This is a genomic window from Pontibacter cellulosilyticus, from assembly GCF_014306105.1.
GTDB lineage: Bacteria > Bacteroidota > Bacteroidia > Cytophagales > Hymenobacteraceae > Pontibacter > Pontibacter cellulosilyticus.
This window is the reverse complement of the sequence record NZ_JACRVF010000005.1, coordinates 173,015-403,700: the sequence shown is the minus strand read 5'-3', so window position 1 is coordinate 403,700 and position 230,686 is coordinate 173,015. Positions and strand designations below refer to the sequence as shown.

Here is a 230,686-nt window from a genome sequence, read left to right as displayed (position 1 = left end):
CCGGTAAGGCGTTGCTAGACCCCGCAGGGCAGGGATATTGTCGGTTGTTAGCAACGTATAAGATCCATCCAAGCCAAGCATCTGTATCTGCTTTGCACCTGAAACAGCGTCCGTGGTAGATACCTCCACAGAGGCATTTGTTTCAAAACTCTCAGCCAGGTTGCAGCACGCTGATTTCTCCAGGTCACGGGTGGTGATAACCTGTGAGTTAGTTGGGGTAAGGGAGGAATAGCGTGCCTGCTGTCCCTCAACCACCACTTCCTGCAACTTGCTGGTGGGCGTTAGCTGTATGACAACATTACTCTTGCCGCTTACATTAACTGTATCGGGTTTATACCCTATGTAGCTGACAATGATCTCGGGTGTAAGCGCATCTGCAGTAGAAAGTGCAAAATTCCCAAGCACGTCTGTTGAGGTGCCTTTTGCAGTGCCTTTCCATACTACGTTGGCGCCGATAAGGGGAAGGTTGGTGTTGGTTTGGTCTACCACTCTGCCGGTTAGCTGCTGTGCAGTAGCCGGAAGTATGGTTAAAAAGTAAAGTATAAGTATAGCCCTAAAGGAGCCTTTGAGTTTTACAGGAATCACGTCCATGTGTTTAATAATCTAAAATAGTAATCAAAATACAATAGGTATTGGGCGCACTGTTAGCAGGCGCTGTTCTTGTATTTTGGTCGGTCTAGACTATTAGGATGTGCAGTTTGTGCAGCAGTTTGCGGCCGTATAAAGGCGGAGAGCTGTCGGTGTAAGTATAAACCAACTGCTCGGCGGCCTGAGAGGCGGCTTGCTTCGTAAGAAAAGGCTTCAGTTGATTTGGAAAGTATACCGGCAGCTGCAGGTTAAAGGCTTTCTGTGATGATACGGGTTCCAGCTTTTCGTACTGCACTGCTTCGTCGCAGCAGTCATCTGCTTCTTTATTGGCAGTTTTTTCCTGTTCACAGCATTCGTCGGCTACTTCATTCAACTCTGAGGCGCGCACTCCGGCCATTAAGCAGAACTGCTCACTAAAAGCCACGCCAACTGATCCAAGCAATATGCTTAATATCAGCAGGGATAGAACGCTATGGCGAAGTATATTTTTCACACTGCAAATATACGGAACTCTTTACCACTTTCCACCACTTTCCCTAAAGTATGGTTTGCTTCTGCCACTTTGCCCCACTTCTTGTGTGGAAACCTGTGGAGAATAGTGTTTTTGCTATGTATTTAGAGTTAAGTGTTTGATGATTAATAGTTTATGCTTTTGTTGTCTCGTATTTTAGCTAAAAAGAAGACACAGTACAAAAAAACTTATACCCAATATATAGCGTTTTTAATGTGGATAATGTGGATAAGTGGTGTGGATTACCATAATTTATCCACAAAGTGGTAAAAAGTGGTAGATTGTGGTTGTGGTATTTTGTTGAATCGCTACATTTGTAATGTCCGAGAACCACACGGACTAAACTGTTATTGTCTATGAACTTCCTCTCTGGCGAATATGAGTGCAAGATTGACCCAAAGGGAAGGTTGGTTTTACCTGCAAAGATAAAATCTAACCTGCCTGAGGCGTCTGGCAATCATGTGGTGCTTATGAGAGGATTTGAGCCTTGCCTGGTGCTTTACCCAAAGGCAGAGTGGAAGGTGATTTACGACAAAGTAGCAGGCTTAAATGAGTTTAACGAAGAGTATCGCCACTTTCAGCGCAATTTCTTCCGTGGCAACACGGAGATAGAGCTGGATGGTGCAGGCCGTTTTATTGTGCCAAAAACAATGGCGCGTTTTGCCGAGCTGGAGAAAGAAGCAGTAGTAGTAGGTCTTGGCAACCGTGTAGAGATCTGGAACCCGGATAAGTATGAGGAGTTCTTGATTAAAGACCAGCAGAATTTCTCGCAGCTGGCGCAGAAGTTTTTGGGTGATAAACCGGCAGAAGAGCCTTTGATCTAATGGAGTATCATCGTCCTGTATTGTTTCATGAGTCCGTGGATGCCCTGGCCATTAAGCCGGAGGGTGTTTATGTGGATGTAACGTTTGGCGGTGGTGGGCACTCTGCGCTAATTGTGAGCAAGCTTGCAAGCGGTAAGCTTTACAGTTTTGACCAGGACCGCGATGCCGAAGAACAGTCGAAGAAGATTGATAGCCCGGCTTTCCAGTTTGTTAGAGCCAACTTCAGGGATCTTAAAAAGTACCTGAGGCTTTACGGGGTAAAGCAGGTGGATGGGATACTGGCAGACCTGGGTGTTTCATCGCACCAGTTCAACGTGCCGGAGCGAGGTTTTTCTACCAGGTTCGAAGGGCCCTTGGATATGCGCATGAACGCGGAGGCTGGTACAACGGCTAAAGAAGTGTTGGAGACTTATTCAGAAGAGCAGTTGCACCGCATCTTCGGTATTTACGGAGAAGTGAAAAACGCCAGAACGCTTGCCCGTACCATTGTGGAGAAAAGAGCCAGAAAGCCTTTTGATACAATCGGGGAGTTTAAGCAGGCCATTAGCTCCTGCACACCGAAGGGAAAAGAGAATAAGTACCTGGCGCAGGTGTTTCAGGCGCTTCGGATAGAGGTGAATGATGAGATGAAGGCGCTGGAAGAGATGCTGGAGCAGGCGGCTGAGGTGCTGAAGCCTGGAGGCAGACTGGTGGTGATTTCGTACCACTCATTGGAAGACAGGCTGGTAAAGAACTTTATAGCAAAAGGCAAGTTCTTCGGTGAGGTGGAAAAGGATCTGTTTGGAAATGAGAAAAAGCCGCTAGACGCTGTTAATAGAAAACCGATTGTACCATCAGAGCAGGAACTGCTCGAAAACAGCCGCTCCAGAAGCGCAAAACTCAGAATAGCAGAGAAAAGATAACAAGATGATTAAATAAACAGGCTATTAAATAGCTCCAAATTATTACAGTAACTATGGCTTCAAATGTTCTGATCAAACAAACTAACCCGCCGAAGACAAACTCGGCGCGCGTGAGGCCAGAGGTGGAGCAGCCTAAAAAGCCCAAGGGCAAACGTAAGAGTTTCAGTATTTTTACCCTTCTCGACAAGTATACCAACGTAGATGCTTTGTTTGAAGAAGGAGTTCCGCTTAAGTACCTTCCCTACATTCTTTATACTACTTTAATTACCCTTTTCTACATTGGCAACACGCATTTCGCGGAGAAAACAATCCGCAAAATCGATAAAGTTAAAGTAGAAACAGAAGACCTGCGCGCAGATTATACTACGCTTAAGTCTGATTATATGGAGGCCAGCAAGCAGTCTGAGGTTGCACGCAACGTAGAGCCGCTAGGTCTTATTGAAAGTTCATCGCCACCCTATCAAGTGATTGTGCCTGCCGATGAATATTAAGAAGTCCATAGTTATAAGGGTAAGGATTGTCTTTTTGATTCTCTGCCTTTGCGCGTGCGCCATTGTGTACAAGGTGGTGCGTATCCAGTTTATTGACGGTGATCGCTGGAAGAAGATATCCAAGGAACGCCGTATCCGTTACCAGCCGGTTTTTGCCACACGTGGCAATATCTACTCCGACAACGGAAGTATACTAGCTACCTCATTGCCTTTTTACAGGGTTGCCTTCGATCCGACAGTGGCTGATGCGGAGACTTTCAATGCAGGCATAGACTCTTTATCTATGCTGCTTTCGCGTTTCTACAGAGATAAATCAGAAGATTACTATCGCCGCAAAATAAAGAATGCCCGCCACGACGGCAGAAGATACCTGCGCCTGAACAGCCGCCAAATCAATTACCAGGATAAGAAGATGATGGCGCAATGGCCGATCTTCAGGGCCGGTAAAAACAAAGGCGGGGTAATATTTGAGAAGGTTGAGAAGCGCTTTAAGCCATTTGGCTTGCTAGCCGAGCGTACCATTGGCTTTATAAACGAAGATAAGAATGGTGCTGGTCTGGAGTTTAGTTTTAATAACCACTTAGCCGGTACAGACGGAGAGGCGCTTTTCGAGCGTATCGCCGGTGGTAACAAACCGATTTACGACGGAACAGAAGTTAAGCCACAGCACGGTTACGATATCAAAACTACCATTGACATTAACCTGCAGGACGTAGCTGAGAATGCCCTATACAAAGCGCTGGAAAGAACAGATGCTGAGTATGGCTGTGTGATCATGATGGAGGTAAAAACCGGAGAGATCAAGGCTATTGCGAACCTGGGTAAAACCAAGGGTGGTTACATAGAGGATTATAATTATGCTGTTGGTAACCAGGGACGTACAGAGCCGGGATCTACCTTTAAGCTGGCTTCGATGATGGCCCTGTTTGAGTATGCGCCGGATGTGAAGCTTTCTGATTCGATTGATACAGGGGATGGCCGTTACCGGATCAAGAACACGATTATGACCGATGCCAAAAACGGTGGTTACGGCATGTTATCGGTGCAGGAGATCTTTGAAAAATCATCGAACATTGGTGTGGCAAAGCTGATGGAGCAACACTTTAGCAGCAATCCGCAGGCTTATGTTGACTATCTGAATAAGTTTGGTCTCAACAGCACACTAGGCTTCCAGATGGATGGTGAGGCAAGGCCGTTTATGAAAGACCCACAGGATAGAACATGGTACGGCACCACGCTAACTTCCATGGCTATTGGCTATGAGATGAAGCTTTCGCCTTTACAAACGCTGGCTTTCTACAATGCAGTTGCTAACAACGGGGTTAAGATCCAGCCGATCATCGTGAAAGAGATCAGCAAAACAAATACGGTTATCCAGTCATTTAAAACGCGTGTCCTGAACGAGAAAATATGCTCTGACGAGACGCTGAAGAAGCTGCGCTCGATGCTGGAGGGGGTTGTGGAGAATGGTACTGCCAAAAATATCCTGAGCAAAGACTATAAGGTAGCTGGTAAAACAGGTACTGCCCGTAAGGTGAAGAATGGCCGTTACGTAATGGAGTATTCAACTTCGTTTGCAGGTTATTTCCCGGCCGACAAGCCAAAGTATAGCTGCATTGTGATCATCGACAGTCCGAAAGGGGTGAATGTGTATGGTGGTGATGTGGCGGCACCGGTATTTAAGGAACTGGCTGATAAAGCCTATGCCCGTGATCTGGCAATGCACAAGTCGCTTCGCGCCAGGGTGGTGCCTAACAAAGACAGTATGCCGGGTGTAGAGGCAGGAAGCCTGGAAGACCTGACTTATATCTGCAACAAGATCGGGGTAAGCCATCATCCTAACCTTACTGAAGAGGAGTGGGTAAAAGTGGAGCCTAGAATGCGCTCTTTAGACTTCAAACCAAACCCAGTGGTGCTTAACAAGGTGCCGGATGTGAAGGGAATGACCCTGCGGGATGCCCTGTTTATACTTGGCAATCAGCACCTAGATGTGAAAGTGCAGGGAGCAGGTAAGCGAGTAAAGCAACAATCGCTGGAGCCGGGCACTGACATTGCAAAAAACGCTAAAATTACAATTGTACTGAGCTAATGACATTGCTGCAGAACATATTAAAAGATATTAAAACCCTGGAGGTGAGAGGCGCAACAGATATTACTGTTGAAGCCATCACGTTTGACTCGCGTCAGGTGCGCGAAGGCGTAGCCTTTGTGGCGGTGCGAGGCGTGCAGGCCGATGGACATGAGTATATTCAGAAGGCAGAGGAAGCAAATGCAGCAGCCATCATTTGCGAAACAATGCCTACAGACTTTAAAGAAGGAATAACCTATGTGCAGGTAGAGGACTCTGGAGACGCGCTGGGTAAAATGGCGGCTGCATTTTACGATTATCCTTCTAAAAAGCTGAAGCTGGTTGGGGTAACGGGTACAAACGGTAAAACAAGTACAGTAACGCTGCTGCACAAGCTCTTCAGAGAGTTGGGTTATCATGTAGGCATGCTGTCAACGGTACAGAATCAGATTGACGAGGAGGTAATCCCGTCAACCCATACTACACCGGACGCTGTAAAGCTGAACGAACTGTTGGCGCAGATGGTAAAAGCTGGCTGTGCTTACTGCTTTATGGAAGTTAGTTCGCATGCCATGGTGCAAAAGCGCGTGGCAGGGCTACAGTTTGCGGGTGGTATCTTCACGAACATCACCCACGATCACCTGGATTACCACAAGACTTTTGACGAGTACATCAAAGCAAAGAAGTCATTCTTTGATATTCTTCCAAAAGGTGCTTTTGCATTGGTAAACACGGATGATAAGCGTGGTCCGGTGATGGTGCAAAATACCAAAGCTGATGTGCATGAGTTTTCTCTGCGTAAGGCAACGGAGTTTAAAGCACGCATTATCGATAATACCATACAAGGGCTGCACCTGGAAGTGGACGGTCATGAGATCTGGTGCAAATTAATTGGCTCGTTCAACGCCTACAACTTTTTAGGTGTCTATGCTGCGGCTGTTCTGCTGGATGAAGATCCAATGGAGGTGCTTACAGTACTATCAAGCCTAAACACAGCAGCAGGTCGCTTTGACTACATCGTTTCTGATTCGCAGATAACTGGTATTGTGGACTATGCCCACACACCGGATGCACTGGAAAATGTGCTGAACACAATTCAGCAGATCCGCACACCGCTGCAGAAGGTGATAACGGTGATAGGCTGTGGCGGTAACCGTGATGCGACCAAGCGTCCGTTAATGGCTGACATCGCCTGCCGCCTAAGCGATAAAGTTATACTTACCTCTGATAATCCACGCTTCGAAGAGCCGCAGGCTATCCTGGAAGATATGCAGAAGGGAGTAAAGCCGCTTGATTTTAAAAAGACATTATCGGTGCTGGACAGGAGAGAGGCTATTAAAACAGCCTGCATGCTGGCAGAACCAAACGATATTATACTTGTTGCCGGCAAAGGCCACGAGACATACCAGGAGATAAAAGGCGTAAAAACTGACTTTGATGATAAGCAGGTATTGCGCGAGATGTTTCAGCAACTGGGAAAATAAGAACTAAAGCTAAAGGGAACAGAATAACACATTAATGCTATATCACCTTTTTACATACCTAGACCGTGAGTTCGACTTCATCGGAGCAGGTGTATTTCAATATATCTCTTTCCGGGCAGGTATGGCGACCCTTGTATCGCTGCTGATAGCGATGATATTTGGCGGCAGGCTGATTAAAGTGCTGCAGCGCAAGCAGGTAGGCGAAAGTATCCGCGACCTTGGCTTAGAAGGCCAACTGGAGAAAAAAGGAACCCCTACGATGGGTGGCCTTATCATCATCCTGGCCATTCTGGTGCCGGTGCTCCTATTTGCCCGCTTGGATAACATATATGTGCAACTCATGCTGGTATCTACTGTGTGGCTTGGCTTGATCGGGTTTCTGGATGACTACATTAAGGTATTTAGAAAAAATAAAGAAGGATTAGCTGGCCGCTTCAAGATTCTTGGGCAAATCGGTTTAGGTTTGATAGTAGGCTTGACTTTATACTTTAACGACGATGTAGTAGTGCGCCAGTACATTTTTTCCGACGGTACCACTTCAGCGGTAAATGCTACTAGGCACTACACAGACGTGCATAGTATGATTACAACGGTTCCGTTCCGCAAGAACAATGAACTGGACTACTGTAACCTATTCTCTTTTGCAGGTCCTTTGTTCCAGGGCTGGTCTTGCTACTTATACATCCCGTTTGTGATCCTTGTAATTACAGCGGTGTCTAACGGTGCTAACATTACTGACGGTATCGACGGTTTGGCAGCAGGTACATCTGCTATCATCGGTTTAACACTAGCGATCTTTGCCTGGGTGTCTGGTAACACCATTTTTGCCGATTACCTGGACATCATGTTTATACCTAATTCGGGTGAGCTAACGATTTTCTGTTTGGCCTTTGTGGGGGCTTGTGTGGGCTTCTTGTGGTACAACACTTACCCGGCGCAGGTGTTCATGGGTGACACGGGTAGCTTAGCCATCGGAGGTATTATTGCAGTTTTGTCGCTGATTGTCAGGAAGGAACTGTTAATACCAATTTTGTGCGGAATCTTTCTTGTAGAAAACCTGTCAGTAATGCTACAGGTGAGCTACTTCAAGTATACTAAAAAGAAGTATGGCGAAGGGCGCCGCATCTTTAAGATGTCGCCGCTGCACCACCACTATCAGAAGCTGGGTTATCACGAGTCTAAAATCGTAGGTCGCTTCTGGATTGTAGGTATCATGCTGGCCATTTTAACGCTGGCAACTTTAAAGCTTCGCTAAAACACGAAAACGAACTATGAGAATAGCAATACTAGGAGCGGGAGAGAGTGGCGTAGGAGCGGCTTTGCTGGCACAGGCAAAGGGGCTTGATGTGTTTGTTTCGGATATGGGGCAGATAAAAGAGCAGTACAAAGCCAAACTGGCCACTGCTGCTATCCATTTTGAAGAAGGTACGCATACTTTTGAGCGCATTCTGGCGGCTGATCAGATCATTAAAAGTCCTGGAATTCCAGATAAGGCTGAGATAATAAAGCAGGCAACTGCGAAAAATATACCGATCATTTCGGAGATAGAGTTTGCCGGAAGGTACACGGATGCCAAATTTATCTGCATTACAGGTACGAACGGTAAAACAACTACCACGTTGCTGACTTACCACCTGCTTAAAAATGCAGGCTTGAACGTAGGCTTGGCAGGAAATATCGGTGAGAGCCTGGCGGAAAAGGTGATCGAGAACAAACACGAGTACTATGTGGTGGAACTGAGCAGTTTTCAGTTAGACAACATGTACCAGTTTAAAGCACACATCGGCGTGCTAACAAACATCACACCTGACCACCTGGACCGCTACGAGTACAGCATGGACAAATATGCAGCTTCTAAGCTACGTATTATCCAGAACATGGCTGGCAGCGACTTTTTCGTGTTTAATGCCGACGACGAGAACATTGCCAAAGCATTTAACTCTGAAAAGTTTGGCGGCACAACAATCCCTTTAACTTTGAAAGGAGCGGAAGGAGCCAAAGTATACTTTGAGGGTTCAAGTATAAAAGTGGAAGCCCAATTTTATGAAGGCACAGTTGATACCTCAAAATCTGGATTGATCGGAAAGCATAACCAGTACAACACTATGGCAGCAGTAGCTGTGGCGAAGCTGGTAGGTGTGGCTGATGATGCAATAGAAAAAGCGCTGGAGACCTTTGAAAACGCAGAGCACCGGTTACAGCAGGTGGGTGTAGCCAAAGAAGTAACCTACATCAACGATTCTAAAGCTACCAACGTGGAAGCTGTTTGGTATGCATTGGAGGGTATTAAGCAACCGATTGTATGGATTGCCGGTGGCGTGGACAAAGGAAACGACTACAGCACTTTGGTTGACCTGGCGCGTGAAAAAGTTAAAGTGCTGGTTTGCCTTGGCAAAGACAATGAAAAGCTGAAGCAGGCATTCGGAAGAGTAGTGCCGATTATTGCCGAAACTACATCTATAGAGTACGCCGTACGCCTGAGCCGCTCACTGGCAACTCCGGGAGATGTGGTACTGTTGTCGCCGGCATGTGCCAGTTTCGACCTGTTTAACAATTACGAGCACCGCGGCCAACGATTTAAGGAAGCCGTGCAGAAAATAGTTTTAAAGAAATAAAAACATAACCGATTTAGCCAAAGGTTTATGATAAAGCAGTGGTTACAGAAAAACCTCAAAGGGGATCCTGTATTGTGGGGAATCGTCTTTATGTTCTCGCTTATAAGCGTGGCGGTGGTGTATTCTGCCACTGGTACGCTTGCCTATAAGTCTCATGAAGGCAACACAGAGTACTTCCTCCTGAAGCATTCGTCTCTGATATTGGTAGGTCTGGCGTTTATGTGGCTGGCCCATAAGATCAACTACCGATATTATTCCAGGCTTTCGCTGTTTGCACTAATAGTATCGGTGCCATTGCTGCTGTTTACCTTTTTCTGGGGATCAAACATTAACGAAGCCTCCCGTTGGATCACCATTCCGGTGATAAACCAGACATTCCAGCCATCCGACTTAGCCAAACTGGCTTTGATATCATACTTGGCTAGTATGTTGGCTAAAGTACAGTTGGAGCTGAAAGATTGGAAGAAAACACTGGTGCCGATGATGCTTTGGACAGCAGGTATCTGTGGCTGTATCGCATTAACTAACACATCTACAGCTGTATTGCTTTTTGCCACCTGTATGCTGCTGATGTTTATTGGTCGTGTACCTTTAAGATATTTGGGGTCAACGTTCCTGATTGTGCTGGTATTTGGAGGTATGATGTTGGCATTAGGTCAGCGCTTAGATACAGCTATTAGCAGGGTGGAAGACTTTATGGATCCGAACCAGACGGCCTTCCAGTTGGAGCAGTCTTACATTGCCATTGCCACAGGAGGCGTGGTGGGTAAAGGTCCGGGTAACAGCGATCAGCGCGATATTCTGCCTCACCCATACTCAGACTTTATCTTCGCTATCATTCTGGAAGAGTACGGCTTACTTGGAGGGATAGTAGTGTTGTTTTTATACTTGGCCCTGCTATATCGGGGGCTCGTCACAGTGGCGAACAGTACTGGTGCCTTTGGTGGTTTGTTGTCTGCAGGGCTAAGTTTTAGTCTTGTTATTCAAGGGATGATCAACATGGGCGTAGCTGTCGGTCTTGGTCCGATTACAGGTTTGCCGCTTCCTCTGCTAAGTATGGGTGGAACATCCCTGATCTTTACAGGTATCTCGCTGGGGATTATACTTAGCGTGAGCCGTACCGACAGAGAAATCATTAAAGAAGTTGCGTCTCCGGTTAATAATGGAGTTGCTCCCTCAAATACACTGGTAAATGGCTAAGCAGCAGAAACCATATCGTGTAATAATAAGCGGTGGCGGCACCGGCGGGCACATATATCCTGCTGTGGCAATTGCTAACCAGCTAAAAGCTGTTAACCCAGACTCAGAAATTCTGTTTGTGGGAGCCAAAGGCCGCATGGAAATGACCAAAGTGCCGGAAGCAGGATATAAGATCGTGGGACTTTGGATCAGCGGTATCCAGCGCAGGCTAACATTAGATAACCTGTCTTTTCCGCTAAAGGTGCTGTCAAGTATAAAAGCGTCGCACAAGATTATAAAAGATTTTAAGCCTGATGCCGTGGTAGGTGTGGGTGGCTATGCCAGCGGACCATTGTTGTATGCGGCAACTTCCCAAAAAATACCTGCCCTCATACAGGAGCAAAATTCTTATGCTGGCATCACCAATAAACTGCTGGCAAAACGGGTTAGTAAAGTATGTGTGGCTTACCCGAACATGGAAGCTTTTTTCCCTGCTGAAAAGCTGGTGTTAACTGGCAACCCTGTTCGCAGCGACATTCTGGACAGCAACTCAAAACGTAATGAAGCACTGGCTCACTTTGGTTTAGCCGCAGACAAGAAAACCATACTAGTGATCGGCGGTAGCCTGGGTGCCAGAACCATCAACCAAAGTATAGCTGCAGGCCTGGATCAGATCGTGCAGGCAGGGTATCAGCTAATCTGGCAAACAGGCAAAGCTTTTTATCCGCAGGCACAGGAACTTGAGCAGAAGTATAGCACGCAAGGCACCAAGGCATTCGATTTTATAAAGCGCATGGATTTGGCTTATGCCGCAGCAGATGTGGTGATTTCGAGAGCAGGTGCTTTGTCTATTTCGGAGCTTTGCCTGGTAGGCAAGCCGGCCATACTTGTTCCTTCGCCAAACGTGGCCGAAGATCATCAGACCAAAAATGCCATGGCACTCGTGCAGCAGCATGCCGCCTTGTTAGTTCGCGACCAGGAGGCAGGTGAGCAACTGGTAAAAGCAGCTTTGGAGCTAGTACAAGATGAACAGGAGCAGAAGCGCCTGAGCCAGAACATACTTAAAATGGGCAAGCCAAATGCGGCAGCCGACATTGTAAACGAACTAATAAAACTGATTAAGTGAAACTGGAGCAGTATAACTATATCTACTTTTTAGGCATCGGTGGCATTGGCATGAGTGCGATTGCCCGCTGGTTCAATGCAAAGGGATATCCGGTGTGGGGCTATGACAAGACCCGCACGCCGTTAACCGAAACATTGGAGCAGGAAGGAATCCGTGTGCACTACGAAGATGATGTAAAGCTGCTGCCACAGGAAATACTTGAAAATAAAGAGCAGACTTTGGTGGTGCTAACGCCTGCCATACCTGCCGAGCATACAGAGTGGGCCTATCTGAAAGAGAATGGCTATACTATAAAAAAACGCTCTGAGGTGTTGGGCATCGTTACCTCGGGTGCCTTTACCATTGCAGTAGCAGGTACACATGGAAAAACTACCACTTCATCTATTGTAACACACCTGCTGCACCATGCAGGGGTAGACTGTTCTGCTTTTTTGGGCGGTATTGCTACAAACTTAAACTCAAACCTATTAATAGGAAAAGGAGAGGGCGGTAAGGAAACAGTAGTGGTTGAGGCTGATGAGTACGACCGTTCATTCCTGACTCTTTTTCCGAACGTGGCCATTGTTACTTCGGCAGATCCGGACCACCTGGATATCTATGGCGACAAGGATGAAATGATCCGTACGTTCCAGAAGTTTATCAGCCAGGTGCAGCCGGGAGGATACCTGTTTATACATGAAGGAATTGATGCTCGCCTAACGGATCTGGTGCAGGAAGGAGTGCAGGTAATAAAGTATGGCCTGAACGAGGGGCAGGCACATGTGCAGCACCTGAACATAAATGGCCGCTGGTTCGAGTTCGATGCCGTTAGTCCGTTTGGTAACATAGCAGGTTTGCGTTTAGGACTACCGGGCTTCCATAATGTAGAGAATACCTTGGCAGCTATACTTGTAGCGCAGGTGGTTGAGGTAGACGCACAAAGTATAAAGGCTGGAGTTGAGAGTTTTGCAGGTGTTAAGCGCCGCTTCGAGTTTGTATATGAAGGGCAGGGAAAAGTATATATTGACGACTATGCGCATCATCCGAAAGAGATAGAAGCCTTTATGGCTTCGCTGCGGGCTCTGTATCCAAACAAGCGCATAAAAGTACTATTTCAGCCACACCTGTATACACGCACAAGAGACTTTGCAGCGGAGTTTGCAGAGAGTCTGAGCGTTGTCGATGAACTGGTGTTGCTGGATATTTACCCGGCACGTGAAAAACCTATACCTGGCGTTACTTCAGAGATGATTTTAGAGCAGGTTACGTGCAAACAAAAAGAAATATTGCGCAAAGAATATATAGTTGAAAATTTGCTTAAAAACGGCGATTTTGATGTTCTGGCCACTGTTGGAGCCGGTGATATCGACACGCTGGTAAAGCCTATAAGAAATTTTTTAGAAAAAGAACGTCATGGGCTTGAATAGTAAAATAAAATCTTTAATTTTTGCAGGTTGTAGCATCGTTACTATCGGCGCACTTGCAGGTTTTGCTAATTCTAAGCAGAGTGAAAAAATCTGTAAAAAAGTGTCAATAAATATTGATAATGAGTACAACAATTACTTTATTGGGGATAAGGAAGTAAGGGGGTTGTTAACCCGCGAAGGAGAGCGAAAATTAGAGGGACTTCCGCACCGCAGTATCGATCTTAAAAACCTGGAGAAACGCATCGAAGCAAACAAGTTTGTAAAAGATGCCGAAGTGTACCGGGGGCTCGACGGAAACGTTCATGTACATGTAAAACAGAACAGGCCTATTGCAAGAATTATACGACCAGACCAGGATGTCTACATTGATGTGGAAGGTAACATACTTCCGCTTTCAGACAGATACACAGCTCGTGTAATACCAATAACCAGATCGGCTTTAACACAGTCCCTGGACAGGGAGTTTTTTCAGGACTCCACCGGACAGGCTTATATTTCTTTGCTGCAGTTCATCGAGAACGACCAGTTTTGGAAAGCACAGATTGCCCAGATGCATATTGATGGCAGAGGCAAAGTATCGTTTTTACCGCAGGTTGGCGAACACGCCATAGAGTTCGGAAAACCGGCAGAAGTAGAGACAAAATTCAGGAAACTAATGATCTTTTATAAAGAAGTGCTGCCGGTTGTAGGCTGGGACAAATATAAAAGAGTGAATGTAGAGTACGAAGATCAGATTATTTGCGAATAAATATACAGATATGCAGAACGACAAAATAGTAGTAGGCTTGGACATTGGCACAACCAAAGTTTGCGCACTTGTTGGTCGGAAGAATGAGTTTGGAAAGCTGGAGATACTGGGGATGGGCAAAGCGGTATCGGAGGGCGTGGTACGTGGCATGGTCAGCAACATCGACAAAACTGTTGAGGCGATCAAGAAAGCTATCCGTCAGGCCGAGGAGCAGTCAGGTATCAACATTGGAGTGGTAAACGTGGGGATTGCCGGGCAGCATATCAAAAGTTTACTGCACAACGGTAGCATTACACGCCAGGTAACAGACCACGAAATTACCGTGGAGGACGTGAACCGTCTTACCAACGACATGTACCGTCTGGTTACACCTCCGGGCAGCGAGATCATTCACGTAATGCCACAGGAGTACAAAGTGGACTACGAAGAAGGAATCACGGATCCGGTAGGTATGTCTGGGGTGCGTTTGGAGGGCAACTTCCACATCATCACAGCGCAGTCAAACGCTATCAACAACATCAACAAATGCGTAACGCGTGCCGGCCTAGCTGTTGATCACCTAATCCTGGAGCCACTTGCCTCGTGCATGTCGGTGCTGAGTGATGAAGAGAAAGAAGCAGGTGTTGTTTTAGTGGATATTGGCGGTGGCACAACTGACTTAGCCATCTTCAAGGACAACATTATCCGCCATACAGCTGTGCTTCCGTTTGGAGGTAACATTATTACTTCCGATATTAAGCAGGGCTGCATGGTAATGCAAAACCAGGCCGAACAGCTAAAAGTGAAGTTTGGTAAAGCTATTGCCGACGAAGCCTCTGAAAATGAGATCGTTTCGATACCTGGCCTGCGCGACAGAACACCAAAAGAGATATCTCTGAAGAACCTGGCCTATATTATCGAGGCTAGAATGGAAGAGATCGTGGAGCTTATCTACGCTGAGATCATGCGATCTGGCTACGGAAATAGTCTGGCAGCCGGTATCGTTATTACTGGGGGTGGCTCGCAGCTACAAAATCTGGTGCAGTTGGTAGAGTATATCACCGGTATGGATACACGCATTGGCTACCCTAACGAGCATCTGGGGAAATCTAAGATTGATGCCGTAAAGAGCCCAATGTATGCAACGAGCGTAGGTTTGGTGCTTGCAGGTTATCAGTCTATAGACCAGATGGCGGCAGGATATACAGAAACACAACAAGAGCAAGTAGAATACAAAAAGCCGGTTCAGAAAGCAGCCAAAGAAAAGGAAACCAACGGCGGCCTATTTCAGATGATCAAAGGCTTCTTGTCAGACGACATAGACAACAAACAAAGTTATTAACCCATAATTAGAGCAGGAGATTTTAGCATGACTTCAATGTACACTTTTGACTTACCTTCTAGCAGTAAGTCCATCATCAAGGTGATTGGCGTCGGGGGCGGTGGAAGCAACGCTGTTAACCACATGTATAGCCAAGGCATCAAAGATGTCGAGTTTATTATATGTAACACCGATGCACAAGCCCTTAAGAGCAGCAGCGTTCCTACCAAACTTGCCATCGGGCAAAACCTGACCGAAGGTCTTGGAGCTGGTGCTAACCCTGAGAAAGGCAAACACGCCGCTCTGGAGAGCAAGGAGGAAATCCGCGAAATGCTAAGCTCCGACACCAAAATGGTATTTATTACAGCCGGTATGGGTGGTGGTACCGGTACAGGTGCTGCTCCGGTTATTGCTAAAGTAGCCAAAGAACTGGGTATACTAACAGTAGGTATTGTTACAGCTCCTTTTGCTTTCGAAGGTAAGAAGAAGAAGCTGGCTGCCGAAAACGGTGTAAAAGAACTTAGCGAGAACTGCGATACTATACTTGTAATCCTGAATGATAAGCTGCGCGAGATGTTCGGTAACCTGACCATTCGTGAGGCTTTCGCTAAAGCTGACAACGTTTTAACAACAGCTGCCAAGTCTATCGCAGAAATCATCACAGTTACTGCTGAGGTGAACGTGGACTTTGAAGACGTGAAAACGGTTATGAAAGACTCTGGCGCTGCAGTGATGGGTTCTGCGACAACAGAGGGCGAAGGCCGTGCACTACGTGCTGCTGAGGAGGCGCTTTCTTCTCCATTGTTAAACAACACGGATATCCATGGTGCTCAGAAAATCCTTCTTTCTATCATGTCTGGTGAGCAGGCTGAGCTGGAGATGGACGAGTTAACCGAGATCACAGAATACATCCAGGACAAAGCAGGCCAGGAGGCTGAAGTTATCTTCGGTCATGGTATCGACTCTTCGCTGGGTCAGAGCATTCGTGTAACTGTTATCGCGACTGGTTTCGCTAGCAACGCTGACAACATCATGGAGCCAAAGAAGACGGTATTTGATCTGGAGAGCCAAAAAAAAATTGAAGTAGCTGAGCCTGCTAAAGTAGAAACGCCAGAAGTAGCTGCCTTTGTAGCTAAGCCGGTTGTTGCTCCAACTCCAGCGCCTCAGGCGCAGTCGCCAGCACCTGCTCCGGCTCCTGCTCCACAGCAGCCGTTGTTTGATCAGCAGCCTATGCGTAAGCCGGTAGAGCAACCACAGCCTCAGCGTACTATTTATACACTGGATGCTAACTCGCAAAACGATTTCTTTAGCTCTGTATCAAGAGACGAAGACCGTGCTGCCAAAGAAGCAGATAGAATAGCTGAAGAGCGTGAGCTGATGCAGCGTCGTGCTGAAGAGCGTCGTGAGCGCCTGCGCATGTTAAGCTCTGAGATTACATCTGAGGCTATTAAAGAGAAGCTGGATGTGCCTGCTTACCTGCGCCGCAACGTGTCGCTAGAGAAAGTGTCGCACTCTTCTGAGCGTAATATCTCTCGCTTCAACCTGAACGATGACAATGAGATTCTTGGCGATAATCGTTTCCTGCACGATAACGTTGACTAAGGAATCTTGAAGTATAAAAGAGAAAGGGCCGCAGATGATGCGGCCCTTTCTCTTTTATACTTGATGTTATTTTTAAAACTTGGTTATCTGGTCTACGTGCTGCTCCAGTAACTCCTGGTAAAGCTTGTTAGTAAGCTTGGTGCCGTCAAAGTTCTTTTCAATGTGGGCAAACTTTGGCTTCATGGGCATAATATACATACCTAGGTAATTAAGTATATCTGTAAGGTGGCTCAACGATAAGCCACTGCCTTGCATGCCTGAAGAGATACCGATCAAGGCTCCCTTCTTATCTTTAAAAGTATTCGGATAAGCCAAACCGTCGATAAATGCCTTCAGCACTCCAGGGAAAGATGAGTTATACTCTGGCACCACAAATACAAATTTATCAGAACCAGAGATCAGGCTGCTCAGTTTGTTAAAAGCTTCGTTCTTTCCTACGTTATCGTACAAAGCAGAAGTGGTGAAATCAGCGGGTAGATCAGCCAGATCAAGTATCTGGTAACTGACATTTCGGGCATCCAGCAATTCAGCATACATGTTTACCACAGCCCTAGAGTTTGATGCAGGCCGGTTAGTGCCTGATATTAATGTGATCATTATACGTGTTAATTTTTATATTCCCTTAACACAGAATCGAGGTTAAGGTTATACTTGGTGCAAGTATACTTGATATATGGTAAAAGAAAAAGGCGAGGTGCCGTAGCCGCCTCGCCTTTCCTAAATAGTGTATGTTGCTTATACGAGGTTCTCTGAGGTTGCTGTAGCCGAGATATACTCTCTTCTAAGTATAGCAATGTTCTCCAAAGAAATACCTACCGGACACTCTGCTGCGCAAGATCCGATGTTAGTACAAGCACCGAAGCCTTCGATATCCATCTGAGCCACCATGTTCTCTACACGTGTCTTACGCTCTGTCTTACCTTGCGGCAACATAGCAAGCTGAGATACCTTAGCAGACACAAACAGCATAGCAGAAGCGTTTTTACAGGCTGCCACACATGCTCCGCAACCGATACAGGTAGCAGCGTCAAAAGCCTTATCAGCAATAGACTTAGCAATCGGAATAGCATTTGCATCTGGTACACCACCTGTATTCACAGAGATGTAGCCACCAGCCTGCTGAATACGATCGAAAGCAGAACGATCTACTACAAGATCTTTATGCACTGGGAAAGCAGCTGCTCTCCATGGCTCGATGGTAATGGTGTCGCCATGTTTGAAGTGGCGCATGTGCAGCTGGCATGTAGTAGTGCCGCTCTCCGGACCGTGTGCACGGCCGTTGATGAACAAGCTACACATACCGCAGATACCTTCGCGGCAGTCGTGGTCAAAAGCGATTGGCTCTTCGCCTTTACGTAGCAGGTCTTCGTTCAAAACGTCCAGCATCTCCAGGAAAGACATATCAGGAGATATGCCTACCACAGGATATGTAACCATTGAACCTGCTGAGTTTCTATCTTTTTGGCGCCAAACCTTTAGTGTCAGGTCCATTGGTTTAGCATTTGGATTACTTCCAGCCATCTTATTTCAAATTAGAAATTATAAATTATGAATTAGAAATTATTAGAATGATGCTTTTACTTATTAGAGTGCCGCTGTTCATTTCTAACTTCTCATTTCTAATTTTTAATTATCACAATCAATTATTTGTAGCTACGCTGCGTTAGCTTCACATTTTCGAACTTCAGCTCCTCTTTGTGCAGAACTGGCTCGTTGCCAACGCCTGTAAACTCCCAGGCTGCTACGTAAGCAAAGTTCTCATCGTCGCGGAGGGCTTCGTTCTCCGGCGTCTGGTATTCTTCACGGAAGTGACCACCGCACGATTCATTTCTGTGAAGCGCATCATCAACCATCAACTCACCCAATTCTAAGAAGTCGGCAACACGGTTAGCTTTCTCTAGCGTGATGTTCAGCTCCTCGTTTACACCAGTTACCTTCACATCTCTCCAGAACTCATCGCGTAGTTTACGGATCTCTTGTTTAGCAAACTGTAGGCCCTCTGCGTTACGGGCCATACCGCAGTAGTCCCACATCAATAAGCCCAAAGCTTTGTGGAAATCATCTACCGTACGGGTGCCGTTGATGCTAAGCAGTCTGTTATTCTTCTCTACTACAGCTGCTTCAGCCTCTTTGAAAGCAGGATGATCTGTACTTACTCTATCGTATGGTGTATTAGCTAGGTAGTCACCAATAGTATAAGGAATAACGAAGTATCCGTCAGCCAGACCCTGCATTAGGGCAGATGCTCCTAGGCGGTTAGCACCGTGATCGGAGAAGTTACACTCGCCTGTAGCGTATAAGCCAGGGATGTTAGTCATCAGGTTATAGTCTACCCAAAGGCCACCCATGGTATAGTGCACGGCAGGGTAGATACGCATTGGTCTTTCGTACGGGTTCTCGTCTGTGATCTTGGCATACATCTCAAACAGGTTACCATATTTGGCAGCAATAGCCGGCTGGCCATCTCGTTTGATCGCATCGGCAAAATCAAGGTATACAGCCAGGCCAGATGCACCTACGCCACGTCCTTCGTCGCAAACCAGTTTAGCGTTACGTGATGCCACGTCGCGAGGTACCAGGTTACCAAAGGCTGGGTATTTACGCTCCAGATAATAATCACGGTCTTCTTCTTTGATATCGTTAACCGTGATCTCGCCTTTTCTTAGTCTTTGTGCAATCTCAACAGTCTTAGGTACCCACACACGGCCATCGTTACGAAGCGACTCAGACATAAGTGTTAACTTAGACTGATACTCGCCAGATACTGGGATACACGTCGGGTGAATCTGAGTATAGCAAGGGTTAGCGAACAAAGCACCTTTCTTGTAAGCTCTCCAGGCTGCTGTTGCGTTAGAGCCCATCGCGTTGGTAGAAAGGAAGAACACGTTGCCGTAACCGCCTGTTGCCAATACTACTGCGTGCGCGCTGTGTGATTCAATTTTACCTGTGATCAGGTTACGTACCACAATACCGCGTGCCTTGCCATCAACCATTACCAAGTCAAGCATTTCAGTGCGTGGGTACATTTTTACTTTACCGTAAGCAATCTGGCGGTTAAGGGCAGAATATGCACCTAAAAGCAGCTGCTGTCCTGTTTGGCCACGGGCATAGAACGTACGCGACACCTGTGCACCACCAAATGAACGGTTAGCAAGTAAGCCACCATACTCACGTGCAAAAGGAACACCTTGTGCCACGCATTGGTCAATGATATTTACAGAAACCTGCGCCAGGCGGTAAACATTGGCTTCACGTGCGCGGTAGTCGCCACCTTTAACGGTATCATAGAACAAACGGAAAATAGAGTCACCGTCGTTCTGGTAATTTTTTGCTGCGTTTATACCACCCTGTGCGGCAATAGAGTGCGCACGGCGAGGAGAATCCTGGAAGCAGAATGCTTTTACGTTATATCCAAGTTCGCCAAAAGTAGCAGCTGCAGAAGCACCCGCAAGGCCAGTACCTACTACAATAATATCGTATTTACGCTTGTTAGCTGGGTTTACCAGCTTTACGCTAAATTTATGCTTTTCCCATTTATCGGCTAAAGGGCCTTCCGGGATTTTAGAATCTAATATCATAGTAAACTATTTCAGTTTAATTATAACTCGAAGAAAAAGAAGAAGTAAAGCGGAATTATAGCAAACCCAAGGCAAATAAGAATTGAGAAAGCGTAACCGAACTTCTGGATAAACGGTGTATATTTTTTGTGCGTCAGGCCAAGCGTCTGAAACGCACTCTGGAATCCGTGAATCAGGTGGTAAGCCAGGGCAACCATTGCCAATACATAGATTAGAACATACCACCAAACCTTGAACGACTGCACAACTTTAATGTACAGGTTATCATACTCTACATTGTCAACTACAATTGGCTCCAGGCCGCCGAAACGGGCAGGTACAAAGAAATTCCAAAGGTGAATGATCAGAAACACAAGTATAACCGTACCAAGCAAGCCCATGTTACGGGAAGACCAAGGGCTGTTTTCCTCAGGGCGGTTGTTTGCGTATCCTATCGGACGAGATGCCTTATTACGGCGTGTCAACACAATAGCGTCATAAATATGGAAAAGGAAGCCTAACAGCAGAACAATTTCCATGGTGCGGATGATAGGGTTTGTGCCCATGAAATGTGAGTAGACGTTGAACGCCTCACCGCCATCGGTGTAAAAAAGCTGTAGGTTACCAATCAGGTGTATCACCAGGAATGAGCACAGAAAAAGACCTGTGATCGACATGATGATCTTGCGTCCGATTGTACTGGAAAACGTTTTAGTAAACCAATTCATCTGTATTAGTTAAAGGTTAATTAATGATGCGTTTTTAATTCTCAAAGGTACTAGCGGTGTTATTATAAAACAATTTTAGCCGAATATTTTGAATCAATCTAAATTGGTATGCGTAGGACAAAAAACCATTATTATGTAAACCTGTTTTTCTTCCATTTGTTGATAATAAAAACAAACTTTTTTAGTTTACTTTATAGCTGATTGTACCGCCAAACCCAATTTATATGCGAAACAGTTTACGCAAAAGGTATCTGCTGCATGGCGGTCTGTTGTGGGTGTTGATATTGCTGATAGGAGCTTTTACAGAAGCACAGGCCACGCACATTAGAGCAGGAGATATCACTGCCAGACGGGATACTACGCCTAACCCTAACCCGTTACGATTTTTCTTTACCATGAAAATATACACCGATACCCCTTCCAATGCGGAAGACCCCACGGTGCAAATTTCGATGGGCGACGGTAACACGATAACAGTGCCACGCGTGGGACCTGAAACTCCGGTAGGCGACCCCTCTGATCAGGTTACGCTGGCGCTTTACAGGTGGGAGTATACGTTCGGCTCGCCAGGTACCTATAAAGTATCCTGGACGGGTATAAACCGTAATCCGAGTATCCTGAATATTGCTCCTCCTTCAGATCAGGTTACTTTCTTCATTTCGACTACGGTAAACATTAACCCGCTTCGGGGATTTAACTCAACGCCGGTTCTTACTGTAGCTCCTGTTGATCTGGCTGCTGTAGGGCGTGTTTATGTACACAACCCAGGCGCCTACGACGCTGACGGTGATAGCCTTGCATTTAAGTTAAGGGTGCCGCAACAAAGAGGTGGAATTAATGCTGAGCCTACCAACGTGCCTGGATATGTGCTGCCAAGCCTTTACGGTGGTGGCTGCTCAAGAGCCTCAGGAACCGGTACCTCCTTTCTAACCATCGATGTGGTTACCGGGCAGCTTACATGGGACTCGCCTTGCGTGAAGGGGGAGTACAACGTCGCATTTGTGGTGGAAGAGTGGCGTGTTTCGGCCAATGGAGCCGTTAAGATAGGTGAAGTGGTGCGCGACATGCAGATTATTGTAAAGGAGACGCCTAACAGGCCACCTCAGCTAGCTCCAAAAGACACCTGCATTATTGCCGGAACTACACTGAACGGTATTATTCGCGCCACTGATCCGGATAAAGATTTTATAACGCTTACTGCAACAAGCGGTATCATACCTCCAGCCACTTTTAGGCAAACTGTAAATAATGCAGGTGTGGCAACAGGAGCTTTTAGTTGGTCTACCACTTGCTCCGATGTGAGGGAAAGGCCGTATCAGGTTATTTTTAAAGCAGAGGATATTCGTCCGCCAAACGAAACTGACCTGGCAGACCTGCAGCCATGGAATATAACAGTGGTGGGGCCGCCTCCTCAGAACCTTGTTGCAACCAGTTCGAACAAAACAGTAACAATAACCTGGGACCCTTACATTTGCCAGAATGCCTCTACCATACGCATTTACCGGCGCGAAGGAGCTTCTGGTTTTGTGCCTGATGTGTGCCAGACTGGGGTTCCGGCGAGCACAGGATATGTGCTTATTGCTGAGGTAAGTGCTAAGGAGACCTCATATACAGACAATAATAAAGGGGCTGGCTTAAAGGCAGGCGCAGAGTATTGCTATATCATTTATGCAGAGTTCCCTGGTCCGGCCAGAGGTAAGAGCTTAGCTTCTAACGAAACCTGTATCACGATTGAGCAAGACATTCCATACCTGACTAATGTTACAGTAGACAGAACAGACCGAACAAATGGTGCTATAACTGTAAAATGGACACAGCCACGTGATGTGTCGAGGCTGACACAGCCGCTGGAGTACCGCCTGTTACGCAAAGAAGGCATGCAGACAGGAACCGGATTTGTGGAGGTGAAGCGTACCCGCAACATGGCTGACACCACTTTTACTGACCAAGGTTTGAACACGTTGGAGAAAGCGTACAGATATAGGCTGGAGTTTTATCAGGCACCTACGCCTGGCGCTCAACCAACTGAACTTCGCGACAGCACTGAGGCATCGAGTGTGTTCCTGGTTTTAACGCCGAGCACTGGAGACCTGAAAGAGATAAAGCTGGACTGGACCTATAGTGTACCTTGGATGAACCAAGCTAAAAAGCACCTGATTTACCGCCAGATTAATGGCACCTTTACGTTAATAGACAGCGTAACGGCAACAGCCTCAGGTGGTACATATACTGATAAAGGTACGTTTGGCGGCACAGTATTGCAGCGAGGAACCGAGTACTGCTATTATGTACAAACAGTTGGTACATATGATATCAAAGATGTGCCATCACCGCTGCGAAACAATAGCCAGCAGGTGTGTGCTACTCTTCCTAAGATTGTGTGCGCCCCTGTTCTTAGCATTGAGGCACTGGACTGTGCAGTTTTCAGCCAGAACCCGACGCAGCCGCCGTACCAGAACGTGCTAAACTGGGTACCGCAAATCACAGGCGATTGTACAGATCAGATAGATTTCTACACCATTTACTTCAAACCGACCGATGATGCTGAGTATACAAAGCTAGGTACTACAAAAGAGACTACCTTCACGCATGGCGATTTGCAGTCGGTTGCCGGGTGCTATGTAGTAACAGCCACCGATGTGCTGGGTCGTGAAAGTCCGGTGAGCAATGAGGTTTGCAACGATAACTGTATTACCTTTATCTTACCAAACATCATCACCCCGAACGGCGATGGATTGAACGATGTGTTCCGCCCAGATAAACGTGCGGCCTTCATCAAGAGCATGAAATTTAAGGTGTTCAACCGCTGGGGCGTGCAGGTATTTGAGAAAACAGCTACTACCGGCGACGACGTGTTCATTAACTGGCGCGGCGTGGACAAGGATGGTAACCGTTTAACAGACGGCGTGTACTACTACGAGGCAGAGGTGGAGTTCTTTACAAGGAACCCAGCCGAATCTCGCAAAAAGTATAAAGGCTGGGTAGAGATAGTACAATAGATAAATGACAACAGAAAATATTGAAAAGCTAAGCAAAAGAGCCATCGTGTTTTACGATGGCTCTTGCGGCTTTTGCCAGGCCAGTGTGCAGTTAGTACTAAAGTATAACCAGCAACAGGATCTATACTTTGCGGCCTTGCAGTCAGATGTTTTACAGGCTGTAGTACCTAAAGCGCAAGTGCCTGACACATTACCTGATGCTGTGCTGTTTTGGGAGGGTGGTAACCTCTATTCTGAGTCAGATGCAGCACTTCGCATTGCCCGGCACCTTAATTTTCCGTTTTCCATACTTTACTATTTCCGGTTTATTCCTTTATCTTTCCGCAATTTTGTGTACCGCTTTATAGCAAAACACCGCTACAAGATCGCAGGCCGCACCGACAGCTGCATGCTGCCAAGCCCTGCACAGCGGGCAAGGTTTGTAGGGTAGTTTAATTGTTGAATACTGAATTGTTGTTGGGGACGGATAATGAAAAGGGTAGCTCTTTAGATACACCCATCCAAGCGAGACCATTTAACAATGTAGGAATTCAACTTTTAAAGTCAACATCGAGCAATTAACAATAAAATATAAAAATGAAGAAAGCATACGTTTTCCCGGGACAGGGTTCTCAGTTTGTGGGCATGGGCAAGGACTTGTATGAGCAGCACGAGGAGGCACGCCAGTTGTTTGATAAAGCAAATGAGATCCTTGGTTTCAACATCACCGAGATCATGTTTAATGGCACCGATGAGGAGCTGAAGCAGACGAAAGTTACACAACCTGCCATTTTCCTGCACTCTGTGGCGCAAGCTACCGTAGCTAAAGATTTTGCTCCTGATATGGTGGCAGGGCACTCATTAGGCGAATTTTCGGCTTTGGTTGCCAGCAAAGTTTTAAGTTTTGAAGATGGCTTGCGTTTAGTATCTAAGCGTGCTTTGGCCATGCAGGCAGCCTGCGAGGCAAACCCATCTACGATGGCAGCTATACTTGGCCTAGAGGATGATAAAGTAGAGGAGGTATGTGCTTCTATTGATGAAGTAGTAGTGGCAGCTAATTATAATTGCCCTGGCCAGCTGGTTATTTCCGGATCTAACAAAGGCATCGAAATTGCCTGTGAGAAGATGAAAGAAGCCGGTGCTAAGCGTGCCTTGCCGCTTCCGGTTGGAGGCGCGTTCCACTCTCCGCTGATGAAGCCTGCCGAAGAAGAACTGGCAAAAGCGATTAACGAAACTACGTTTAGCCAAGGCATTTGCCCAATCTATCAGAACGTAGACGCAAAGCCTCACACCGACCCTCAGGAAATTAAAGATAACCTGATAAAGCAGTTGACAGCACCTGTTCGCTGGACGCAGTCGGTGCAGCAGATGGTGGCAAATGGCGCTACGCATTTTATTGAGTGCGGACCAGGCAAAGTGCTGCAGGGGCTTGTGAAGAAGATTGAGCGTACAGCAGAGGTTAGCTCTGTAGAGTAGTAGATAATACAAAGTATAAAGTATAAACGCCGCCTTTCTGTTTTGCAGGAGGGCGGCGTTTTTGTTGGCAGTACTTACTTTTGAAGGACTTTGCGTCCCTTGCGGAATCCTTTGCGATCTTGGCGGTAAAACTAAAACCGCTAAGAAAGCACTAAGCACTCAAGGGCTAATTTATATTTTACCCAGGCTATTTATACTTGCCTTCATATGCTCCAGGAACAGGTGTATATGGTAGCCATCTACTAGAGCATGATGTACCCGCACGCTTACTGGAAGTATAACCCTATCCTCTTTAAACTCCAGTTTGCCGAACGCCAGCTTCGGAATAGAGTCGTCTGGTTGATCAATGTGTGCGTGCTCCATACCTTTTAGCGTGAACCAGGGCAGGGTAGTGGCATGTACCAGGTCTGGGCCATTATAGCCGTAGAACAGCCTGTTGCTCTTTTTTACTTCTGCTATAATTTCAGAGGCCTCGTTGCAAAAAGTATGGAGATCGGTGTGGTGCGTCAGGTGCACAAAAGATACTGTTTTGTTGTCCTTCAGTACGGTGGTGGAAATGTCTACAGCCTCATACTTTACAACCTCATCACCTTCAAGCCTCAACAGAAAGTTTTCGGTAGCGCGTACGCCTTCGGTGGCAGCATGCAGGTAAGCCAGAAATACTGATAGCTTTTCCTTTTTAGCATAGTGATAGAGGTTTGTTATATCTACTTCGGTGTGCACGTTAAAGAACGGCTGCGTAAATGCCCTGAAAAAGTGGAAGTGCTCTTCACGTTCCCAGCCTTTAATTTCGAAACTGGTTTTACTGTATTGTGTTTTCGTATGCATGTATTTTGTGCTGCAGCAACTGCAGGTTTATTTCTTTAATGATGGTTTGCTGTGTATTTATGATCTGTTCCTCTTCTAGTTGCGCCAGTAGCCTGTTCAGGTTGCGGGTAGAGGTGCCCAGTGCCTCCGCCAACAATGCCTTTGATATTTGTAGTTCGTTAAGTTTTGAGAACTCTCGGAGCACGACCATCAGCGAGTAAAACAGCTTATTGGTACTCTGAATGGCGGCTTTATGGGAGGTGTTCAGCAGTTTGGAGATGACATTACGGTGGATGAGCAAGTTGAACTCTGGCTCCTGTGATAGCATTTTCAGGAACTGTTGCGGCGCCATTTTCCAGAGGGTGCAGTTGGTAACAGTCTCTACAGTTCCAAAGTGGGGCATCTCCATGATGGCTTCCACATCTCCTAAAACCTCTCCTCTGTCGAAAATACCCAGCGAATAAGCCTGCCCCAGCGATGTAGTGCGCACTACCTTTACCAATCCTGTCTGAAGTATAAATAGACTATGAGGTTGTGCATCCTGCTTCAGCAACTGGTGCTGAGGTTCGTACTGCACGCAGTTTATGCCGTACTTCTCAAGCAGGTGCTCATGAGTTTGCATGTAGCGCGTTATAGCTGCCCTGTATTCGGTTAGTAGGTGCTCTTGCATGCTACAAAGGTAAGGCATACTGCTACAGCCCCGAAAGGACATTTGTCCGGTGCGAATAATTTTTAAGCAGAAGTACAAGGGCAGGTAATTAATAGCAGATGAGATTATTTAGTAAATTTATTTAGATTAATTCCAGATAGTGTTTGAGCTTATCTGTTTTACACTTAGATTTGCTAACCGGTCATCTTGTGCAGGTAGAGATAGCTGATAAAAAAGTAACAGGTTTAAAAAGCCGAAAAGTATAAAGACTTGAAGAAGCGGGCAAAAAAAACGTATTCCATTCATCATTGGCTAGGCCTTGTGGCCGGACTTTTCCTGCTTATCTCTAGTCTAACTGGTTCAGTACTGGTGTTTCACCACGACATCGACCACGTACAGTTTAAACAGCTTTCCTCTTTAACCTCTCCGGCTTCCGAGCTTAAGATCGATAATTCTTTTGAGCGTATCAGGCAGGCTAATCCGGAAAGCGATATTAGGGTGCCAGAGCTACCTGAAAATTCAAATCAAGCGCTGAAGTATGAGATACGTAAGGGCAGTAGCCGCAAGTGGCTTTTTGTGCACCCCGAAACAGGGGAGACTTTAGCTACCGTAGATCGTGCCGACAAACGACTGGTGCACGTACTTCTGGACCTGCATTATAACCTGTTGTCGGGCACACCGGGTAAAATTATCGTGTTGCTGGGTGGTCTAGCCCTGATCGTACTTACCATAACCGGTTTCCTGCTTTACCGCAAGTCCATACTTAAAGTGCTTTCCTTTAGGCAACTCGTTTCTTTCAAAAGCAGAAGGTCGTTCTTTTCCAGCCTGCACAGAGTAGTAGGGGTGTGGAGCTTGGTCTTTAACCTCTTTATAAGTATAACCGGTACCTGGATTGCCTACACGATTGTAGAGTATGCGCTATCTCCGGCTTCAAGTGCTGTTGCCGAGGTTAAGCCGGCCGTTGTTTCTGTGGATGAAGTAATTCGTCAGGTAAAAGCAGACTATCCGGAATTTAAAGTGAATTACCTGCGCTTTGCCGGCGGCACGCTTTCTGTTCTAGGCAGGCACCAGAATGATCCTGCCTATTACGGGCGTACCTATAGCAACATTCAGGTAGACTTAACCACAGGTGAAGTAAAAAGCGTAAATATGTTGCGTGACCAGCCGTGGCATCAGCGCCTCCTTACTATTTCTAAACCGATACACTTCGGTGATTATGCCGGCATTTGGGTAAAATTACTTTATAGCTTCTTCGGGATGCTGCCTGGTATATTGGCCGTTTCCGGGTTTGTGATTTGGAGGCTACGTAAGATCAAGCCAGCTCCCAAAGCACCACGCCTAAAAGTGGCCAAAGCCTATACTTCACCAGCCTAGAACGTTAGTCTCACTTAGCCTTGCTAGAATTCTACCGATACCTTCAATACTGCAGGTAATTAGTATAAATATCCATTGCTATAGCATCATTTACCTATCTTTTTATAGCGCCTGCGCAATATTTAAAATTTATATACTTGTTTGTTTGGAATGATTCTAAATAGGGAATAATATTGCATCATCATCTATTTAAAATTGATCTAAATAAACATATGAAAAAGATTCTACTCTTAATGATGCTGTTAACTGTTGCAGGTTTTACCTATGCACAGGTTGGCTCAGCAAAAGTTGTGGGTACTATAACCGACTCTTCAGGCGACGCAGTTGAATACGCGACTGTGGCACTCTTAAACACGACAAAAGGCACTACATCAGACGCAAAGGGTAATTTTACCATCTCTGGTTTACAGTCAGGCAAATATACTGTTTTTGTGTCTGCCATTGGCTACCAAACTAAAAAAGAGGTAGTAGAAGTACAGGACAGGGAGGTAAGAGAGCTTTCGGTAGCTTTAGGAGATGCCCCTAGTATGCTGAACGAAGTGGTGATTACTTCACGTAAGCGTGACCAGCGCAAAGAGAACCTGACTGCTTCCATCACCTCTATAAATACACAATTACTGCAGGAGCAGCAGCAGGTAAGCAATAACCCAATCGATATATTGGCGGTAACGGTGCCGGGCATGGGCCATGCCTCCGGAACAAGCAGCAACTGGGGCCAGACCCTGAGAGGTCGCCAGATATTGGTAATGGTGGATGGAGTACCGCAGTCTACACCGCTCCGCAACGGTTCGGTAGATGTAAGAACCATTGACCCGCACGTGCTGCAGGGCATCGAGGTACTAAAAGGCGCTACTTCTATTTATGGTAACGGTGCAGCCGGTGGTGTTATCAATTACATCACAAAAGATACCGACGCGATCAAAAGCTTCTCTTCTAAAACCCAATTGGCTTCTACTGGCTCTCTGACAAACACAAAAGAAAGCATTGGTGGCAGAATAAATCAATCATTTTATGGCAAGGCAGGTAAACTAGGCTACATTGTAAGTGGTGGATATGAGCAGACAGGTGTGGCAAGAGATGCTGATGGCGACATCATCGGACCAATTTACGGCATGAGTAACCTAGAGAACCGCAACGCCTTTGGCAAACTGAGCTATGATATTACGGCTAAGCAGCATGTACAGGTAAGCTATAATTACTTCGGCAGCCAGATAAAATCGCACCTGACGGAAGCAATGGGAAGTATAAAGCAGGACCGTAAAACTACGGCTGTGCCAGGTACAGTACAAGGCTCTCCGGAAGGCACCCGCTGGAACCATAATGGTTTGCTGAAGTACTCTTACGATAGCCTGTTCCTGAACACCAACGTGAATGTAAGCGCCTATGTACAGGACATCAGCACCGTGTTTGTATATAGCCCAACATTTGAAGGTGGCGGTCAGTCTACGATTCAGTCTTCTAAAAAAGGCCTGCGTTTCGACCTAAATACCCCGTTTGGTTTTGGCAGTAACGTAAACGGCGACCTGATCTATGGACTTGACCTGCTGAATGACGTAACATCACAGCCATTGCTGGATGGCAGAACCTGGGTACCGAAGATGGATATGGTAAGCACAGCACCGTTTCTGCAGTTACAAGCTAAATTCTTTAACGACCTAGTATTTAACGGTGGCGTTCGCTTTGAGAACATCAACATAGGGGTGCCGGACTATACTACCCTTAAGCCTTATAACAACAACACGAAAACTTTTGGCAACAGCGTAAATGTGAAGGGTGGAGAATTGCAGTACAACAACCTGGTGTTTAACAGCGGCCTGAAGTATAACCGATTCGACTACTTTAAACCGTTTGTTAACTTTTCACAGGGCTTTTCTGTGGCCGACTTAGGTGTGCTGCTGCGTAGGGCAACGGTAAACGATATCGCGCTTATCCAGACTGAGGCCGTTATTGTGAATAACTATGAAGCGGGTTTTGCCAGCGAAAACAGAATTTACAGAGTAGAGGCAACGGCTTTTATTAGCCAGTCAGACCTAGGTTCTAGCTTTGTGGAGCAGAACGGCTTTTACAACATACTTCGCCTGCCAGAGCGCGTGCACGGCTTTGAAATTGCAGCAGATGTTAACCCGACCCGCGACCTGACAGTAGGGGCTACTTACTCTTATGTAGAGGGCAAGCGCGACGTAAACGACAATGGTAAATTTACTGATACAGAAGATACTTATTTAGGTGGGGAAAGAATATCAGCACCAAAGTTTACTGCTTATGTGCGTTATGCTCCAATCAAGAGCCTGAACCTGAGAGCAGACCTGATCGGCTCCGGTGAAAGAGATCGCTTTACGGTGCAGGAGTCAACGGGGCTTTACAAAGTTTACGAAGGTAAGGTTAGCCCGTACAGTATCGTGAATTTTGCAGCCTCTTACAGGATGTCTCCTTCTACAACCTTTAACCTGGGTGTGGAGAACCTGTTCAATGCTGATTACTTTCCGGCTCGTTCGCAGTTTCTGATGTTTGACCAATACTACATCAAAGGACGTGGTGCCAGCTTTACATTAGGTTTAACGGTAGAGATATAGTTAGATAATACCCATATAGTTTTACTAAGGCCATTCCGGTTTATCTGGAGTGGCCTTTTTTCTTTTAGGCAATTGCTGGACTTTTAAGAATAGATACTTCTGTTTTACCGGCCTTAACTCAATAGCTCTGCGACATGCTTTCTAATATTGTGGCAGATCTGGTCAGTTGGCAGGTCGTTGTCATCGGTACCAAAGGGATTCTCAATTTCCTCAGCAATTAGCTCTAAACTGGCCAGCGCATAAAGTATAAGCACTACCACCGGTATAATGTAATAGCCAAGGCTAAACGACCAGCCAAATGGCAGCGTGATGACATAAAAGAAAACGAATTTTTTAATGAACACACTGTAGGTAAATGGGATAGGCGTGTTTTTAATGCGTTCGCAGGCGCCGGTGTGGTTGGTAAGGGCTTTCACATCATCGCTTAGGGCTAACATCTGGGCATTAGACAAATTACCCTTTTCGTGCAGGGCATTTACCCGGCTGTATATGGCAGCGGCTATCTGGTTTGGCAAATGGCGGCCACGCTTCAGGTCCAGCACCGGGTCCAGTTCCTCAAAATTCTCGTTCTCGCGCAGCATGTTCTTAAGCGCAAAGGCAAAGTTTGGGATCATCAACCTGAAAAAGCGTTTGTCTTCTTCTGCGCGTACCATGGCGTTGACCTTAATAGCCATGTTGCGTGAGGTGTTGGTGAGGCCTCCCCATACTTTGCGGCCTTCCCACCAACGGTCGTAGGCGGTGTTGGTCCTGAATACAAGTAGCAACGATATTACAAAGCCCAACACCCCGTGCATCATGCCAAAATTGCGGATGTATTGCGACTCTTCGGTGCTCAGGTAATTTAATTCTACGTAAGCAATAGCGCCGGAATATATACTCACGGCCAGCATAAGCGGGAGCAATCTGCGAAACGTATCGGCCTTAGTAATCCTGAAAATAAAGATGAACCAGTCTTTGGGGTTGTAGTTGATCACAGTTTTAAGAAATAGGAATTGCTAAAGTATAATGTATGACTATTCAGGCTGATAAGTATAAACTTCCATTTCGTTCCAGAGCCTATCAAACTCCTGGCAATAAGCTAAAACAGTATCGCGATCGTGGGTAATCAGCACGTTCTCATGGTTATAATTGGCGGCACTGCGGGTCCAGTTATAACTACCGGTAAGTATAGCTTCGTTGTCGATAATGACAAATTTGTGGTGCATGTGGTACTGGCTCAGGTCTACCCGAACGGGCAGGCCCGCCGCTGCAATTCTTCTAATGTCGGAGCCTTTATCAAACAACTTTTCGTTGTCTGTTAATACTTTCACATGTACCCCTTCCTTATGCGCTCGTATCAGTGCCTCCGTTATCCAGTCGTCGCTTATGGTGAACACACAGATTTTAAGAGAGTGTTCGGCACTGTTTATACTTTCGAGTATGGCATTAAGGCAGTCGTTGCCGGGGCTAAAGTAGGCCCGATTTGGTAGCTTGCTCAACTGGTTATACTTTGATTTGAGATGTTATAGGGCAAGATACAAAAACTTGAGAGCCTATATAGAGGTGAGTTTTTCAAAATCAGGTGCAGCGTTAAGTATAACGACAATTTTTAAGCCATAGCAACAGGATTTTTGTGTGTTAGCAGCTATGCGTCTGTGTTTTATACTTATCTTCAAAAGTTTTTTTGAGCAAGGCAACCCTTTTTTCAGAAGCTTGGTCTTACCGGTACAAGCATTAAACAAAGATAATCTACAGCTATGAATCGATTACCCATAAGTATGAAAGCAATACTGCTTCTGGTTGCCTGCATAGGATGTTTTGCCGCCTGCGATCAGTTTGAAGAAGACGTTGTTCCAGTTTCTTTTGGAGGAGATTTAAAGATCCACCCGGATAACCTGTATGTGTACAACAACAAAACAAGCAGGGTGCACAGCGAGGCGAATGATACAATAGTATCGTTTGATAAAAAGACCTATAGCACCCCGATAAATGGAACACTTGTAGCAAACTTTGACGGGATTGAGGGGACAATGGGGTACAGACCTAACCCCGGTTTTGTAGGTACAGACAGCCTTACCTACCAGGTTTGCAGCGGACAGACCTGCAAAACGGCCAAAATCAAGCTTATTGTAGAAGAACCAGTTGATCCTGCTAACTGCACTACTACAATACAGCCCGACTTTGTTAAAACAAAACGAGACAAGCCAGTAGAAATCAGGATGTTTGTAAATGATATTATCTGCCCCTCACCTAGTGTGGCAGCTTATTATAATGCACCTTCAAGAGGTACGGTAAGGTATGTTAATTACTTTGAAGGATGGAAGAATGATGTGTGGATCTATACTCCTGCTAAAGGGTTTGTGGGTGTTGATTCCTTTACATACAAATTTTATCCCAATGGGTATACCGGGAGTAGTACCGACAAATACCTGGAAGCGGAGGTTCGGATAACAGTAGAGTAGCCTAAAGAACTAAGTGCCTGCTCCGGTTGCGGAAAGGCTGCTGTAAGCCGGGAAATTAACATAAGAAGTGCTGTTGTTTAACTGGCTGTAGTATTGAGAGCGCATTGTGCAAAAAGTATAGTGTAATTGGTAAGAGGTGTACACCGAGGAAGAAATTATAGAGGGTTGTAAGCAGGATAAGGCGTCTTTCCAGGAGAAGCTTTACCAGTTGTACTCGCGTCGGATGATGGCAGTTTGTGTACGCTACACCAACTCCAGATTCGAGGCCGAGGATATTTTTCATGAGGCTTTCGTAAAGGTTTTTAAAAGTATAAATATGTACAGCGGCGGTTCCTTTGAAGGCTGGGTGCGCCGCATATTTGTGAATACAGCCATTAACCATTACCATAAAAATAAAAAGTACCAAGAGCAGCTAGACTACAGCACCATAGAAGAGAGCGCACCCTCTGGCGAGGACATTTTGAGTCAGATAAACAGCCAGGAACTGTTGCTGCTGATAAACCAGTTGCCCGAGGGATACCGGGTAATATTTAACCTGTATGTGATAGAAGGTTACAACCACCGCGAAATAGCCGAGATGCTGAACATAGCGGAGGGTACCTCTAAATCACAGTTGGCCAAGGCTAAAAGCCATTTAAAGAAGACGCTGTTAAAATTTTCAATATCTGAGCAATGCTGACAGACAAAGAACTGGAAGAAATACGGCGTAAGCTGCTGGAGCTCGAACAGGAGCCCCCTGCTGACGGATGGAAGAGCATTAAAGCAGAGATACAGCCGCCGGATAGATCCTGGCGCCCTATATGGTGGTTCGGAGCCATCCTGCTGCTGCTTCTGACCGGCATAGGAGTATACTTTATACTTGATAAAAAAGCAGAACCTGCAGCAACAGAATATACGGCAGCAGGTGAAGTTACAGCTGCTGCAGAAAAAGAAGTATCACAGCCACAACAGGAAGCTGCAAAGTATAAACCTGCACCACGGGCACGTAGAGTTATACAGCCAAACAACCCTGCAGAAAACACCAGCAGTACAGAAAGCAGGGTAAGGCTTAGAGTAACAGCACAAGCACCTAAAACAGCAATATCAACAGCAACGCCTGAAACGCTAGGCAGCGTAAAAGAGAGAACAAGAATATATAAGCCCAAGGCATCAGGTATAAATATAAGCGTGTCAGCAACTCCTGTAGATTCTGTAACTCTTAAAAGATCAACTGTCGAAAGACAGGAGATGTATTCGTTAGCCACAGCCCAGGATACGCTAAAAAAGGAAAAAGAGATAGTATTTGCGGAGCCTGTTAAGCCAGCAGTTTCTGCTATGCCTGACAGCGCCAGAACAGGTGAGGCTGCAACAGAAATACTACCCTTGGCTGCAGCAGATTCTGTTGCCACAACTGTTGCTACAGACTCTAGTAGCCAGGAGCAGAAGCCCGCCGCGAAACCGAAAAAGGAGAAACCTACACTAAGCAATCCATCAGGTTGGGCTGTAGGAGCTTATTTTGCACCGCGCTACGCTTTCCGTAAGTTCACACCAAACGCCGAGGATGATGTCTTGATCACGCGTCTCAATACCAAAAGCCAGTTAGACCCAGAGCGGATGGGCTACGAAGCAGGTATAAGTGTAAGCAAAGCCATCAAATCAAAACTTACTTTAGAAACCGGCTTATCTGTGGTAAACCTGAAGGAGAACGTGGATTATACTTATACTTTAGGCGAAGTAGGAGGCAGCGTCATGCGGCAGACTGCAGATGGGAAAATAATGGTGGAGGCCATTCAGGTTACAGAAGACCGCCAACTGGTTAGCTCTTATACTTATGGTGGCCTGAGACTTGGCGTGAACTACTACTTTTTAGAAACCCTGCGCACCCGACTGAATGTATCGTTCGCAGGTGGCATGAACCTACTACTGAGAGGGGAGACCAAGGAGTACAGAAATGGCGAATGGATAGAAACTATTGTATTCCCGGACAAGAACAACATACTGGAACAGTCTAACTATAACCTGCAGGTAGGTGTAGGCTACAATGTGGCTTTGCACCCTAAGTATGAGCTAACGGTTATGCCGGCACTGAATTACTTCCTGGGATCTACCTTTAAAGAGCGGGAACCATTTGGGCTGCGGCCTTATACGTTAGGTGTGAACCTGCAGGTGAGAAGAAGCCTTGGTTGGTAGAACTTACTAGTGCTGAGGCGAAGCGTTTAGCAACTGCTGCTCTTTCCAGCGCATACGGTAGGCATTCATGGCAGTAGTACCCAGCTTTTTTATCAGCCGATAGTTTACCACTGCTCCAACTGGTGCCCCGATTATAGGAATCATCTGTGCCATTTTTGCCAGGTCTATGTAATCGCGGTATTCCTGCTGAAAGGCGCGCCAGTTAAACTCGTTGATATCCTCAGGCAGGTGCAGCTTTTGAGTTTCCCAATCAGCCATTTGCAGGTATACATCGCGGCGGTGCTCGTGGCTGCTGAAGGCAAGCTGGAAAATGTGCAGCAGGTACACGCGCTCCCGGTAATCGAAGGCATCGTAGCCGTAAAGGGCAGAGATCTCGAAGAGCAGTTTTAGCTTCAGGCTAAGCAGCAGCGGGAAATCTGCCAGACCCAAAAGTATACCGCCGGCCCCAGTGACACCTCCCTCAGCGGCAGCTGCATTTTGATAAAATTTTATCCGTTCCAGCACCATCAGCTCTCTTTGCTGCAGATTTAAACCCTCCAGTGGCTTTGTGGTTACTATTCCGGCCCCGAAAAGCATAGCACGGGTCATCTGCTTAATGGTGGCAGTTATGGCTGCATGTATTCTGTCCGGTATATAGCTGTTTATTTTGTACTGCAGTTTTCGGGCTACTGCATTCAGAAAAGTAGGAGACTGCTGCATTTCCTCCTGCCATCTTCTTAACTCTCCAAACGCAAAAGTATTATAGTATGCTGTCATTGTAGGTTAAAGGCTGAGCCAGATAGTGTATACTCTTATAATGTTCAGGAAGATAAAAAGTATAGATGAAACTTGTTTGGTATATTATATGTATATACATTTGATGTACATACTTGTAAAGTGTTCTTTTCCGTATCGAAAGAACATCTAACTTTTTACGAAGTATAGCTTAGATCATAAACATTAATTAAAAATATACAGATATGGCAACTACTAAATGGTCGGTGGATCCGGCGCACAGCGAAGTTCAGTTTAAAGTAAAACACCTGATGATCACAACTGTAACAGGTTATTTTCAGAAGTTTAACGTGGAGGTAGAGACTGAAGATGATGATTTTACAAAGGCATCTAAAGTTCTTTTTACAGCTGATGTAGACTCTATAAACACAAATAACGAGCAGCGTGATACGCACCTTAAGTCAGAGGACTTCTTTGATGCGGCAAATCATGAGCAGGTGCGTTTCGAGGGTAAAGGCTTCGATAAGGTTTCGGATGATGAGTATAAACTGAACGGCGACCTGACCATTCGTGGTACAACCAAACCGGTTACTGTTAATGTGGAGTTTGGCGGTATTGTAGTAGACCCTTACGGCCAGACAAAAGCCGGCTTTACAGTAACAGGTAAAATAAACCGTAAAGACTATGGTTTAACCTGGAGCGCAGTAACTGAGGCGGGTAGTGTAGTAGTAAGCGACGAGATTAAGTTAAACGCCGAAATTCAGCTGGTAAAGCAGGCGTAAGTAAAATATAAATTGAAAAGAGGCGGCCACATGATTTGTGAGCCGCCTCTTTTGTTTGTGTGGAGTTATACTTTGCTGAAGGCAAACAGCATTTCACGGCCTATTTGCAGGGCCCTTTCCAGGTATACTTCGTCCTGCGCGGCTGTGCCGTCTGATGCTTTTGGATCTTCGTAGGTGATGGCAATGCGTTGCTCCGCGCCTGGTACAAAGGGGCAGTTGCCGTCGGCATCAGAGCAGGTCATGATGGCGCAGAAACCTGATGCAGGGTTTGCCGAATCATCAAACTTTTTAGACCATACCTCTACAGGAGTCTTGTCGGCAGCATACGTTACTTTATACTCTGGATTCTGCTTCTCCTCGTTTTTCTGAATTTCGAAGCCAACTTGCTGCATCGCTTTTACTGCCGCAGGGTAGAAGGCAGTAGCCTCTGTGCCTCCGGAATAAGTGGTCACCTTATCGATGGAAAAGTGTGCAGCGGCAGCCTGTGCCCAAAGCTGAGATATATGGCTGCGGCGAGAGTTGTGTGTACAGATAAAAACCAAGGCTACTGGCTGGTCTGCCTCTGTCTTCTTCCGGATGTAGCTACTGAGCTGTTGCAGCAGTTCTTTCCTTTCAGCAGGTACCAGGTCAAAGCTCTGTGTGAGCTGCTCTGTGGTTTTGGCGAGTGCAGGTAGTAAGCTCATGCTATTTCGGAGGTGGTTTGATTCGTGTATAATCTCTTTCTGAGCCAGAAGGCTACATTTACTAGGGCAATTAGGGCAGGCACCTCTACCAAGGGGCCTACCACACCGGCAAAGGCCTCGCCGGAGTTGATGCCGAACACGGCAATAGCCACTGCAATAGCCAACTCAAAGTTATTGCCTGCGGCAGTAAAGGCCACCGATGCGTTCTCTGAGTAGTTGGCACCTGCCGCCTTGCCAAAAAAGAAGCTTACCAAAAACATGATAGCAAAGTATATCACCAGCGGCACGGCTATGCGCAGCACATCAAAAGGTATACTTACAATAAGCTCGCCTTTTAAGCTAAACATAACCAATATGGTAAACAGCAGCGCAATGAGCGTAATAGGGGAGATGGCAGGTATGAATTTGGTCTGGTACCACTCCTGGCCTTTAAGCGGCACAAGTATAATCCGGCTCAGCGCACCAGCCAGAAACGGAATACCCAGGTATATGGCCACACTTTCCGCAATCACACCAATGGATATGTCTACAATGGCGCCTTCAAAACCGAAAAGTGGTGGTAGTTTGGTAATGAAAAGCCAGGCATAGAAGCTGTACAAAAATACCTGGAAAATACTGTTCAACGCCACAAGTCCGGCTGCATATTCCCGGCTGCCGTCAGCAAGGTCGTTCCAGACAAGCACCATGGCAATGCAACGCGCCAAACCTATAAGTATAAGCCCGGTCATGTATTCGGGGTAGTCGCGCAGAAAGGTAATAGCAAGTATAAACATGAGCAACGGCCCAATCACCCAGTTCAGCAGCAGCGACAACCCAATCACCTTCACGTTACCAAATACCTTCTGCAGCAGGCGGTAATTTACTTTTGCCAGCGGCGGGTACATCATCAGGATTAGGCCAATGGCAATGGGTATGTTTGTTGTGCCGCTGGAGAGGGAGTTAACATAGCCGGAGCTTTCAGGAAGAAAATAGCCTATACCTACCCCAACCAGCATGGCTAGAAAAATCCAGAGGGTAAGGTAGCGATCTAAAAAGCCAAGCCGTTTCCGGTTGTGTGCAGGTGCGCAGTGTTCCATGTGTTGTTTGTGGTGATTGTTGTTATTAAACGATTGTCATCCCCCTGCCCCCTTTGAAGGGGGATGACAATCGTCTGTGAACAGCTAATAAAAGTATAAATTATTAACAGCAGCCGGCACCAGGCTCGCAGCAAGCAGAGGCGGCTGGTTTATCGCCGTAAACTGTGATGCTGAAAATGCCGGTATTGCTGTTTCTAAAAGCTTTTATTTCATCCTCGCTTAGGTAATCGCGCAGAATCTCGTCGGGCACCTGAATGGCTTTCTCCTTCTGGATAGTAATATTCTCAAAACCAGCCTCACGTATGATCTGCAGGTAATCTACCTTCTGTATTGCCCCGGAAACACAGCCTGCATACATTTCGCTGGCTTTTACAAGTCCTTCTGGCAACTCGCCCACCAGCACCACGTCCGAAATGCTGAAGTGGCCACCCGGTTTCAGTACTCTGAAGGTCTCGGCAAATGCTTTCTGCTTGTCTGGTACCAGATTCAGTACACAGTTGCTTACCACCACATCGGCGCGGTTGCCGGCAATTGGCAGGTCCTCTATTTCACCCTGGCGAAACTCTACATTGTTAAAACCCAGCTTGTCAGCATTTTCACGGGCTTTTTTGATCATGGCTTCTGTCATGTCCACACCTATTACTTTTCCGTTTTCGCCTACTAAAGCACGGGCTACAAAGCAATCGTTGCCGGCGCCAGAGCCTAGGTCTATCACGGTGTTGCCTTTTTTAATCTGGGCAAACTCTGTTGGCAGGCCACATCCTAAACCTAAATCGGCATCTGCATTGTAGCCTTCCAGCTCGGTATAGTTATCGGCAAAAATGGCGTAATCTACGGTGCCGCAACCTGTGGCGCCACAGCATGAGGCCTCATTCTGGTCTTTGCTCTGGTTGGCTATTTCGCTATACTTTTCGCGAACGATCTTCTTTAATTCTTCTGCGTTGTTCATAGTTTCTAAATTTAATTTATCGGTATTTTACGATTAATCTTCTCAAATTTTTTTAGCAGCAGCTAGTGTCGCATGGCTTATACTTGCCGAACATTACCTGTAGCAGTTGCTGTGCCTCTTTCCAGGCCTGGGCATCTATGCAGTAGCAAACTTTCTTGCCCTCAATGTCACCTTTTATCAAACCCGCCTCTTTCAGCTCTTTCAGGTGCTGCGATACTGTTGACTGCGACAAGGGGAGTTCTTCCACAATATCGCCGCAAATGCAGGAGGTACGTTCCAACAAAATGCGAAGTATGGCAATGCGTGCCGGGTGTCCCAGCGCCTTCGCATATTTGGCTATCGTAATGTCGGCCAGTGTAAATTCTTCTGTCTTTGTAGCTCCCATATTTTTATTATCGTAAAATTACGATTAAAAGTTTCAGATGCAATTCTTTTTGTGTAAAATAACTTAGCATAATCACATGCATCTAAACGTAAGTTGTCATCTCGACGATAGGAGAGATCTCTATAAAATTCCTTCTGCACAAATTTTAAAAAGATTTCTCGCTGTGCTCGAAATGACAGGGTAAAGAGGGGGAGTATAATACAAAAAGCCCCGGAGAGCTTTATACTTTCCGGGGCTTCTTCTTTTATACTTCGAATACCTTATGCCATTGCTTTTTTCTGTAAGGCAGCTATTTCCTGGTTCAGTTCGTCAATGCGGTTCATCTCCGTCTGCAGGTCACGCTTCAGTTTAAGTTCTTTCTCGCGTGCAGTTTTCTTTACCTCCTGCAATTCAGCGTCAATTTCGTCGTAAGCTCTCTTCTTTTGGTCGGTAACTACTTTGCTATTCTTAAACTGGAAGTAGAAAACAGCAGCTACCACTAACAACAGTCCGATAATAGAGAACATCATGATCACGAAAGCCTGCTTTGGAATATACAGGACACCGAAAACAGAGATGCTATCGCTTTTCTTTACTTCCTCGTCCTTCAAGGCATTGTCTTTTTGCAGCGCCTCAATCTGTGCCTGCTGGGCATCTATTTTGGACTGCGCTTGCTCCAGTTCCTCTTTAGAACCGCTTCTGGCTTTATCCAGCTTAGTTTCGGTAGCCTTAATGTTGCTTTCTACGCTATTCCAGAAAGCATCCATGGCGCTTACGCTAACTACTTTATATTCACGGCTGCCTTCTCTGTAACTGTTAGCGTTATCTTTCAGGCTTTTAAACTGATTTTGCAGTTGTTCAGACGCTTTCGCCTCTTTCGTAGCTGTGTTCTGTGCCTGGGTAGTAACACCAACAGACGACATTAAAACCAGGGATAAAATAAATGCCTTCATAATCTTGAACAATTATTTAAGTATTTTAAAAAGGTTGAAAAAGAACCAGATAAGTATAAACCGAGTAGGCTGACACTACCTGGCGCAGGTGCGAACACCTGTTAAGCTAAACACTATAAAGGATTGATTATTGTATTTAGTTCGAAGAAAACCTAAATTTTTAAAAAATCAAACTTTTTTGATTGCATATTTCTAATCTACTGCTGTCCTTAGTATAGATTTCGTAAAAAGTATAAACAACCGGAGTTGTGCGTATAAAACTACAGTTTTAGTAGCGTATAATAGAAATTCTGATACATTTGCCTTAACCATAAAGCTGTGAAAAATGGAAACAAAACCTACCTACCATGTATTTGTAAACGGTGATTTTATGCCGGCACCGCAGGCTGTTTTGCATGTAAGCGATCTAGCTGTTCAGCGTGGTTATGGTGTTTTTGAATTTTTTAAGGTAGACAGGCTAACCCCGCTTTTCCTGGATGATTACCTGGAGCGGTTTTATAACTCGGCTAGCCACATGCATCTGCAGGTGCCTCACACAAAGCAGGAACTGAAGCAGATTCTGGAAAAGCTCATCAATTTAAATAACCTGGAAGAGTCTGGTGTGAAAATGATCCTGACAGGTGGCTATTCTGAAAACGGCTTCGACCCGACGGCTCCAAATCTGGTTATACAACAGCAACCGTTGGTGCTGCCATCAAAAGAGAAAGTAGAAAAGGGAATCAGCATCATCACACACGAATACCTACGCGACTTTCCGCTTGTAAAAACCATTAACTACTCAGTAGGCATCTGGCTGCAGCACCGAATCAGAGAGCGAAACGCTGAAGAGGTGCTTTACTTTAAAGACAAAATTGTAACAGAGTTTCCTAGGTGTAACTTCTTTATCGTTACAAAGGATAACACTGTTGTAACGCCGGCACAAAACATACTCAAAGGTATAACCCGCAAAAATGTGATGGCACTGGCTTCTAAAAAGTATAAAGCAGAAGAGCGTGATATCACATTGGAGGAGGTGATGCAGGCAAAAGAAACCTTCCTGACCAGTACCACCAAACGCATTCTGCCAATTGTGCAGATAGACGGAAATACAATAGGTTCTGGTAAGCCAGGTCCGGTATCGCTGGAACTGCTGCAGGACCTTATTAACCTGGAAAAACATGTGCTAACGGGAGCTACTGTTTAGTTCTTAAGATTTAAAGTATAAATCTCATTTCAGTTAGCAGATGCGGCACGTTTTTACCTGCTCCTTCGTTTCCAAAGTATGAAGATGTTTGTAGATGAGAACTCGGTTGTAAGGGAGATCTGGGGCAAAAGCGATACAGTGCTTTTTATTTTTGCCGGGGCCTCTGCAGAGTTCGCCTTAAATAGAGCTGTAGACTGGCTATACTTTACCGGTCGGCTGCCTGCTGATCCGCTTGGTCGTTTGTTCTCAACGGTTGGTTATGCGAGGCAGATTGTGTTCTCTACCGAAGAAGTAGCGAATAATGCCATAGATAAGATGGCCGCTATACATGCCGGTGTAGAGCAGAAGCGGGGTTATTCTATACCGGATTGGGCGTACCGCGACGTGCTTTTCATGCTTATTGACTACTCCATCCGATCTTACGAACTGTTGGAGCGGAAATTAAGTGAGACTGAGAAAGCAGAAGTTTTTGATACGTTTTACAGAGTAGGTAGCCGCATGGGGTTAAAAGACCTGCCTCAAACTTTTCAGGAGTGGCTGATAGCACGTGAGGAGCACCTGGTTCAGAATCTGCAGGAAAGCAAGTATACTTCTGATCTGTACAAGCAGTACCGAAAACACCTTGGGCCTATCCGGTATGTTTTACTTTGGGAGGCGCAGAAATTGGTAGTGCCAAAAACTGTAGCCAGGATGCTTAAGTTCGGTAGTACTACCTGGCTGGTGCCAGTACTGGCCATCTACAAGATTACCCGCAAGTTCAACCTGGATTGGCTGCTGAAAGAGGCTATACTACCCGGAGCATATAAAACAGAGATTAAAGCGTTGGACCATATGCCTGCCTAAGATCATCATATGCTAAGTATAAAACAGGAGGGCCGCACCATCATGGTGCGGCCCTCCTGTTTTATACTTAATCTCTCTCCCCTTTCTTACGTTTCTCCTTTTTCCTTTCTTCGCGGCGCTTTTTCCAGCTTTCTTTCCACTCCTCAAAAGACTGTGCCGCTTTCTCGGTCACATTGTTAAATACACGCTCCAGGAAGTTCTCTCTTGGCGGTTCAGCCCTAAAAGAGGCGCAGTTCAAATCAGCTAGTATACTTGGCGGCAAGGAGGCAAATTTACTGTTATAATAGCCTTTGTAAGCCGGGTCAATGGCGATGCGACGGATATAATCGCCCCAGATTGGCAAGGCTGTTCGTGAGCCCTGGCCTAACTCCAGCGTTCTGAATCGCACTTGCGGACTCTCGCCACCTACCCAAACGCCGGTAACTAATTGCGGTGTAATACCGATAAACCAGCCGTCGGCATTATCCTGCGTAGTACCTGTTTTGCCTGCAATGTCCATTTTTAAACCGAACTGAGATCGAAGCTTAGAAGCGCTTCCTTCTTCTACCACACCCTGCATCAGGTAAAGCATAATGGCAGCTGTTTTCTCAGAAATCACTCTTTTAGCATCATGTCCTTCCTGGTGCTGGCGAATGATGTTACCGTTACGGTCTGTGATTTTGGTGATATATACTGGATCTACTCGCAGGCCGCGGTTAGCGAAAGTAGCATAAGCCGTTACCATCTCCTGCAAAGAAAGGTCTGCTGTGCCTAGTGCCAGGGATGGTACCTCTGGCAGTTCGCTTTCTACGCCCAGTCGGTGTGCCATGCGTACGGTTCTGTCTACGCCGGTCTTCATAATGATCTGTGCCGAAACAGTATTGACAGAATGTGCCAACGCACCGCGCATGGTATACTCACCGCCATACTTCTCGTCAGCGTTTCGTGGCGACCAGTTGTCGTTTGTGTCGTAGGTTATGCGCTCGTTCGGGAAGTAGTCGCAGGGTTCAATGCCGCGTTCCAGAGCCGCCGCATACACAATTGGTTTGAACGTAGAGCCTACCTGCCGCTTGGAGCGTACATGGTCATACTTAAAAATTGTATGGTTGATGCCGCCTACCCAGGCACGTACATAACCGGTGTGTGGCTCTACAGAAAACAAGCCTGTGTTCAGGAAACGCTGGTAATAAGCCACAGAATCTAAAGGGCTCATGGTACGTTGGCTGCTGCCGTTCCAGCCGTACACCTTCATCTGGCGAGGCTCCCGAAAGGCTGCTGCTATTTCGGCATCAGAAGCTCCGGCAGTCTGCATTTTCCTGTACCTGTCGGACTTTTGCATGGCCAGCTGAATCACATCAGAGTTGCGCCCCCAGGGAGAGCGGCCGCGCCAATGGGCATCGAACGTTTTCTGTAGCTGGGCCATCTGTTTTCGCACCGCGGACTCTGCATGGCGCTGCATTCCGGCATCAATGGTAGTGTATATCTTAAGTCCGTCTTTGTAGAGGTTGTATGGCTCACCGTTTTTCTTCTTTTTACTTGCAGCCCACTGCACCAGTTCCTGGCGTAGCTGCTCTCTAAAATATGGCGCTAAACCATCGTTGTGGCTTACTACGTTATAGTCCAGCTTCAGGGGCAACTGCTTCAGCGAGTCGGCCTGAGCAGGAGTGAGGTAGTTATACTTGGCCATCTGGCTAAGTACTACGTTACGGCGCACTTTCGATTTCTCTGGAGCCAGCCTTGGATTGTACGTGGTGGTAGCCTTTAACATGCCTATCAGCACAGCGGCCTCCTCGGTCTTGAGCTCTCCGGCAGATTTATTGAAAAACCGCTGTGCAGAACGTTCAATGCCATACAAGTTTCCGCCCAAAGGCACCGTGTTCAGGTATAACTCCAGGATATCTTCCTTAGAATAGAGGCTCTCCAGTTTGCGGGCAATGATCATCTCGCGCAGCTTGTTTACCAGCATATCCCCAAACCAGTAGTTTTTGCGCGGGTACAGGTTTTTTGCCAGCTGCTGGCTAAGCGTACTGCCACCGCCGGAGCTCTCGTTCTGCATCAGCAACGATTTTACAAGTACACGGGCAAGGCTTCGCGGGTCCACGCCACTATGTTCGTAAAAGCGCACGTCTTCGGTGGCAATCAAGGCTTTTATAGCGGCAGGGGAGATGTCGGCATACTTTACATTCGTGCGGTCTTGGATATAGTAACGGCCCAGTAACTCGCCACCTGCAGCGTATACTTCGGAGGCTGTGTTGTTATGCACCGACTTAAGCTCTTTTGTAGAGGGCATGCCTCCCAAGAAACCTGTGTATATGGCGAAATAAAACAGAACCAGCACAAGTATAAATACCAATGCCAGCTTGTAAAATATTCTGAAAAGGAATTTGTAGTTGTTTTGGCTGCTGCTTTCGCGCCACTCCGCCCATTTATGCTGCCAATACGTGCGGGTAAATTTTGTTTTAAGGCTTCGGAAAAATGGTGACAGCTCTCCGTGTACCAACCGTACAAACGGCGCCATAACCCTAGTAACTATAAATTTTATGATCTGCTTAAGCGTGCGCTTCATGTTTTATTGTTGATCTCTTATTTGCCAAAGCCGCTGCTTTTGGGCACACTGCATACAAACGATTTATCTGTTGTTTTGGTGCATTCTCTTTTTAGCAAGAATTGGGCCTGAGTATTTGACAAGTGATTATGTGGATTGATTTTTTTGATGGTTAATGAGATGTACCGGGTCCAACCACCCCTAACCCCTCCTTATCCAAGGCGGGGAACTCTGGCATTACTCCTGCAAATATAAAAGTGCTATTGCTGGTGTCTATCCTCTAATGAATTAATGCCTATCGTTAAAGGGATTGGCACTTCGAGTTATAGGATGATGAAGAATGAAAGCTTGAACTACTTGAGTGGCAGAATAAGTGGTAAGTATAAATTCCCCGCCTTGGACTAGTGAGAACGAGAGTTCGAAACTAGCGAGCGTAGCTCTGAGGGGATAAAGGGGTGGTTGGACCCGGTACTATAGAAACTGATTACAGCGGCCGCTTCTTGGTACCCCTGGTTGCCTGCGCTTCCAGTGGGTTATCAGGCCAATGGTGCTTAGGGTAACGGCCTCTTAGGTCTTTGCGCACATCAAAATAGCCAGTGTTCCAGAAGCTGTGCAGGTCGCGGGTAACTTGTACGGGGCGTGAGGCAGGGGAGAGCAGGTGCATGAGTACAGGTACTTTGCCGCCACCTATTTTTGGTGTTTCCAGCATACCAAACACCTCTTGCAGCCTTACCGCAAGTACTGGCGTGGTGGCATCCGAATAATCTATGGCAATTCTGGAGCCACTTGGAACCTGTAAATGTGTAGGGGCAAGTCTGTCCATTTCCTGGCGCTGTTCCCAACTCAATTCCGACAGCAACGCTTCATTAAAATCCAGTCGTGTTACCTGATCCAGAGACCGCAGGCCGGAAAGATGTGGGCGTAGCCATACTTCCATACCTTGTTGCAGCGCCTCATCCGATGCATCAGGCCAGTTTTCAGGAGCTAAGTTGTGCAGAAACATCAGCCTGCTGCGGGTTTTAATGGCCTCGTCAGACCAGGGCAGACGTGCTACGCCTTTCTCCTGAAGTGCCTGAAAAAGCGCATCAGCGATCTGTTCCGGATCAGGCTTTGGCTGCTGCTTTTCATCCAGTACCAATGCTCCCAAACGTGTTATACTTCTGGCCACCACACGGGCAGTTGCCTCTTCCCACCTTACCTCATCTACTGTTTCGGTTTGATCGCCAAAGTATTTAAGGATTTCTGCTTTAGAGAGCGGGGCAGCGAGTAGAGCATGTGGTTTAGCGCCGATCTCCAGGTGAGCTATACTATAAAAAGCTTCCTCTCCGAACAGTTCAGTTTGTAAGGCAACTCGTTGGCCTGTTACCAAACGCACACGTCCGGAAGCTTCCAGTTGAGCAATTCGATCAGGGTAGGCGAGGGCGGTAAGTATACCAACTGCTTCATGATTTAAAGCAGCATTAGGTTCACGCAAACGCTGGCGCAGGTGCTGTGACTGTTCTTTTACCCGGCGCAGCGCGTTCTCGTCCACCACAAAACCGGGCAAGTATGGCCTTTTGCCTACCAGTAACTCCAGGCGCGCTTGCAGATCGGGTAGTGGCTCAGACCATGCTTGCTGCACAGGCTTGATAACATCTTTCTCAGACAGCAAGGCAGCCAGTGCACAAGCTGTGGAAGTATAGCCAAGCTCACGCCCGCGAATTACAAGGTGGCTCAGGCGAGGTGTTAGACCCATGGAGGCAATGGCTTTACCGTGTGCGGTGGAATTTCCTGCGTCGTTAATAGCCTCCAGGCGCAGCAGCAAGTCGCGGGCCAGCGAAAGAGCCGCAGCTGGGGGGATGTCGAGCCATTTAAGATCATTTGCGTCTTTTACTCCCCAGATGGCAAGTTCCAAAGCAACACCTGTTAAGTCGGCCTCGCAGATTTCAGGTGTTTGATTCTCTGGCAGCTGCAACTGGTCGGCAGTAGACCACAAGCGGTAACAGATGCCGGGACCAAGTCGGCCAGCGCGTCCTCTGCGTTGATCGGCAGCAGCTTTGGAAACAGGTATAGTTACAAGCGTGGTAAGTCCGGTACGCGGAACAAACTTGGGTACACGGGCAAATCCTCCGTCAATTACAATTTTAACGCCTTCTATGGTTAAGCTGGTTTCTGCTATACTTGTTGCTAGTACAACTTTTCGTCTGCCTTGCGGAGCGGGTTGTATGGCTGCTAACTGTTTTGATAAGGTCAGGTCGCCGTGCAGGATGTGCAGGTCTATACTTGATGCCAGCCTTCCTTCCAGTTGTTCGGCTACTTTTCGAATTTCGCCCATGCCCGGCAGGAATACAAGTATGTCACCCTCCGGTTCCTGCTCCAGCGCCTGCTTGATAGCCTTCGGTACTAAATTTACTAACCGTTGTGCCGGACGAGTACTGGCTGCCGCTACCTCTGCGTTTGATAAGTAGTTTGTTTCTACCGGGTATTGCCGTCCCATACTTTGCACCACCGGCGCATCCAGCCATTTAGCTATGGCAGCGGCATCCAGGGTGGCACTCATCACCATAATGCGCAGGTCGGGCCGAAGTACTGCCTGTGCATCCAGGGCAAGTGCCAAGCCTAAATCGCCCTGCAGGTTGCGTTCATGAAATTCGTCGAAAATGATAGCGGAAATTCCTTCCAGAGCCGGGTCTTCCTGCAGCAGGCGGGTAAGAATACCTTCGGTTACCACCTCTACCTGCGTCTTTGCCGACACCACATGCTCCATCCGCACCCAATAACCCACCGTTTGCCCAACCGGCTCCGAAAGTATATCCGACATGCGTTGTGCTGCAGCACGTGTAGCCAATCGGCGGGGCTCCAACACCAGTATCTTACCGCCGCTCCGCCAAGACGCTTCCAGCAAAGCCAGCGGTACCAATGTAGTTTTACCGGCTCCGGGAGGCGCCTCTAGTACCACGCGGGTATGGCTGTCGAGGGCGGCCAGCAGTTGCGGCAGCGCCTCCTTTACAGGCAAATCAGGTAAACGGTGAAGTAATGCTGTGGTAGTCATCTGCTGCAAAGGTCTGAAAAATATTGGTGGGATGCAGCAGGGAAGAGAAGGTTCATGGCGCGAGCGTCTACGCTCGTGACTGGTTATAATGTGGGCCTCTGGCCCAGTGGATTGCAAATCCGATACTATAATAAGACGCGGGTGCAAACCCACGCTACCTTAGATACACTATTTTGTCATTTCGAACGCATGTGAGAAATCTGAAATATTGCGGGACTGTAAAATGCTCCAGATTTCTCACATGCGTTCGAAATGACAGTACCCAGTAAGCTGTAGTGACTTTCTACTAAAGTATAACCTCTGCTTTAAAGGCTGATCTCAGCTTAAGTTCTTTATAAAATATTCTATATCAATCCTCGCGCCTTCAATTCCAGATACTTATTAATCGTATTCACCGTCAGATCCTTAGGCGGAGTAAGTATGGCGTGGATGCCGTGCTGCTGCAGTTGCTTCACGATCTGGCGTTTGTCGTAGTCGAATTTCTGGGCTATGGCCTTGGTGTATACTTCTTCGGTGTTGGTGGCGGGTTTGTGCAGCTCAGCATACAGTTCGGTGTTTTCGAAGAAGATAACCACTAGCAAATGGTGCTTGGCCATGGCGCGTAAGTAAGGCAGCTGGCGTTGCGCACCGTTAAGTGTTTCGAAGTTGGTGAACAGCAGGAGCAGGCTACGCTGCTTTATTGTGTGCCGGATGGTGGCATACAGGCGTTCGTAATCAGTTTCCTGGTACTTGGTTTTCTGGTTATAGAGCAACTCCATGATGTGCCGTATCTGGTCGGCCTTGCGCTGTGCCGGCAAGATATTACTGATGTTGTTGGAGAAGGTGATCAGGCCTGCTTTATCATGTTTTTTGATGGCAATGTTAGAGATTACCAGCGAGGCATTGATGGCGTAATCCAGCAACGTAAGGCCTTCGAACGGCATTTGCATTACCCGGCCTTTGTCTATCAGGGCATATACTTGCTGCGATTTCTCGTCCTGGTAGCTGTTTACCATTAGGTCGGCTTTGCGGGCAGTGGCTTTCCAGTTAATGGTGCGCTGGTCGTCGCCGGCAACGTATGGCCGGATCTGCTCAAACTCAGAACTGTGGCCAAGTCGGCGCACTTTTTTTACCCCAAACTCGTGCAGGCGGTTCGAGATGGCCATCAGCTCATACTGCCGCATCTGGATAAAAGATGGGTACACCGGCACTTCCTGATCCTGGGCAAATTTGTAGCGGCGCTTAACCAAGGCAAACTTACCCATGGCAAACACATTGATGGCTCCGAAATTGTAGCTGCCACGCTTAGTTGGCCTGATAGTATAATGGATGATGTGCGTACGTCCGGCTGGTATGTGCGCCTCAAAAACAGTATCGCGACGCTGAAACTGGAAAGGCAATTCGTCTATCACTTCGGCATCTACGGCAAAGTTATACTTGTTCTCCAGGTACAGGTAAACATCGTTGTCGCTGCCATTCGATAGTTTTTCCTGCATGCTGCGGCTGGCGTATATGCCTTCTTTGCTGCGGTACAGCATAAGCAGGTCGAGGAGGGTGAGCAGCAGCAGCACACCAAATGCCACTTTGGCAATGATCAGCAGCATCGGTATAAAGAATGCCACTACAAACAGGCTGACTAAAGCTGCCAGGCTGAAGTATAGGCGGTTGGTGAAGTATAGACTGCGGATGAACTGCACTAGGAATTTGTAAGTTTAAGTTTCATTAATTGAAGGCTTCTATCGTTGCATCATCTTTGAGCTTAGCAGCCGTTTGTCATCCCCCTACCCCCTTCAATGGGGGACTTTTTCAGCAAATGTAAAGATTGCATACTTACACTAGTGAAGGTCCCCTTTGAAGGGGGTAGGGGAATGAACTACGTTATCTCGGCACCTCGATTTTCTGAATGATCTGCTTGATCACGTCGTCTGGTATAAGGCCTTCCATTTCGCGTTCCGGAGTCAGCAGCACGCGGTGGCGTAGTACTACCGGGGCCAGTTCCTGCACATCTTCCGGGGTAACGAAGCCACGGCCACGCAGGGCGGCAAGGGCTTTGGCGCTGTTAAGCAAAGCAATGGAGGCACGCGGTGAGGCTCCTAAGTATAACGATTTATTGGAGCGTGTTTCGCCAACGATCTGGGCAATGTACTCCAGCAGCTTTTTGTCCAGGTGCACATGTTGCACCGCCTCACGCAGCGACACCAGTTCCTCGGCAGAAAGCACAGGCTTTACACAATCAAGGTCGCGCTTTAGCTTTTCGCCTTTGTGCTGTAGCTCAAGTATAGCAATCTCTTCCTCTAGGCTTGGGTACTCTACCAGAATTTTGAACATGAAACGGTCCAGTTGTGCTTCTGGCAGACGGTAGGTGCCTTCCTGCTCAATCGGGTTTTGGGTGGCCAGTACAGTAAACGGAGAAGCTAACGTATAAACCTTTCCATCGTGTGTCACGTGCTGCTCTTCCATCACCTCAAATAAAGAGGCCTGCGTTTTGGCTGGGGCACGGTTTATCTCATCTATCAACACAATATTTGAGAAAATAGGACCACGCTTGTAATCGAAAGAGGCAGTGCCCGGGTGGAAAACAGAGGTTCCCAACACATCAGAGGGCATAAGATCCGGCGTAAACTGAATGCGGCTAAAATCCACCTGCACAGTGCGGGCAAGCAGCTTGGCTGTTAACGTTTTGGCAATGCCTGGTACACCTTCTATCAGCACGTGGCCTTCCGACAACATGGCTACCAACAGCAATTCTATCAGGCTTTCCTGGCCAACAATTACCTGGCGCAGCTCTGCTTTTATTCGATTAGTTGCTTCGCGCAGGGCGCTGTAATCCGTTTTGTTTTCTTGTGCGGTTATTAATACTTCTTCTTCCATACTTATGCGTGGGCCTTTGGCTTAATGGCCGTTTGTCTGTAAAAATCTTCTAAATAATTATTGAGCATTATAAGGGTTTGCGCCCCAATGCTGTTGCTCTGCCAGATGCTGTTTACCAGGTTGAAAATGTTAGCTATGAGGGCTTCGTCGGCTCCTGTTTTCGCAACTATTTTTTCTTGCAGTTCCTCGTTCCAGGTGTTGGTGGTAATGTGATGGTGCAGACGCAGGTGCTCCATAAAATAGGCTATCTTTTTCTCAGCTATGTTCTTATGGTCGCCGTTGTTAAAGTATAAACTGCTGATCGCCTTCACAAAGTCGAGGGTGGTGTTGCGCGGCGGTTCGATTACCGGAATAACGCGCTGCGTACGCTTGCTCTTAAACAGCAGGAACAGAATCATACTTGCCAGCGCTACATAGTAGGCCCATGTAAGTGGCTCGTGCCGCATCAGTACCCGAAACACCGACTGGTCTTCTACGCGGCCTACCTTTTGGTATTCGTCCCAGTAAACAGGTTGCACCGGCAAATGCGACAGAGCCGTAGCAGCATACTCACTCTGCTTTAAAGTGATGAGTTGATAATTGGTAAAGGCCAGCGGTGCAGTATTAATGTAAAACCAGCCTTTGCCAAAGGGCACTTTTATAAAGTTGATGTATCCTGCTCTGTTGCGACCTAACACTACGTGGCCAGCTTTTTTATTTGCCAGCAGGTAAGTTGGCTCTATGTTTTTAGGGTAAGTATAAACTTTGCGCTTGGGCTGGCTGGTAAAGTAAATGCTTGTAGAGTCGGGGGAGGTGCTGCCTAAATCCTCAGTTTCAAACTGTAGGGTATCTGCCAGAAAAACGGAGAAACCTTCTGCAGCAATAAAAACTTGGTTGCCTCTGTCCACGAAGTCCAGCAACGCATTGGTGTCTACGCTATCGGCTTCAAAATAACTGTTGATGAATACGTAGTTGCCGTTGATCTTGTCGCTCTGTAGCAGGTTGTAGATAGGCTCCCGCACTTCCTGTACTGGCTTGCCCGGAAATATGCCTGGCATTAGTTCGTACAGGGCGTAGGTGCCAAAAGGAATCTTGTCTACCCTGGAGTATGAATGCGTCCAGTCTACGGGCTTAGGGCGTAAATACTCCAGCAGCACCAAGGCACCGAAAAGCACCACGATCAGGGCAATATAGCTACGGTAGCCTTTCATGCGTACTGGTTTAATTGTTTATCGAAAAGTATAAACTCTGCCCTTGCAGAAGTAAAAAGCTCGTCGCCGAGGGCGGCACCACCGTACCACACATACTCGAACATGCTGGTAAGTTGCTCAAACTCATGGCGCAGGTCTGTGGCTTTTATCTCGTTAATGTAACTGCGGTTAGTCTTACCCGGCTTCCAAAGTATAAAACCGTGGTTGGTCAGGTTTTTAAGGCTTTGCAGGTAGTGCAGGCGTATGGCTTTACGAAAATCACGTTGCTGGATAGCTTCTTCTATCAGCCCGTTGATATCCATCTCATGAATGTTCTCCTCATACACCTCGTAAGGCATTTCGCTGGCCACTGCTTTTTTGCCCAACAGGCTGCCGATATCAATACCCTGTATTTTGATGATCACTAGTAAAATGGCACCTGCCAGAACTGCGTAGATCAGGTATTCCCACAAAGTGCTTGACTGACCATTGAAGATCACATCACGTAGCCATTGCTTAAACTTTCGCCAGAGCCTCTCCAGAAACGTTTCGTCTGGCTTTACTTCTTCAAAGTATTCAAACTCTTTGCTGGCCTGCAGTTGCTTTAGCTTTTCCTGCTCAAATGGCCGCACGTTTATGGGAGAGGTGGCCTCCGGAATACTATCAGGGGTTTGGGCACAGGCAACCTGGCCAACACCAAACGGCAGGCAAAGTATAAGTATGGTTAAGAAAAGATGCCTAAAACTCACCCTCATTGCTAAATGTATGGCTGTTGCGGTTGCCAATCTGGCCCACCTGCGCCATCAGGCCAACCCCGTCTTTTTTCTCGACCAGGTTAAAGTACTGAAATCCCACAGCAACAACTGTAATGGTTGAAATGTAAATGTTGAGCACTGATGATAGTGTGTTGCCGAATACAAGCAGTATATCGCTATCCATACCAGGCACCTCCAGAACACGCAAAACTGTAATAATGCCTACTGGCAAAGCAGCCAGGTAACCGATCATGCCTTGTATAAAGGCCACGATAAGTATAAAGCCGAAGGTGGCCCACCAGTTACGCTTGATCAGGTAAAAACAACGTTCCAGGCTGTCTATCACCCCTAACTCTTCGCGCACCATCACAACAAAGAACAGGGAGAACACCACTGCCAGATAAATACCCAAGCCCAATAAAAAGAAGCTAAAGAAACAAACCACACCAATCAAGGTGCCGGCATATATGCCTTGTAGTAGGTTGGCTTTAATGTGCTGCCAAACGGCAGGAGGCGTTACTTCTTCGTCCTCATCCATGTACACCACCATAAAACTATACACCGTAAGCGACACAAAAATGTAGCCCAGCACCGTGAAGAACAGCATAACCAGGTAGTTAAGGGAGGTGATCTGGTTAAAGAATGTATACTCGCCAAAAGTGTTGTAGTCGCCGGTGCCTGTAATGCTCTGGAAAAGACGTGCCTGGTATAAACCAGAAAAAATGCCTGCCACCAGTGCAATTGGTGTTACATAAAGCAGCAGCACCCTGAAGAGCGGCTTAAAATTGGATTTAATAAAATGGAACGTAGCGTTAAGCTTCTCTCCGAAGTCGCGTTCTTCGCGCAGGTTGATTTTTTTACTCGTTTGGTACATGGCGATTGTGCAGTAAGCGTGGGTAAAGTATAAAGTAATAGATAATGAAAGCTGCCGACGAAAGTATAATGAACAGGCTGAGCGTCATTGGCATTTCGGTGTGCCGCGTAACAAATCCTTCTAAAAAACCTGCGGTGATAAAGATAGGCACGAGCCCCACCACAATTTTAAGCCCTCTTCTGGCCCCTTGTTTAAAGGAGTGCAAGCGCGAATACGTTTTTGGGAAAAGCAGGCTATTGCCCATCACAAAACCGGCGGTTCCAGCCAGTACAATAGCCGATATCTCCAGCGTGCCGTGTATCCAGATAGTAAGCACAGAAGTTAGCAACAGCCCTTGCTTGTAAAAAAAGAACTGGAAAGCCCCCACCATGATGCCATTGCTGAACAACACCCAGAAAGTGCCAAGCGAGAAAAACACCCCCAGCGCAAAGGCCATGAAAGAAACCTTAACGTTATTTATAGTAATCATGAGGAACATCTCGGCCTCGCCCTGGCTTTTGTACACAGCCATCGGGTCGCCGTTGCGGATGTTCTGCAGCGTTTGGTTTACGTAGCTGTCGCCAAGTATAAGTCTTACAAACGTATCGTCGAGGGCGGCAGACAGAGCGCCCAAGCCAAAGGCCACGGCAAAAACCACAAAGGCATAAAACAGTTGGCGGTGGTGCTGGCGCATCAGGTAAGGCAGTTCATACTTCCAGAAAGTATAAAACCTGTTTTGCTTTACTTTTTTGTTTCGGTAAATGGCCTGGTGCGTTTTGCCGGCAAGGCTGTTCAGGTAACCGGTAGTTTCCGATTCGGGGTAGAACGTGCGGGCATAGGCCAGGTCATCTGTCAACTCTATAAACCTGTCGGCCAGCGCATCAGGGCTGGTGCCGGCCTGTGATTCGTAGGATTTCCACTTAAGTTTGTTTTTTCGGATAAAGACTGCCTCGCGCACGGTACGGTGTGTGTTGTGTTATATACCAAATATATATATCTTGGGATGTAAATAAAAGAAAGCAAACTTTTTTCTCAGATGAATACAGTAAAAATACAGACAACACAGAACGTAGAAGTAGAGTACCCGCTGGCAAGTGTAGGCGACAGGATTCTGGCAACCATTATTGACGGGGTAGTGATGATGGTATGGGCCTTGGCCATCGTAATGGTATTTGCGTTTGGAAACTGGATGCAGGATGGCGGTGCAGGCTTAGTAGTGTTGATGGTATTAGTATACCTGCCCCTACTTTTCTACCACTTGCTTTGCGAGATATTTTTAAACGGACAAAGTATAGGCAAAAGAGCCCGCGACATTAAAGTAATTAAATTGAATGGCAATTCTCCAACCGTTGGCGATTACCTGCTTCGTTGGATTTTTAGGTTGGTAGATATGGGTATTTCGAGTGGAATAGTAGCTGTGGTAGCGGTAGCCGCAAGCGGAAAAGGCCAGCGCCTCGGCGATATGGCGGCCGGTACCTGTGTTATCCGCACCCGAGCCGTAAAAAGAAGAGCACCAGAACTAATGCAAATAGAGGAGGACTATAAGATTGTGTTCCCGGAGGTTAACTTGCTCAGCGACCAGGACCTGGCACAGGTTCGTAAATTGGTTTCTAAGGCGCAGGAGCACCAGAACTATGAACTGCTCGAGAAAGTTGCTCTGCGCGTAAAAGAAATCACCGGCATCCAAACCGACATGTCTGACTGGGACTTCCTGAAAACGATAGTTAAAGATTACCAGCACTATACACACGGAGAGATAGAAGTGCAGTAGCCTGATTTTATGTAACTGCTTCCTTTAAATTTATACTTATACGATCACTCATGCTGCTCTTGGTAGTATGAGTGATTTTTTTTGCAGGTACACCGCGGCTGAAATTCTGGCACTACCCGGTTTAAATGGATTTTATGCTATAGTTCAGCTATACCTCTGTCTCAGTTCGCCCAAGTGCTCCGGATTTAGCTGTATAAAATAAAGTATAGATAATATTTCTATAGTATAAGCTGAATATCTATATTGTACGATGTTTAGGTGGAAGTGTGCTTTTGTGGCTCCTCCTGTTATTACTAACCATCTCATATCTCTTTGCCCTTAAAAGTTATGAAACAAAACATCTTAATAATTGAGGACGAACAGCTTGTTGCCGAACATATTTCATCTGTGCTGCGTGCAGCGGGGTATGAAGATGTTGCCATCACAAATAACCGGGCCGATGCCATTGATTTTTGCCAGACAACCTCTGTAAGCCTAATCATCAGCGACCTGAATTTATTTGGATCTTATGAGGGCCACTTGATTGTAAAAGAGCTGCAAAAGATAGAGCCTATCCCGGTCATTTACTTAACCGCCTACTCTGGGCAACAGACACTCGACGATGCGCTTTCTACGGAGCCGGTAGCCTATGTGCTGAAACCTTTCACAGAGCGGCAGCTTTTGGTAGCTGTTAAAATGGCGCTACGTGCACAGGCAGATGTATCCGCTAACGGAAAGGACCAGCGGCCATCGGACCGTGAAATGGACATTGTGCGCTGTATGGCGGCAGGTTACAAGAGCCGCGAAATAGCTGAGAAGTTATTTATCAGTGAGAATACGGTAAGAACACACCGCCGAAACCTGCTCCGTAAATTCGAGCTGAAAACAAGCTCAGAGCTTATTGCTATGGCTGTTAAACTAAAATGGATAAAAGCCTAGGCATAGGTATGCAGCAAGTTAAAAAGTATGTCCGGGTTATTACCGGTGATAGCCAGATCTTCCGGCTGGAGCACCGCATCTTTAACATCTCCAGTTTCTTTATAACTACATTTGCCATTGTAGGGGCTATAGCCAATTACCTGATAGGTTTGCCTCTGGCAACTGTCTGGCTAAGTTTAGCCGGAGCCGTTATTTCTGCTGGTTTGTACTTTGCTTCCCGTATCAGGAAAGTATTTTCTGTTAGCCTGATTTTCTGCTATGTGTTTGCCTCGCTGGGCTTGCTCAGTGTCATGCACTTTTACAACGGTGGCATAGATGGTAACCTGTTTTACCTCATTATCATGTTGCTGAACATTTTCCTGCTGATGGTGCCGCCAAGGTACCAGTATTGGGTGTTTGGCATCATGTACACAGATCTGCTCTTGCTGCTGGTGTTGGAGTTCTACAATCCGGGTTGGGTGTTGCCCTACGACTCTAAAGAAGAGAGAATGATAGACTATGGCGTAACCATGCTGTATTCGATGTTTTACACGACCATAGTCATTGTTACATTCCGGAAGAGCTATTATTTAGAGCGGCAAAAGGTGGTGGAGCAGAATAACCAGCTGCTGGCTCTAAACGAGCAGATACTGAGCCAGCAAAAGCGCTTGGAGGAGAAAACCCATGAGCTGGAAGCTTCTGTTAAAGTAGCCAACGAGCGCAACGAGCACATAAACATACTGTTGCGCGAACTCAACCACCGGGTAAAAAACAACCTGCAGGTGGTAAGTAGCCTGCTAAACCTGCAGGCTTATGCCATATCCGACGACAATGCCAGAAGGGCCCTGCTTGAAGGCAAAAACAGGTTGCTTTCCATGATTCTCATACACCAGCGGCTGTACCAGAATGATAATGCCACGGAGATTTACATGCCCGATTACATCAAAGACCTAACGGAGACCATCATGTTTACCTATAGCAATGAATTTGATGAGGATATGTTGGAGTATGACGTAGAACCTATCTGGATGAACGTGGAAGCTGCCATACCTGTGGGGCTTATCTGCAACGAGTTGATAACAAATGCTTTTAAGTATGCTTACGCGGATGTGGATGAGCCACTACTCCACATTAAGCTAGCAGCTGCGGAGGATAAGTTCCTGTTACAGATCAGCGACAATGGCCCAGGCATGCAAAACGATGGCAAAAAGAAGACATTTGGCCTGGACCTGATCAGTTCACTCTTAAAACAACTGGATGGTGACATGGAAGTGGATACAGACAGCGGCACAAAAGTGACAGTTCAGTTTAGTAAAGTGTTAAAGCCAGTGCTTCTGGAGTAAAGTTTTACACTTAATTAGCTCACTTAGGTTACTGTTAGTAGATGGTGATGTTGTCGCGGTTGCCGCTGGTTAGTTTTATAGGTAGTTCTTTGTTACCGGCATAAACTTGTAAATGCTTCTGCAACTCCTGAAACAGCACAGGGTAATTAAAATCGAGTAGCAAACTTGCCTCAAGTTTGTTTGGTTTGTTTTCGTTATCCACCCAATAACCTTTTGCCTGTTGTACTTTTAAGTAGGGCGTATGAAAGGTAATGCCTTGCCCGCCAGTATTTTATACTTAGCAGGAGAGTGTATAAGCAAGTTCTCGCATAACTCCACCCTGAAATCTGTGGCGGGGATAAACGGCTTATCCGGAGACAAACCAACTCTTTTGACGCTGTACATTTATACTTGCCGGCTACCTAGGGCCTTATTTGCAGATAGGCTGTGGTATCCCATTAGTTCAGCAGCGAGTCGCCTACTAGGTCTTTATTAAATGTAAACACCAGGTTCTGTTCCTGAGTTATTTCCTTCTCAAAATTCTAGCTTTCTAGCCTAAGCTTATCACTGTTGCCCCGGCAGTTCGCTATCAAAAGCAAGAGTACTATAGACTTTAGCAAGATTAGGTACTATAAAGAGTGGAGTGCTGGTATAGCTTTCATAGAAAACGCAAGGGCAGAAATAGTTTACTAAATGTGAGCATTGTTTAATTATAACGGAAGGTCTTAAAATACAAGTAAATACATCGGCTTAGATAAAATGGATAGAGAGGCTATACTCGCATATATATGCTATGTTAAAAATTTTGTCTCTGATTAAGAATAAGTTATATATGTTTTAAAGCCTTTTTAGAAAAAATCTTCTACAATTTAGCTGCTCTTGGCACGCATGTTGCAAAATGCCTAATCAGTTAGTATCAGTTTCATTATTTAAAATGAATCGTCATGAAAAAGATTAGTTTAGTATTGAGCCTTACATTTTTGATGTTTATAGTGATGAGCAGCTCATCACAGGCGCAGGAGAGAAAGAAGTGGAGTCCGCAAGCTAAAGGTGCCGTTATTGGTGCAGCCACAGGTGGTGCAGCGGGTGCCATTATACATAAGCGTAACCGTGTAGTAGGCGGTGTTGTTGGTGGTGTTGTTGGTGCCGGTGCCGGTTATGGTGTTGGTAAAATAATCGACAACAAGCGTAAGAAAGAAGAAGCCGCCGCAGCAGCTGAGCGTATCGCCGTGATCGAGAGATCAAACGATTATAAAGCAGCAGCCTCTACAAGATCTTCTGCTCCGGCAAGAAAAGCAAGAAAAGCAGCTGTTACCCCTGCAGCACCAGAGCCAGCTACAATGGCTTATGCTGATAACAGCAACGAAGTACTGTTTACGTCTGGCTATGTGCTTAACCCATATTACGGTGACCCATCTAAGCCATATTATACTTCAGAATATAGAGTAAAAAGCTGGTAATTGGATCTCTACCTTATATAAAGACCAAGTGCCCGGCACTTGGTCTTTTTCTTTAAAGCACATGCACCTTTATTCAAAATCTTACGTGTATATGCAAAATTGAAAACATCAACATATCTAAATTTTAGGATCATGAAACCGTTTAGTTATATAACATTTATACTCATGTTTGCCTTCCTGGTAGCTTGCGATAGCAGCAAAGAAGAAATGGATGTGCAGAAACTTAACCAGGACTTTATTAGTGCCTGGAATAGCAAAGACTCTGAAAAGGTGATCTCGATGATGGGAGAGGATGTACAGTTCCTGCAGGGAGAAATGCACTTAAGAGGAAAGTCAGATGTGTCGAACCGTTGGGTACGCGAAACCATTAATACCATTAACAACCTACGTTTGAGCAACGTGAGCTCTGCCGTAGATGAAAACCTGGCTTACGGTGCCGGTACATTTACAGTAGACGTATTGCCAGCCGGACCACAGGAGCCTCACGGAACAGGAGAAGGTAACTACACTCTTATCTGGAAAAAAGGCGAGGACGGTGAATGGAAGCTTAATTATGCCCAGCTAGAGGATATGCCGGTTCAGGCAAGGAACTTCTAATTAATCGATCATATAGAGAAAGGCCGCTGAAGTATAAATCTTCAGCGGCCTTTCTCTATATGGCTAGTGTGCTTCTAAAACTGCTCTGGAAGGTTAGTATTGCTATGGGTAAAATCAACATTAGTTTCCTCCACAGTCCCATGTATTCTCCATAACTCCTTTTCCAGGATTCTTGGTGATGATATGACGGGCTACTACACGACTACCATCTGTTTTACTAACAAAAACAAGTGTGCCTCTGTGTATTAAGATATCACTTTCTGTTATACTGGCTGGCAGGCTGAGTGAGCCATTTACAAAGACAGGATTTTTGATGCTGAACATTTCAGCGCCACCCACTACGTCATATATGATTCCTGTGGTAAGGCCTGTGCCAACCATACCTCTTACAGTGAACTGACGGAAGTAATGATCCTGACCACTAGCACTAACAGATCTTTTTACTCTGTTTTCGATGATTCCTGTAAACCTGATGTTCTCGCCATGACAGCTGGCTATCATAGCCGTAGCAGTAAAAGTAACAGAGGTTGTGGTCATGCTGTTATCAGAGGCATTCTGCTCTAAGGCTGCGTTAAGGCTTTCATTCGGTTGAACTTCATCTAGCTGATCTGAACAGGAGGAAAGGAAAAATAGTGCTGTTGCGAAAAATAGCACGGAACGGAGGTATACATTTAAATTCATGGTTTATATAGTTTAAAGTGAGAAAGTTTTCAAAGTATAGTCGTAGCTCAATTGTATAAGCAGGAATAAGAGATAAAGTGCTGTCACACATAACATATATGTGCAGAAATTTACATAGTAAGAAATAGTAAGGTGGGGGTGAGACAGAGGATAGGAACTACCAGCACATGTGAGGAACTTGTTGTAGTAACCTTTCTTAGAATATAAGTCGCTCTATTAATGTGTAATTATACGGATATTTTATAATTTATATTGGTAAGGTTCAAATTAATTAGTAGACATGAACGTTTTAAGGGTAAAAGTAGGGGGAGTTACTGAACAGTTGCCTGAAAAATAAAAATCCCCAAGTATACATAAGGTATACTTGGGGATTCAAAGCTTTAGAGGCAGGTTTAGCAGCAGCCGTCAATGCCGCAGCTTTAGCCGTTAGCTTCTACCTTCTCAAACTTTGGTGCCACCTGCTGGAACACATTCAGGAACGTTTCTGCAGGCTGTGCGCCGCTAATCAGGTATTTGTTGTTGATGATAAAGGCGGGAACTCCAGTAATGCCGGCTGCCTGTGCCCACTGCTCCATCTCACGCACCTCTTTTTTTCCGGCCTCACTTTGAAAAAAGCCTTCCAGCTTCTCAGCAGGAATACCGTTTTCCAATCCAATTTTGGTTAGAAGAACGGTATCGTTCATGTTGTTACCTTCGGTAAAGTAGCTATAGAACAATGCCTCTGCTACCTTTCCCTGCACGCCACACTCACCAGCCAGCCAGATTAACCTGTGGCCATTAAAGGTATTATTTACCGTCGTAGACTTATCAAAATCAAATTTTATACCTACCTCTGCACCTGTTTCAGTCATGCGTTGGTTCATAGCACCTAACTGCGAAAGTATACTTGGGCCGTAGGCATTCTTAAAGTACTCAGTCTTATCCTGGCCTTCCTGGGGTATGTTGGCATTCAGTTCAAAAGGCTTAAAGCTAATATCAAACTCATACTTACCCTCTGTGGCTTCAATGGCCTTTTCCAGGCGCTTCTCACCTACATAGCACCACGGGCAATTAATATCGGAAACAATGTCTATTTTAATCTTCTGTTTTGTCATTTTAAAAGTATTGTTACTTGTCATACTCCTCAACAAAAGTATGGGATTATAGTTTAATCTATACTTTGCTTCTTGCCCCGGCTAGGCTTTTTTCTTGTCGCGCCAGTGCTTTTCTATAAAGCCTACACGCCCAGAGCCAATGCTGTACATTTTGTAGTGGCTCGGGTTCTTTTGGTAGTAATCCTGGTGGTACTCTTCGGCTGGCCAGAACTTCTGAGCTGGTAGTATGGGCGTTACAATGGAACCACTAAAACGTTTGCTTTCCTCAAGTTCCTTTTTAGAATCCTCTGCCTGCTTTTTCTGCTCTTCGGTGTGGTAAAAAATGGCTGTCTGGTAAGATGAGCCCCTGTCGCCGAATTGCCCTCCCGGGTCGGTAGGGTCTATCTGCTCCCAAAATACCTCCAGTATCTCTTTGTAAGAAATTATACTTGGGTCATAGGTTATCTGCACTGCTTCGTAATGGCCGGTGGTATCGGAGCATACTTCTTTGTAGGTGGGATTCTCGGTATGGCCGCCTGTGTAGCCAGACAGGACTTTTATCACGCCATCCCACTGATGAAAAGGCTTTACCATGCACCAAAAACAGCCGCCGGCAAAGGTGGCCAATTCATACTTCTCTTCCTGGTTTGTTTTATCTTCCATTGTGTTGTTACTAATTTATACTTTGTGCTTGTACGTAGTAAGCCTTCTGTTGTATAGGTATTGCCTTAACAGGCCAAAAGTAAGTATGTTTGGGGAGGGAGTTAAAACGAAAAGCCGCCTAAGTATAAACTTAAGCGGCTTTTCTATAAGAGTATGAGCTCCTTATCTTTTGAATCTCATGCTACTGAGTATTATTCTACACCACCTTTGCGGGTAGCTGGTCTAACCTGCGGCCATGGCATTGGCTCACCAGTTCTTGAATTTATTGGAAGCACGCTCTTCTCACGTGATGTAGACTCAGGGTCTTCGCTGGCCATGTAAGCAAGTATAGCCGCAAGTATAACATTGCTGCGTACATCATCAAATACGATCTTATCATACGTGTCGCGGTTGGTGTGCCAAGTATAGTTGCCATAAGACCAGCTTAGCGAGCTTAGCGAGAAAGCAGGAGCGCCGGCCGCCACAAATGAGGCATGATCAGAGCCACCACCGCCAGGTGTGCCCGGGAATGTGGTTTCGATGGAGCTGGTGATGTTGCGAGGTACAGCATTTAACCAACGGCCTAGGTAATCATACGAGTGCAGGAAGCCCTGACCCGAAATGTTGGCCACGCGGCCAGTACCGTTGTCCTGGTTAAATAATGCCTGAATATTTTTTACAACTTCCGGGTGATCTTCTACAAAAGCGCGTGACCCATTCAAGCCCTGCTCTTCGCTGCCCCAGTGGCCCACAAGTATGGTTCGCTTAGGGTTAGGGTATACTTCCTTCAGAATGCGCATTACCTCCATCATCATAATAGTACCCGTGCCGTTGTCTGTAGCGCCAGTACCGCCGTCCCATGAATCGAAGTGGGCAGAAAGCATCACATACTCTTCAGGCTTCTCAGTTCCTTTTATTTCGGCAATCGTGTTAAAAGTAGGTACAGGGTTCTTAGCATGTTTAGACTCTGCTACTACTTTTATCTTTGGTTTAGAACCGTTCTCAGCTAAGCGATATAGCATGCCGTAGTCTTCCAGGGCAACATCAACAGTAGGGATTTTCTTAGTATACGCACTAAAGATCTTGTTCACACCAAAGCCGCTGCTCCAGTTGCTCATGATAATACCTGCTGCGCCAGCTTTCTCAAGTGCTACTGGCAGGGTGCGGGTGTTGTAACCAATAGTATTTAATTTCTTGCGATAAGCCTCAGACTGTGCGTCACGCTCCTTTTTCATCTTCTCAAAAGACTCCGGCGTAGCAAACTCTTTCCAGTTGTAGTCAGGGCGGCCAGTTGGCTGGTACATCGAGATCATCACAAACTTGCCTTTAGCATTTGGCAACCACTTCTGGAATGCTACGGAATCCTGAACATCTGGTAGTGTGATAACCTCAGCAGTAACACCCTTGGCAGGTGTTGCAGGGCTCCAAGCTAATTGCATTGCCTCCAGGCTTTTTACTCTAGGAGATACCATATCTACGTGTGTGATGCCGCGTTCCCAGCCGCGCCACTCACCCCACTTTTCGTTGCGAGCCGGTATGCCCCAGCTTTTATACTTGTCAACTGCCCAGTTATGTGCATTTTGCATACCTGGGGTGCCCACCAGGCGAGGCCCGATCACGTCCATTAACTCATGTCCAAGTTTCTCCAGGTGTGAGTCATTGTTAGCTTCTTTGATAATATTCTCTATTACTGGGTCTTTTTTTACCTGTGCCTGGGTAAGGCTGCTGGTAAACAGCAAAAGCGCCAACAGGAATTGTACGCGTTTTCTCATGTTAGATAGTTTAGTAAGTTAAGTTTGAAAAATCAGTAAGTTTATTTTCAATAATGAGGCAAATTAGCAAATAGAATTTAGTTTGAAAAAGATGTTCGCAAAGCTTGGAAGGCGTCGAGTTTATAGTTAGTTCGGGCAATGTGGCTTTTGCCAAATTGTAGAAACCTGCTTTAAGACATGATTTCAAGCCTAAGGTTTAATCTGCAGGTAAAAAAGCTATATTTTATATAGCATAGCACAAGAATACGCTAATGCGGCCTGTGTTATACTCGCTGCTCATTGGCTTATACAAGTACAAAGTACAGCAACGCTGATGAACTTAAGTAGTAGAATGACTGAAGCAACTTGAAAGAACTAGAACTCAAAGTCCACTTTAATTTGCACGCGTTCTGCGTTTGCTGGTGTGAGCATCGTAACGCTTATTAAATCGCTTTCTTGGTAATGTTTAGCGATACCTTTTATAATACCGATGGCCATAGCAGCCATTTTTCGGTGCGAATGGTAATCAATGATAAGTTGTTTTGGTCCTTTTTTGGTTATAAGCAGTTTGGGCGGGTTTGTGCGGTTATCTTCTAATTTTACAGCTCCATGCATGGCATGCTCAGTGTATAGCAGCATTTCGTAGGTGCGCCATTCCGGTTTTACATACTTCTTGTATACCATCAAAAGGTCAGGTACCAGAAATTCACCATAACTTTCTAGCAGCTCATGAGCCGTTTTGTCGCTTTTGGAAGCGGCTGCTTCTAAAATGGCAAAGAGGTGAGAAGTGGGGTACATCTCGAACATCTGATAAGATGCGTTTTCTATTCCTGCAGCCTCTGTAAGGTTTGCCCAGCCGCTATAACCGTGGTGGTTTTCTATGAACCGGCGTAGCAATACAAACATAGAGCCATGCATTTTGTCCTCTGATGCTGTGTATGGTGTTGTCATGTACTGTAATACTTAATCAAAACTAGAGACTTCAGCTTTTTAGCCACTCCAATGCCACTGTTCTTTCACTAAAAGAGCGAAGTTGGTACGGCAGAGGTAGGTTTTTCTCGATCTGCTTTATGTTTTCCTGTGCCCTTTGCTCTTTTTTAGGATCTAGTGGCTGTATACGTGCAACTTTCTGAAGCCGTGTGCGTGCCAGTTCGCCTGCCAATTGTATTGATAGATCTCTATTCTCTTCATCGCTGATGTCAATGTGCGTAGAGCTTGCGTCTAATAACAGGCGCTTTACATCATAATTCCGGATAGTGTCTACCATCAGTTTCAGACTTTCTTTAATCTCGAAGAGTATGAATCTTTGCAGGTCAGGGTACTTAACCTCCAAAATGTCTGTGGCAGGGTTATACTCTAATTTTATTATGCTATTCTGATGAAGGATCATCTGGTACGTAGTAGTCTAAATTATTTCTGTAAAGATAAAGAAATTACGTAGAACAAGGTAAATACTAGCAGCTGTAATAGGCTTAAAAAGTAGATACAAAGCAACGTTGGTTTAGGCATCATTCATCTTCTGTTTAGCTTTTATGCACCACAGCATTTCCTGCAGAAATTTATGAGCGCGTTTTTCGGTGCCTTCTTTGTCGGTTGGGTTGCCGTGTTCGTCGTAGTTGCTCTCTACTTTGGGTACCGGAAACATGGCGGGCACTACCCAGGCATGCATTTTCCAGAGGGTAAACTGTATGGCGCGCATAACTTGTGTGCCACCAAACGCGCCGGCCGATACCGTTACCAAACCGATTGGCTTCCGATGCCACTCATCGTACAACAGGTCTACCACGTTTTTCAGGCTGGCTGGGTAGCCACCGTTATATTCCGGAGTTGCGATGATCACGCCATCAGCCTTCTTTATTTTGTCTGCAAACTCAAGCGTTTTCTTAGCTGGGTCGTCTTGGTGCTTAAGCCGCTCCTCAAAGATTGGAAAGTTATACTCCTTCAGGTCAAGTATCTCGGAAGTAGCCAGTTTGCTGTTGCTGATATACTTTTCAAAAAACAGGGCTACCCTATGGGTGTTGCGGCCGGTACGCACGCTGGAGGAGATGATGGCAATATGAGGCATAGTATAAAGTATAAACCAACGTATAGACTGTGATTTCTAAAGCACTTCCTTAAACGGGCATTGTTGTAAGTGGTTGGGTAGAATATGCGGCTGCCTTTTAACTCATGAGCCAGTCGGAGCAAGGAGTGATACTAGTCAAGAAGATTACTTTTTATCTCTAATAGTAAGCTACTCGAGGTTCGATATGCCATTTATTAATAAAACTCATGGTTATATTTGTTAGTGTTCGTACTGGCGGATAACTCTGACCAGATACAGTAGCCCTGGTACGCGATATGAACCTAACGCTTAATAAGTTAGTTGATTTTATAACACCTTCTATAAGTATTACCTTTAGTGCAATGAAAACAGTATTGGTTATTGAGGATAATATGTTTGTTCGCGAGAACATCGCCGAAATGCTGATGCTCGCCAATTACAAGGTGTTGAAAGCTGAGAATGGAAAAGCAGGTATTGAGCAGGCACTGCAGCAAAAACCTGATATTGTAGTATGCGATATCATGATGCCGCTGATGGACGGTTATGCTGTGCTTCAAGAGTTCAAAAAGGCACCTGAGCTTGAAGATATTCCTTTCGTATTTCTGTCAGCTAAATCGAAAAGTGAAAACATCCGGGAGGGGATCGAGGCCGGAGCAGACGATTATATCACCAAGCCTTTTCAGGAGAGCGAACTCTTAAATGCTGTTAAGGGTGGCTTATTGAACATCAATGAGCAGCACAAACAAACTCGGAGACCCTATAGGCAAGGTTGATTTTAATCTCTCTTTTCGCTGGCGCGAGTTCATATTCTTTTTCCTGATTAAATATTAAGCTTATCCTAACTGCACCTGAAGCGTATGCTTTACACTCAAACTAGATAAAGTTTTATCTTATATTTTCCCCTTATAAGAATCATTCCAGGAGTAACCCAAATATAAAAGACTTCAACTAATATGGTTATTCCAACTTGAGTTCAATTATAAAAGCTTTTAGATCAGAAGTATGAACTCAATGCTTGCTTAGTAAGTTTACCTCTCAAGTATAAATTCTGGTTCACGCCAAATCATACATGCAACCGGAATTCCTTTATCTTTGCAGCTTTAAAATTTAAGATATGATTTCAGTTGATGCGGTAAGCGTGGAGTTTAATGGGGCGGCGCTGTTCAGCAATGTTGCCTTTAATATAAACGAAAACGACCGAATAGCCCTGATGGGAAAAAACGGAGCGGGCAAATCTACCCTGCTTAAAATTATTGCAGGTGTAAGTAAGCCTACGCGCGGTAAAGTTTCGGCACCCAAAGATGCTGTAATCGCCTATCTGCCACAGCACCTGCTGACTGAGGATAACTGCACCGTGTTTGAAGAAGCATCCAAAGCCTTTGCCAAAGTGCTGGACATGAAAAAGCAGATGGACGCCCTGAACGCAGAACTTGAAACCCGCACCGATTATGATTCAGACGAATACTATAAGATCATTGAGCAGGTATCGGAGCTAGGGGAGAAGTACTACTCTATCGAAGAAATCAACTTTGATGCAGAGGTAGAGAAAACGCTAAAAGGACTTGGCTTTAGCAGAGAGGACTTTACACGCCCAACCAACGAGTTCAGCGGTGGCTGGCGCATGCGCATCGAGTTGGCCAAAATTCTGTTGCAGCAGCCAGACCTGATCCTACTCGACGAGCCTACCAACCACCTCGACATTGAGTCTATTCAGTGGCTAGAGGAGTTCTTGGTAAACAATGCAAAGGCGGTGATCGTGATTTCGCACGACAAGACCTTTGTAGACAACATTACCAACCGTACCATTGAAGTAACAATGGGCCGAATTTACGACTACAAAGTACCGTACAGCCAATACCTGCAGCTGCGCAAAGAACGCCGTGAGCAGCAGCAAAAGCAGTACGACGACCAGCAGAAAGAAATTGCAGAGATTCAGACGTTTATTGATCGCTTTAAAGGCACCTATTCTAAAACATTACAGGTACAGTCGCGGGTGAAGATGCTGGAGAAGATGGAACTGGTGGAGGTAGACGAAGTAGATACTTCTGCCCTGAACCTGAAATTTCCGCCGGCGCCACGTTCCGGTAACTACCCTGTTATTGCTGAAGAGTTGACCAAAAAGTATGGCGATTATACCGTGTTCAAAGACGCTTCGCTTACCATTGAGCGTGGCGAGAAAATTGCTTTTGTGGGTAAAAACGGCGAGGGTAAATCTACACTGGTAAAAGCCATTATGGGCGAGATCGACTTTGACGGTAAACTACAATTGGGTCACAATTGCATGGTGGGCTACTTTGCCCAGAACCAGGCCTCGTTACTGGATGGTGAGCTAACTGTTTTCCAAACCATTGACGAAATTGCCATAGGTGATGCCCGTACTCGTGTAAAAGACTTACTGGGAGCCTTCATGTTCAGTGGCGATACCATCGAGAAGAAGGTGAAAGTACTTTCTGGTGGTGAGAAAACCCGTCTGGCCATGATCAAATTGTTGCTTCAGCCGGTAAACCTGCTTATACTTGACGAACCTACCAACCACCTTGACATCAAAACTAAAGATATTCTGAAAGATGCTTTGCGCGCTTTCGACGGTACACTTATACTTGTATCCCACGACAGGGACTTCCTGGATGGATTGGCTAACAAGGTATTTGAATTTGGCAACAAGCGTATCCGCGAACACTTCGAAGACATTAATGGCTTTCTTAGAAACAAGAAAATGGAAAACCTGCGGGAGATAGAAAGAGCCGTGGCAAAATAATTCATACTTTACCAATCATAGGTCATACTTAAAGCTGCTAAAACTCATTTTTTAGCAGCTTTTTGCTTTTCAACTTGCAGCCGCTTCAGGAGCACGATTAAAAGATGCTTAAACCATGTATAGCAGGATGGAGTAAGTAGGTGCTAACGCATGTGCTTCTGATTTGCTATGGAAATGATGACAAGTATGGCTAACAAAAACCCCAATTACCTTAGTGCCGAAGAGGCGCTGTCTGTGATAAAATCAGGCGATAGAGTTTTTTTACATGGTAGTGCTGCAACCCCACAGTACCTTGTGCGCAAACTGGCCGAAAAGGCAGATGAACTACGCAATGTGGAAATTGTCAGCATCAGTACATTTGGTGATATGCCGCTTGCTGAAGAACGCTATGCTGACTCCTTCTTTATCAACTCGCTTTTTGTATCGGCAAATGTGCGCGAAGCAGTAAATAACGGACGTGGGGATTATGTGCCTATTTTTTTGAGTGAAATACCGCATTTGTTCCGCAGTGGTATTCTGCCTTTGGATGTTGCCATTGTACATGTATCGCCTCCAGATAGGCACGGCTTCTGCTCACTGGGCGTTTCCGTGGATATTGCCAGAGAGGCCGTAATCAGTGCAAAACATGTAATAGCGCAGGTAAATCCGCACATGCCGCGCACCCATGGCGAGGCCTTAATCCATACCCGCCGCTTTGATGCGATGGTAGAAGTAAATGAGCCGCTGCCTGAGGTAGACTATGGTTCAAAGATAACCGCTACAGAAAGAAAAATAGGGGAGTATATCGCAGAGCTGGTGGATGACGGCGCTACCCTGCAAATGGGTATTGGCGGTATTCCGGATGCTGTTCTCAATAACCTGACCAACCATAAAGGCTTAGGGATACACACCGAGATGTTCTCCAATGGTATCATGCCGCTGGTAGAAAAAGGCGTTATCACAAACGAACATAAATCAAAACACCCTGGCCGTATTGCCACTGGCTTTATAGTTGGTAACCGACAGTTATATGATTTTGTGGATGACAATCCGCTGGTAACCATGCTGCGCACCGATTATGTAAACGATGTGTCTGTAATCCGCACGAACCCAAAGGTAACAGCCATAAACAGTGCCATCGAAATTGACTTAACTGGCCAGGTGGTTTCGGATTCTATTGGTACTTACCAGTTTTCCGGCATCGGCGGCCAGATGGACTTTATGCGTGGCGCTGCATTATCGGAGGGTGGTAAGCCTATACTTGCACTGCCTTCGGTAACGGCAAAGGGTATCTCGCGCATCACACCATTTATCAACCAGGGAGCTGGGGTGGTAACTACAAGAGCACACGTGCATTATGTGGTAACAGAGTATGGCGTGGCTTACCTGTATGGCAAGAACCTGCGCCAGCGTGCCCGTGCCCTCATCAACATCGCCCACCCAGACCACCGCGACAGGCTGGAGGAAGAGGCTAGAAAACGCTTTGTAAGTTTTTAGTTAAGTATAGCACCTGGTTTGGCAACTGCTATTGTCTAACAATTCGCCAAACCAGGTGCTATTATACCACTACCACTTTTTTAGAGCTTTGGCGGCCCTCTCCTGATAGAAGTGCTATATAGGTACCGGTAGCAAGTCTGTTTGAAAAATGTTGGCTATGCCTGCCTGCGTTCTGCAGTCCATCATAAATTACTGCTACCTCCCGGCCTTGCAGATCGAAGATAGAAAGTCTAATGTGTATACTTCGTTTTAATTCATACTCAAAGGCCGCTGAATATTGGAAAGGGTTCGGGTATACTTTGTTAAGCTGCAAAGGAGCAAAACTGAAACCTGTTTCAGCTGACTTATGAAACAGGTTGAGCTTCTCATAACTTTTGCCTAAAATAGCCTCAGTCTTTGCTTTGTTTAGCCCCAGGTGATCCTGTAGAATGGTAGTATAAATTTGGCGATAGTCGTACTGGTGCAGTAGGTCACCGTTTTTATCTAAGTTTACTAAATTCGGGTTGCCACCTATAATGCCGCCTGAAACAGACTTGCCAATTACAAACAATGGTGCAGCTGTGCCATGGTCTGTTCCTCTGCTGCCGTTTTCTTCCACTCTCCTGCCAAATTCAGAGAAGGTCATTAGTACCACTCTATCAGCCATGCCGGTTGTCTCTAAGTCAGACTGAAAAGCTGTAATGGCTTCACTGAGTTGTGTAAGGGTTTTTGCATGCGCTGTAAGTTGATTTGCATGTGTGTCGAAACCGGAAATAGTGGTTAAGTATACTGGGGTTTCCAATCCGCCTGCAATAAGGCTGGCGACAATTGCCAACTGCTTGCCTATACTTGTGTTAGGATAGGTAACGGTATTTTTACCTTTGTCAGCTTTTTCCTTTACAACTGAGGCGTAGTTAGTAGACTGAGAAGATATCTTCCGCAAAAAGGCCAGTTCTGTACCAGCCAACGTACTTTCCGGAGGATCATCGTCTGCTATACTGCCACTTACCATTTGGTAAAATGTGTTGGGGTTCTCAAACACGACACTCATAGAACCTATGGGGCTTTGCAGCAACATAGACTCAACAGCACCAAGTTGTATGGCCATCGGGTGCTCTGGAATATCGGTCTCAAAATCGGGGTACATATAAGATAAGCTTCTGCCAACCCACCCGTCGTACAGGTTTTGATCAGCATCAGAGCCTGATAACCATATGTCAGTCGATCTGAAGTGTGAGCGGTTGTGGTTTTCATACCCAACATTCTGCACTATACCTAATTTCCCATCCTCGTACAAATTTCTAAATCCGGCCATGGCTGGGTTCAGACCTGTAAACTCGTTTAACGCAACTACGTCTTGCTTTTTTATACCTATCTGTGGCCGCTTGTTATAGTAGAGGTCGTCTTCGTATGGGATAAGTGTGTTCAAGCCGTCGTTTCCGCCGTTCATCTGCAGCAACACAAGTATTTTGCCGTTAGTCTGCTCTATGTTGAGCAGTAGCGGAGAGGAAAAGGCTTTCAGAGGTATACCATTTAACCCCAATGCCATAGAGCCTCCGAGCAGGCCCATGTTTCTGATAAATTCTCTTCTTTTCATTCTCAGGCAAAATTTGTGGTAAATACTATGGGAAAGAGGTAAGGCAACTAAAGTAAGCTACAGCAAAGGCAAATTGTGTGCAGCAGGTAGTTAGCACAGCTGGTACTCTGGCAGTCGCATCAAAGCTTTAAAAAAATTCTTTAGTCTGGTAACAGCCATAGGGCTATTGGTACTCCATTCTGTAGGGGTTGTTCCTTCTAAAAGTATGTTAAGCAGTAAATTCTTCTTGTTAGCGCTAAGAGGATACCGGACCAACTGTGTTGATACTTCATTAACAAACACTATGGCATTATTACAGCTAGTATAAGTACGTGCATAAGCAAGCCCATCAATCTGAAATTTTATACTTTGCCCGTTTAATCTTTTGCCATTTATGTAGGAGTCAGTTAGTGCTTGGCGGTTAGGAAAAGTAGAAGAGCTAATCCACTTTCTTTGCCCTTCCCAGCCTCTCACGTTAGGAGGGTTAAACAGATTTTGCTGTAGTAGCCTAAGTACATCTGCCAGGTAGTTATACTCCGGGTTTGATACCTCAAATGCTTTAAGCGTACCTACCAAAAGGTCTACAGGTGATTTTATTTTACTACCGATAAATCGGGTGTCGTAGAAATGATCTGAATTAAGCATAAATGCCAGCAGGGGCTTAATTTCATAATCTGCGTCTAGCAGTACAGTAGCCATTTGCTTTATAAAAGGGGCATCGGTTTTAGAGCAAATAAACTCTTTATAAAGCTTAGTGCATATGTGTTCTGCTGTTTTAGGGCTTTTGAAAATGGCATCTATAAGCGTATCGTGGTTATAATTTTCTGTTTTGCCTAAAAATGTTTTACTCGTGTTGTCAAACTTGCCTGGGTTCAGGAAGGGTCTAAGTTTGTCTACTTGCCAGCCAGTTAGTGCACGTGCAGCCTCTTTTACATCTGTGTCGGTATAATTGCCAATACCAAGTGTAAATAGTTCCAGTAGCTCTCTTGCATAGTTCTCGTTTGGTTTATTCTTTGTGTTGCTGATGCCATCCAGGTATATCAGCATGGCAGCATTGGTAGTTACAGCCTTTGTTAAGGTTCTAAAGTTACCAAAGGCATGTGTTCTGAACAGGTGGTTTTGCCAGTACATATGCTGCGGATGAGCTACTTTAATCATTTCAGAAACAAAATGATTGTGCCAGAAGAGAACCATTTTTTCCTGAAGACTATTGTCCTGCAGCATTAGTTGTATCCACCAGTTGACTAAATCCTTTTGCCTTGTAGCTCTGGTTGCAGAATCTGCGAGAGCGGGCTCTTCATTTATCCAGTTACCAGGAGGTGCAGGTGCTGTTACAGGGGCCAGTAAAACTTTGTTCACGTAGTCATTTTTCGTATAACTAAGAGCCAAAGTGATATCTCTGCTTGTGTAGCCAAACAAGCAACGTGACAGAAGATGTTGCGCAGAAGTAACGTTCCAGATTGCCATATTTATGACTTTCTAATAATTAATTGTATTTTTATGCGGTGAGATGTTTAGGCTTATACTACAAGGATGCTATATTTTGTTGTAAGTAAAGGGTGTTATTTTTATAGTATTGTAATTTATTTTTAGAATATTTGGTGAATATGCTGCTATGGTGGGTGAAAGGTGAAATTGTAGTTTAAACAACAAAAAAAAAGCCACCCATTATGTAAATGGGTGGCTTTCAACAGAAAGGAGGTAACTTAATTTACTACTTTAGTTGCTTTTCTTTTGGAGGCTCTACCAAATCAATATCCTGCACATCCTCATCCTTCTCCTGCGACCATCCCGTTTTAAGGCCGATGATAAACCAGGCAAGAGCCACCACACCGCCGGCAAAAATAGTATCGCCGATCACACGTAACCAGCGTAAAGTGTTCATGGTATCAGTTTGCATAAATTCCATAGAACGGGCATACCATAATCCATACTCTACACTGGCCCATGTTTGCAGCAGGCCGATCGGAAGAACACTGATAAGCACCATTAGAACCAAACCAACATTGATAGACCAGAATGCGAAACTAATTACTCCATCCTTCCAACGACGGCGACCAGCCAGACCCTTCAGTACGAATAGCATCAGCCCAATACCTAACATACCATACACTCCGAACAGAGCCGTATGTGCGTGTACAGGTGTGGTATTCAACCCTTGCATGTAGTATAACGCAATAGGAGGGTTAATCACGAAACCAAACACACCTGCACCTACCAGGTTCCAGAAAGCTACTGCTACAAAACAGTAGATTGGCCATTTATATGCTTTTATCCAGAGCGTCAGCTTGCTGATTTTCAGGTTGTGATATGCCTCGAATCCAATTAATACAAGTGGCACTACTTCCAGGGCACTGAAGGTTGCACCGAGCGCCATTACCGCAGTCGGCGTGCCACTAAAGTATAAGTGGTGAAACGTACCTATGATACCGCCAAACAGGAAGATGATGGTAGAAAACAACACCGTTGCCGTAGCCATTTTAGTATCCAGTAAGCCCATGCGCACAAACAGGAAGGCTATCACAACAGTAGCAAACACCTCGAAGAAGCCTTCTACCCACAGGTGCACTACCCACCAGCGCCAGTACTCGGCAATAGCGAGGTTAGTGTGCTGTCCCCACATCATGCCGGCAGCGTAGAACAGTGCAATAGCGGCAGAAGAGATCAGGAACATGCCCAGCAGGTGGCGACCTTCTACATCATTTCTAAAAGCAGGCATGATAGCACGTACCATTAGCGCCAGCCATACAAACAGGCCAACCAGCAGGAATATCTGCCAGAAACGACCTAAATCCACATACTCGTAACCCTGATGGCCGAACCAGAAGTTTTCAGTGTAACCAAGTTTCTGCATAATGCCATACCACTGGCCCGCCAAAGAACCGGCAACTATAACCAGCAGACAGAAGAACAGGAAGTTAACGCCCAGCTTCTGGAATTTAGGTTCGTAGCCCGAAACGGCCGGAGCAATGTATAAACCGGTTGCCAACCAGGAAGTGGCTATCCAGAAAATGGCCAACTGCACGTGCCAGGTACGGGTAATGGAGTAAGGCAGGTACTCAGCTAGCGGGAAACCGTAAAGCGCTTGCCCTTCCACGCCATAATGCGCCGACACAATGCCTAGTGTAACTTGCACAAGTATAAGCGCCGTTACGATCCAGAAATATTTTAGCGTCGCCTTCATAGACGGCGTGGCATTCAGGCCCAGCAATGGATCTTTTTTGGGAAGCTTGGAGTGGTCTATTTCATCTTCTTTGTTAGAAGCATAATAGTAAGCCAACATCCCTACACCAGCTATCAGTATGATCACGCTAAAACCTGTCCAGATAATAAGATCGGAGCTTGGTTCGTTGGCTACTAGTTTCTCCGATGGCCAGTTGTTCGTATAGGTTATTTTTTTGCCTGGGCGCTCGGTAACGCAGGCCCAGCTGGTCCAGAAGAAGAACGCATTCAGCTTCTGCATCCGCACCGGGTCTCCCACAGTGTTGTCTTTCATGGCGTAAGCATCGCGATGTTTGGCAAGCGCCGGATCATCTGTAAACAAAGCGGTGTAGTGCTTGCTTACATCCGCTATAGCCTCTGCACGCAGGTCTGAAATAGTAAGTATCCCGGTTGCCGGGTCGTAGGTATTTGCCCGGATGTGCTTTTGCAGCCTTGCCTCCAGCATCGCTTTGGTTTCATCGTCCAGGGCTTCATAGTTTACTCCTTTTTCCTGCTGCGCCCAGGTATCTAGGAAGAACATAGCCTCCTTGTGCAGCCAATCGGCACTCCAATCTGGGGCCACGTAAGCACCATGGCCCCAAACCGAGCCCAATTGCTGCCCACCCGTAGACTGCCACACATTTTGCCCATCCTTGATATCCTGTTCTGTAAAAAGCACTTTGCCGGACGTGGTTACCACCTTTGCAGGTATAGGCGGCGCCTCTCTGTAAATTTCGATGCCGTAGTAACCGAGTACGGCAAAGGACCCTACAATAACGGCTATAAACCCTAGCCACAAGTTTCTGTATTTCATATTGCTTTATATTTGATTGTGAAGAATCAGGAATAAATGCCTATGTGGCAGAGCTACACTTTAAAACATGTAGGTAAGACTGAGCATGGTTCTGTTATTCCCCTTGGTGGCATGGTAGTCTTCTGTGCTGCTGATAGGTAATTGCAGCGTGCCGCTTAAGGAAATGTTTTTGATGTAGGCGCTCAGACCAACGTTGCCAAAGTATGATTCTCCGCCCTTCTGTGCGTTTGTGGCGCCGTTAATTCTATCGCTCTGCGCGTGCTCATAGTATACTCCTGCACTTGGCAGCAACGCGACGGCACCTGCATTTTGCCAGTAGAAAACATTAGACGAAGCGCTGATCCTGTCTCCGAACCTGTAGCCCTCTTTGTTTTCTGTGTTAAAGCGGTAGGTTACATCGTTGCTCAGGCCCAGCTGTTTGTAGCGGATAGTATAAATGCCGTTGAGCAGGTAATCGGTGCTGCCGGTGCCGGTTTGCATATTTATCGGCATAACCTCCTCGTGCTGCTCCTGCTGGTAAGTTCCGGTTGCCAGTTTTATGCCGCCACCTAACTGCAGCGAATGTTTTATAGTATGGCGCAGGCTGTCTCCTGTATTAAGTATGGCATAGTTTGCCATTAGCGTAATATCGCCAAACCCATCGTTTTTTAGCTTTCCGTGGCTGCTATTCTGCTCATTTTTCAGGTAAGGTACAAAGGCAAAGATCTGTAGGTTTTTAACCGGTACGTAGCGTCCCCAAAGTTCGGCTGTGGTAAAGTGCTCTTCTGTAACTTCGGTGTGGCCGCCATGGGAGGCGGTGATGGTATAGGCGCGTGTGCTGTAACGCAGGCCTGCAAAATTTTTCTGGAACTGAGGCAGAATACCGAAATAGCTTCCGCCCATGGTGCAGCCTTTGTCGCAGGCCTTGCTGTTTGTGCTTATAGCGATCAGTGCTAATGCAAGCAGGATATATTTTTTCATGACTTAAACTCTGTTGTTAAAAATTGAAAATGTGTTGCCACAGAGGCAGGTAAACAGGAATTCAGGTCAGGAGCTGGGGAGGTTGAAAGATGGTACGTGCTACAGTGGGATAGCTTCTAATAGTATAGCCGAAATTCACATCATTACCCAAAGCGACAACTCCTATGGTTTCTACTTCAGAGTTTGCCACCATAAGTATAAGGTCGGTGGCTGGTAGTTTTTTGCCTGGTAGCTGCTGCTCTCTTTTCGTCTCCTTCTTCAACTCCTTTTTCAGGTAGCACTTACCCTGGCAGTCGGATGCCGAATCCTGGCGTTGCTCGCAGAGGTAGCTGCTAATGTAGGCGCGGTTAGCCTGGAACAACAGATAAATGCCTGTCTTGCTCATGGGCTGAGCGACAGCACTTATAAGTAATAGCATCCAAACAAACCGTTTCACTTGATTATCCCTTCAGTTTCAGGATCAAATGTCGGGGAGATACCTAGCCAGGAAAATGACAAAGGTCATCAGTAAAAGAGATTAAGGTCTTTTAATCCCTGACTCATGTGCTATACTTTTGCTACAGATACAAACACCGAAAACCTCAACTAGTCAATACTTTAAATACTACAACCATGAAAAACAAGAGCATACAAGTAAGCAGCATACTTAAAAGCGGATTGCTGAAGCCTGTAAAGTTGGGAGCCGTGGCTATCCTATGCGGCGCACTACTTTTTAGCTGCTCATCAAGCGAAGGAGAGGGCTCTGCAGAAGCAAGCCAGCAAGAAGCCGGACTAGCACACCAGGCTGCAGAAGCACCTGTAGCTGATGATGGAAAAGGTGTTGGGCCTGTAAAAGAAGTAACAGTAGGAGCAGAGGTAGATCAGGCGTTGGCCTCAACCGGTCAGGCTATCTTCGAAGGCAAATGTGCAGCCTGCCACCAGCTTTCTGATCAGAAAGTAGTAGGGCCTGGTCTTGCGGGTGTAACTGAAAACCGCAAGCCGGAGTGGGTAATGAACATGATCATCAACCCAGAGGAAATGACTAAAAAAGATCCGACTGCAAAGAAACTACTGGCTGAGCACTTAACGCAGATGACCAACCAGAACGTGGACGAGAATGATGCCAGAGCTATCCTGGAGTTCCTTAGAAAAAATGACCAATCAATATAATTGAAACATCAATACATAATTAGACTTAAATGGAAACTTTGATCACTAAGTTAAAAAAAGCAGCCCCTAAAGCCGCCCTGCTGATGGCAGTGGCAGCTGGCGCAGCGCTACAAGGATGTAGTCATATAAGCGGATCGGAAACTGCCAACGCAGCAACTACAGCAGTTGATTCAGACGCTGCCTCTGCCGTGTATGTAGCACCAGGTAAACACGACGAGTTGTACTCGTTCCTTTCAGGTGGCTTTAACGGACAGGTGTCTGTTTACGGTATCCCGTCCGGACGACTGCTGAAGATCATCCCTGTGTTCACACAGCACGGCGAGAATGGCTACGGCTACAGCGAGGAGTCTAAGGCGATGCTGATGACATCTCACGGTTTTGTGCCTTGGGACGACTTGCACCATCCAAAACTGTCGCGCAGCAAAGGCATGACAGACGGACGCTGGCTGTTCGTGAACGGCAACAACACGCCACGCGTAGCCCGCATTGACCTGAGCACTTTCGAGACAGTGGAGATCATGGAGATACCGAACTCAGCTGGTAACCACTGCTCTCCATACCCAACCAACAACAACGAGTACGTAATTGCAGGTACACGTTTCTCTGTGCCACTTGATATGAAAGGCAACACCGGCGACGTAAGCTTGGATAAGTATGAAGAAGAGTTCAGAGGTTCTATCTCCTTTATTAAAGTAGACCAGGAGAACGGCGACATGGACCTTGACTTCCAGATCCTGGTACCTGGCTTCGACTACGACTTAGCTAACGGTGGTAAAGGCCCATCTGAAGACTGGGTGTTCTTTACAACTTATAACTCTGAAAAAGCAGGTACTTTGAAAGAGGTTGGCGCTTCTCAGAACGACAAAGACTACTTAGCGGCAATTAACTGGAAACTGGCTGCGAAGTATGCCAAAGAAGGTAAAGCTCGTGAGATGCCAGCTAATTACTACCACAACAAGATGGACAAGAACACGCACATGGCTAAATCCACTGTGAAGAAGAAAGTGCGTTACCTGCTACCAGAAGAGTGCCCAGGTATGATGTACCTGCTTCCAGCTCCTAAGTCACCACACGGCATAGACGTAGACCCAACCGGTGAGCACATGGTAGTAAGCGGTAAACTTGCTTCTTCTATACCAGTATTCTCTTTCTCTAAAATGCAGGAGGCCATCAAGAACAAACAATTCGACGGCGAGAAGAATGGTATTCCAGTACTGAAGTATGAGTCTGTTCTGAAAGCTGAAGTTAAAGAGCCAGGCTTAGGACCATTGCATACTGAGTTCGATGGCAAAGGAAACGCTTATACTTCTATGTTCGTGTCTTCTGAGGTTGTGAAATGGAGACTGAAAGACTTCCAGGTGGTAGACAGAATGCCGGTATACTACTCAGTTGGTCACTTAATGATTCCTGGTGGCGATACGAAAGAGCCATATGGCAAATACCTGGTGGCGATGAACAAAATCACCAAAGACCGTTACTTGCCAACTGGCCCTGAGTTAGCGCACTCTGCACAACTAATCGACATCTCTGGCGAGAAAATGAAGATGCTGCTAGACTTCCCTACAGTTGCCGAGCCTCACTACGCACAGGCTATCAAAGCTGACCTGGTTGCTCCAAGAAGTGTGAAGTTCCATAAACTGGACGAGAACAAGCACCCGCACGCTGTTAAGAAAGAAGGCGAAGCCAGTGTGAAGCGTGAAGGCAAAAACGTGGTGCGCGTGAAAATGACAGCCATCCGCAGCCACATGACCCCAGATAACATCGAAGGTGTGCAAGTTGGAGATACAGTATACTTCCACGTAACTAACCTGGAGCAAGACTGGGATGTACCTCACGGATTCGCTGTAATGGGAGCCAACACCGCCGAGACGCTGATCATGCCAGGTGCTACACAGACCCTGAAGTGGGTACCGAAGAAAGCCGGTGTTTATCCGTTCTACTGCACAGACTTCTGCTCTGCGCTGCACCAGGAAATGCAGGGATACATCCGAGTATCACCAAAAGGATCTAACGTTCCGATCACTTACTCAACAGGTAAGAAGAAAACGGCACCAGTAGCCTCTGCCAAATAAGGCATTACTGGAAAACCAGCGGAGGAAGCCCCGGCAACCTCCGCTGGTTATTTAACCTGAGTTGCGGGTTATACTTATACTTGAGATCCAACTTTCCCAAAGTCCCCCTTTGAAGGGGGTAGGGGGATGTTTAACGGTAACAAAAGACTTTGCCTTTAGCTTTACACCCCTGTGGTCCCCTCAAGGGGACAATCGCAAAGAATAGGGTTCTCAAGTATACTTCTAACCTACCAGCTCACATAATTTCACCTTAACCCATACAAGGATGAAAGCTTACAACAAAGTGCTGATGATTGTGGCAGCATTATCTTTAGGCTTGCTGTTTATGTTCCCGATGTGGAAGATATACCTCAAAGCCCCACAATACCCCGAGGGACTGGAACTTCACATCTGGGTAAATAAACTTGGTGGCAGCTCCGACCACGTGCTTCAAAACTTCAATATCCTGAACCACTACATTGGTATGAAGCCTATTCATGCCGACTCTTTTGCTGAGTTGCAGTACATGCCTTACATCGTGATCTTTTTTATAGTGACCGGTGTGCTGGTGGCTCTGATAGGTAAAAGAAATCTGGTGATGGGCTGGAGCGGATTGCTGATGATCGCAGGTGCTGCAGGTATACTCGACTTTTACCTTTGGCTTGTTGACTTCGGTACTAACCTGGACCCTAAAGCTGCCATTAAAGTGCCGGGCATGACCTACATACCACCGCTGCTTGGCAATAAAACACTGCTAAACTTCGAGGCGCTTTCTTTACCTGCGCTAGGTAGTTTGGGTATTTTCTTGGGGATAACACTGTCGCTGCTAGTGTATTTCCTGAGCAGGAGAGCAGCCAGCAAAGAGCAAACTATAAAGTCTAAATACGCTCTAGTATGAAAACTTTACTTTATTTATTTAGCCTGATGCTGGCCATTGCCCTATTGGGAGGTTGCCAACCGGAACCAAAGCCAATTGCCTACGGCGCCGCTAACTGTGCCCATTGCAACATGACAGTGGCTGACAACCGCTATGGTGCAGAGCTGGTGAACGACAAAGGCAAGCTATACTTTTTTGACTCTTCGGAGTGCCTGATGGCTTACACAATTGAGCACCCGGAGTTTGGCGAGAATGCCGCTTTTTTAATGGTTACTGATTTTACCAGGCCAAACGAACTGATTGATGCCCGTGATGCTATCTTTTTACAGGCCAAGGCATTGCCTAGCCCAATGGGTATGTACCTGACAGCAGTTGCCGACAAAGAAGTTGTGGCAAAAATGAAACAGAAGCATGGCGGTCGCCTGCTAACCTGGAACGAAGCGGTTACAGCCGTACAAAAAAATGAAAGACCTGACTAAATATATCCTTTTTATGAGTACCACTTTGGTGTTGCTGCTGTCGGCTTCTTTTGCCTTCGGCAGTACACTAAAAGTGTGCAATACCTGTAGCTATACTTCGGTAAAGCAGGCTGTTAAAATGGCTAAAGCCGGTGACACCGTGCTGATAGAAGGAGGAGTATACCAGGAACATGGAATTGAAATAAACAAGCCGTTAACTATACTTGGCAGAAACAACCCGGTAATTGACGGAAACTATAAAGGCCAGATACTCACGATTACAGCTGACAATGTAACAGTAGAGGGGCTCACTATTAAGAACATCGCCACCAGCTATACCCGCGACGATGCCGGCATACGTGTAGTGGAGCGCAGCAACATCCGGATACTGAACAACACCATACTTAATACCTACTTCGGTATTTACCTGCAGAACTCAGAAAACTGTGTGATAAAGGGCAATGTGGTGACAGGCAAAGATGTAACCGGCCTAAACGAATCATCGCTGGGTAACGCCATACACCTGTGGTACTGCGACAACGCCGTGATCAGCAACAACAAAGTAAAAGGCCACCGCGACGGCATTTACCTAGAGTTTGTAAAAGACAGCGAAGTAAAAGACAACCTGAGCGAGCACAACCTGCGCTACGGCCTGCACTTTATGTTCTCCGACAGGAACGTTTATACCCACAACATCTTTCGCCAAAATGGTGCTGGTGTTGCTGTGATGTACACCCGCGACATACGGATGGAGCATAACACCTTTGAAGGAAACTGGGGAGCCGCAGCCTATGGTCTGTTACTAAAAGAGATTACCAACAGTGTAATTTACAACAATACCTTCCGCAGAAACACCACCGGCATCTACATGGAAAGCTCCAGCCGCCTGGACATACAACGCAACAACTTCGACCGCAACGGCTGGGCAATTCGCCTGTTAAGCAGCTGCATGGACGATACCTTTAAACTGAACAACTTTACCGGCAATTCTTTTGATGTGAGCACCAACGGCAACTCTACTTTAAACCATTTCGAGAACAACTACTGGGACAAATACAGCGGCTATGATCTGAACAAAGACCTGGTGGGTGATGTACCATACCGCCCGGTAAGCTTATACTCGATGCTGGTGGAGCGGGTGCCGCCCTCTGTTATGTTTATGCGCAGCTTTATGGTGGACATGCTGGATAACATCGAAAAAGTGCTGCCGAGTTTTATACCTGAGAACTTGGTTGATAATCAACCTATGATGAGGAAGATAACTTATGATAACGATAGAAAACTTACGCAAGTCATACGGTAAACTGCAGGTGCTGAAAGACGTGAACGTCCGTTTCGAAACCGGGCGGGTAGTGTCTATCATAGGGCCAAACGGTTCCGGCAAAACCACCATGAGCAAGTGTATTCTAGGCATGGTGTTACCTGATGGCGGCGACATTAAGATCAACGGCGAAAGTATACTTAGCCAGCACGCCTACCGCAGCCAGATCGGGTATATGCCCCAGATCGGGCGGTACCCTGAAAACATGAAGATCCGGCAGGTGATCCAGATGATCCGCGACATCCGCAGAGATGCCAAAGAGGTAGACGAGGAGTTGATCGGATTGTATGGACTGAAGGATATGTATGAAAAACGCATGGGCGCTTTATCTGGTGGTACAAAGCAAAAGGTAAGTGCTGCACTGGCCTTTATGTTCAACCCGCAGATACTTATACTTGACGAACCTACCGCCGGCCTGGACCCGATCTCTGCCGAGATACTGAAGTGCAAGATCCTGAAAGAGAAGAAAAAAGGAAAACTTATACTTATAACCTCGCATATCATGAGTGAAGTGGAAGAGGTGGCCGATGAGGTGCTTTGCCTGATGGATGGCCAGCTGAAGTTCCATGAGACCATTGCAAGTATAAAAGCCCAGGCAAACGAGGAGCGCCTGAGCAGGGCTATTGCTAAAATTATGAACGAGGAGGACTAAGCGATGAAAAAGATCTTAAAATACGTTTTCTACGACATCATCCGGAATAAAATTGTAGTGGCTTATACGCTATTCCTGCTAATGCTCTCTATCGGGTTATTCAACTTTGGTGGCAACCCCGACAAAGCCATACTTAGCCTGCTGAACCTGGTGCTGCTCACAGTGCCACTAATAAGCATTGTGTTTGCCACCACACACTTTTACAACTCCTACGAGTTTATGGAGCTGCTGGTAGCGCAGCCTATCAACCGCAAAAAGATTTTCCTGAGCGAGTACCTGGGCGTTGCCTGCTCGCTTTCAGGTGCATTTATACTTGGCGTGGGTGTACCTGTAGTGCTTTTCGGAGCCAGCCTTACCGGTTTATACTTACTGGTAACCGGTGTGTTCATCACATTCATTTTTGTGGCGATGGCTTTTCTGGCGTCAGTAATTACAAGAGATAAAGCGAAGGGCATTGGTATTGCCTTGCTGCTGTGGTTCTATTTCGCTTTGATCTACGATGGCATTGTGCTGTTTATACTTTACTCTTTCAGCGACTACCCGCTGGAGAATACTACGTTGGCACTTACAGCCTTAAACCCGATCGATCTGGGTAGAATCATCGTGTTGCTGAACCTGGATGTGTCGGCGCTTATGGGCTATACCGGTGCACTGTATAAAAGTATATTGGGCAGTTTATGGGGGATAGGTTTAGCGTTTGGTCTGCTGCTGGTGTGGGTGCTGGTTCCTTACCTAAGCTCAAGAAGAATTTTCTCTAAAAGAGACTTATAATAGTAGTACCTGCTGCGGCAGGATTGGATTAAGTGTTTTGGTGTTTTGAAGAGCGCAGGGCTTAGGTCCTGCGCTTTTTGTTTAAGCTTAGATGTTTAGTAATACCTAGTCCAACCACACCTGCCCCTCCTTATCCAAGGAGGGAAGTTTTTTACTTACCACTTTCAAAAGCATTGTACTATCATCTGTACTCTTTACTCTTTACATGTCTTCCTGTAAGTGGTACAACTCGAACTTGTTTCAGGAGATTTTGGTGTAAAAGAGTTAGGTAAGAGTTACAGTGCTTATACTTTGGCAATAGTAGCAGCAGTGTTCCCCTCCTTGGATAAGGAGGGGCAGGGGTGGTTGGATACAGTACTGCATAATAACTTGCCTGTCTTAAATTAAGATATTGAATCTGAAAGGGCTATCCATAAACAAAACAGCTCTGCCCACATCCTGAGCAGAGCTGTTTTAAAGCCTATACTTCTTCTTTACACCTCATCCGAAGCATACCACTCTGCAAAAGCATTCTGCGTTTCCCAGAGCTTCAGGCTATGCAACTCCACGCTGGCAGGCATTACTTTTCGGAGCCTTGTCTTAAAGTCGATGAGCATGTTTTCGCAGGTAGGTTGGTAAGGAGTGAGCAGCAGTTTATGGTGCAGCCTACGCAACGCCTCGATCAGCTTCCGGTCACAATCTGCGCGAAGCAGCAGGGCATGATCTACGGCATCAATAACAGTCTCCTGCACCAGCTGCTTCAGATCACCAAAGTCCAGCACCATACCATTTTTGGGATGCTCCTCGTTCACGATGGGCAAGCCGATAATGGTTACCTGCAATTTGTAAGAGTGCCCGTGAATGTTGCGGCAGGCTCCATCGTAGCCTTGCAGTGCATGGGCTGCCTCAAACGTAAACAAGCGGGTAAGTCTGATCTTGGTCATTTTATTGTACTGCTACCTCCAGTCTAGCCAACTGTAACTGGTCTTCGGCCTCCAGCAACTCATCGAGCATAATAACCTGGCGCTCCAGTTCGTCTTTAAAAATGGCAGGCAGCATTTGTTTGTAGTACTGTATGCCTTGCAACAGGTTATCCCAGAAAGACTGCAGGTATTTATATTGCTTATCGGTCAGTGTGTCCAGTTGCTCTTCTTTCTTTTTCTTCCAGTAGTCTACATACATGTTAAGTTCGTTAACAAACATGTGCGGACGGTAGGTGTTGTTGAGCGCGTTAAATTTGCCGTAAATATGATCCACCATTTCCTGCAGTTTAAACACACCCGAAAAATAAGCCAGGTTAGGTCCCGGGCAGATAGAGATAGCCTTGGTGGCAGCTTTTTTACTGATGTTGTACAGCTGAGCAGCAGAATTGGCCAGGCCTTCGCAGAGGCATTCCTTAGCCAATACTTTTGTTACTTCCGACATATAGGTAACCGGATCTAATTCCTGTGCCTGCAGTTGTTTTAGTTTATGGCGCTGGTACCTGCTAGATGCCGTGCAGATAGGCTCAGAGGTAAACTCGGTGCTCGATACAAGGTGCTTCTTTACACAAGGGCTGCCAGGCTTCCCTTTCTCGGCGCGCTCCATCTTCAGGAGCTCATTAGAGGTGTTTCGCAGCGAGTTGAACGGAACCCCCAGCGGAGAAATAGGGCTCAGGAACAGATCTTCTGCTTTGGCGGCTACCAATTGTTGCAGGGTGGGCTCGTCTACGGTGGTGGCCTCTGGAACCAGCAGGAACGGTGTGCCCCAGCCTGTGCCGTCAGCTCCGTAATGCTCCATCAAAAAGTCCTGTTCATCGGCTGTGCCAATGCCGCCTTGTACTGTCAGGCGTTGCGGCGGCACATGCAGTGGTACATGTATGTTTTTTGCTGCCAGCGCAGAGCTGAACAGGCTGTAAAGCTCCAGGCGTAGGGCTTCACGGTTCTGCTTAAACTCCTCCAGGATAGGGCCTATCAGGTAGCCATCTGTGGCAAAGGCGTGGCCACCGCAGTTTAAGCCAGACTCAATCCTGAACTCCGACACCCAAATGCCTTTCTTAGCCAGGATCTTACCCTGCACCATCGCCGAACGGTAATCACTTACTTTGATGATCACTTTCTTCTCAAAGTGGCCGGCCACGTTTGGGTAAAAGCAAGAGAAGTTTTCCAGATAACCGTACAGACGCATGTTCATGCCTGCCGAGAAAACCACCGACGATTGAACAGAGCTATTGGCAAAACCTCTAAGGGCAGCCAGTGCATCGGAATACTCCTGCGGCAATGGCTCACCTGATTTATCGTAATTGGTCTTGTCCAGCTTAGTCATGATGTTCACGTCTATACTTCCGGGAACAACTTCGTCGCATAACTCCTCCTGCAGACTCTGCTTCCAGTAAGGGTCTTTTGTTTGGCGCATCTCCAGGTATTTCTGTTTAAGCGGAGAGCTGTCGGGGAGCATCTCGAAATATTGGGTCAGCTCAGAGTCTGGCGTAAAGTCCTGTTGCTGCAGCTTTAGCACCTGTTGCGTTACCAACTCATCCAGCAGGTTCAGATATGCCGTTACGCGACGGGCGCGGTAATCTTCCGCCTTCTCAGTGATAGGTATAAAAGGCCTTCCGTATTGCTGGCTGTAGTGCTGGCGCATCTGCTCCAGCAGGCTGTCGTCGCTAAGCGATACAACCGAGGAGATACCGAAACGTGCCACCTTCAGCGGCGAGTCGATCGAAAAAGCAAGACCCATTACAGGTATGTGGAAATTGTGCGGTGTAGTTTGTGGCATTTGGTGTAATGTTTACTTATGAGTTGATATTTCTATTTATAATGCGTTTGCCTGTAAGAGAGAATTCCCCTTACAGGCAGAGTTTTAGTTAATCAGGTGCAGGTAAATTCTTAGCTTACCAAGCTTCTCCGTTGCATTTCCTGCTCAAGCAAGTATAACTCCCGACCTGTTTGCCCGGCTATAGAGGTATTTTCTTCCGCCCTCCTGATCAGGTAAGGTACAGCGGTGGCAACATCTCCATAAGGCAGGTATTTTGAGGCATTGAATCCGGCATCGGCAAGGTTATAGGTTAAGTTATCGCTCATGCCATAGAGCTGTGAAAAATGAATGCGCTTGTAGTGGTCCTTGATTTCGCCTTTTTGAATTCTGCGGGTAAGGTAAGTCGTGCTGAACTCGTTGTGCGTGGCACAGCAAAGCTCCAGCCTGTCCAGGTTCTCCAGGCAAATGTCTATGGCGTGGTTAAAGCTTCTGTCGGTGTCTTCTTTCTGGGCGAATACCGGAGACAGGTAATCGTATTTGGCTGCTCGCTGCTGCTCTTTTTCGAGGTATGCGCCACGAACCAGTTTTATGCCAAGTATAACCTGCTCATTGGTAAAGCGCTTCAGGCAGTCGTGCAGGTACTCTATCCTGTCGTTGCGGTACATCTGCAGCGTGTTGAAAACAACGGCTCTCTTGGTGTTGTAGCGTCGCATCATGCCTTCAGCCAATGAGTCCATCGGGTCTTGTAGCCAGGTTTCTTCCGCATCAATGTATACTGTAACGCCGGCTTCTGCAGCGGCTTTGCAAATAGCGTCCAGGCGAACCTCTGTGCGTATGAAGGCAGCATTTTCGGTGTGTGAAAGCGGCTCTCCTTCCGTTAACTTCTGGAAGATGTGCTTGTGCCCGATACCTGTTAGCTTTACGCTGATGTAGGAGAATGATTTTGTTTGGTTTGCCAGGCTGATGTTACGCAGGATCTCGTTACGTACCTTGTCAAACCCTTCTTCAGTTTCCTGTGCCTCGGCGGCATAATCCAGCACGGTTTGTACCCGGGCGCTTGCCAGTTTCTGAACTACCTGCAGTGCCTCCTGCGCGGTTTCGCCACCACAAAAGAGCCTGTAGATCGTTTTCCGGATTAGAGCTTTGATGGGTAGGTGCACCTTTAGTGCCCACACCGTAACCAACCCGCCGGCTTTCACCAGCATGGGGTGCTTAAGTATGCTCAGGAGCCAGTGCGCGAGCTTCAGCTCCTTATCGGTTTTGGTACTGAATGCCACCTGCAGGTTAGCGGCATCAAACCGTTTGGGTAGTTGGGGGTTAGTTATCTGCTGCATTGCTACAAAATCAAATGAGTTGGATTCCTGCGTTATTTCCACAGATGTCATTTACTAAGCCGGGTGTTACAAAAGCAGGTGTAAGTGAGCACAAGGTACGTGAGGTGTAGGTTGTCTTAAATGAGCAACGTCAGTCCGTAAACTGACATCTGTCATTTTATGCGGCGGCAGTTAGCCTTACACTTGTAAAAACAGCTATAACAAATGAATACCCTTACTTTTATAGAGCCTGCCCTCGTAAATCCGCTTACCTACGATGCCTACAGAAACCTGGTAGAAGAGCTGGTGGAGCAGCAGCAGACAAGTGGCAATGAACAGACGGAACAGCGAATAGCCTTTACCAAACTTAACCTGCAGCGCATGAAGCGTGTGGAGAAACAGTTTACCATGTTGCCAGAGCTAAAGCAGCTACTACAGCAAAACCAACCGGAATGGAAGTGGCATGTGCTGGTGGAGAGCTGGTGCGGTGACGGGGTGCAGCTTTTGCCGGCCATAGCAGGTATTGTAGCTGAGATACCATCCATAGCGTTAACCGTGCTGCTTCGAGACGAAAATCCTGGCTTGATGGATACCTGCCTGAGCAACGGAAGCCGTGCTATACCCAAGCTTATTTGTGTTGACGCAGCCACTGGAGAACGCTTGTTTACCTGGGGCTCTAGACCTAAAGCGATACAGGAGCAAGTACTACAGTTTAAGGAGAACAACCCAACGGCCAGCCACGATGAGTTGGTGCAGCAGGTGCAGCTATGGTATGCCAAAGACCGCAGCCAGGCACTGCAACAGGACCTTCTGGAACTGGTGCAACAGGCATTGGCTAACACAGCAGTAGAGGCAGAAATTGCCTGACAAGAAGTTAAGTACAGATTTATACTTTGAACATTCACAGTAAACGTAACTGGCTGCTTGTGTCGCTGCTGAACCTGGTGATAGTGGCTATACTTGGTCTGCTGTTGCGGTGGATGTTCGTGGCACCGGTTGCAGGCATTAATTATAAGTATCTGCTGCATGCGCACTCGCATGTGGCCTTGCTGGGATGGCTGTATGCTGCCGTGTTTGTGGCACTGGTGAGTACATTTTTGCCGGCTGAGCTAAGAGATAAGAAAACCTATACCTGGCAGTTTTGGCTGTCGCAGGGTGCGGTGCTGGGAATGTTGTTTACCTTTCCGGTGCAGGGCTATGCGGCAGCCTCTATTGCTTTCTCTACGGCGCATATTTTGCTCAGCTACTGGTTTGCTTACCGGTTTCAAAAAGATGCGAAGGCCGCTAAACTAAACCAGGGAAAGCACCAGTTGTCTTTTAAATTTATCAGAGCTGCGCTTTTCTTCCTTGTTCTTTCCTCTCTTGGGCCGTGGGCTATGGGACCGTTCATGGCGTTGGGGCACAGCGGCAGTGAGTTATACTTTAACGCCATCTACTTTTACCTGCACTTCCAGTACAATGGCTGGTTTACTTTTGCTGTGCTTGGGCTGCTTTTCTGGCTGCTGGAGCATTACCAAATTGCTTTTAATGCTAAGAATGGCGGATTATTTTTCAGGCTGATGTTCTGGGCCTGCATTCCTGCCTTCCTGTTATCGGTACTTTGGATAAAGCCGGCTATTGCAGTGTACTGGATTAGTGGTGCAGCAGCTGTGGTGCAGGTAATGGCATTGGGTGTTTTGTTGGCTATACTTATACCGTTACGCAGGCAGGTTTACAATTTATTTGGCGGCTGGAGCAAGCTTACACTTCAGTTAGCTATCTTGGCATTTATACTTAAAACAGGAATGCAGTTTGCCACGGCTTTCCCGTACATGGCAGACCTGGCTTACAAGATCAGACTGTTTGTAATCGGTTACCTGCACCTGGTGCTCATCGGCTTTGTCAGCCTTTTTATACTTGCTTTTTTTGTGCAGAAGGGCTGGCTTAGCTTAAAGCAAAGTATGAGTAAGTGGGGGATAGGGATATTTATACTTGGGTTTATACTTACAGAGATGTTGCTGTTCCTGCAGGGGACATTTTTCTGGATAGGCTTAGGAGCCATACCGTACTTTAATGAACTGCTTTTCGGGCAAAGTATCCTGTTGCCGTTTGGTATCATGCTGTTCACTATTCCGCAGCTAAAAAGTATAAATCCTGAAACCAAAATCATATTTCAGCTACAAAAGCAAGGATAGGGGCCACCATTGCAACACCTTCGGGCCTTAAAGTATGCTTCTGCTCTTGTTCTGTTTGTAGTACTCGATCTTGGAGTGGAACATCTCTGCCATCCGTTCTGCCCGCCACTTTGCCTCGACTGCTTTTTCGCCTGTAAACAATTCGTCAATAGTCTGGTAAAAGATCTGCAGCCACCTCTCAAAATGCTCTTCGCCAACAGGCAGGGTAATATGCTTAAATCCCGGACTACCCTGATATGTCAGTTCACCGAGCAGCACTGTTTGCCAGAAGCGGTACATAATATCCAGGTGGCGTGCCCAGTTGTCTTGTATCCTCCCCTCAAACACTGGCCCTAGCAGTTCGTCGGCTCTTACGCGGGTGTAAAAGGTGTCAACAAGTTGCTTTATGTCGTCTAAGTGTATGATCTCTCTGTTTTCTGCCATGCTGTAAAGTTAGTTTTTTGAAATGAATAAGGTTTCCAGGTCAGTGTTAGAGTGAACAGAATTCTCTGTAGTTCCGTGTCCACCCCCCCTGCCCCTCTTTATCCAAGGAGGGGAGCTTTTACTTACTGCTTCGCTTTTCTCCATAGTAGCTACAGTTTTTCTCCATTGCCATTCTTTTAATGGTTTAACTGAAAGAAGGTTAGGTACAGTAGCTACAGAACATCTATATCTGCAGGAGTAAGAACAGAACTCCCCTCCTTGGATAAGGAGGGGCAGGGGTGGTTTGATAAAGGACTGCATGATAATCCTGTTCATCTAATAATCCTGCAAATCCTGATTTAGACAATCTCTCAAATCCCCTTAATCACCGGTACTAGCTACATCCCAGACTATTGCCGCAGTTCAGGCATTTGTAGCAGGTGCCGGAGCGGATGGTGATGTGACCGCACACGTTACAGATCGGGGCGTCTCCCATCATGCTGGCCAATACCTGCTGCGTTTGCTCCATGAGCAGTGTTCTGCTTTGGCTTACTATTTTATACGTTTGCCCACTGGTAGCAGGAGTTGCCGCCGCAATGGCTTCTAGTTCAGCTATAGTCCTTGGCTTCTCATTTGTAATTTCCGGCTCCTCAGGTTGAACATGCACTAAGTCAGTACGGCCCAAGTACTCGTAGCCAAGTAATCTGAACAGGTAATCAAACACCGAGGTAGAGGACTTGATGTTCGGGTGCTCTACGCGGCCAGCCGGCTCGAAGCGGGTAAAGGTAAAGCGGCTTACAAATTCCTCCAACGGTACACCATACTGCAGCCCCAGCGACACGGCGATGGCAAAGCAGTTAAGTATGGATCGGAATGAAGCACCTTCCTTGTACATGTCGATAAACACTTCGCCCAGGCTGCCGTCTGCATATTCTCCGGTTCGGATGTAAACCGTGTGGCCATCGATTTTTGCTTTTTGAGTGAAGCCGTTGCGTTTGTCTGGCAATTTGCGGCGCTCTACCATGGCCGTTAGCTGCTGCCGGAAAGTATGATTGTTTTCTTCGGAAAGTATTGCTTTGGCCGCCTGCAAAATTTGTTCAGCAGTAGGGTTGTTAAGCTGTACTTCGTTCTCTTCAGGTTCTTCTTTCTTTGTAGTGCTGGCCGAGGAAAGTGGTTGCGACAGTTTGCTGCCATCACGGTATAGCGAGCAGGCCTTCAGCCCCAATTCCCACGACAGTTCATAGCAACGTGCTACCTCATCTACAGTGGTCTCGTTGGGTAGGTTTATAGTCTTGGAAATTGCTCCGGAAATAAACGGCTGCACCGCTGCCATCATGTGTATGTGTCCATCGGCGGGTATAAAGCGTTTGCCTTTGCTGCCGCAGCGGTTCGCACAGTCAAATACCGGGTAGTGCTCCGGTTTTAAGTATGGCGCGCCCTCTATGGTCATGGTGCCGCATACGTAGTCGTTGGCCTCATCTATTTGTCTGGTTGTAAAACCGAGCACGCGCAGCAGGTTAAAATCCGGGTGGTTGTACTGTGCCGGTGTAAAGTTCAGACGCTGTAGGCAAGCCTCACCTAAAGTATAAACCGTAAACAACGATGGCAGGTCGTATGCAGTTGGCAGCGCTTTTTCAAGTATAGCCAGGTCTTCGTCTGTAAAGCCTTTTGCACTAAGTGCAGCATCATATATATGCGGGCAATCCTGTAGCGTAGCATGTCCTTTGGCATAGTTCACAATAGCTTTTACCTCTTCCGAAATATAGCCCAACTTTTGCAGTGCCAGCGGTATAGACTGGTTGATGATCTTGAAGTAGCCACCTCCGGCTAGCTTTTTATACTTCACCAAAGCAAAGTCTGGCTCAACGCCGGTGGTGTCGCAGTCCATGAGCAGGCCGATGGTGCCGGTTGGGGCAATAACAGAAGCCTGTGCGTTGCGGTAGCCATACTTCATGCCTAGCTGCAGCGCCTCCTCACACGCCTGTACAGCAGCCTTGTGCAGGTAGTCCGGGCAAAAAGCAGAATCCAGGGCTTTGGGTTTGATGGCTAGTTCCTCATACTTTTCTGAGGTGTTCTTAGCCGCATAAGTATGGTTGCGAATCACGCGCAGCATAGCTTTTTTGTTCAGCTCATACTTCGGGAATGCTCCTAAAGCTGCCGCCATTTCCGCGGATGTGCGGTAAGCTGCCCCCGTCATGATAGCTGTTAAAGCTCCTGCCATACTTCTGGCTTCATCGCTGTCGTAAGGCAGGCCCTGGATCATGAGCAGTGCACCTAGGTTAGCGTAGCCCAAACCAATGGTGCGGTAATCGTAAGAGCGTTGCGCCACTGCCTCCGACGGAAACTGCGCCATCTGCACCGAAATGTCCAATACAATTGTCCACAGGCGGCAGGCATGTTCGTAAGCGGCTACATTAAATGTCTGCTTTTCGGTATCGTAAAATTTGGTGAGGTTAAGCGAAGCGAGGTTGCAGGCTGTGTTGTCTAGGAACATGTATTCGGAGCAGGGGTTTGATGCGCGAATAGGTCCCTCTGCCGGACAGGTATGCCAGTCATTAATGGTGGTGTCGAACTGAAGCCCCGGATCAGCACAGGCCCAGGCTGCTTCCGCTATCTGTTGCCACAGCTTTTGGGCTGGCACTTCTTTTATCACATGCCCATCGGTACGTGCCGTCAGGTTCCAGCTGCTGTTTTGTTCAAGCGCCTCAAAAAAGCTGTTAGGTACGCGCACCGAGTTGTTTGAGTTTTGGCCCGATACTGTCTGGTAGGCCTCGCCGTTGTAGTCCGAACTATAACCGGCAGCGATCAGGGCCGCTACTTTTTTCTCTTCGTCTTTCTTCCAGTTGATAAAGTCTTCTATCTCCGGGTGGTCCAGGTCGAGGCATACCATTTTGGCTGCACGCCTGGTAGTACCGCCTGATTTTATAGCCCCGGCAGCTCTGTCACCGATCTTAAGGAAAGACATCAGTCCAGAAGAGGTGCCGCCGCCCTCCAGTTCTTCGTCTTTGCCGCGTATGTTGGAAAAGTTGCTGCCTACCCCAGAGCCATACTTGAAAATACGCGCCTCCTGCACCCACAGGTCCATGATACCACCTTTGTTTACCAAGTCGTCGTCTACGGCAAGTATAAAACAGGCGTGTGGCTGCGGCCGCTCATACGCCGACTCAGATTGGGCCACTTTACCAGTAGCCGGATCGACATAATAATGGCCCTGCGCCTTACCTTTCAATCCATACGACTCATTCAGGCCGGTATTAAACCACTGAGGCGAGTTAGGCGCCGCATACTGCCCCAGCAGCATGTATACCAGTTCGTCATAAAATGCCTGCGCATCTGCTTTCGCTTTGAAATACCCATAGCGTTCGCCCCATACTTTCCAGCAATTGGCCAGCCGGTGCACTACCTGCTTTATCGATGTTTCGGATCCTGTGCCGCCGTCTGGTTGCGGTACGCCTGCCCTGCGCAGGTATTTCTGTGCCAGTATGTCGGTGGCGATCTGCGACCATCCTGCCGGCACTTCTACACCCTTTATCTCAGCGACAACTTCGCCGGTAGGGGTGCGGATAGTAGAGGACCGGAGCTCGTAGGGGAACTGAGCGTAGGGTGATTTTCTGGTTTTTGTAAAGAGTCTTTTAATGGTTAGTGCATCAGGTTGTGCAGGGGTAGGTTTTTTCATGTGCCGGTAACGCTTAAGTATACTTTAAGAATTGAGAAGAATTCAAAAGTGCAGTTTAAACACCAGCTAAAGAATGACGAAGATCATTTTGGTAGAAGACTTTTGCATCTTTTATTCTGAAGGCTGCTCTCTACATTTGTTCTGGTGATTGAAAAAAGACTTTAAATCTTAACACATGGAAACCACAGAAAAAATAAAAACACTGGACGTAACGGTGCTTGAGCCGCGCATGAAACACCCGACCATTTTCGAATGGTTTGACAGCCTGAAAGGTGGTGAGGCATTTATCATTCACAACGACCATGACCCTAAGCCGCTGTACTACCAGCTGCTGGGCGAGCGCGGCAACACCTTTAAATGGGAGTACCTGGAGCAGGGACCCGAAGTATGGGAAGTGAAGATAGGTAAACTAACACAAGAAGAAGGCGAAACAGTAGGTGAGCTGGTGGCAAAGGATTACCGTAAGGCGCAGGTTTTTAAGAAGTATGGCATTGACTTCTGCTGTGGTGGGAAGAAATCGGTGAAGCAGGTGTGTGCCGAAAAAGGCATTAGCCAGGAAGAGCTGGAGCAGGAACTGCTGGCTATGGACGAAGCTGAGAAAAGCCGCGAACAGGACTACGATAAGTGGGGGCCTACTTTCCTGGCCGACTATATCGTGAACATGCACCATACGTATGTGCGTGAGGCTATTCCGGTACTGTATGAGTACACCAACAAGATCGCAAATGTACACGGTGGCCGCCATCCAGAGCTGGTGGAAGTGGCTAAGCACTTTACTAACATTGCCAACGAGCTGGAAGCACACATGCCGAAAGAAGAGCGCGTGCTGTTTCCTTACATCAAGCAACTGGAGGAGGCAAAGAAAAACAGCGTGAAGCTGGACAAGCCTGCCTTCGGCTCAATCCAGAACCCGATCAACATGATGGAGATGGAGCATGAGCATGCCGGTAACGAACTGGAGAAAATACGTGAATTAACCAACAACTATACGTTGCCGGCTGATGCCTGCGCGACTTACACCGTAGCCTTCAAAAAGTTGAAGGAGTTTGAAAATGACCTTTTCCACCATATCCACCTCGAGAATAACGTGCTGTTCCCGAAGGCGCTTGAGCTGGAAAAGGAAGTGTTGTAATAATAGTCTGAATCAGGATTTACAGGATTAAAAAGGATGGGCAGGATTACCTGCAGGAATTACACATTTTGTAAAATGCACTGATATTGACCCACCCCTAACCCCTCCGAGGTGGGGAGTACTCATGCAAAAAAATCCCCTCTCGGGAGGGGCAGGGGTGGGTTAATACCTGTGAGCAGAGTCCTTCATATTCTTTTAAATCCTGCAAATCCTGATTAAATAATTTAAAAACGGGCTATGCCCACCACAGCCATGGAAAAGGCTATCAATCCACAAAAACGCGATAAGAGTTTAGTGCCACTCTCAAAAGAACATCACTTCGGCCTCCTGTTCTGCTGGAAAATACGTGAAGGCTTAAAGAACGGAGCCGACCTGCAGACCATGCGAAACTACGTGTGCTACTTCTGGAACAATATCCTGAAAGAGCATTGTGAAGAAGAAGAATGGCTGCTGAAAAGACTGCTGCCAGCCAACGACTCGGCACAGATACGGTTGCAGGAAGAACACAGGCTGCTACAGGAAATTATAGAGATCGTTTGTGCCGGCAAACAGCATGGCCTGGCCGAAGACCTTTTCCAGACCTTGCAGCAAGACCTGGTAGACCACATTCGCTGGGAAGAACGCGAACTGTTCCCTTACCTGCAGGCAGTAGTAAACCCTGATGAACTGGAACTGACAGGCAAACTCCTAGAGCACAAGCACTTTGAGAAGAAAGACAAGTTTACTCCTGAGTTTTGGGTGAGAACTGCCTAATTGCACAGTCATGGAGATAGCAGCCAACACCAAAATATCAGCCATATTTAAGGCGAACCCTGATGCTATAGAGGCTATTGCGAGCATCAACAGGCATTTTGAGAAGCTGCGAAACCCGATACTGCGCAAGATACTGGCCTCGCGGGTAACCATTGCCGATGCTGCCCGAATTGGCGGATGCACGGAAGAAGAGTTTTACAAAAGGCTGGAACCGCTTGGCTTTACCTATACTTCCAAAGCAGAATATGCTGCTAAGCCTGCTGCAGTTGCGCACCAAATGCCTTTGTTTTTAGGACAGTTGCAGCAGGAAAGCATGATTGAGCTGGATGTGTGCGAAGATATTGCCACCGGCAACGACCCTTTTCTGAAAATAATGGATGCTGTGGAGCAGGTAAACGGTTCCAACGCCCTTAAACTGATAAACTCATTCGAGCCGACGCCGCTTATTTCCATACTTCAGAAAAGAGGCTATACTTCTTATGTGGAGGAGATAAAGCCGGACCTGGTTCATACTTATTTCTGGCTGGAGAAAATAGCTGCCGGGGCGCCTGTAACGCCGGCACCGGTAATAGATTTTAATGTTATGGTGAACGACTATGAAGGCAGACTTAGACACCTAGACGTGCGCCACCTGGAAATGCCCCAACCGATGATAGCGATCCTTGGCGAATTGGAGACGCTGCCACCGCAAGAGGCACTACACGTGACGCACAGAAAGGTGCCGCAGTTCCTGTTGCCAAAGCTGCAGGAGCGGGGTTTTGCACTTGCCCTGAAAGAGGTCGGCCCTAACGAAGTACACTTGCTTATTTATAAAGAGAACTAACCATGAGTACAGCATCTACGTCTAACTCGCCGGCTAAATGGGTAGTGCTGCCGCATTACGCGTTTGCTGCTCTGGCTTTTCTGGCGCTTAGTGTGCTGCTGCTTTTTTCTACAGATGCCTTTAGCGGCCACTACTTCCACCCGAAGCTGCTAACGCTTACCCATGTGGCGGTGCTGGGCTGGGCCACCATGCTTATGTTTGGTGCGCTATACCAACTGCTACCAGTAGTGCTCGACTGCAGGCTTTACAGCGAAAAGCTGGCAGTTTATACTTTTGGCCTGCTGGCCACAGGTACGATACTGCTGTCTTATTCTTTCTGGAACTTCCAGCTGGGCTGGACCATGCACCTGGCCGCCTGCTTTCTGTTTGCGGCGTTCATGTTGTTTAATATAAACGTGATCCAGACAGCCCGCAAAGCACCCAAGTGGACCATTGAGGCTGATTTTATTGTGTCGTCGGCTATCTGGCTGCTGGTAACGGGACTCATCGGGCTGCTGATGGCGGTGAACCTGTCTGCTCCTTTTCTGCCCGAAGACCACGTTCACTACCTGAAACTGCATGCGCATATTGGTATGGCCGGTTGGTTCCTGTTGCTGATCATTGGGGTAGGAGCTAAGCTGATACCTATGTTCCTGCTGGCGCACCCCGAGGATACGAAAAAGCTTAACTGGTCCTACAACCTGATCAATGCGGGGCTGGTGCTATTCATCTTTGACCACATGCTGCTGCACACAAAGCTGCTGCCGCTGTACGCAGGTATGGTAACGCTGGGGGTGGGGCTGTTCCTGCTTTACCTGCGCGATGCCCGAAATACTATGCAGCGCAAAGAAGTTGACCTGGGCATGCAGCAGACCTTTGTCGCCCTGGCGCTGCTGCTGGTGCCGCTGGGTTTGATGTTCGTGGTGAGTACAGAGGTGGGGCTGCCGCAGCAGCTGATGTCTGCTACCTACCTGGCGTATGGTATCTCTGTTTTTCTGGGATTTGTAACAGCGCTTATACTTGGGCAAACTTTTAAAACACTGCCTTTCATCGTATGGATGCACGCTTATGAAAACCATGTAGGCCGCTACAAGACACCTTTACCCAAAGATATGTACAGCCATACTTTGTTGCGCTGGCAAAACATTTCTTACCTGGCAGGGCTGGTAGTGCTGCTGACGGGGGTGTGGTTTCGTGACCAACACGTGATACTGTCGGGTGGAATCGCCTTTACTTTAACAGCCATACTTTACACCATCAATGTGTTCCGGATGCTACTGCACAAAGCACACAACCTAAAGCCTATAACCTATGGAAAAGCAAACGCCTGATATCGGAGCTGAAGTTTTCGATACGCTAAAGTATATCATTGACCCGGAAGTGGGGATCAACATTGTAGACCTTGGGCTGGTTTATAAAGTAGCCCTGCAGGACGAAAAGCTGCAGGTAGACCTGACGCTTACCACGCCTGGCTGCCCCATGGGTGGCACCATCGTAACCGCCGCCGAGCAGATCCTGCTTAAGCGCTTCCCTAACCTGGATGTGCAGGTAGAACTGGTCTGGACCCCGATGTGGACAACCGACATGATAAGTGAAGAGGGAATGAACCAGCTAAACGGTATGTAAAACCAGCTCCAGCGTGAGCCGTGTGAGAAGAAACAGATTTTATGTTATCCAAAACAACTGAATACGCCCTGCGGGCAATTGTATATATAGCCCTGCATAACGACGGTGGGCACAAAGTAGGTATAAAAGAGGTTGCCAACGAACTGGACCTGCCGCAGCCCTTTACCGGAAAGATACTGCAGGACCTGGTGCGCAAAGGCGTAATTGCCTCTGCCAAAGGTCCGGGAGGAGGTTTTTACCTGCATAAACCTGCCTCCGATGTTACTATTCTGGAGGTGGTGCGCCATATCGACGGGCTGGAGGCTTTTAAGAAGTGCGGCATGGGGATGAAAGAGTGCTCCGGTAAGCATCCTTGTCCGCTCCACAACGACATAGTTAGGTACCGTGACCATCTGCTAAAGGTGTTCAGCAGCAAAACCATCCAAGTGTTGGTAGATAGTATAAACACCGGCGAGTACTTTATCACCAACGTGCACTAAGCACCAACCAGATCTTATATAAACCTTTTCTTACCTATGTCCCAAACCCTTACAAGGAGCCGGTTCGCTGAAAAGCTAAGAGCCATGGATCCTTTTTTTGCGGCACAGCAGGAGGCTGCGCTGATAGAAGCCGTAGAAGAGATACGTGAACTGAAGCGACAGAAGAATGCAGTTATACTTTCGCATTTTTACATGCCCCCGGAACTGCAGGTAAAGCACGAAGACGGCGGCATTGCCGACTTTGTAGGCGACTCGCTGGGCTTGAGTGTGGCGGCAAAAAATGTGGAGGCTGATTACATCATCTTCTGTGGCGTAAAGTTTATGGCCGAAACCGCCAAGATCCTGAATCCTGCCAAAACCGTGCTGCTACCAAGCTTTGAAGCAGGCTGCTCTTTGGCTGAAAGTATAACCGGTGCCGATGTGCGAAAATTAAAAGCCCACTATCCGGGTGTGCCGGTAGTGGCCTATATCAACACCTACGCCGAAACAAAAGCCGAAGCCGACATCTGCTGCACCTCCCGTAACGCTATGGATATTGCCCAGTCTTTTGAAGGCGATCAGCTGATATTTCTGCCTGACCTGTTTATGGGCCGCAACCTGCAAACAAAGATCAAAGCCGAAACAGGCAAAGAGCTTATACTTTGGGAGGGTAAGTGCGAAGTGCACGAGCAGTTTACGCCGCAGCGCATCAATGGCCTGAAGATGATGTACCCGGAGGCGCAGGTGCTGGTGCACTGGGAGGTGCCGGACAATACCGTAGCCGATGCCCTGACTGGCACAGGCGGTGTTGTAGGCAGTACTTCCGACATTATCAGGTTCGTAGGAGAGAGCGATAACAGGCAGTTTATACTTGGCTCGGAATGTGATCTGGGTGCCACGCTGCGCGGCATGTACCCGGAGAAAGAGTTTATTGTGCCTTGCATTAAATGCCCGCACATGAAGCAGATAACCATCCCGCGCACCTTACAGGCCCTGCGGGCAATTGGCAACGCAGAGGAACAGTTGTTTGAGGTAAGTTTGGATGAGGAGATCAGGAAAAAAGCCTTAGTGCCGATAGAGCGCATGCTGGCATTTGCCTGATTCACCTCTGATCCTTTTGGGATAAGGCTGTGATCAGGACACCGGTGTACCTCTTCCAGTTTTCCTGTCGCGAGTTTTCAACTGGCACAGGTATAAATATGCTTAAAGCAGGCTCACGTGAGCTGAAAGCTCGGTGCCATGCACAACCACGAGTTGAAAACTCGCGGTAGATTGAACACATAACACTTGTGTCCTAACCGTAGCCTGAAAGCAGGAGGGGTGCAACTTACTTTATTGCTTGATTGTCTGAGGGCATAAAATCCAGATGAATAAAAATGGAAAATTAAATATTAGAGTTATGCCTCCTGTTTTTAGGAGGGGCAAGGGGAGGTAAAATATGGAAACGCTTCACTATGATTACCTGGTGCTGGGAAGTGGCATTGCAGGTTTAACGTTTGCTTTGCATGCTGCCAAAGCAGGCAAAGTGGCTGTAGCGTGCAAAGGTGCCTTAGCTGATACCGGAACTACACATGCACAGGGAGGTATAGCTGCAGTTTTAAGCGCTATAGACTCTTTGGAGCTACATGTACAGGATACTTTAGAGGCAGGAGCAGGTCTTTGCAACGAGGAGGCAGTTCGTTTTATGGTGGCAAAGGCGCCGGAGGCTATACAGTGGTTGCAGCAGCTTGGTGTTTGTTTCGATAAAGCCGACAACGGAGAGCTTGCCCTTGGGCTGGAGGGTGGGCACCATGAGTACCGGATAGCCCATGTAAAGGATCACACCGGCTTAAGTATACAACAAGTACTGAGCAAAGTGGCGCTTCAGGAGCCGAGCATTACGATACTCGACTACCATATGGGGCTGGAGCTACTGGTGGAGGAGGAGCGGTGCCACGGCATGCAGCTGCTGGATCTGAAAACCAAAGAATCAAAAGTTATACTTGCCGGCGCAGTAGTGCTGGCCACTGGCGGCTCGGGGCAGGTGTACCGGCACACCACCAACCCAAGCCTGGCTACCGGCGACGGATTAGCCATGGCATACAGGGCAGGTGCAAAGGTTAAGCACATGGAGTTTTTCCAGTTTCACCCGACTGCCTTGTACGACCCGGTTAGCCGCGAAACGTTCCTGATAAGTGAAGCACTCCGGGGAGCCGGTGCAGAGCTGGTATTGCCAGACGGAAGCCGGTTTATGTACCAGTACCACCCACTGGGTTCGCTGGCTCCACGCGATGTGGTGTCGCGGGCTGTGTACCGGGAGATGAAGCTGCATAATTCGCCCTGTTTATACTTGGATGCCCGGCACTTTACGAAAGAATATCTGCAGAAACTGTTCCCATTTATCTATGCCAAGTGCAAAAGCAGGGGCATACATGCAGAGCGTGATCTGATACCGGTTGTTCCGGCAGCGCATTACCAATGCGGAGGCATAGAAACAGACCTGCATGGAGAAACATCCTTAGCAGGGCTTTACGCTATCGGGGAAGTGGCCTGCACTGGTGTGCACGGAGCCAACAGGCTGGCGAGCAACTCTTTGCTGGAGGGACTGGTGTTCGGGAAAAGTGCCGCTACATACCTTGTTTCTAAGCAGCCCCGACAATTAAGGTTCAGGAAGTACCTGCTGTACCCTGAGGCAGTAGGCTTCAGCAACGAGCTTTTTACCACTGCAGTAGAAAGCGTAAAGCAGCAGTTGCAGCAGGTAATGTGGGATTATGTGGGTATTGTAAGAACGCGTCAGGAACTAATGCAGGCACACCGACAAATAATCAAGCTAACCGATGAATTAGCCATTTTCACTTCTTTACTTAATTCTCAAAAAACGAAAGAAATGCAAAATCTCTTAACTGTGGCTGATATGATCGTGAAGGCGGCCATGATCAGGGAAAAAAGTATAGGCGGGCATTTTGTGGAGGAGGAGCAGGAAGCGTACCAAGTGTAGAAGGTAAGAGTCCATAAAGCTAGATCAATTTGTGTTTTCTGTCATCTCGGCGTTAGGAGAGATCTTTATAAAATTCCATCTGCATTAATTCTGGATAGATTTCTCCCTTAAAGAGGGTCCCTACCCCCGGTTCGAAATGACAGCTTTTTAAGATAACAGCTTGCTTAAAGGTGAGTACTCACAACTTTTGCGTAATTACCCTCCTTTGAGTAGGCAAGGTTGGATAAATGAAGATGCTGCAAAGTATAATACGACGAGTGAGAATTACTTTTACTAGCCAGCTTTTTCTGCCTCTCTTTCCTTCCCATCTATCCCATAATGCCCGGCCAGCACCTTGTAAAATGCCTCCGGATTTTGAAGCCACGGGAAATGGCTGGTGCCTGGTACGGTACTAAACTTTGCAGACGGCAGCCTCTCCTTTGTATAGTTTATACTTTCACCGTAAATGTCATCGTCGCCGTAGGTTACGGTAATGTTCATTTCCGGTGGCGCGTATACTTCCAGTTTCGGATAAAACAGCAAAGCCAGGTTGGTGCGGTTAATGGGTCTGGCGTAGATGTGGTCTACCATTACCGGAACCGGGTCCTCTACTTGGTAGCCCTTGTTGCAGTTAAGACAAAACTGGGTAAAGAACTTTTCGTAACTGGCATCGCTGCCCAGAAAGCCAAGTACAGCATTCTTCATCATATCTAACCACTCACTTTTGGTGCACTTTCGCTTGTTGTAGGCTGCAACCTCCAGGCTCATTTCCCGCCATTGTTTGCCAGTGCCGGAGGCAGGACTGCACAGAAATAAACTTAGTAACCTGTACAAACTTTGATCTGCATAAAGTTGTGCATACAGGCCACCCCACGAGTGCCCGAATATGTGAAATTCCTCCAGTTCGAAATGCGAGGCTATGGCATCAATATCAGAAATGTAGCGGCTAATGGTGTAGTTGCTAGAGTAGCAGGGAGAGCTGAGTGTGCCCCGCTGGTGAAACATAATCACCTGGAAATACTGGCTCAGATACTCTGCTACCGGGCTAAGACCATCTGGTACACCAGGCCCGCCGTGCAGCATCAATATGGTTTCCTTGCCGGGGTTGGGGTAAGTATAAGTATAAAGTCTGGTATCTTTATTTCCGATCAAAAGCTCCATGTGTATCATACGCAAAACTTTCGCTTTTAGAAACAGAGTTATACTTACAGCGATACGGACAAAAGTTCACGCAAAAGTAAAAGCCACACAACATGCTGCTATGTGGCTTCTGGTAAGGATGGTGATTAAGCTATCTGCTTTTTATAGTTACATGTATCAGTTTGTGCTGATCTGGGCAGTTTGCTTTCCTTCAGAGTTTATATTATACTTTACAGTTGATTTGTCTCTGAACATTAACCCAAAGAAGCTATTGTCTAACCCAGTCATAAGGCCGTTTTGTGGCGCACTACCCATAAAGCCCATTGTGCCCTTGTTTATGACAGTTACACCTGCAGTGCCGTCTTCCAAAATGGCTACTGTTACACCTTCTGTACCTCCAGGCCTGTCAAGCCCCAATACCATTCTGTTCTTCCCTTTTACATTGAGAAGTTGATAACCAGTTCTTTCAAAGCCAAGTTCATCGTTTATGATAACGCCTGTACCCGGACCGGTTCTTTTACCGATGTTCGGGTCTGGAGTATCCCCAATCGCAACCCGGTCAAAACCATTTTCATCTAAAATCACCATACCGTTGGCTGAGTGGTTGTAGTTTTTGTACCAACCCATATATTCTTTAGACATTTTTTTGCCCCAGATTTCTTGCACTCTCTCCAGGTTTGTTCTTACCCTGTTTTTAGCCTCAGGAATAGGGGCTCCGATCAGAATGCGTTCTCTGCCTTGATCATCTACAATTACAATTCCTTTTGCCCTGATTACATCATTGTTCTTGCCCGTAAACGACAGGAGCAGAAACAGACCCAAAGCACAAGATGTGATAAGCGTATAAGCTCTCTGTAGTTTTAATTTCTTTTCGATTTGTTCAATTCTTTTTTCCATAGTTGCGTGATTTAGGTGTTAGTTAAGAAGGAGATGCAACTTATGCGAGACAGGTTGCCTAGCCTCTGAAAAAATATTTTGTGCCCGAACTCAATGATATGAAAGGGCTGAAAAGGCTGTACTGATGCCAGGGGAGAAAAAGTGGCAGTAAGCTTAGATCAGGTAAAGTTATACTTCTAGCTTAGTGGCTCCTGAGGATAGCTAAGAAAGGCAGAATGCCACTGCTTCCGAAGCATGAATAGTAGTTGTGTCGAAAAGCGGCACGTCGGTATCTTTTGAAGATACGAGAAGAGGTATTTCGGTGCAGCCAAGTATAACGCCTTCAGCGCCTGCTGCTGCTAACTGGTGGATGATACTGAGATACTCTTTGCGGGAGCTCTCTGTGAAGATGCCTTTGATCAGCTCTTCGTAAATGATGCTATGTACACGCTCCCGCGCCTGCTGGTCTGGTATAATGGTTTCTATCTGATGCTTCTCCTGCAATCGTCCTTTCAAAAAGTCGCCTTCCATGGTAAACTTTGTGCCTAATAATCCAACCTTAGAGAGCCGGTGCTTTTTGATCTCAGCTGCTGTGGCATCGGCAATGTGCAGAAAAGGAATGCTGGTGTTTTGCTCTATGGCATCGGCCAGTTTGTGCATGGTGTTGGTGCAAAGCACAATAAAATCTGCGCCTCCTCTTTCCAGCCGTTGCGCTGCATCTACCATTATTTCAGTTAGCGTGTCCCAATCGCCCTGGTGCTGCAGTTGGGCAATCTGGTCAAAATCTACAGAGTACATCAGTGAGCGGCAGGAGTGGAGGCCGCCTAGCTGTTCTTTTACCTGTTTGTTGATGAGCTGGTAGTATACCACTGAGCTCTCCCAGGACATGCCGCCGATTAAGCCTATTGTTTTCATTTGCTTTATATTATTTGAAGGTTAGCAAAGTTCGTGTTGCCTGCTGGCGTTTCTCGGCTAAGGTCTCAAGGTATAAGTGACTATATTTTCTATGTTTTGGTGTTTGTTGTTGTAAGGTTTGTCCTCAAATACAAAGTTTAGCTTCTTCAATAGTGTTACTGAACTTGAATTGTCAGAGGAAGGAAATGCTGTGATTAGGCTTGCCTTCATTTCGTTGAAAGTAAATCCAATCACTGAATTTAAGGCCTCTGTCATGATACCACGGCTTTGATACTCTGGTAGCAATTCGTAACCGACTTCTACTATTCCGTTTTCAGTGTCAAAATTCCAACAGCAAGCCGCGCCGATCAAATCGTCAGAATTCCTCAAGGTAATAACCCAGTACAAACCTTCTTTCTTTTTAACTAATTCGTCCATTCGCAAAATATAAGCTTGTGCTTTTTTTAAAGTGGATGTGTTCTTCCGTCCTACAAAAGCGTTTACAACTGGGTCAGAATGTAGCTTGTGTAATAACTCAAAGTCTTTGCCTAATACATTTCTTAATATTAGTCGGTCTGTTTTCAGTATTGGGAAATCTGCAAAGTCCAAATTCAGCATTTTATAGTTCGGTTTCGGTTAATACTTGTCCAGTTGTATTCGTTAGGCGTAGCTCCACGATTGCAGGCAACGTGCTGGTATAGCAGAGGCGCAGCGTTAGCAAGCCTTACTGCTATACTTGGTTGGGGCTAGATCTTTATCTTCAAATGCTTATTTATGTCTGAATATTTGTACTTCAATTCGAGTACTGGTGTTAAGTTCTTGATTGCGTTCGGCAAATAACAAGATTCAACTATCTCTAAATGTTTTTGATGTAAAGCAAAACTTGAAAGTTCTGATGATGTTTCGCAGCCATTGTAATATTCAAGTGCCCATTCATATGTTGCTGAGTCAAGACCTGACTCCGTGTCAAGAAGCATTTTCTTAAGCTCTTTTCGCTGTTGTTCGTATTGAGCCTTTTTATGTTTAAGCACCAGTTCTCTGAAGCTCCCTTTGGTATCAATTACATCTCCTAAGTCCAGAGCCTTACCTGTCAACGTTGAGTAATTGAAGTACTCTGTCCAACTGCTGCAATAGGCTCCGCAACCTTCGGTACTTATATTAAGAGAGAGTATCCCTTGCTTGTTGTAGGTAACCTGAAAATCGAGGTAAACTATTCCTTCTGCTGCCCAATCAGCGATCGTTGAATCTATGGAAGCTTCGGGAAACTCGTTGTGGGTGAGCTTATTCTTTATATCATTGTTTATCAAAAAATCTATTCTTTTGTCACCAGTTCGTACTATCGGATAATTCATCCTTTCATACTGTAGGTCTACAAATCGGGGTGACAGAGATACTTTTAAAGTGTCTACCTGTACACCTTGCCCGAAGGAGTGTAGCGCAACAAATAATAAAAGTGTTGTTATTATTTTGTTCATTTAAGTTTGCCCAACTAATATTTTATAGGAATACCTCCTCTTGCTTCACACCAAATATAGCAGATAAACGGAATAGCTATTCCTTTTGTATTCCATAATTTATGGGAGGCTACTATTCACGTAGCCATCATTTACATCCAGAAAATCATACAAAACTCAAACAGAATTGTGTAACAGACCTGGCCACCCCATACGCTACCTTTGTCATGTTCAATAAAGTATAACCAATAAGAAATAGAACATGAAAGAATTACAATTCAAGACCAATATTAACTGCGGAGGCTGTGTGTCTAAAGTTACACCGGCTCTGGATACCGCTGAAGGGGTGTGCGAGTGGAGCGTGGATACTACAAACCGCGATAAAGTATTAACAGTTAAAACAGACTCTCTTACTGCCAGCGAGGTGATTGCCACCGTTGAAAAAGCCGGTTTTACGGCAAAGGAGCTGTAAATAATTTACATAAAGTACAAGGTAAAACTCTGAACATCAAGCCGTGCTGCCTTCTGGATAAGGTGGTGCGGCTTCTTATTTACTAAGTGAATAACAGAACCGAATATAGCTGCTGCCAGTAAAAGAGAGTTATGCAAACGCTTAAGAAACCAACCAAACAAGAACTGGCAGCTGCATCGGGAAGAACTTTGCCCGATATAATTGCCCCTGATCTGAAAGTGCTTTTCTGTGGCATTAACCCCGGCCTTTACACCGCTTTTACAGGACATAATTTTGCCCGGCCAGGCAACCGCTTTTGGCCGGCTCTGCATGCAGCTGGTTTTACGCCCCGGCAGTACAGTCCGGAAGAGGATAGTATGTTGCTAGAGCTTGGTTTCGGCATCACGAACATTGTAGATCGTGCAACAGCCAATGCGGCAGAATTGTCGGCAGCTGAACTGATAGAGGGTGGCATTAACCTGGTGGAAAAAGTGATCGAGTATCAGCCACGAGTGCTTGCGCTGTTAGGTATTTCAGCCTATCGTGAGGCTTTTGGAAAGCCTTCTGCTGCTGTTGGCTTGCAAGACCATGCCATTGGAGAAACAAAATTGTGGGTACTGCCTAACCCCAGCGGCTTAAACGCACATTTCCCGCCTAAAGAACTGGCAAAAGTATACAGCGAGCTTCGGGTTTATGTGGAGGAGATGGGGTGATGATATCTGAATCAGGATTTACAGGATTAAAAGATTAACAGGATTTCATGCAGTATCTGGTCCAACCACCCCTGCCCCTCCTTATCCAAGGAGGGGAGTTCTGCTTTTACGCTTGCTTACATAGCTGTTCTGTAGCTATTGTATAACACCCCTTCCAATAAATACTTGATAGGATGACAAAGCAAAATAGCTTTTATAATTGTGATAGCAGATGAAGCAGGAAGTAAAAACTCCCCTCCTTGGATAAGGAGGGGCAGGGGTGGTTGGACCCAGTAGCTTAATCTAGTAGGTAATTCATAAAACGGGAGTACGTTTTTAAAAACGCAAACACCTATTGTTTCTTCAGCACCACACCCATTCTACCCTCACTAAACTTATCTCCCTCCTTTACCACCTGCCCATTTACAAGTATAAACTGAAAGCCGCTGGCGAGTTGGTTAGGCTTATCGAAGGTGGCATTCTCTTTAACAGCGGCCGGGTCGAAGAGCAGGATGTCGGCTTTGTAGCCTGGCTTTATAAGGCCACGTTTATAAACACCAATGGTCAGGGCAGGAAGGCCGGTCATTTTTCGTACAGCTTCAGGCAGCGTTAGCAGCTGCTTTTGTACCACGTACGTTTCGATGATTTTGGCAAAGGCGCCGTAGCTTCTGGGGTGGCTCATTGTTGGGCTGCCGTCGGTGCAGATCATCACGTAAGGGTTCTTAAGAAACTCCTCCTGCAACGCCTCATTCATGATAAAGTAGGCGCCGTCTGCTCCGTAAGGACCGATATCATCCAGCAAAATTTCCTCAAATGGCTTGTTCATTTCTTTAGATAGCTGCGCCAGCGTTTTACCTTTATAGGGGCCAGATCCGATAAGCGTAGCCTCCGGGCCGTTGCGCAGGTTTACCCTGTTTCGGAGGTAAGTTGCCAGTTCATTTCTTCTGCTTTTCAGAACCTGGCTATAATCGTTTGGCTGCTTGGCCCAATCCGGGAAAAGTATGCCGATGGTGGTGTAGCTGGCGGTGTAGGGGTAAAAGTCTGCCGTTACGTTGGTACCGCTAGTTCTGGCGCTATCCAGCAGTTGCAGTATTTCCTGAGCACGCGCTTTGCCCTTGCCATATACCACTTTTATATGCGACACATGTACCGGGCAATATTTACCCTGCTCCAGCAGCTCACGGATAGAGGCCTCTACAAACTTGTCGTCCTCGTTGCGCATGTGGCTCATGATCATACCGTTTTTGGCGCCTACAACTTTAGCTAAACTGTTGAGCTCTGCGGGGCGGGCATAGTAGCCGGGGTTATACTCCAGGCCTGTTGTCATGCCAAAGCTACCTGACTCCATAGCGTCTGCCAATAGTTTCTCCATAGCTGCCATGTTTGTTGCCGACGGAACAGAATCATACTTGGTGCCGGAGAGCATGCGCAAGGTATTATGGCCTACAAACATGCCTACGTTCACGGCAGGCCGCTTTTGCGTTACCGAATCCATCCACAGGCTCAGGTCGGCCTGCTCCGGGCTGAACCCATCCTGCCCTAAAAAGATGGTGGTCACACCCATAGCCAGAAAATTGCGGAGCTCCGGCGTCTGCAGCGGGTTGCCGTGTGCATGCGGATCGATGAAGCCAGGGGTAAGGACCAGGCCGCGGGCATTAATGGTTCTTGTGGCAGTATACTTAGCGGTTGTATCTCTGTCAATCTTTGCAATAGAGTCTCCGCTGATAAGCAGGTTAGCTGTGTAAGATGCCTCGCCAGTACCATCTACAATCATAGCTTTTTCCACCAGCAGATCATACTGTACCTGTTCCTGGTTTTTGGAGTTGAGGCAGGAGGAGAAAGCGGTAGCCAGTAATGCAAAAGCTGCTACTTTATTTGCGGTTCTATAGAGTCTCGTCATACTTAAAGATAATATTTATACTTTAAAGCGTATAGCCGGTAACTATACTTTTTACTTTGCCTGGAAAGCCAAGCGGTTGCAACGGTTATACTTTACAGCAGCAGGCTGCTTTGGATGATGCTTCCGCCTTTGCTCAGGATATCGGCCTTTGCCTGCTCAAAACCTTCGGCACTGATCGGACGTGTGGCATCCTCGATAAAACATACTTTAAAACCTTCGTGTAAGGCGTCTTTTGCCGAAAAGTATACACAGTAGTCTGCAGCCAGGCCAGCCAGATATACTTCCTGAACCTGTTTGCCACGCAGGTAATCTGTTAATGAGGTTGATTTTAAGCGGCCATTGTCATAAAACCCACTGTAGCTGTCAATTTCCGGGTTCATGCCTTTCCGGAAGATAGCCTCTACTTTGTGCATGTCAAGCTGCGGGGCAAACGCTGCCCCGGTTGTGCCCTGGATGCAATGGTCCGGCCACAGAACCTGCTCCATGCCATGCAGCTCTGTAACATCGAATGGCTGCTTGTTCTCATGGTTGGAGGCAAAGCTTTTGTGGTGTGCAGGGTGCCAGTCCTGTGTGGCAACTATAAGATCAAATTGCTGCTGCAGCTGGTTTACCAAAGGTATAATCTGATCACCTTCCGGGACAGCCAGTGCGCCACCGGGAATGAAATCGTTTTGTATGTCGATAAGCAATAGTGCTTTCATGGTAGGTTTGTATAAAGTATAATTTCTGTTAAAATGATTGACCCACCCCTGGCCTCTCCGAGGAAAGGAGTTTTACTCGTGCATGTAATTCCCCTCCTCGGAGGGGCCAGGGGTGGGTTTCTATGATAGATGGTAATATAATAACCTGGTATGTTGTGACCCAGGTTGGCTACTCAATATTCAAAATAGTCTTCGCCAGCTTTATCACCTCTTCCTTACCCGTATACTTGCCACGCTCATCAGACAGTTTTACCACCGGCATCCACTCCAGATCTTCGGGTTGGGTTTCAGTTAATTTGATTACCATATTCATAGGCGTAAGTCCTACATCGTTGGTAAAGTTGGTGCCAATACCAAACGAGATGCCAATCTTGCCTTTGCAGAACTCCGCGATGCGGGCCACTTTTTCATAGTTCAGCGCATCAGAAAAAACAATGGTTTTAGCACGCGCGTCAATTCCCATACGTTCGTAGTGGCTGATGATCTTCTGGGCAAATTCAATCGGGTCGCCGCTGTCGTGCCTTACACCGTCGAACAATTTGCTGAACATCTTATCGAACTGGCTCATGAACACATCAGTTGTATAGGTATCGGAGAGGGCAATGCCCAGGTCGCCGCGATATACCTGCACCCAGTGCTGCAGCCCCAGCGTGTTGGCCATCTTAAAGCCATACCTTGCCGCATGAAACATAAACCACTCGTGGGCGTGCGTGCCAATTGGCTTTACATTGTTTAACCGTGCCAGGTGCACATTGCTGGTACCTACAAAACTGCCGGTGCCATACTTTTTCAGCGTCTCCACTATTAGTTGGTGCACATGGTAGGAGTGCCTGCGGCGGGTGCCGAACTCTGCAATCGCCACACCCAGTTCCTTATAATTCTCGATCTTCTCCCGGCCCACGCTAATCACACTTTCATCAGTATCGCGTTGCAGTTGACTTAAGGGATAGTATAGTTCCGAAATTAACGCCATCAACGGCACCTCCCAAAGTATAGTGCGATACCAGTAGCCTTCAATGGTAAGGTGCAACTGGTTGCCTTCCTGACTTATACTTACCTCCGAGGGGTCGTAGCAGTAGCCCTGTAGAAAATCGAGGTAAGTCGGGTCGAGGTAAGGGCAGGTGGCAGCAAGGTATTCTTTCTCCTCCTTTGTTAAGTGAAGGTCTGCCATCGCATCCACAGCCTTGCGCAACGCATCTGCAAAACCATCCGGGAATGGATGTTTGCCCCTGTTTATGAATTTGTAGCGTGCCTTTGTTCTTGGGAAGAGCTTTACCACGGCGTGTTGCATGGTAAATTTATAAAAGTCGTTGTCAAGTATGGATGGTAACGTCGGGATGTGGTTTGTCGGCATAGCGGACTTGTTGTAAGGTATATATGGGTGCTGCCCTAAGTATGGTCTGTTTATACTTTGCAGCAGCACAAACTGTTGAGGCAAGGTATAAATTATCTGCTAAAGATACCTGCCCCTTGCTGCACATCGATACCGGATATAATTTTCCAGAGGTGCTTGAGTTTACGGTTTGAGAAAGGCCACACAGAAAGAATTTTATACTTGAAAAGTATGATTATAATCATCAATATTGTTGCAGTTATAGTATAAGTTGAGTGTACAGCTCGTCCTAACTTGCGGAAATAAAGGGTTAAAGCTAAAACAGACATCGCACCTATGAAGCCATATTTCCTCTTCGCCCTGATCCTGGTTATACTTGTCGCCTGCAAAGGAGAGCAGGAAAAGACCCAACCTACGGTAGAAGATATCTCTGAATCGGTGTATGCCTCGGGTGTGGTAAAGAGCCGCGACCAGTACCAGGTTTTTCCGACGGTAAGCGGCGTGATACAACAAATATTTGTGACCGAGGGGGATGTAGTAAAAAGAGGTGAACCTCTGATAAAACTAGACAACGAGGCTGCCCGCCTTAGTACCGAAAATGCCCGTATTGCTGCAGAATATGCCCGTGTAAGCGCCAACGCCGAAAAACTTAATGAACTGCGCGAGGCCATTAACCTGGCTCGAAGCAAAAAGCAAAACGATTCGCTGCTGCTGGTACGCCAGCGCAACCTGTGGGCCAACCAGATAGGCACTAAAGTAGAACTGGAGCAACGGGAGCTGGCTTACAAGAACTCTTTAACAGCATACAAGTCTGCGGTACTTCGCTACAACGACCTCAGAAAACAGCTCGACTTTGCGGCAAAGCAATCGCAGAAGAACCTGCAGATAAGCCAGACGATGTCGGAGGATTATACCGTGAAAAGTGAGACAAACGGCAAAGTATACAGCGTTCTGAAAGAGCAGGGGGAACTGGTAACGCCTCAAACTCCTGTGGCAGTAGTGGGAGACGCCGATGAGTTTATACTTGAGCTGCAGGTAGATGAGTATGACATTGCGAGGGTAAAGCCGGGGCAGCAGGTGCTCCTGAACCTGGACAGCTACAAAGGTCAGGTGTTTGAAGGCAAAGTATACAAAGTGAACCCAGCCATGAACGAGCGTACCCGTTCCTTTACCATAGAGGCCAGTTTTGTAACCACACCACCTGCTCTTTACCCTAACCTTACCACCGAAGCCAACATCATCATACAGGAAAAGAAAAACGCCCTTACTATACCGCGCGAGTACCTGCTGGATGGCTCGTATGTGATGACAGAAGGTAAAGAAAAAGTGCCTGTAAAAACAGGGCTAAAAGACTACCAGAAGGTAGAAATTGTGAATGGCATTTCGAAAAATGACGTGCTACTGAAACCGGTCCGATGAACAGCAAGCTGATAGTTGGCATAGCAAAGTCGTTGCTGTTGGCCCGCTGGCGCCAAACGCTGGTAGCGGCCGTGGGCGTAACTTTTAGCATTGCCATGTTCATCACGCTGCTCAGCTTTATGAACGGCCTGAACGACATGCTGGATAGCCTCATCCTGAACCGCACGCCGCATGTGCGCCTTTACAACCAGATCAAGCCCAGCGAAAACCAGCCTGTTAATGCCTCCGCCGAGTTTAAGGACTCCTACAACTTCATAAGCTCTGTAAAGTCGGGTATTACGCGGCAGGAAATCTACAACAGCGGCCCTATTATGCAGGCTGTTAAAGACGACTCACGGGTGTTGGGTGCTACGCCGAAACTGAACACGCAGGTGTTTTACAACGAAGGCACCATCGACATATCAGGCTCCATAAGCGGGGTTGATGTGGAGGAGGAGATGCGGCTTTTCAACTTTGAGGACTACGTAACGGCAGGCAATGCCATTGATGTGAAAAACGTTGCCAACAGCATTATACTTGGCAAAGGCTTAGCGGATATTCTGGTGGCTGATATCGGAGACGTGGTGCAGGTAACTACGGTGCAGGGCGAACGGTTTTCCTTAAAAGTGGTGGGGTATTTTCAGTCGGGGATACAGGAGATTGACAAAGTACAAAGCTATGCCTCTATTGGCACCGTGCAAAAGCTGCTGGGCAAGCCGAACAACTACATCACCGATATACAGGTAAAGCTGCACAACTTGGAAATGGCACCAGCTGTCGCACAGGAGTATAGCCAGTTGTTTAACATCGACGCCGAAGACATACAGACAGCCAACGCGCAGTTTGAGACAGGCAGCAACATACGTTCGCTTATTTCATATTCTGTTGGGGTGGTGCTGCTCATCGTGGCAGGCTTCGGTATTTTCAACATCCTGAACATGATGATCTATGAGAAGATGGACTCCATTGCCATACTCAAGGCTACAGGATTCTCGGGTAAAGACGTAAACCGCATCTTCCTCCTCATCTCGCTGAGTATCGGTTTTTTCGGAGGCATCGTCGGGTTGGTCATCGGTTTCGTTTTCTCTGTTATCATCGACAATATTCCCTTCGTGACGGCAGCCCTACCTACTATCAAAACTTATCCCATTAACTACAGCCCAATATATTACTTTATAGCTGGTTCGTTCTCTCTCATCACCACATACTTTGCAGGATTCTTCCCGGCCAGAAAGGCAAGCAAAGTGGATCCGGTAGAGATTATCAGGGGTAAGTAAAGACCGGTGATTAAGGAGGTTAAATAAAGGGGTAGGATTTATTCTGGTGTTTGTGGGATAGAGATTTATACTTGTAGGGACAGGTCGAGACCTGTCCGGGGAACGGCAGAAGCTATGAAACTTTTACCTCTACTAAAGCAATGGCGTAACGTCCCCCTTTGAAGGGGGCTTAGGGGTACACCTGCGTAACTCCCGTCCTCGGAGGGGTTGGGTAAATTGGCTTAAGCAAGTGTAGTAGCAGTTTGTCATTTCGAACACATGTGAGAAACCTATCTAGAATTAATAAAGAAGGACTTCTAAAAAAATCTCTGCTATCGTCGAGATGACAAAAAGCTCAAGTTGATAGCATTGGAAGATAAGTAGGTTATACCATAAAATGAGCACAAAAATGCAGGAAGTTATACTTGAGGCAAGACATATAAACAAGTGTTTCCACGATCCGGTAACGGTGCAGGTGCTGCATGATATCACCTTTACCATAAACAAAGGAGAGTTTGTGTCAGTAATAGGCAAATCCGGTTGCGGAAAATCCACCCTGCTCTACATCCTCTCTACCATGGATACCGACTATGAGGGCGAGTTGCTGATCGATAGGGAGCTGATGTCAGGCAGGAGTGATGTGGAGCTGGCACGTATCCGCAACGAGAAGATAGGTTTTGTATTCCAGTTTCATTACCTGCTAAATGAGTTTACGGTGCTGCAAAACGTGATGCTGCCGGGCATGAAACTGGGGAAGTATAGCCAGGAAGAAATCGAGCACCGGGGCATGGAGCGGCTAAAGATGCTAGGCATTGACCACCTTGCCAAAAAGATGGCTTTCAAAATATCAGGCGGCGAAAAGCAGCGCGTGGCCATTGCCCGTGCCCTGATAAACGACCCGCACATCATTATGGGAGACGAACCCACGGGCAACCTCGACATGAAAAACAGCGATATGGTGTTCGATATCTTTAAAGAACTCGCCGAAGTCCACAACCAGACCCTGCTCATTGTTACCCACGACCAGAGCTTTGCCGAAAGCAGCGGCCGCATCATCGAAATGGAAGACGGCAAAATCATCAGGCATTAAGTATAGGTGAGTAAAGTAAAGCTGTCTTGATTCTTGATGCATTGTAAATTTAACAGCCTGCATTTATACTTTTAGACTTCACCTTTTCTGTCATCTCGACGATAGGAGAGATCTCTTCTAAATTCAATTTTACTAATTCTAAAAAGATCTCTCACGCTGTTCAAGATGACAAATTCTTTAAGTAAGTAGTCTCGCGGTTAAAGACCAAGTTCACAGTAGCGGGTAAAACATCTGCCTTATAATTACAAATAACGACTTTTCATTATACATCAGTTTATACTTCTCTATAACTGCTACAAAACCAAAAGCAGCTTACAAATTTTACTTTGCACCACTGAAAGTATAGCTAAGTAGCTGGTCTTTAAGGTTTAAATTTTTATTCTCAGCAGCAGTGCGAAGTATAAATTCCTGCAAACAATCACGACCATTTCTGAGTTGCTACGTTTAGTTCTAAATAGTCTGGAATTTATGTGCCCGCTTGTTTATACTTTTGGCAAAGTATAAACCTATAAACAGAACTATGAACGATAGCCTGAAGCACCTGTTCAGTATAGCTAACAAAGAAAAAAGAACCATCATAGGCCTTATGTCCGGTACCTCGCTGGATGGCCTTGATATTGCGCTGTGTGAGTTTACCGGCCACGGTACCCAAACCCAACTGACACTACGCGAGTTTACCACCATGCCTTACGACACTACCTTTAAACAAGAGGTAAAAGCAATTTTTTCGAAGCGCCAGGTAGACCTCGAAAAGGTATGCTTGATGAATGCCTATATCGGTAGTTTCCATGCGGAGCTTATAAACCAGTGCCTGCAACAGTGGGGCGTTAACGCTGTAGACGTAGACATTATCGCCAGTCACGGGCAAACCATTTATCATGCGCCAGCCTCACTTCATGGCATAGAAGGCATGCCAAATGCCACACTGCAGATAGGCGACGGAGACCACATTGCCGTTAAGACAGGTATTATAACCCTCAGCGATTTCAGGCAAAAACACATAGCTGCTGGTGGCGAGGGAGCCCCGTTGGCAGTGTACGGTGACTACCTGCTATTCTCAGAAAAAGGGCAGAACCGCATTATGCTTAACATAGGCGGCATCGCCAACTTTACGTTCCTACCCGGCGACCTGGACACAACCAGAATCTTCTCTACCGATGTTGGGCCAGGTAATACATTGATGGATGCATATGTACAAAGCAGGTTTCCGAGTAAATTTTTTGATGCAGATTCGGAGATTGCAAAAAAAGGCACGTATAATCATAAATTGTTGAATGCCCTGCTAGATCACCCTTTCTTTGAGCAAGGCTTTCCGAAAACAACTGGACCCGAATTATTTAACCTGGCATACCTGGAGCAGGCGCAACATAAAGCCGAAGCAACACAGCTTTCTCCGGAGGATGTAATGGCTACCCTTAACCGTTTTTCTGCAGCTGGAATCAGTGATGCGTTGTCAAGAACTTTAAAAGGGGAGAAGTTTGAAGTCTTTATGAGCGGGGGAGGAATGCATAACCCGTTGCTGATCCAAAACCTACAGGAGCTAATACCAGGCTTAAGTGTGAGAGACACCGCGGAACTAGGTGTTTCGCCGGATGCTAAGGAGGCGGTGCTTTTTGCCACGTTGGCTAACGAATGCCTGGTTGGCAAAAGGATTGATTTTGGTCCGGGGCAGACAAGAGTCCCGTCAGTACATATGGGTAAGATAAGTTTGCCCGAGTGATGACTTAAGAGCGTTTTTAACTTTTATCAACCGTACAAAATAAGTTACTATGAGAAAAATTTACTTAAGGGGGTGGGCTTGTTTCAAGGCCACCTTGCTGTGCTTCCTGCTGCTAAGCCTGGTAAACCAGGAAGCATTTGCACAGACTCGCTACACTATTACGGGTACGGTGCTCGATGCCCGTAGCAAAAGTCCGCTGCCAGGCGTGGTGGTCAGGATCAGGAACACCAACACAGCTACTGCAACCGATGCCTATGGCAAGTATAGCCTGGTAGCTAATTTACAGCCCGGTACCTATCCGCTTGTGTTTTCGCTAATTGGTTTTAAACCGGAAACCAGGTCTGTTGAGTTGGCGACATCTGAAAATGTAACTGTAGATGTACAGCTTGCCGAAGATGTTGTTGGCCTGGAAGAAGTGGTTGTAACAGGCACATCCGTAGCTACTTCAAAAAAGCAGCTGGGTAATGCCATTTCTACGGTATCAGCAGATGCCCTTGATAACACGGTGGCCACCTCTGTAGACCAGGCGCTGGCGGGTAAAGTGGCAGGTGCCCAGATAACCCAGAACTCCGGTAACCCGGCAGGTGGTATCAGTGTGCGCCTGAGAGGCCCAAGTACGATTGTGGGCTCAGGAGATCCGCTGTACATTGTAGACGGCGTAATTGTTAACAACAGTTCACCTGAACTTCTGGACCTGGGAGGCTATGCGCAAAACCGACTAGTGGATATCAACCCAAATGATATTGAGCGAATCGAGATCATAAAAGGAGCCGCTGCAGCAGCTATTTATGGATCCAGGGCAAGTAACGGGGTGGTGCAGATCTTTACGAAACGAGGTATGTCCGGAGCGCCTAAAGTGGTTGCTTCCACACAGTTCCGGGTAAGTGAGGTGCGTAAAACGTTGGAGTATAACGATTACCCTTTCAGATTTGTAAACACCACACGCACCGACCTGACACAAGAGCCAGTGGAGCGTTTTGATTACCAGGATGAAATATTCCGTACAGCATTCGGTACTGAGAACAACTTGTCGGTTTCGGGTGGCAGCGATAAAACACAGTACTTTGTAAGTGCTAACTTCCTCAGAAACCAGGGTATTATTGATGAGACACAGTTTACCCGTGGAGGTGGCCGTGTGCGCTTGGACCAAACCATAAAAGACTGGCTTAATATATCCATTGGCGCCAACTATGTCATCAGCACCAGCGAGGAGATTCCGAACGGTGGTTTAAGTGAAGCTTATGGTGCCTTAACAGGTTTTATCTTCAGTAATAACTTCATCAATCCGCAGCCTGTAAACGGTGTTTATCCTTCTACAGCGCCTACAGCCATACTTAGAAGAACCAACCCGCTAGAGGCAATTGCAAGGTTTGATTTTCAGCAGCGCACCAGCCGCTTTATCGGCGATTTTCAGGTAAATCTTACACCAATAAATGGCCTCAACATCAACTACGTGCTTGGCTACGACAATTCTACCCAAATCGCTACAGGTTTGATTCCGGTTGGTAACACAACTCCATCTTATGATAGAGGTTATTCCCGACGTGCCGACAGAACATCGTTTCAGCTTAACAACGACCTGAACGTCTCCTACAGAACAAACCTAGCTGACTGGCTGGAATCTACCACAGGAGTTGGTGCTACGGCACAGGTAGAGAAGGTATTCCGGACAGGTACTACCGCTATACAGCTTGTGCCACTGGTAAGAACAATTGATGCAGGCGCTACCATTGTAACGAGTGAAACCAGAAGTGACATTAACATACTTGGCTTCTTTGCACAGCAGACATTTGGCCTCGGCGAACGACTTTTCCTAACTGCGGCTGGCCGCTACGACGTTTCTTCTGTGTTTGGTGAGGAAGACAGATGGCAGTTCTATCCTAAAGTAAGCGCCAGCTACCTTATTTCAAACGAGGAATTCTGGCAGGGAATCAGCAATATCATACCCATACTTAAATTAAGAGCATCTTATGGTGAGGCAGGTAACCTGACAGCCATTGGTGCCTATGACCGCTACACTAACTTTAACCCGGTTGCTGCTCCTGGTTTGCCTGGCTTCGTGCCATCGTCGCTGTTAGGTAATCCTGGCATTGTACCGGAGAGACAAAAAGAGACAGAAGTAGGTGCTGATATGAGTTTTTTGGATGGCAGGATTGGGCTTGAGTTCTCATACTTTTACAAGGATGTAGAAGACCTGCTGCTGTTTATTACGCTAACGCCGTCATCAGGCTACCTAAACCAGTATGCGAACGTGGGCACCATGACTAACAAGGGCTTTGAGTTCTTGTTAACAGGCGCTCCGATCCAGAGTGAGAATATAAACTGGAAAACGACTATTACTTACTCCCGCATTGAAAATGAAGTAAACAATGTACCTGGTGGTATTTTAGCTTTTCCGGGTGGCTTTGGGCAGGTGGCAGCCGTTAACGGATTTCCACTAGGAGCTTATTATGCTACCTATTTTGCGCGCAACGCTGATGGTTCGCTGCTGTTAAACGAATTCGGGCTTCCGCAGCCTGAGCGTATTGGACGTAACCCGACAACAGGGCAACCTACCGGAGCAACTGCCAGGAAAGTGATCGGCGATCCGAACCCTGACTGGACTGGCTCACTGATCAACGAAGTGCTTATTGGTAAGAACCTTACCTTTAAAACGCAGTTTGATGCAGCCTATGGTTTTGAGGTGTTCAACTTTACCCGTCGTGTGGGTGAGCGTGACCTTTATGGCGGATTGGCTGGCTACGAGCCAGAGCTAAGAGGCGAAGTGCCGAAAGGAACATCCGCTGCGTTGTTTGGCATCTTTGAGAACTACATCGAAGACGGATCTTATATCAAGCTGAGAGAAATTTCATTGTCTTACGATTTCAGACCTGATTTTTTGAAAGGCAACAGCTTGAGACTATCACTGGCAGGCCGTAACCTGTTCTCTATTGATGACTACAGCGGCTACGATCCTGAAGTGAACGCTGCAGGACAGTCCACAGCTGTGCGCGGCTTTGATTTTGTGGAGGTTCCGATACCAAGAACCTACGCTTTAGGTGTTCAGGTATCTTTCTAAACTTCTTTACCCAAATCGATAACATCATGAAAAATATAACCTCATATATAAAGATAGGCGTACTTTCAGGTTTCCTGCTGCTCACGAGCAGTTGTGAACTGGATATACCCAACCCCAATGCTGCAAGTGATATAGAAGTGCTTAACTCCCGCGAAGGATTAATAGGCTTGAGTGTGGGTTTAAGGCAGTACTATTCAACGTCGGGCATAGAGGCCGCATACTTGTATCCTGGCGTTACAAGCCGTGAACTGAAAGGCGTGGCAACTTTTACGAACGTACTGGAGCTGGAGGCCGGAGGTACAGCGCTACCAACGTTTAACGGTAACATTTTAGGGCTGTGGTCAAGGATGCAGCGCACCATGAACATAAGTGAGCAGATACTTGAAAATGCACCGAATGTGGCTTCGTTAACAGGCGGTATGCGTAGCGGTATTCTGGCGCAGGCCCACTTGTTTAAAGCCATGGCGCTGGGCACATTGGCAATGGCTTTTGAGCAGGCCAACACCGAGACAAGTGTAACTGAAGATGTTGTTTTCAGACCAAGGCAGGATGTATTTGCAGAGGCTATTTCACACCTGAACCAGGGCATTACTCTTATCGAGGCTACGCCAGTTTCGGCGGAGTTTAAAAACCAGGTTACTGGCCAGTTCTTTGATGTAAAGAACACACTATATGCCATGAACGCAAGGTTTAACCTCTTTGCAGGCAACTACCAGGCAGCCATAAGTAATGCAAATAAAGTAGACCTTTCGGTTAAGTCAGAGTACGATTACAGCGACCTGAGTATAAACCCGATCTTTAACACGATCTTTAACCTGAAGTACTACAGGCCACGCGATAACTTTGGTTTGCCGGCTTCGCTGTTTTATGAAGGCGATAATCGGGAAGACTTTTACCTGTCCGGGCCTATCGTACTTGTTGACGGTGACCCGGTAAGAAACCTGGCTGGCTTTTTCGACAATCAGACAGAACGAATACCGGTATACTTAACAGACGAAATGAAACTGATAAAGGCAGAGGCTATACTTCGCAGTAACGGTTCGCTGGTGGAGGCGCTTGCGCTGATTAATGAGGTAAGAACACAGACCTCCGGTGACCCTTTTGGTGTTAATGCAGGTCTGCCACCTTATACCGGCCCGATAACCAGGGATGCCCTGTTGTTGGAAGTATACAGGCAGCGTTCTGCAGAGCTATACCTAACTGGGATGCGATTAGAGGACAGCCGCCGTTTCGGAAGGCCTGGCCCTCCGGGCAGTTTTGTGGAGCGTAACAGGAATTTCTATCCTTACCCGGACCAAGAACGCCTTACAAACCCGAACACGCCTGAAGATCCGGCTATATAAAGTATAGAATTGGTAATGTAAAAGGCCACCTGAATTAGTCAGGTGGCCTTTTCTATGTGTGATGATTTGGTAAAAGTGTATTCGGACTAGACAGCCCAAATTCCTTCAGGTAATACAGTAACGTATACTTTATCACCTGCCTGAACGCTGTTATCCATGGTTTTTAGCGTTAATGTAGCTTTGCCAAGTATAACCTCGAGTTCGTAGTGGCTGCCAAAGAAATGCACCTTCTTTACCTTGCCGGCAACGTCTTCGTCTTTGTTAGCTGACAACCTTAAAAACTCAGGCCTTACAAGTATACGTTTACCTGCTGCGTTTGCACCTTTTAGGCTACTGAACGCTTTGGCCTGTGTAGCAGTAAGCAGGTTATACTTCCCGAAGAGGCCGGCTACGTACGTATTCACTGGTTGATAGTATACCTGAGCCGGAGTACCTTTTTGTACAAGCTGTCCGTTCCTCATCACCAGAATTTCCTCTGCCCATGATAAAGTGTCTGCCGGATCGTGGGAGATGAGGATGCAGGTAATTTCCAGGTGCTCGCTTATGTCCTCAATCACTTCTTTCAGGGTGTTTTTGTGCACCATGTCCAGGTTAGAGAAGGGCTCATCGAGGAGCAGGAGCCGGGGAGAGGACGTGAGCAGCCTGGCCAATGCAATGCGCTGTTTCTCACCGCCTGATAGTTGGTTGGTTTTGCGGGTAAGCAGGTGCTTTATTTGGCAGATGTCGTATAGCTTTTCGGCTTCGCTGGCAGGCAGAATATTCGCATACTTTAGTACCTGCTCTACTCTTAGGAACTGGGGCAGCTCGTACTGCTGCGACAAGTAGGCAATGTCCGGGTGGCCCGGTACCAGTACCTCCTGTGGGCCCACTACTCTTTCACCGTCAAACAGCACGTTGCCTTTTGCAGGCTGCACCAGGCCGGCTATGGTTTGCAGCAAGGTGCTCTTGCCCGATCCGGTTTCTCCGGCTATCGCAATATGCTGAAATTCATTTTGAGTAAAGCTGATGTTTTTCAGAACGGTATTTCCCTCTTCTTCAACACTTATGCCGGATACATCTAAAAAAGTCATACTTTACGATAGGTGAAGCACATACTGGGTATTACCCTTTCATGCGCTACTTGATTTTGATTGCGTGTACAGGCAAAAGTACAGGATACAACTCAGGATTCCCATTTATACTTTCGTGAGGACTGTTGCTTATACTTTTACTTTTTTCCAGCTGCCCTGCCGGAAGAGCCGCCAGCTTACAAGAGCATGCAACGAATGGCAGAAAGCAATAGCAGCAAACACACCTGTCGCCTCTAATCCAATGTAGATGGCCAGCGCATAAGAAAGCGGAATCTCGATAAGCCAGAGCACGACAATGTTGATGATAGAAGGTGTTTTGGTGTCGCCGGCGCCGTTAAAAGCCTGTATCATTACCATGCCCAATCCGAAGAAAACATAGCCTAAAGTGATGATCTTTAAAGCTTCCGAAGCAATACGTATCACTTCTGCATCCTTCGAGAAAAAGGAGGAGAGGTGCTCGCCGAAAAGTATAAAAATGAGCGTGATGGCCGCCATAAAAATAACGTTATACTTTGCTGTTAACCACACTGCCAGCTCCGCGCGCTTTGCCTTGTTCGCACCCAGGTTCTGGCCCACCAGTGTGGCAGCCGCCGACGATAGCCCCCAGGCAGGCAGTAACGTGAAAATAATGACGCGGAAGGCAATTGTATAACCGGCAAGGGCGCTGCTTCCAAACTCAGCCATCAACCTAGTCAGGAAAATCCAGCTGGCAGAATCGATCAGGTACTGCACCATACCGCCGGAGGATACTCTTAAAATGCTGGAAATTACTTTGAAGCTAATAATAAGATTTTCGGAGGCTATTTTGAGCAGATGCTTGCCATTTAGCAGGTGGTAAAGTTGGTATACTACTCCCAAACTTCGGCCTATTGTTGTGGCCCAGGCCGCACCCTCCAGTCCAAAACCGCTAAACGTGCCGACTCCGAAAATAAGCAGCGGGTCCAGGATAATATTTGCGCCGTTTGCTATCCAGAGTGCACGCATGGCCAGGTGGGGTTGCCCGGCCCCTCTGAAGGCACCGTTTATCAGGAACAGCAGAATAATGGCCAGGTTTCCGGCAAAGATCACTCTGGCGTAGTTCAGTCCTGTGCTTATCACATCGGCTTCTGCTCCCATCAGGCCAAGTATCTCGGCTGCAAAAACAGTAGCTATGCCACCTAATAAAATGGCAAGCACACTACCTGTCACGATCAGCTGAAATGTTATACTTCCGGCCTTGCTGTAGTTCTTCTCACCCACTCTTCGCGACACCATGGCGGTTGCGGCTATACTTACACCCATGCCAATAGCATACACGATCATCAGCACAGATTCTGTTAGCCCAACAGTGGCCAGTGCATCAGAACCTAAACGCCCTACAAAGAAGATATCCACCACCGCAAACAACGACTCCATCACCATCTCCAGGATCATGGGGATGGCCAGCAGAACAATGCTCTGCTTGATACCTAGCGTCGTGTAATCCTGCTCCTTGCCTTTAACGGCAGACCATACTAATCGCAGAAAATTACTGACAGAGTTCATGCAGGGGCAGTTAGTTAATTATGTTTGAAGCACTGGGCAAAAGTAGTTGAACTAGCTTTTGCTGCAAAGTTTACGTTGCCAATCACCTAATCTTAAGGTGCAAGGTACAGCATTTACAGGTGTGGATTGTAACTGCCATAGCTGTAAATTTTAGCCGCTCAGAAGTACACGTTTAAGCTTAAGTTCACTTGCCAGGTAGTAACAGCATAAACCGAAAAACTGTTATATCCGTTTTATGCTGTAAGCGCCCAAATAAAAACCTACAACTATGAAAACGATTTGGAAAGGCTCGCTTGGTTTCGGGCTTGTAAATATTCCCATCAAAATGTACAGTGCTACTACACAGCGCCGTCTCGACTTCGATTTACTGGACAAACGTAACCATGCCCGTGTGCGCAACAAGCGCGTAAACGAGAAAACCGGTGAGGAAGTACCCTATAAAGAAATCGTAAAAGCCTACAAGTATAACGGCAAGTATGTAGAGCTGACCGAGGAGGACCTGGAGAGGGCAGAGGAGGAGAAGAGCCAGCAGATACAGCTCAATTCTTTTGTGGAGGAGGACGAGATTGATGAAATCTATTTTAAAAAGCCCTACTACCTGGCTCCCGAGAAAGGAAACAAAACCGGATATGGTCTGCTTCGTGATGCCATGCGCCGCACAGGCAAAGTTGGCATTGCAACGGTGGTTATGCGCGGTAAGGAAGATCTTGCCGTTATCCGGCCAATGGGAGATGCTCTGGTGCTTCAAAAACTGCGGTTCGGGGAAGAGGTAAAGGCTACCGACGAACTCGACCTGCCACACAAAGTAGATATTGGCGGACAACAGCTGGATATGGCCGTGGAGCTGATAAATCAGTTTACATCAGAATTCGATATCCGCGACTACAAAGACACTTATACCGAAAAGCTGATGAAGACGATTGAGTCGAAGGCAAAAGGTAAAAAGAAGAAAGCTGCGGCGAAGAAAACAGAGGCTGTACCTACCAAAACAAAAGACCTGATGGCGCAGCTCAAAGCCAGCTTAAGTTCGAGCCAACCAAAAATGAGAGCATCATAAGTGTGGTAATGTATGCTCATTTCTAGGTTAAAGTATAAACCACAGATGACATACAAATCAGATCAATATTTGCCTATAAAAGCTAAACCGAATAACGAGTAATGATCACGGATCAATCAAAAACTATGGGTTTAGATAAGTATAACAAGAAGCGCAACTTCAGTGCTACACCAGAGCCGGCTGGTAAAGAGCAAAAGCATAAAGGGCGATTGCGTTTTGTGGTGCAACGCCACCAGGCTTCTACTTTGCATTATGACTTCAGGCTCGAAATGGAAGGTGTTCTGAAGAGCTGGGCTGTACCCAAGGGGCCATCCCTGAATCCGGCAGATAAACGCCTGGCTATGGAGGTGGAAGACCACCCGTATTCTTACCGCACATTTGAAGGCGACATACCGGAAGGCAACTATGGGGCAGGGCATGTAGACATCTGGGATGAAGGCACCTACCATGCCTCCGAAACCGAAGACCCGCGGGAAAGTGAGGCGCTATTGCTGCAGGGGCTTAAAAATGGAAGTATAGGTTTTGTGCTGGAAGGAGAGAAACTACAGGGAGCTTTTTCACTAGTCAAGATGAAAGGCCGCCAGAAAGGAGCCTGGCTCCTGATCAAAAAAGACGATGAAGCCGCCGTTTCTGAAGGCTACAACAGCGAAGACTACCTGGATGGTAAAGCAAAGAAACCCGCATCTGGCAAACCTAAAAAAGCTGCAGCAAAAAAGTCTAAAACAAAAGCAACTGCTAAAACTGCTGACATGCCCTATGCTATTGTGCCCATGATGGCCAAACTGACAGATGCCCCCTTTGACAGCGAAGACTGGATTTTTGAAATTAAGTGGGATGGGTACAGGGCAATAGCTGAGGTAAAAAGCGGGGAGGTAGAGCTTTACTCCCGCAACGGCAAATCATTCGGAGACAAGTATAAACCTATACTTGACAGCCTGCAGCAGCTGAGCCAGAATGCCGTGTTGGATGGCGAGATTGTAGTGCTGAATGATGAAGGCTATGCTACATTTCAGCAGCTGCAGAATTACCAGAACACGCCTTCAGAGCATTTATACTTTTACGTGTTTGATTTGCTTTACCTAAACGGCCAGGACCTGCGCGATCTGCCATTGCTGGAACGCAAGCAAAAGCTGGAAACATTGCTGAAAGAGGAATTGCCGGCCGTAAGGTACTCAGATCATGTAATAGGCCGTGGTAAGGATTTTTTTAAAGAGGCGCAGCGCAAGCAGATAGAAGGCATTATGGCCAAAAAAGCTGACAGCCCTTACCGCGACGGCAAGCGCAGCAGCGAATGGCTCAAAATAAAAACACACCTGCGGCAGGAGGCAGTGATAGGCGGCTTTACCGAACCCAAAGGAAAGCGCAAGCACATTGGGGCATTGCTGCTTGGTGTGTATGAGAACGGTGAGTTTACCTATGTAGGGCAGAGTGGCAGTGGCTTTAACAGTAAATCCTTGGAGGCACTCAAAGCTAAACTGGATCCCTTAAAGCAGAAAGAATCGCCTTTTTCGGATAAAGTAAAGCCCAACGCGCCTGCCACCTGGGTTAAACCGAAACTGGTTGCTGAGATTACCTTTGCCGAGTGGACATCTGACGGTATTATGCGGCAAGCCATTTACGAGGGCCTGCGCGAGGATAAAGATGCCAGCGATGTAGTGCGCGAATCAGCCATGCATACTTCCGAAGCAGTAAAGGATGCTGGAAAAGCGTCAAAGTCAAAACAAGAGGCATCATCTACAGATAAAAAAGATAAACATAAAACAAGCCGGACTATTGAGGGGCAGGAGGTGCCCTTAAGCAGCCTGGATAAACTCTACTGGCCTGCAGCGCATATTACCAAAGGAGATCTGATTGACTATTACCAAAGTATAGGCGATGTCATTGTGCCTTACCTGCAGGACAGGCCACAGTCACTTTTCCGAAATCCAGAGGGCATAACTAAAGCAGGCTTCTTCCAGAAAGACATTACTCATGCCCCTGATTGGGTGAGAACAATTAAGCTAAAAGCCGAATCTACTGGTGAAATGGTGGAGTACCTGGTATGTGATGATAAAGCTACATTGGCCTACATGAACAACCTGGGCTGTATACAATTAAACCCCTGGAACTCCCGCATTGCCAACCTGCAGCAACCCGACTACATGGTAATCGACTTAGACCCGGGAGAGAACTCATACAATGATGTAGTAGAAGTAGCCCTGGCTACAAAAGAGGTGCTGGATAGAGCAGGTGCGGCTGCATACTGTAAAACATCTGGGGCCACGGGCATGCATATTTTTGTACCGCTTGGCGCTAAGTATACTTTTGAGCAGGCCCGCAACTTTTCCCATATCGTAGCACAACTGGTACATAAGAAGCTACCGAACCTCACTAGCCTAGAACGCAAACCAAAAGAACGCCGCAAGCAAGTATACTTAGACTACCTTCAAAATTCCATCGGGCAAACCATTGCCGCAGCCTACTCTGCTCGCCCACGTCCTGGCGCCACTGTATCTACGCCCTTAGCCTGGAATGAAGTAAAGCCTGGCCTGTCGCCGGAAGCGTTTACTCTCAAATCTGTTCCTGGTCGCATCAAGAAAAAAGGAGACCTTTTCGAAGGGGTGCTAGGCAGTGGAATAGACATGGAAGGCTGTATTGATAGACTGAAGTAAGTTAACCTGTGTACTGTTCAAAAGAAAGTAAATGCTACTGATGGCCTTTACTCCTGAATCGTACTATGGATCAGCATAGACCCGAAGTAGCTATTTGTACTTTAGTATTGTTGTGGCTTTTTACTGTTCAAGTTAGTTTAACTTGTGTTAGCGTAACTCACCAAAGGTGTTCGAGTCCTGAGCGTCTTTTTCTTTGCCATTATCTGTAGTATAAAGCAGACATTTAATAATGATCAGTCGAACTAAATAATTGACGATTATTGAAGGATTGTTAAACAGTGCCCCTGAATGCAACCTTAATTTATGATGATGTAAACAAACTATATCAGATATTGCAGATTTAGCACCGCTTGTAAGCCAGTAATTAAATAACAAGCACATAGCCCACACAAAAAATAACTATACTAAAACCACTTCCTCTAAAAATCAAAGTTATTACATTAATCTAAGATTTAAGTATAAGTTGTAGTTTATTGATTTTGTATAAAACCTAGTCTGTTTAGGTTGGTAGTTGAAGGTGTGGACGATAATTATTAACTGTGCATTACTGTAGATATAAACCGTTGTTCTGTCAGGTAAATTACTTCATGTAAACATATATAAACAGTGGTTTGATAGCAGGTAAGGGGGAGCAAGCTCATTCTTTAAACTAGAAAAGAAAGGTAAAAAGCTGCATAAATACGGCAAACGTTCTAAAGAAAATTAACTTGAAGTTGAGGAATTGATGTGAAATCATAAACTATGATTCGGTCAATATTTGTCTTGTAAAGCGTTTTCAGGTGTCTTTATCAGGTGAAAGTATATATTGTTGTCTCAGGTACTACTTTGCCGGGTTTGCAGATGCTATTGCGGGTTTAGTCTTATTTGGTAAAAATAATGGCAATAACCTGATTGTAGTTATGATAAAATTGTTTAGTTTTAGTACATATTCCAAAAGCTATAGATAAATACTTAAATAAAGCAGGCCTACAATGTTTAGGATCTGCAAGTTTTTAGAATAGATGTAGTTACACAGGAAATAACATAATAGTAATACCTCCATAAAAATGTATACTGAAGATTGTTTGTACTTTTTGTTGGAGATGCAATTGAAATAGAAACTTTACTCCTGATTAGCAGATTATGGGTTTGCTGCCTTCAATCTGTGTATATGAATTAACTCTGTAATATTAAACCATTAGCTAAGTTCTTATGAAGAAAAGTGTACGATGTCTTTTATGGGGGATTTTCTTTCTCCTGTTTCACTACCAGAGTTTTGCCCAGAGCAAAACAATAACTGGTACGGTAACATCTGCTGAAGACAATTTCAAGCTTCCGGGTGTTTCCATTGCAGTAAAAGGGCAGGCACGTGGTACTACAACAGATGCCACTGGTAACTACTCTATCTCTGCAGCGCCTACAGATGTGTTGGTGTTTAGCTTTATAGGGATGAAGACGGCAGAGCGCAAAGTTGGAGAGGCTACTACTATCAACGTCGCTATGCAAGCAAATACGCAGGCGCTGAGCGAAGTTGTTGTTACAGCTTTAGGTATTAAAGAAGAGAAGAAAACTTTAGGTTATGCAGTAACTGAGATCAAAGGTGCTTCTGTTGCTGAAACCCAGCGTGAGAACTTTGCTAATGCTCTTGCAGGTCGTGTTGCCGGTGTTGAGGTGTCTTCTTCTTCTGGCTTGCCAGGTTCTTCTGTTTCTGTAATGATCAGGGGCGTAAGCTCACTTAGCGGTAGTAACCAGCCATTATACGTTATTGATGGTTTGCCGATAAGCAACAATACATTTAACACAGGAAATTTTGCTGGTGGTAATGCATTGGATAACCGTGGTGTTGACTACGGAAACCGTGGTGCCGACATCAACCCGGAAGACATCGAGACAATTACTGTACTGAAAGGTCCTGAGGCTTCTGCGCTTTATGGTATCGATGCAGCCTCTGGTGCTATCGTTATCACTACTAAAAGAGGTAAGGCCGGCCAAATGCAAATAAACTACAGCAACAGCTTTAGAACTGACCGTATTGTGAAATATCCGGTTGTGCAGCGCATTTATGGCAGAGGCGTGGAAGGTGTGTCTGACGAAGGCAATGCCATCACTACTTACTTTGGAGAGCCTTATACTTCTGAAGATGTTCTTTACGATAACGTGAAAAACTTCTTCCAGACAAGCAACAGCCAGAAGCATAACCTGGCAGTTTCTGGTGGTAACGACAACTCTACTTACCGTATCGCAGCTTCTTATACTGATGCTGGTTCCTTTATCCCGAATGCAGGTCAGCAGAAATTTAACCTGACTACTGCCCTGACTGCTAAGCTTAACAAATACATCTCTACAGATATTTCTGTGGCATATGCGAAATCAGATGTGCAATCTGTATTTAACATTAGCGGCGGCCCGATGCTGGGTTTACTGGCATGGCCTGCAAATGATGATGCAAGCGCATACTTAGATGACAATGGCAGCAGAAGACGCTTTTCTACGTCTACAACCGAGCTGGAGAACCCGTTCTTTAACGTGAACATGAACTCGATTAACTCAGCTAACGACCGCTACATTACGAATGCAAAGGTTATGGTTGAGCCTACAAGTTGGTTCAGATTTGTAGGTAACGTTGGTTACGATTACTATACCAACAAAATTACCCAGGTTCGTCATCCGGAGTCAAGATTGTCTGGCTCTACTGGCGGTATCTTCGACCAGAGCTTGGATAATGACAGAAACATTAACATCCAGTATTATGCACAGTTAACGCACTCATTCCTGAACGATAAACTGACTACCGACTTTAAAGTAGGTAGTGCGATAAACGATCAGAACAACTATGTGCAGTCTGTACAGGGTACTAAATTCCTGGCTCCGGGTCTTTACTCAATTGAGAACACAGACCCTACTACAAACAGAGGTAGAAACAGATTAACTCAGAGACGCCTGGTAGGTGCATTCAGTAGCTTGAACATTGGTTATAACGGTATGCTCTACCTGAGCCTTACTGGCCGTAATGACTGGAGCTCTACGTTGCCAAAAGATAACAACTCCTTCTTCTATCCATCAGCTGGTCTGAGCTTTATCTTCACAGAGCTTGAGCCGCTACAGGGTATTAAAGATGTACTTTCTTATGGTAAGCTGAGAGGCTCTATTGCACAGGTAGGTAAAGACGCAGCACCTTATATGCTAAGACCTTGGTTAGAGCCTAGAAACACAACAGGTGGCGGTTTCGGTTATGCATTTAACGGTCCAAGCGAGTCTCTTGTACCAGAAATGACAACATCTTATGAAGTAGGTGCTGAATTGAAGTTCTTCAACGATCGCTTAGGATTGGATATGGCATACTTCAAGAAGGTGTCTAGAGACCAGATCGTTCGTAACATGCGTCTGAGCTATGGTACAGGCTATGTACTGAAGACCTTTAACGCAGGTGAGATTGAGACAGGTGGTTTCGAAGTTCAATTAAATGCTACGCCAGTAGCTGGTCAGGACTTTACCTGGAATGTTCTGGCAAACTACAGCCACAACTACTCTGAGTTGGTAAAACTGCCTACCTCAGTTCCTGAATACTATAACTCTGATACCTGGTTGTATAACAACGTAAGAAACGGTGCCAGAGTAGGTGGTCCTGTAAACTCTTTTACCGGCTTCGATTACCAGCGTAACGATAAAGGCGAGATCCTGATCAACCCTTCTACCGGTTATCCGCTAAGAGACCTTTCTGAGTGGAAAGTTATAGGTGACAGAACACCTGACTTTATGATGGGCTTAACGAACTCATTCGCTTACAAGAGTTTATCACTTAGCTTCCTGTTTGAGCTGAGAAAAGGCGGTGACGTGTTTAACGCAACAGAGCACTTCTTAACAGTGCGTGGCCTTAGCACACGAACACTAGATCGTTTCCAGTCTAGAATTTATGACGGTGTGTTGAAAGATGGTTTAGAGAACTCTGATAATCCATCTAGAAACAATATTGTGATCAATCCAGCTTGGGATTCTAACTTCTACACAGCTACTTCCGGAGAGATCGACTATATCGAGAAGGATGTGAACTGGTTGCGTCTGCGCGATGTAACGTTGCGCTACAATCTTCCATCATCTCTGCTGCAAAGAACAAGAGTTGCCAAAACTGCAAGCGTGTTTGTAACAGGTACAGACCTGTTCCTGGTAACGAACTACTCTGGCTTAGACCCAGTTGGTAGCGCAACAAGCCTTGCAACCGGCGGTAGCGGTGGATTTGGATTTGATTATGGTAACCTTCCGATGCCAATGGGCTTGAACTTCGGAATTAACGTTGGCTTCTAAGTATTAAAAGAATGAAAAAGATTATATATACAGCACTTATGGCTGCCAGCCTGTTCACTTTCTCAGGTTGCGAGAGCTATTTAGATGTAAATACAAACCCTAACGGACCTGACCAGATGGTAATGCCGCACCTGTACATGTCTCCGATCTTAACGGAGATGGCGCTGGGCATTCAATTTGACGGACGCTATTTAGGTAAATATACTGCTAACTGGCACGGACAAGCAGCAGATATTACCTGGGATCGCCATGGCTATGCCCCTAACAGCGACGCAGCCGGCCAAATCTGGAGATCTACATACTACACTTCTGGGCTTAACCTGAGAGATATGATCAGGAAGGCAGAGGAGGAGAAGAAGTGGGATTTTGTGGCTATTGGTTACGCGCTGCAGGCATTTAACTGGCAGCTTACCACCGATTATCATGGCGAGATCATTATGTCGCAGGCTTTTGACCCTACTAAATCTGCGTTTGAATATGACAGCCAGGAGAAAGTATATGCCGAAGTGAAGCGTTTAGCGGAGCTTTCGCTTTCTTACTTTGAGAAGCACAAAGCAGAGCCACATCCAAACTCTCGCCTGGCAGAAGGCGACCTAATGTTTGATGGTAATGTAGCGAAATGGGAAAAGTTTACTTACGGTATACTTGCCATTAACGCACACCATCTGTCTAACAAGCCAAACTACAACCCGGCTAAAGTTATTGAGTACGTAGACAAATCGCTTGCCAGCAACGCAGATGACGCTACTATTCGTTTTACCGGATCTGTATCTGGTGATGCCAACTTCTGGGGCCCGATGCGCGGAAACCTGATAAGCCCGAACGTAAGACAATCTAGATTTATAGTTGGTCTTCTAGATGGTACTAACCCAGTGCTGCGTGATGCTAACGTAGATCCTGTTACAGGTGTAGCAGTGCCAAATATCAAAGACCCAGTATTTACAGCACAGCATTTGAAAGATCCTCGTTTACCGGTAATGCTGGCTCCTGCAGCAGACGGCGAATACAGAGGTGTAGGCTTTGGTGGCGTGGCAGAGTATACCGTAACGGCACAGCGCCCTTACAACCTGTATGGCACTACGTCAGATGCTGGAGCGACAAACGCTACAGCACAAGGCAAGTATCTATTCCAGAATGCTGCCCGATTCCCTGTTATGACCTATGCGCAGATGCAGTTTATCAAAGCAGAAGCTGCTTATAAGAGTGGTGCAAAAGCTGTAGCACTTGATGCATACAAGAAAGGTGTAAATGCCCATATGGATTTTGTTCGTGCTTATGCTTCTACTGCTGAGAGAACTGTTTTCGATCAGAGAAGAGCAGCTTACATGGCAAACACCAAGCTGGTGCCTGCAACAGCCGCTAACTTAACGCTTTCTCATATCATGCTGCAGAAGTATGTGGCACAGTGGGCATGGGGCTTTGTAGAAACATGGTCTGACCTGAGAAGATACCACTACACTGGCAATGAAAGCGGTGGATCTTATGATGAGATTGATAATGATGCAAGCGACAATGTGTTCCGCGGTTTTGCACTGCCAACAGATGCTGGCTTACAGTTTTACAGCACTAACGGTGGTAAACCAGCTTACAGAGTACGCCCTAGATACAATTCAGAGTATGTATGGAACATTGAGGCACTAAGATCAATTGGTGGCCTTGAAACTAATTACCATACAAAAGAAATGTGGTTTAGCTCACCTCAATAATTTGTTATAGCATGAAAAAGATATATTTAAAAATTGCGGCAGTTTTATCGATGGGTTTCCTGTTTGGAGCCTGTGAGGAAAATGCGATACCAGAACGTACAGATTATGTAGAGTCAGGGGCCATGATCCGCTTCTCTCATGCATCGCAGGATGCGCCTATGGTAAACTTTTATCTTGGAGATAAAAAAGTAACTGCCAAATCGCCAACTCTGTCTAACAGGGAAACTGGTCTTTTCTGGAGTTCGACACTTGCTAACACCATACATCCGGCAACATATGGTTACGTAAATGTGCCAGCAGGTGCTTATACATTAAATGCCATTGACACTACTACGGTTGCAGGTACGACTGCTCTAAAGAAGAATGTGGTAGTAAGTATGCCGGTTCAACTAGAGGAGAGTAAGTTTTATACAAGCTATTTGGTTGGTGGTGCAGGTAATCTTGAAATCCTGACGATTAAAGATGAACTGCCAGAGCCTGATTTTTCGAAAGCATATGTTCGTTTTGTGAACGGTATGGCAGGCGCACCAACAGGCTTTACAGTGGAGGCTACACGTACTGCCCCAACTACAGGATCTCAAACAATAGCTACTGATGTTGCCTTTAAAGGTAACTCAGGCTATGTAGCTATTGAGCCAGGAACATACAACCTGGCGCTGTTCCTACAAGGGGCCACGAAGGCATATACCACCTGGACAAGCGGAAGCATTGTAGCTGGCAGAGTTTATACTTTCTATACGAAAGGTAACTACACCACTACTCCTGGTACCATTAACCGTCAGCTCCTGAGAGAAAGATAGGAGTGATATCAATTATTGAAAGGCCCTCCTTTACTATGTTATTGGAGGGCCTTTTTTATGACTTCTAGTAAACGATATGCTATGACCATAAAATCTGCATTACTATTTATACTTATACTGCTTGCGTCAGTCTCTCTTTATGCACAATCAGAAAAGGCAGCGCCTAAACGAGAGTTCAGGGGTGTATGGGTGGCAACTGTTCAAAACATCGACTGGCCTACGAAAGCGGCTGTCGGTTTAAACGCAGAGGCACAGAAGCAGGAACTGCTGCAAATACTTGATGAGCACCAGAAAACAGGTATCAATGCTGTGATGTTTCAGGTGCGCCCGTCCACGGATGCTTTTTATGCAAAGAGCCGCGAACAGTGGAGCCGCTTTTTAACCGGAAAGCAAGGGCTGGCACCAGAGCCGCTTTACGATCCGCTGGAGTTTGCTATAGCGGAGGCACATAAAAGAGGTATGGAGCTGCATGCCTGGATTAACCCCTATCGTGCCACTACTAGCTTAGTTGATTCCCTTACCAGCCTAGATCATATTACACACACCAGGCCAGAGTGGTTTTTTGCTTATGGCGATAAAAAATATTTTAACCCAGGCGTGCCTGAAGTGCGATCCTACCTTGTAGATGTAATTATGGATGTAGTGCGCAACTACGATGTAGACGGCATACATTTCGATGATTATTTCTATCCTTATCCGGGAAAAGAACCCTTGCCAGATTCCATTACTTATCAGCTGCACGGGCAGGAGTTTGCCACTATTGAAGATTGGCGCCGGAACAATGTAGATATACTTATCAAATCGCTCTCAGAAAATATTCACGCCGAAAAAAGCTATGTCAAGTTTGGGATAAGTCCGTTTGGGATCTGGCGAAACAAAGCACAAGACCCACTTGGCTCAGAAAGTAATGGTTTTTCAGGTTACAGTGCCTTGTATGCCGATGCCCGCAAATGGGTGCAGGAGGGATGGATCGATTACATAAATCCGCAATTATACTTTCCGTTCTACTATGCCGCTGCACCTTATGAGAAGTTACTGGACTGGTGGGCGGCCAACTCATTTGGCAAACATGTGTATATTGGGCAGGGCGTATACCGAGCCATGGAAGACCGCGAAGGATGGCGCGATAAACAGCAGCTGCCGAACCAGGTGCGTTACCTGCGCAACAATCCGCTGGTACAGGGCAGCGTATACTTTAGCTCTAAATCTCTTACCAACAACTTGGGCGGCTTCCGCGATTCGCTGCAGCATGACTTTTACCGATACCCGGCATTACAACCACAGATGAACTGGCTGGATAATACACCTCCTGCTTCCCCGACTAAGCTCCGTGAAAAAGGCTTTTTCATATTTAAGTCAAACAAATTGGCTAAGTTGGAATGGGAGTGGCCTCAGGACGAGGAGGTGTACGGCTACGTAATATATCGCTTCGAGAAAGGGGAGGAGGATATACAGAATCCGAAAAACATCCTCAAGATCAGCTTCGACAAAACATTATCATACTATGAAGACAAAAGTATAGCCAAGGGTAAAAAGTATGTTTATGCGATTACCTCTATCGATAGGTTAAAAAATGAAAGCGCCCTTTCTAATAAGATCAAGGCTGGCTTTTAATTGACGATTTTAAACCGTAGAAAATAAAATGTTTAGAGATTGTACTCCTAACAATCCAACAACGTGTAACAGTCCATTCAATTGTTTAGCGGCTATCAATTAAACAATTGAATGGATTGTATAGGTCTTAGAATAACGAAGTTTTTCAAATTGATGGGGCGCATAAAGCTTTGCCTTATCTAAGCATGGTACATATTGTTTATGATAAGAAACATACTACTTCTTCTACTGACTTTAGGGTGGTTACAGAGCTGCCTGCAACCAACAACTGCAAGTGGTCCTGTACCTGAAAGTATTACATATCTGGCACGTGACGCATGGGGTGCAAAGCCGCCTGTACTTCCTATGCGTAGCCATACGTTGCGCAGGCTCACCATTCACCATACGGGTACGCCGCAGGTGCCAGGCAGAACACTGGAAGATAAAATGAGGGCCTTACAGAAATTTTCTCAGGAAGAGAGCCCACTGGCAGACGGCAGAATGAAAAAGCCTTGGGCAGATATTCCTTACCATTTGTACGTGGATGTGAAAGGTGACGTGGCTGAGGGAAGAGATTTAAACTATGCAGGAGACTCTAACACGAACTATGATCCGGCCGGACATCTGCTGGTGGTTGTGGAGGGTAACTTCGAAAAAGAGCAGATTACCCCAGATCAGATGAAAACGCTGGAAATTCTCGTACCTGCACTGGCCAAGCGTTATAATATATCTGCTGACAGCCTGGGAGGCCACAAAGACTTTGCCCAGACCAGTTGCCCTGGCAATGCATTGTATCTGCAGTTAGGCCGCTTCCAAAAGTTGATGCAGGGAAAGCGCAAGCATTAAGACAGAGGAGAGCACAGAAGATATAAACTAAAAGCCCCACCCTTATCAGCTTAAGAGTGGGGCTTCTTGTTTGAAGTATAGTTAGCTCAGTAGCGTAACGCGGTTCAGGATTTTATACTTCAGAGGTCTTTTGTCCTGGTACTTACAACTTAACCGGCAGGAAGTGCGAGTGGCTGGTTAGTTTCAAAATCGTAGAGGGTGAGGCTGCGCAAAGTATAATAAGCTACCCAGAAGTTACGCAAAGAGGTTACATAGCTGCGGCTTGCCTTGTCTCTCTCCTCTGTAGCAATGTTCAAATCAATAAGTCCTATTTTATTGTCAAGATACCTGGATAATGTGATCTGGTAACGTTTCTTGGCTATTTCGTCGGCGCGTTTGGCTCCTTCCATTTGTTTTCTCAGTACTTTGAACCGTTTCACTTGCAAGTATACTTCCTGCTCAAAACTGTTCTGCTGCAGCTCAATGTTGGCTTTTGTTAGGGTGTGGTTGGCTTTTGCAGTACCCAATATTGCTTCGGCTCTACCCCAGTCCATAACCGGAATGTTAAAGCCAAGCCGGACACGCTGCTGCTGCGATGGATCGTTGTAAGCTTCCTGCACCTCCAACGACTGCTGCGTTAAACCGAAAGAGGCAAATAAGTTAGCGCTGAAACCAGTTTCTCCTTTTGCCTTTGCCAGTCGCATTTCTGCCTCCAGCAATTCGCGCTTAAAACCAATTACCCGTTGCCTGTTATGGCTGGCTTGCTCCAACGCAATCTCCTCATCTACCTCGAATTGCGGAATATCGCTTGGCGCTGCAAGTTCTATCGGGTAATTATCAGTAACACCCAGAAACACTTTAAGCTTTAATGTATTGGCTTCTACATCAAGTTTTGCCTGGTCCAGGTTTTGTTCTGAATTGAGCAGGGCAAGCTCCATCTGCAATAATTCGTTCTCTGGTATTTTGCCGTCCTCAAATTTTTTTTCTGCCACCTTATACAAGGTATCGTTTATGGCAATGTTTCTTTCGGCAATCTGGTAACTGATTTGGCTAAGCAGCAGGTTGAAGAAATGGTTTGTGGCCTCTTTTGCTATTTCCTCCATTTCCTCGCGGTAGTCGCGCTTAGCTTCTTCGTAACGCAGCGGGGATATTTTTCTGTCCCAGGCCCTGTTATTAAAGCCGAAAATAGGTTGGGTAAGCGTGATAGTGGCAGGTACTGAGGAGTACCGTGTACGGTTGATATCTGCCTGAAAATCATCGATGCGTTTCAGGTTGCTATTAATAGAAATGTAGCCACCTGTTGGCCATATCTCCTGACCCAGCGATAGCTGCATAGAAGAGCTGGCGTTGTGTGTGTTTATGAAGATCAGGCTGCCCTTGTCTGTAAGGCGGGGCTCTATGGTTTTATTATACTCGGGTAAAACTCCGTTTAAGTTAAGCTGAGGCAGAAAATTTGAACGGTATGTTTTGTACTGCCACTGCTTGTTTTCAAATAGCACTTCAGCATACCGGAATTTGGGCGACTGCTCTTTGGCCAGCTCAATAACTGCATCAAGTGTTAAGAGTTTGGCTTTTGGTAAATCTTTAGCTGGTGCTGTAAAACACAGTTGCGGAATAATTAAAAAGTATAAAACAGCCAGTAAAAATCTGTTCATATTTATGTAATAATGCTAAGCTGGTGGTGAAGTTCGAATTGAGACCCTAAATACATGATTTATAGGATGAAATCAAAGTATAAATGCGCGAAGTTGCAGGTTTGATATTTAATTATTGCTAAAAAGCGCAAAGTGTCTTAATAAAGCAGGTACTTACTCCTGACACCTTTGAAATAAGCCAGTTCTTTGTCCCATTGCTTTACGATTTCTTGCGGTGCTACCCCTGCCTGTAGTTGTTTTCTTACTGCTGGTGTCCCCCAGAGTCGGTCCATTCGTGTCTCTTTCCATTCCAGCTTATCAGGGTATAGTGTCTTTAGCGCATGAATAACATATACACCAGCTTTCGCCGACTTAAACGCCTTTTTGTCGGTAACCACCATCTCGGCACCATGGCACTGCTCACCCATAAATTTTGGTGGATATATTTTAATGCCATCTACAACGCCACCAGGTACAAACGTTACCGGTTTAAAAGTAACGCCAGCCAGCTTGTAGCTGTTCAGCTGCTTTGCCAGCTTAGCTCCATCTATCCAGGGCGCAGCTATGTACTCAAAGGGGTGCAGTGTACCACGCCCTTCTGATATATTGGTGCCCTCCAGCAGGCAGGTGGCAGGATAAACAGCGGCCGTGGTAATGGTGAGCATATTAGGGGAAGGTTTTATCCAGGGCAGGCCTGTTTCGGTGTACCATTGCTTGCGGTTGTAGTTCAGCATCGGAATTACTGTTAGGTCAGCCTTGGGCAGGTTGTTGACGGCACGTTCCCCGTTAAACATAAGGGCAAGTTCACCTACCGTCATGCCGTGGGTTACAGGCAGCAGGTCGTAGTTATAAACCGGCTGGCCTGCTTTGCCGGGATAAGGTCCGTCTACATACAAGCCACCAATTGCATTTGGCCGGTCAAGCACGATGTAGGGCTTACCTTGCTCTGCTGCGGCGGCTAACACATAGTTCATGGTAGCGATGTAAGTATAAAACCTTGCGCCAATATCCTGAATATCAAACACCAGGACATCCACATCTTTTAGCATTTCAGGAGTTGGCTTTCTTACTTTGCCATAGAGCGAGATTACTGGCAAGCCTGTTTTAGGATCTTTGCCATCGGCCACATGGTTGTCTTCTTCACCGCGGATGCCATGCTCCGGTCCAAACAGCACTGTTAGCTCCGCATCCGGATAAGTATGCAGTACATCCACCAGGTGCCGGCCATCTGGTAGTAATCCCGTGTGGTTGGTTACCAGGCCAATGCGCTTTCCTCTTATCAAAGGCAGGTATTCAGGTGTAAACAGGCGTTCAGCCCCGATAAAAACCCGCTGCTTTTTTATAGTCGGTGCAACAGCTGAGGCAGTTCTTGATTCATAGCTACCCGATGCTAACAGGAAGAAGGTGAGAAGAAAAAGTGAAATTGAAAATTTCATTTTGTTTAAGTTAAGGCGTTAGTTGATAGAGTTGGGTTTGACTTCAGTTGTTATTCCTGTAACACATACTTGTAAAAACCGCCGCCGTTGTCCCAGCTGCAGAATATCAGCGTTTTTCCATCCTCGGATACGCCAATACCTCTTGCTTCTGCACCACCAACTTCAGGCAATGGCAAGGTCCACATGGTTTTCTTTTTGTCGTCGCGGAAGTGAAACGAGGATGGCACTACACCACTCGCGCGTACTGCAGCATAAATACTTCCGTCTAAGCTAATTTTTAATGCATTGCAACCTGCTGCGGTACTGGTAATGTCTTCTTCACGCTTATAGGTAATGCCATCTTTGCTGCTATACTTTTGGATCATAGGGCTGCCTGGATTTGGGAAGTATAACGTGAGACCGTCAGGCGTCATGTCAAAGGTGCGGGCAAGGATGCGGTCAGGTAAGGCGATAGTGCGAATCAGATCTAAGGTAGTGGGGTTGGTGGTGCTTTGCTTTAGCACATAATTCTGGTCCTCGGCAAACAGCGACATGGCATAGATCTCGCCCTTGCTGTTTACGCGCGGCGTAGTGATGGCTCGCATGCCGGCTGGTGCTTCCCAGACAGCCATTCCCTCGCCGGTGGCGGCGTTTATCTTTAGCAGGTGGCGGTTTCTGCCTACCAGTATATTGCCGTCTGCGTCAATCCCAATCCCATTAACTGGGTTCAAAGTATAAGTCTCACCATTTATACTTACAGCTTTAAGCGGGGAGAAGGAGGCGTTTGTTCCGTCCGGCTGTTTTATAACCAGGGAGCCGGCATAGTTGGCTAGCCACAGTTTGCCATACTTATCCCACTGTGCCCCGTAGCCTGCTCCGTCTGCATTCTCCAGTTTTCCTGCAAACACATACTTTGGTGCCGGTACCTCCATAAAATCCTCCAGTGGCTCGTTGCTTTTCATCAGCTTAACTGCAGTTGTGGGGCTGTATGCTATGTGCTTACCGTCAGAGGCTATCACACGGTGGTAAAAGGAAACAGGTACACCTTCTGCGGCTTTGGCTAACAGCTTATACCAGTCCTGCTCTTGCATTTTAAGATGGTTTACACGGCCCGTACTTTTGCTCCAGTGGATGTTTTTGAATTGATTGTCGGATGCTAGTTGGTAAGTATAGTCTACAAAATCTCCGTCAGGGTCTGTTGCCTTTTCCCACTTTATTTGGTAGAGCGCCTCGGTGTTGCGCACAGCATAAGTGTTGCGGCTGTTGTGCGAGGTAAATGCCGGTGCTGAGGGTGCCTGGTTGTGCTCCGGGTACAGCTGCACTCTGATGGCGCTGTCTGTTTGCTTTGTAGTGTGCAGCTGCAGATATAAAGCACCGACAGAAAGTAGCTCAGGCAGGTCTTCGTTTATTTCAAATGTAGCAGAAATGTTCCCGCTGCGCTTGCTCTTCGATTTTACTGAGTACGTTTGCAGCAAAGTGCCTGCTTCTGTGTTTCTGCCTTTGTACAGACTAATACCGGTAAGCTTGCCTTCCAGGTTGCTGTAACTGCCACTGATACTAAGTTTGCTGCCTTTTGCTTTAGCGATTAGTGTACCCGTTCCTTTTGATCCAGCCTGAGGAATTACTATACCTGTGGCACTGTCTGTAACCTTTACATCGCGCCGCAGCAGGTGACCATTTACGCCAAAAATGGCTGCCGGCAGTGCGTTTTCATCAAGCTGCTCCATGTCTTTGGCAGCTTTGGTCTTGATATCATAAGTAGTATAAGTGATGGAATCCTGCTCCAGGAAAATATCCATGATCGTGACGGTGTTCTGTGGTGCGCTGTCCATGGTTAGCCAGCCTCTAGGGCCGGTTCCTGCGGCACCCGCATTCACTAGCTCAATCTTGCCTCTTCTGCCGGGGTAATAGGCATGATGATGGCCACTGATGTAGGTGTGTACTTTATACTTTTCCAGCAGCGCACGCAGTTTCTCCGGGTTCTCCAGCACATTGCCTTTCGAGTCGCGCTCCTGGGCTACACTGTAAAGCGGCATGTGCCCCAGCACAAACCGCAGCTTCGCATTTTTGGCCTCTGGTGTGCTAAACTGCTTTTCGAGCCACGCGAGGTTCTCCTGGGTAATTTCCGCTGAAGAAGCTTCCCACGAAACAATGAACACCCCATCTTTTACAAAAGAGTAGTAAAACGGAAAATGGCTGCGGTCCACGAATTGCAGATTAGGTGTCTTACCGGGACTGTTCCAGTAAGCCGCTGCTGCTTTTTGCTCCAGCGGGTAGGAGCGTGGGCCATCGTGGTTGCCAAGGGTAAAAGCAAAAGGAATGTTGGCCTGGCGCAGCGGCTGAGCGATGTGTTTGTCAAAGCCTGCCCACATTTTGGTTAACGTGGCAGTGTCTTTTATACCCATGCCGGCTACCATGTCTCCGCCACAAACTACCAGGTCTGGTTGCCAGATGCGCGGCATACGGTTCATGATGCTGTCTACCTGCCACTCGTAGTTAGCGGAGCCAAGGCCGGAGTTCAGGTCGCTGATGATGCCAATGCGAATGTCTCCACGGACAGGCAGTTTAGGAGAGTCGTTGTGCGCTACCAGGCGAACCGCATCTGCTACTATTTTGCCTTCTTTGCCGCTGCCAATAAGCTCTAGGTAATCCCCGGGACCAAGTATAAAATCGCCAAACACATTCCATTTGCCGCTGGTAGAGTGCGATGCCTGATTCTGATAGAGTGTGTCTGTTTTAGAGCCATGATGCAATACAAATGCAGCCTTATCTGTATTGGTTTCAGAGTTTACTGTCCACCAACTGGCTAACTGATAGCGCCTGCGTTCAATCTCATCTAAAGTATAAATAGCCTTATTATACTTTTGCCCACCAGATGCCAGCCGAGAAGGTGTTTTGCCATAGTAGTTGGCGTGGTTGCTTTCTTTCCAGAGACCGTGCTCGCTGTAATTGGGGCTGTCAGTATCAAAGTATAAAACTTCCTGCTGCACACGCGGCACAAGCTCAGATAAAACCAGTGCTGAAGCGTTCTTGCGGAGACTGTAGCGGTTGCCTTCCGGTTTGTCTACAGGTATGTTCACTACTTCATCGGCTGCCACCATAGCAGAAGAGCCGCCGCCATCCAGGTTAACCGCTTCGTAGCAACCGACTTCGTGCATCATCTTAGCCAGCTCGTCGAGTGTTACGCCTGCGCTTGCCTGCTGCCTACCGTCTACCACCATCATCAATATGGTGCTGTCGTTCAGGTAGCCAATGGCTGTGCGCGGGTGCCGGGCCAGGTGGCTCCCGGAAAAACCTTCCTCCAGGCTTGTATTCCTAATCTTACCGGCTTTTACCAATACCGGCCCACCACCTACTGCCTGGTTTGCCAACCAGCGCTGGGCACCTTTCGACGAAGTGGCGGAAGGTGTGCCTTTGGTTGCATCGTTAGGAGTTGGATAAGTATAAAGTATATTCTCAGTACCTACGGCATAAGGCCATACTATTTCCGGCTTGCCGTTTACCAGGCCAAAAGCGCCACGGGTAACTTTACCCTGTGGCCCGGGAGCTACGGTTTCGCCGTCTGCCACTAAAAGGCTAACGGAGGAAGTGGCTGAGAAGTAGCCACCATTGATGGCAAGTATACCTTGGTGCTGCTGGTAGGCCTCTGCAGTGGTTTGGCGAACGGAGTTGCTGCCTACCGCTCTCAGTTTTAAATTTGGATCTTTTAGATAAACAGTGGCGTATACCGCCCTTACCTTGGCACCGTCTGATAGTTTTCCGTTTGCCTCAAAAACACGCACAGAGGCCGGTAAAAGTATATTCAGGTCCTGGCGTGGCTCCCAATTCAGGTTTAGCTTTTGCGCTTGTGCAGCACTGTAATATGCACCTAAAAGCAGATATAAAAAGACAAGAAGCGAAAGCTTTGCACGTTTCATAGGAGTTGCCGCAGTAGTTAGAGTGTGGCTTGAAGTATTAAGAATCAGTAATTTGGTAGCTCTAATTTAAACTTTTTTGCGTGTTTATGCATTTTTATTTAAAAAATGTCGCAAAAAACAGAATGATTAGATTAGTTTTACTAGCTTTATAGTAGCAAAATCCGGAGTTACGGCAGTGGCAATATATGTTTTGCCCTGGCATCCTGCTACTTATGCAGGTAGTAATCAAAGCCGATTTGTAAAACAGTCGGGTTTAAGTAGTTTAAAATAAGAAATTTATCTGATTATAGAATGGAGTTTACAACTGAAAGGGATTCTAGGTACAATGATCTCGAGAAGATGTCTGTGAGGGAGATCCTGGAGAATATAAACAACGAAGATAAGACCGTTCCGCTTGCCGTTGAAAGGTCCATACCGCAAATTGAGCAGTTGGCAACAATAGCCGCCGACAAGATGAAGGCTGGGGGGCGTATGTTTTATATTGGGGCAGGTACAAGCGGACGTTTGGGAATTGTAGACGCCTCTGAGTGTCCGCCCACGTTTGGTGTGCCATTCGATTGGGTAGTGGGTATCATTGCCGGTGGCGATAAGGCCATTCGTAAAGCAGTTGAATTTGCAGAAGATGATGCTGAACAGGCCTGGAAAGATCTGCAACAGTATGATATTGATGAGAATGATGTGGTGGTAGGCATTGCAGCCTCCGGTACTACGCCTTATGTAATCGGTGGTTTAAAAGCTGCCAATGCGCACGGGCTTGCAACTGGTTGTATTGTGTGCAATACCGGTAGCCCAGTGGCCGCAGAAGCACAATATCCAGTAGAAGTAGTGGTAGGGCCTGAGTTTGTTACAGGCAGCACGCGCATGAAAGCCGGTACGGCACAAAAGCTGGTGCTGAACATGCTAAGCACAAGCGTGATGATACAGCTTGGCCGCGTAAAAGGTAACAAAATGGTAGACATGCAACTTACAAACCACAAACTGTACAACAGAGGTGTAAGAATGGTAATGGCCGAGACAGGTGCTGATGAGAGAACAGCCACCGAGCTGCTGGAGAAGTACGGCAATGTGCGTCAGGCCGTAGATAACTTCCTGATTTCTTTTTAACTTTATATACTATAGCCTTGCATAGAGGCACCAACCTAACCTAACTTAAATAGTTCGAAGGAATGGCTGCAGGTGTTCGTGTTTTAGCACGAATATTGTGGCTACTGCCTTTGAGTAATTAGCAGCCTATGTCTCCAATCACACTTCTGTCCTTTCTAATCGGTTACTTTGCCGTACTGATAGGCATTTCGTACTTCACCTCGAAAGGCGCATCTGATAACTCCAGCTTCTTTATCGCCAATCGTAATTCCAAATGGTACTTCGTGGCCTTTGGGATGATTGGTACAGCCTTATCAGGAGTGACTTTTATCTCGGTGCCTGGAGCCGTAAGCAACAACAGTTTTGGCTATTTTCAGTTTGTGCTGGGCAACGCCGTAGGCTTCCTGCTCATTGCTTTTGTGCTGCTGCCGCTGTATTACCGCATGAACTTGATCTCCATTTATACTTACCTGGAGAAACGCTTCGGTTACTGGAGTTATAAGACAGGCTCTATGATCTTCCTGGTATCGCGTACTATTGGTTCTGCCTTCCGTTTATACCTGGTAGCCATTGTATTGCAGAAGTTTATTTTCGATGCTTGGAATGTGCCATTTGCGGTAACGGTGGCTATCTGCCTTATACTTATCTGGATATACACGCATAAAGGAGGTCTTAAAACGATCGTAATAACTGATACCCTGCAAACACTTTTCCTAGTATCTTCAGTTATACTTTCTATCGTGTTTATTGCTAATAGCCTTGACCTTAACGTAATGCAGACGTTTGAGGCGGTAAAAGAAAGCTCATATTCCAAGATGTTCTTCTGGGAAGATTTTATGGGCACTAAAAGCCACTTCTTTAAGCAATTTGTGGGCGGTATTTTCGTAACCATCGCCATGACGGGTCTTGACCAAGACCTGATGCAGAAGAACCTGAGCTGTAAGAACATCGGCGAAGCGCAGAAGAACATGCTTACGTTTACAGGGGTTTTCGTTGCCATCAACATTTTCTTCCTGAGCGTGGGTGCTATGCTGTACATGTTTGCGCAGGCTAAAGGAATTGACGTTACAGCACTGCGTACGCCAGATCACCTGTTCCCGGAAATTGCTCTGAATCACATGGCGCTGATCCCGGCTATCGTATTCATGTTGGGTTTAACGGCGGCTACCTTTGCCACTACCGACTCTGCACTAACAGCCCTTACTACATCTTTCTGCGTAGACTTCCTGAACTTTACCAAAAAGGATAACCACGACGACATTAAGCTGATCCGTACGCGCCACTTGGTACACATTGGTTTCTCAGTAATCATGCTATTGGTTATACTTGTTTTCCGGATGATAAATGATGACTCGGTAGTGAACGCAATCTTCCGTGCTGCTGGTTATACATATGGACCACTACTAGGCTTGTTTGCCTTTGGTATGGCAAACAAACGTGCTGTGGCCGACAGACTGGTTCCTTATATCTGCATTATCTCGCCAATTCTTACTTATATCATCGATACTAATTCTGTAGATTGGTTCGGGTATGCGATGGGTTTTGAATTGATCGTAGTAAATGCTGCCATCACATTTATACTTTTACTGGCTACAAGCAGACAAGGTGGAGGCGAAATGATGGATGCTTTGAAAGAAGCTGAAAGAGGCACCAAGGTTAAACAGACAATCTAAAAGGAGGATACTCCATGGAAATACAACAGCTTTTGGAGAACATTTTGCCAAAAGCGCGCATTCGGGCACGGTTGATAGACGTAGTGTCCTATGCCTCTGACGCAGGCTTTTATTACCTGAGGCCAAAGGCTGTGGTGCAGCCTGTTTCAGAGGATGAAGTAAAAGGGTTGTTCGCTTTCTCGCAGCAGCACAAAATTCCCCTTACCTTCCGCACAGCTGGTACCAGCCTCTCGGGGCAGTCTATAACAGATGGTATACTTGTGGACCTGAGCCAGTTCTGGAACAAGGTGCAAGTAGAGCAGGAGGGGGAACAGGTTAGGGTGCAGCCGGGTGTGATCGGGGGCATTGTAAATGCGCACTTGCGTCCCTTTAAGCGTAAAATTGGTCCGGACCCGGCAAGTATAAACTCGGCGATGGTAGGTGGTATTCTTTCCAACAACGCTAGCGGCATGTGCTGCGGGGTTAGCAAAAACTCTTACCATACCACGAAGTACATCCGGTTTATACTTCCGAACGGCAACAGCTACACCACAGAAGCCGAGGCCGATTATATCCGGTTTGAAGCAGAATGCCCGGAGCTTTTCCATATGTTGCAGGATCTGAAGCAGCAGGTACAAAGCAATCCTGAACTGCACGACATTATCCGTCACAAGTATAAAACCAAGAACACCGTTGGCTACTCTGTAAACGCCTTCATCGACTTTGAGCACCCGCTGGACATACTGGCGCACCTGCTTATTGGCGCGGAGGGTACACTTGGTTTTATTGCGGAGGCAGTACTTAACACCGTACCAGATTATCCTGCCAAATCCACGGCACTTTTATACTTCCCCGACATTTACGCAGCCTGTCAGGCCATTGTGCCTTTAACAGAGGCCGGTGCAGAGGCTGTAGAGTTGATGGATAGGGCCTCGCTTAAATCTATCGAGCACATGGCCGGTGTGCCTGCCGTGATCAATACCTTGCCCGATAAGGCAGCTGCCTTGCTGGTGGAGTTTCAGGCAAACACGCCGGAAGAGGTGCAGAAGAAGATATTGAGCTTTATGTCGATGGCACCGGAGCTTGCTTTGCTGGAACAGCCGGTATTTAGCACTGATGCAGCAGAGCAGGCGTTGCTTTGGAAGGTGCGTAAAGGTATGTTTCCGGCGGTAGGTGCAGTTCGCGCCAGCGGAACTACCGTTTTGCTGGAAGATATTGCCGTTCCGGTTGCAAAACTAGGCGATGCCATACTTGACCTGCAGGAGCTTTTCCGCAAACACGGCTATGCCAATGCCATTATTTTCGGCCATGCCAAAGACGGCAACATTCACTTTGTAGTTACGCAGGCCTTTGATTCGCCTTCGGAAGTAGAACGCTACGATCGCTTTATAAAAGAAGTGGTGGAACTGGTGGTTGGCAAGTATAAAGGTGCCCTGAAAGCTGAGCACGGTACAGGTAGAAACATGGCGCCTTTCGTGGAAACCGAGTGGGGACCGGAAATCTACCAAATCATGCGCAGACTAAAAGAGGTAGTTGATCCGCAGAATCTGCTGAACCCGGGTGTGATCATCAACCACAATAAAAACGCGCACATCCAAAACCTGAAGGAGCTGCCGAAAGTGGAAGAGGAGGTTGACCGATGTATGGAATGTGGTTTTTGTGAACACAAGTGCCCGAGCCGCAACATTACCCTCACGCCACGCCGCAGAATTGTGGTACGACGTGAGTTACTGAATTTGCAAAGAAAAGGGCAGAAGCAGGAACACGCCGAGCTACTGAACCAGTACCAGTACGATGGCCTGGATACCTGTGCTGTGGATGGTCTTTGCGCCACCGCCTGCCCTGTTGATATAAACACCGGCGACCTGGTAAAACGCCTGCGCCGCGAAAGCCACAACGATTTTGCCAATAACCTGGCCCTGCTGGTCGCCAAAAACTTTAAGCCTGTAGCCTCTACAGTTAAGTTTGGTCTGAAAGCAGGTGCAGGAATGAACAAGCTTTTCGGAGCCAACACCATGGCAAAGCTTACCAAATCAGCCAAAGGTATTATCCCTGAGTTTCCGCTCTGGACAGAACAGCTGGCACCCGCTCCGGGTTTAGGCGATGTGATGGCAAAGGCCAACATACCAACAGATGAGGCAGAAGTAGTATACTTCCCAACCTGTATCTCTCGCACGATGGGATCAACTGATGAAGCCAAGAAGAATATAATCGAAACGTTTATCAGTGTTTCGGAGAAGGTGGGCATTAAGTTTACCATTCCGAAGGATGTACAAAGCTCCTGCTGTGGACAGATTTACTCTTCCAAAGGGTACAGCAAAGCCTTTGCCTATACCGCCAACGAAACCATCAACAAAGTATGGGAGTGGACTGACAGAGGCCGGTTGCCGCTGGTGCTGGATATTACATCCTGTACTTATACGTTGCAGAACTGCCGCCCTGTGCTCACGCCGGAAAACCGTCAGAAATTTGATGTGTTGAAGATCATTGATAGCATCGATTACATCGCTGATTTTATACTTCCAAAGGCTACGGTGCTGAAGAAGAAAGCCAATGTAGTGGTGCACCCGGTTTGCTCGCTGCAGAAGATGGGCATCGAAACCAAATTTGTAAGTATAGCCAAACAACTGGCGCAGGAGGTTACGATACCGATGCACGCAGGCTGCTGCGGCATGGCTGGCGACAGAGGTTTCTTAGTGCCGGAACTAATAGCATCTGCTACGGCGCTAGAGGCAAATGAGGTAAAGCAGCGGGAGTATGAAGGCTACTACTCTTCAGCCAAAACCTGCGAAATGGCTATGACCGAGGCAGTAGGTAGGAACTATGAGTCGATTGTGTACTTGCTAGATGAGTGTATTTGAAAACATGGCGCAGGTCTCCTCGCTATAGATAAATCATAAAAGCCGGAGGCCCTGTTCCAATAAAGAACAGGGCCTCCGGCTTTTATGATTCTATACCAGTCTAAGCTTAAACTAACGAAACAGCACTCTTATACTCCTCTAAATAATTGTCTTTCGGACTAAGGTCTGTAATGAGGTAATGGATGGCATTCAGGTCACATACTTTCATATTCTGATTGGATCCCAGTTTTTCGGCGATACTCATGATGGCTGTTTTCTTTGCAGCACGAATCATAGCTTTCTTCACCTGCACCACTTCCCAGTCAGAGTCGGTAAGGCCATCGGCCATGGAAAGGCTGTTAGTGCCCAGTATACACAGGTCTACCTTTATCTCGGCTAACTGGTTGATTACCTGCGAACCGATAATGATCTGTGAGTTCTTGGAAAGCTGACCACCTAAAAGTATAACGGTGCTGTTAGAACGCTCTGCCAGCTCCAAAGCTACCAGCGGGCTTACAGTAAAAAAGGTGCACTTCAGGCCATCCGGTATCATGCGCGCCACTTCGATCATGGTAGTGCCACCGCCAACAAGTACGGTCATACCGTCCTGCAGCATATTCACTACTTTGCCTGCAATCTCCTTTTTCGATTCTTTTGCATACACTTCCACCTGCTGAAAAGGGTAGTGGAAGGACTTGGAAAGTGCACCTCCATGTACTTTCAGTATTTTGCCGCTCTCGGCCAGTTCGTTCAGGTCTCTGCGTACCGTATCTTCTGATACATTAAGTTTTATACTTAGATCCGATGAAAGTACCTTATTGTGTAGGTTTATCTGCTTTATTATAAAAGCCTGCCGTTCTTCTTTTAGCATTCTGTTATATCATGGGGTTGAAATCAAATATAAGTTATTTTCTATAAAATCAACAAAACAGAGAAAAGGATTATGTTGGAGAGGAGGAAGTAGTAATAAAGGTAGATAAAATTGCTGCCTGGAAACTTTAAGTAGTAAGTACTAGTGCTGACAAAGAAGCCTGCTCTTATGAATGAGAGCAGGCTCCTAATTTAGAAATGGCTTATACTTCTGTAGATGACAGTTTAGGCTTATGCTAGGTTTTGATTTCTGTATAGCGTGATAGACGAAGTATACTACACCTTCACATAAATCCTTTTCCTGTCCATCCAGAAGCCAATGGCCCACATCATAAGCATGTAAGACAAGGCGAAAAGGAGAGAGGCTGTTTCCCCTTCAGACCACGTCAGGAAGAGTCTTTCGTACAGCCATTTCTGCAGGCTTATCTCCCCGATTTTAATAAAGTTTAGCAGTTTAATAACGAGGGTTGCCAGCGCGAAAATGAAGAGCGGGTTTTTGCCAAAAGCTTCGAAAAAGTATGTCCATTTTACAAAGCCGGCAATCTCTATCACAAGTATAAGTCCGGCAAGTATAAGCAAGCTAAGGCCAACAGAATGCAGCACATAAGAACTGGTCCAGAGTGGCTTGTTGATCGGAAAACTCATGTCCCAAACCAGGGCAATTATAACCAGCAGGCCTCCGGCCAGGGTTAACTTAAATACAGTGTTTAAGTTGTTGCCATTCTTCTGGATGAACATACCTGCAAAATAGCCTGCTATCACATTTATAGTGGCTGGCAAAGTGCTCAGTAATCCCTCTGGGTCGAATGGAATGCCAAAGCCTTTGTAGAGGTTCTCGTCGGGTATAAATAGACTATCAAATTTAAGGGCAGCATTGCCCTCCAGGCTGTAAGGATCGGCAGGATCTCCGAAAAAGTACATGATGCCCCAGTAGCCCAGCAGTGCCACAATACTGAATATGGCTGCGCCTTTCAGCTTTAGGTAATGCACCACTAGAGAGGCAACAAAATAGCACAGGGCAATACGCTGCAGCACACCCATAATGCGTACTGCAGTAAAATCCTTCAGTACAATTTCGCCTTCAGTGCGGGTAACGAACGGGAACAGGTGCAGAAATAAACCGATCAGGAAAATGAGAACCGTACGCTTAAATACCTTCTTCAGAAAAGTACTTTGCGGTTGGCGTTCGAACTTACGCATACTAAAACTCATGGCATTGCCCACTACAAACAGGAACGACGGAAACACCAGGTCGGTAATGGTAAATCCGTGCCAGGCCGCATGTTTAAACGGGGCATAAATGGCACCCCAGGTGCCGGGGTTGTTTACCACAACCATCAGAGCGATGGTCAATCCGCGAAGTACATCAAGCGATAGATACCTTTCGTAGGCACTGTTTCTCAGCAAGCCATTGTCTGAGGTATCGCTAATTGTGATGGTCTTGTTCATGTCTGATGATTTAGTAGGCTTAAACAGGAATCATAGTTTATATTTTGTACTAGTGGCGTTAATATAAAAATAAAACAGGTCGTTTAGTAAAGCCCAAACGACCTGTTTTTTTACTGTGATACTGTAGAGGCTTCCGCTTTTACCGCCTTAGATTTTTCGATGGCGTCGTACACTACCTGCAACGCATTGGTGCGCGTGTTCAGCCTGCTTAATTTCGGATTCTCACGCGTAGGGTTCACGCGGTTCGACAGGAATACATACACTAGTTTATTCACAGGGTCTATCCAGGTATACGTGCCCGTGAAGCCAGAGTGGCCAAAGCTTACTGCAGGGGCTGACGGTGCAGCGTTACTATTCTGAGCACCTGGTTTGGATGGTCTGTCGAAACCAAGTGCGCGGTAATTGCCCTGGTCGCAGAACTGGCACTTGCTGAACTCACTTATCGTGTTGCCGGCAATGTAAGTTTTGTTGGCATAGGTGCCATCATTCAGGTACAGCTGCATCAGCTTGGCAAGGTCGTTGGCGTTACCAAACAAACCGGCATGGCCACTTACGCCCCCTAACATGGCAGCGCCTTCGTCGTGAACGGTAGTGTGCAGCAATTGAGCTCTGAAGTGCGGCTCATACTCCGTTGGTACGATCTGCGACGCTGCGTAATGCTTGTAAGGATTAAAAGTAAGCGAGGTAGCACCGATTGGCTTGTAGATATTCTCTTTCAGATATGACTCGAACTCCTGGCCAGTGATATTCTCTACTACTTTCGGAGCAAGTATAAACGACAGGTCGCTGTATACATAGCCTGGCTTCTCGTTCAACGGCGACTTAGCAATCTGCTTGTACATCTTATCGGCATACTTGCGGTGGATGTATAGGTTGGTAGCCACTTTTATCGGGAATCGAGCCGAAGAGTCTGCTTTAAAGGTTGCCCACTTAAATTTGCCGTTCTTCTTCACCGTCTCCTTCCAGAATGGTATCCAGGCTTTAAGTCCGGCTTGGTGGGTAAGGATGTCTCTATACTTCAGCTGCTCTTTGTTGGAACCCTGCATCATCGGTAAGTATGAACCAAGCGTTCTATCTACATCAAACCGGCCTTCACCTTTCAACTTCATTAAAGCTGCCAGCGAGGTAGAAATTTTTGTAACTGAAGCCAGATCGTAGAGGTCAGTGTTTTTTACGGCCGTCTCGTTGTCATAAGTATGGTAACCAAACGCTTTCTGATAGATCACTTTACCGTCTTTGGCTACCAATACCTGTGCGCCCGGAGTTGCTTTCTCGCGTATGGCCTGTGCCACTACAGAGTCGATACCAGCTAAATCCTGTGTTTTCAAACCAACAGCCTCCGGCGAAGTATAAGCCAGTCGAAAGTTGCCTTGCGTTATCAAACCGTCTCCAATTTTAAAGGCATTGGAAACCGTAACCGGCAGTTTGCCTTTGGCACCGATTCCACCAAAAATGATCTGTGAAACCACGTCCTGGGCAAGTGCATTCTCTTGGTAAGCAGTGATCACGGCACTTGCCTTGTCTACGCTCTCCAGGTTTGCCAGGCTGTACACATTACCAAACACACTTACAATCGTTTTCTGGCTGCGGATCAGTTCTTTCAGGAACAAGTTCATTTCGGCAGTGATGCCGAAGTTGCTGCTGCCAGCTTTCAGGTTCAGTTTGTGTACACCGGCAATTACCAGGTTATACTTTGCCAGCTGCTCCTTCAGTTTCTGTAGGTCGGCTAGGGTAGCAGTTGGTGTTAAATAGTATGTATCTACGTTGGTGTAGCGTGCCAAGCCTCTCTGGAAATCTGTCTCTTTATCGGTTCCGACAGCCAGGGCTGCAATGCGCAACGTGTCTAGCGCCTGGATTGGAAGTATATTCTGCTTGTTACGTAGCACGGTAACTGAGGCTTCCATCAGCTGGCGGTTCAGGTACTCAGCGTGCGGGTTGTTAAGGTCAGCAACTAGGTTCTTTGTTTCGATCGGCTCCCATTTGTCCAGGCCCATCCAAAGTTTAGCAGCCAGCACTTTGCGTGCACGGGCATCTATTTCTTCCTGCGTGATCTCCTTGTTCTGGATAGCTTTCTTTACCTCTGCAATGGTGGTTTTTACATCCATAGTGTTCAGCATCACATCATTTCCGGCAAGTAGAGCTTTCACATCAACCACCCCCGGAGGATAGAACTTAGCCACACCCTGCATGTTCAGAGCATCGGTAAATACAAGTCCTTTATAGTTCAGTTCTTTTTTAAGCAGGTCAGCTACAATCTTCTTTGATAGGGTAGAGGCAAGGTTCTTCGTATTATCCAGCACCGGGATGTTCATGTGCGCCACCATCACGCTGCCCAGGCCATTGTCCATAAGCTGGCGGAATGGGTACAGTTCAGTAGAGTCGAGGCGGATGCGGGAGAAATGGATAACCGGCAGACCATAGTGCGAGTCTACGTTGGTATCGCCGTGGCCCGGAAAGTGCTTGGCACTGGCCAGCACGTGGTTGTCCTGCATGCCTTTCATGTAGGCAATAGACTTACGCGCCACGTTATATTTATCTTCGCCGAAAGACCGGAAGCCGATCACCGGATTGTTGGCGTTGTTGTTAATGTCTACGGTAGGGGCAAAGTTTATCTGTATGCCCATGCGCTTGCATTGGCGGGCAATCTCGGCACCCATATCGTAGATCAGCTTCTCGTCTGTTACGCCACCCATCGTCATTTGGTACGGGAAACGGATGGTGCTGTCCAAGCGCATGCCCAGTCCCCACTCGCCGTCTAAACTTACCATCAGCGGTACTTTTGTTTCCTGCTGATAACGGTTTGTCATCTTTGCCTGGCGTACCGGGCCACCCTGGAAAAAGATCAGGCCACCCACTTTGTAGGTTTTGATGAGGTTGCTGATCGAGTCTATGTGCGCCTGGTTTTTATTAGAGTACACCGGGATCATGATCAGCTGTGCAATACGCTCCTCCGGCGTAAGGCTGTTCATCACCGAGTCTACCCATTTAGAGTGAAGCCCGGCCAAAAAAGCAGGGTCTCTTACAGGATCGAAGACAGGAGCAGCAGGCTTGGCTACTGTAGCTTTGCGGCTTTTTGAGCTTTTTGTTTGGGCATGCAGGTTATTTGTGCCGGTCAGCAGCAGCATAACAAGTGCCAAAGACGAGAAAAAATATTTTTTCAAGGCTAAAAGATTAGTAATAAGGTTTGATTTACTGCAATATAAGGTAATTTAGATACTTTATATTTTTATTTGCAGGAAATTTTTTAATTCCGGCAAATAAAAGCAATATTTAGGCTTTAAACGCAGCAGCACATTATTGCTAATGTAAAGCTAGCGAAAAGGACGTAACAATACCTGTGTTACTTTAGTTTGTGCAGGCTATGATACAGGTGCAAAGAATTTATACTTAAGCTAACTAGAAATGAAGGGTTCTGCTCTAAGAATGTCTCTTGTTGTACTTATCGGATTGGCAGCAGTTGCCTGTTCTGTAAACCCATATGCCGCAACAAATAAGGTGTATAAGAAGCAGGCCAAGGAGTATGGCCGTGCGTTGTGGGCAATACCTGAACAAGACGCTGCAGGGCTACCATACCCGCAGGGCGATTACTGGGTGGGTGCAACAAATTTCAACATACGCAAACCTAACTATGTCGTAATCCACCACACGGCGCAGAACTCTACAGAACAAACGCTAAAAACTTTTACAACTCCTGCCACACAAGTAAGCGCACACTATGTTATTGGCCGAGACGGTAAAGTATACCAGATGCTGAACGACAACCTGCGTGCCTGGCATGGCGGAGCAAGCAAATGGGGAAACACCACCGACCTCAATTCTACTTCTATAGGCATAGAGTTGGATAACAACGGCGCAGAACCCTTTGCAGAGGCGCAGATCAACAGCCTGCTGGGCGTGTTGCAAACACTTAAAAAAAGGCACGGCATTCCGGCAGCGAACTTCATCGGACACTCCGATATTGCACCTACCCGCAAAGTAGATCCTAACCCTACTTTCCCCTGGAAGAAATTAGCAGATAATGGTTTCGGACTATGGTATGATGCTGATGTGCTGGACAGTGTAATGGTAGCCAAAACTACTGTTGATTCTGTTGCTATAGCTGATACTACTTTATTGCAACCAGAGATGCTCGTATTTGAGCAGGTGCCGGTGCACAAGATCCCGGAGAATTTCAACCCGCAGGACGCGCTGCGAATTATAGGTTATGATACACGCGATATGAATGCTGCCATCAAGGCTTTTAAGTTACATTTTATACAGTCGGAGGTAAACGCAACCTTAACTGAAAAGGACAAACTCATACTTTACAACTTATACCTGAAATACAGGTAGAGAAACAAATTCAGCTGGAAACAGCACCTTACTAGAAAGAACACTGCAAACGATAAACTATGGCTCGATTAAACCTTCTTGAGGAAACACGTTTTGAGAAGTTGCCTACCACAATCTATCCTGACCAAAGGGAAGCATCTGTAAAAGTAGCGCAGCGCATTGCCAACCTGATAAAGAAAAAGCAGCAGCAAAACCAACTGGCTGTGCTGGGCTTAGCAACAGGTGCAACGCCAATCGGGGTATATGCGGAGTTGGTGCGTATGCACCGTGAAGAGGACCTGAGCTTCGAGAATGTAATTACCTTTAACCTGGACGAGTACTACCCAATGCAGCCAAACGCTGCGCAGAGTTATGTTACGTTCATGAACGAGAACCTCTTCGATCACATCGATATAAAAAAAGAGAACGTTCACATTCCGGATGGTACTTTGCCGCTGGATGAAATCCATGAATACTGCCTGGACTATGAGCGCAAAATTGAAGAGGTAGGCGGACTGGACCTGCAGATCCTGGGTATCGGTCGTACGGGTCATATCGGTTTTAACGAACCTGGTTCGGCGCCGAACTCTGGTACACGACTGGTAACGCTGGATGATCTGACCCGACGCGATGCTTCCCGTGACTTTGGTGGTAAAGAGAATGTGCCGCGCAAAGCCATCACCATGGGTATCGGTACCATCTTTAAGGCCCGCGAAATTATTCTGATGGCCTGGAGCGGTAAAAAAGCGCCTATCATCAAAAAAGCAGTGGAAGGCGAAATGTCTTCGGAGGTGCCGGCTACTTACCTGCAGCTTTCGGATAACGTAGAGTTTGTGCTTGATATGGACGCTGCATCTGAACTAACGCGCTTTAACACGCCTTGGCTGGTAAAAGACTGTGTGTGGGATGATGCACTTATCAAGAAAGCAGTTATCTGGTTGTCAAATACTGTGAACAAGCCTATCCTGAAACTGACGGATGAGGACTATAACAACCATGGCATGGCACAACTGGCCACTGAGAAAGGCCCTGCTTATAACATCAATATCGACATCTTTAATAAACTGCAGCGCACCATTACAGGCTGGCCTGGAGGTAAACCCGGAGCCGACGATACCCGCCGTCCGGAGCGTGCCGAGCCTGCACAGAAGCGTGTGGTTATTTTCTCACCGCACCCCGACGATGATGTAATTTCAATGGGTGGTACCTTTATCCGTCTGGTAGACCAGGGACACAACGTGCATGTAGCGTACCAAACATCAGGCAACACTGCCGTTTGGGACGATGACGTGCTGCGTTACATGGAATTTGCCATTGACTTTAACAGTAGCTTAGGGCAGGATACAGATAGGCTAGAGTCTATCTACAGCAACATGCGTCTGTTTATGGAAGACAAACAGCCAAACCAGCTCGACCCGAAAGAGATACGCGATGTAAAGGCTTTTATCCGTAAGAGCGAAGCTATATCCGGCGCCCGTTACGCAGGTCTGTCAGATGACCACATTCACTTTATGGCGCTGCCTTTTTATGAAACCGGTAAAACTGTTAAGAACCCTGTAACAGAAGTAGATGTGCAGCTGACCATGGAATTGCTGCAGAAAATTAAGCCTCACCAGGTATTTGCCGCCGGCGACTTTGCCGATCCGCACGGTACCCACATTGTTTGCTTCAGAATTGTTGAGGAGGCCCTACGACGACTGCTTAAGACAGAGGAGTGGGCACAGGACTGCTGGCTGTGGATGTACCGCGGTGCATGGCACGAGTTCGAGACGCACGAAATCGAGATGGCCGTGCCGCTTTCGCCGCAGGAGGTAGAGCGCAAGCGCTTTGCCATATTTAAGCACCAGTCGCAGAAAGACAGGCCGGTTTTCCCTGGCGATGATGAACGTGAGTTCTGGGTAAGAGCCGAGGAACGCACACGCGAAACAGCTCAGAACTATGACAAGCTAGGCTTAGCTGACTATGAAGCCATGGAGGCTTTTGTTAGATGGAGATTTTAAGATAGTTTTTTTATTTGATTAAGGGGAACTTCCTTGTGTGGTGTTGCAGGTGTTACGTAAGTTTTACCTGCTCACCATACCTGGGAGTTATTTTTTTACTATCCACCTTAACACAGAATACTTAGCCTGAAATTTGCAGTATTATCTTGTAAAGTAAACTTCTGTATCTTTAAGTATAGTTAAATTAGTACGGTAGTCTCCTTCAGCGCTGTTAGAAGTAGCCGCCATTACGAATAAGCACACGACATTTACATAAGAGCACCCTTACCAGCATAAGTATGAATATCAAAACAAAGTTAATAGCTCTGGCCTTAAGTATAGTTTCTGCAGCAGCTGTGCCTGTAATGGGACAAACTGTATCCCTGATTCCGCAGCCGGCACAGGTAAGTATGCAGAAAGGCAGCTTCGCCATCAACAAAGACACGAAAATCTATGTGGATGATAAAAACGAAGAGCTAAAGCGTATTGCAGAGCAGTTGGCCCGGGAGATAAAAGAGAAAACAGGTGTTGAGCCAGAGCTGGAGTATAAAAGACCTAAAAGCAAAGACAAGAACCTGATTCATCTTACGCTGCAGGGCTCAAACGATACCCTGGGTACAGAAGGCTATACAATACAGGTACAACCTGCCTGCATAACATTAGCTGCCAATGAGCCCAATGGTATTTTCCTGGGTACACAAACCATACGGCAGTTGTTGCCGGTTAAGCCAAGCACAGCTGCCGTTACCATACCTGCCTTAAGTATAGTTGATAAGCCGCGTTACAGCTGGCGCGGCATGCACCTGGATGTGGTACGTCATTTTTACCCGGTAGAATTCGTGAAGAAGTACATCGACTACCTGGCCATGCACAAGTATAACACCTTTCACTGGCACCTGACCGATGACCAGGGCTGGCGTATCGAGATAAAGAAATACCCAAAATTAACCCAGGTAGGCGCATGGCGAGACAGCACCCTGATCGGCCATTACTGGGATCTGCCGCAGACCTACAAAAAAGAACGCCACGGTGGTTACTATACACAGGAACAGATCAAGGAAGTAGTAAAGTATGCGCAGGAACGTTACATTACTGTAGTGCCGGAGATCGAAATGCCAGGGCACGCCTTAGCGGCACTCACAGCCTACCCTGAATTATCGTGTACCGGCGGGCCTTTTAAAGTAGAATCTAAGTGGGGTATTTTTCATGATATCTTCTGTGCTGGTAACGAACAGACTTTTGCCTTTCTGGAGGATGTACTGACGGAGACAATTGCGCTTTTCCCGAGCAAGGTTATTCATATAGGTGGCGACGAGGCTCCAAAAACCCGCTGGAAAGCATGCCCGAAATGCCAGGCGCGCATGAAGCAAGAAAACCTGAAAGACGAGCACGAGCTACAAAGCTATTTTGTGCAGCGCATGGAAAAATTCCTTAACGCAAAAGGCAGAACCATTATCGGCTGGGATGAAATTCTTGAAGGCGGACTGGCACCAAATGCTTACCTGATGTCGTGGCGCGGCACAAAGGGGGGGATAGAGGCTGCCAAGCAAAAGCATTACGTGGTAATGACACCTGGAACGCATTTATACTTTGACCATTACCAGGGAGAGCGCGAACTGGAGCCGATTGCCATCCACGGCTATAATCCACTGCAGAAAGTATACAACTTTGAACCTACTCCGGCAGAACTATCGGCAGATGAGAAGAAATATATACTTGGCGCACAGGCAAACGTATGGACAGAATATATCCCAACAGCCTCGCACGTGGAGTATATGATTATGCCGCGCATGGCTGCCTTATCGGAAGTGCTCTGGACTCCTGTAGCTAAAAAAGACTGGGATAGCTTTAAGAACCGTATGCAGCAGCAATACAGGCGTTATAATGCTATGGGTATAAACTACTCCCGCAGCGCTTTTAATGTACAGCAGAACCTGCAGGTAGATACCACAACTGAGCAGGTGCAGGTAAGTTTTGCAAATGATGCTGCCAATACCACTATTCGATATACTTTAGATGGCAGTAATCCCACAGCAGCGTCGGCAGCCTACACTAAGCCATTCACATTAAACAAATCGGCTGTAATCAAGGCGGCTTCGTTTGTAGACGGGCAGCAGGTTGGCAAAATAAGTAATAAGACTTTTGATGCCCACAAGGCTTTTGCGAAACCTGTAACGCTGATCACGCCTGCCCACTCCAGCTATAACAACAAAGCCAAACTGGTGAACGGATTGAAAGGCTCTACAGATCAAACAGACGGCCACTGGACAGGATTCTTGGGTACCGATATGGAAGCAGTGCTTGACCTGAAAGAAGTGAAGCCGGTGTCAAAGTTGAGCTCCTCTTTCATGCAGAACATCGGCTATCGTATTTTCCTGCCTGCCCAGATTGAGTACGCTGTGTCTGAGGACGGTAAGAACTATAAGACGGTAAAGGTGATCAATAACCCTGATCCTACTGCCGAAGAAGGTATACTTACTCGTGAGTATAGCACAACCATACCTGCCACAAAGGCACGTTACGTAAAAATAAAAGCTACCAATGTGGGAGTGAGTCCGGCAAAGTATCCATCAGCAGGCCAGAAGACTTGGTTGTTCTCAGATGAGCTGATAGTGGAGTAAGTTAAAGTATAATTAAAATAAAGCCGGAGCTGATGTAGTACTAATCAGCTCCGGCTTTACTTTTTAGTGCTTATACCATTTAGAGTCATGTATTGAGCAGGAGATTTACTTCCATACTTTACAGGCATTCAGAATAAACTATAAACATCCAAGTGAAGCTGCCCGCCGTTATACTCTTCGGAAATAAGTATATACTTAATGTGGAAAGGTGGAAATCTAGCAAATCCATCTTCGTCCTCTTTATTAATATCAGACTTTATGAAATGGCGAGGCAGAAGAAAAAGTACCAACATAGAAGACCGTAGAGGTCAATCAGCAGGAGGTTTCGGAGGCGGCAGAGGCATCAGTCCTATGCTGCTTGTACCATTGTTCCGACTCTTATTCTCGAAAGTGGGGCTGATTATAGTGGGGGTGCTGGTGCTGATAATGTTTTTGACAGGCACTAATCCCATCGCGCTCCTGCAGCAGTTTGTTGGCGGTGAGCCGCAGTATGCACAGACAACTGACTACCAGCCCGGCCCAGAAGAGCAGGCGCTGGCAGAGCAAACAGCCGTAGTGCTGGCAGACACCGAAGATGTATGGAACAAGATCCTGCAAGGGTACAGAGAACCCACCCTGGTACTGTTTTCCGAGCAGGTAAACTCAGCCTGCGGGCTTGCCTCTTCGGCTACAGGCCCGTTTTATTGTCCGGGAGATGAGAAACTGTACATCGACCTGAGCTTTTTTGAAGAGATGGAACGCAAACTCGGTGCGGAAGGTGACTTCGCGCAAGCCTACGTGGTGGGGCATGAGGTGGGGCACCATGTGCAGAACCTGACAGGTACCATGGACAAGGTTAATGCTATGCGGGGCCAGTTATCCGAAGTGGAGTTTAACAAGTTGATGGTAAGAGTGGAGTTGCAGGCGGATTTCTATGCCGGGGTTTGGGCGCACCACACCCAAAGAGCTACAGGCTTTATGGAACCCGGTGACCTGGAAGAGGCCCTGAACGCGGCAAGTGCCATCGGCGATGATCGGCTTCAAAAGCGGGCCACTGGAAGAGTGGTACCAGACTCCTTCACACACGGAACCTCTGCCCAAAGGGTCCGCTGGTTTAGAAGAGGCTTCGAGACGGGCGATGTGAGGCAGGGAGATACCTTTAATGCGGTTGAGTTATAAAATCAATTACTACATACCAGTAGAAAAAAAAGCCTCTCCAATACCGGAGAGGCTTTTTGTTTTGGTGCGGTGCAGTTCTGCTACAGGTCGAGTGCTCTTTTCTTCAGAAGTATAAACTCTTCCTCGGTAATAGAACCCCTATCGCGCAGGTCCTCCAGCCTTTCGATGGTGGCAATGGAGTCTTGTACGTTCTTTGGTTTTCTGTCTTCGCTTCGCAGGTCGTCAGGCGTGTAGGCAGAATAATCCTGTTTTGTATGGTCGCGTACTGTGCGATTTTTTACTTCTCTGTCTGAAGTATAAAACCGCTCCTCGTTGTAAGCGTCATCGTTATAAAAGTCGTTTGAGATGTGCCGCCTGTCCGTGTGCTGGTTGCGAAGCGCATCATCAAAATCCCCTTTGTAATTATCGTCCTTGTCTGCTACGGTATCGCGCTGCGAACGATGAAAATGATCGCGGATAGCATACTCGTAATCTTCCGGAATAGAGCCGCCAGGGTAAACCGGATAGTTCCCGATAGATCTTGAGTCGATAGAGGAGACAAACACATTTTTGCCCTTCTTGTCGAGTGCTGCAGCGCCAATTGGTATCAGCATGTGCTGGTCTCTTTCGGTATTAAAGAAACCTCGGTCAGCTACAACAGACAGGTAGCGTGCCTTCATGGCATGGATATCCACGATCAGGTCTTTTACAATGCCCAGGCTTTCACCGTCGGCGCCTACCACTCTCCAGCCAATCACATCGGGGTTGTCTTTTGCAATTTTATAGTCTTTCAGGTTGCCGAGCGCAGCTAACCTGTCGTTTCTTATTTCTTCGTTTGCCATTGTTTTGCTTAAATTTAAGTTTGTGTTATAGCCTTATACTAACAGTGGTAGAGTGCCGGCGGGCATAACATAGCCTACTTCCACTTCTTCTTCAACAACTGTATTCTCAGTTACGAGCTCATAGATTGCCCAGCCCAGCAACGCCAGAATCACGATCAGGAGCAGCCATGGCCATACAGGTCTTTTTTTGCGTTCGATGTTTATCTCTGCCATTTTACACTTTCTTTATTTCATAGTTTTATTAACTCACACCCTATTTACATGGGTATAATATTCAAGTGATTTTAATACGCTGCCAGGTACATTATAGTTGATAATGAAGAGGCAACGGTGCAGCTGTACATTCTGCTTAAAACCCTATGTCTTCTTATGTATAAATCGATTCATCACATCTTTTCATGCTTTCATCACATAGAGTTGAAGCCCACATAGCAATTGGCTACACTTGTCCATACTTTATCTATTGTCGCACTACAAAACGAAAAATGGTATGGGTGCTCCTGATCTGCTATCGATCCGAAACGTTTCCAAAGCCTATCCGAATGGGGTAAAGGCGCTACAAAATGTAAGTCTGAAAATACCAAAGGGTATGTTTGGTTTGCTTGGGCCGAATGGTGCGGGCAAGTCTACGCTGATGCGCATTTTGGCTACGCTGCAAACGCCAGACGAGGGGCAGATACATTTAGGAGAGATTGATGTAGTAAACCAGAAGGATGAGCTGCGCAAAACACTTGGGTACCTGCCACAGGAGTTTGGTGTGTACCGCAATGCCAGTGCTGAGAGTCTGCTAAATCATTTTGCCATCCTGAAAGGCATCACAAGCAAATCCATCAGAAAAGAAGTAGTACACGGCTTACTACAGCAAACTAATTTGTGGGAGGTGCGCAAGCAGAAATTGGGTGGCTATTCGGGTGGTATGAGGCAGCGTTTTGGCGTGGCCGTAGCTTTGCTGGGTAACCCCAAGCTGCTCATCGTGGATGAGCCAACAGCGGGTCTTGACCCTGCTGAACGGGTACGTTTCCTGAACCTATTGAGTGAGTTAGGCGAGAATAGTGTGGTTATACTTTCCACGCATATTGTGGAGGATGTGTCGGAACTGTGCACGAACATGGCCATCATCAACAAAGGGCAAATTTTACTCGAAGCAGTGCCGCTCTTAGCCATTGATAATTTAAAAGGCCGCATCTGGCGACGTGTGATCGCAAAGGGTAAGTTGCCAGAGGTAGCGCAGGAGCACAAGGTGATCTCTACCAAGATGCTCGGTGGCCACACAGTTGTACATGTCTACAGCAAAGAAGACCCCGGCAGTGAGTTTGAGCAGGTGGCACCAGACCTGGAGGATGTATACTTCTGCACCATGACAGGCCACTACACGCAACACCAGTACCAGCCAGCAAAGGAGGTAGTACTATGAAATTACTGGAGATCTTTCGATTTGAGTTGAAGTACCAGCTTAGTCGCTGGTCTACCTGGATATACTTCCTGATCTTTCTTGGAATTACAACTGCCATGATGCTAAGCTTCGTGGACAATGCCCGGAACGGAGATTACCTCTTAAACGCGCCTATCGTAATCGGTGCCATTATATCTATTGCTAGTTTGCTGGGTATCTTGGTTTCAGCTGCTGTGGCCGGCGATGCAGCAACTCATGATGTGCAGGAAGGCGTGGAGCCGCTGCTTTATACTTCGCCGCTCTCGAAGTTCACCTACCTTGGTGGCCGGTTTCTGGGTGCCTTTACCGTGAGTGCCATGGTGCTTACTGCCGTTCCAATTGCTTTGATGTTTGCCAAAGCTATACCTGATCTGGAAGCCTCTCTGTTCGGACCTTTCAGCCTGACCTCTTACCTCAATGCATACTTCCTGGTGGCTTTGCCAAATACATTTATTATCACAGCTATTTTATTTGTGGTGGCGCTGCTAAGCAGGAATGCGTTGGTAAGTTTTCTGGTAGGTGCCGTTTTGTTTATGGTAGGGTTAACAAGCAAAGAGGTGCTCGCCGATCAAATGGGCATGTGGGAATTAGCCAGGCTGCTGGATTTGTCTGTTTTTACCATTTATGGAGAGCTGCGCCAATCGCTTCCGCCTACTGAACTCAACATTCGGCAGGTGGGGCTGGAGAAGTGGCTGCTCTTAAATCGTCTGCTTTGGCTTGCTGTGGCAATAGGCGTGTTGGTGATTGCACATCTCAGCTTCCGGTTTAACCATTATGTGGGGAGTAGTTGGTTTAAACGTTTGTTTAAAAAGAAAACAGTTGCTGCAGAAATGTCGGTTACGGCTCCTATTGCAGTGCCGCAGGTACACGGAGAGTTTACCTCCAGAACAAGCCTATATCAACTTATGGATATTGCCTGGCGCTCCCTCAGAGAAAGCCTTTTCAGTTGGGGGTGGTTAGCCATACTTGGCGCAGTTGCTTTCTTTCTGTTCTTAGGCCCTGAACTGCTGGAAGGCCCAATCGGAGTGCCGCGTTTCCCTTTAACCGGACTGGTGATTAACCTGTACAGTTTCTTTCCGATAAAATTATTGGTGGTGGCGCTGATCAGCTTATATGTAGGGCAGGTTGTCTGGCGAGAGCGGGACGCACGTATGGGCGACATTTCTGACGCAACTCCTGTACCGGACGTACTGCAGCTGTTAGGTAAATTTATCAGCGTTGTGCTGATGCTTGTATTGCTGCATGTGGCATTTATGTTGGCAGGTATCCTTATCCAAGTGCTGCTAGGTTACAGTACGTTCGAAATAGGCCTTTACCTGCGTGTGCTTTTGGGGCTGCAGTTGGCCGAATACCTGCTGTTTGCTGCTGTTGCTATGGCCGTGCATGTGCTGGTAAACCAGAAGTATATGGGGCACATCATTATATTGCTCACTTTTCTTTACACTGCTTTTGCAGGTGAATTTGGTATTAGGCATAACCTGCTTATTTATGGCGCATCACCAGAATGGTCTTACTCAGCCATCAGCGGTTTTGGGGCCACTGTTGGTCCATGGCTGCTATTCAAGCTATACTGGGCAGGTTGGGCATTGCTGTTAGCTGTACTTGCAAAACTGTTTTGGGTAAGAGGCCGCGAAACTTCATTCACAGAAAGACTGCAGCATGTTTTTGTGCGTCCTACCCAATCCATAGTGTTGTTAGGTGCTGCCGGAGTGTTGCTAGTTATATCGCTGGGGTCTTTTGTGCTGTACAATACCAACGTGCTTAACAAGTACCATACACCTGATGAGCTGGCAGAGCGACGTGCGGAGTATGAGCGGCGATTCGGAAAGTATAGCAGCACACCGCAACCAAATTTAACAGCTACCAGTCTGCACGTAGAGATTTTCCCGGACAAACAGGAGGCGGTTATGAATGGCGTCTATACACTAAAGAACAAAACCAAGGTTTCTATAGATACGGTGCATTTGGCTACTGCCGCAGAGGTAGAAACAAGCGATATTAGTTTTGATAGGGACGCAAAAATTATACTTGCAGATAAAGCACTGCGCCATACTATCTATACTTTAAAGCAACCACTTCAACCAGGCGATTCACTTGAATTAAGCTTTAAAATACACTTCAAGCAGAACGGCTTTACGAACGATGGTATTAAAAAGGCTGTGGCAGAAAACGGCACTTTCTTCGTTGCCCAGGACTGGCTGCCGGCCATAGGCTACCAGTCTATCAGAGAACTAGATAACCCTGTTGCGCGCAGTGTTCATAACCTTGCTCCTAAACCGGCTACTCCATTGCTGCACGATAAGAAGGCCCGTTACAAGGTGGCAAATCGTGGGCGAGTACGGTTTAGCGCTACATTGGGTACAGCAGCAGATCAATTGGCAATTGCGCCCGGCAAGCTTACAAGATCCTGGACTGAGAATGGAAGGCGATACTTTCACTACACCGCTGATAGCCCAATTCGTACTATGCAGCCTATTTTCTCGGCAAAGTATGCAGTTAAGGAAGATAAGTGGAAAGATGTGCAGATACAGATTTATCACCACCCAGAGCACACCCAGTACCTCGATAGAATGATGCAAAGTACAAAAGCCTCACTGGCCTACTTTACTAAAACCCTCGGGCCTTATCCGCACAAGCAAATTAAATTTGTGGAGTATACCCGTTCAGGAACCAGTGCAACCTCATATCCGGGTACCATTGCCTACACAGAAGGTTTTGCCGTCTTAAACCCGGATGCTGATGAACGTGAATTTGATTTGACTTTTGCAGTAGTGGCGCATGAGATTGCGCACCAGTGGTGGGCACACCAGCTGATTCCGGCATCTGTAGAGGGAGCTCCTGTACTTTCTGAAAGCCTTGCCTGGTACAGCGCCCTGGGTGTGGTGGAGGAAACGTATGGGACGGAGCACCTGCGCCGGCTGCTCTACGTGATGCGCAGTTCCTACTTAACCCCACGCTCTAAAGCTGACGTACCTTTGCTTCGTGCCACGGACGAATTTTTGTCTTACCGCAAAGGGCCTTTTGCCATGCACATGCTGCGGGAATATGTAGGGCAGGAGCGTGTGAATGTGGCCTTGCGGAATTTGCTGCAAAAGTATAGTTCCGGAGAGCCACCGCTAGCCACCACGCTTGATCTTTACAGGGAACTACAGGCAGTTACACCAGACTCTTTAGAACACCTGCTGTCAGACCTCTTTGTGAAGAACACCTATTGGGAAATAAAGACAAAAGAAGCGCAGGCACAGCAGTTGTCTGATGGAAAGTGGCAGGTAACGCTGGAGGTGCAGGCACGCAAGGTAATGGCCGACGAAGCCGGCAAGGTATCTGAGTTGCCGTTGAACGATGCTGTGGAGGTTGGTGCTTTTCTAGCTGGAAAGGATGACTTTACTGGCAAGGAAATATACTTACAGAAACACCGCATCCGTTCCGGTATCCAGCATATTCGTTTTGTGGTACCCGAAAAGCCAGTTTTCGCAGGGATCGATCCGCATAATGTTCTTATTGATGCGCAGCCTTACGACAATATCAAAAAGACTAAAATTGTAGAGCCAGTGAAGCTTTTTGGTGCCGTGCCGGTGAAGCAGCGGGAGCAGCTGATGCAATATGTTATTGGCGCTTACCTGTAGTATTTATTCCATCACAAATTCTAATACATTCGTCACATTTTTTATTTTTCGAATAGGCATTCTATTATTATTGTTCCATGAATGATTTGACACTAAAAACTTACATAGCAGAACCAATCCACCGAAACAAGGTAGAGTTTTGGGCAGCCACCACCATTTTTGTGTTCGCCTTATTTTCATTGGCTATAGGCGTTAGCCCAAACAGGTATTTATTTAGAGAGGCAGGAATCGAGTATAATTACTACGAGCATTACTTCATTCCGCAGCTGTTCAGGTACCTGCTGCTTTACCTGGTGTTCCTGTTCACTAACTTTGTGCTGATACCAAAGCTGCTCAAGAAAAAGCTCCTTTGGCTAAACGCATTCCTTACGCTGATCACGTTTGTGGCCGTTGGTCTTTTTGTTGGCATTCTGGATACTTATACAAAAGGCTATCTGTTTGCCCGGTTCGAATCATTGGACGATACTTATGACTTCATTTTTCAGCAGAGCTACCACTACGCTTTCTGGTTGTTGATCATGCTGGCGTTCTATACTGCTATTAAATACAGCGGTCTTTACCTGCTCTCTAATTCAACTTCGATAGAGTCTAAGTATAAGATCATAACACGGGATGTGCTGACAGCTTTCGTGGCCTGGATGGTGAGTGTGTTCCTGCTCCTGATCCTGAACATCGGCGAAGAAATTACGATTATATGGGGACTGGTATCACTAAGTGCTCTGATCATTTACTGCTACTCATTTTACTCTTTACTGCCGAAGGCACTTCACAAAAAGAACCCTTTCCGGTATTATGCCATCATCAGTGCGATTATACTTATTGTTGCTTATCTGCCGGTGGCCTTCCTGATGATGCTGCTGTTCCAGGATGAGGACACTGCCTTTGGTTCAAGTATGTTTAATGTGGTGTTTCACATGTTTATAACAGTGCCTGCCACCTGGTTTTTGTTTAAACGCCACTTAAAAGGCAATGAGGAACTGTATGTACTGAAGGAGGAACTGGGTAAATCAACAGCCAACGTAGACTTTCTGCGTTCACAGATTAACCCGCACTTCTTGTTCAACGCCCTGAATACACTTTACGGAACAGCCCTGCAGGAAAACAGCGAACGCACAGCACAGGGTATACAGATGCTGGGCGACATGATGCGCTTTATGCTGCACGAGAATCTGCAGCAAAAGATCTTACTGTCGCGGGAGATCGAGTATATGCAAAACTTTATAGAACTGCAGACATTGCGTACTTCAGCGTCCCCGAACATCAGCATAGAAACCAAGATACAGGAAGTTGTCTCAGATAAGTTTATTGCTCCGATGCTGCTGATCCCGTTCGTAGAGAATGCCTTTAAGCACGGCATCAGCCTAAAACATAAATCCTGGATAAGAGTTACGCTGCACATTGCCGGAAATAAGCTATACTTTGATGTATACAACAGCATCCATGACAAGCAGGAACTAGACCCGGAAAAAGACAAATCAGGTGTTGGGTTGATAAACGTGAAGCAGCGCTTAGAACACCTGTACCCGAACAGGCACGAACTGATGATCAGAGAAACAGCTGAAGAATATTTTGTGCACCTGACGCTTCAGCTTTAACAGGTATCAATAAACAGAGTAGACAAGTATAAATATTAGGCAACTATAAAGAAATAGCATGAGGGCAATTGCAGTAGACGACGAACCACTGGCACTGGAAGTAGTAAAAACGCTGGCATCCAAGGTACCATACCTGGACCTGACAGCCACCTTTACAGATGCCTTCCAAGCCTTGGAGTTCCTGCAAAGAGAGTCGGTTGACCTGATTTTTTTGGATATTAAAATGCCCGACATTACCGGACTGGAGTTTGTAACAAGCCTGCAGAAAAAGCCACTGGTGATCTTTACCACTGCCTACTCCGAGCATGCTGTTACCAGTTTTGAGCTGGATGCTGTTGACTATTTGCTGAAGCCGTTTTCGCTGGCCCGCTTCGTGAAAGCCTGCAACAAGGCACAGGAGTTATACTTGCTGCGCAATGGTAGTGCAGCAGATACAGCCAAAGATTACGTGTTCCTGAAGACAGGATACGAGCAGGTAAAGGTGCATTTTGAGGAGATTTTATACTTAGAGGCAGCAGGTAATTACGTAACGTTTGTGCTGGAGGATAAAAAACTGCTGACCCGCATGACCATAAGCGAAGCATCCGATATGCTGCCTGAAAGTAAGTTTGTGCGCGTGCACCGGTCCTACATAGTAGCCAAAAACAGAATAGATAAGATTGAGCGCCACCAGGTGTGCATTAAAGGTAACGAAGTGCCGGTTGGCGCATCATATATGCAGCAGCTGCAAGTATAAAGCTGCTGGTAAATCAGGTGGCACACATTTGCCCTTTGTGCCACTTTCAAATTTAGGTTAGTTGTTTGTGAATGGCCCCACCTCTGTTCTTTTCAGGAAGGACGCAGGTAGAGAAAAAAATTTACCTCTTGGGAGGGACAGGGGTGGGTATGCCTTTTTACGAGCAGCTAAAGCCTTAAAAGCTTACATAAATACAATTTTAAATAGATACTTACATAAGTTGCTACATGGCCATGGAGCTGACGAAGATTAACAGGGATACCCTTCCCAGTATTGAACTAAACCCATAACCATTACTATCTAAGCTCTTTATTATGAAAAAGATTATACTTATAGCCGTAGCGGGCTTTCTCGCTACCCAGGCTTCTTTTGCCCAAAATCTGGCATCCCCGCCTGCCGGTGGAGCCAAGGCGCCAGTCGCAACGCAACCCACAGCTAAAGGCGAGGGAAAGATAAGCGGCATTATTCACGATGAACTTACAAAAGCACCTGTAGAGTTTGCATCGGTTGCATTGGTAAACAAAGCCACTGGCAAAATTGTAAACGGATCCACCACCGACAGCAAGGGCAGGTTTAGTATTGCCGAAGTTGCTCCAGGGCAGTACAAATTGTCTATAAGCTTTGTCGGCTATGAAAGTATGACGGTAGATAATGTGGCTCTGGAGAAAGGGAAGGATGAGGTGAATGTGGGTACAGTTATACTTAAATCCAGCACTAAAACACTAAGCGAAGTTACCATTACCGGAGAAAAGCCTTTGATTGAAGATAAAGTGGACCGTATGGTGTATAACACGGAAAAGGACATTAATCCGGGGGCAACCGCAGCAGAGGTGATGGCAAAAGTTCCGGGCGTGAGCGTGGACCTGGAAGGTAACGTGCAACTGCGCGGCAGCTCTAACATCAGGGTGCTGATCAACAACAAGCCGTCTGCGGTAGTGGCCAGCAGCGTGGCCGATGCCCTGAAGCAGATCCCTGCTGATCAGATCAAGTCAGTAGAGGTAATTACCAGCCCATCGGCAAAGTATGACGCGGAAGGAACGGCAGGTATTATTAACATCATTCTAAAGAAAGACAGCGGAGTACAAGGCCTTACCGGAAACTTGTCTTCCAACTTGGGCACGATCAACAGCAACGGAAGTGTTGGCCTGAACTATCGCAAAGGCAAAGTTGGCCTAAGCAGCACACTTGGGTATGCCGTAAGCGATATGCATGGCAAGAACAATATCGTGTCTGTTTTTGGTCCGGGCTCATCTGTTTCCAGAAGTGTGCAGGAGGTAGATGCTAACCGCATTGCTTCTTCCAAGTTAGTACAGTTTGGTGCAGATTATGGCCTTAGCAAGACAAGCTATATCGCTACAGGCATTCGCATGACAATTCCGGATGTTGAGTTTAAAACCACCCAGTTAACTACCAACACGTTCAAAAGTGCACCTGAGAACAGAAATACCCGGGTAGGCAGCAATGGTTTTGATGGCATTAACTACGACATCAACTTGGACTACACCAAGTCTTTCAAGAAGCCGGGACAGGAGCTTTCTGTGCTGGGATTGCTAAGCAGAAATACCCGCAACAACGAAAATTTTATGGACCTGTATCAGAATGGCCAGCTAACCCAGAAAGAGCAGAACTACAACGATGCCTACAACGAAGAGGCTACTGTGCAGACAGATTATATCCACCCACTGAATAAAACACAAACGCTGGAGGTAGGCACGAAAGCGATCTGGCGCTACGCCGAAAGCGAATACCGTTTCCTGGTAGCAAGTCCGGCTTCATCACCTTTTGTTTTGCAGCCAGATAGAACTGATTTGTTCACTTATAACCAGGATGTGCTTTCTTCTTACGCAATCTATGGTTTGAAGCTTGAGAAGTATAACGTGAAAATGGGTTTACGATATGAGCACACCCAGATAGACGGAGACTTTATTTCGAATGGCACACGCGTAGAACAAGAGTATAACAACCTCTTCCCGAACGTTTCTGTCTCCAGAAATTTAAAGCAAAACCAGACCATCAAGTTCAACTACTCCAAACGAATTCAGCGACCGCAGTTGTCTCTTTTAAACCCTTACGAGAACTTAGGCAACCCGAAAAACGTGGTGCGCGGTAACCCTGACCTGGAGGCCGAATTAACAGATGCCTATGAGCTGGGGTATAGCACCTTTTTTAAGTCCGGGGCAACTATAAACGCATCGCTGTACTGGCGCCAGACAAACAATGCCATCCAATCGCTTAGCACACCTTATAACGGTTCTGACCCAGACTCGGTAGGCAGAGTGACAACAACTTTCGGTAACGTAGGGCAGGAGAGTTTTTATGGCCTAAGCCTTTCTGGCAGTACAAAGTTCTGGGAGAAAGGAAGGATCAGCAGCAACGTAAACCTGTTTTATGCATCCATCCAGGGCGGCGGACAGCAGCAGTCGAACTCGGGCATTGTGTACAATACCAACCTGAACCTATCGTACAACTTCAACAAAGGCTTCAGCGCGCAAATGGCAGGCGATTATAATTCTGCGCAAGTGTCGCTGCAGGGCAAGGCGCTGGCGTATGGCACCTACAACTTTGCCGTAAGAAAAGAGGTGCTGAACAAAAAAGGAAACGTAACGCTGGGAGTTAACAACCCATTCAACAAGTATGTAACCCGTGAGCGTTTGATTAAAACATACAACTCCGAAAATGTACTTGTATTGGATCAGTCTAACGCTTTAAGCCTTAACATGCGACAGGTACGACTGAGCTTTAACTACCAGTTCGGTAAGCAGGATGGCAAAGCAAAACCACGCAAGGTGAAGAAAGTTTCTAATGACGATGCGAAAGAGGGAGAAGAAAACTCGATGCAATAAAGCTCTTGCCGATCAGGATTTTTAAGTTTGAATACAAGTCTGAGTAAACAGTGATAATTGTTAGTGAATCAGAAGCCTCCGGCATGGCCGGGGGCTTTTTCTTTTAGCCACCCGAACACAGGTTGTAAGGGGGTGATTAGTTTGAAAGGCAGTACAGTAAAAGTATAGTAACAGCCATTTATATAGAATTTAGTATATTAAAGGCTCATCCGCGATTGCTATGCTAAAACAACTTATACTTCCCTTTCTGATTCTCTTTTGCGGTAGCTTATGCTTTGCCCAGAGTAAAGTAGAAACGTCTAAGATCAGGAGCCACTACAACTATGTGTACAAGCTAACAGACACGGAAGCGGAGACTGTTTATAAAAACGGTTCTGAAGTGGTAGGGCCATCTTATTTTCACACGCTTACAGACTCTTTTACGGTAGCAGAGAACTACACTAAAAAACTACCGCAGGGCCACTACCTCTTCATGCACAGCAATGGTCCTGATCTGGTGTATACTCTTACTACCTATACTTCGCTTGCTGTAAAGCTGCTGCAGATAAAGCCTGCCTTAGCCATTCTGGTACACGATAGCCTGGGCAATATCATTACGGATGCCGAAGTGCGTGTCAATAACAAAAAAGCTTCATTTGATCCGGCCACGAAAACATACCGGCTGAAGAAGACTCCCAAAGATGGGTTCCTGTCTGTTAGCAGAAACAACTTTACACTTTACCAGAACCTGGAGAAGAAGGAAGAGAATACATATGTTATCCGGCATAGCGTAGTTAAAAGGATCATCCATACCGTGCCAATTCGCTATACCTGGCGCCCTTTCTACGATGCTTTTCAATCTATGCGTCGGTTTTATCCGGTGGGGTGGGTGCGAAGTATATTTTCCATTTTTGATGATACATACAGGGAGACTGAAAAGAAAGAAAAGTACAGGGGCTACATGGTTTTTAACAAGCCGATGTACCAACCCGGAGACACGGTAAAGTATAAAGCCTTTGTAGTGAAGCGGAACGGCAAACCAGTGAAAGAGACTGCCAGGCTGGAGTTGCAAAAGTATGGCTCAAAAAGTATAAAGCTCGGTGAAGTTAAACCTTACCGGGCTGGCGCTTACGAAGGTTATTTTGTACTGCATGATAGCCTGAAACTGGAGCTGGACCGGCAGTATTTCTTTTACCTCTATGAGCAGGGAAGTAAACGGGAACAGTATATATTGGGGCGGTTCAGTTATGAAGACTATGAACTGAAAGAGAACGAATACACTCTTGACCTGAAGCACAAAGAGCACCAGTCAGGGCAGGGGAACAGCATTACCGGCAGAGGTAAAAACGCAAACGGCATGAACCTGCTGGATGCACGCGTAGAACTGACAGTAACAACCACACGTGTTGTGAGCAGCGAGCAACCGGTAATATTTGTACCCGACACACTGTGGGTGCACCGGCAACCGCTGGATGCAGTGGGCGAAACCACCATTTGCATACCTGACAGCATTTTTCCGAAGGCATCTGTAAACTACCTGGTGTCGGCCACTTTTCTGAACTCGAGCAACGAACGGACTGTAAAATCGAAAGGCGCCAAGTATGTGCACACTCCGGCTATTTTGAATATTACTTTGTTGCAGGACAGTCTGCTGGTACAGTACCGGAAGGGAGACCTGTCTAAGCCGAAGGAGGCGATTATCACGGCTTATGATCCGGAGTATAATGACTTAAGCAAGCTGAAGGCGACACTGCCTGTAAGGTTGCCGTTAAACCCGTATGCCAACGGGTACGACGTAAGAGCCGGTAAACTGACAGATAACCTGGAGCTGACAGATAAAGATGCCCAAATTACACTCCAAACTGCCCGAACAAACGACTCTGTATACTTCTCTCTGCAAAACCCCAGAAAGCTGCCTTATTGGTACTTTATTTACCGCGGTGAGCAACTGGTAACGCGGGGGCAGGGTAACGAGGTTAACTATTATACTGCTCTGAAAGCAAACAGTGACAAGCCATACTTTGTGGATGTGCACTATGTATGGGCCGGAGAAGTGTATAAGCTGCATGAGGCAGCGCCATTAAATAAGCACCTGCTTACCATAGACCTGCAAACGCCGCAGGTAGTGTACCCGGGGCAGGAGGCAAGTATGAAGATCTCCGTAAAGGATGGCAAAGGAAAACCATTACCAGGTGTAGACCTGATAGCCTATGCCGTTACCTCTAAATTCAAAAATCAGAACGTGCCTAACCTGCCCACCTGGAGTAAGTACAGGCCTCAAAAACCTGTTCGAAAAATAGCGCTTGAGGAGGATGAAGTAACCGGCCGGAAGCTGATGGACTGGGAGTACTGGAGCAGTAGGATGGGGCTGGATAGTATCGCCTACTACAATTTCCTCTACCCAGGGTCAGGTATTTTTACGGAGTATGCCACCACTTTAGATAGCATTACGCAGGTTTCACCGTTTGTAGTGGACTCGGGCAGGGTGGTGCCGGTGCATGTTGTATACCTGGATGAGGTTCCGGTTTATTTTTCCAAGACCGATGTGCTGCCTGCCTACGCCTTTGCAGCCGATAGTGGTTACCATACTTTAAAGCTAAGAACGACAGATAAACTTATTACCCTGGATAGTGTATACCTGCAGCACAAACACAGGCTGATCATCAGTGCAGACATAACTGCAGCTGGTAATCCCTACGCACAGGCAGCAGAGAAAGGCAAATTATCTGAAGGTGAAAGGAGAAAGCTTTATGGCTACTTGTTTTATGCTGCTCAAAACTACGACGACAACACAGCCTACTTTAAACAAGGTAACCGAATACACCTGCTCGAAAAGCGGCCGCATTCATTTTACTCTTATCAGAAGGAAGAGAAGAAGTTTCTGATGGGCCCCTTCAGTCCCAACTGGATGCAATATGTACGGCTAAGCGATTTTACAACCAATTTTTTGATGGAGCCTGCTTACAGCTATCACTTCGCACCAAACCTGCTGAAAATGCGCGAGCAGCAACTGCCTGACTTTTTGCATAAGTTGCCGCTCTGGAACAAAGGAGAACGCAGTACAGTGCCGCTTCGGCAGGAAACCCTGACAGAGCAAAGAATACACGAAAGCTGGGAGAAAGCACAGTATGAGTATTTGCTGGGTAAACTTTATACTTCCAACACCAGCCATACTTCAAAAGGCAAGGGCAGACTGGGATGGCAGCTGCACAAGGACATGGAGCAGCAGGTAAAGCTGGTACTATTGCACAAAGCCGGCAAACCTGATTCGTTGGTGATTTACCCAAGAGAAACTGCCATACTGTACAACTTGCCGCCTGCCCGTTATACATTAACCTTAGCCTTTACAAATGGTAAATATGTTGCTGCCAATGTAGCAGTAAAAGCATCCGGGCAAACCCAGCTATACTTTGATTCTACGGATGTAAAACCGACATCAAAGGAAAGCGAGTGCCTGTTAAGGCTGATAGATGAGAAAGTAAAGCAGCTAAGGAAAGTATACAAGGAAGTAGCTATTGAGCTGCAGCAGCAACTGGAGGCAGCACGCCAGACAACCTACAGTTACACCAATGGCTCTGAGCAGTTCAGTAACGAAATAACCGGCGTAGTCACAGATCCTCAAAGTAATATGCCGCTGCCGGGTGTTGTTGTACTGGTAAAAGGAACCTCAGTAGGAACCACTACAGATGCCTCTGGCTGGTATACGCTTTATGGCCCTGCAAATGGGGTGCTGGTGTTCAGGTATATAGGCTACTCAACACAGGAAGAAAACATCAATAACCGGGAGCGCATCGATGTAAAAATATCTCCGGATGTAAAGCAACTGCAGGAAGTGGTGGTGGTAGGATACGGCACGCAGCAGCGAAGCGCCATGACATCATCCGTAGCAACTGTGTTACAGGGGCAAGCCGCTGGTGTGGCAGGTTCGTCTGCTGTGATCAGAATCCGTGGCAATTCAAGTATAAATGCGCAGGATGCTAAACCGCTGCTTATCGTAGATGGGATGCCTTACAGTGGTTCGCAGGTCGATATCGAAAATGTGGTATCTACTAATGTTTTAAAGGGTGAGCAAGCTACGGCACTTTACGGAGCTGCCGGCGCTGCAGGCGTAATCATCATCACCACAAAAAAGGGCAGCAGCTTAGCAAACCCAGAGATGCCGGCACAGGGCGAGAACTCCATCCGGAACAACTTCTCTGACTATGCCATCTGGCAGCCGCGCCTTACAACCAACAAGCAAGGAGAAGCTACTTTTACCGCCACTTTCCCGGATGATATTACCAACTGGAGTACCTATGTGGTAGGCATGGACTATAAGAAGCGAAGCGGCTTATATAAGACCAGCATTAAATCGTTTAAAGCCATGATGGCTACCCTGCACCTGCCGCGTTTCCTGGTAGAGGGCGACAAGGCCTATGTGGTAGGCAAGGCACTGAACTACCTGCCCGATTCTGCGGAGGTAACCACTACGTTTGAGCTAGGCGGCAAAAAAATAAAAGAGGCAAAGAAGCTTTTGAGCCGAAGCTTTACCGATACATTACATATTACAGCACCAGCTGTCGCACCAGATTCGCTGGAGGTGCTTTACAGCTTGGGTCAGGAGTCAGGGTTTGCAGACGGAGAGAGGCGCCATGTGCAGATCTATCCGAAGGGTGTATCTGAAACTATTGGCCACTTCCTGCCACTCTACACCGACACCACTTTTACATTGGCATTTGATCCTGCTAAAGGTCCGGTAAGGCTGCGCACGCAGGGCGATCTGCTGGAGGTAATGCTGGAGGAGATCGATTACCTGTACAAGTATGAGTACTGGTGCAGCGAGCAGGCAGCCTCTAAATTGAAGGGCCTGCTCCTGGAGAAGCGCATCCGAAAACAACTGGGGCAGCCGTTCGAGCATGACCGCATGGTGAAGAGGCTTATCCGGCACCTGGAGAAAACACAGCTAACCAACGGCGCCTGGACCTGGTGGCAAGAAGGCCCGGCTTATGCCTGGATCACAAGCCATGTAACGGAGGCGCTTGTAATGGCAAAAGTCGAGGGCTACACGGTGAAATATAAAGAACAGGCTCTGGCTGATTACCTGGTGCAGGTAATGGAGAGTGGCCTCTACAGCGATAAGTTGGCAGCTCTGGAAACGCTGCAGCAGTTAAATGCCAAAGTAGATTATACCCGCTATGTGCAGGAGTTAACAAAGCAGAAACGTCAGAGCCTGGAAGAGCAGTTGCGCCTGACACGCCTACGGCAGCAGCATAACATGCCAGTACAGCTGGACACGCTCCAAAAGTATAAAAAGAGAACCATGCTGGGCGGCCTGTTCTGGGGAGAGCCAAAGTATAGCCTCTTTAACAACAGCATCTCGAACACGCTGCTGGCTTACCGGGTGTTACGTGCGGCTGGCGGCTATGAGCGGGAACTGGCTCAGATCAGGACATACTTACTAAGTGAGCGCAGAAACGGACATTGGCGAAACACCTATGAGTCGGCACGTACACTGGAGGCCCTGCTGCCGGACCTGCTGAATCAGGAGCAAGATAAGCCACGTGTAGAGGCAAACACCTTTAGCGTAGCCGGTGCCGTTAACTTCGAAGCAAAGGGTTTTAGATCAGATACCACTTTTACAGCCACTCAGCCTATACAGGTAAAGAAACAAGGAAACTTGCCATTGTATTTTACAGCTTACCAAACCTTCTGGAACAGAACACCACAGCCCGTTGAGAAAGATTTTATTGTGAAAACTTCCCTAAAAGGCATGAAGGCTGATGCTGTTTTAAAGGCAGGCGTACCGGTTGAGATGCTGGTAGAAGTTGAGGTAAAAGCTGATGCGGATTATGTGATGATCGAAGTGCCAATTCCGGCAAGCTGCTCTTACGACGGCAAAGGTGGCCAGGGATCTTATGAAGTGCACCGGGAGTATTACCGGGATAAAGTGAGCATCTTCAGCAACAGGCTGCCAAAAGGAAAGTACATGTATACCATCAAACTTTTGCCGCGCTATTCCGGAACCTATACCATTAACCCGGCAAAGGCTGAACTCATGTACTTCCCAACTTTTTATGGAAGAGAAAAGCTTAAACAGGTTACTGTAAAATGATATAGTGTGGCAGAAGCTATGGACAGTAAAAACGCAGGTATAGATTACTGTTATGGTTCATAGGCATCATGCAAAGATGCCTCTCTGAAATTTGCTGTAGGGTTCTTTGTATTTGCTGTTATAACACAGGATAATTGATGTCGTGCTGCCAGAAAAGTAAATTGGAGGTGTTGTTTATTTCTTGTTGATTTTCATATCTTTAGCGCCTGAATTAGTCGCTGTTGCTTCCTGTAAGTTTCTTTTATTTTACCAGGTATGTCAGTTTAACTGATTGCCTGGATCTGCTGCGGGTGCACGTCAGGCTAATTTACCATAAATATTTACTTGTGCCTTTTAACTTATGCCCCTCGCAAGGTTCTAAGGCAAACACAGCCAAAGACCCACAGTAATTTGAAGAGACTTTTTACGCATTATACTTTCCTTGTACTTCTGCTAATGTTCTGCGTCACTTTTAAAGTGATGGCACAGAACACGTCCAACAGCGGCACCAACTTTTGGGTAGGGTACACAGGGCACATAGACGGCACCAAATCGCAGATGAGTTTATACTTGACCTCAAGTGTAAACACAACGGCTACGGTATCTATTCCACAGTTGGGCATCTCCAACACGTACTCTATTGCGGCAAACAGCGTAACGGTGGCCCAGATCAATTCGGCTGCCTATGTTGGCTCTTCGGAGGTACTGGAAAATAAAGGCATTCAGGTAGTGTCGGAGCACCCGATTGTGGTGTACTCCCATATCTATTCCCAGAACCGCTCCGGAGCCACTTTGGTGCTACCCACTAATACTTTGGGGCGGGAGTACTTTGCAGCGAGTTATGCTCCCGACATCAACAACCAGTATGCCGAGTTCATGGTAGTTGCCACCGAGGATAACACGTTGGTGGAGATCACGCCAAAAGCCGCTACACGCGCAGGTAAGCCGGCAGGTATACCGTTTCAAATCAGCCTGAACAAAGGCCAGGTATACCAGGTACAGTCGGCTTCGGACCTGACAGGAAGTAAGATCATATCGGTGAGCAGTGGGGGAGAGTCCTGTAAAAAGATCGCTGTTTTTTCGGGCAACACCTTTGTAGGTATTGGCTGTACAAACGCCGGCAGCCGTGATAACCTGTACCAGCAGCTTTACCCGCTTAGCACCTGGGGCTCCAACTTTGTTACAGCTCCTTTTAAAACAAGAACAGGAGGCGATGTGTACCGGGTAATGGCAGCATATCAAAACACAGCCGTAACGGTAAACGGCAGCAGCCAGACCTTAAATGAAGGGGAGTTCTTAGAGTTTACCAGCGCCACGGCCAACTATATTACCTCTACGCAGCCTGTTACGCTGCTGCAATATGCCCGCACCCAAAACTGCGACAATGTTACCGGCGACCCGGAGATGATCATACTTAACCCGGTAGAGCAAACGCTAACGGACATTACGCTATATTCTTCGCCTTATTATATGATCACGGGCCACTACATTAACGTGGTGATCAAAACAGAATATGCGAATACGTTTAAGCTGGATGGTGCACCGATAACCTTTACACCTGTTGCTGCTAACCCTGAGTATTCCTATGCAAAAGCTACCGTAAGCGCTGGCAACCATAGGTTAACAGCCGATATTGGTTTTAATGCCATGGCGTACGGTTTTGGCAATGTGGAGTCGTATGGATATTCTGCTGGCGCTAACATCAAAAACCTGAACCAGAACATTACGTTTGGCAAACCATCTTACTGCGACGGCCAGACAGTTTCCTTTACTGGTTATGCCAACTATGAGCCTCAAAGCTGGCTATGGGAATTTGGGGATGGCAATACTTCATCGGAACAAAGTCCAACCCATACTTACGCTACTGCCGGCACTTACACGGTCAAACTAACTACCGTTAAAAACAACGGCAACGACTGCGACTCCAAAGACGAGTCTACGGCAGAGCTCATTGTGTACCCAAACCCGGTAGCAAATTTTACTTACAAATCAGAATGCCTGAATGAGGCGCTGCTGTTTACAGATGCCTCTACAGTTGCAGGTACAAACAGTAAGGTAGTGGAGTGGCTGTGGGACTTTGGCGATGGCAAAACTTCGACAGAGCAAAACCCACGGCACGCCTACAGCAGCCCCGGCTTCTATACCGTTAAACTTACCACTAAAACCAGCGCCGGCTGTACAAACGAAGTTACAAAGCAGGTAGAGATGCTGGCTAAACCAGTGTTGGCTTTTGAGGCTCCTGCCGTGTGCAACACATTTACCACCAACTTTACCGATAAATCTACTTCGGTAGTGCCGGTTACCGCCTGGAAATGGGATTTCGGAGACGGATCTGCTGGGGCAACTACACAGCACCCGCAGCACACCTACGCCGAAGCGGGTACTTATCAGGTTGTCCTCACGCTTACCTTTGAGCAGGGTTGCCAGACCTCGGTAAATCAGCAAGTAGTGATACATCCAAGGCCTAAGGTAGCAATAGAGTTACCGGATGTTTGTATCAACGACGAGGCGCAGTTTGTTAATAAAACTACCATCAGCTCTGGCACCTTAACCTACCTGTGGGATTTTGGCGATGGTACCACCTCTATGCAGCAAAACCCAAAACATAAGTATAAATCGGAAGGCATTTACAGGGTAAAACTTACAGCCACTTCTGATAAAAGCTGTACCGATACCATTGAACTGGACTATATGGTGAGCGGTGCCAACCCGCAGGCTGATTTTACCTCGTCAGGTTCTTGTCAGCGTGATGGAGTTCAGTTTCAGGATGCCTCTACCATTGCCTTTGGTAAAATCGTGAAGTGGGAGTGGAGCTTTGGCGACGGCACTACCTCCACGGAGCAGAATCCGCTACACATCTACAAAGCACCAGGCAGTTACCAAGTAAGTCTTAAAGCTTATTCAGGTATTATTTGCCATGGCTTTATTTCTAAAACGATAACTGTATTTGTTAGCCCGATGGCTGGATTTGAGACTGGCAATGTATGTTTTGGCGAGACCACCAGCTTTAAAAGTACCGCTTCAGTGGCCACAGGCAGCATTGTGTCGCATGCCTGGAGTTTTGGTGATGGGGGCACATCAAGTGAAATAAACCCCACCTACCGCTATGCCAGTGCAGGTACTTACGAGGTCACGCTTATAGTTACTACCGACAAAGGCTGCCAGCATCTTGAAAAGAAACAGGTAATTGTATACCCCAAACCAAAAGCGGCTTTCCTGCCTGTTACAGGCTGTGTTTCGGATGCGGTGGCGTTTGAGGATAAAAGCACGGTGGCTACCGGTAACATAGTTGCATGGCAGTGGAGTTTCGGGGATGGCAATACAGCTACTACGCAGCATCCGGTGCACAAGTATAGTCAGCCGGGCACTTATAATGTAAAACTGCTGGTGACTACAGCAGAGGGTTGTATGGATGAAATAACTCAATCCCTAAGTATAAAACATGCCCCTATAGCTAATGCCGGTCCCGATCAGAAACCTGTCTGTGGCGTTACTTATACTTTACTGGAAGCCAACACGCCGACTCACGGCACCGGCCTCTGGACCATTGTAGCAGGCTCAGGCGGACAAGTTGCAGATCCAGCTAATCCAAAATCTGGCTTCACAGGCAAGATGGAAGAAAGTTACAGGCTGCGCTGGACTGTGAGCAACAGCCCTTGTGCAGTCGCTACAGATGAAGTAGAAATTAAATTCAGTGCTTACCCGGAGGCAAAGGCAGGACCTGACCTGGAAATTATCGAAGGCGAAAGTATAACGCTGGCAGGCAGTGGTACCGGAACTTTAAAATGGTCACCAGCCGAAAGCCTGGATAACACTTCTGTTGCACGGCCTGTTGCAAGCCCGGAAGAAACCACTACCTATACTTTAGTGGCCACCTCTGCCGAAGGCTGTGTAAGTACAGATGAGGTAACGGTGCGGGTGTTGCAGCGACTGCGCATACCAAACGGCATCTCACCCAACGGTGACGGCATTAACGATGTTTGGCTGATCAAAGGGGTAGAGGATTATCCTGACATCACGATCGACATCTATAACCGCTGGGGAGATAAGATCTATTCTACCCGAGGATACACAACACCTTGGGACGGTACACGCAGTGGAGCACCATTACCAGACGGAGCCTATTTCTATGTGATCGATACCAACAAAGGCAGAAAAGCATTTACAGGCTCTTTAACAGTACTCCGAAAATGAGAAAGCTAAGTATTCTTTCGCTGTTGCTGTGCCTGTACCTGAACGCTTTTTCACAGCAGCTCTCGCACTTTAGCCAATATATGCTGAACGGTTTCCTGGTGAATCCTGCTCTGGCCGGCTCTGAGAATTACGGTGATGTGAAGACGGGTTACCGCAACCAGTGGGCGGGCATAGAGGGCGCACCCGAGTCATACTACCTCACGGCACACATGCCAATCGGTAAGATGAACCTGAACACCACGGCAACCTCGGTGCCTTACAGAGGTCGCACGGGCAGCAGGGCCTTGTTGCAGAACTATACCAAAAAAGAAACGGTGCAGCCGCAGCCGCATCATGGCGCCGGCTTTACAGTTGTTACAGACAAGGCTGGAGCCCTTAAGCGCACCGACGTTGGCCTGACATATGCTTACCACCTGCCGCTTACGAAGGAGCTTAAAATGTCGGCAGGTTTATCGGGTGGCGTGTCTGTTTACAAAGTAGATGAGCAGGGCCTGCAACTGACGGACCCAAACGACCCAACCTTTACCGGCGGAAACTATAACCGTGTAAAGCCAAACATAACAGCCGGAGTCCTTTTGTATACCAAGCGGTTCTTTGTCGGCACTTCCAGCACACAGCTACTGCAGGACGAGCTTAGCACCAGGTTTAACGGCGAAGAAAGTCATCTGGCCAGTTCGCGTGCACACCATTACCTGATGGGTGGCTACAAAGTAGTAGTAACACCAAAGCTATCGGTGCTGCCGTCGGTTATGGTAAAGTATGCCAGCCCTGCGCCAACATCTGTGGATGTGAACCTGAAGCTATTATACTACGATAAAGTATGGCTTGGAGGCTCTTACAGGCAGAACAGCACACCCGTTATACTTGGAGGCATAAACCTGAGTAACCTATTGCAGGTAGGTTATGCCTACGATGTCCCAGCAAGAGGTATGGATAAGATAGGAGGCGGAGCCCACGAGGTGGTGCTGGGAATACTGGTAAATAACCGGGGCAGAATTTTTAGTCCTTCAGATTTCTGGTAGATTTTACTTGCCACAACCGCTATAAAACACAAACTCCTGCAAAGCATTTGCAGGAGTTTGTGTTTGCGTGCAGTAATTAGCTCAGGTTACGGCTATCTAATTTCTTGAGCCAATACGGTCAACTTAGGGAGTTAAGTATCTGTTTTTGTCATTTCGAATACTCTTGAGGCGAGAGCCGAGGAGAGCCAGCGTAGCTGTGAGAAATCTATTTAAGATTAGTACTGAAGGAATTCTAAAAAGATCTCTCCCGAAGGTCGAGATGACAATAAAGCTTGAGTTGAAGGTATTCCCTCTAGAGCTTATTATAATTCGCAACCTTGGTAGTGACTATTACCAACCAATGCCATAATCCTCACCGTGATTACTTGAGCCACCCCATAAACTGCCATGTTTCCAGTCGAAGTAGATCGCGTTGATCGGACCGCTGGTGCGGTCGTCGAAGCTTAAGGTGTAACCCATCTTTTTAAGTGCATCTCGTACTTCCTGGGCCGTGTTGTCATTTAAAAGGATATGGCCAGGCTTTGGTTTGCGATCATCGGTTTTGGTGCCGCCCAACGACAGCCACAACTGGTTTGTATTGAAGTTTGGCGCCTCGGCGGCTTGCTGCACATTCATGTCAAACTCCACCATGTTCAGGAAAAACTGCAGCAGGTTCTGGTCCTGCGTATCGCCGCCCTGCACCGCAAAAGATAAGTATGGCTTATCGTCTTTCAGAGCCATACTTGGAGTTAACGTTACTCTTGGGCGTTTGCCAGGCTCTACAACGTTGTACGGGTTAAGGGCAGGATCCAAGACAAAGCTCTGCATACGCTGGCTCATACCTATACCTGTGGTACCGGCGATGGTGGCAGGCACCCAGCCGCCGCTTGGCGTTATCGATACCACCCAGCCTTCAGCGTCGGCGGCCTCTACGGTAGTAGTACCCAGCCACAGGTTGTTCTGGTAGTCTATACTTGAAGAACCATTGCGCGTGTCGTGAGTGGGGGCGAAGTTGCGTTTGGTAGTGTCCAGTTCGTAGCCTCTTTCTTTCAGCATCTTCTTGTAAGGATTTTTTCTGCCTTCAAAAGCATAAGGATCGCCTGGGCCAATGTTCGGATCATTCTTATCCGGACGAATAAGGCTGGCACGCTGCTTTGCATACTCCTTGCTCATTAGTCCCTTAATCGGCTCCTTCGGCTCAAAGTATGGGTCGCCGTAGTAAAAGTCGCGGTCAGCAAAGGCCATGTTCATAGCCTGGTAAACGGTGTGGATGTACTGCGGACTATTGTAGCCCATTTTCTTAAGGTCAAAGTTCTCCAGGATGTTCAGTGCCTGCAGCATTACAGGCCCCTGTGTCCATTGCTGCAGTTTATACACGTCAATCCCTTTGTAGTTCGCCACCACAGGCTCTTCTTCGATAACTTTCCACTTGGCCAGGTCTTCCATGGTAATCAGGCCACCTTGCTCTTTGGAGCCGCGTACAAACTCTTTTGCAATATCGCCTTTGTAAAAGCGATCATAGGCAGCCATGATAGCCTCTTTGCGGCTCTTGCCACTCTTCAAGGCTTCGCGTTCAGTTTCTACCATTTTGGTAAGCGTTTGCAGCAGGTCTTTCTGCACAAAAATCTCACCGGCCTCCGGAGCCTCTCTTTCTTCGCCGGGGTGTGTCAGGAATACTTTTTTGCTGTATGGCCACTGCTTTATCAGTTCTTTGTTCTTCTCGATGCTGTTGGCTGTTTGCGCCTCCATCGGGTAGCCTGCTGCCAGTTCCATGGCGGGGGCCAGTACCTGCTCTAAGCTAAGCGTACCGTAGTTAGCCAGCATGTGTAACAGACCGCCGGGAGTGCCGGGCGTGGTGGCTGCCAATGGCCCATACTGCGGCGGAAAGTTATAGCCCTGGCTCTTAAAGAACTTAACGGTGGCACCTGTTGGCGCAACACCTAAAGCGTTGATAGCAATTACTTTTTTCGTTTTAGGGTTATAAATAAGCGCTTGTGTTTCGCCACCCCAACTTAGCACATCCCACATGGTACAGGTGGCCGCCAGCATAGCACAGGCCGCATCCACGGCATTGCCGCCTTTCTGGAAGGTCATAGCGCCGGCTGTGGCGGCCAGTGGCTTTCCGGTAATAGCCATCCAGTTTTTGCCGTGCAGTACCGGCTTCTGCGTTTGCTGGGCCAGTGCGGGCAAGGCGGCCGCTATAAGTAAAAACAGTGAGAGAATACGTTTCATATCGTTGTAATTTATACTTCTAATTTAGTAAATCCTGCGTGTAAATCAACTTGCCAGTTTATACTTGGTTACGCTGCTGGCTTAGCCAAACACTTTATACTTTAGTTATACTGCGGAGGCTATACTTTGCTTGTCTACGTTTTTTGCAGCGTATCTTAAATAAAACTATTAAATTGATGCTCAAACAGAAACTCCTATTTATACTTCATGACATATTTTTTAAGACAATCTATTCAAGTCCTTTTGTTTGTCACCGTGCTGGTTTCCTGCTCTCAAAAAGCGCAGGTGACATCCGCTTCGGAGGTGACGAAATGGGAAGAGCAGGCAGCGCGTGTCACCATCATCCGGGATGATTTTGGCGTACCGCACGTTTACGGCAAAACAGACGCTGACGCAGTATTCGGACTACTGTACGCACAGTGCGAAGATGATTTTAACCGTGTGGAGCAAAACTACCTGTGGGCTACCGGCCGCTTAGCCGAAGTAGAAGGGGAGGAGATGCTGTACTCTGACCTTCGGGCCAGGCTGTACATGTCCAAAGAAGAGGCCATCCAAAAGTATGAGCAAAGCCCGGAGTGGCTGAAACAGTTGTGCCAGGCATTTGCCGATGGCATTAACTACTACCTGCACACGCACCCGGAGGTAAAGCCAAGGCTCCTTACCCGCTTTGAGCCCTGGATGCCGATGTATTTTAGCGAAGGCTCTATCGGCGGCGATATCGAAAGTGTATCTACAAAAAGAATTAAGGCTTTCTACGAAGACAACAAATCGCTGGGGCTTAACAAGTATGGCCACAGCCTTGTGCAGCCGGGCCTGTTAGAAGAGCCGAAAGGTTCTAATGGTTTCGCCATCTCCGGAAAACATACGGCATCCGGCAACGCCATGCTGCTTATCAATCCGCATACGTCTTTCTTTTTCAGAGGCGAAGTACATGCCGTTAGCGAAGAAGGACTGAACGCCTATGGTGCAGTAACCTGGGGGCAGTTTTTCATTTACCAGGGCTTTAACGAGAAAACCGGCTGGATGCATACTTCTGCCTATGCCGATGTGATTGATGAATTTGAAGAGACGATTGTAAAGAAAGACGGAAAGCTATACTACAAGTATGGCGAGGAGTTGCGTCCTGTAACTACCTCAGAGGTTACCCTTTCATACAAAGACGGAGAGGAAGTGAAACAGAAGACCTTTACCACCTACCGTACCCACCACGGACCAATCACGCACAAGAACGGCGACAAATGGGTAGCTACGGCTTTAATGTGGAAACCGGTTGAGGCGCTTATCCAGTCTTACACCCGCACTAAAAAGAGTAACCTGAAGGAGTTTAACGAGATGATGAAGATGCGTACCAATTCCTCTAACGGAACAGTATACGCAGATGCTGAAGGTAACATCGCCTACTACCACGGCAACTTCTTCCCGGTGCGCGACAACTCCCTGGACTACTCTAAACCAGTAGATGGCAGCAATCCTAAAACAGACTGGAACGGACTGCACCCGCTGGAGGAAACGATCAGGATCATAAACCCGGCTAACGGCTGGATACAGAACTGTAACTCTACACCGTTTACCGGAGCCGGCGAGTATAGCCCTAAACCAGAAGATTATCCAAAGTATATGGCGCCTTCGCCGGAGAACTTCCGAGGTGTTCATGCTATCCGTTTGCTTAAAAAAGCTGATAACCTGACGCTGGATAAACTGATTGAACTGGCTTACGACCCTTACCTGCCAGGCTTTGAAGTGTTGATCCCGGGATTGGTAAAAGCTTACGACAAAGAAAAACCAAACGACCCGAAACTGAAGGCTGCCATAGAGGTAATGCGCAACTGGAATTATGCGGTGTCAAAAGAATCAGTAGCGATGTCGCTAGCACATTTCTACGCAACTAACTCTTTGAGAAATGGCACCGCACCGCAGGGCCTGAACCTGATGGAGCGCTTTGATTACTATGCCAATAACTCACCAGAGAAAGAGCGCTTAGAAATCTTCAGTAAAACCATTTCGCAGTTGGAAAGCGATTTTGGGCAGTGGAACACACCATGGGGCGAGATCAACCGCTACCAGCGCATAAACGGAGACATTAAACAGCCATTTAACGATGCGCTGCCAAGCTTGCCGGTAGGCATGGCCTCTGGTAATTGGGGAGCACTGGCCTCTTACGGTGCAAACACTTACAATACTAAGAAGCTTTACGGCACCTCCGGCAACAGCTTTGTAGCAGTTGTGGAGTTCGGAGACAGGGTGAAAGCCAAGACCTTGCTTGCCGGTGGACAGAGCGGTGATCCTAACTCTCCGCATTTCGATGATCAGGCCCAGCGCTATGCCGATGTAAAGTTCAAGGACGTGGCCTATTACCGCGAAGATGTGGAGAAAAGAGCCAAAGCAACTTATCATCCAGGTAAGCAGGTAACCAAATAGTAACAATACCTATACCTTAACAAAGGGGGACTCTGCTATAGGGTCCCCCTTTTTGTTTTGTATATTTATTAGTGGCTGGTAATCAATGTTATACCTTTGGGTTAGGTATTGGCTATTTCTTCAAAATATTATAACATTGCAAGATATAAATTTTGCATTTCTGCAATTCAAGCTTAACTTGTTTAGTAATCAATACGCCACAAGCCGCTATGCAAAACAAGACTTTAGTAGTTGAGCCACATATTACCATTGGCTTCAACTCGTTAAACCACATTATATATGTCGACTGGACCGGTGATCAGACAAAGGAGAGTGTGCAGGATGGGTGTGAAAAAATGTTGGATTTGCTAAAGCAGTACCACTGCACAAAAGTGCTGAACGACAATACCAATGTTACAAGTATTTGGTTAGAGGCTGCCTGGTGGGTAGCAGTAGACTGGTTTCCGAGGATGTATGAAGCAGGATGCCGGCTTTTTGCCTGGGTAGAGTCTCCGCATCAGCTGGGTAAACTAAGTATAGAAGAGACATTGAAGTTTGAAATTACCGGTGTAATTGCGCTCACTTTCCAAAACAAGCAACTCGCGGAAGAATGGCTGCTAAAGTATGACCCGGAAATGAAGTAAGTATAAATGATAACACTTTCAGGCTATTTAGCTAACACCAACGCTAACTAAAATCCTGCCCCAAGGAGATTTTGCCTACATTTTTTAGCTCGTTCAGGTCTTTATAAAACTGCTTTACGTTCAGGTTTTCGGGTACAAAAACATACAGCTGTATTTTAGAGTTGTGCTTGTTTGTGGATTGAAACACGTTAATACTTTTCATAACTATATCGTGCCTCTCAAGTATTCCCAACACTTTACTTGTCTCTATTTTAGCTGACTGAAAGCTAATATCAAGTGATTTTAGGGAGCCGTTTGTCAGGAACCTTTTCCCGACTTTATCTAAAATAGCAAGTACAAAAAGCAGGAGCAGCGTAACAATAACAGCAGCCTCGTACATGCCTGCACCCACTGCCAGACCTACTGCCGCCACAGCCCAGATGGTGGCTGCTGTTGTAAGGCCGTGCGTAGTGGCACCAAGCCTGAAAATGGCACCCGCTCCCAAAAAACCAATACCCGAAACAACCTGTGCAGCGATACGGCCTGGGTCTACATTCTTGTAGTTACTGAACGTTTGTGGTATATAAATCGAGATTAGCATAAGTAGGCATGAGCCGGCGCAGATTACCATGTGTGTTCTTAGGCCCGCATTCTGCTTCCTGGATTCCCTTTCAAGACCCAGCAAGCCACCTAACAGGGTGCTGAGGAGCAACCGGAACAGAATATTACTAAATGATATCTCACTTGATTCTAGGAATGCCAGATCCATACAGGGTTAATAAATAGGCAGGTATAACCTATTTTACTGTTTGGAGGACAGTCTGGTTGAGCTTTGAAAGCCGGTTTTAATCAAGTTATTGGCAATGTTTTGTGTTCCAGCAGCTTACAGCTTCAAAAAAAGTTTAGCTATAAAAAAGGCCTATGGCTCACTTAGTGAAACAGCATATAGTTTGGAACGGAAATTTCTACTTGCCCGCCAGTTCCTTGCCTGAGGTGCTGTCTTCTGTAGCAGGATACATTATTTTGCGAATGTCCTTCAGGTAGCTGAGGCTGCCATTGGGCACGTTGCTTAGTACAATGATGGCACTATGGTCTTTAGGGTTGCGTAACAGATAAGAAGTATAGCCGTGCCACAGGCCGGCATGATACACGATGGTATCTCCGTTATCTACCTGGGTAATGCGCCAGCCGAAGCCATAATCTTCGTCTTTCTTTTTCTGCCCGGAGCCTGCAAACGCCTCTGCCAGCGTTTCTTTTTTCACCAGTTTCTGCGTGTATAGGGCCTGGTCCCATTTGTACAAATCTTCTACGGTAGAGTACATGCCCTTGTCGCCCAAAACAGTGTCCAGGTAGTCTGGCCATCTCTTTCTTCTTCCGCCGGTGTGGCCGGTTGCTACTTTGCCCGTCATGGTGATCACCTCCTCGCTAAACGTAAAGGTGTTCTTCATTTTCAGCGGCTTAAAGATGTTCTTCTGCATAAAAACAGCGAAAGGCACACCCGAGGCTTTTTCCACGACAGAGGCCAGCAAAGCATAGCCAGTGTTGCTGTAGTCGAAGTGGGTATTGGGAGGATAGTATGGCCGTGGTTGATGTGTCGCCATCAGCTTCAGGACATCTTCGTTGGTGATAGGCACATTACGGTCTGGCCAGAGCTCATCGCTGAAATAAGTATAGTTAGACAAACCGGAGCGGTGGGTTAGCAACTGCCGTATCGTAATGCCTTTGTATGGGAAGTCGGGGATGTACTGCTGCACGCTGTCATCATACTGTAGCTTTCCCTGCTCTTGCAGCATCATGACAGCCATGGCAGTAAACTGCTTAGACACAGATGCCAACTGGAAGGCAGTTTCGGTGCTCAGGGTATCTTTCTGTTTAAAATCAGAATAGCCAAAGGCACCTTTGTAAATTACCTGGTCATACTTTGTTACGAGCATGGTGCCGTTAAAGCCTTTTCTTTTGTGCAGGTATGTAAATGCTGAGTCTAATCTGTCGCTGAGCTGGCGTGCCTTTTCAGCGGTAAAAGAGGCAGGTATCTTTACTTTATCTTCTTTCTCAACTAGCTGCTGGGGCTCGTTAAGCTGATCCTGATTTTTAGGCTCCTGGCAAGAAGCCGCAAACAAACTAATAAAGAGTGCACTTAGACACCTGAAAAATAATAATTGTACTCTGGAAAAGGCCATACTTCAAATTACCAACACAAAATCCGGCTATAAATATAAACGATCAACTTCAGTGTGTGGGAGTAAGTTTCAATAAATAATTGTTTCAAAAAATGAACGGCTCAAACAGGCTCATATTGCCAGTTAACACCTGAATAAAAGCAATCCTATAAGCTAGGAAGTATAAATTAAATCTTTAGCTGCAGTGTATCAGGGTATAACAAAAGAGGCTCCGTGCAAGAGCCTCTTTTATATTTTATGGAGCAGGCTTGTTTAACCAGCGCTCAAAGAACTCATAAGTGCGCAGCATCTGGTCGATACGCTGGCGGTTGTTACCGCTTCGGGTTATTTCGTGGGTTGCCCCGGGGTGCCGTACATATTCCACTGGCCTATCTAAGATCTTCAGGCTCTTGTAAAGCATCTCGCTCTGTATCACACCCGTTCTCAGATCGTTTTCGCCATGGAAGATAATAAGTGGGGTAGTAATGTTCTGCACGTACGTTAAAGGTGATTCACTCTGTATAATGCTCTTGGACTTTTGCTCCCACGGATAGCCGCCAAAGTAGTTCGGTACCAGCCTCCAGGCATTGCCTTCGCCAAAAAAAGTGCCAAGATCGTAAACACCACGCTGTGCACAGGCTGCTTTAAAGCGGTTGTCGTGGCCTAGAATCCATGAAACCAGGTAACCGCCATATGAGCCGCCGGTTATAGTAAGTTTTGATGTGTCGGCCCAGCCTTCTGCTATGGCGCCATCCAACGCAGTAAGTACATCACTGGCAGGTCCTGCACCCCAATCTGCTACGTTGGCACGCATGAACTCCTCTCCATAACCACCAGAGCCTCTCGGGTTACTGTACACCACTCCGTAGCCTCTGCTGGCAAAGTACTGGTACTCATGCCACATACTGCTTTCGCCGGGTCCCCACATGGCGGTAGGGCCTCCATGTATCTCCAGCAGCAGCGGGTATTTTGTGCCGGGGGTGTAGTTGGTCGGTTTCATTACCCAATACTCTACCTCCTGGCCTTTGCTGTTTTTAAAAATCTTTTTCTCCGGATAGCTTAGTTTTTTATTCTTCACCCAATCGTGGTTAAGGGAGGTGATGCGCTGCGCTTTTCTGGCCTGGGCATCTGCTAAGTATAGTTCATTAGGGTTGGCTACTTCAACTTTGACAAAAGCCAGTTTGTCTTTGCGTACATCAAAGCTGCTGACACCACTGTTAAAGTCGGTTAAACGGTCAACCTGCTTCGACTTTAACTCCATGCGGTTAAGTATGGTACCGCCGTTGGAGGGTGAGGTAAAGTATAAATACTTGTCGTTGGAGGCCCAGGTGAGACTGCTTTTATTGCGGTCGTAGTCAACGGTAACGATATCATCCTCGCTGCCTCCCAGTGGCATAACAGCCAGCTTAGGTATGCCTACTCTTTGTGTCTGGTTGTACTGGAAAGCCAGCCATTTACCCGACGGTGATACAGTAGCACTGTTATAGGAAAAGCCAGGCTTACCCAGTAGTTTTTGCAGGTTACTGCCATCCGCATTCACGATGTATACTTCCGACTCTAGCGAACGGTCCGGGTGCTCTGATTCGTCGCTGTCGCCTTCAAAAACAATGCGCTTGCCATCGGGTGTGAAATTGGGGTTATAGCTTGTAGAGAAGCCAGGCGTAAGGTCTTTTGGCTTTGCACCCGGAGTGGCATCTACAATAAAAATGTGGGATAAACTGATGTTGGCGCTTACGTTCGCTTCTTCCTGAAAATCCAGTTGGTTGATCACTTTCGCTTTCTTATCCTTTTCGTTCTGATCGAGGTAGCTACGTATCTCTGCCATTGTACCATTCGGGTCTGCTTTTGCGAAAGTTGCACGCAGGTGCTCGTTCTGGTAAAACCCGGGCTTCTCATAAGACCATTTCGGAATTTCCATAGTGGGGTTAAGCAGCGAGTCAGTTAAGAGTTCTCTTAAACCAAAGCCAGAGGTGAACAGTAACTGTTTGCCATCAGGGCTCCAGCGCGGCGTGTTGGCGCCATACTTAAACTTAGTTAGCTGCATAGGTTCTCCGCCGTTGAGCGAAAGCAGAAAGATTTGTGGTTTTCCGTCTGCTACTCGCACAAAAGCGAGTTGCTTGCCATCGGGGCTCCAGGAGGGCTGCGAACCACCTTCTTTGGCATAAGTAAGCTGGCGTGGGTCTGCCTTGCCGTTAGTAGGTGCCAGGTGCAGCTGCGTCTGGTATTTGTACTCTCCTTTCTGGGCAGGATCCGGTTCGATGACGTTCACTGTAAAGGCAATCCAGTTTCCATCTGGGCTGATGGTGACAGCGCCTGCCTGTTTGATTTTAAGCATATCCGTTACCTGTACCAGCTTATCAGGCGACTGTGCACGGGCTACAAAGGCTAACAGTAAAATTAGCAGTACTAAAGCATTGTTTTTCATGGTGAGTAGGGAGGTGATTTAGTTAAGGTATCAGCAAGGTATTTAATCATTATCACCTGCTGATGCACTTCTAAATCTAACTATTTTATACTTCTCCGCCATACTTTGTAGTGCATTCTTATAAGCTGGGATAGGAGGGAGGCAATATTATAACAGCATAAAGAATTTCGGAACATACTTTTAGCAAAAGTCATTCTTCTAATTAAAATTAATCAGGTATTGCAATAAAAAGATGGTCTGTTGTGGGTAAGTATAAAGTATGGCTACGCTTCAATTTTACCCATCACGGTAAGCTCTTCCAGGGTAGGAGTCGTGCTGCCGCCTTCCGGTTCAAGCGTAACGGCAAATGCCTGTGCGGCACCGATATTTTTCATTTGCTGCAGGCTTGGCTCTCCGTTGGTGAAGTCGATCATGCCGGCATTAACGGGATTGCCATTTTCCAAGGCCCACAGTTGGTATTGTTTGCCTGCCGGCGGTGATGGCAAAGCAACCCTGTCTACGTAAACTTTTTGTTCGCGTGGGTTCCAATACACCATTAAACTGGCATTCGGATAAGCTTCAACTCCCTGCAGCACCACAGGCCTGAATTCAGGATTGCGTAGGATAGAAAGGGTTTCTTCCTGCTTTTGCAACTGAAGCGAAGTATTCCGGAAATTTTGGGCAAGCAGCTGTTCAGAAGCTACAACAGTTGCAAGTCTATCTTCTGCCTGCTGCCACTTGTTGTAAAAGTATAAACTAACTAACCCGGAAAGTATAAACAGCACTATACTTGCAGCAAACATCCATTTATAAGCAGAGGGCTCCTTAGTACGCTCCGTATAAAGCGGATGTATAGGTGCTTCCGTACCAGGTAGCGTTTGATTTTCTGGTGCTGCGCCTGCTTCTATGCGCTGCATGATATTGTCTTTTACCTCAGGCTTAGGAGATGTGGCATAAAGCGATGCATAAGCCTCCATGGCCGCACATGCCTCGTTGAGGGCACGCCGTACTTCAGGAGAGGTTGCAGCGCGATGCTCCACTTCCTCCATCTCAGTCTGGCTTAGTCCCCCGGCTGCATAGAGTTCCAAAATTCCGGAAGCTATATACTCTTCGTTATGCACGGCCTTTAAAAAAACTTGACAATACTTTTACAGCGCTACGCGCTCTGGTTTTAACTGTCCCCAGGGGGATGTTGAATTCTTCGGCAATCTCACTTTGTGTCAGTCCTTTAAAATACATCAGGTCTATTACCATTTTCTGTTCAGGACTTAAATTATCTACCATCTCCCTTACCCCAATATGCTCCGGCTTTAGCGCATCCGCTGAGAAGAAAGCTCGCTCATTCGCTGTAATGTCCTGTGTCTTATTACCTACGCGATGCTGCTTCGACCGGATTGTGTCGATAGCCTGGTTTCTGCAAATGTTTATCATCCAGGTAAAGAGCCTCCCTTTCGAGGTGTCATACTTATCGAATGAGTTCCAGATCTTGATAAAAGCTTCTTGAAGTATATCTTCAGCCGTTTCCTCGATCTTCACAATTTGCAATACAATACCAAAAAGGGTGGGGCTATACATATCATAAAGTACAGACATTGCAGAGGTATCCCGTGCACGCAAACGCTGCACCAGTTCCTCTTCGCTTACTTTAGGTATAGGATGTTGATTAGCCAATTAATTCACCATTATAATCAAGATTTTAAAAGGCTCACGCATGGTAGGCAGGTTTTGCTGAATACCCGGTGCGGCCTGTTTATTAATTTGTATTATGTAACTGTATCTGGACTATAATGTTTTAAAATTAGCAATTTAAGGATGTTCAAAGGGAATGTAGTTGTTGTAAAAAAACTGAAAAGAGCCGCCAAAGGCAGCCCTATTCAGTTTATAATATGTGGGAAATTTCTGCTGATTGAAATTAACAAAATGCATATTTATTCGAAAAGCGAAACGATTTGTGCCACCTGCTCTTTTGTAAGCGGCTCATCAAAGGCTGCAGTAGCAATTGCTGCAGAGTAACCGGTGCCCAACGTCTTAATATCATTTATACCACCTTGTGACACATTACCCTCGCCGGCATAAACAGGCTGTGCGGGGGCAGGTACGTTACTGTTAGCACCATCACCGATTATCCAGGCTGGGTTGTTGCGCATTCGGCGTATGTGTGCTGCATGGCGAGCCTCAACAGAATGTATCTGTAAAGCGGCTGTAAGCACTGCATCGTTATTAATCAGGTTTGCTGCCTGTCCTTTATACGCACGTACCCCGGTATCTTCAAAAGCCTGAGCCAGCGTTAGAAAAGTCTGGTAATTAGTGTTCCAATCAGGGAAGTTTTTGCCAAAGTTAAAAGTAGGTTCACTGATAGGCGTTCCATTAAGATTTTGTATAGTGGTTCTTAGAAGAGTTACGTGCGCTGCCTCGTGTTGCTGTATTTTCTGAATAGCAGTTCTGGCAGCTCCGGCAGGTATAAGTCCACTGGCAGCGAGGCCCTGCGTATAAAAGTTACGCTCTAAGTACTCCAGTTTAAGCGCAAAGTTTAACACTTCTACTATTGTATTGGTGCTTTGCCCATAGGCTTTCTGAAATACAGATCCAAGAGCAAGCGGTATAGCCGCGAGTGCTGTCTTCTTGGTTAGACTTCCCAAATTCTTAAATGCACTTCTGCGCGAGTCGAGCCTATTGTATACTTCCGGATCAACTTTTTCTATATCTTCTATAATTTTGAATATGTTCATAGCAAATCTTATTTAGGTAAGTTGTTAGCAGATATTTTAGTCTTGATGAAAGGTGCCGCCGCCGCAAGTACATCGGCAGGCATCATGGCAGGGTCCAAGCCGTTTGCATCGGCCGAATCAGAGAACGTACCGTTAGTGATCAGATCTCTGATAACGGCTGCGTGGCGTGCCTCCACAGATACGATCTTACCTGCTAGTGTAAGAAAGCCGGCGCTCTCCAGGAATTTTCCGGCACCGTTGTAAGCTGCTACTCCTAAATCTTCGAAAGTGCGTGCAGTGGTAAGTATGCTGTTTTTATCGTTAAAATTGATTGAGCTGAAATTAACCTCCAGGTTAGGGATAGCAGCAGAACCAAGTGCAGCCTTTAAAAAGTCGCGGTGGATACTTTCATGTCCTTTAATATCCTGCATTATTTGCTGCTCAGCCTGTGTAAATATACCCATGGATTTTGCAACCACCTCAGTATAGAAGGCTGCTTCTAACTGCTCTAGAGCATAAGCATAGTTTAAGATACCTGTATCCCCAGATCCAAGGTCAACAGCCGTAGGATCAGTTTCGTCGTCATCATCGTCGCAGGCAGTTGTGAAAAGTAATGTAGTTACTGCGGCAGTCGCACCGGCATAGCGCATAAACATCCGGCGTTGCATTGGCACCTCCAATTTATTAGATATGCTTACTTCTTTATCAGTAGGCTTGTCTTGTAGTTTTTTCATAATTATGACTTATTGGTAAACAAGAATTAATTCTGCTACAGGTAAGACAGCTTCCCTATAGACATACTGTATGTACGGCGCAGACTATAAGTATGGATTTTGAGCAGGGGAGATTTATTTAAAAATTTCATTTGCAGTGCAATTTTAACCTGTGACAAGAAACGGTACGGTTAACTGTTAGAAGTACACAGAGGTATCTTAATAAAGATGAAACAGATGTTATTAAGCTGCTAATCAAGTATAGGTTAAGCCATTATTCTGATTTTAATTTATACTTTTCCTTAGCACAAAGTAAGACTCAACCTTATTACTTAAATATTCACGTAGAATGAGAGTTATATGCTGCAATACAGTTAGTTGTGTTTATGGCATTTTCGTATGTAATAGTAAGATTCAGAAGGTTTTATACTTCTGTGGAGATGAAGTATAAGATATTAAATTGCGATGGATTAGAGGGAGGAGCTCCGGAAATATCAAGTAAAATATTGTTCTGGCCTTATTCAAGCTTCTTGATCCTCCCCCAAACTTCTTGATCCTCCCCCAAACCTGACCTGCAAGTATAAGCTGACTCTTCACTACATATTAAAAGACTCCCACCTAAGTCCTCCTTTTCTTTTTAATGCAAGAACAACAGCCATTATCCATGGCTGGATGAAGTATGTCATTCCTGATATAATAGATCATGCGGCTATGAAAAACAGAATTTTACTTCTCTTACTTATGATCTCCTCAGCCATAACTTCCTGTGACGATGAGGAAGTTCAGCCAACCATTAACCCGTTACCAACTGTGCCAACAACTCCTGCTGCACCTGACACTGTTAGCCCCGTAGTTAATATTACTTCTCCTGAAGCAAATGCTACTTTTCTCACCATCGAAAATGTTGGAATTAGGGTTAGTATAACTGATAACGTAGGGATAGATGAGGTGCGGCTATTTATGTTAAATTCTGCTGGCGACACGTTAAATAAATCAGATTCTGTATTGGATATCTCTGATTTGGGTCTTGATAACGACAAAGTATTCAATACAACAATATATCTATACCGACAGCTCATTAATTTGCCCCAAAACACCGCTGCAGTTAACTATACTACTATTTTGGAAGCAGTAGACAAGAAGCAGAATACAGCTAAAAGTTCGGTAACTTTTACCATACATGCACCCGACTTAAACAAAGCCGAGTTTATCAAAGGCTCGAGTTATGTCAATATTGATCACGCTTTAGGCTGGTATGGTTATCAAGTTCCTAAAGATCCGGATGCTGCGTTTAGTTTTGTTCTGCTTTATATGGTGGATGGAGATCTACACCTTACCGAAGCTCAATGGATAAAATTCGCTACAGATTTTAATCTTAAAGACCAAGTTTGGGCTAAATGGGATGAAAATGGTGATGGTACCCTGAATGTTGATGAATTCAACCAAGGCATAAAAAAGCTAAATTTCTATACTGAGTGGGACATCGACAAGAATTCCTGGATTGATACCCATGAGATGGCTGGCGGTATCTTTGAGCGCTGGGACGACAATAATGACAAATTATTAAGTAGGGGAGAGTATGAAGATAGGTTTTACTACTATTACCTTGGTGAAAGGTAAGGTGTCAGAGCATTGATGGTTTTTTATTGCTGTTTGTGCAGTTACTGATATGCAGAAGGGGCAAAATTCATTTCTTCATTTCACACAACTAACAAATCCAGCCTAAAGCTTATACTTCCTGCTATAGAACATTAAGTTAGTAAAAAGGAGGCTGTTTCATTTTACATGGAGCGGCCTCCTTTTTTTAATAGCTATTGTTCAGTGTTAAACGAGTAATCACTGTAAGACCAACTGCTGTGCATTATACCATCCTTAAATAACCTGACTAATACAGTCTACCCAACATTTTATTTCATACCCCCTCTCTTGAAAATATCTTTTAGGTAGATGGTATACAAAAATCATAGTTCACGTAGGTAGTACTACTCCTGTTTAAAATTTAAATAAATCAATGTACGCTTATAAACCTGCTCCCTTTATAAAAAATTAGGGGTTATAGATTTGATTTATAATGTGATAGAATATTCGAATTGATAATATTAGTCGGCAGGTTCTTTAGCTAGTATATTTATGTGATAATAGCATTTATATCTAAATCATATCCATTTCTAAACTTTTTTACCTACACCATGGAACATAAAAAAGACAGACATGTAGCCCCTAATACCCCAGTGTGGGATACCAACGAGTCCAGGCGATGCCCTTTTATGGGAGGCGCTGTTCATTTTACGGCAGGTAGCGGAAGATCTAACCGCGATTGGTGGCCAGATATGTTAAATCTTCGGATACTGCATCAGCATTCAAATAAGTCTAACCCAATGGGGGAGGACTTCGACTATGCTGCAGAGTTTAAAAAACTTGATCTACAGGCTGTAAAGCAAGACTTGTATGATCTGATGACTGATTCTCAGGATTGGTGGCCGGCAGACTATGGCCACTATGGGCCGCTTTTCATTCGCATGGCCTGGCATAGTGCAGGTACCTACCGTATTGCCGACGGTCGTGGTGGAGCAAACTCTGGTTCTCAGCGTTTTGCCCCGCTCAACAGCTGGCCTGATAATGCTAACCTTGATAAGGCACGTTTGCTGCTTTGGCCTATAAAGCAGAAGTATGGTAACAAGATATCCTGGGCTGACCTGATGATTTTAGCTGGTAACTGCGCTTTGGAATCAATGGGCTTTAAAACCTTTGGCTTTGGCGGAGGAAGAGTGGACGTATGGGAGCCGGAGGAAGATATTTACTGGGGATCGGAAGGTGAATGGCTGGGTAATAAAGAACGCCATGCCGGAGGGGTACTGGAAAACCCACTTGCTGCATCTCATATGGGTCTTATCTATGTTAACCCGGAAGGACCTAATGGTAATCCCGATCCACTTGCAGCAGCCCAAGATATTCGCGAGACCTTCGGCCGTATGGCAATGAACGATTACGAAACAGTTGCTCTGATTGCTGGCGGCCATACTTTCGGCAAAACACACGGCGCCGCTGATCCACGTGAATATGTAGGTGTAGAACCCGCAGGTGCAGGCATTGCTGAAATGGGGTTAGGCTGGAGAAACACTTTGGGCAAAGGACATTCTGAGCATACAATTACGAGTGGTTTGGAAGGTGCCTGGACTACCACCCCAACCAAGTGGAGTAATAACTATTTCGAAAACCTGTTCGGATTTGAATGGGAACTTACAAAAAGCCCGGCAGGCGCCCACCAGTGGAAACCTAAAGGGGATGCAGGCGCAGGTACAGTTCCAGACGCACACGATCCTGCTAAAAAGCATGCACCTTTCATGCTAACTACCGATATCGCCTTAAGAGATGATCCATCATACGGTAAGATTTCTAAACATTTTCTGGAGAACCCGGATGAGTTTGCCGAAGCATTTGCCTTGGCTTGGTACAAGCTGACGCACCGTGATATGGGACCTATTTCCCGTTATCTTGGCCCTGAAGTGCCTGAGGAGGAATTGATTTGGCAAGACCCTATTCCGGCCGTTACGCATGAACTGATTAACGACCAGGACATCCGTGATCTGAAAAACAAGATCATAGATTCTGGACTTTCGGTTTCACAGCTGGTTTCTACTGCCTGGGCTTCCGCTTCTACTTATCGTGATTCTGACAAGCGTGGAGGCGCCAACGGCGGACGCATTCGTCTGGAGCCGCAGCGAAATTGGGAAGTTAATAACCCGGCAGAACTGCAAAAGGTAATCCAGAAATATGAGAACATTCAGGAGGAGTTCAATAGTACACAGACTGGAGGCAAGCAAGTATCCGTGGCCGACCTGATTATATTGGGAGGTTGTGCAGGTATAGAGAAGGCAGCCAAAAATGCTGGCTTTGAAGTGACAGTTCCATTTATGCCTGGCCGTACGGATGCTTCTCAGGAGCAAACTGATTGGGACGCATTTGCTGTTCTTGAGCCGAATGCTGATGGCTTCCGCAACTACTACAGGAATCGAGATAATATCTCTGCCTCGGCAGAGGAAATGCTGATTGATCGGGCTCAGTTGATGGGCCTTACGGCACCTGAACTTACAGTGCTTCTGGGTGGCATGCGTGTACTTAACACGAACTATGATAGGTCTAAGCGCGGTGTGTTTACAGACAAGCCGGAGGCACTTACTAATGACTTCTTTGTGAACCTGCTTGATATGGGAACCACCTGGAAGGCAACTTCTGAAGCAGATACTGAATTCGAAGGCCGTGATCGTAGAACAGGTGAAGTGAAGTGGACTGGCAGCCGTGTTGATCTAATAATTGGCTCCAACTCAGAGCTTCGCGCCATTGCGGAAGTTTATGCCTGCTCCGACTCAAAAGAGCGGTTTATCAAGGACTTCGTCAAAACCTGGAATAAGGTAATGAACCTGGACCGTTTTGATATAAAGTAAATCTGGTTTCATAAAGTATGGTTTAGCAGACCCTGCAAAACCAACTGCATCAAAGTATAAAGGCACCCTAAAATAGGGTGCCTTTATACTTTGATGCAGTTGCTGCAATTAAGTGTTATTCGAAAGATGAACAATCTTTAACAGCACAGGCTTTTGCTAGTTACATGTTAAGCTTATACTTGGTCAGACTTTATCGATCGCTGAAGAATTATCTGATTGTTATTGTGTAAGTCAATACTACTTTTCCAGCTTTTTAATCTTCAAATTTAACTGCTGTACCGTTTGCTCTAATTTTGTCAAACGTTCTTCCACGATAACAGGAGGTTTTGAATAGGTGCTGTAAACACTGTTTGCTTTCCACAGCTCCAGTATTTCTTCTTGTGCTACATCAACCGTAGCATAGTCTGAGTTATCTGCTATAAGTTGTAGCACATTGGCCGCAGTAATGGTAGCTAATCTTCTGGTTAAAATTCTGAGTTGGAACTATTGGCTTCTAATATTGAGCATAATGAAACAAATGCTTTATAATACTTTTAAAATAGGACTAGGCAATTTAACTTAACAGCCTATTAAAAAGTAAAAGTTATGGAAGGCAGTAAAGTGCTAGATTATATTGAAGATGTATTAGAAAACATGCCAACTGATTGGTTGAGGCTAACAACCCATCGATTGGATATTTATAACGAACAATTAGCCAAAATACAATTTTTAGAACAGTTTGAAAGTCTATTCGAAGAGCAAAATGCAGAAACATCAGCGCTCAGCGAGCTACCCACTGCTTTTGATTACATCCGGTTAGGTCATCCGTTATCTTCAGTGCTGGAATGGGCAATTGCTAAATTAAATAATCTTAAACCAGAACATGTTATAAGTTTTTCGTCCAGAACAGTTCCAATTCTAGCAGTACTGAGGAAAAACTTATTGGATCAAAAGAACACGCAGATACTTTACACCGGCGAGTTACCTGAAATTTTTGATGCTGAAGTAATAAGGCGCGTTTATGGTTATCATTTTGAGTTAAAGCAAGTCGAGAGTTTAGAAGAGATTTCTGATTTTGATGGCAGCACCGTTTTCGTTTCACAGGAAGATGAAATTGGCAAAGTTAACCTCATCCCAAATATTGATTTCTATCTAAGTATATATTCTCGCCTCGGAAGCATTTTATTGGTAAATGGGGAGCAGAATGCAAATTACATTTCAGAGATTCAGCATGTAAGAAGAAGAGAAACAATTGCTATGACCCCAGCCAATTGTTTTACTGCCTTAAAAATGTTGACCGGCCAATCTGCCAATGCTAATCAGAAAAGTGATACAGCAGCAAACAAAGCTCGTGTCCAGAATTTGATAAAAGAAATCACCGGCACAAATACAAAAGCTCTGGTTGGCTCTTCCGGCCTGTCTGTTCAATATGCTATCATGATGGGACTCGTTCACGATGCGCTGGAAAATCATACAGGTAAAGACATAGAATTTGTTGTTCCTCCAAACTGCTATGGAGGAACAAACGACCAGGCAAGAAGGGTAGCCGCTTGTCTGGATAATGTTGAAGTGGTGGATTTGCCTGTTGACAGGGATCATGATATGGTCCAAAGTATAGATACTGTTTTGGAGAAAATTGCCAGTCAGGATGCTGTACCTTACATCATCGCTGAAATTCCAACCAACCCCAGAGTAGAAGTTCCTGACCTTACAAAGCTGAGGGATGTGCTGAGCAAAAAGCGTAAGACTGCGACCGGTGAAGTTGCTGTTGATCCGGTTTTTATCTTAGACCAAACCTTCTGTCCTAATGTACAATTTGTAAGCAGAGACGGAATACTCTCAACAGTCAGGGCTATTTCTTATGTTAGCGGATCGAAATTCCCGAGTGGCGGAAAAGCTACTGCCGGCTATTGTGTAGCAAACACAAAAGCTGAAGCTTTGCTGGATAAAATAGAACAGCACCTCATACTTTGTGATAACGAGGCGACTGATCTTCAAGTCGAAATACTCGCAGAGCAATTGCCTTCCATGAATCAAAGGATTGCAGATGCCTATAAGAATACGCGTGAGTTTGTAAACTTTATCAAAGAAGCTTTACCGGAGGCAAAAATAAACTTTGTTTCAGAAGAATTGGCTCAGCAAGGATTTACTCCATCTGTGTTTTCACTGGACCTTCCTACCAAAGGTAATACGGATGAAGAAAGGGAATCTTACAAGAGAGCATTGAATAACAAGTTGATCAATTTAATGATCAATGAAATCCCTGATGAAAGTAAATACTGTGTGAGCTATGGGCAGTTAAAGGGATGTTACTGGACGATACCTGCAACTTCCACGCAAGGAACGACTAAAGAAGACGATAAAGATTACATTGCCCGGGTATCACTGTCCCCTAATATGGGCCTTGAACGCCATAAAAAGGTCTTCTTAGATTTCGTTGAGCAGATTTAACTTTGGTTTTATACAAGTACCTTCGGGTACGGATACAGAAGTTTGACTTGTTCAATATATTCTTTCGGAATCATCAAAATTACTTTCCGACATTAGATGAAAAAACCTCCAGCATCAACTGGAGGTTTTTTATTAGACCAAGTTGTTGTGCCATTTACCCTGCTTTGGTTGGCGTTAAACACTATTTATTCTCTTTCGAAGACATATCGGGCTATTTAGTTTATACCCCTCAGCTTTTTGTAAAAGTTATCACTATAGGTATCACTAATTGGAATAACCTGATCTGCTATCCAGATTCTATTCTTTTCTATGTGATCTATCTTATCGATTGCAACCATAAAGGACCTATGTACGCGAGAAAATTCCTGAGCTGGCAGCAGTTCTTCCAGTTTTGAGAAGCTGAGCAAGGTCATGATCTTATCTTTAGTCGTGTGAATTCTCAGGTAGTCCTTCATGCCTTCCACAAACAGTATGTCGCGAGTGGAAATCTTTTGGATACGATGGCCAACTTTCAAGAAAATGTATTCCTGCTCAAGCTTCGGCTCGGCTATGCTTTCCTTCTTTTCCGGTTGCTGTCTGCTGCTCTGCTCCTTGTATAGACGAAGCACACCTTTATAAAAACGTTCAAAGGAAAAAGGCTTTACCAGGTAATCCTTCACTTCCAGCTCAAAGGCTTTTAATGCATACTGATCATAAGCTGTGGTCAGGATAATCATGGGCTTTGGGTTCAGCATGGGTATAAAGCTGAGCCCGTCCAGGTCCGGCATGTTAATGTCTAGAAAAAGCAAATCGGGTTTATCCTGGTCCATTTGGGCGGCTGCTTCCAAAGGGCTCATGAAGGTGCCTTTCAGTTCTAGGAACGGAACCTTCGCTACATATTCTTCCAGTATTTCCTGAGCCAGGTGCTCATCGTCAATTATATAGCAGCTGAGCTTCTCTTTCATGAACCTGTGTCTGAAGATTGTGAATCACTAAAGTTACGTTATACAGTTCGTCTGTACTGCTGATTTCCAGGCTATGCTGATCTGGGTACAGTAACGCTAGTCGCTTCTTAACATTTGGTAACCCAATACCGCCGGGTTCTTCCAACGTATTTCGCGAAATTTTATTGATTGGGTTTTCTATACTCAAGGTAAGGGTATTTTCTTTTAAAGTCACACGCACTTTTATTGCACTAGGTTCTAAACGGGCAGGACTGTGTTTGTAGGCGTTCTCCAGAAGGTGGATGAATAGCAGCGGGGCAATGTGGCCGGAAGTTATGTCTCCTTCTACTTCCATATCTACCACCGGGCTGTTTTTATACCGTAGTTGCTGCAGACTCATGTAATCCTGAAGGTAGTTCATTTCTCTTGATAGGGGTACGGTGGCGGAGTTTGACTCATAGATCATGTAGCGCATCAGGGAAGACAGATGAAGTACAGCTTCAGGTGCTGCCGGAGCCTGCTTATAAACCAAGGTATGGATGTTATTAAGTGTATTGAACAGAAAATGCGGGTTGATCTGTGCCTTCAGGTAGTGTAACTCAGCTTCTACGGCCTGTTTTTCCAGTTGCTCTTTTTTGATGGTATTAAGTACCAGGTTCTCTGTAATCCTGGCCAACCATCCTAGAAATGTAAAGACAGGTACGATAGTAACCAAGGTCATCAAATAATACCCATAGGGATTTTCCCATTCCTCGAATGCTCTTGGATGTAAATACACAAAGGGCAGAGGACCTATTAGCATGATGGCTATGAGCTTACGGTAGTATGCTTTTCTGTTCTTCTTACCCGAATAGCTTGTAAGCAGATAGAAATTGCCGTAAAAAACAAGCAAGCATGTCAGGATGAAACCAGTAGTTAAGGTAGGCCAGCGGTCGCCTTCGCTGCTTAGCTGCAAGCTAGCCAGCATGGTAAACAGCGTCCAAAGTACGAGATGGACCAGCACAAAAATCTTTTTCACTCTCTCCATAAAACAAAGATATTTTTTCCGGCCATTTTCTCTTTACTTACTCGGCAGGTGCCTGATACCAATCTACGAACACGCCTGTTTGGCCTGCAAGTACTTTGGCGGAAGCAAAGCAGCCGTTGGTAGATTACTTTACAGCAGTAGCATATCGCTTTTTGATTTCCAGTGGTGCCCTTTTTCCTTTATTCTGCAAATGAGCGGGAAAGTGCTATAAAGCTGCTCTTCTCTTTTCCTGAATAAGAATACAAAAGAATAAGAACTATGGAAAATAACCAGATCAGCCTGACCATCCGGAATGTATCCAAAACTTACGGCAACGGGGTACAGGCACTCAACAATGTTTCGCTGCACATTCCGCCGGGCATGTATGGTCTGCTGGGGCCTAACGGTGCAGGCAAATCTACTCTAATGCGCACGCTGGCCACGCTGCAGGACCCGGATGAAGGGAGTATACGTCTGGGCGAAATAGATGTGCTACGTCAGAAGGAGGAAGTACGCCAAACGTTAGGTTACCTGCCACAGGAGTTCGGTGTTTACCCAAAAGTGAATGCAGAGGATCTGCTGGATTACTTCGCAGTTTTGAAAGGCATTACCAGCCGCGCTGCCCGAAAAGAAGTGGTAGAGCGCTTACTCAAGCAGACAAACCTATGGGACAATCGCCGGCAAAAACTGGGTGGCTACTCAGGTGGTATGAAGCAGCGCTTTGGCGTGGCTGTGGCGTTGCTGGGCAATCCCAAACTACTTATAGTTGACGAGCCAACGGCAGGCCTGGACCCGGCTGAGCGCGTGCGTTTCCTGAACCTGCTCAGCGAATTGGGAGAGAACAGCGTGGTTATACTTTCTACCCACATTGTGGAAGACGTGTCGGAGCTATGCACTAATATGGCGATCATCAACAAAGGGCAAATTCTACTCGAGGCTGAGCCGATACAAGCTGTAGATGTACTCAAAGGCCATATCTGGCGCAAATTGGTCTCTAAAAATGAGTTGCCTGCACTGGCCCAGGAGCAGCAGGTTATTTCTGCCAAATTGTTTAGCGGGCGCACTATTGTGCATGTTTATAGTGAGGGAAATCCTGGAAACGGTTTTGAGTTGGTGGAGCCTGACCTGGAAGATGTATACTTTAGCACCATGGCAGGTTTTAATAAAAGCTGCCAGCAAGTGGAGGAGGTAAGCATATGAAGTTCCAAAAGATTTTTCAACTGGAGTTTGCCTACCAGATACGCAGTATATCTACCTGGTTATACTTTGTGGTAATGGCAGTGCTTTCTTTTTTATGGGTAATCGCCAATTACTTAAGTGATGCCCGTGAAGGCTATTTCTTATTGAATGCACCTATAGTAATAGCAGCTGTCACCGCTCTGGGCATTTTGTTCTGGCTTCCGTTAGGCGGATCCGTGGCAGGCGATGCAGCAGCCCGGGATGTGCAGACACGTATGTATTCGCTTACCTACACCGCGCCAACCAGTAAAGCCACCTATCTGGGAGGGCGGTTCCTTGCCGCTTGTCTTCTCAATTTAATTGTTCTGCTCTCCATTCCACTGAGCATCCTGTTCTCTCTATACTTTACTGGTGTAGAGCCTGAAGTTATGGGGCCGTTCCGGTTATCAGCTTATCTGACTAGCTTTTTCTACCTTCTGTTGCCTAACATTTTTATCGTGACGGCCATTCAGTTCTCATTGGCGGCGCTCACCCGCCGGGCCATGGCAAGTTACCTGGGTGGTGTATTTCTATTTGTGTGTGCGTTTGTTTTGGAATTGGTTACACAAAACGCTGCAGAGTGGAATAAATTAATAGACCCCATCCAATTCAGCTCCGTTTTAAATCATCTGTCAGGTGAATGGAGCCCGCTGGAAATGAATACACGCCTGCTTACACTGGAGGGACCGCTGCTCATTAACCGGTTACTTTGGATTAGTATAGCAGTTGGCTTATTGGCTTTAACCCACCGTCGTTTCAGTTTTGTTCAGCCTGCCACGGGAGTTGGTAAGAAGCAGTTGAACCAAACCACAACAAAGCTGCCAGCGCAGGAGTGGCTGAAATGGAGACCAGAGAACTCCTTAACGCAGATAAAGGGTGTGTTTGGTTTTAGAACTCATTTACAGCAACTACGCGTCATCACCTGGAAGTCCTTTTTGCAGCTCGCCAAAAGTCGTATTGGGTTAGTGTTACTGGTTGCCCTTGCCGTGGTAGTAGGTTTTGCCATACCCGGAAATATGGAAGCCAAAGATGTACCCTTGCTGCCCCGAACGGATCACATGGTTAATTTTCTAACGGCACCTTTAGTAGAAATTAAGTCTTTCTGGATTTTGATTACACTACTTACTGTCTTTTATGCAGGAGAACTGGTGTGGAAGGAAAGAGAAGCAGGTATAAATGAGATAGCCAATGCAGCCCCGGTGCCGGAATGGGTGCTATTTCTGAGCAGATTTTTAGCCTTAAGTTTCATGCTTATAGTTTGGTTAACGTTCCTTGTGATAGCAGGTATCGTTGCTCAGATAAGTATAGGCGGCGCTCCTGTTGAGATTGGGCTTTACGTAAAGGCGCTTTTCGGGCTTCAGTTAGTGGAATGTCTGCTCTTTGCCTTGCTTGCGCTTGTGGTGCATGTACTGGTTAATCAGAAATACCTGGGTCATTTTTTTGCTCTGCTCGCCTATAGTCTTATCGCGTTTGCACCTAGTCTTGGTATTGGGCATAAGCTACTCATCTATAGCTCCAGCCCTGCCTGGATATTTACTAACATGGCTGGCTTTAACTTATCACTGGAGCCATGGCTATGGTTTAAGCTATACTGGATGTCGTGGGCGCTCTTGCTGGCTGTTGTGGCAAAACTGTTCTGGGTGCGGGGCAGGGAAGAAAAGCTTAAGTCACGGCTCAACTTAGCTATTCGTCGTTTCACCCGTTCCACAATTGTTGTTGCTACGGTAGCAGTAGCGGGGATTCTTGTGTTTGGTGGTTTCACTTTCTACAACACAAACGTCCTGAACAACTACCTGTCGTCAACAGAAATAGCGGAGCGGCAAGCGCAGTATGAGCAACAATATGGAAAATACCATCTTATACCGCAGCCCCGGCAGACAAGGTCTACATTGCAGGTAGAGATTTATCCAGAAAAACGTCAGGCAACAGTTAAAGGTACTTACCTGCTTGTGAACCAGCATAAGGTGTCTATTGACTCTATACATTTAAGCACTGTGCCGGGAGTTGAAACAAGAGCCATTACGTTTAAACAGCCTGCTGCCAGGGTACTTGAAGATAAAGAGCTTGGATACCAGATTTATACTTTACAGAAGCCACTCCAGCCCGGTGACTCATTAAAGCTTAACTTTGAAGTACTAGTGGGTGAGCGTGGGTTTTCTAACAACGGTGCTGATGTCTCGGTAACACCTAACAGTACCAACTTCCGAAACTATGAATGGCTACCTGCCATTGGCTACCAGTCTTACCGGGAGCTGGATGATGCTGGCTCCCGGAAAAAGTATGGACTTGCTCCGCGTCCCGCAACGCCATCTCTTTATAATAAGAAGGCACGGCTAGAATCTCCTTTTGCAGAGCGGATTTCTTTTGAAGCAGTAGTGGGCACAGACGAGGATCAGGTGGTTGTGGCACCGGGAACTTTGAAGCGGACATGGACAAAAGGTAACCGACGTTACTTCCATTATGCGACAGAGGCTCCTATCCGGAATGAATACCACTTCTTCTCGGCCAACTATGCAGTGTATGAAGGTACCTGGAAGAATCCTTCTGCTGTTACAGGGCAGGACGTAAGTATACAGATCTACTATGACCCGGGGCAAAAACTCAACCTGGAGCGCATGTTGAAGAGTGTTCAGGCTTCTCTGGAATACTATAGTAAACAATTCGGTGCATACCCACATCGTACTATCCGGTTTGTATCTTATCCGGGATATGCGTTCGGTAACCATGCATCCCCAATCAATATTACAGCCGGGGAAGGGTTCTTTCTCATGAATCCGGACAAAGATGAACGTAAATTTGACCTGGTGTCTGCGGTAGTGGCACACGAAGTGGCACATCAGTGGTGGGGCAATCAAGTTGATCCGGCACATGCAGAAGGGGCAGGCTTGCTCTCCGAAAGCCTGGCATGGTATTCTGCGATGGGTGTGCTGGAAGATAATTATGGACCTGAGCACCTGCAACGGCTACTAAGCTTCTTGCGTGAAGAATATGAGAATCCCAAAACACATGCTGCTGTACCGTTGCTGCAGGCGAATGACTGGTACCAAAACTACCGTAAAGGTCCTTTTGCACTATATGCCATGAGCCAATATATGGGCAGGGACAAAGTGAACAGTGCACTCCGGCATTTGCTGGCGAAACATAGCTCCGGAAAGTTTCCACTACCTACTTCGCTTGATCTTTACCACGAACTACAGGAAGTCACTCCTGACTCGCTCCAACCCCTGCTGCATGATCTGTTTGAGAAGAACACCTTCTGGGAGCTAAGCACCGAGCAGGCTATGGCAAAACAGATCGAGTCAGGTAAATGGCAGGTGACCCTAAATGTGCAGGCACGGAAGTTTGTAGTTGACAGTATAGGAGTTGAGACGAAGTTACCAGTAAATGACTGGGTTGAGATCGGGATTTACTCTTCTGCGGAAAAAGGTAAAGAGTCGGGCAAGTTGCTCTACCAGCAGAAACACCATATAAATTCCGCTAAGCAAACGATTACGGTGACAGTACCAGGTAAACCAGCCCTTGCCGGCATTGATCCACGCTACCTGCTGATTGATTGGGAGATAAAGGATAATTTGAAGGGTGTGAAGTTATAGGCTAACTAGTAGCGCAGGCGTGATGGTTCGCCAGCGCTACACACTGATAATGCCTAAAGTACATCGGTGACCGCCAAAGAGCTAGGTGGGCAGGCCTTTATCAGGTTTACTTTTAAAATCATTTATTCTGTGATCAACTTTATCTGCTTAAGTTATCCTTCCTATCCAATAGGGAAATTTGTCAAAACAAAAAAAGCCGCTCCATTTGATGGGAAGTGGCTTTTTTTCTGTAGTAAAACCAATGGATGGAAACATCCGGCTTTATTTATGCTGATCTGGCGGTTTTATTGGAGTGTCTGCAGTCAGGGGAGAATTAGTGTATCTCTTTATAGGGCTGTAATTTGACGATAATAGCTTCTTCTTATCTTCCTTAACCAAGTATGAAGGATTTGTTGACGTAAAATAACTTTACAACGGCAGCAAACAAAAAGCACCTGCTAAAACTTAACAGGTGCTTTGAATAGAGGATTATATTGTTGGACTATGATTCACGCCATTTTATTGTGCATCCAATTGCTTTGGTGCTAGCCTGGCTTACAGGCTTATTTGCTAGAAGTTCACCCAAGGCGGTTTCAGCGTACTTTTTCTGTACTTCCTGCGCATCGCGGCTGTTGTCGTCTATAGCGCCAATGTAGGCTACTTTAAACTGGCCGTCCTGCTGCTTCTGTACAATGTAGAGGTGCGGCGTGCGGGTAGCGCCGTAGGCTTTTGCTATTTCCTGGGTCTCGTCGTGCAGGTAAGGGAATGGGAAGTTCTTCTCCTTAGCCCGCTCCTGCATGTGCTCGTAGGAGTCTTTCCGCGATTCTTTCACATCATTCGGGTTGATGGCAACAACCGGGTAGCCTTTGGGTGCATACTTTTTATGCAGGGCAATGATGCGGTCCTCATAGGCTTTAGAGAAAGGGCAGGTATTGCAGGTAAACGTAACGATAAAGCCTTTTGCATCCTTGTAGTCGGCCATGGAAACCATCTTGCCGTCCACGTTCTTGAGTTTAAAATCAGTGGCGGTGTCGCCCACCTGGTAGCCGGCGTCACCAGCAATGGTTTCAGCCTCAGCATTTGTTGCAGTTCCCTCGTCGCAGCCAAGCAGAAACAGGCAGAACATACACAGCAATGGTAAAATCGGGTTTTTCATAGAACTATGGTTTATGGTTTAAATCGCTTTACCAGGGCCTGGAGTTCGCTTTCCTTCAGTTCCTTCTCTACAAAGTGGTACTGTTTGCGCCTGTTGTTGAACAGCATGGTGGCCGGTATGGCCCCGCTCCATTTTGGCTCCAGGCTGTCTATCCAAGAGTTGGCATCTGTTTCGTTCAGTAGCCACACGTCCGATGCGAGTTTGCGCTTTTGCATGAACGCCTTCACCTTCTTCAGGTCCTGCACAGCGTCCATGCTGACTAACACCACGCGCACCGGCTGGTTTCGGTACTGCTTGTTCACAGCCTCAAAGTAAGGCAGCTCTTTTATGCAGGGGCCGCACCAGGTAGCCCAGAAGTTGACCACGTAAAGCGTGTCCGTGTTGGATGTGCGCAGCTTCTGCAACTCACCAAATTTCACAACCTTAACCTGCTGCGCCTGTGCATAAAGGCCAATGAAGCAGAATATAGTGGCAATAAAACCTATTCGTATGGTTAATAGTAAATTCACGGCTTGAAAAAGCTTTACAACAAAGTTTGCATGGTGAAATCTTTGGTATAGCAATGATACTTTAAAGTGCTTATTAAAAATAAAAAATGTGATGAAAGCCGGCGAAAATGTGATGAATTAAATTTGAAGTCACAGACTACATAGCCTTCGTGATGCGAGGGAGTCAAAAAGCCTCTTATTTATACTTTGTAACGGGCCAAGGAGTAGGGAGAAGTTAAATACAAGTGCAAAAATGAGTATTATCGAACCTCGCGGGTGAACAGCTTTTTCGCCCTTTCCAAGGAGATAAAAGGGATTGGCAGGAAAAGAAAAAGGGAAAAGCGATGCAAACGATCACTTTTCCCTTTCAGTAGCCCGTAGGGGAATCGAACCCCTGTTACCAGAATGAAAATCTGGCGTCCTAACCCCTAGACGAACGGGCCGTTCTGTCTAATTGTGGTGCAAATATAGTGGGTGTTTTTATACATGCAAAACATTGATGCAAATTTTTTTAACATTTAATGTAAGTGATTCAGAGTCAGAATAGAAAAAAATATTGGTTTTGCACTAGGGTAATCGTAACTTCGCACCGTTAAATCAAAACTCTCAAACTTAGATACCATGTCTAAAATAAAAGTTGCAATTAACGGTTTCGGCCGTATCGGCAGACTTACTTTTAAGGCGTTGCTTCAGAAAGAAAACGTTGAAGTAGTTGCTATCAATGACCTTACAGACACTAAAACACTGGCGCACCTGCTGAAGTATGACTCAGTTCATGGTCGCTTCAACGGTACTGTAGAGGCTTCTGCCAATGGCATCATCGTAAATGGTCAGGAGATTCAGATTACTGCAGAGCGTGAGCCAAAAAACCTGCCTTGGGGTAAACTTGGTGTTGACGTAGTGCTGGAGTCTACAGGTCGTTTCGTAGATGAAAAAGGTGCTGGTGGCCACTTAGAGGCTGGTGCCAGAAAAGTAGTAATTTCTGCTCCTGCTAAAGGAGATATCAAAACTGTAGTATTAGGTGTGAACGAAGATGTGCTGACAGGCGAGGAGACAATTGTTTCTAACGCATCATGCACTACAAACTGCCTTGCACCAATGGCTAAAGTACTTGACGATACTTTCGGTATTGAGAAAGGTTATATCACTACAGTACATGCTTACACTGCTGACCAGAACCTGCAGGATGCACCGCACAGCGATTTGAGAAGAGCTCGTGCTGCTGCTTACTCTATTGTTCCTACATCAACTGGTGCTGCAAAGGCAGTAGGACTTGTGTTGCCTCACCTGAAAGGTAAGCTGGATGGCGTTGCAATGCGCGTTCCAATTCCAGATGGCTCATTAACAGATCTTACTTGCGTTCTGAAGAAGCCAGCTACAAAAGAAGAGATTAATGCTGCCATGAAAAAGGCTGCTGAAGGCGAGATGAAAGGTATCCTGGAGTATACAGAAGATCCAATTGTTTCTATCGACATCGTTGGTAACACACACTCTTGTATCTTCGATGCAGAGATGACATCAGCAAACGAAACACTTGTAAAAGTAGTAGGCTGGTACGACAACGAAGCTGGTTACTCTAACAGAGCTGCTGACCTGATCGCAAAAATCGGCTAAGATTTAAAGCATACAATTTTTAAAAAGCCTGCCCTTCACGGGGCGGGCTTTTTGCATTTGGAGGATTCTGTGGCTATAAAATCAGGGGCACAGCACAAGTTGATATTTGTCAGTGCTAAAACTAACGCATGTCATAAAAAGCATTAGAATATGAAGATACTTTTGTAACTTAAATTTCCACTAAAACCTAACCCAATGATAAAGAGAATCCTCGTACCTACAGACTTCTCGGAGCAGGCAAGAAATGCCTATGAGATTGCGATAGCCATTGCGCGCAAGACAGGCGCAGGTATTAAACTTTTACATGCAGTAGAACTGCCGTCTGGTTCAGGCTTTAATGTTACAGGAGATATGTCTATACAGCTAAACAGCATGGAAGGCGTGTATATGTTAAAGCTTCTGGAAAAAACAAAAGCCGATATGGCGCACCTGGTAGATTCTTTTGACCACAGTGGCGTTCATGTTGTACAACAAGTGGAGGTTAACCGGCCAATCAACCAGATCAGGAGAACGATAAAAGAAGATGCAGTAGACTTGGTGGTGATGGGATCAAAGGGCTCTAGTGGGTTGGATGAGTTTTTGATAGGCTCTAATACAGAGAAAGTAGTGCGCACAGCTGAGTGTCCGGTTCTGACGGTAAAACACAGAGAGCCAAACTTTGAAGTTAAGGAGATTGTGCTGGCATCAGATTTTAAGCGTGAGATAAGGCATGCAGTGGAGCGCTTTAAAACTTTCCAGGCGATGTTTGGAGCTAGGATGCATTTGGTTTACGTGAACACACCGGGTGCATTTGAGTCGACGAGCAACATTAGCGGTAAACTGGAGCACATCGCTGAGAAGTATGGCTTGCAGAACTATACCATTAATGTGTACAACGATGTGATGGAAGAAGACGGTATTCTACACTTTGCAGAGGATATTCGCGCAGACCTGATCATGATGGCTACTCACGGCAGAACCGGATTGGCGCACCTGCTAAGCGGAAGTATAGCCGAAGACCTTGTAAACCACACGAACATACCTGTACTAACTTTTAGCATCCGGTAAGTTATACTTTAAGGCAAACAGACAAAATATCTACTTGAGCCGTACCTGAGAAGTATAAATTATAGTAGCTGACAAGTATAAAGTATAAGCCTGCCGCAGAGTTTGCGGCAGGCTTTTTTATTTATGCCCCGGAAAAAGTAAATTTACAGCTCGCTTATTGAGTAAAACTATGCCTGTACCTGCGCACATCCGGTTTATCATCAATCCTACCTCTGGCACCAGAAGCCGGGTAAACGTTGCAGAGCGCATCGAACAATTGCTGGACAAGGATAAGTATAAGCACGAGATCGTATTTACAGAGTATGCCGGTCATGCGCCAAAGTTGGCAAAAGAGGCTGCTGATGCTGGTTATGATGTTGTGGTGGCAGTAGGAGGCGATGGTACCGTAAACGAAGTAGCGCGTGGACTCTTACACTCAGAAACAGCTTTGGGTATACTTCCAAAAGGATCGGGTAACGGCCTGGCACGTCATCTTAAAATACCTATGAGTTTAGATGCAGCCATTAAAACATTGAATACAGGCCATGTTGCCACTATTGATACCGGAAGTATAAACAACCATGCTTTTTTTACGGCAGCGGGTATCGGGTTTGATGCCTATATAAGCTCTGTGTTCGCCGGAAATAAAAAACGTGGGCTGCAAACCTATGTAGAGCTGGTAATGAAGGAGGTAATGAGTTACAAGCACATGCCTGTTAAAGCAACTATCAACAAAAAAACGTTTGAGACTGATTGTTATGTGATGGCTTTTGCCAATGCAGCTCAGTATGGAAACAACGCATATATTGCGCCTCTCGCCGATATTGAGGATGGGTTGCTGGATGTTTGCCTGGTGCGTAAACTGGACCTGGTAAAGGCACTGAATCTAAGCTACTGCATGCTAACCAAACAACTGGCCAGTCCCGACAGTGCTGAGTACTTTAAGACAACACACGTAAAAGTAAGTACACAAAGCCCGATTATGTACCATGCCGATGGCGAGTTCCTGGGTGAGGAGTCTGAGTTTGAAGTACAGATGAACCCCTTGTCGCTGAAAGTTGTGGTGCCGGCAGGAGTAAATTAACGAAAGGTTATACTTATTCGAATTACTGATTACTAATTAATGAGATGAAAGATAAAAATAAAAAAGGCCGCCAAGGGGTTGTATACTCAACCAACTCTGATTTTAGCTACGAGTACGAGCAGGAAAACGAACAGGAAACACTGCCACCTCAGCAGCAGAACCTGAAGGTAATGCTGGATAAAAAGTCAAGAGGTGGAAAACAGGTAACGCTGGTAGAAGGATTTGTAGGCACTGACGATGATCTGAAAGAGCTTGGCAAAATGCTTAAGAGCAAGTGTGGGGTAGGTGGCTCTGCAAAAGACGGGGAGATACTTATCCAAGGAGATTTCAGAGACAAAATTCTACAGACGCTACATGCTGCCGGATACAAGGCGAAACGTATGGGAGGCTGATTTTCATGTCAGGAACTCAATACATCACCCAACTCACACAGAGATTTGCTCCCAAGGCGGATATAAATAAGTAGACTGTACAACTCCTAAAACCCTTCACGGCATAATCGGGTAAATACATAGGCAAAAAGTATAGCCTATGGGAAACGGATCAGATAGCCCGACTTTAATATATGTAACAAACCCCATGTGCGCCTGGTGCTATGGGTTTACTGCGGTAGTACGCCGCCTCCGCGCTCTGTGGCAGGGCAGGCTAAAAGTGCAGGTGCTTTTTGGTGATTTACATGCCTATGCCGATTCTCCTTTACAGCAGCATGAGAAAGACCAGCTGGCCGTGAGTTGGCACCGCGTGCAGGAGAGAACCTTTTTGCCATTCGATTACCGTTTTTTTAAAGACCAGGATTTTGTGTACAATACCGAGCCTGCGTGCCGGGCTTTGCTGTGCGTGCGTTTGTTAAGGCCGGTGCTTACGCTTGAGGTGCTTCGCGCCATGCACTCTGCTTTTTACGCTGATGGCCTCGATATTAGAAACCCAGGTGTGCTGGCGCGCATTGTAAGTATGTTCGGCATCTCTGAGAACCTGTTCCTGACCTTATTCGAGTCAGAAGAGATCATGCAGCAAATGGAGGATGAGTTTGGCTATGTGAATGATATTGGTGCCGATACATTTCCGAGTGTGTTCCTGCTAACAAACCATGGCATTGAGCAGATAGCAAAAGGCTACATTGAGCTTTACGAACTAGAGCAGCGCATACTTACCGTAATGGAGCATGCAAACAGCTAGCTTATACTTTATTCTGCTATTACCGCTTTTATTACCAACTTAGGGGGAGATAGAATGAATGTTTTCTTAAGAAGAAATCACATTTCATTTTGTCTGAATATTCAAATGTTTGTATATTTAGCAGCAAGAGCTCTTTTTATTTTATAACAGAGCTAAACCCTATGAGAAGCAAGACAACGACAAACCAAGTAGACGAGTATCTCGAAAACCTGACTCCTGAAAAACAAGAACTGGCCAATGAAGTGCGCCGTATCATTCAAGCTTCTGTGGCACACCTGGAAGAATGTGTGCGCTGGGACTGCGCCTGTTATTTCTTTTATGGGCCAGTATGCTACTTTGCATCTTCGCGCAGTGGCATTCACTTCGGTTTTTTCAGAGGCAAAGAACTAGCAGACCCACACCGTAGGTTGGTAAGCCGCAACGGACAGAACCCACATATAAAAATCCGCTCTCTTGAAGATATAGATGAGGGGTACTTCGCTGAACTCGTACGTGAGGCAGTTTATCTGAACCAAAACTAAACGTCTGGCTCGCAGCCTTCAAAGCTGCATATTTCGCCGGGTTGCTCCAATTCTATGGTTACATGGCTGATATTCATTTCAGCCATTGCCTTTCTGATGTCCTGCTTCAGCAAGCCGGTTTGCTCAGGATCAATTGCCTGTGGCATGACAGCATGCATGCTCATAATATTGTAAGTGCCGTCCATAGTCCAGATGTGCAGATCGTGCACTGAGGCAACATTAGGCAATGCCTCCAATGTTGCTTTTACTTCATCTGTATTAATATGCGAAGGAGTGCCCTGTAGCAGTATTTTTATACTTTGGCGCAAGTTTCGCACTACATTGTACAGCACAAAAATCGTAATACCCAGCGAAAGCAATGGGTCTATCACTGGCCAATCAAAGAAGTAAAGTATAATACCGCCCACCAGCACAGCTACCCAGCCCAAAACATCCTCCAGCAGGTGCAGACGCACTACTTTTTCGTTCAGCGATTCGCCGCCCTTTAAGCGTAACACGGCAGCGCCGTTTACTATAATACCTAGCAAGGCAAATCCTACCATGCCAGCAGCGTTTACAGGTTCCGGGTCCCAGATGCGCGGGATGGCTTCTGTAAGTATAAAAATAGAGCCGACCAGCAAGATCACAGAATTGACAACAGCCCCTAGCAGCGAAAAGCGTTTATAGCCAAACGTAAATTTAGCATCACGCTTTCGCTTTGACACTTTTTCGAAATACCATGCTAAGCCCAGCGAGAGCGAGTCGCCTAAGTCATGCATCGCATCAGAAAGTATAGCCACACTGTTTATCCAGAAACCACCGATAAGCTCAATAATGGTAAAACTTAGATTAAGGAAAAAGGCGACTTTGATGTTGTTGCCTGCATGGTGGTGATGACTGTGGCCATGTCCATGTCCATGTCCATGTCCATGGCTGTGGTCATGCTTGTGGTCGTGAGTATGTTTAGGACTTTGTGCCATTGTATATTTGAAACGAGTACCGCTTATTTTTGATACCTTCGTAACCTAAGCAGCAACTTGGTTGTTCTGATTTTTGAATGCCCATGTCTATCTTGCGCCTGCTAATTTAACCCAATTGGCGCAATACGATGCTACTCTGCTGCTAAAACTGAATTTATGAAAATCCTGCTGATAGAAGATGAACCCAAGGTTGCCGCCTTCATAAAAAAAGGGCTGGAAGAGCAATCCTATGATGTAGATCAGGCTTATGATGGTACGTTTGGCGTGAAGATGGCACTGCAGCATGAGTACGATTTGATTTTGCTGGACGTAATACTTCCGCACATTAATGGCTTAGATGTTTGCCGCGAAATCCGGAAGCATAACAACACAGTGGCTATACTTATGTTGACTGCTTTAGGTAGCACCGACGATAAAATTACAGGACTTGATGCCGGAGCAGACGATTACCTGACCAAGCCGTTCGAGTTTAAGGAACTGTTGGCGCGTATCAGGGCCCTAACAAGGCGCGGCACCGACTCAAACTCCGGAGAAAAGTTATCAATAGCCGACCTGGAACTTGACGTTGCGAAAAAGACTGTAACAAGAGGTGGCAAACCAATAAACCTGACAGCCCGTGAGTTTGCTTTGCTATACTACCTGCTCCGCAATCAGGGCAAAGTAGTGTCGAGGGTTGATATAACAGAGCAGGTATGGGAGACATCATTTGATACTGGTAGCAACGTGATAGATGTGTATATCAACTTCCTGAGAAAGAAAATCGATAAAGGATACGAAAACAGGCTGATACACACATTAGTTGGGATGGGGTATGTGCTTAAAGAGCAGGAGCAGTAATGAAGATCAGGTATAAACTTACGCTGCAGTTTACCAGCATTTTTGCGCTGATACTAATTTTCTTTTCGCTGGTGATCTATTATTTTACCTCTATTTACAGGCAGGAAGATTTCTACAAGCGCATTTACAACCGTGCTTTGGTTACAGCAAAATATGTGCTGGAGTCGGAGGGGCTAAGCCAGAGCCAGAAGCGGCAGAATGAGATCAGCTATCATCAGGAACTGCCTTACGAGGCTGTGCGTGTTTTTAAAGAAGACGGCACTTTGCGCTTTTCTGATGGAAAGGGCGAGCTAGGAGTAAAACAGCGGGTGCTGAACCGGATAAAGGAGCAGCAGATTGTACAGTATGAGCAAGGGGTTAGGCAGGTTGTTGGTGTTTACCACTCCAGTACCGATGGAAATTACTTTGTGCTTGCTTCTTCTGTTGATGCCTATAGTTTGCGCAAGTTGCAACACCTGAAGGTGATCCTGATCGTTGGTTTCTTTGGGTCCATGATCGTTATATTGATAGCAGGCTGGGTTTTCTCCGGACAGGCTTTAATACCCATTACAAAAGTTGTTAGTGAGGTAGAAAAGATAAGTGCGAATGACCTGCACATGCGGCTGAGCAACGCCAACGGCAAAGATGAGATATCACACCTGGCCCAGACCTTCAATAAAATGCTGGACAGGCTGGAAAGCTCGTTTGAGATGCAAAGCACCTTTGTTTCTAACGCATCGCACGAATTGCGCACGCCCCTAACTGCCATGATCGGTGAGCTGGAAGTTGCATTAATGAATCCCCGCGAGCCACAGGAGTATGAGCGGGTGCTGCAATCCATACTGGAAGATGCACGGCTGCTAACCGAATTATCTAACGGTTTACTGCAGATTGCCCAGGCAAGTATAGATCCTTCTAAAATCAAACTCACGCACCTACGCTTCGACGAACTTATCTGGACGGCGCATGAGCAGGTGCTCAAACGCTTACCTAATGCACGGATCAATATAGATTTTGCCAACTTCCCGGATGATGAGGATCGCTTGATCATAAAAGGAAATGAAGCACTGTTGCTGATTGCGGTCGTGAACGTATTGGAAAATGCTGTAAAATTTACTCCTACCGGCCAAACGGTTAATGCTTCTATCATACTTAAAGGCGACAAGGTAATTCTGGAAGTAGCTGACCAGGGATTAGGTATAAACAAAGAGGATCTGAAGCATGTGTTTGTGCCCTTCTTTAGAGCGGAGAATGTGCGGAATATAACCGGGCATGGGATAGGATTGCCGCTGGCCGAGCGTATTCTAAAACTTCACAAAGGCCATATTCTGGTAGAGTCTATCATCAACAAAGGAACCAAGGTTACGATCAAAGTGCCACAGGCCTACCTCTTTATTCCAAATAAATACTGATTTTAATCTGATTTTAATTTCTTTTTAATACCCCGTTAATCTTACTGAGTTAAGTTTGTGCTTAACTTTTTATAGTTGAGCCTGTTGTTCGAAAGCAATAGCATGTGCAACTGCATTTAAGCATATTAATCTGGTATATGAATTCTGACATTAGATCCTCTGGTTATCTGTCGTCGCTTGGGAAAGACATCCCAGCGGGGCTTGTAGTTTTTTTGGTGGCGTTGCCCCTCTGCCTTGGTATCTCACTGGCATCGGGTGCACCACTTTTCTCGGGCATTTTAACGGGTATAGTAGGAGGGGTGGTCGTTGCCCTTCTCAGTGGATCACAACTTAGTGTAAGCGGCCCTGCGGCTGGTCTTACAGTTATCGTACTTAATGGTATTGAAACGCTGCAGAGCTTTGAAGGCTTCTTACTGGCAGTAGTGCTGGCAGGTGCTTTTCAGCTGGTGCTTGGTTTCCTGAAAGCCGGAGTTATCGGTTTATATTTTCCCTCTTCAGTGATTAAGGGTATGCTGGCGGCCATAGGTCTTATACTTATCCTAAAGCAGATTCCGCACTTTATGGGTGCTGACGAAGACTTTTTTGGCGAGATGAACTTCTTCCAGCCTGACGGTCGCACAACATTCTCGGAGTTAATTTATGCCTTTTCGGCCATCAATCTAGGGGCTTTGATTGTGGGAATTATATCGTTAACTATACTTATAGTATGGGATATGGCCTGGCTAAAACGGTTTAAGTTTTTTAAACTGGTACCTGGTGCTCTAATCGTGGTGCTGGTTTCTATTGCCCTTAACGAGCTGTTTAAAAGTATAGCACCTGAGTTGGCTATAAGCGCTTCGCACCTTGTTTCGCTGCCTGTGATGGCTGGGCTCAGCGAAGTAGGCAATGAGCTAAGATTGCCTGACTTCTCTATGCTAACAAACCCACAGGTTTATGTGGTAGCCATTACCATTGCCATTGTTGCCAGCCTGGAAACCCTGCTAAGCGTAGAGGCCGTAGACAAATTAGACCCGCACAAGCGCCGCACACCAACTAACCGCGAGCTAAAAGCACAGGGTGTTGGCAATATGATCAGTGGCCTGATCGGTGGCTTGCCTATGACAGCTGTTATCGTGCGTAGCTCGGCCAACGTGGCTGCTGGCGGCGAAACCAAACTTTCCAGCTTTTTTCATGGCATACTACTGTTGTTGTCGGTATTGTTCCTGGCTAATTTCCTTAACCTTATTCCGCTTTCAGCGCTTGCAGCTGTACTGCTGGTAGTAGGTTTCAAGCTTACAAAACCTGCCTTATACAAGTCTCAGTTAAAGATTGGCTCTGAGCAGTTTATACCTTTTATCGTTACTATCCTGGCAATCCTGTTCACCGATTTGTTGGTGGGTATTAGTATTGGTTTGGCAGTAGGCGTATTCTACATCCTGAAGGCCAATTACAAATCGCCATACTTCTATCATAAAGAAGAGCAGCAAGACAAAAATGTTATTCGCATCAAACTAAGCGAGCACGTATCTTTCTTAAACAAAGCCAGCATTATACTTACACTGGACCACCTGCCTAAGAACAGCCATGTAATTATAGATGGAGAAAACTCTGAGTATATCGACTACGATGTGCTAGAGGCGATACAGGAGTTCAAAAAAACGGCTCATGAGCGCAATATTGTGGTGGAGGTGCTAAACATTGAAGAAGTATCTATCATGAATATGCACTAAAACCTATAAGTTGGTTTTGCCTCTCAAAGTATAAAACACAGGAGGGCAGCAGCTTTAATATTACTACTACCAAGGAAAATTACGTGGAAAAAATCTTTGAAAATAATAGGAAGTGGGTTGCCGCAAAAATGGCAGAGGACAGTGAGTTCTTTATAAAGCTGGCTGAGGGACAAACACCCCGCTACCTGTACATTGGTTGCTCAGATAGCCGCATCCCGGTAAACGAAGTAACAGGCACTGGCCCTGGCGAAATATTTGTGCACCGCAACATCGCCAACATGGTAGTGCATACTGACATGAACCTGTTATCGGTGCTGCAGTATGCTGTAGAGGTTCTCAAGGTAAAAGACATCATCGTGTGTGGGCACTATGGCTGTGGCGGTGTAGCTGCAGCTGCAAGCAACAACCAGTATGGTTTAATAGACAACTGGCTGCGCAACATTAAAGATGTTATCCGCTTACACGAGCATGAGTTGGAGCAAATAGAAGATAAAGAGCAGCGCCTGCGTAGGCTTGTAGAGCTAAACATTATTGAGCAGGTAATCAATCTCTCCAAGACCTCTATCATTCAGAATGCAATGGCTACTGACAATCCGCCCAAGCTCTATGGCCTTGTATACGATTTAAGAGAAGGCTTGCTAAGAGATTTGAACGTGAACACGGAAACGCTGTCGCGATACGAGCGCATTTATGGCTTAAAGGCAGAAGAAGCAACTGTGTAGATAGTTGTTTATAACCGCCCTTAAAACAGAAAAGCCCCTGCATGCAGGGGCTTTTCTGTTTACTGATAATTTATGCTACCAGAAAAGATAGCTAAGCATAAGATTAAAAGAAGAGTTGCGACGCTCTCTGCCAACAAGTGGTCCTTCGTCATCAATTTTTTTGAGGCCTCCATTATAGCGCAACTCAATGCCAATGTTATTAGCCGCCCTGAATCCTAAGCCAGCCACATAACCAAAGTCTACTGTATAAGGATTATCCGTAATGTCGGTTTCCACGGTAGTGGTAGTGTTGCTAGTGTTTACCTCGCGTATCTGCCTTGCCTTAGCGATGAAAGAGGCCTGTGGACCAAGGTCGATAAACATGCCACCAGCTGATAAGTGAAGAAGCACCGGGACATCAACATAGTTAAGCCTGTAGATATCGTTAATCTCATTGCTACCTGATGTTGCTTCAATCTTAGCACCTTTAGAGGTATAAAGTGCTTCTACCTGCACGCCAATCAGGTCGGTGATGTGCTGTTGTAACATCACGCCTGCTGAGTAGCCCAGCCTGTAGTTATAGTTATCGGCGTCTTTTCCTTTAAAATTTGCGTAAGCGGCACCAGCCTTCACGCCTAATTGCTGTCCAAATCCTGAGTAGCTCAAAAAAGCAAACGCAATAAACAGTAGGAGTCGTTTCATAAAAAGTTTAGTATGGCTAAAAGGTTTAATGTAAATGCAAATGTATAAAAAGCTATCAGGTTCAGAATCATTTAAACATAAAAAACCCTGTTGCTTTTGCAACAGGGTTTTTTTGTGGAGTTACATCCACTATCCTAAGGTAAAACTACCATTGGTAACCGTATGAAAACGGCTGCCTATAGGTGTTTCTACCATTCATAGTCTCTTCTCGAAGATGATCCGTAAGAGTAGGGAGGTCCGCTATAGGTGTTTCCGTACGAGCTGGAGCTTCTCCCATATCTGTTGTAGTCGTTATCATAGTCGCGATCACGCATTTCGTCCCTTCTTCTTCTGCGTTCTGCTTCTTCGTCACCGAACCATGATCTTACCTCATCGCCGGCTTTGTCAAAGAATCCACGATCATGTCTGTCTTTGTCAGAGTCTGAGCTATAGCGGTCTCTGTCGTAAGATGAGCTGTAGCCAGTGCCATAACCACTACCATAGCTTGTAGTGCCGTATCTTGAGCCTGTGCCATAGCTTGAGCCAGAACCATAATTATTATAATTACGGTTTCTGTAATCATCATTATCGTAATCATTGGTTGCTCTGTCCCAAGCGTTCGATACCTTGTTCTTAGTGCGGTCCCAGGCATTTTCTATGCGGTCGCCTGTACGGTCCCAGCTATCACGGCCATGACGGTCTCTGTCGCTGTCGTAGTTGCTATAGCGGTTGCCATAGTTAGACGATCCAGAGCCATAGCCTGATCCGTAAGAAGAACCTGATCCGTAGCGTGATGAACTGTATGAAGAAGGGCTGGAGCCATAGTTAGAGCTTCCGTAACCAGATGAGCCGTATCCTGCAGAGCGGCCATAGCTAGATGTATTGCCATAGCCGGAATTTGAGTAAGCGTCTCGTCCAGATCCTAAATCGCCTGAACTATAGTTTGAGCTGCCGTAGCTTCGGCTGCGTGGTGAACTGTCGTAATCACTTGATGAATAATTTCTGCCTGAGCTTCTTGACTCAGACCTATAATTGTCGTTGTACGGGTTGTAGCCCGAATTCTCATAGCTTCTCATAGTTGTTTTTTTATGGTTTAACTTAATACTTCTTCGCATCGCAGCATAAAACTATACTGCGACGTGTTTTTTTACGGAGGTAATTCTGTTTAGTTATCAATGCCTTAGATAACTTTCTCATAAAGAAAATAACAAAGTACGCCCTGCCGTGCAGATTTTGCACCTTTTCGTAAGCTTTAGTTTCCAAGTATTGCACTGTGAATATGGTGGCTGTACGTATGTTTTTGTACTTTATATTTATAACTAAAACCATATTTTACTGGTGTATAAGATAGAATTTGCAGAAAACAAGTGTTTACTTAATTACAGATGAACTTTTATTGTATCTTATTTGGTTGGGTAGGCTGTGGAAATTATAAGTTTCCTAAGCCTTACACAATTTTGTAATTGTCAAAATAGTTGTAAGTTTACATAGAGCAATACTTGCCATATTGCCGGGTAGCCTTAACATGAAAAATAGCTTGTGTGGCCGCCGCCAAAGGATAAGGATTAAAACTTTTAGCCCAAATACCCATGAAATTGAGAACAATGCTGGCTTCTGTGTTAGCCATCAGTATGCTAACGGCATGTGAAGATCTTTTTGAAGATGGCAGCATGCAACCAGATGGATCTAAGCCTAGCCTTACCATCAATAACCCTACAAACAATCAAGCTGTTACTGCCTCTCAGGGCCTGAGGCTGAATGTTACAGTAGTAGATAAGGACTTGGTAAAGGACCTGACGTTTACTTTAAAGGGAGCAAATGCTGAAACGGCTTTGGTTAAATTTAAAAAGTCTCCTGAGAAGAACGTAGTGGAATTCGATACGACAATCGCCATCAACGGTATTTCGCCGGGCGAGTATAAGCTGCAGGTTGCCGCTACAGACAAGCGCACAAACTTAGAGCAGCAGGAAATTAAGTTTACAATTAAGTAAGCTGCTTATAACCATATAAAGTATAAAGGTCCTCCCAAAAGAGGACCTTTATACTTTATAGCCAATGGTTTTTACTAGAACTGGTACACTACCTGCCACTGTTCGTTAAAGCTTAACGCGGCATCAAACGGTTCGCCGGTTTTCTCGGAGATAAAGCCTTTGATCTTTGGCGTTTTACCTTTTAGCAGCAGGGCAGCAATTTGTTTGTCACTTAGTTGCTTGCTTCCTTTCTCAAATGGCACGATCAGCTGGCACCCTTCTTTAAACCTGCTGCACCCATAAGCGGCCTTTCCTTTTAACAGCTTACCCTGCTTACAGCGAGGGCAAACAGCAAACGGATCAGCATCGGCTGTTTTCTCTACTTTTTCCTGCACCAGCTGCTTGTTTCCATCCAGTGTAAGTATGGCATCGTAGCTGCTGCCTTGCTCATCTTTGAATCCTTTTATAACAAGGGTTTTTCCTTTGCTTAGCAGCGCCTGTACCTGTTTCTCTGTTAGTTCTTTGCCATGCTGCTCAATTGGGATCAGAAAGCGACAGCCTTCTTTAAACCGGACACAGCCATAGGCTTTTGTGCCTTTTACAATGTGCCCTTCTTTACAGGACGGGCAACTGCCTAAGCCTTTTACTTGAGCCTGCTCTTTTGAGGCAGTAGTTACAGCAGTTTTTTTCTTCTTTGCTGGTGCTGGTTTTGTTTCTTCCTGTGTTGGCTCTATGGTAACAGTGGCCTTGTCATACTTTACTTCCTGCACCAGGCTTATCACAAAATCCTGTAGTTCTTTTAAAAAGTCCTCAGCCTTAAATTCACCACCCTCTATCTGGCGCAGCTTGCGCTCCCACTGGCCTGTCATCTCCGCGGATTTCAGCGTCTGGTTTCGTATAACGCCTATCAGATCGATGCCCATCTGGGTAGGGATGATCTTCTTTTTTTCTTTGCGGATGTACTGGCGCTTAAAGAGGGTCTCGATAATGGCGGCACGGGTAGACGGCCTGCCGATGCCGTTCTCTTTCAAGGCTTCTTTCAGCTCATCGTTGTCTACCTGCTTGCCGGCTGTTTCCATGGCACGCAGTAGCGTAGCCTCGGTATACTCTTTTGGCGGGTTGGTCATCTTTTTGTCCAGCATAGGCTCGTGCGGACCATGCTCACCCTTTTCGAAGTGTGGCAGTACGCCGGTGGCCTCTTCTTCGTCTTTGTTCTCGCCTTCTTTGCCTGCAGGCGCATCTGATGATTTCACATCCTCGGCTCCGTACAGCACACGCCAGCCCGGCTCCAGTATCTGCTTGCCCTTTACTCTGAAACTGTAACTAGCCGATTCTGCCATAACTGTAGTGTTGCTAACGATACAATCCGGGTAGAAAGCGGCAATAAAACGGCGTGTAATGATATCGTATACATCAGCCTCACGGCCATACAAGTTGCCAGCAGCGGCACCTGTAGGTATGATGGCATGGTGATCGGTTACTTTGTTGTTGTTGAATACCTTTTTTGTTTTCCTGATCTTGCTCTGTAGCAGCGGCGCCACTTCCTGGCTGTAGTTGTTCAGCCCCTTAAGTATGACCGGTATCTTCGGGTAAATATCATCGGGTAGGAAAGTGGTATCCACACGAGGGTAGGAGACAACTTTCTTTTCATAGAGGCTCTGCACCGTCTTCAAGGTCTCGTCGGCAGACATGCCATGTTTGTTGTTGCACTCGATCTGCAGTGAGGTAAGGTCAAAAAGTTTTGGAGCGGACTCCGTACCTTTTTTGGTCTCAACGTCTGTTATCGTCAGCTCCGCCTCTTTGATCGCCTCCATTATCTTCTGTGCGTCTTCCTCTTTCTGAAAACGGCCGTTGGTGCTCGAGAAGATGGTGTCGCGGTATACTGTCTTTAGCTCCCAGAATGGCTGCGGCACAAAGTTGGCAATCTCGTGGTGTCGGTTCACGATCATGGCCAGGGTAGGGGTTTGCACCCTGCCTATAGAAAGAGTCTGGCGGCTGCCGTTGGCATACTTCAGCGTAAACAGGCGTGTAGCGTTCAGGCCCAGCAACCAGTCGCCGATGGCCCGGCTTTTGCCCGCCTGGTACAGCGAGTCAAAATCTGACCCTGGCTTCAGTTGTGAAAATCCCTGGCGTATGGCATCTTCGGTTAGGGAGGATATCCAAAGGCGTTTGAATGGCTTTCTATACTTTGCTTCTGTTAAAACCCAGCGCTGAATAACTTCACCTTCCTGGCCGGCGTCACCGCAGTTGATAACTTCCTCTGCATTATTTAGGAGTTGCTTTATTATGTTAAATTGCTTCTTGACTCCGGCGTCGTTCATCAGCTTAATGCCATAACGATCGGGGAGCATCGGCAGGTCATAGAGGCTCCAGCGTTTCCACTCGGGGCGATAATCGTCAGGCTCACGTAAGGTGCAGAAGTGCCCGAAGGTCCAGGTAACCTGATAGCCGTTGCCTTCAAAGTAACCGTCTTTCTTGGTTTTGGCTCCAATTACCATGGCAATTTCACGGGCTACACTAGGTTTCTCAGCAATACAAACTTTCAAGCTATTCGGAATTTTAGTGACGTAAACAGAAGTCAAATTTAACCTTTTTTGGCGGCATTTCCGAAGGATTTATACTTGTGCCAAACCTGTTGTCTGAAGTTATTGATAGCAATTTAGTAAGTATATTATTTTTAAGAGAAGTATGATTTGGGCCGTAACATGGAAGGAATTCTTTAAACTTTCGGAAGCCGTAGTTTATACTTCCATAGGCTGCATAATATAAGTTTATACTTCCTGGAGCCATATGTTATACTCTAAGAAGCGCCGCCCTGTAGCAGATATGAAGTAAAGCATTGACTCTCTACGTCCCCAATAACAAACAACGAAAATCAATCGCCTCAAAAAGTATAAATTGCAAAGTAGTCGTATCTTATACTTTACAATAATGCATTGATGTAATATGCAGGCAGGAAAAGTAATTGTTATCATAGGTGTGATCATCGTGGTGATCGGGCTGGTAATCTGGTTGGCCGGTGATAAGTTTAGTTGGTTTGGCCACTTGCCCGGCGATATCAGGGTGGAGCGGAAGAACGTGCGTTTCTATGCGCCTATCACAAGTATGATTCTGCTAAGTATACTGCTGTCGTTGTTGCTGTGGGTGTTCCGGAAGTTCTTTTGATTATAGTCTATACTTTTCTTTAAGTATATTTGAGCTGCTGCCACGCCTGAGGTGGTGTGCCTGCAAAAGCTGTTCATCCTAAGCACCCATGTTTTTTATACTTTCCAAAACCCTTCACTTTCTGTTGATGCCCATTCTCTGGGTAATTGTGCTGCAGCTGTTGGCGGTTTTTCTGAGGTCGCAGAAGTGGCGACGCATTTCGTTGTTAAGTAGCCTGGCTTTGCTGCTGCTTTTCTCTAATCCGCTGCTGTCGAATGAGGCGTGGCTGGCATGGGAAATAGAAGCGGTGCCTGTAAAAGATGTCAACAACTATGATGTGGCAGTTATACTTGCTGGTGTTACCTCATACCGCGAAAATCTACCAGACCGCATTCATACTTCTAAGGGCTCTGACAGGTTTCTGCACCCTTTGCAACTGTACCGGATGGGGAAAATAGAGAAGTTCCTGATAACAGGCGGAAGTGGTTTAGTGCTGGCAGACAAGGTCCCTGAGGCGGAGCAGATCGAAAAAATACTGTTGATGGCAGGTGTGGCAGAAGAGGATATTTTAACAGAAAGCAACAGCCGCAACACCCATGAAAATGCTGTTAACACAGCTGAATTCCTGCAAAAGCACCCCGATCTAGACAAAGTACTGTTGGTTACCTCTGCTTTTCATATGCGCAGAGCAGCCGCTTGCTTTGCAAAGGCAGGCATCAAAACAGACAATTTTACAGTTGACTTTTA

General features: G+C 46.4%; 177 protein-coding genes and 1 tRNA gene (2 of these 178 cut by a window edge). 99 read left to right on the top strand and 79 right to left on the bottom strand.

The window, feature by feature from the left end; genetic code table 11:
* On the bottom strand, positions 1-591 hold the 5' portion of the coding sequence (locus tag H8S84_RS17230; protein ID WP_187068607.1) for a TonB-dependent receptor. Its footprint begins 1,629 nt before the window's first position; only the first 591 of its 2,220 coding nucleotides appear in the window; it begins with the start codon at positions 589-591; its stop codon lies off the left edge, out of view.
* Between the two features lie 85 nt (positions 592-676).
* Complete coding sequence (locus H8S84_RS17225) at positions 677-1,081, bottom strand: HYC_CC_PP family protein (protein WP_222621690.1); 405 nt, start codon at positions 1,079-1,081, stop codon at positions 677-679.
* Between the two features lie 374 nt (positions 1,082-1,455).
* Between H8S84_RS17225 and mraZ the strand changes: the two genes are divergently transcribed.
* From mraZ to ftsZ, 13 genes are all read left to right on the top strand, one after another.
* A complete protein-coding gene (mraZ, locus tag H8S84_RS17220) occupies positions 1,456-1,923 on the top strand; it encodes a division/cell wall cluster transcriptional repressor MraZ (RefSeq protein WP_187068606.1) in 468 nt (155 codons plus the stop codon).
* Complete coding sequence (gene rsmH, locus H8S84_RS17215) at positions 1,923-2,825, top strand: 16S rRNA (cytosine(1402)-N(4))-methyltransferase RsmH (protein WP_187068605.1); 903 nt, start codon at positions 1,923-1,925, stop codon at positions 2,823-2,825. The genes mraZ and rsmH overlap by 1 nt, the downstream gene beginning before the upstream one ends.
* 53 nt (positions 2,826-2,878) lie before the next feature.
* Positions 2,879-3,316 carry an FtsL-like putative cell division protein gene (locus H8S84_RS17210; protein WP_187068604.1) on the top strand — a complete coding sequence of 146 codons (438 nt, stop codon included), beginning with the start codon at positions 2,879-2,881 and terminating at the stop codon, positions 3,314-3,316.
* Positions 3,317-3,350: 34 nt separating this feature from the next.
* The gene (locus H8S84_RS17205) at positions 3,351-5,405 is read left to right on the top strand and encodes a penicillin-binding protein (protein WP_317175454.1); all 2,055 of its coding nucleotides are present in this window, start codon (positions 3,351-3,353) and stop codon (positions 5,403-5,405) included.
* On the top strand, positions 5,405-6,868 hold the full coding sequence (locus H8S84_RS17200; protein WP_187068602.1) for a UDP-N-acetylmuramoyl-L-alanyl-D-glutamate--2,6-diaminopimelate ligase: 1,464 nt from the start codon (positions 5,405-5,407) through the stop codon (positions 6,866-6,868). The genes H8S84_RS17205 and H8S84_RS17200 overlap by 1 nt, the downstream gene beginning before the upstream one ends.
* A 34-nt stretch (positions 6,869-6,902) precedes the next feature.
* Positions 6,903-8,123, top strand: a complete 1,221-nt coding sequence (gene mraY, locus H8S84_RS17195) for a phospho-N-acetylmuramoyl-pentapeptide-transferase (RefSeq protein WP_187068601.1) — start codon at positions 6,903-6,905, stop codon at positions 8,121-8,123.
* 16 nt (positions 8,124-8,139) lie between these two features.
* A complete protein-coding gene (gene murD, locus H8S84_RS17190) occupies positions 8,140-9,483 on the top strand; it encodes a UDP-N-acetylmuramoyl-L-alanine--D-glutamate ligase (protein WP_187068600.1) in 1,344 nt (447 codons plus the stop codon).
* Positions 9,484-9,510: 27 nt separating this feature from the next.
* A complete protein-coding gene (locus H8S84_RS17185; protein ID WP_187068599.1) occupies positions 9,511-10,683 on the top strand; it encodes an FtsW/RodA/SpoVE family cell cycle protein in 1,173 nt (390 codons plus the stop codon).
* Entirely contained in the window at positions 10,676-11,788 is a 1,113-nt protein-coding gene (gene murG / locus H8S84_RS17180; protein ID WP_187068598.1) for an undecaprenyldiphospho-muramoylpentapeptide beta-N-acetylglucosaminyltransferase, read from the top strand. The genes H8S84_RS17185 and murG overlap by 8 nt, the downstream gene beginning before the upstream one ends.
* Complete coding sequence (gene murC / locus H8S84_RS17175; protein ID WP_187068597.1) at positions 11,785-13,194, top strand: UDP-N-acetylmuramate--L-alanine ligase; 1,410 nt, start codon at positions 11,785-11,787, stop codon at positions 13,192-13,194. Before murG ends, murC begins: the two co-directional genes overlap by 4 nt.
* A gap of 100 nt (positions 13,195-13,294) precedes the next feature.
* Positions 13,295-13,942: a cell division protein FtsQ/DivIB gene (locus H8S84_RS17170; protein WP_317175453.1), complete on the top strand. Its 648-nt coding sequence runs from the start codon at positions 13,295-13,297 to the stop codon at positions 13,940-13,942.
* 10 nt (positions 13,943-13,952) lie between these two features.
* On the top strand, positions 13,953-15,263 hold the full coding sequence (gene ftsA, locus H8S84_RS17165) for a cell division protein FtsA (RefSeq protein ID WP_187068595.1): 1,311 nt from the start codon (positions 13,953-13,955) through the stop codon (positions 15,261-15,263).
* 27 nt (positions 15,264-15,290) lie between these two features.
* Positions 15,291-16,844: a cell division protein FtsZ gene (gene ftsZ, locus H8S84_RS17160; protein WP_187068594.1), complete on the top strand. Its 1,554-nt coding sequence runs from the start codon at positions 15,291-15,293 to the stop codon at positions 16,842-16,844.
* 72 nt (positions 16,845-16,916) lie between these two features.
* Here ftsZ and H8S84_RS17155 read toward each other — a convergent pair whose 3' ends face one another.
* The 4 genes from H8S84_RS17155 to H8S84_RS17140 form a co-directional block, all read right to left on the bottom strand.
* Complete coding sequence (locus H8S84_RS17155) at positions 16,917-17,441, bottom strand: NADPH-dependent FMN reductase (RefSeq protein ID WP_187068593.1); 525 nt, start codon at positions 17,439-17,441, stop codon at positions 16,917-16,919.
* Between the two features lie 138 nt (positions 17,442-17,579).
* Positions 17,580-18,335, bottom strand: a complete 756-nt coding sequence (locus tag H8S84_RS17150) for a succinate dehydrogenase/fumarate reductase iron-sulfur subunit (protein ID WP_187068697.1) — start codon at positions 18,333-18,335, stop codon at positions 17,580-17,582.
* Between the two features lie 152 nt (positions 18,336-18,487).
* The gene (locus H8S84_RS17145) at positions 18,488-20,422 is read right to left on the bottom strand and encodes a fumarate reductase/succinate dehydrogenase flavoprotein subunit (RefSeq protein ID WP_187068592.1); all 1,935 of its coding nucleotides are present in this window, start codon (positions 20,420-20,422) and stop codon (positions 18,488-18,490) included.
* A 20-nt stretch (positions 20,423-20,442) separates the two neighbouring features.
* On the bottom strand, positions 20,443-21,129 hold the full coding sequence (locus tag H8S84_RS17140) for a succinate dehydrogenase cytochrome b subunit (protein ID WP_187068591.1): 687 nt from the start codon (positions 21,127-21,129) through the stop codon (positions 20,443-20,445).
* A gap of 224 nt (positions 21,130-21,353) precedes the next feature.
* Here H8S84_RS17140 and H8S84_RS17135 point away from each other — a divergent pair, with 224 nt between their 5' ends.
* The 3 genes from H8S84_RS17135 (at position 21,354) to fabD (ending at position 25,583) form a co-directional block, all read left to right on the top strand.
* Positions 21,354-24,128: a T9SS type B sorting domain-containing protein gene (locus H8S84_RS17135; RefSeq protein ID WP_230407232.1), complete on the top strand. Its 2,775-nt coding sequence runs from the start codon at positions 21,354-21,356 to the stop codon at positions 24,126-24,128.
* 4 nt (positions 24,129-24,132) lie between these two features.
* Positions 24,133-24,558 carry a thiol-disulfide oxidoreductase DCC family protein gene (locus tag H8S84_RS17130; protein WP_187068590.1) on the top strand — a complete coding sequence of 142 codons (426 nt, stop codon included), beginning with the start codon at positions 24,133-24,135 and terminating at the stop codon, positions 24,556-24,558.
* Between the two features lie 146 nt (positions 24,559-24,704).
* Positions 24,705-25,583, top strand: a complete 879-nt coding sequence (fabD, locus tag H8S84_RS17125; protein ID WP_187068589.1) for an ACP S-malonyltransferase — start codon at positions 24,705-24,707, stop codon at positions 25,581-25,583.
* A 171-nt stretch (positions 25,584-25,754) separates the two neighbouring features.
* On the opposite strand, the gene H8S84_RS17120 is transcribed toward fabD, so the two are convergent.
* Entirely contained in the window at positions 25,755-26,411 is a 657-nt protein-coding gene (locus H8S84_RS17120) for a CatA-like O-acetyltransferase (protein WP_187068588.1), read from the bottom strand.
* Complete coding sequence (locus H8S84_RS17115) at positions 26,386-27,060, bottom strand: Crp/Fnr family transcriptional regulator (protein ID WP_187068587.1); 675 nt, start codon at positions 27,058-27,060, stop codon at positions 26,386-26,388. Before H8S84_RS17115 ends, H8S84_RS17120 begins: the two co-directional genes overlap by 26 nt.
* Before the next feature lie 249 nt (positions 27,061-27,309).
* Here H8S84_RS17115 and H8S84_RS17110 point away from each other — a divergent pair, with 249 nt between their 5' ends.
* A complete protein-coding gene (locus H8S84_RS17110; RefSeq protein ID WP_187068586.1) occupies positions 27,310-28,413 on the top strand; it encodes a PepSY-associated TM helix domain-containing protein in 1,104 nt (367 codons plus the stop codon).
* 212 nt (positions 28,414-28,625) lie between these two features.
* Entirely contained in the window at positions 28,626-30,986 is a 2,361-nt protein-coding gene (locus H8S84_RS17105; protein WP_187068585.1) for a TonB-dependent receptor, read from the top strand.
* Between the two features lie 113 nt (positions 30,987-31,099).
* Here H8S84_RS17105 and H8S84_RS17100 read toward each other — a convergent pair whose 3' ends face one another.
* Entirely contained in the window at positions 31,100-31,960 is an 861-nt protein-coding gene (locus tag H8S84_RS17100; protein WP_187068584.1) for a bestrophin family protein, read from the bottom strand.
* Between the two features lie 39 nt (positions 31,961-31,999).
* Positions 32,000-32,464, bottom strand: a complete 465-nt coding sequence (locus H8S84_RS17095; protein WP_187068583.1) for a phospholipase D-like domain-containing protein — start codon at positions 32,462-32,464, stop codon at positions 32,000-32,002.
* A gap of 279 nt (positions 32,465-32,743) precedes the next feature.
* On the opposite strand from H8S84_RS17095, the gene H8S84_RS17090 reads away from it, so the two are divergent.
* The 3 genes from H8S84_RS17090 (at position 32,744) to H8S84_RS17080 (ending at position 35,596) form a co-directional block, all read left to right on the top strand.
* Positions 32,744-33,427 carry an Ig-like domain-containing protein gene (locus H8S84_RS17090; protein ID WP_187068582.1) on the top strand — a complete coding sequence of 228 codons (684 nt, stop codon included), beginning with the start codon at positions 32,744-32,746 and terminating at the stop codon, positions 33,425-33,427.
* Between the two features lie 136 nt (positions 33,428-33,563).
* Positions 33,564-34,106 (top strand): RNA polymerase sigma factor, encoded by a 543-nt coding sequence (locus tag H8S84_RS17085; RefSeq protein WP_187068581.1) that lies wholly within the window; start codon positions 33,564-33,566, stop codon positions 34,104-34,106.
* The gene (locus H8S84_RS17080) at positions 34,100-35,596 is read left to right on the top strand and encodes a porin family protein (RefSeq protein WP_187068580.1); all 1,497 of its coding nucleotides are present in this window, start codon (positions 34,100-34,102) and stop codon (positions 35,594-35,596) included. The genes H8S84_RS17085 and H8S84_RS17080 overlap by 7 nt, the downstream gene beginning before the upstream one ends.
* Positions 35,597-35,602: 6 nt before the next feature.
* On the opposite strand, the gene H8S84_RS17075 is transcribed toward H8S84_RS17080, so the two are convergent.
* Entirely contained in the window at positions 35,603-36,352 is a 750-nt protein-coding gene (locus tag H8S84_RS17075) for an EcsC family protein (RefSeq protein WP_187068579.1), read from the bottom strand.
* Between the two features lie 203 nt (positions 36,353-36,555).
* Here H8S84_RS17075 and H8S84_RS17070 point away from each other — a divergent pair, with 203 nt between their 5' ends.
* Positions 36,556-37,092, top strand: coding sequence for a YceI family protein (locus H8S84_RS17070; protein ID WP_187068578.1), 537 nt, complete (start codon positions 36,556-36,558; stop codon positions 37,090-37,092).
* Between the two features lie 65 nt (positions 37,093-37,157).
* Here H8S84_RS17070 and H8S84_RS17065 read toward each other — a convergent pair whose 3' ends face one another.
* The 5 genes from H8S84_RS17065 to H8S84_RS17045 form a co-directional block, all read right to left on the bottom strand.
* Positions 37,158-37,775, bottom strand: a complete 618-nt coding sequence (locus H8S84_RS17065) for a low molecular weight phosphatase family protein (RefSeq protein ID WP_187068577.1) — start codon at positions 37,773-37,775, stop codon at positions 37,158-37,160.
* The gene (gene arsB, locus H8S84_RS17060) at positions 37,772-38,851 is read right to left on the bottom strand and encodes an ACR3 family arsenite efflux transporter (RefSeq protein WP_187068576.1); all 1,080 of its coding nucleotides are present in this window, start codon (positions 38,849-38,851) and stop codon (positions 37,772-37,774) included. The genes H8S84_RS17065 and arsB overlap by 4 nt, the downstream gene beginning before the upstream one ends.
* Before the next feature lie 103 nt (positions 38,852-38,954).
* The gene (locus H8S84_RS17055) at positions 38,955-39,800 is read right to left on the bottom strand and encodes an arsenite methyltransferase (protein ID WP_187068575.1); all 846 of its coding nucleotides are present in this window, start codon (positions 39,798-39,800) and stop codon (positions 38,955-38,957) included.
* 52 nt (positions 39,801-39,852) lie between these two features.
* Complete coding sequence (locus H8S84_RS17050; RefSeq protein ID WP_187068574.1) at positions 39,853-40,185, bottom strand: ArsR/SmtB family transcription factor; 333 nt, start codon at positions 40,183-40,185, stop codon at positions 39,853-39,855.
* 260 nt (positions 40,186-40,445) lie between these two features.
* Complete coding sequence (locus tag H8S84_RS17045) at positions 40,446-41,117, bottom strand: hypothetical protein (protein ID WP_187068573.1); 672 nt, start codon at positions 41,115-41,117, stop codon at positions 40,446-40,448.
* Between the two features lie 325 nt (positions 41,118-41,442).
* On the opposite strand from H8S84_RS17045, the gene H8S84_RS17040 reads away from it, so the two are divergent.
* A complete protein-coding gene (locus tag H8S84_RS17040; protein WP_187068572.1) occupies positions 41,443-42,300 on the top strand; it encodes an aminotransferase class IV in 858 nt (285 codons plus the stop codon).
* A gap of 78 nt (positions 42,301-42,378) precedes the next feature.
* Positions 42,379-43,143: an oxygenase MpaB family protein gene (locus tag H8S84_RS17035; RefSeq protein ID WP_187068571.1), complete on the top strand. Its 765-nt coding sequence runs from the start codon at positions 42,379-42,381 to the stop codon at positions 43,141-43,143.
* Positions 43,144-43,210: 67 nt separating this feature from the next.
* On the opposite strand, the gene H8S84_RS17030 is transcribed toward H8S84_RS17035, so the two are convergent.
* The 8 genes from H8S84_RS17030 to H8S84_RS16995 all read right to left on the bottom strand — a co-directional run bounded on the left by H8S84_RS17030 (position 43,211) and on the right by H8S84_RS16995 (position 55,283).
* The gene (locus H8S84_RS17030; RefSeq protein ID WP_187068570.1) at positions 43,211-45,688 is read right to left on the bottom strand and encodes a penicillin-binding protein 1A; all 2,478 of its coding nucleotides are present in this window, start codon (positions 45,686-45,688) and stop codon (positions 43,211-43,213) included.
* A 463-nt stretch (positions 45,689-46,151) separates the two neighbouring features.
* Positions 46,152-48,698, bottom strand: coding sequence for an ATP-dependent helicase HrpB (gene hrpB / locus H8S84_RS17025; protein WP_187068569.1), 2,547 nt, complete (start codon positions 48,696-48,698; stop codon positions 46,152-46,154).
* 344 nt (positions 48,699-49,042) lie between these two features.
* Positions 49,043-50,374, bottom strand: coding sequence for a DUF58 domain-containing protein (locus tag H8S84_RS17020; RefSeq protein ID WP_187068568.1), 1,332 nt, complete (start codon positions 50,372-50,374; stop codon positions 49,043-49,045).
* 181 nt (positions 50,375-50,555) lie between these two features.
* On the bottom strand, positions 50,556-51,548 hold the full coding sequence (locus tag H8S84_RS17015; protein WP_187068567.1) for an AAA family ATPase: 993 nt from the start codon (positions 51,546-51,548) through the stop codon (positions 50,556-50,558).
* 2 nt (positions 51,549-51,550) lie between these two features.
* Complete coding sequence (locus H8S84_RS17010) at positions 51,551-52,738, bottom strand: DUF4350 domain-containing protein (RefSeq protein ID WP_187068566.1); 1,188 nt, start codon at positions 52,736-52,738, stop codon at positions 51,551-51,553.
* The gene (locus H8S84_RS17005; RefSeq protein WP_187068565.1) at positions 52,735-53,472 is read right to left on the bottom strand and encodes a DUF4129 domain-containing protein; all 738 of its coding nucleotides are present in this window, start codon (positions 53,470-53,472) and stop codon (positions 52,735-52,737) included. Before H8S84_RS17005 ends, H8S84_RS17010 begins: the two co-directional genes overlap by 4 nt.
* Entirely contained in the window at positions 53,456-54,346 is an 891-nt protein-coding gene (locus H8S84_RS17000) for a hypothetical protein (RefSeq protein ID WP_187068564.1), read from the bottom strand. The genes H8S84_RS17005 and H8S84_RS17000 overlap by 17 nt, the downstream gene beginning before the upstream one ends.
* Entirely contained in the window at positions 54,330-55,283 is a 954-nt protein-coding gene (locus H8S84_RS16995) for a stage II sporulation protein M (protein WP_187068563.1), read from the bottom strand. Before H8S84_RS16995 ends, H8S84_RS17000 begins: the two co-directional genes overlap by 17 nt.
* Before the next feature lie 78 nt (positions 55,284-55,361).
* On the opposite strand from H8S84_RS16995, the gene H8S84_RS16990 reads away from it, so the two are divergent.
* From H8S84_RS16990 to H8S84_RS16980, 3 genes are all read left to right on the top strand, one after another.
* A complete protein-coding gene (locus H8S84_RS16990; protein ID WP_187068562.1) occupies positions 55,362-56,096 on the top strand; it encodes an RDD family protein in 735 nt (244 codons plus the stop codon).
* A 327-nt stretch (positions 56,097-56,423) separates the two neighbouring features.
* A complete protein-coding gene (locus tag H8S84_RS16985; protein ID WP_187068561.1) occupies positions 56,424-57,014 on the top strand; it encodes a response regulator transcription factor in 591 nt (196 codons plus the stop codon).
* A complete protein-coding gene (locus H8S84_RS16980) occupies positions 56,999-58,336 on the top strand; it encodes a sensor histidine kinase (protein ID WP_187068560.1) in 1,338 nt (445 codons plus the stop codon). The genes H8S84_RS16985 and H8S84_RS16980 overlap by 16 nt, the downstream gene beginning before the upstream one ends.
* 34 nt (positions 58,337-58,370) lie before the next feature.
* Here H8S84_RS16980 and H8S84_RS16975 read toward each other — a convergent pair whose 3' ends face one another.
* Positions 58,371-58,538 (bottom strand): hypothetical protein, encoded by a 168-nt coding sequence (locus H8S84_RS16975; protein WP_187068559.1) that lies wholly within the window; start codon positions 58,536-58,538, stop codon positions 58,371-58,373.
* A gap of 721 nt (positions 58,539-59,259) precedes the next feature.
* On the opposite strand from H8S84_RS16975, the gene H8S84_RS16970 reads away from it, so the two are divergent.
* Both H8S84_RS16970 and H8S84_RS16965 read left to right on the top strand, forming a co-directional pair.
* Positions 59,260-59,775 carry a glycine zipper 2TM domain-containing protein gene (locus H8S84_RS16970; RefSeq protein ID WP_187068558.1) on the top strand — a complete coding sequence of 172 codons (516 nt, stop codon included), beginning with the start codon at positions 59,260-59,262 and terminating at the stop codon, positions 59,773-59,775.
* Positions 59,776-59,907: 132 nt separating this feature from the next.
* Positions 59,908-60,372 (top strand): YybH family protein, encoded by a 465-nt coding sequence (locus tag H8S84_RS16965; RefSeq protein WP_187068557.1) that lies wholly within the window; start codon positions 59,908-59,910, stop codon positions 60,370-60,372.
* A 120-nt stretch (positions 60,373-60,492) separates the two neighbouring features.
* On the opposite strand, the gene H8S84_RS16960 is transcribed toward H8S84_RS16965, so the two are convergent.
* From H8S84_RS16960 to H8S84_RS16930, 7 genes are all read right to left on the bottom strand, one after another.
* Positions 60,493-61,053 (bottom strand): hypothetical protein, encoded by a 561-nt coding sequence (locus tag H8S84_RS16960; RefSeq protein WP_187068556.1) that lies wholly within the window; start codon positions 61,051-61,053, stop codon positions 60,493-60,495.
* Positions 61,054-61,472: 419 nt separating this feature from the next.
* Positions 61,473-62,147: a DsbA family oxidoreductase gene (locus H8S84_RS16955; RefSeq protein WP_187068555.1), complete on the bottom strand. Its 675-nt coding sequence runs from the start codon at positions 62,145-62,147 to the stop codon at positions 61,473-61,475.
* 81 nt (positions 62,148-62,228) lie between these two features.
* Positions 62,229-62,789: a peptide-methionine (S)-S-oxide reductase MsrA gene (gene msrA / locus H8S84_RS16950; protein ID WP_187068554.1), complete on the bottom strand. Its 561-nt coding sequence runs from the start codon at positions 62,787-62,789 to the stop codon at positions 62,229-62,231.
* Between the two features lie 191 nt (positions 62,790-62,980).
* Positions 62,981-64,540 carry a M20/M25/M40 family metallo-hydrolase gene (locus tag H8S84_RS16945; protein WP_187068553.1) on the bottom strand — a complete coding sequence of 520 codons (1,560 nt, stop codon included), beginning with the start codon at positions 64,538-64,540 and terminating at the stop codon, positions 62,981-62,983.
* A gap of 354 nt (positions 64,541-64,894) precedes the next feature.
* Positions 64,895-65,470, bottom strand: a complete 576-nt coding sequence (locus H8S84_RS16940) for a heme NO-binding domain-containing protein (protein WP_187068552.1) — start codon at positions 65,468-65,470, stop codon at positions 64,895-64,897.
* A 31-nt stretch (positions 65,471-65,501) separates the two neighbouring features.
* Entirely contained in the window at positions 65,502-65,909 is a 408-nt protein-coding gene (locus H8S84_RS16935; protein WP_187068551.1) for a hypothetical protein, read from the bottom strand.
* A 111-nt stretch (positions 65,910-66,020) separates the two neighbouring features.
* Positions 66,021-66,584: an NADPH-dependent FMN reductase gene (locus tag H8S84_RS16930; RefSeq protein ID WP_187068550.1), complete on the bottom strand. Its 564-nt coding sequence runs from the start codon at positions 66,582-66,584 to the stop codon at positions 66,021-66,023.
* A gap of 341 nt (positions 66,585-66,925) precedes the next feature.
* Here H8S84_RS16930 and H8S84_RS16925 point away from each other — a divergent pair, with 341 nt between their 5' ends.
* The 3 genes from H8S84_RS16925 (at position 66,926) to H8S84_RS16915 (ending at position 70,797) form a co-directional block, all read left to right on the top strand.
* Positions 66,926-67,336 carry a response regulator transcription factor gene (locus H8S84_RS16925; protein ID WP_187068549.1) on the top strand — a complete coding sequence of 137 codons (411 nt, stop codon included), beginning with the start codon at positions 66,926-66,928 and terminating at the stop codon, positions 67,334-67,336.
* Positions 67,337-67,677: 341 nt separating this feature from the next.
* The gene (locus H8S84_RS16920; protein WP_187068548.1) at positions 67,678-69,321 is read left to right on the top strand and encodes an ABC-F family ATP-binding cassette domain-containing protein; all 1,644 of its coding nucleotides are present in this window, start codon (positions 67,678-67,680) and stop codon (positions 69,319-69,321) included.
* Between the two features lie 168 nt (positions 69,322-69,489).
* Entirely contained in the window at positions 69,490-70,797 is a 1,308-nt protein-coding gene (locus H8S84_RS16915) for an acetyl-CoA hydrolase/transferase family protein (RefSeq protein WP_230407231.1), read from the top strand.
* A 61-nt stretch (positions 70,798-70,858) separates the two neighbouring features.
* On the opposite strand, the gene H8S84_RS16910 is transcribed toward H8S84_RS16915, so the two are convergent.
* The 5 genes from H8S84_RS16910 to H8S84_RS16890 all read right to left on the bottom strand — a co-directional run bounded on the left by H8S84_RS16910 (position 70,859) and on the right by H8S84_RS16890 (position 77,712).
* Positions 70,859-72,373, bottom strand: coding sequence for a DUF1501 domain-containing protein (locus H8S84_RS16910; protein ID WP_187068546.1), 1,515 nt, complete (start codon positions 72,371-72,373; stop codon positions 70,859-70,861).
* Positions 72,374-72,463: 90 nt separating this feature from the next.
* Positions 72,464-73,819, bottom strand: coding sequence for a DUF1800 domain-containing protein (locus H8S84_RS16905; protein ID WP_187068545.1), 1,356 nt, complete (start codon positions 73,817-73,819; stop codon positions 72,464-72,466).
* Between the two features lie 247 nt (positions 73,820-74,066).
* A complete protein-coding gene (locus H8S84_RS16900) occupies positions 74,067-76,367 on the bottom strand; it encodes a nitric-oxide reductase large subunit (protein ID WP_187068544.1) in 2,301 nt (766 codons plus the stop codon).
* Between the two features lie 60 nt (positions 76,368-76,427).
* Positions 76,428-77,327 (bottom strand): hypothetical protein, encoded by a 900-nt coding sequence (locus H8S84_RS16895; RefSeq protein WP_187068543.1) that lies wholly within the window; start codon positions 77,325-77,327, stop codon positions 76,428-76,430.
* Between the two features lie 61 nt (positions 77,328-77,388).
* Positions 77,389-77,712, bottom strand: a complete 324-nt coding sequence (locus tag H8S84_RS16890) for a hypothetical protein (protein WP_187068542.1) — start codon at positions 77,710-77,712, stop codon at positions 77,389-77,391.
* Between the two features lie 227 nt (positions 77,713-77,939).
* Here H8S84_RS16890 and H8S84_RS16885 point away from each other — a divergent pair, with 227 nt between their 5' ends.
* From H8S84_RS16885 to H8S84_RS16855, 7 genes are all read left to right on the top strand, one after another.
* Positions 77,940-78,476 carry a cytochrome c gene (locus tag H8S84_RS16885; RefSeq protein WP_187068541.1) on the top strand — a complete coding sequence of 179 codons (537 nt, stop codon included), beginning with the start codon at positions 77,940-77,942 and terminating at the stop codon, positions 78,474-78,476.
* A gap of 29 nt (positions 78,477-78,505) precedes the next feature.
* Positions 78,506-80,548 carry a Sec-dependent nitrous-oxide reductase gene (gene nosZ / locus H8S84_RS16880; RefSeq protein ID WP_187068540.1) on the top strand — a complete coding sequence of 681 codons (2,043 nt, stop codon included), beginning with the start codon at positions 78,506-78,508 and terminating at the stop codon, positions 80,546-80,548.
* A gap of 265 nt (positions 80,549-80,813) precedes the next feature.
* Positions 80,814-81,425 (top strand): hypothetical protein, encoded by a 612-nt coding sequence (locus tag H8S84_RS16875; protein WP_187068539.1) that lies wholly within the window; start codon positions 80,814-80,816, stop codon positions 81,423-81,425.
* Positions 81,422-81,883 (top strand): nitrous oxide reductase accessory protein NosL, encoded by a 462-nt coding sequence (locus tag H8S84_RS16870; protein WP_187068538.1) that lies wholly within the window; start codon positions 81,422-81,424, stop codon positions 81,881-81,883. Before H8S84_RS16875 ends, H8S84_RS16870 begins: the two co-directional genes overlap by 4 nt.
* Positions 81,867-83,165 (top strand): nitrous oxide reductase family maturation protein NosD, encoded by a 1,299-nt coding sequence (locus H8S84_RS16865; RefSeq protein ID WP_187068537.1) that lies wholly within the window; start codon positions 81,867-81,869, stop codon positions 83,163-83,165. Before H8S84_RS16870 ends, H8S84_RS16865 begins: the two co-directional genes overlap by 17 nt.
* Positions 83,128-83,835 (top strand): ABC transporter ATP-binding protein, encoded by a 708-nt coding sequence (locus tag H8S84_RS16860; RefSeq protein ID WP_187068536.1) that lies wholly within the window; start codon positions 83,128-83,130, stop codon positions 83,833-83,835. The genes H8S84_RS16865 and H8S84_RS16860 overlap by 38 nt, the downstream gene beginning before the upstream one ends.
* A 3-nt stretch (positions 83,836-83,838) precedes the next feature.
* Positions 83,839-84,606 (top strand): ABC transporter permease subunit, encoded by a 768-nt coding sequence (locus H8S84_RS16855; protein ID WP_187068535.1) that lies wholly within the window; start codon positions 83,839-83,841, stop codon positions 84,604-84,606.
* Between the two features lie 473 nt (positions 84,607-85,079).
* Here H8S84_RS16855 and H8S84_RS16850 read toward each other — a convergent pair whose 3' ends face one another.
* From H8S84_RS16850 to H8S84_RS16840, 3 genes are all read right to left on the bottom strand, one after another.
* The gene (locus H8S84_RS16850; protein ID WP_187068534.1) at positions 85,080-85,529 is read right to left on the bottom strand and encodes a 6-pyruvoyl trahydropterin synthase family protein; all 450 of its coding nucleotides are present in this window, start codon (positions 85,527-85,529) and stop codon (positions 85,080-85,082) included.
* Position 85,530: 1 nt separating this feature from the next.
* Positions 85,531-87,342 carry a nitronate monooxygenase family protein gene (locus H8S84_RS16845; protein WP_187068533.1) on the bottom strand — a complete coding sequence of 604 codons (1,812 nt, stop codon included), beginning with the start codon at positions 87,340-87,342 and terminating at the stop codon, positions 85,531-85,533.
* Positions 87,343-87,452: 110 nt separating this feature from the next.
* Complete coding sequence (locus tag H8S84_RS16840) at positions 87,453-88,706, bottom strand: proline dehydrogenase family protein (protein ID WP_230407230.1); 1,254 nt, start codon at positions 88,704-88,706, stop codon at positions 87,453-87,455.
* Between the two features lie 153 nt (positions 88,707-88,859).
* On the opposite strand from H8S84_RS16840, the gene H8S84_RS16835 reads away from it, so the two are divergent.
* Both H8S84_RS16835 and H8S84_RS16830 read left to right on the top strand, forming a co-directional pair.
* Positions 88,860-89,501: a thioredoxin family protein gene (locus H8S84_RS16835; protein ID WP_187068532.1), complete on the top strand. Its 642-nt coding sequence runs from the start codon at positions 88,860-88,862 to the stop codon at positions 89,499-89,501.
* 26 nt (positions 89,502-89,527) lie between these two features.
* A complete protein-coding gene (locus H8S84_RS16830; protein ID WP_187068531.1) occupies positions 89,528-90,808 on the top strand; it encodes a hypothetical protein in 1,281 nt (426 codons plus the stop codon).
* 27 nt (positions 90,809-90,835) lie between these two features.
* Here H8S84_RS16830 and H8S84_RS16825 read toward each other — a convergent pair whose 3' ends face one another.
* Both H8S84_RS16825 and H8S84_RS16820 read right to left on the bottom strand, forming a co-directional pair.
* Positions 90,836-91,231 (bottom strand): group III truncated hemoglobin, encoded by a 396-nt coding sequence (locus tag H8S84_RS16825; RefSeq protein WP_187068530.1) that lies wholly within the window; start codon positions 91,229-91,231, stop codon positions 90,836-90,838.
* A gap of 373 nt (positions 91,232-91,604) precedes the next feature.
* A complete protein-coding gene (locus tag H8S84_RS16820) occupies positions 91,605-94,886 on the bottom strand; it encodes a vitamin B12-dependent ribonucleotide reductase (protein ID WP_187068529.1) in 3,282 nt (1,093 codons plus the stop codon).
* Between the two features lie 175 nt (positions 94,887-95,061).
* Between H8S84_RS16820 and ric the strand changes: the two genes are divergently transcribed.
* From ric to nadB, 8 genes are all read left to right on the top strand, one after another.
* Positions 95,062-96,018, top strand: a complete 957-nt coding sequence (gene ric, locus H8S84_RS16815; protein WP_187068528.1) for an iron-sulfur cluster repair di-iron protein — start codon at positions 95,062-95,064, stop codon at positions 96,016-96,018.
* 252 nt (positions 96,019-96,270) lie between these two features.
* Positions 96,271-96,771, top strand: coding sequence for a hemerythrin domain-containing protein (locus tag H8S84_RS16810; protein WP_187068527.1), 501 nt, complete (start codon positions 96,271-96,273; stop codon positions 96,769-96,771).
* Positions 96,772-96,781: 10 nt separating this feature from the next.
* On the top strand, positions 96,782-97,594 hold the full coding sequence (locus H8S84_RS16805) for a DUF2249 domain-containing protein (RefSeq protein WP_187068526.1): 813 nt from the start codon (positions 96,782-96,784) through the stop codon (positions 97,592-97,594).
* A 2-nt stretch (positions 97,595-97,596) separates the two neighbouring features.
* Positions 97,597-98,904 carry a hypothetical protein gene (locus tag H8S84_RS16800; RefSeq protein ID WP_187068525.1) on the top strand — a complete coding sequence of 436 codons (1,308 nt, stop codon included), beginning with the start codon at positions 97,597-97,599 and terminating at the stop codon, positions 98,902-98,904.
* A complete protein-coding gene (locus H8S84_RS16795; protein WP_187068524.1) occupies positions 98,885-99,199 on the top strand; it encodes a metal-sulfur cluster assembly factor in 315 nt (104 codons plus the stop codon). The genes H8S84_RS16800 and H8S84_RS16795 overlap by 20 nt, the downstream gene beginning before the upstream one ends.
* Positions 99,200-99,240: 41 nt before the next feature.
* A complete protein-coding gene (locus H8S84_RS16790) occupies positions 99,241-99,678 on the top strand; it encodes an RrF2 family transcriptional regulator (RefSeq protein WP_187068523.1) in 438 nt (145 codons plus the stop codon).
* Between the two features lie 84 nt (positions 99,679-99,762).
* Positions 99,763-100,758, top strand: a complete 996-nt coding sequence (gene nadA, locus H8S84_RS16785) for a quinolinate synthase NadA (RefSeq protein ID WP_230407229.1) — start codon at positions 99,763-99,765, stop codon at positions 100,756-100,758.
* A gap of 337 nt (positions 100,759-101,095) precedes the next feature.
* Positions 101,096-102,634, top strand: coding sequence for an L-aspartate oxidase (nadB, locus tag H8S84_RS16780; RefSeq protein WP_187068521.1), 1,539 nt, complete (start codon positions 101,096-101,098; stop codon positions 102,632-102,634).
* A 273-nt stretch (positions 102,635-102,907) separates the two neighbouring features.
* On the opposite strand, the gene H8S84_RS16775 is transcribed toward nadB, so the two are convergent.
* The 5 genes from H8S84_RS16775 to H8S84_RS16755 form a co-directional block, all read right to left on the bottom strand.
* Positions 102,908-103,783 (bottom strand): alpha/beta fold hydrolase, encoded by an 876-nt coding sequence (locus H8S84_RS16775; RefSeq protein ID WP_187068520.1) that lies wholly within the window; start codon positions 103,781-103,783, stop codon positions 102,908-102,910.
* 147 nt (positions 103,784-103,930) lie between these two features.
* On the bottom strand, positions 103,931-104,650 hold the full coding sequence (locus H8S84_RS16770) for a hypothetical protein (protein ID WP_187068519.1): 720 nt from the start codon (positions 104,648-104,650) through the stop codon (positions 103,931-103,933).
* A 201-nt stretch (positions 104,651-104,851) separates the two neighbouring features.
* Positions 104,852-105,544, bottom strand: coding sequence for an aspartate/glutamate racemase family protein (locus H8S84_RS16765; RefSeq protein ID WP_187068518.1), 693 nt, complete (start codon positions 105,542-105,544; stop codon positions 104,852-104,854).
* Between the two features lie 57 nt (positions 105,545-105,601).
* Positions 105,602-106,141: a GNAT family N-acetyltransferase gene (locus tag H8S84_RS16760; RefSeq protein WP_187068517.1), complete on the bottom strand. Its 540-nt coding sequence runs from the start codon at positions 106,139-106,141 to the stop codon at positions 105,602-105,604.
* A gap of 128 nt (positions 106,142-106,269) precedes the next feature.
* Complete coding sequence (locus H8S84_RS16755; RefSeq protein WP_187068516.1) at positions 106,270-106,998, bottom strand: hypothetical protein; 729 nt, start codon at positions 106,996-106,998, stop codon at positions 106,270-106,272.
* 241 nt (positions 106,999-107,239) lie between these two features.
* On the opposite strand from H8S84_RS16755, the gene H8S84_RS16750 reads away from it, so the two are divergent.
* Both H8S84_RS16750 and mug read left to right on the top strand, forming a co-directional pair.
* Complete coding sequence (locus H8S84_RS16750) at positions 107,240-107,449, top strand: heavy-metal-associated domain-containing protein (RefSeq protein WP_187068515.1); 210 nt, start codon at positions 107,240-107,242, stop codon at positions 107,447-107,449.
* A gap of 131 nt (positions 107,450-107,580) precedes the next feature.
* Positions 107,581-108,141, top strand: a complete 561-nt coding sequence (gene mug, locus H8S84_RS16745) for a G/U mismatch-specific DNA glycosylase (RefSeq protein ID WP_187068514.1) — start codon at positions 107,581-107,583, stop codon at positions 108,139-108,141.
* A gap of 331 nt (positions 108,142-108,472) precedes the next feature.
* Here mug and H8S84_RS16740 read toward each other — a convergent pair whose 3' ends face one another.
* The 4 genes from H8S84_RS16740 to H8S84_RS20235 all read right to left on the bottom strand — a co-directional run bounded on the left by H8S84_RS16740 (position 108,473) and on the right by H8S84_RS20235 (position 112,299).
* On the bottom strand, positions 108,473-110,020 hold the full coding sequence (locus tag H8S84_RS16740) for an N-acyl-D-amino-acid deacylase family protein (protein WP_187068513.1): 1,548 nt from the start codon (positions 110,018-110,020) through the stop codon (positions 108,473-108,475).
* A 92-nt stretch (positions 110,021-110,112) separates the two neighbouring features.
* Entirely contained in the window at positions 110,113-110,721 is a 609-nt protein-coding gene (gene pncA, locus H8S84_RS16735; protein ID WP_187068512.1) for a bifunctional nicotinamidase/pyrazinamidase, read from the bottom strand.
* Positions 110,722-110,890: 169 nt separating this feature from the next.
* A complete protein-coding gene (gene pncB / locus H8S84_RS16730) occupies positions 110,891-112,159 on the bottom strand; it encodes a nicotinate phosphoribosyltransferase (RefSeq protein ID WP_230407228.1) in 1,269 nt (422 codons plus the stop codon).
* Positions 112,160-112,167: 8 nt separating this feature from the next.
* A complete protein-coding gene (locus tag H8S84_RS20235) occupies positions 112,168-112,299 on the bottom strand; it encodes a hypothetical protein (RefSeq protein WP_262890241.1) in 132 nt (43 codons plus the stop codon).
* Between the two features lie 91 nt (positions 112,300-112,390).
* Between H8S84_RS20235 and H8S84_RS16725 the strand changes: the two genes are divergently transcribed.
* The 6 genes from H8S84_RS16725 (at position 112,391) to H8S84_RS16700 (ending at position 121,919) form a co-directional block, all read left to right on the top strand.
* A complete protein-coding gene (locus tag H8S84_RS16725; RefSeq protein ID WP_187068511.1) occupies positions 112,391-113,473 on the top strand; it encodes an efflux RND transporter periplasmic adaptor subunit in 1,083 nt (360 codons plus the stop codon).
* Positions 113,470-114,729: an ABC transporter permease gene (locus H8S84_RS16720; protein WP_187068510.1), complete on the top strand. Its 1,260-nt coding sequence runs from the start codon at positions 113,470-113,472 to the stop codon at positions 114,727-114,729. The genes H8S84_RS16725 and H8S84_RS16720 overlap by 4 nt, the downstream gene beginning before the upstream one ends.
* Before the next feature lie 376 nt (positions 114,730-115,105).
* Positions 115,106-115,798: an ABC transporter ATP-binding protein gene (locus H8S84_RS16715; RefSeq protein WP_394368003.1), complete on the top strand. Its 693-nt coding sequence runs from the start codon at positions 115,106-115,108 to the stop codon at positions 115,796-115,798.
* A gap of 520 nt (positions 115,799-116,318) precedes the next feature.
* Complete coding sequence (locus H8S84_RS16710; protein ID WP_187068509.1) at positions 116,319-117,518, top strand: anhydro-N-acetylmuramic acid kinase; 1,200 nt, start codon at positions 116,319-116,321, stop codon at positions 117,516-117,518.
* Between the two features lie 49 nt (positions 117,519-117,567).
* Complete coding sequence (locus H8S84_RS16705; RefSeq protein ID WP_187068508.1) at positions 117,568-120,576, top strand: SusC/RagA family TonB-linked outer membrane protein; 3,009 nt, start codon at positions 117,568-117,570, stop codon at positions 120,574-120,576.
* Between the two features lie 26 nt (positions 120,577-120,602).
* Positions 120,603-121,919, top strand: coding sequence for a RagB/SusD family nutrient uptake outer membrane protein (locus H8S84_RS16700; protein WP_187068507.1), 1,317 nt, complete (start codon positions 120,603-120,605; stop codon positions 121,917-121,919).
* 86 nt (positions 121,920-122,005) lie between these two features.
* Here the strand turns inward: H8S84_RS16700 and H8S84_RS16695 are convergent, their stop codons facing one another.
* The gene (locus tag H8S84_RS16695) at positions 122,006-122,989 is read right to left on the bottom strand and encodes an ABC transporter ATP-binding protein (protein WP_187068506.1); all 984 of its coding nucleotides are present in this window, start codon (positions 122,987-122,989) and stop codon (positions 122,006-122,008) included.
* Positions 122,990-123,118: 129 nt separating this feature from the next.
* Positions 123,119-124,513: an MATE family efflux transporter gene (locus H8S84_RS16690; RefSeq protein WP_187068505.1), complete on the bottom strand. Its 1,395-nt coding sequence runs from the start codon at positions 124,511-124,513 to the stop codon at positions 123,119-123,121.
* A gap of 268 nt (positions 124,514-124,781) precedes the next feature.
* Here H8S84_RS16690 and ku point away from each other — a divergent pair, with 268 nt between their 5' ends.
* The 7 genes from ku to H8S84_RS16655 all read left to right on the top strand — a co-directional run bounded on the left by ku (position 124,782) and on the right by H8S84_RS16655 (position 137,447).
* A complete protein-coding gene (ku, locus tag H8S84_RS16685; protein WP_187068504.1) occupies positions 124,782-125,570 on the top strand; it encodes a non-homologous end joining protein Ku in 789 nt (262 codons plus the stop codon).
* Between the two features lie 125 nt (positions 125,571-125,695).
* On the top strand, positions 125,696-128,221 hold the full coding sequence (ligD, locus tag H8S84_RS16680; protein ID WP_187068503.1) for a DNA ligase D: 2,526 nt from the start codon (positions 125,696-125,698) through the stop codon (positions 128,219-128,221).
* Positions 128,222-129,412: 1,191 nt separating this feature from the next.
* Positions 129,413-132,502 carry a SusC/RagA family TonB-linked outer membrane protein gene (locus tag H8S84_RS16675; RefSeq protein ID WP_187068502.1) on the top strand — a complete coding sequence of 1,030 codons (3,090 nt, stop codon included), beginning with the start codon at positions 129,413-129,415 and terminating at the stop codon, positions 132,500-132,502.
* Between the two features lie 11 nt (positions 132,503-132,513).
* Positions 132,514-134,208, top strand: a complete 1,695-nt coding sequence (locus H8S84_RS16670; RefSeq protein ID WP_187068501.1) for a SusD/RagB family nutrient-binding outer membrane lipoprotein — start codon at positions 132,514-132,516, stop codon at positions 134,206-134,208.
* Positions 134,209-134,219: 11 nt separating this feature from the next.
* On the top strand, positions 134,220-135,008 hold the full coding sequence (locus H8S84_RS16665) for a DUF4397 domain-containing protein (protein ID WP_187068500.1): 789 nt from the start codon (positions 134,220-134,222) through the stop codon (positions 135,006-135,008).
* 81 nt (positions 135,009-135,089) lie between these two features.
* Positions 135,090-136,622 (top strand): glycoside hydrolase family 10 protein, encoded by a 1,533-nt coding sequence (locus H8S84_RS16660; protein ID WP_187068499.1) that lies wholly within the window; start codon positions 135,090-135,092, stop codon positions 136,620-136,622.
* A 201-nt stretch (positions 136,623-136,823) separates the two neighbouring features.
* Positions 136,824-137,447 carry a peptidoglycan recognition protein family protein gene (locus H8S84_RS16655; protein WP_187068498.1) on the top strand — a complete coding sequence of 208 codons (624 nt, stop codon included), beginning with the start codon at positions 136,824-136,826 and terminating at the stop codon, positions 137,445-137,447.
* 149 nt (positions 137,448-137,596) lie between these two features.
* On the opposite strand, the gene H8S84_RS16650 is transcribed toward H8S84_RS16655, so the two are convergent.
* From H8S84_RS16650 to H8S84_RS16640, 3 genes are all read right to left on the bottom strand, one after another.
* Positions 137,597-139,081, bottom strand: coding sequence for a TolC family protein (locus H8S84_RS16650; protein ID WP_187068497.1), 1,485 nt, complete (start codon positions 139,079-139,081; stop codon positions 137,597-137,599).
* Positions 139,082-139,218: 137 nt separating this feature from the next.
* Positions 139,219-140,496: an exo-beta-N-acetylmuramidase NamZ family protein gene (locus tag H8S84_RS16645; RefSeq protein ID WP_187068496.1), complete on the bottom strand. Its 1,278-nt coding sequence runs from the start codon at positions 140,494-140,496 to the stop codon at positions 139,219-139,221.
* A gap of 50 nt (positions 140,497-140,546) precedes the next feature.
* Positions 140,547-144,392, bottom strand: coding sequence for a phosphodiester glycosidase family protein (locus H8S84_RS16640; RefSeq protein ID WP_187068495.1), 3,846 nt, complete (start codon positions 144,390-144,392; stop codon positions 140,547-140,549).
* Between the two features lie 291 nt (positions 144,393-144,683).
* Here H8S84_RS16640 and murQ point away from each other — a divergent pair, with 291 nt between their 5' ends.
* The 3 genes from murQ (at position 144,684) to H8S84_RS16625 (ending at position 149,988) form a co-directional block, all read left to right on the top strand.
* Entirely contained in the window at positions 144,684-145,496 is an 813-nt protein-coding gene (gene murQ, locus H8S84_RS16635; protein WP_187068494.1) for an N-acetylmuramic acid 6-phosphate etherase, read from the top strand.
* Positions 145,497-145,624: 128 nt separating this feature from the next.
* A complete protein-coding gene (locus H8S84_RS16630) occupies positions 145,625-147,148 on the top strand; it encodes a sodium:solute symporter (RefSeq protein WP_187068493.1) in 1,524 nt (507 codons plus the stop codon).
* A 14-nt stretch (positions 147,149-147,162) separates the two neighbouring features.
* A complete protein-coding gene (locus H8S84_RS16625) occupies positions 147,163-149,988 on the top strand; it encodes an FAD-binding and (Fe-S)-binding domain-containing protein (protein ID WP_187068492.1) in 2,826 nt (941 codons plus the stop codon).
* Between the two features lie 106 nt (positions 149,989-150,094).
* Here H8S84_RS16625 and H8S84_RS16620 read toward each other — a convergent pair whose 3' ends face one another.
* The 3 genes from H8S84_RS16620 to H8S84_RS16610 form a co-directional block, all read right to left on the bottom strand.
* Entirely contained in the window at positions 150,095-150,838 is a 744-nt protein-coding gene (locus H8S84_RS16620) for a DeoR/GlpR family DNA-binding transcription regulator (RefSeq protein WP_187068491.1), read from the bottom strand.
* Between the two features lie 275 nt (positions 150,839-151,113).
* Positions 151,114-152,286 (bottom strand): acyltransferase family protein, encoded by a 1,173-nt coding sequence (locus tag H8S84_RS16615; protein ID WP_187068490.1) that lies wholly within the window; start codon positions 152,284-152,286, stop codon positions 151,114-151,116.
* 110 nt (positions 152,287-152,396) lie between these two features.
* On the bottom strand, positions 152,397-155,255 hold the full coding sequence (locus H8S84_RS16610) for a glycoside hydrolase family 3 N-terminal domain-containing protein (protein WP_394368004.1): 2,859 nt from the start codon (positions 155,253-155,255) through the stop codon (positions 152,397-152,399).
* Between the two features lie 454 nt (positions 155,256-155,709).
* On the opposite strand from H8S84_RS16610, the gene H8S84_RS16605 reads away from it, so the two are divergent.
* The 4 genes from H8S84_RS16605 (at position 155,710) to ypfJ (ending at position 162,355) form a co-directional block, all read left to right on the top strand.
* The gene (locus tag H8S84_RS16605; RefSeq protein ID WP_230407226.1) at positions 155,710-156,618 is read left to right on the top strand and encodes an N-acetylmuramoyl-L-alanine amidase; all 909 of its coding nucleotides are present in this window, start codon (positions 155,710-155,712) and stop codon (positions 156,616-156,618) included.
* A gap of 59 nt (positions 156,619-156,677) precedes the next feature.
* A complete protein-coding gene (gene nagB, locus H8S84_RS16600) occupies positions 156,678-158,597 on the top strand; it encodes a glucosamine-6-phosphate deaminase (protein ID WP_187068488.1) in 1,920 nt (639 codons plus the stop codon).
* A 278-nt stretch (positions 158,598-158,875) separates the two neighbouring features.
* Positions 158,876-161,197, top strand: coding sequence for a glycoside hydrolase family 20 protein (locus H8S84_RS16595; RefSeq protein ID WP_187068487.1), 2,322 nt, complete (start codon positions 158,876-158,878; stop codon positions 161,195-161,197).
* A 258-nt stretch (positions 161,198-161,455) separates the two neighbouring features.
* Positions 161,456-162,355: a KPN_02809 family neutral zinc metallopeptidase gene (gene ypfJ, locus H8S84_RS16590; RefSeq protein WP_187068486.1), complete on the top strand. Its 900-nt coding sequence runs from the start codon at positions 161,456-161,458 to the stop codon at positions 162,353-162,355.
* A gap of 80 nt (positions 162,356-162,435) precedes the next feature.
* Here the strand turns inward: ypfJ and H8S84_RS16585 are convergent, their stop codons facing one another.
* Both H8S84_RS16585 and H8S84_RS16580 read right to left on the bottom strand, forming a co-directional pair.
* Positions 162,436-163,176: a PRC-barrel domain-containing protein gene (locus tag H8S84_RS16585; protein WP_187068485.1), complete on the bottom strand. Its 741-nt coding sequence runs from the start codon at positions 163,174-163,176 to the stop codon at positions 162,436-162,438.
* 33 nt (positions 163,177-163,209) lie between these two features.
* Positions 163,210-163,389, bottom strand: coding sequence for a hypothetical protein (locus tag H8S84_RS16580; RefSeq protein WP_187068484.1), 180 nt, complete (start codon positions 163,387-163,389; stop codon positions 163,210-163,212).
* Between the two features lie 277 nt (positions 163,390-163,666).
* Here H8S84_RS16580 and H8S84_RS16575 point away from each other — a divergent pair, with 277 nt between their 5' ends.
* The 8 genes from H8S84_RS16575 to H8S84_RS16515 all read left to right on the top strand — a co-directional run bounded on the left by H8S84_RS16575 (position 163,667) and on the right by H8S84_RS16515 (position 184,673).
* A complete protein-coding gene (locus H8S84_RS16575; protein WP_187068691.1) occupies positions 163,667-164,590 on the top strand; it encodes an ABC transporter ATP-binding protein in 924 nt (307 codons plus the stop codon).
* Positions 164,587-168,234: an ABC transporter permease/M1 family aminopeptidase gene (locus H8S84_RS16570; protein ID WP_187068483.1), complete on the top strand. Its 3,648-nt coding sequence runs from the start codon at positions 164,587-164,589 to the stop codon at positions 168,232-168,234. The genes H8S84_RS16575 and H8S84_RS16570 overlap by 4 nt, the downstream gene beginning before the upstream one ends.
* Before the next feature lie 77 nt (positions 168,235-168,311).
* Complete coding sequence (locus H8S84_RS16565; protein WP_187068482.1) at positions 168,312-169,829, top strand: sensor histidine kinase; 1,518 nt, start codon at positions 168,312-168,314, stop codon at positions 169,827-169,829.
* Positions 169,830-169,887: 58 nt separating this feature from the next.
* Positions 169,888-170,565 carry a LytR/AlgR family response regulator transcription factor gene (locus H8S84_RS16560; RefSeq protein WP_187068481.1) on the top strand — a complete coding sequence of 226 codons (678 nt, stop codon included), beginning with the start codon at positions 169,888-169,890 and terminating at the stop codon, positions 170,563-170,565.
* Positions 170,566-170,879: 314 nt separating this feature from the next.
* Positions 170,880-173,408, top strand: a complete 2,529-nt coding sequence (locus tag H8S84_RS16555) for a TonB-dependent receptor (RefSeq protein WP_187068480.1) — start codon at positions 170,880-170,882, stop codon at positions 173,406-173,408.
* Positions 173,409-173,628: 220 nt separating this feature from the next.
* Positions 173,629-179,478, top strand: coding sequence for a carboxypeptidase-like regulatory domain-containing protein (locus H8S84_RS16550; RefSeq protein WP_187068479.1), 5,850 nt, complete (start codon positions 173,629-173,631; stop codon positions 179,476-179,478).
* Between the two features lie 459 nt (positions 179,479-179,937).
* Positions 179,938-183,651, top strand: coding sequence for a PKD domain-containing protein (locus tag H8S84_RS20150; protein ID WP_317175452.1), 3,714 nt, complete (start codon positions 179,938-179,940; stop codon positions 183,649-183,651).
* Complete coding sequence (locus tag H8S84_RS16515) at positions 183,648-184,673, top strand: PorP/SprF family type IX secretion system membrane protein (protein WP_187068478.1); 1,026 nt, start codon at positions 183,648-183,650, stop codon at positions 184,671-184,673. Before H8S84_RS20150 ends, H8S84_RS16515 begins: the two co-directional genes overlap by 4 nt.
* Before the next feature lie 330 nt (positions 184,674-185,003).
* Here the strand turns inward: H8S84_RS16515 and H8S84_RS16510 are convergent, their stop codons facing one another.
* Positions 185,004-186,884, bottom strand: a complete 1,881-nt coding sequence (locus H8S84_RS16510; protein ID WP_187068477.1) for a gamma-glutamyltransferase family protein — start codon at positions 186,882-186,884, stop codon at positions 185,004-185,006.
* Between the two features lie 207 nt (positions 186,885-187,091).
* On the opposite strand from H8S84_RS16510, the gene H8S84_RS16505 reads away from it, so the two are divergent.
* Together H8S84_RS16505 and H8S84_RS16500 are read left to right on the top strand one after the other, a co-directional pair.
* Positions 187,092-189,302, top strand: a complete 2,211-nt coding sequence (locus H8S84_RS16505; protein ID WP_187068476.1) for an acylase — start codon at positions 187,092-187,094, stop codon at positions 189,300-189,302.
* Positions 189,303-189,511: 209 nt separating this feature from the next.
* Entirely contained in the window at positions 189,512-189,925 is a 414-nt protein-coding gene (locus H8S84_RS16500; protein ID WP_187068475.1) for a hypothetical protein, read from the top strand.
* A 43-nt stretch (positions 189,926-189,968) separates the two neighbouring features.
* Here the strand turns inward: H8S84_RS16500 and H8S84_RS16495 are convergent, their stop codons facing one another.
* From H8S84_RS16495 to H8S84_RS16465, 7 genes are all read right to left on the bottom strand, one after another.
* A complete protein-coding gene (locus H8S84_RS16495) occupies positions 189,969-190,673 on the bottom strand; it encodes an MgtC/SapB family protein (RefSeq protein WP_187068474.1) in 705 nt (234 codons plus the stop codon).
* A gap of 196 nt (positions 190,674-190,869) precedes the next feature.
* Positions 190,870-192,024, bottom strand: a complete 1,155-nt coding sequence (locus H8S84_RS16490; protein WP_230407225.1) for a serine hydrolase domain-containing protein — start codon at positions 192,022-192,024, stop codon at positions 190,870-190,872.
* A 295-nt stretch (positions 192,025-192,319) separates the two neighbouring features.
* Positions 192,320-194,488 (bottom strand): S9 family peptidase, encoded by a 2,169-nt coding sequence (locus H8S84_RS16485; protein WP_187068472.1) that lies wholly within the window; start codon positions 194,486-194,488, stop codon positions 192,320-192,322.
* A gap of 263 nt (positions 194,489-194,751) precedes the next feature.
* Positions 194,752-195,588, bottom strand: a complete 837-nt coding sequence (locus H8S84_RS16480; RefSeq protein ID WP_187068471.1) for an anti-sigma factor — start codon at positions 195,586-195,588, stop codon at positions 194,752-194,754.
* Positions 195,581-196,138 (bottom strand): RNA polymerase sigma factor, encoded by a 558-nt coding sequence (locus H8S84_RS16475; RefSeq protein ID WP_230407224.1) that lies wholly within the window; start codon positions 196,136-196,138, stop codon positions 195,581-195,583. The genes H8S84_RS16480 and H8S84_RS16475 overlap by 8 nt, the downstream gene beginning before the upstream one ends.
* Before the next feature lie 257 nt (positions 196,139-196,395).
* Positions 196,396-197,196 carry a ferritin-like domain-containing protein gene (locus H8S84_RS16470; RefSeq protein WP_187068470.1) on the bottom strand — a complete coding sequence of 267 codons (801 nt, stop codon included), beginning with the start codon at positions 197,194-197,196 and terminating at the stop codon, positions 196,396-196,398.
* A gap of 8 nt (positions 197,197-197,204) precedes the next feature.
* Positions 197,205-197,909, bottom strand: a complete 705-nt coding sequence (locus H8S84_RS16465; RefSeq protein ID WP_317175451.1) for a ferritin-like domain-containing protein — start codon at positions 197,907-197,909, stop codon at positions 197,205-197,207.
* 690 nt (positions 197,910-198,599) lie between these two features.
* Between H8S84_RS16465 and H8S84_RS16460 the strand changes: the two genes are divergently transcribed.
* Both H8S84_RS16460 and katG read left to right on the top strand, forming a co-directional pair.
* On the top strand, positions 198,600-199,508 hold the full coding sequence (locus tag H8S84_RS16460) for an Ig-like domain-containing protein (protein WP_187068469.1): 909 nt from the start codon (positions 198,600-198,602) through the stop codon (positions 199,506-199,508).
* A 569-nt stretch (positions 199,509-200,077) separates the two neighbouring features.
* Complete coding sequence (gene katG / locus H8S84_RS16455) at positions 200,078-202,333, top strand: catalase/peroxidase HPI (protein ID WP_187068468.1); 2,256 nt, start codon at positions 200,078-200,080, stop codon at positions 202,331-202,333.
* Positions 202,334-202,570: 237 nt separating this feature from the next.
* Here the strand turns inward: katG and H8S84_RS16450 are convergent, their stop codons facing one another.
* Positions 202,571-202,765, bottom strand: a complete 195-nt coding sequence (locus tag H8S84_RS16450; RefSeq protein WP_187068467.1) for a hypothetical protein — start codon at positions 202,763-202,765, stop codon at positions 202,571-202,573.
* Between the two features lie 153 nt (positions 202,766-202,918).
* Here H8S84_RS16450 and H8S84_RS16445 point away from each other — a divergent pair, with 153 nt between their 5' ends.
* Positions 202,919-204,763, top strand: a complete 1,845-nt coding sequence (locus tag H8S84_RS16445) for a PLP-dependent aminotransferase family protein (protein WP_187068466.1) — start codon at positions 202,919-202,921, stop codon at positions 204,761-204,763.
* Between the two features lie 215 nt (positions 204,764-204,978).
* Here H8S84_RS16445 and H8S84_RS16440 read toward each other — a convergent pair whose 3' ends face one another.
* The gene (locus tag H8S84_RS16440; protein WP_187068465.1) at positions 204,979-205,707 is read right to left on the bottom strand and encodes a LytR/AlgR family response regulator transcription factor; all 729 of its coding nucleotides are present in this window, start codon (positions 205,705-205,707) and stop codon (positions 204,979-204,981) included.
* Positions 205,676-206,713, bottom strand: a complete 1,038-nt coding sequence (locus tag H8S84_RS16435) for a sensor histidine kinase (protein ID WP_187068464.1) — start codon at positions 206,711-206,713, stop codon at positions 205,676-205,678. Before H8S84_RS16435 ends, H8S84_RS16440 begins: the two co-directional genes overlap by 32 nt.
* Positions 206,714-206,971: 258 nt before the next feature.
* Between H8S84_RS16435 and H8S84_RS16430 the strand changes: the two genes are divergently transcribed.
* Together H8S84_RS16430 and H8S84_RS16425 are read left to right on the top strand one after the other, a co-directional pair.
* Entirely contained in the window at positions 206,972-207,892 is a 921-nt protein-coding gene (locus tag H8S84_RS16430) for an ABC transporter ATP-binding protein (RefSeq protein ID WP_222621689.1), read from the top strand.
* On the top strand, positions 207,889-211,503 hold the full coding sequence (locus H8S84_RS16425; protein WP_187068463.1) for an ABC transporter permease/M1 family aminopeptidase: 3,615 nt from the start codon (positions 207,889-207,891) through the stop codon (positions 211,501-211,503). Before H8S84_RS16430 ends, H8S84_RS16425 begins: the two co-directional genes overlap by 4 nt.
* Before the next feature lie 481 nt (positions 211,504-211,984).
* On the opposite strand, the gene H8S84_RS16420 is transcribed toward H8S84_RS16425, so the two are convergent.
* From H8S84_RS16420 to H8S84_RS16410, 3 genes are all read right to left on the bottom strand, one after another.
* The gene (locus H8S84_RS16420) at positions 211,985-212,638 is read right to left on the bottom strand and encodes a thioredoxin family protein (RefSeq protein WP_187068462.1); all 654 of its coding nucleotides are present in this window, start codon (positions 212,636-212,638) and stop codon (positions 211,985-211,987) included.
* An 11-nt stretch (positions 212,639-212,649) separates the two neighbouring features.
* Positions 212,650-213,147: a TlpA family protein disulfide reductase gene (locus H8S84_RS16415; protein WP_317175450.1), complete on the bottom strand. Its 498-nt coding sequence runs from the start codon at positions 213,145-213,147 to the stop codon at positions 212,650-212,652.
* A 350-nt stretch (positions 213,148-213,497) separates the two neighbouring features.
* Positions 213,498-213,569, bottom strand: a tRNA-Glu gene (locus tag H8S84_RS16410).
* Between the two features lie 178 nt (positions 213,570-213,747).
* On the opposite strand from H8S84_RS16410, the gene gap reads away from it, so the two are divergent.
* From gap to H8S84_RS16380, 6 genes are all read left to right on the top strand, one after another.
* Positions 213,748-214,740 carry a type I glyceraldehyde-3-phosphate dehydrogenase gene (gap, locus tag H8S84_RS16405; RefSeq protein WP_187068461.1) on the top strand — a complete coding sequence of 331 codons (993 nt, stop codon included), beginning with the start codon at positions 213,748-213,750 and terminating at the stop codon, positions 214,738-214,740.
* 195 nt (positions 214,741-214,935) lie between these two features.
* Positions 214,936-215,787: a universal stress protein gene (locus H8S84_RS16400; RefSeq protein ID WP_187068460.1), complete on the top strand. Its 852-nt coding sequence runs from the start codon at positions 214,936-214,938 to the stop codon at positions 215,785-215,787.
* 169 nt (positions 215,788-215,956) lie between these two features.
* On the top strand, positions 215,957-216,850 hold the full coding sequence (locus H8S84_RS16395; protein ID WP_187068459.1) for a diacylglycerol/lipid kinase family protein: 894 nt from the start codon (positions 215,957-215,959) through the stop codon (positions 216,848-216,850).
* A gap of 44 nt (positions 216,851-216,894) precedes the next feature.
* Complete coding sequence (locus tag H8S84_RS16390) at positions 216,895-217,242, top strand: translation initiation factor (RefSeq protein ID WP_187068458.1); 348 nt, start codon at positions 216,895-216,897, stop codon at positions 217,240-217,242.
* Positions 217,243-217,381: 139 nt separating this feature from the next.
* Positions 217,382-218,026 (top strand): DsbA family protein, encoded by a 645-nt coding sequence (locus H8S84_RS16385; protein WP_187068457.1) that lies wholly within the window; start codon positions 217,382-217,384, stop codon positions 218,024-218,026.
* Positions 218,027-218,187: 161 nt separating this feature from the next.
* Positions 218,188-218,547: a DUF1801 domain-containing protein gene (locus H8S84_RS16380; protein ID WP_187068456.1), complete on the top strand. Its 360-nt coding sequence runs from the start codon at positions 218,188-218,190 to the stop codon at positions 218,545-218,547.
* Here the strand turns inward: H8S84_RS16380 and H8S84_RS16375 are convergent.
* A complete protein-coding gene (locus H8S84_RS16375) occupies positions 218,544-219,506 on the bottom strand; it encodes a cation diffusion facilitator family transporter (RefSeq protein WP_187068455.1) in 963 nt (320 codons plus the stop codon). The genes H8S84_RS16380 and H8S84_RS16375 overlap by 4 nt on opposite strands.
* A 156-nt stretch (positions 219,507-219,662) precedes the next feature.
* Here H8S84_RS16375 and H8S84_RS16370 point away from each other — a divergent pair, with 156 nt between their 5' ends.
* From H8S84_RS16370 to H8S84_RS16355, 4 genes are all read left to right on the top strand, one after another.
* Entirely contained in the window at positions 219,663-220,343 is a 681-nt protein-coding gene (locus tag H8S84_RS16370; protein ID WP_187068454.1) for a response regulator transcription factor, read from the top strand.
* Complete coding sequence (locus H8S84_RS16365; RefSeq protein WP_187068453.1) at positions 220,343-221,734, top strand: HAMP domain-containing sensor histidine kinase; 1,392 nt, start codon at positions 220,343-220,345, stop codon at positions 221,732-221,734. Before H8S84_RS16370 ends, H8S84_RS16365 begins: the two co-directional genes overlap by 1 nt.
* A gap of 137 nt (positions 221,735-221,871) precedes the next feature.
* Entirely contained in the window at positions 221,872-223,443 is a 1,572-nt protein-coding gene (locus H8S84_RS16360; RefSeq protein ID WP_187068452.1) for a SulP family inorganic anion transporter, read from the top strand.
* A gap of 83 nt (positions 223,444-223,526) precedes the next feature.
* Positions 223,527-224,165 (top strand): carbonic anhydrase, encoded by a 639-nt coding sequence (locus H8S84_RS16355; protein ID WP_317175449.1) that lies wholly within the window; start codon positions 223,527-223,529, stop codon positions 224,163-224,165.
* A gap of 75 nt (positions 224,166-224,240) precedes the next feature.
* Here the strand turns inward: H8S84_RS16355 and H8S84_RS16350 are convergent, their stop codons facing one another.
* Positions 224,241-224,846 (bottom strand): porin family protein, encoded by a 606-nt coding sequence (locus H8S84_RS16350; RefSeq protein WP_187068451.1) that lies wholly within the window; start codon positions 224,844-224,846, stop codon positions 224,241-224,243.
* Positions 224,847-225,034: 188 nt separating this feature from the next.
* Positions 225,035-225,901, bottom strand: a complete 867-nt coding sequence (locus tag H8S84_RS16345; RefSeq protein ID WP_187068450.1) for an SWFGD domain-containing protein — start codon at positions 225,899-225,901, stop codon at positions 225,035-225,037.
* Between the two features lie 513 nt (positions 225,902-226,414).
* On the opposite strand from H8S84_RS16345, the gene H8S84_RS16340 reads away from it, so the two are divergent.
* Positions 226,415-226,816, top strand: coding sequence for an Ig-like domain-containing protein (locus tag H8S84_RS16340; protein WP_230407223.1), 402 nt, complete (start codon positions 226,415-226,417; stop codon positions 226,814-226,816).
* Between the two features lie 74 nt (positions 226,817-226,890).
* On the opposite strand, the gene H8S84_RS16335 is transcribed toward H8S84_RS16340, so the two are convergent.
* Positions 226,891-229,341 carry a type IA DNA topoisomerase gene (locus H8S84_RS16335; protein ID WP_187068449.1) on the bottom strand — a complete coding sequence of 817 codons (2,451 nt, stop codon included), beginning with the start codon at positions 229,339-229,341 and terminating at the stop codon, positions 226,891-226,893.
* Between the two features lie 400 nt (positions 229,342-229,741).
* Here H8S84_RS16335 and H8S84_RS16330 point away from each other — a divergent pair, with 400 nt between their 5' ends.
* Together H8S84_RS16330 and H8S84_RS16325 are read left to right on the top strand one after the other, a co-directional pair.
* The gene (locus H8S84_RS16330) at positions 229,742-229,960 is read left to right on the top strand and encodes a DUF2905 domain-containing protein (protein ID WP_187068448.1); all 219 of its coding nucleotides are present in this window, start codon (positions 229,742-229,744) and stop codon (positions 229,958-229,960) included.
* Positions 229,961-230,087: 127 nt separating this feature from the next.
* A protein-coding gene (locus H8S84_RS16325) for a YdcF family protein (protein WP_230407222.1) crosses the window boundary here: on the top strand, positions 230,088-230,686 show its 5' portion. The gene runs 127 nt beyond the window's last position; the window shows 599 of its 726 coding nt (coding positions 1-599); it begins with the start codon at positions 230,088-230,090; its stop codon lies beyond the right edge, outside the window.

Excerpts from the sequence above, each read along its gene's own strand:
- mraZ (WP_187068606.1), top strand. The coding sequence starts at position 1,456 with ATGAACTTCCTCTCTGGCGAATATGAGTGCAAGATTGACCCAAAGGGA.
- rsmH (WP_187068605.1), top strand. The coding sequence starts at position 1,923 with ATGGAGTATCATCGTCCTGTATTGTTTCATGAGTCCGTGGATGCCCTG.
- H8S84_RS17210 (WP_187068604.1), top strand. The coding sequence starts at position 2,879 with ATGGCTTCAAATGTTCTGATCAAACAAACTAACCCGCCGAAGACAAAC.
- H8S84_RS17200 (WP_187068602.1), top strand. The coding sequence starts at position 5,405 with ATGACATTGCTGCAGAACATATTAAAAGATATTAAAACCCTGGAGGTG.
- mraY (WP_187068601.1), top strand. The coding sequence starts at position 6,903 with ATGCTATATCACCTTTTTACATACCTAGACCGTGAGTTCGACTTCATC.
- murD (WP_187068600.1), top strand. The coding sequence starts at position 8,140 with ATGAGAATAGCAATACTAGGAGCGGGAGAGAGTGGCGTAGGAGCGGCT.
- H8S84_RS17185 (WP_187068599.1), top strand. The coding sequence starts at position 9,511 with ATGATAAAGCAGTGGTTACAGAAAAACCTCAAAGGGGATCCTGTATTG.
- murG (WP_187068598.1), top strand. The coding sequence starts at position 10,676 with ATGGCTAAGCAGCAGAAACCATATCGTGTAATAATAAGCGGTGGCGGC.
- ftsA (WP_187068595.1), top strand. The coding sequence starts at position 13,953 with ATGCAGAACGACAAAATAGTAGTAGGCTTGGACATTGGCACAACCAAA.
- ftsZ (WP_187068594.1), top strand. The coding sequence starts at position 15,291 with ATGACTTCAATGTACACTTTTGACTTACCTTCTAGCAGTAAGTCCATC.
- H8S84_RS17155 (WP_187068593.1), bottom strand. The coding sequence starts at position 17,441 with ATGATCACATTAATATCAGGCACTAACCGGCCTGCATCAAACTCTAGG.
- H8S84_RS17150 (WP_187068697.1), bottom strand. The coding sequence starts at position 18,335 with ATGGACCTGACACTAAAGGTTTGGCGCCAAAAAGATAGAAACTCAGCA.
- H8S84_RS17145 (WP_187068592.1), bottom strand. The coding sequence starts at position 20,422 with ATGATATTAGATTCTAAAATCCCGGAAGGCCCTTTAGCCGATAAATGG.
- H8S84_RS17140 (WP_187068591.1), bottom strand. The coding sequence starts at position 21,129 with ATGAATTGGTTTACTAAAACGTTTTCCAGTACAATCGGACGCAAGATC.
- H8S84_RS17135 (WP_230407232.1), top strand. The coding sequence starts at position 21,354 with ATGCGAAACAGTTTACGCAAAAGGTATCTGCTGCATGGCGGTCTGTTG.
- H8S84_RS17130 (WP_187068590.1), top strand. The coding sequence starts at position 24,133 with ATGACAACAGAAAATATTGAAAAGCTAAGCAAAAGAGCCATCGTGTTT.
- fabD (WP_187068589.1), top strand. The coding sequence starts at position 24,705 with ATGAAGAAAGCATACGTTTTCCCGGGACAGGGTTCTCAGTTTGTGGGC.
- H8S84_RS17120 (WP_187068588.1), bottom strand. The coding sequence starts at position 26,411 with ATGCATACGAAAACACAATACAGTAAAACCAGTTTCGAAATTAAAGGC.
- H8S84_RS17115 (WP_187068587.1), bottom strand. The coding sequence starts at position 27,060 with ATGCAAGAGCACCTACTAACCGAATACAGGGCAGCTATAACGCGCTAC.
- H8S84_RS17105 (WP_187068585.1), top strand. The coding sequence starts at position 28,626 with ATGAAAAAGATTCTACTCTTAATGATGCTGTTAACTGTTGCAGGTTTT.
- H8S84_RS17090 (WP_187068582.1), top strand. The coding sequence starts at position 32,744 with ATGAAAGCAATACTGCTTCTGGTTGCCTGCATAGGATGTTTTGCCGCC.
- H8S84_RS17080 (WP_187068580.1), top strand. The coding sequence starts at position 34,100 with ATGCTGACAGACAAAGAACTGGAAGAAATACGGCGTAAGCTGCTGGAG.
- H8S84_RS17075 (WP_187068579.1), bottom strand. The coding sequence starts at position 36,352 with ATGACAGCATACTATAATACTTTTGCGTTTGGAGAGTTAAGAAGATGG.
- H8S84_RS17070 (WP_187068578.1), top strand. The coding sequence starts at position 36,556 with ATGGCAACTACTAAATGGTCGGTGGATCCGGCGCACAGCGAAGTTCAG.
- H8S84_RS17065 (WP_187068577.1), bottom strand. The coding sequence starts at position 37,775 with ATGAGCTTACTACCTGCACTCGCCAAAACCACAGAGCAGCTCACACAG.
- arsB (WP_187068576.1), bottom strand. The coding sequence starts at position 38,851 with ATGGAACACTGCGCACCTGCACACAACCGGAAACGGCTTGGCTTTTTA.
- H8S84_RS17055 (WP_187068575.1), bottom strand. The coding sequence starts at position 39,800 with ATGAACAACGCAGAAGAATTAAAGAAGATCGTTCGCGAAAAGTATAGC.
- H8S84_RS17050 (WP_187068574.1), bottom strand. The coding sequence starts at position 40,185 with ATGGGAGCTACAAAGACAGAAGAATTTACACTGGCCGACATTACGATA.
- H8S84_RS17045 (WP_187068573.1), bottom strand. The coding sequence starts at position 41,117 with ATGAAGGCATTTATTTTATCCCTGGTTTTAATGTCGTCTGTTGGTGTT.
- H8S84_RS17040 (WP_187068572.1), top strand. The coding sequence starts at position 41,443 with ATGGAAACAAAACCTACCTACCATGTATTTGTAAACGGTGATTTTATG.
- H8S84_RS17035 (WP_187068571.1), top strand. The coding sequence starts at position 42,379 with ATGAAGATGTTTGTAGATGAGAACTCGGTTGTAAGGGAGATCTGGGGC.
- H8S84_RS17030 (WP_187068570.1), bottom strand. The coding sequence starts at position 45,688 with ATGAAGCGCACGCTTAAGCAGATCATAAAATTTATAGTTACTAGGGTT.
- hrpB (WP_187068569.1), bottom strand. The coding sequence starts at position 48,698 with ATGACTACCACAGCATTACTTCACCGTTTACCTGATTTGCCTGTAAAG.
- H8S84_RS17015 (WP_187068567.1), bottom strand. The coding sequence starts at position 51,548 with ATGGAAGAAGAAGTATTAATAACCGCACAAGAAAACAAAACGGATTAC.
- H8S84_RS17010 (WP_187068566.1), bottom strand. The coding sequence starts at position 52,738 with ATGAAAGGCTACCGTAGCTATATTGCCCTGATCGTGGTGCTTTTCGGT.
- H8S84_RS17005 (WP_187068565.1), bottom strand. The coding sequence starts at position 53,472 with ATGAGGGTGAGTTTTAGGCATCTTTTCTTAACCATACTTATACTTTGC.
- H8S84_RS17000 (WP_187068564.1), bottom strand. The coding sequence starts at position 54,346 with ATGTACCAAACGAGTAAAAAAATCAACCTGCGCGAAGAACGCGACTTC.
- H8S84_RS16990 (WP_187068562.1), top strand. The coding sequence starts at position 55,362 with ATGAATACAGTAAAAATACAGACAACACAGAACGTAGAAGTAGAGTAC.
- H8S84_RS16985 (WP_187068561.1), top strand. The coding sequence starts at position 56,424 with ATGAAACAAAACATCTTAATAATTGAGGACGAACAGCTTGTTGCCGAA.
- H8S84_RS16980 (WP_187068560.1), top strand. The coding sequence starts at position 56,999 with ATGGATAAAAGCCTAGGCATAGGTATGCAGCAAGTTAAAAAGTATGTC.
- H8S84_RS16970 (WP_187068558.1), top strand. The coding sequence starts at position 59,260 with ATGAAAAAGATTAGTTTAGTATTGAGCCTTACATTTTTGATGTTTATA.
- H8S84_RS16965 (WP_187068557.1), top strand. The coding sequence starts at position 59,908 with ATGAAACCGTTTAGTTATATAACATTTATACTCATGTTTGCCTTCCTG.
- H8S84_RS16960 (WP_187068556.1), bottom strand. The coding sequence starts at position 61,053 with ATGAATTTAAATGTATACCTCCGTTCCGTGCTATTTTTCGCAACAGCA.
- H8S84_RS16955 (WP_187068555.1), bottom strand. The coding sequence starts at position 62,147 with ATGACAAAACAGAAGATTAAAATAGACATTGTTTCCGATATTAATTGC.
- msrA (WP_187068554.1), bottom strand. The coding sequence starts at position 62,789 with ATGGAAGATAAAACAAACCAGGAAGAGAAGTATGAATTGGCCACCTTT.
- H8S84_RS16945 (WP_187068553.1), bottom strand. The coding sequence starts at position 64,540 with ATGAGAAAACGCGTACAATTCCTGTTGGCGCTTTTGCTGTTTACCAGC.
- H8S84_RS16940 (WP_187068552.1), bottom strand. The coding sequence starts at position 65,470 with ATGACAACACCATACACAGCATCAGAGGACAAAATGCATGGCTCTATG.
- H8S84_RS16935 (WP_187068551.1), bottom strand. The coding sequence starts at position 65,909 with ATGATCCTTCATCAGAATAGCATAATAAAATTAGAGTATAACCCTGCC.
- H8S84_RS16930 (WP_187068550.1), bottom strand. The coding sequence starts at position 66,584 with ATGCCTCATATTGCCATCATCTCCTCCAGCGTGCGTACCGGCCGCAAC.
- H8S84_RS16925 (WP_187068549.1), top strand. The coding sequence starts at position 66,926 with ATGAAAACAGTATTGGTTATTGAGGATAATATGTTTGTTCGCGAGAAC.
- H8S84_RS16920 (WP_187068548.1), top strand. The coding sequence starts at position 67,678 with ATGATTTCAGTTGATGCGGTAAGCGTGGAGTTTAATGGGGCGGCGCTG.
- H8S84_RS16915 (WP_230407231.1), top strand. The coding sequence starts at position 69,490 with ATGGAAATGATGACAAGTATGGCTAACAAAAACCCCAATTACCTTAGT.
- H8S84_RS16910 (WP_187068546.1), bottom strand. The coding sequence starts at position 72,373 with ATGAAAAGAAGAGAATTTATCAGAAACATGGGCCTGCTCGGAGGCTCT.
- H8S84_RS16905 (WP_187068545.1), bottom strand. The coding sequence starts at position 73,819 with ATGGCAATCTGGAACGTTACTTCTGCGCAACATCTTCTGTCACGTTGC.
- H8S84_RS16900 (WP_187068544.1), bottom strand. The coding sequence starts at position 76,367 with ATGAAATACAGAAACTTGTGGCTAGGGTTTATAGCCGTTATTGTAGGG.
- H8S84_RS16895 (WP_187068543.1), bottom strand. The coding sequence starts at position 77,327 with ATGAAAAAATATATCCTGCTTGCATTAGCACTGATCGCTATAAGCACA.
- H8S84_RS16890 (WP_187068542.1), bottom strand. The coding sequence starts at position 77,712 with ATGAGCAAGACAGGCATTTATCTGTTGTTCCAGGCTAACCGCGCCTAC.
- H8S84_RS16885 (WP_187068541.1), top strand. The coding sequence starts at position 77,940 with ATGAAAAACAAGAGCATACAAGTAAGCAGCATACTTAAAAGCGGATTG.
- nosZ (WP_187068540.1), top strand. The coding sequence starts at position 78,506 with ATGGAAACTTTGATCACTAAGTTAAAAAAAGCAGCCCCTAAAGCCGCC.
- H8S84_RS16875 (WP_187068539.1), top strand. The coding sequence starts at position 80,814 with ATGAAAGCTTACAACAAAGTGCTGATGATTGTGGCAGCATTATCTTTA.
- H8S84_RS16870 (WP_187068538.1), top strand. The coding sequence starts at position 81,422 with ATGAAAACTTTACTTTATTTATTTAGCCTGATGCTGGCCATTGCCCTA.
- H8S84_RS16865 (WP_187068537.1), top strand. The coding sequence starts at position 81,867 with ATGAAAGACCTGACTAAATATATCCTTTTTATGAGTACCACTTTGGTG.
- H8S84_RS16860 (WP_187068536.1), top strand. The coding sequence starts at position 83,128 with ATGATAACGATAGAAAACTTACGCAAGTCATACGGTAAACTGCAGGTG.
- H8S84_RS16855 (WP_187068535.1), top strand. The coding sequence starts at position 83,839 with ATGAAAAAGATCTTAAAATACGTTTTCTACGACATCATCCGGAATAAA.
- H8S84_RS16850 (WP_187068534.1), bottom strand. The coding sequence starts at position 85,529 with ATGACCAAGATCAGACTTACCCGCTTGTTTACGTTTGAGGCAGCCCAT.
- H8S84_RS16845 (WP_187068533.1), bottom strand. The coding sequence starts at position 87,342 with ATGCCACAAACTACACCGCACAATTTCCACATACCTGTAATGGGTCTT.
- H8S84_RS16840 (WP_230407230.1), bottom strand. The coding sequence starts at position 88,706 with ATGACATCTGTGGAAATAACGCAGGAATCCAACTCATTTGATTTTGTA.
- H8S84_RS16835 (WP_187068532.1), top strand. The coding sequence starts at position 88,860 with ATGAATACCCTTACTTTTATAGAGCCTGCCCTCGTAAATCCGCTTACC.
- H8S84_RS16825 (WP_187068530.1), bottom strand. The coding sequence starts at position 91,231 with ATGGCAGAAAACAGAGAGATCATACACTTAGACGACATAAAGCAACTT.
- H8S84_RS16820 (WP_187068529.1), bottom strand. The coding sequence starts at position 94,886 with ATGAAAAAACCTACCCCTGCACAACCTGATGCACTAACCATTAAAAGA.
- ric (WP_187068528.1), top strand. The coding sequence starts at position 95,062 with ATGGAAACCACAGAAAAAATAAAAACACTGGACGTAACGGTGCTTGAG.
- H8S84_RS16810 (WP_187068527.1), top strand. The coding sequence starts at position 96,271 with ATGGAAAAGGCTATCAATCCACAAAAACGCGATAAGAGTTTAGTGCCA.
- H8S84_RS16805 (WP_187068526.1), top strand. The coding sequence starts at position 96,782 with ATGGAGATAGCAGCCAACACCAAAATATCAGCCATATTTAAGGCGAAC.
- H8S84_RS16800 (WP_187068525.1), top strand. The coding sequence starts at position 97,597 with ATGAGTACAGCATCTACGTCTAACTCGCCGGCTAAATGGGTAGTGCTG.
- H8S84_RS16795 (WP_187068524.1), top strand. The coding sequence starts at position 98,885 with ATGGAAAAGCAAACGCCTGATATCGGAGCTGAAGTTTTCGATACGCTA.
- H8S84_RS16790 (WP_187068523.1), top strand. The coding sequence starts at position 99,241 with ATGTTATCCAAAACAACTGAATACGCCCTGCGGGCAATTGTATATATA.
- nadA (WP_230407229.1), top strand. The coding sequence starts at position 99,763 with ATGGATCCTTTTTTTGCGGCACAGCAGGAGGCTGCGCTGATAGAAGCC.
- nadB (WP_187068521.1), top strand. The coding sequence starts at position 101,096 with ATGGAAACGCTTCACTATGATTACCTGGTGCTGGGAAGTGGCATTGCA.
- H8S84_RS16775 (WP_187068520.1), bottom strand. The coding sequence starts at position 103,783 with ATGATACACATGGAGCTTTTGATCGGAAATAAAGATACCAGACTTTAT.
- H8S84_RS16770 (WP_187068519.1), bottom strand. The coding sequence starts at position 104,650 with ATGGAAAAAAGAATTGAACAAATCGAAAAGAAATTAAAACTACAGAGA.
- H8S84_RS16765 (WP_187068518.1), bottom strand. The coding sequence starts at position 105,544 with ATGAAAACAATAGGCTTAATCGGCGGCATGTCCTGGGAGAGCTCAGTG.
- H8S84_RS16760 (WP_187068517.1), bottom strand. The coding sequence starts at position 106,141 with ATGCTGAATTTGGACTTTGCAGATTTCCCAATACTGAAAACAGACCGA.
- H8S84_RS16755 (WP_187068516.1), bottom strand. The coding sequence starts at position 106,998 with ATGAACAAAATAATAACAACACTTTTATTATTTGTTGCGCTACACTCC.
- H8S84_RS16750 (WP_187068515.1), top strand. The coding sequence starts at position 107,240 with ATGAAAGAATTACAATTCAAGACCAATATTAACTGCGGAGGCTGTGTG.
- mug (WP_187068514.1), top strand. The coding sequence starts at position 107,581 with ATGCAAACGCTTAAGAAACCAACCAAACAAGAACTGGCAGCTGCATCG.
- H8S84_RS16740 (WP_187068513.1), bottom strand. The coding sequence starts at position 110,020 with ATGACGAGACTCTATAGAACCGCAAATAAAGTAGCAGCTTTTGCATTA.
- pncA (WP_187068512.1), bottom strand. The coding sequence starts at position 110,721 with ATGAAAGCACTATTGCTTATCGACATACAAAACGATTTCATTCCCGGT.
- H8S84_RS20235 (WP_262890241.1), bottom strand. The coding sequence starts at position 112,299 with ATGATTATAATCATACTTTTCAAGTATAAAATTCTTTCTGTGTGGCCT.
- H8S84_RS16725 (WP_187068511.1), top strand. The coding sequence starts at position 112,391 with ATGAAGCCATATTTCCTCTTCGCCCTGATCCTGGTTATACTTGTCGCC.
- H8S84_RS16720 (WP_187068510.1), top strand. The coding sequence starts at position 113,470 with ATGAACAGCAAGCTGATAGTTGGCATAGCAAAGTCGTTGCTGTTGGCC.
- H8S84_RS16715 (WP_394368003.1), top strand. The coding sequence starts at position 115,106 with ATGAGCACAAAAATGCAGGAAGTTATACTTGAGGCAAGACATATAAAC.
- H8S84_RS16710 (WP_187068509.1), top strand. The coding sequence starts at position 116,319 with ATGAACGATAGCCTGAAGCACCTGTTCAGTATAGCTAACAAAGAAAAA.
- H8S84_RS16705 (WP_187068508.1), top strand. The coding sequence starts at position 117,568 with ATGAGAAAAATTTACTTAAGGGGGTGGGCTTGTTTCAAGGCCACCTTG.
- H8S84_RS16700 (WP_187068507.1), top strand. The coding sequence starts at position 120,603 with ATGAAAAATATAACCTCATATATAAAGATAGGCGTACTTTCAGGTTTC.
- H8S84_RS16695 (WP_187068506.1), bottom strand. The coding sequence starts at position 122,989 with ATGACTTTTTTAGATGTATCCGGCATAAGTGTTGAAGAAGAGGGAAAT.
- H8S84_RS16690 (WP_187068505.1), bottom strand. The coding sequence starts at position 124,513 with ATGAACTCTGTCAGTAATTTTCTGCGATTAGTATGGTCTGCCGTTAAA.
- ku (WP_187068504.1), top strand. The coding sequence starts at position 124,782 with ATGAAAACGATTTGGAAAGGCTCGCTTGGTTTCGGGCTTGTAAATATT.
- ligD (WP_187068503.1), top strand. The coding sequence starts at position 125,696 with ATGGGTTTAGATAAGTATAACAAGAAGCGCAACTTCAGTGCTACACCA.
- H8S84_RS16675 (WP_187068502.1), top strand. The coding sequence starts at position 129,413 with ATGAAGAAAAGTGTACGATGTCTTTTATGGGGGATTTTCTTTCTCCTG.
- H8S84_RS16670 (WP_187068501.1), top strand. The coding sequence starts at position 132,514 with ATGAAAAAGATTATATATACAGCACTTATGGCTGCCAGCCTGTTCACT.
- H8S84_RS16665 (WP_187068500.1), top strand. The coding sequence starts at position 134,220 with ATGAAAAAGATATATTTAAAAATTGCGGCAGTTTTATCGATGGGTTTC.
- H8S84_RS16660 (WP_187068499.1), top strand. The coding sequence starts at position 135,090 with ATGACCATAAAATCTGCATTACTATTTATACTTATACTGCTTGCGTCA.
- H8S84_RS16655 (WP_187068498.1), top strand. The coding sequence starts at position 136,824 with ATGATAAGAAACATACTACTTCTTCTACTGACTTTAGGGTGGTTACAG.
- H8S84_RS16650 (WP_187068497.1), bottom strand. The coding sequence starts at position 139,081 with ATGAACAGATTTTTACTGGCTGTTTTATACTTTTTAATTATTCCGCAA.
- H8S84_RS16645 (WP_187068496.1), bottom strand. The coding sequence starts at position 140,496 with ATGAAATTTTCAATTTCACTTTTTCTTCTCACCTTCTTCCTGTTAGCA.
- H8S84_RS16640 (WP_187068495.1), bottom strand. The coding sequence starts at position 144,392 with ATGAAACGTGCAAAGCTTTCGCTTCTTGTCTTTTTATATCTGCTTTTA.
- murQ (WP_187068494.1), top strand. The coding sequence starts at position 144,684 with ATGGAGTTTACAACTGAAAGGGATTCTAGGTACAATGATCTCGAGAAG.
- H8S84_RS16630 (WP_187068493.1), top strand. The coding sequence starts at position 145,625 with ATGTCTCCAATCACACTTCTGTCCTTTCTAATCGGTTACTTTGCCGTA.
- H8S84_RS16625 (WP_187068492.1), top strand. The coding sequence starts at position 147,163 with ATGGAAATACAACAGCTTTTGGAGAACATTTTGCCAAAAGCGCGCATT.
- H8S84_RS16620 (WP_187068491.1), bottom strand. The coding sequence starts at position 150,838 with ATGCTAAAAGAAGAACGGCAGGCTTTTATAATAAAGCAGATAAACCTA.
- H8S84_RS16615 (WP_187068490.1), bottom strand. The coding sequence starts at position 152,286 with ATGAACAAGACCATCACAATTAGCGATACCTCAGACAATGGCTTGCTG.
- H8S84_RS16610 (WP_394368004.1), bottom strand. The coding sequence starts at position 155,255 with ATGAACAGCCTTACGCCGGAGGAGCGTATTGCACAGCTGATCATGATC.
- H8S84_RS16605 (WP_230407226.1), top strand. The coding sequence starts at position 155,710 with ATGTCTCTTGTTGTACTTATCGGATTGGCAGCAGTTGCCTGTTCTGTA.
- nagB (WP_187068488.1), top strand. The coding sequence starts at position 156,678 with ATGGCTCGATTAAACCTTCTTGAGGAAACACGTTTTGAGAAGTTGCCT.
- H8S84_RS16595 (WP_187068487.1), top strand. The coding sequence starts at position 158,876 with ATGAATATCAAAACAAAGTTAATAGCTCTGGCCTTAAGTATAGTTTCT.
- ypfJ (WP_187068486.1), top strand. The coding sequence starts at position 161,456 with ATGAAATGGCGAGGCAGAAGAAAAAGTACCAACATAGAAGACCGTAGA.
- H8S84_RS16585 (WP_187068485.1), bottom strand. The coding sequence starts at position 163,176 with ATGGCAAACGAAGAAATAAGAAACGACAGGTTAGCTGCGCTCGGCAAC.
- H8S84_RS16580 (WP_187068484.1), bottom strand. The coding sequence starts at position 163,389 with ATGGCAGAGATAAACATCGAACGCAAAAAAAGACCTGTATGGCCATGG.
- H8S84_RS16575 (WP_187068691.1), top strand. The coding sequence starts at position 163,667 with ATGGGTGCTCCTGATCTGCTATCGATCCGAAACGTTTCCAAAGCCTAT.
- H8S84_RS16570 (WP_187068483.1), top strand. The coding sequence starts at position 164,587 with ATGAAATTACTGGAGATCTTTCGATTTGAGTTGAAGTACCAGCTTAGT.
- H8S84_RS16565 (WP_187068482.1), top strand. The coding sequence starts at position 168,312 with ATGAATGATTTGACACTAAAAACTTACATAGCAGAACCAATCCACCGA.
- H8S84_RS16560 (WP_187068481.1), top strand. The coding sequence starts at position 169,888 with ATGAGGGCAATTGCAGTAGACGACGAACCACTGGCACTGGAAGTAGTA.
- H8S84_RS16555 (WP_187068480.1), top strand. The coding sequence starts at position 170,880 with ATGAAAAAGATTATACTTATAGCCGTAGCGGGCTTTCTCGCTACCCAG.
- H8S84_RS16550 (WP_187068479.1), top strand. The coding sequence starts at position 173,629 with ATGCTAAAACAACTTATACTTCCCTTTCTGATTCTCTTTTGCGGTAGC.
- H8S84_RS20150 (WP_317175452.1), top strand. The coding sequence starts at position 179,938 with ATGGCACAGAACACGTCCAACAGCGGCACCAACTTTTGGGTAGGGTAC.
- H8S84_RS16515 (WP_187068478.1), top strand. The coding sequence starts at position 183,648 with ATGAGAAAGCTAAGTATTCTTTCGCTGTTGCTGTGCCTGTACCTGAAC.
- H8S84_RS16510 (WP_187068477.1), bottom strand. The coding sequence starts at position 186,884 with ATGAAACGTATTCTCTCACTGTTTTTACTTATAGCGGCCGCCTTGCCC.
- H8S84_RS16505 (WP_187068476.1), top strand. The coding sequence starts at position 187,092 with ATGACATATTTTTTAAGACAATCTATTCAAGTCCTTTTGTTTGTCACC.
- H8S84_RS16500 (WP_187068475.1), top strand. The coding sequence starts at position 189,512 with ATGCAAAACAAGACTTTAGTAGTTGAGCCACATATTACCATTGGCTTC.
- H8S84_RS16495 (WP_187068474.1), bottom strand. The coding sequence starts at position 190,673 with ATGGATCTGGCATTCCTAGAATCAAGTGAGATATCATTTAGTAATATT.
- H8S84_RS16485 (WP_187068472.1), bottom strand. The coding sequence starts at position 194,488 with ATGAAAAACAATGCTTTAGTACTGCTAATTTTACTGTTAGCCTTTGTA.
- H8S84_RS16470 (WP_187068470.1), bottom strand. The coding sequence starts at position 197,196 with ATGAACATATTCAAAATTATAGAAGATATAGAAAAAGTTGATCCGGAA.
- H8S84_RS16465 (WP_317175451.1), bottom strand. The coding sequence starts at position 197,909 with ATGAAAAAACTACAAGACAAGCCTACTGATAAAGAAGTAAGCATATCT.
- H8S84_RS16460 (WP_187068469.1), top strand. The coding sequence starts at position 198,600 with ATGAAAAACAGAATTTTACTTCTCTTACTTATGATCTCCTCAGCCATA.
- katG (WP_187068468.1), top strand. The coding sequence starts at position 200,078 with ATGGAACATAAAAAAGACAGACATGTAGCCCCTAATACCCCAGTGTGG.
- H8S84_RS16445 (WP_187068466.1), top strand. The coding sequence starts at position 202,919 with ATGGAAGGCAGTAAAGTGCTAGATTATATTGAAGATGTATTAGAAAAC.
- H8S84_RS16440 (WP_187068465.1), bottom strand. The coding sequence starts at position 205,707 with ATGAAAGAGAAGCTCAGCTGCTATATAATTGACGATGAGCACCTGGCT.
- H8S84_RS16435 (WP_187068464.1), bottom strand. The coding sequence starts at position 206,713 with ATGGAGAGAGTGAAAAAGATTTTTGTGCTGGTCCATCTCGTACTTTGG.
- H8S84_RS16430 (WP_222621689.1), top strand. The coding sequence starts at position 206,972 with ATGGAAAATAACCAGATCAGCCTGACCATCCGGAATGTATCCAAAACT.
- H8S84_RS16425 (WP_187068463.1), top strand. The coding sequence starts at position 207,889 with ATGAAGTTCCAAAAGATTTTTCAACTGGAGTTTGCCTACCAGATACGC.
- H8S84_RS16420 (WP_187068462.1), bottom strand. The coding sequence starts at position 212,638 with ATGAAAAACCCGATTTTACCATTGCTGTGTATGTTCTGCCTGTTTCTG.
- gap (WP_187068461.1), top strand. The coding sequence starts at position 213,748 with ATGTCTAAAATAAAAGTTGCAATTAACGGTTTCGGCCGTATCGGCAGA.
- H8S84_RS16400 (WP_187068460.1), top strand. The coding sequence starts at position 214,936 with ATGATAAAGAGAATCCTCGTACCTACAGACTTCTCGGAGCAGGCAAGA.
- H8S84_RS16395 (WP_187068459.1), top strand. The coding sequence starts at position 215,957 with ATGCCTGTACCTGCGCACATCCGGTTTATCATCAATCCTACCTCTGGC.
- H8S84_RS16390 (WP_187068458.1), top strand. The coding sequence starts at position 216,895 with ATGAAAGATAAAAATAAAAAAGGCCGCCAAGGGGTTGTATACTCAACC.
- H8S84_RS16385 (WP_187068457.1), top strand. The coding sequence starts at position 217,382 with ATGGGAAACGGATCAGATAGCCCGACTTTAATATATGTAACAAACCCC.
- H8S84_RS16380 (WP_187068456.1), top strand. The coding sequence starts at position 218,188 with ATGAGAAGCAAGACAACGACAAACCAAGTAGACGAGTATCTCGAAAAC.
- H8S84_RS16375 (WP_187068455.1), bottom strand. The coding sequence starts at position 219,506 with ATGGCACAAAGTCCTAAACATACTCACGACCACAAGCATGACCACAGC.
- H8S84_RS16370 (WP_187068454.1), top strand. The coding sequence starts at position 219,663 with ATGAAAATCCTGCTGATAGAAGATGAACCCAAGGTTGCCGCCTTCATA.
- H8S84_RS16365 (WP_187068453.1), top strand. The coding sequence starts at position 220,343 with ATGAAGATCAGGTATAAACTTACGCTGCAGTTTACCAGCATTTTTGCG.
- H8S84_RS16360 (WP_187068452.1), top strand. The coding sequence starts at position 221,872 with ATGAATTCTGACATTAGATCCTCTGGTTATCTGTCGTCGCTTGGGAAA.
- H8S84_RS16350 (WP_187068451.1), bottom strand. The coding sequence starts at position 224,846 with ATGAAACGACTCCTACTGTTTATTGCGTTTGCTTTTTTGAGCTACTCA.
- H8S84_RS16345 (WP_187068450.1), bottom strand. The coding sequence starts at position 225,901 with ATGAGAAGCTATGAGAATTCGGGCTACAACCCGTACAACGACAATTAT.
- H8S84_RS16340 (WP_230407223.1), top strand. The coding sequence starts at position 226,415 with ATGAAATTGAGAACAATGCTGGCTTCTGTGTTAGCCATCAGTATGCTA.
- H8S84_RS16330 (WP_187068448.1), top strand. The coding sequence starts at position 229,742 with ATGCAGGCAGGAAAAGTAATTGTTATCATAGGTGTGATCATCGTGGTG.